This is a genomic window from Rhodanobacter humi (assembly GCF_041107455.1).
In the GTDB taxonomy this organism is placed as follows: domain Bacteria; phylum Pseudomonadota; class Gammaproteobacteria; order Xanthomonadales; family Rhodanobacteraceae; genus Rhodanobacter_A.
The window spans coordinates 2730071-2953197 of sequence record NZ_JBGBPY010000001.1 but is presented as its reverse complement, the minus strand read 5'-3'; the positions used below and the strand labels follow the sequence as shown (position 1 = coordinate 2953197).

General features: G+C 67.5%; 221 protein-coding genes, 2 tRNA genes and 1 riboswitch (2 of these 224 running past the window's edge). Of the genes, 119 read left to right on the top strand and 104 right to left on the bottom strand.

Translation table 11 applies throughout. The features are described 5' to 3' along the window. From ychF to AB7878_RS13055, 8 genes are all read right to left on the bottom strand, one after another. Positions 1 to 417 carry the 5' end (the start) of a redox-regulated ATPase YchF gene (gene ychF, locus AB7878_RS13090; RefSeq protein ID WP_077481269.1) on the bottom strand. Its footprint begins 675 nt before the window's first position, so 417 of the gene's 1092 nt are visible here — the first part of the coding sequence; its start codon is at positions 415 to 417; the stop codon falls past the left edge of the window. Positions 418 to 538: 121 nt separating this feature from the next. Then, positions 539 to 1123 carry an aminoacyl-tRNA hydrolase gene (pth, locus tag AB7878_RS13085; protein ID WP_369494793.1) on the bottom strand — a complete coding sequence of 195 codons (585 nt, stop codon included), beginning with the start codon at positions 1121 to 1123 and terminating at the stop codon, positions 539 to 541. A 52-nt stretch (positions 1124 to 1175) separates the two neighbouring features. After that, positions 1176 to 1847 (bottom strand): 50S ribosomal protein L25/general stress protein Ctc, encoded by a 672-nt coding sequence (locus AB7878_RS13080; protein ID WP_369494792.1) that lies wholly within the window; start codon positions 1845 to 1847, stop codon positions 1176 to 1178. 105 nt (positions 1848 to 1952) lie between these two features. Continuing rightward, positions 1953 to 2891, bottom strand: a complete 939-nt coding sequence (locus tag AB7878_RS13075) for a ribose-phosphate diphosphokinase (RefSeq protein ID WP_439653827.1) — start codon at positions 2889 to 2891, stop codon at positions 1953 to 1955. A 57-nt stretch (positions 2892 to 2948) separates the two neighbouring features. Then, positions 2949 to 3025 (bottom strand) — tRNA-Gln (locus AB7878_RS13070). Between the two features lie 182 nt (positions 3026 to 3207). After that, positions 3208 to 4596, bottom strand: coding sequence for a 4-(cytidine 5'-diphospho)-2-C-methyl-D-erythritol kinase (gene ispE, locus AB7878_RS13065; protein ID WP_369494791.1), 1389 nt, complete (start codon positions 4594 to 4596; stop codon positions 3208 to 3210). A gap of 44 nt (positions 4597 to 4640) precedes the next feature. Next, entirely contained in the window at positions 4641 to 5246 is a 606-nt protein-coding gene (gene lolB / locus AB7878_RS13060) for a lipoprotein insertase outer membrane protein LolB (RefSeq protein WP_369494790.1), read from the bottom strand. Further along, entirely contained in the window at positions 5243 to 6958 is a 1716-nt protein-coding gene (locus tag AB7878_RS13055) for a tetratricopeptide repeat protein (RefSeq protein ID WP_369494789.1), read from the bottom strand. Before AB7878_RS13055 ends, lolB begins: the two co-directional genes overlap by 4 nt. A gap of 149 nt (positions 6959 to 7107) precedes the next feature. Between AB7878_RS13055 and hemA the strand changes: the two genes are divergently transcribed. From hemA to ppk2, 5 genes are all read left to right on the top strand, one after another. Next, positions 7108 to 8376 carry a glutamyl-tRNA reductase gene (gene hemA / locus AB7878_RS13050; protein WP_369494788.1) on the top strand — a complete coding sequence of 423 codons (1269 nt, stop codon included), beginning with the start codon at positions 7108 to 7110 and terminating at the stop codon, positions 8374 to 8376. A gap of 93 nt (positions 8377 to 8469) precedes the next feature. Next, on the top strand, positions 8470 to 9543 hold the full coding sequence (gene prfA / locus AB7878_RS13045) for a peptide chain release factor 1 (protein WP_369494787.1): 1074 nt from the start codon (positions 8470 to 8472) through the stop codon (positions 9541 to 9543). Positions 9544 to 9639: 96 nt separating this feature from the next. Continuing rightward, positions 9640 to 11742, top strand: coding sequence for an O-linked N-acetylglucosamine transferase, SPINDLY family protein (locus AB7878_RS13040; RefSeq protein ID WP_369494786.1), 2103 nt, complete (start codon positions 9640 to 9642; stop codon positions 11740 to 11742). A gap of 57 nt (positions 11743 to 11799) precedes the next feature. Beyond that, complete coding sequence (locus AB7878_RS13035) at positions 11800 to 12072, top strand: LuxR C-terminal-related transcriptional regulator (protein WP_369494785.1); 273 nt, start codon at positions 11800 to 11802, stop codon at positions 12070 to 12072. An 80-nt stretch (positions 12073 to 12152) separates the two neighbouring features. Further along, positions 12153 to 12917, top strand: coding sequence for a polyphosphate kinase 2 (ppk2, locus tag AB7878_RS13030; protein ID WP_369494784.1), 765 nt, complete (start codon positions 12153 to 12155; stop codon positions 12915 to 12917). Here ppk2 and AB7878_RS13025 read toward each other — a convergent pair. The 3 genes from AB7878_RS13025 to AB7878_RS13015 are packed head-to-tail and all read right to left on the bottom strand — an operon-like array spanning position 12914 to position 14930. Next, positions 12914 to 13180 carry an acylphosphatase gene (locus tag AB7878_RS13025; RefSeq protein ID WP_369494783.1) on the bottom strand — a complete coding sequence of 89 codons (267 nt, stop codon included), beginning with the start codon at positions 13178 to 13180 and terminating at the stop codon, positions 12914 to 12916. The two genes, ppk2 and AB7878_RS13025, sit on opposite strands and share 4 nt — an antisense overlap. Next, the gene (locus AB7878_RS13020) at positions 13180 to 13659 is read right to left on the bottom strand and encodes a TlpA family protein disulfide reductase (RefSeq protein WP_369494782.1); all 480 of its coding nucleotides are present in this window, start codon (positions 13657 to 13659) and stop codon (positions 13180 to 13182) included. Before AB7878_RS13020 ends, AB7878_RS13025 begins: the two co-directional genes overlap by 1 nt. After that, complete coding sequence (locus AB7878_RS13015) at positions 13656 to 14930, bottom strand: YihY family inner membrane protein (protein ID WP_369494781.1); 1275 nt, start codon at positions 14928 to 14930, stop codon at positions 13656 to 13658. The genes AB7878_RS13020 and AB7878_RS13015 overlap by 4 nt, the downstream gene beginning before the upstream one ends. A gap of 182 nt (positions 14931 to 15112) precedes the next feature. Here AB7878_RS13015 and wrbA point away from each other — a divergent pair, with 182 nt between their 5' ends. The 5 genes from wrbA to AB7878_RS12990 all read left to right on the top strand — a co-directional run bounded on the left by wrbA (position 15113) and on the right by AB7878_RS12990 (position 18892). Further along, on the top strand, positions 15113 to 15712 hold the full coding sequence (wrbA, locus tag AB7878_RS13010; protein ID WP_369494780.1) for an NAD(P)H:quinone oxidoreductase: 600 nt from the start codon (positions 15113 to 15115) through the stop codon (positions 15710 to 15712). Next, positions 15709 to 16056 (top strand): DUF2069 domain-containing protein, encoded by a 348-nt coding sequence (locus AB7878_RS13005; RefSeq protein WP_369494779.1) that lies wholly within the window; start codon positions 15709 to 15711, stop codon positions 16054 to 16056. Before wrbA ends, AB7878_RS13005 begins: the two co-directional genes overlap by 4 nt. Before the next feature lie 31 nt (positions 16057 to 16087). Next, positions 16088 to 16555: a cupin domain-containing protein gene (locus tag AB7878_RS13000; RefSeq protein ID WP_369494778.1), complete on the top strand. Its 468-nt coding sequence runs from the start codon at positions 16088 to 16090 to the stop codon at positions 16553 to 16555. A gap of 150 nt (positions 16556 to 16705) precedes the next feature. Then, the gene (locus tag AB7878_RS12995) at positions 16706 to 18343 is read left to right on the top strand and encodes an acyl-CoA dehydrogenase family protein (protein WP_369494777.1); all 1638 of its coding nucleotides are present in this window, start codon (positions 16706 to 16708) and stop codon (positions 18341 to 18343) included. A gap of 57 nt (positions 18344 to 18400) precedes the next feature. Further along, complete coding sequence (locus tag AB7878_RS12990) at positions 18401 to 18892, top strand: asparaginase domain-containing protein (RefSeq protein ID WP_369494776.1); 492 nt, start codon at positions 18401 to 18403, stop codon at positions 18890 to 18892. Between the two features lie 97 nt (positions 18893 to 18989). Here the strand turns inward: AB7878_RS12990 and sufT are convergent, their stop codons facing one another. Continuing rightward, positions 18990 to 19547 carry a putative Fe-S cluster assembly protein SufT gene (sufT, locus tag AB7878_RS12985; protein WP_369494775.1) on the bottom strand — a complete coding sequence of 186 codons (558 nt, stop codon included), beginning with the start codon at positions 19545 to 19547 and terminating at the stop codon, positions 18990 to 18992. Positions 19548 to 19770: 223 nt separating this feature from the next. On the opposite strand from sufT, the gene AB7878_RS12980 reads away from it, so the two are divergent. Next, a complete protein-coding gene (locus AB7878_RS12980; protein WP_369494774.1) occupies positions 19771 to 20202 on the top strand; it encodes a hypothetical protein in 432 nt (143 codons plus the stop codon). A 132-nt stretch (positions 20203 to 20334) separates the two neighbouring features. Here the strand turns inward: AB7878_RS12980 and AB7878_RS12975 are convergent, their stop codons facing one another. Together AB7878_RS12975 and AB7878_RS12970 are read right to left on the bottom strand one after the other, a co-directional pair. Then, positions 20335 to 21804, bottom strand: a complete 1470-nt coding sequence (locus AB7878_RS12975) for an NAD(P)(+) transhydrogenase (Re/Si-specific) subunit beta (protein ID WP_369494773.1) — start codon at positions 21802 to 21804, stop codon at positions 20335 to 20337. Then, positions 21801 to 22103, bottom strand: coding sequence for an NAD(P) transhydrogenase subunit alpha part 2 (locus AB7878_RS12970; RefSeq protein WP_369494772.1), 303 nt, complete (start codon positions 22101 to 22103; stop codon positions 21801 to 21803). The genes AB7878_RS12975 and AB7878_RS12970 overlap by 4 nt, the downstream gene beginning before the upstream one ends. Before the next feature lie 183 nt (positions 22104 to 22286). Between AB7878_RS12970 and AB7878_RS12965 the strand changes: the two genes are divergently transcribed. From AB7878_RS12965 to AB7878_RS12955, 3 genes are read left to right on the top strand one after another with little or no spacing between them, the layout of a single operon-like run. Next, positions 22287 to 22874 (top strand): RNA polymerase sigma factor, encoded by a 588-nt coding sequence (locus tag AB7878_RS12965; RefSeq protein ID WP_369494771.1) that lies wholly within the window; start codon positions 22287 to 22289, stop codon positions 22872 to 22874. Beyond that, entirely contained in the window at positions 22871 to 23257 is a 387-nt protein-coding gene (locus AB7878_RS12960) for a DUF3619 family protein (RefSeq protein WP_369494770.1), read from the top strand. The genes AB7878_RS12965 and AB7878_RS12960 overlap by 4 nt, the downstream gene beginning before the upstream one ends. A 3-nt stretch (positions 23258 to 23260) precedes the next feature. Continuing rightward, on the top strand, positions 23261 to 23776 hold the full coding sequence (locus AB7878_RS12955) for a DUF3106 domain-containing protein (RefSeq protein WP_369494769.1): 516 nt from the start codon (positions 23261 to 23263) through the stop codon (positions 23774 to 23776). A gap of 18 nt (positions 23777 to 23794) precedes the next feature. Here the strand turns inward: AB7878_RS12955 and AB7878_RS12950 are convergent, their stop codons facing one another. Next, positions 23795 to 24895: an NAD(P) transhydrogenase subunit alpha gene (locus AB7878_RS12950; RefSeq protein ID WP_369494768.1), complete on the bottom strand. Its 1101-nt coding sequence runs from the start codon at positions 24893 to 24895 to the stop codon at positions 23795 to 23797. A gap of 112 nt (positions 24896 to 25007) precedes the next feature. Here AB7878_RS12950 and AB7878_RS12945 point away from each other — a divergent pair, with 112 nt between their 5' ends. From AB7878_RS12945 to AB7878_RS12925, 5 genes are all read left to right on the top strand, one after another. Further along, positions 25008 to 25418 (top strand): cytidine deaminase, encoded by a 411-nt coding sequence (locus AB7878_RS12945; RefSeq protein WP_369494767.1) that lies wholly within the window; start codon positions 25008 to 25010, stop codon positions 25416 to 25418. 51 nt (positions 25419 to 25469) lie between these two features. Continuing rightward, positions 25470 to 26039: a nitroreductase family protein gene (locus AB7878_RS12940; RefSeq protein ID WP_369494766.1), complete on the top strand. Its 570-nt coding sequence runs from the start codon at positions 25470 to 25472 to the stop codon at positions 26037 to 26039. Beyond that, positions 26036 to 26950: a 5'-3' exonuclease gene (locus tag AB7878_RS12935; RefSeq protein ID WP_369494765.1), complete on the top strand. Its 915-nt coding sequence runs from the start codon at positions 26036 to 26038 to the stop codon at positions 26948 to 26950. The genes AB7878_RS12940 and AB7878_RS12935 overlap by 4 nt, the downstream gene beginning before the upstream one ends. Positions 26951 to 26976: 26 nt before the next feature. Beyond that, entirely contained in the window at positions 26977 to 27801 is an 825-nt protein-coding gene (locus AB7878_RS12930; RefSeq protein ID WP_369494764.1) for an AraC family transcriptional regulator, read from the top strand. 64 nt (positions 27802 to 27865) lie between these two features. Next, a complete protein-coding gene (locus tag AB7878_RS12925; RefSeq protein WP_369494763.1) occupies positions 27866 to 28846 on the top strand; it encodes a DMT family transporter in 981 nt (326 codons plus the stop codon). A gap of 58 nt (positions 28847 to 28904) precedes the next feature. Here the strand turns inward: AB7878_RS12925 and AB7878_RS12920 are convergent, their stop codons facing one another. After that, positions 28905 to 29474: a hypothetical protein gene (locus AB7878_RS12920; RefSeq protein WP_369494762.1), complete on the bottom strand. Its 570-nt coding sequence runs from the start codon at positions 29472 to 29474 to the stop codon at positions 28905 to 28907. Positions 29475 to 29632: 158 nt separating this feature from the next. On the opposite strand from AB7878_RS12920, the gene AB7878_RS12915 reads away from it, so the two are divergent. Then, positions 29633 to 30280 (top strand): glutathione S-transferase family protein, encoded by a 648-nt coding sequence (locus AB7878_RS12915; protein ID WP_369494761.1) that lies wholly within the window; start codon positions 29633 to 29635, stop codon positions 30278 to 30280. An 88-nt stretch (positions 30281 to 30368) separates the two neighbouring features. Here AB7878_RS12915 and AB7878_RS12910 read toward each other — a convergent pair whose 3' ends face one another. The 3 genes from AB7878_RS12910 to metX form a co-directional block, all read right to left on the bottom strand. Further along, on the bottom strand, positions 30369 to 31433 hold the full coding sequence (locus tag AB7878_RS12910; RefSeq protein ID WP_439653826.1) for a homoserine dehydrogenase family protein: 1065 nt from the start codon (positions 31431 to 31433) through the stop codon (positions 30369 to 30371). A 65-nt stretch (positions 31434 to 31498) separates the two neighbouring features. Continuing rightward, positions 31499 to 32689, bottom strand: a complete 1191-nt coding sequence (gene metB / locus AB7878_RS12905) for a cystathionine gamma-synthase (protein ID WP_439653797.1) — start codon at positions 32687 to 32689, stop codon at positions 31499 to 31501. A gap of 49 nt (positions 32690 to 32738) precedes the next feature. Next, on the bottom strand, positions 32739 to 33761 hold the full coding sequence (metX, locus tag AB7878_RS12900; protein ID WP_369494759.1) for a homoserine O-succinyltransferase MetX: 1023 nt from the start codon (positions 33759 to 33761) through the stop codon (positions 32739 to 32741). A 76-nt stretch (positions 33762 to 33837) separates the two neighbouring features. Then, positions 33838 to 33952, bottom strand: a riboswitch (SAM riboswitch). Between the two features lie 140 nt (positions 33953 to 34092). Between metX and AB7878_RS12895 the strand changes: the two genes are divergently transcribed. The 6 genes from AB7878_RS12895 to AB7878_RS12870 all read left to right on the top strand — a co-directional run bounded on the left by AB7878_RS12895 (position 34093) and on the right by AB7878_RS12870 (position 39369). Then, positions 34093 to 34728, top strand: a complete 636-nt coding sequence (locus AB7878_RS12895) for a peroxiredoxin (protein WP_369494758.1) — start codon at positions 34093 to 34095, stop codon at positions 34726 to 34728. 135 nt (positions 34729 to 34863) lie between these two features. Continuing rightward, complete coding sequence (locus AB7878_RS12890) at positions 34864 to 35940, top strand: cysteine synthase A (RefSeq protein WP_369494757.1); 1077 nt, start codon at positions 34864 to 34866, stop codon at positions 35938 to 35940. Between the two features lie 153 nt (positions 35941 to 36093). Next, positions 36094 to 36813, top strand: coding sequence for a 2OG-Fe dioxygenase family protein (locus AB7878_RS12885; protein ID WP_369494756.1), 720 nt, complete (start codon positions 36094 to 36096; stop codon positions 36811 to 36813). A 41-nt stretch (positions 36814 to 36854) separates the two neighbouring features. Further along, a complete protein-coding gene (locus tag AB7878_RS12880; protein WP_369494755.1) occupies positions 36855 to 37214 on the top strand; it encodes a DUF1304 domain-containing protein in 360 nt (119 codons plus the stop codon). A 116-nt stretch (positions 37215 to 37330) separates the two neighbouring features. Further along, positions 37331 to 38149, top strand: a complete 819-nt coding sequence (locus AB7878_RS12875; RefSeq protein ID WP_369494754.1) for a creatininase family protein — start codon at positions 37331 to 37333, stop codon at positions 38147 to 38149. Positions 38150 to 38196: 47 nt separating this feature from the next. Next, positions 38197 to 39369, top strand: coding sequence for a YncE family protein (locus tag AB7878_RS12870; protein ID WP_369494753.1), 1173 nt, complete (start codon positions 38197 to 38199; stop codon positions 39367 to 39369). Between the two features lie 90 nt (positions 39370 to 39459). Here the strand turns inward: AB7878_RS12870 and AB7878_RS12865 are convergent, their stop codons facing one another. Next, positions 39460 to 40296, bottom strand: a complete 837-nt coding sequence (locus AB7878_RS12865) for a glucose 1-dehydrogenase (protein WP_369494752.1) — start codon at positions 40294 to 40296, stop codon at positions 39460 to 39462. A 197-nt stretch (positions 40297 to 40493) separates the two neighbouring features. Here AB7878_RS12865 and AB7878_RS12860 point away from each other — a divergent pair, with 197 nt between their 5' ends. From AB7878_RS12860 to AB7878_RS12835, 6 genes are all read left to right on the top strand, one after another. Further along, entirely contained in the window at positions 40494 to 42095 is a 1602-nt protein-coding gene (locus AB7878_RS12860) for a peptide chain release factor 3 (RefSeq protein WP_369494751.1), read from the top strand. 93 nt (positions 42096 to 42188) lie between these two features. Next, positions 42189 to 43079: a CPBP family intramembrane glutamic endopeptidase gene (locus AB7878_RS12855; protein WP_369495767.1), complete on the top strand. Its 891-nt coding sequence runs from the start codon at positions 42189 to 42191 to the stop codon at positions 43077 to 43079. A 113-nt stretch (positions 43080 to 43192) separates the two neighbouring features. After that, complete coding sequence (locus tag AB7878_RS12850; RefSeq protein WP_369494750.1) at positions 43193 to 46819, top strand: response regulator; 3627 nt, start codon at positions 43193 to 43195, stop codon at positions 46817 to 46819. An 8-nt stretch (positions 46820 to 46827) separates the two neighbouring features. Beyond that, on the top strand, positions 46828 to 47682 hold the full coding sequence (locus AB7878_RS12845; protein ID WP_369494749.1) for a CheR family methyltransferase: 855 nt from the start codon (positions 46828 to 46830) through the stop codon (positions 47680 to 47682). After that, on the top strand, positions 47679 to 48248 hold the full coding sequence (locus AB7878_RS12840) for a chemotaxis protein CheB (protein WP_369494748.1): 570 nt from the start codon (positions 47679 to 47681) through the stop codon (positions 48246 to 48248). Before AB7878_RS12845 ends, AB7878_RS12840 begins: the two co-directional genes overlap by 4 nt. Next, a complete protein-coding gene (locus AB7878_RS12835) occupies positions 48245 to 49246 on the top strand; it encodes a diguanylate cyclase domain-containing protein (protein ID WP_369494747.1) in 1002 nt (333 codons plus the stop codon). Before AB7878_RS12840 ends, AB7878_RS12835 begins: the two co-directional genes overlap by 4 nt. 4 nt (positions 49247 to 49250) lie before the next feature. On the opposite strand, the gene AB7878_RS12830 is transcribed toward AB7878_RS12835, so the two are convergent. From AB7878_RS12830 to AB7878_RS12820, 3 genes are all read right to left on the bottom strand, one after another. Next, on the bottom strand, positions 49251 to 49721 hold the full coding sequence (locus AB7878_RS12830) for a hotdog fold domain-containing protein (protein WP_369494746.1): 471 nt from the start codon (positions 49719 to 49721) through the stop codon (positions 49251 to 49253). A gap of 70 nt (positions 49722 to 49791) precedes the next feature. Beyond that, positions 49792 to 52266: an acyl-CoA dehydrogenase gene (locus AB7878_RS12825; RefSeq protein WP_369494745.1), complete on the bottom strand. Its 2475-nt coding sequence runs from the start codon at positions 52264 to 52266 to the stop codon at positions 49792 to 49794. Between the two features lie 19 nt (positions 52267 to 52285). Next, the gene (locus tag AB7878_RS12820) at positions 52286 to 53182 is read right to left on the bottom strand and encodes an alpha/beta fold hydrolase (protein WP_369494744.1); all 897 of its coding nucleotides are present in this window, start codon (positions 53180 to 53182) and stop codon (positions 52286 to 52288) included. A gap of 118 nt (positions 53183 to 53300) precedes the next feature. Here AB7878_RS12820 and AB7878_RS12815 point away from each other — a divergent pair, with 118 nt between their 5' ends. The 5 genes from AB7878_RS12815 (at position 53301) to AB7878_RS12795 (ending at position 57880) form a co-directional block, all read left to right on the top strand. Continuing rightward, on the top strand, positions 53301 to 53879 hold the full coding sequence (locus tag AB7878_RS12815) for a TetR/AcrR family transcriptional regulator (protein ID WP_369494743.1): 579 nt from the start codon (positions 53301 to 53303) through the stop codon (positions 53877 to 53879). A 200-nt stretch (positions 53880 to 54079) separates the two neighbouring features. Further along, positions 54080 to 55858 carry a phosphoenolpyruvate carboxykinase (GTP) gene (locus AB7878_RS12810; RefSeq protein ID WP_369494742.1) on the top strand — a complete coding sequence of 593 codons (1779 nt, stop codon included), beginning with the start codon at positions 54080 to 54082 and terminating at the stop codon, positions 55856 to 55858. Positions 55859 to 55970: 112 nt separating this feature from the next. After that, positions 55971 to 56519, top strand: coding sequence for an RNA polymerase sigma factor (locus tag AB7878_RS12805; RefSeq protein WP_369495766.1), 549 nt, complete (start codon positions 55971 to 55973; stop codon positions 56517 to 56519). Next, the gene (locus AB7878_RS12800; protein ID WP_369494741.1) at positions 56516 to 56959 is read left to right on the top strand and encodes a hypothetical protein; all 444 of its coding nucleotides are present in this window, start codon (positions 56516 to 56518) and stop codon (positions 56957 to 56959) included. The genes AB7878_RS12805 and AB7878_RS12800 overlap by 4 nt, the downstream gene beginning before the upstream one ends. Before the next feature lie 18 nt (positions 56960 to 56977). Next, the gene (locus AB7878_RS12795; RefSeq protein WP_369494740.1) at positions 56978 to 57880 is read left to right on the top strand and encodes a DUF4097 family beta strand repeat-containing protein; all 903 of its coding nucleotides are present in this window, start codon (positions 56978 to 56980) and stop codon (positions 57878 to 57880) included. A 225-nt stretch (positions 57881 to 58105) separates the two neighbouring features. On the opposite strand, the gene AB7878_RS12790 is transcribed toward AB7878_RS12795, so the two are convergent. Beyond that, entirely contained in the window at positions 58106 to 61225 is a 3120-nt protein-coding gene (locus AB7878_RS12790; protein ID WP_369494739.1) for a TonB-dependent receptor, read from the bottom strand. 290 nt (positions 61226 to 61515) lie between these two features. Between AB7878_RS12790 and AB7878_RS12785 the strand changes: the two genes are divergently transcribed. Continuing rightward, positions 61516 to 63198, top strand: coding sequence for a tetratricopeptide repeat-containing sulfotransferase family protein (locus tag AB7878_RS12785; RefSeq protein ID WP_369494738.1), 1683 nt, complete (start codon positions 61516 to 61518; stop codon positions 63196 to 63198). A 79-nt stretch (positions 63199 to 63277) separates the two neighbouring features. Here AB7878_RS12785 and AB7878_RS12780 read toward each other — a convergent pair whose 3' ends face one another. After that, entirely contained in the window at positions 63278 to 64189 is a 912-nt protein-coding gene (locus AB7878_RS12780; protein WP_369494737.1) for a hypothetical protein, read from the bottom strand. Positions 64190 to 64419: 230 nt separating this feature from the next. On the opposite strand from AB7878_RS12780, the gene AB7878_RS12775 reads away from it, so the two are divergent. After that, complete coding sequence (locus AB7878_RS12775) at positions 64420 to 67311, top strand: bifunctional diguanylate cyclase/phosphodiesterase (protein ID WP_369494736.1); 2892 nt, start codon at positions 64420 to 64422, stop codon at positions 67309 to 67311. 9 nt (positions 67312 to 67320) lie between these two features. Here the strand turns inward: AB7878_RS12775 and hslO are convergent, their stop codons facing one another. Further along, complete coding sequence (hslO, locus tag AB7878_RS12770; RefSeq protein WP_369494735.1) at positions 67321 to 68217, bottom strand: Hsp33 family molecular chaperone HslO; 897 nt, start codon at positions 68215 to 68217, stop codon at positions 67321 to 67323. A 97-nt stretch (positions 68218 to 68314) separates the two neighbouring features. On the opposite strand from hslO, the gene mtgA reads away from it, so the two are divergent. Both mtgA and AB7878_RS12760 read left to right on the top strand, forming a co-directional pair. Further along, positions 68315 to 69025 (top strand): monofunctional biosynthetic peptidoglycan transglycosylase, encoded by a 711-nt coding sequence (mtgA, locus tag AB7878_RS12765; RefSeq protein ID WP_369494734.1) that lies wholly within the window; start codon positions 68315 to 68317, stop codon positions 69023 to 69025. 216 nt (positions 69026 to 69241) lie between these two features. Then, positions 69242 to 69670: a CBS domain-containing protein gene (locus AB7878_RS12760; RefSeq protein ID WP_369494733.1), complete on the top strand. Its 429-nt coding sequence runs from the start codon at positions 69242 to 69244 to the stop codon at positions 69668 to 69670. 35 nt (positions 69671 to 69705) lie between these two features. Here AB7878_RS12760 and AB7878_RS12755 read toward each other — a convergent pair whose 3' ends face one another. Then, positions 69706 to 71013: an NTP/NDP exchange transporter gene (locus tag AB7878_RS12755; RefSeq protein WP_439653796.1), complete on the bottom strand. Its 1308-nt coding sequence runs from the start codon at positions 71011 to 71013 to the stop codon at positions 69706 to 69708. A 257-nt stretch (positions 71014 to 71270) separates the two neighbouring features. Here AB7878_RS12755 and AB7878_RS12750 point away from each other — a divergent pair, with 257 nt between their 5' ends. After that, on the top strand, positions 71271 to 72572 hold the full coding sequence (locus AB7878_RS12750; protein WP_369494732.1) for a serine hydrolase domain-containing protein: 1302 nt from the start codon (positions 71271 to 71273) through the stop codon (positions 72570 to 72572). Between the two features lie 82 nt (positions 72573 to 72654). Here AB7878_RS12750 and AB7878_RS12745 read toward each other — a convergent pair whose 3' ends face one another. The 9 genes from AB7878_RS12745 to AB7878_RS12705 form a co-directional block, all read right to left on the bottom strand. Continuing rightward, entirely contained in the window at positions 72655 to 73674 is a 1020-nt protein-coding gene (locus AB7878_RS12745; protein ID WP_369494731.1) for an energy transducer TonB, read from the bottom strand. Positions 73675 to 74190: 516 nt separating this feature from the next. Beyond that, a complete protein-coding gene (gene metJ, locus AB7878_RS12740) occupies positions 74191 to 74730 on the bottom strand; it encodes a met regulon transcriptional regulator MetJ (protein ID WP_369494730.1) in 540 nt (179 codons plus the stop codon). Between the two features lie 52 nt (positions 74731 to 74782). Further along, on the bottom strand, positions 74783 to 74998 hold the full coding sequence (locus AB7878_RS12735; RefSeq protein ID WP_369494729.1) for a hypothetical protein: 216 nt from the start codon (positions 74996 to 74998) through the stop codon (positions 74783 to 74785). Between the two features lie 362 nt (positions 74999 to 75360). Next, the gene (gene gcvH, locus AB7878_RS12730; RefSeq protein ID WP_369494728.1) at positions 75361 to 75756 is read right to left on the bottom strand and encodes a glycine cleavage system protein GcvH; all 396 of its coding nucleotides are present in this window, start codon (positions 75754 to 75756) and stop codon (positions 75361 to 75363) included. A 72-nt stretch (positions 75757 to 75828) separates the two neighbouring features. Continuing rightward, on the bottom strand, positions 75829 to 76929 hold the full coding sequence (gcvT, locus tag AB7878_RS12725) for a glycine cleavage system aminomethyltransferase GcvT (protein ID WP_369494727.1): 1101 nt from the start codon (positions 76927 to 76929) through the stop codon (positions 75829 to 75831). Between the two features lie 72 nt (positions 76930 to 77001). Then, positions 77002 to 77619, bottom strand: a complete 618-nt coding sequence (locus AB7878_RS12720; protein WP_369494726.1) for an alpha-ketoglutarate-dependent dioxygenase AlkB family protein — start codon at positions 77617 to 77619, stop codon at positions 77002 to 77004. 156 nt (positions 77620 to 77775) lie between these two features. After that, positions 77776 to 79668, bottom strand: a complete 1893-nt coding sequence (gene cysC / locus AB7878_RS12715; RefSeq protein WP_369494725.1) for an adenylyl-sulfate kinase — start codon at positions 79666 to 79668, stop codon at positions 77776 to 77778. After that, a complete protein-coding gene (gene cysD / locus AB7878_RS12710; RefSeq protein WP_369494724.1) occupies positions 79668 to 80585 on the bottom strand; it encodes a sulfate adenylyltransferase subunit CysD in 918 nt (305 codons plus the stop codon). The genes cysC and cysD overlap by 1 nt, the downstream gene beginning before the upstream one ends. A 315-nt stretch (positions 80586 to 80900) precedes the next feature. Beyond that, complete coding sequence (locus tag AB7878_RS12705; RefSeq protein WP_369494723.1) at positions 80901 to 82298, bottom strand: amidase; 1398 nt, start codon at positions 82296 to 82298, stop codon at positions 80901 to 80903. Between the two features lie 181 nt (positions 82299 to 82479). On the opposite strand from AB7878_RS12705, the gene AB7878_RS12700 reads away from it, so the two are divergent. The 15 genes from AB7878_RS12700 (at position 82480) to AB7878_RS12630 (ending at position 99493) form a co-directional block, all read left to right on the top strand. After that, complete coding sequence (locus AB7878_RS12700) at positions 82480 to 82737, top strand: type II toxin-antitoxin system RelE family toxin (protein WP_369494722.1); 258 nt, start codon at positions 82480 to 82482, stop codon at positions 82735 to 82737. Then, positions 82718 to 83047, top strand: coding sequence for a helix-turn-helix domain-containing protein (locus AB7878_RS12695; RefSeq protein WP_369494721.1), 330 nt, complete (start codon positions 82718 to 82720; stop codon positions 83045 to 83047). Before AB7878_RS12700 ends, AB7878_RS12695 begins: the two co-directional genes overlap by 20 nt. Before the next feature lie 112 nt (positions 83048 to 83159). Continuing rightward, positions 83160 to 84770 carry an electron transfer flavoprotein-ubiquinone oxidoreductase gene (locus tag AB7878_RS12690; protein WP_369494720.1) on the top strand — a complete coding sequence of 537 codons (1611 nt, stop codon included), beginning with the start codon at positions 83160 to 83162 and terminating at the stop codon, positions 84768 to 84770. Further along, on the top strand, positions 84771 to 86870 hold the full coding sequence (locus AB7878_RS12685) for a glycosyltransferase (RefSeq protein ID WP_439653795.1): 2100 nt from the start codon (positions 84771 to 84773) through the stop codon (positions 86868 to 86870). It abuts the gene before it with no gap. Positions 86871 to 86920: 50 nt separating this feature from the next. Then, on the top strand, positions 86921 to 88984 hold the full coding sequence (locus AB7878_RS12680; protein ID WP_369494719.1) for a glycoside hydrolase family 99-like domain-containing protein: 2064 nt from the start codon (positions 86921 to 86923) through the stop codon (positions 88982 to 88984). A gap of 112 nt (positions 88985 to 89096) precedes the next feature. Further along, positions 89097 to 89843 carry an electron transfer flavoprotein subunit beta/FixA family protein gene (locus tag AB7878_RS12675; RefSeq protein WP_369494718.1) on the top strand — a complete coding sequence of 249 codons (747 nt, stop codon included), beginning with the start codon at positions 89097 to 89099 and terminating at the stop codon, positions 89841 to 89843. Between the two features lie 111 nt (positions 89844 to 89954). Then, positions 89955 to 90899, top strand: a complete 945-nt coding sequence (locus tag AB7878_RS12670) for an electron transfer flavoprotein subunit alpha/FixB family protein (RefSeq protein WP_369494717.1) — start codon at positions 89955 to 89957, stop codon at positions 90897 to 90899. Positions 90900 to 91010: 111 nt separating this feature from the next. Then, positions 91011 to 92468, top strand: coding sequence for a UbiA family prenyltransferase (locus AB7878_RS12665; protein ID WP_439653794.1), 1458 nt, complete (start codon positions 91011 to 91013; stop codon positions 92466 to 92468). Continuing rightward, the gene (locus tag AB7878_RS12660) at positions 92468 to 93772 is read left to right on the top strand and encodes an FAD-binding oxidoreductase (protein WP_369494715.1); all 1305 of its coding nucleotides are present in this window, start codon (positions 92468 to 92470) and stop codon (positions 93770 to 93772) included. Before AB7878_RS12665 ends, AB7878_RS12660 begins: the two co-directional genes overlap by 1 nt. A 2-nt stretch (positions 93773 to 93774) precedes the next feature. Then, positions 93775 to 94512 carry an SDR family oxidoreductase gene (locus AB7878_RS12655; protein WP_369494714.1) on the top strand — a complete coding sequence of 246 codons (738 nt, stop codon included), beginning with the start codon at positions 93775 to 93777 and terminating at the stop codon, positions 94510 to 94512. Positions 94513 to 94525: 13 nt separating this feature from the next. Next, the gene (locus tag AB7878_RS12650) at positions 94526 to 95470 is read left to right on the top strand and encodes an NAD-dependent epimerase/dehydratase family protein (protein ID WP_369495762.1); all 945 of its coding nucleotides are present in this window, start codon (positions 94526 to 94528) and stop codon (positions 95468 to 95470) included. An 81-nt stretch (positions 95471 to 95551) separates the two neighbouring features. Next, complete coding sequence (locus tag AB7878_RS12645) at positions 95552 to 96223, top strand: class I SAM-dependent methyltransferase (protein WP_369494713.1); 672 nt, start codon at positions 95552 to 95554, stop codon at positions 96221 to 96223. A 53-nt stretch (positions 96224 to 96276) separates the two neighbouring features. Then, positions 96277 to 97566, top strand: coding sequence for an NAD(P)/FAD-dependent oxidoreductase (locus tag AB7878_RS12640; RefSeq protein WP_369494712.1), 1290 nt, complete (start codon positions 96277 to 96279; stop codon positions 97564 to 97566). Continuing rightward, a complete protein-coding gene (locus AB7878_RS12635) occupies positions 97563 to 97958 on the top strand; it encodes a GtrA family protein (protein WP_369494711.1) in 396 nt (131 codons plus the stop codon). The genes AB7878_RS12640 and AB7878_RS12635 overlap by 4 nt, the downstream gene beginning before the upstream one ends. A gap of 245 nt (positions 97959 to 98203) precedes the next feature. Next, positions 98204 to 99493, top strand: coding sequence for a hypothetical protein (locus AB7878_RS12630; protein WP_369494710.1), 1290 nt, complete (start codon positions 98204 to 98206; stop codon positions 99491 to 99493). Positions 99494 to 99598: 105 nt separating this feature from the next. Here the strand turns inward: AB7878_RS12630 and AB7878_RS12625 are convergent, their stop codons facing one another. From AB7878_RS12625 to AB7878_RS12595, 7 genes are all read right to left on the bottom strand, one after another. Further along, positions 99599 to 101311 carry a glycosyltransferase family 2 protein gene (locus AB7878_RS12625; RefSeq protein WP_369494709.1) on the bottom strand — a complete coding sequence of 571 codons (1713 nt, stop codon included), beginning with the start codon at positions 101309 to 101311 and terminating at the stop codon, positions 99599 to 99601. A 509-nt stretch (positions 101312 to 101820) separates the two neighbouring features. Beyond that, entirely contained in the window at positions 101821 to 103065 is a 1245-nt protein-coding gene (locus AB7878_RS12620; protein ID WP_369494708.1) for a glycosyltransferase family 4 protein, read from the bottom strand. Positions 103066 to 103072: 7 nt separating this feature from the next. After that, positions 103073 to 104245, bottom strand: a complete 1173-nt coding sequence (locus tag AB7878_RS12615; protein WP_369494707.1) for a rhamnosyltransferase WsaF family glycosyltransferase — start codon at positions 104243 to 104245, stop codon at positions 103073 to 103075. A 223-nt stretch (positions 104246 to 104468) separates the two neighbouring features. Continuing rightward, on the bottom strand, positions 104469 to 105872 hold the full coding sequence (locus AB7878_RS12610) for a sulfotransferase (protein WP_369494706.1): 1404 nt from the start codon (positions 105870 to 105872) through the stop codon (positions 104469 to 104471). 78 nt (positions 105873 to 105950) lie between these two features. Then, a complete protein-coding gene (locus AB7878_RS12605) occupies positions 105951 to 107384 on the bottom strand; it encodes an ABC transporter ATP-binding protein (protein WP_369494705.1) in 1434 nt (477 codons plus the stop codon). Then, positions 107374 to 108231: an ABC transporter permease gene (locus AB7878_RS12600; RefSeq protein WP_369494704.1), complete on the bottom strand. Its 858-nt coding sequence runs from the start codon at positions 108229 to 108231 to the stop codon at positions 107374 to 107376. Before AB7878_RS12600 ends, AB7878_RS12605 begins: the two co-directional genes overlap by 11 nt. After that, a complete protein-coding gene (locus tag AB7878_RS12595; RefSeq protein ID WP_369494703.1) occupies positions 108228 to 109394 on the bottom strand; it encodes a trans-sulfuration enzyme family protein in 1167 nt (388 codons plus the stop codon). The genes AB7878_RS12600 and AB7878_RS12595 overlap by 4 nt, the downstream gene beginning before the upstream one ends. A gap of 192 nt (positions 109395 to 109586) precedes the next feature. Here AB7878_RS12595 and rfbB point away from each other — a divergent pair, with 192 nt between their 5' ends. The 5 genes from rfbB (at position 109587) to AB7878_RS12570 (ending at position 114650) form a co-directional block, all read left to right on the top strand. Further along, complete coding sequence (gene rfbB / locus AB7878_RS12590) at positions 109587 to 110636, top strand: dTDP-glucose 4,6-dehydratase (protein WP_369494702.1); 1050 nt, start codon at positions 109587 to 109589, stop codon at positions 110634 to 110636. After that, positions 110633 to 111517 (top strand): glucose-1-phosphate thymidylyltransferase RfbA, encoded by an 885-nt coding sequence (gene rfbA, locus AB7878_RS12585; RefSeq protein ID WP_369494701.1) that lies wholly within the window; start codon positions 110633 to 110635, stop codon positions 111515 to 111517. The genes rfbB and rfbA overlap by 4 nt, the downstream gene beginning before the upstream one ends. Next, positions 111514 to 112071, top strand: coding sequence for a dTDP-4-dehydrorhamnose 3,5-epimerase (gene rfbC, locus AB7878_RS12580; RefSeq protein WP_369494700.1), 558 nt, complete (start codon positions 111514 to 111516; stop codon positions 112069 to 112071). Before rfbA ends, rfbC begins: the two co-directional genes overlap by 4 nt. A gap of 115 nt (positions 112072 to 112186) precedes the next feature. Beyond that, positions 112187 to 113122 (top strand): dTDP-4-dehydrorhamnose reductase, encoded by a 936-nt coding sequence (gene rfbD, locus AB7878_RS12575; protein WP_369494699.1) that lies wholly within the window; start codon positions 112187 to 112189, stop codon positions 113120 to 113122. A gap of 115 nt (positions 113123 to 113237) precedes the next feature. Continuing rightward, on the top strand, positions 113238 to 114650 hold the full coding sequence (locus tag AB7878_RS12570) for a mannose-1-phosphate guanylyltransferase/mannose-6-phosphate isomerase (protein ID WP_369494698.1): 1413 nt from the start codon (positions 113238 to 113240) through the stop codon (positions 114648 to 114650). 81 nt (positions 114651 to 114731) lie between these two features. On the opposite strand, the gene AB7878_RS12565 is transcribed toward AB7878_RS12570, so the two are convergent. Both AB7878_RS12565 and AB7878_RS12560 read right to left on the bottom strand, forming a co-directional pair. Beyond that, a complete protein-coding gene (locus tag AB7878_RS12565) occupies positions 114732 to 115508 on the bottom strand; it encodes an SURF1 family protein (RefSeq protein ID WP_369494697.1) in 777 nt (258 codons plus the stop codon). Between the two features lie 99 nt (positions 115509 to 115607). Then, the gene (locus AB7878_RS12560) at positions 115608 to 116939 is read right to left on the bottom strand and encodes an MFS transporter (RefSeq protein ID WP_369494696.1); all 1332 of its coding nucleotides are present in this window, start codon (positions 116937 to 116939) and stop codon (positions 115608 to 115610) included. A gap of 226 nt (positions 116940 to 117165) precedes the next feature. Here AB7878_RS12560 and cyoA point away from each other — a divergent pair, with 226 nt between their 5' ends. The 4 genes from cyoA to cyoD all read left to right on the top strand — a co-directional run bounded on the left by cyoA (position 117166) and on the right by cyoD (position 121220). After that, the gene (gene cyoA / locus AB7878_RS12555; RefSeq protein ID WP_369494695.1) at positions 117166 to 118167 is read left to right on the top strand and encodes a ubiquinol oxidase subunit II; all 1002 of its coding nucleotides are present in this window, start codon (positions 117166 to 117168) and stop codon (positions 118165 to 118167) included. Between the two features lie 64 nt (positions 118168 to 118231). Beyond that, positions 118232 to 120220 (top strand): cytochrome o ubiquinol oxidase subunit I, encoded by a 1989-nt coding sequence (cyoB, locus tag AB7878_RS12550; RefSeq protein ID WP_369495761.1) that lies wholly within the window; start codon positions 118232 to 118234, stop codon positions 120218 to 120220. Next, entirely contained in the window at positions 120217 to 120843 is a 627-nt protein-coding gene (cyoC, locus tag AB7878_RS12545) for a cytochrome o ubiquinol oxidase subunit III (protein ID WP_369494694.1), read from the top strand. Before cyoB ends, cyoC begins: the two co-directional genes overlap by 4 nt. Continuing rightward, complete coding sequence (gene cyoD, locus AB7878_RS12540) at positions 120840 to 121220, top strand: cytochrome o ubiquinol oxidase subunit IV (protein ID WP_369494693.1); 381 nt, start codon at positions 120840 to 120842, stop codon at positions 121218 to 121220. The genes cyoC and cyoD overlap by 4 nt, the downstream gene beginning before the upstream one ends. Positions 121221 to 121383: 163 nt before the next feature. Here cyoD and glmS read toward each other — a convergent pair whose 3' ends face one another. The 5 genes from glmS to AB7878_RS12515 all read right to left on the bottom strand — a co-directional run bounded on the left by glmS (position 121384) and on the right by AB7878_RS12515 (position 127016). Then, positions 121384 to 123213: a glutamine--fructose-6-phosphate transaminase (isomerizing) gene (gene glmS, locus AB7878_RS12535; protein WP_369494692.1), complete on the bottom strand. Its 1830-nt coding sequence runs from the start codon at positions 123211 to 123213 to the stop codon at positions 121384 to 121386. Positions 123214 to 123477: 264 nt separating this feature from the next. Next, on the bottom strand, positions 123478 to 124848 hold the full coding sequence (locus tag AB7878_RS12530; protein ID WP_369494691.1) for a pyridoxal-phosphate dependent enzyme: 1371 nt from the start codon (positions 124846 to 124848) through the stop codon (positions 123478 to 123480). A gap of 189 nt (positions 124849 to 125037) precedes the next feature. Further along, entirely contained in the window at positions 125038 to 125265 is a 228-nt protein-coding gene (locus AB7878_RS12525) for an HP1242/YdcH family protein (RefSeq protein ID WP_077483144.1), read from the bottom strand. 492 nt (positions 125266 to 125757) lie between these two features. After that, positions 125758 to 126369 carry a hypothetical protein gene (locus AB7878_RS12520; RefSeq protein ID WP_369494690.1) on the bottom strand — a complete coding sequence of 204 codons (612 nt, stop codon included), beginning with the start codon at positions 126367 to 126369 and terminating at the stop codon, positions 125758 to 125760. After that, positions 126366 to 127016, bottom strand: coding sequence for a DUF4398 domain-containing protein (locus tag AB7878_RS12515; protein WP_369494689.1), 651 nt, complete (start codon positions 127014 to 127016; stop codon positions 126366 to 126368). Before AB7878_RS12515 ends, AB7878_RS12520 begins: the two co-directional genes overlap by 4 nt. 82 nt (positions 127017 to 127098) lie before the next feature. Here AB7878_RS12515 and AB7878_RS12510 point away from each other — a divergent pair, with 82 nt between their 5' ends. Then, positions 127099 to 128226: a PilT/PilU family type 4a pilus ATPase gene (locus AB7878_RS12510; protein ID WP_369494688.1), complete on the top strand. Its 1128-nt coding sequence runs from the start codon at positions 127099 to 127101 to the stop codon at positions 128224 to 128226. Here the strand turns inward: AB7878_RS12510 and mnhG are convergent. The 8 genes from mnhG to maiA all read right to left on the bottom strand — a co-directional run bounded on the left by mnhG (position 128223) and on the right by maiA (position 135099). After that, positions 128223 to 128582 carry a monovalent cation/H(+) antiporter subunit G gene (mnhG, locus tag AB7878_RS12505; protein WP_369494687.1) on the bottom strand — a complete coding sequence of 120 codons (360 nt, stop codon included), beginning with the start codon at positions 128580 to 128582 and terminating at the stop codon, positions 128223 to 128225. The two genes, AB7878_RS12510 and mnhG, sit on opposite strands and share 4 nt — an antisense overlap. Beyond that, positions 128579 to 128860: a K+/H+ antiporter subunit F gene (locus AB7878_RS12500; protein ID WP_077483134.1), complete on the bottom strand. Its 282-nt coding sequence runs from the start codon at positions 128858 to 128860 to the stop codon at positions 128579 to 128581. The genes mnhG and AB7878_RS12500 overlap by 4 nt, the downstream gene beginning before the upstream one ends. Next, complete coding sequence (locus AB7878_RS12495; protein ID WP_369494686.1) at positions 128857 to 129342, bottom strand: Na+/H+ antiporter subunit E; 486 nt, start codon at positions 129340 to 129342, stop codon at positions 128857 to 128859. The genes AB7878_RS12500 and AB7878_RS12495 overlap by 4 nt, the downstream gene beginning before the upstream one ends. Then, positions 129339 to 130883: a monovalent cation/H+ antiporter subunit D gene (locus AB7878_RS12490; RefSeq protein ID WP_369494685.1), complete on the bottom strand. Its 1545-nt coding sequence runs from the start codon at positions 130881 to 130883 to the stop codon at positions 129339 to 129341. Before AB7878_RS12490 ends, AB7878_RS12495 begins: the two co-directional genes overlap by 4 nt. Next, entirely contained in the window at positions 130880 to 131218 is a 339-nt protein-coding gene (locus AB7878_RS12485) for a Na+/H+ antiporter subunit C (RefSeq protein WP_369494684.1), read from the bottom strand. The genes AB7878_RS12490 and AB7878_RS12485 overlap by 4 nt, the downstream gene beginning before the upstream one ends. Then, positions 131218 to 132636 carry a hydrogen gas-evolving membrane-bound hydrogenase subunit E gene (gene mbhE / locus AB7878_RS12480; RefSeq protein WP_369494683.1) on the bottom strand — a complete coding sequence of 473 codons (1419 nt, stop codon included), beginning with the start codon at positions 132634 to 132636 and terminating at the stop codon, positions 131218 to 131220. Before mbhE ends, AB7878_RS12485 begins: the two co-directional genes overlap by 1 nt. Then, the gene (locus tag AB7878_RS12475; protein WP_369494682.1) at positions 132570 to 134096 is read right to left on the bottom strand and encodes a proton-conducting transporter transmembrane domain-containing protein; all 1527 of its coding nucleotides are present in this window, start codon (positions 134094 to 134096) and stop codon (positions 132570 to 132572) included. Before AB7878_RS12475 ends, mbhE begins: the two co-directional genes overlap by 67 nt. A gap of 346 nt (positions 134097 to 134442) precedes the next feature. After that, positions 134443 to 135099, bottom strand: coding sequence for a maleylacetoacetate isomerase (maiA, locus tag AB7878_RS12470; RefSeq protein WP_369494681.1), 657 nt, complete (start codon positions 135097 to 135099; stop codon positions 134443 to 134445). Between the two features lie 116 nt (positions 135100 to 135215). Here maiA and AB7878_RS12465 point away from each other — a divergent pair, with 116 nt between their 5' ends. Then, complete coding sequence (locus AB7878_RS12465; protein WP_369494680.1) at positions 135216 to 136397, top strand: phosphoglycerate kinase; 1182 nt, start codon at positions 135216 to 135218, stop codon at positions 136395 to 136397. Continuing rightward, positions 136397 to 137029 (top strand): HAD hydrolase-like protein, encoded by a 633-nt coding sequence (locus AB7878_RS12460; protein WP_369494679.1) that lies wholly within the window; start codon positions 136397 to 136399, stop codon positions 137027 to 137029. Before AB7878_RS12465 ends, AB7878_RS12460 begins: the two co-directional genes overlap by 1 nt. A gap of 64 nt (positions 137030 to 137093) precedes the next feature. On the opposite strand, the gene tkt is transcribed toward AB7878_RS12460, so the two are convergent. Beyond that, complete coding sequence (gene tkt, locus AB7878_RS12455; RefSeq protein WP_369494678.1) at positions 137094 to 139094, bottom strand: transketolase; 2001 nt, start codon at positions 139092 to 139094, stop codon at positions 137094 to 137096. Between the two features lie 256 nt (positions 139095 to 139350). On the opposite strand from tkt, the gene AB7878_RS12450 reads away from it, so the two are divergent. Next, positions 139351 to 139962, top strand: coding sequence for a porin family protein (locus AB7878_RS12450; protein ID WP_369494677.1), 612 nt, complete (start codon positions 139351 to 139353; stop codon positions 139960 to 139962). Between the two features lie 242 nt (positions 139963 to 140204). Further along, positions 140205 to 140798 carry a porin family protein gene (locus AB7878_RS12445; protein WP_077483116.1) on the top strand — a complete coding sequence of 198 codons (594 nt, stop codon included), beginning with the start codon at positions 140205 to 140207 and terminating at the stop codon, positions 140796 to 140798. Between the two features lie 85 nt (positions 140799 to 140883). Here AB7878_RS12445 and AB7878_RS12440 read toward each other — a convergent pair whose 3' ends face one another. The 7 genes from AB7878_RS12440 to AB7878_RS12410 form a co-directional block, all read right to left on the bottom strand. Further along, on the bottom strand, positions 140884 to 141888 hold the full coding sequence (locus tag AB7878_RS12440; RefSeq protein ID WP_369494676.1) for a class I fructose-bisphosphate aldolase: 1005 nt from the start codon (positions 141886 to 141888) through the stop codon (positions 140884 to 140886). Positions 141889 to 141989: 101 nt separating this feature from the next. Further along, on the bottom strand, positions 141990 to 142430 hold the full coding sequence (locus AB7878_RS12435; protein WP_369494675.1) for an energy transducer TonB: 441 nt from the start codon (positions 142428 to 142430) through the stop codon (positions 141990 to 141992). Between the two features lie 84 nt (positions 142431 to 142514). Further along, positions 142515 to 143990 (bottom strand): pyruvate kinase, encoded by a 1476-nt coding sequence (gene pyk, locus AB7878_RS12430; RefSeq protein WP_369494674.1) that lies wholly within the window; start codon positions 143988 to 143990, stop codon positions 142515 to 142517. Positions 143991 to 144076: 86 nt separating this feature from the next. After that, on the bottom strand, positions 144077 to 144895 hold the full coding sequence (locus tag AB7878_RS12425) for a S1/P1 nuclease (protein WP_369494673.1): 819 nt from the start codon (positions 144893 to 144895) through the stop codon (positions 144077 to 144079). 57 nt (positions 144896 to 144952) lie between these two features. Continuing rightward, the gene (locus AB7878_RS12420; RefSeq protein ID WP_369494672.1) at positions 144953 to 145363 is read right to left on the bottom strand and encodes a DUF6691 family protein; all 411 of its coding nucleotides are present in this window, start codon (positions 145361 to 145363) and stop codon (positions 144953 to 144955) included. Beyond that, entirely contained in the window at positions 145360 to 145905 is a 546-nt protein-coding gene (locus AB7878_RS12415) for a YeeE/YedE family protein (protein ID WP_369495760.1), read from the bottom strand. The genes AB7878_RS12420 and AB7878_RS12415 overlap by 4 nt, the downstream gene beginning before the upstream one ends. Then, the gene (locus tag AB7878_RS12410; protein ID WP_369494671.1) at positions 145791 to 146669 is read right to left on the bottom strand and encodes an MBL fold metallo-hydrolase; all 879 of its coding nucleotides are present in this window, start codon (positions 146667 to 146669) and stop codon (positions 145791 to 145793) included. The genes AB7878_RS12415 and AB7878_RS12410 overlap by 115 nt, the downstream gene beginning before the upstream one ends. Before the next feature lie 77 nt (positions 146670 to 146746). On the opposite strand from AB7878_RS12410, the gene AB7878_RS12405 reads away from it, so the two are divergent. Together AB7878_RS12405 and gap are read left to right on the top strand one after the other, a co-directional pair. After that, positions 146747 to 147100: an ArsR/SmtB family transcription factor gene (locus AB7878_RS12405; protein WP_369494670.1), complete on the top strand. Its 354-nt coding sequence runs from the start codon at positions 146747 to 146749 to the stop codon at positions 147098 to 147100. Positions 147101 to 147163: 63 nt separating this feature from the next. Beyond that, the gene (gap, locus tag AB7878_RS12400; RefSeq protein ID WP_369494669.1) at positions 147164 to 148165 is read left to right on the top strand and encodes a type I glyceraldehyde-3-phosphate dehydrogenase; all 1002 of its coding nucleotides are present in this window, start codon (positions 147164 to 147166) and stop codon (positions 148163 to 148165) included. Between the two features lie 168 nt (positions 148166 to 148333). On the opposite strand, the gene fdxA is transcribed toward gap, so the two are convergent. Continuing rightward, positions 148334 to 148657, bottom strand: coding sequence for a ferredoxin FdxA (gene fdxA, locus AB7878_RS12395; RefSeq protein ID WP_369494668.1), 324 nt, complete (start codon positions 148655 to 148657; stop codon positions 148334 to 148336). A gap of 201 nt (positions 148658 to 148858) precedes the next feature. Between fdxA and ccoN the strand changes: the two genes are divergently transcribed. From ccoN to AB7878_RS12355, 8 genes are read left to right on the top strand one after another with little or no spacing between them, the layout of a single operon-like run. Continuing rightward, positions 148859 to 150325, top strand: coding sequence for a cytochrome-c oxidase, cbb3-type subunit I (gene ccoN / locus AB7878_RS12390; RefSeq protein WP_369494667.1), 1467 nt, complete (start codon positions 148859 to 148861; stop codon positions 150323 to 150325). Between the two features lie 2 nt (positions 150326 to 150327). Beyond that, positions 150328 to 150975, top strand: a complete 648-nt coding sequence (gene ccoO / locus AB7878_RS12385; protein ID WP_369494666.1) for a cytochrome-c oxidase, cbb3-type subunit II — start codon at positions 150328 to 150330, stop codon at positions 150973 to 150975. Further along, a complete protein-coding gene (locus AB7878_RS12380) occupies positions 150972 to 151151 on the top strand; it encodes a cbb3-type cytochrome oxidase subunit 3 (RefSeq protein WP_369494665.1) in 180 nt (59 codons plus the stop codon). The genes ccoO and AB7878_RS12380 overlap by 4 nt, the downstream gene beginning before the upstream one ends. Next, positions 151148 to 152059, top strand: coding sequence for a cytochrome-c oxidase, cbb3-type subunit III (ccoP, locus tag AB7878_RS12375; protein WP_369494664.1), 912 nt, complete (start codon positions 151148 to 151150; stop codon positions 152057 to 152059). The genes AB7878_RS12380 and ccoP overlap by 4 nt, the downstream gene beginning before the upstream one ends. After that, positions 152040 to 152264, top strand: a complete 225-nt coding sequence (locus tag AB7878_RS12370) for a hypothetical protein (protein WP_369494663.1) — start codon at positions 152040 to 152042, stop codon at positions 152262 to 152264. Before ccoP ends, AB7878_RS12370 begins: the two co-directional genes overlap by 20 nt. Continuing rightward, positions 152261 to 154486, top strand: a complete 2226-nt coding sequence (locus AB7878_RS12365; RefSeq protein WP_369494662.1) for a heavy metal translocating P-type ATPase — start codon at positions 152261 to 152263, stop codon at positions 154484 to 154486. The genes AB7878_RS12370 and AB7878_RS12365 overlap by 4 nt, the downstream gene beginning before the upstream one ends. Further along, positions 154483 to 154680, top strand: a complete 198-nt coding sequence (gene ccoS / locus AB7878_RS12360) for a cbb3-type cytochrome oxidase assembly protein CcoS (protein ID WP_369494661.1) — start codon at positions 154483 to 154485, stop codon at positions 154678 to 154680. Before AB7878_RS12365 ends, ccoS begins: the two co-directional genes overlap by 4 nt. Then, positions 154677 to 155084 (top strand): group III truncated hemoglobin, encoded by a 408-nt coding sequence (locus AB7878_RS12355; protein WP_369494660.1) that lies wholly within the window; start codon positions 154677 to 154679, stop codon positions 155082 to 155084. Before ccoS ends, AB7878_RS12355 begins: the two co-directional genes overlap by 4 nt. Before the next feature lie 93 nt (positions 155085 to 155177). Here the strand turns inward: AB7878_RS12355 and tpx are convergent, their stop codons facing one another. The 5 genes from tpx to AB7878_RS12330 form a co-directional block, all read right to left on the bottom strand. After that, positions 155178 to 155678 carry a thiol peroxidase gene (gene tpx, locus AB7878_RS12350; RefSeq protein ID WP_369494659.1) on the bottom strand — a complete coding sequence of 167 codons (501 nt, stop codon included), beginning with the start codon at positions 155676 to 155678 and terminating at the stop codon, positions 155178 to 155180. A gap of 31 nt (positions 155679 to 155709) precedes the next feature. Then, a complete protein-coding gene (locus AB7878_RS12345; protein WP_439653793.1) occupies positions 155710 to 156162 on the bottom strand; it encodes a CopD family copper resistance protein in 453 nt (150 codons plus the stop codon). A 10-nt stretch (positions 156163 to 156172) separates the two neighbouring features. After that, entirely contained in the window at positions 156173 to 157411 is a 1239-nt protein-coding gene (locus AB7878_RS12340; protein WP_369494657.1) for an NnrS family protein, read from the bottom strand. Positions 157412 to 157602: 191 nt separating this feature from the next. Further along, the gene (locus AB7878_RS12335) at positions 157603 to 158364 is read right to left on the bottom strand and encodes a cyclic nucleotide-binding domain-containing protein (protein WP_369494656.1); all 762 of its coding nucleotides are present in this window, start codon (positions 158362 to 158364) and stop codon (positions 157603 to 157605) included. Positions 158365 to 158479: 115 nt separating this feature from the next. Next, positions 158480 to 159256 (bottom strand): ferredoxin--NADP reductase, encoded by a 777-nt coding sequence (locus AB7878_RS12330; protein ID WP_369494655.1) that lies wholly within the window; start codon positions 159254 to 159256, stop codon positions 158480 to 158482. Positions 159257 to 159457: 201 nt separating this feature from the next. On the opposite strand from AB7878_RS12330, the gene AB7878_RS12325 reads away from it, so the two are divergent. From AB7878_RS12325 to AB7878_RS12305, 5 genes are all read left to right on the top strand, one after another. Beyond that, positions 159458 to 160207, top strand: coding sequence for a TMEM175 family protein (locus AB7878_RS12325; RefSeq protein WP_369494654.1), 750 nt, complete (start codon positions 159458 to 159460; stop codon positions 160205 to 160207). Positions 160208 to 160247: 40 nt separating this feature from the next. Further along, positions 160248 to 161240 carry a tRNA dihydrouridine(20/20a) synthase DusA gene (gene dusA / locus AB7878_RS12320; RefSeq protein ID WP_369494653.1) on the top strand — a complete coding sequence of 331 codons (993 nt, stop codon included), beginning with the start codon at positions 160248 to 160250 and terminating at the stop codon, positions 161238 to 161240. 82 nt (positions 161241 to 161322) lie between these two features. Next, positions 161323 to 161655, top strand: coding sequence for a PepSY domain-containing protein (locus AB7878_RS12315; protein ID WP_369494652.1), 333 nt, complete (start codon positions 161323 to 161325; stop codon positions 161653 to 161655). Continuing rightward, positions 161655 to 162347, top strand: coding sequence for a response regulator transcription factor (locus AB7878_RS12310; RefSeq protein WP_077483026.1), 693 nt, complete (start codon positions 161655 to 161657; stop codon positions 162345 to 162347). The genes AB7878_RS12315 and AB7878_RS12310 overlap by 1 nt, the downstream gene beginning before the upstream one ends. Before the next feature lie 94 nt (positions 162348 to 162441). Next, positions 162442 to 163722, top strand: coding sequence for an ATP-binding protein (locus tag AB7878_RS12305; RefSeq protein WP_439653824.1), 1281 nt, complete (start codon positions 162442 to 162444; stop codon positions 163720 to 163722). 115 nt (positions 163723 to 163837) lie between these two features. Here AB7878_RS12305 and AB7878_RS12300 read toward each other — a convergent pair whose 3' ends face one another. Then, on the bottom strand, positions 163838 to 164188 hold the full coding sequence (locus AB7878_RS12300; RefSeq protein ID WP_369494650.1) for a hypothetical protein: 351 nt from the start codon (positions 164186 to 164188) through the stop codon (positions 163838 to 163840). 182 nt (positions 164189 to 164370) lie between these two features. Between AB7878_RS12300 and AB7878_RS12295 the strand changes: the two genes are divergently transcribed. The 7 genes from AB7878_RS12295 to AB7878_RS12265 all read left to right on the top strand — a co-directional run bounded on the left by AB7878_RS12295 (position 164371) and on the right by AB7878_RS12265 (position 169284). Then, the gene (locus AB7878_RS12295) at positions 164371 to 165360 is read left to right on the top strand and encodes a biotin--[acetyl-CoA-carboxylase] ligase (RefSeq protein ID WP_369494649.1); all 990 of its coding nucleotides are present in this window, start codon (positions 164371 to 164373) and stop codon (positions 165358 to 165360) included. Next, positions 165357 to 166097, top strand: a complete 741-nt coding sequence (locus AB7878_RS12290; protein ID WP_369494648.1) for a type III pantothenate kinase — start codon at positions 165357 to 165359, stop codon at positions 166095 to 166097. The genes AB7878_RS12295 and AB7878_RS12290 overlap by 4 nt, the downstream gene beginning before the upstream one ends. Positions 166098 to 166220: 123 nt before the next feature. Next, positions 166221 to 166901: an SPOR domain-containing protein gene (locus AB7878_RS12285; RefSeq protein WP_369494647.1), complete on the top strand. Its 681-nt coding sequence runs from the start codon at positions 166221 to 166223 to the stop codon at positions 166899 to 166901. Positions 166902 to 166929: 28 nt separating this feature from the next. After that, positions 166930 to 167005 (top strand) — tRNA-Thr (locus AB7878_RS12280). Positions 167006 to 167228: 223 nt separating this feature from the next. Further along, complete coding sequence (locus AB7878_RS12275; protein WP_369494646.1) at positions 167229 to 167510, top strand: DUF5678 domain-containing protein; 282 nt, start codon at positions 167229 to 167231, stop codon at positions 167508 to 167510. After that, positions 167507 to 168037, top strand: coding sequence for an aspartyl protease family protein (locus AB7878_RS12270; RefSeq protein WP_369494645.1), 531 nt, complete (start codon positions 167507 to 167509; stop codon positions 168035 to 168037). Before AB7878_RS12275 ends, AB7878_RS12270 begins: the two co-directional genes overlap by 4 nt. A gap of 1022 nt (positions 168038 to 169059) precedes the next feature. Continuing rightward, positions 169060 to 169284, top strand: coding sequence for a DUF3606 domain-containing protein (locus AB7878_RS12265; RefSeq protein ID WP_369494644.1), 225 nt, complete (start codon positions 169060 to 169062; stop codon positions 169282 to 169284). A gap of 537 nt (positions 169285 to 169821) precedes the next feature. On the opposite strand, the gene AB7878_RS12260 is transcribed toward AB7878_RS12265, so the two are convergent. From AB7878_RS12260 to AB7878_RS12235, 6 genes are all read right to left on the bottom strand, one after another. Continuing rightward, positions 169822 to 171225 (bottom strand): hypothetical protein, encoded by a 1404-nt coding sequence (locus AB7878_RS12260; RefSeq protein WP_369494643.1) that lies wholly within the window; start codon positions 171223 to 171225, stop codon positions 169822 to 169824. Position 171226: 1 nt separating this feature from the next. Then, on the bottom strand, positions 171227 to 171502 hold the full coding sequence (locus tag AB7878_RS12255) for a hypothetical protein (RefSeq protein WP_369494642.1): 276 nt from the start codon (positions 171500 to 171502) through the stop codon (positions 171227 to 171229). A 12-nt stretch (positions 171503 to 171514) separates the two neighbouring features. Beyond that, entirely contained in the window at positions 171515 to 171826 is a 312-nt protein-coding gene (locus AB7878_RS12250; protein ID WP_369494641.1) for a hypothetical protein, read from the bottom strand. A gap of 156 nt (positions 171827 to 171982) precedes the next feature. Then, a complete protein-coding gene (locus AB7878_RS12245; protein WP_369494640.1) occupies positions 171983 to 172513 on the bottom strand; it encodes a terminase small subunit in 531 nt (176 codons plus the stop codon). Between the two features lies 1 nt (position 172514). Beyond that, positions 172515 to 173147 carry a hypothetical protein gene (locus tag AB7878_RS12240; RefSeq protein ID WP_369494639.1) on the bottom strand — a complete coding sequence of 211 codons (633 nt, stop codon included), beginning with the start codon at positions 173145 to 173147 and terminating at the stop codon, positions 172515 to 172517. Continuing rightward, entirely contained in the window at positions 173144 to 173770 is a 627-nt protein-coding gene (locus tag AB7878_RS12235; RefSeq protein WP_369494638.1) for a hypothetical protein, read from the bottom strand. Before AB7878_RS12235 ends, AB7878_RS12240 begins: the two co-directional genes overlap by 4 nt. 401 nt (positions 173771 to 174171) lie before the next feature. Between AB7878_RS12235 and AB7878_RS12230 the strand changes: the two genes are divergently transcribed. Both AB7878_RS12230 and AB7878_RS12225 read left to right on the top strand, forming a co-directional pair. Next, positions 174172 to 174324: a hypothetical protein gene (locus AB7878_RS12230; protein ID WP_369494637.1), complete on the top strand. Its 153-nt coding sequence runs from the start codon at positions 174172 to 174174 to the stop codon at positions 174322 to 174324. Between the two features lie 53 nt (positions 174325 to 174377). Next, positions 174378 to 174701 carry a hypothetical protein gene (locus AB7878_RS12225; RefSeq protein ID WP_369494636.1) on the top strand — a complete coding sequence of 108 codons (324 nt, stop codon included), beginning with the start codon at positions 174378 to 174380 and terminating at the stop codon, positions 174699 to 174701. Positions 174702 to 174957: 256 nt separating this feature from the next. On the opposite strand, the gene AB7878_RS12220 is transcribed toward AB7878_RS12225, so the two are convergent. From AB7878_RS12220 to AB7878_RS12200, 5 genes are all read right to left on the bottom strand, one after another. Beyond that, complete coding sequence (locus AB7878_RS12220; protein ID WP_369494635.1) at positions 174958 to 176991, bottom strand: AAA family ATPase; 2034 nt, start codon at positions 176989 to 176991, stop codon at positions 174958 to 174960. Beyond that, positions 176988 to 177329 carry a hypothetical protein gene (locus tag AB7878_RS12215; protein ID WP_369494634.1) on the bottom strand — a complete coding sequence of 114 codons (342 nt, stop codon included), beginning with the start codon at positions 177327 to 177329 and terminating at the stop codon, positions 176988 to 176990. Before AB7878_RS12215 ends, AB7878_RS12220 begins: the two co-directional genes overlap by 4 nt. After that, positions 177326 to 177946: a hypothetical protein gene (locus tag AB7878_RS12210; RefSeq protein ID WP_369494633.1), complete on the bottom strand. Its 621-nt coding sequence runs from the start codon at positions 177944 to 177946 to the stop codon at positions 177326 to 177328. Before AB7878_RS12210 ends, AB7878_RS12215 begins: the two co-directional genes overlap by 4 nt. Continuing rightward, positions 177943 to 178170 (bottom strand): helix-turn-helix transcriptional regulator, encoded by a 228-nt coding sequence (locus tag AB7878_RS12205; RefSeq protein WP_369494632.1) that lies wholly within the window; start codon positions 178168 to 178170, stop codon positions 177943 to 177945. The genes AB7878_RS12210 and AB7878_RS12205 overlap by 4 nt, the downstream gene beginning before the upstream one ends. A 382-nt stretch (positions 178171 to 178552) precedes the next feature. Further along, positions 178553 to 179974: a tyrosine-type recombinase/integrase gene (locus AB7878_RS12200; protein ID WP_369494631.1), complete on the bottom strand. Its 1422-nt coding sequence runs from the start codon at positions 179972 to 179974 to the stop codon at positions 178553 to 178555. A gap of 270 nt (positions 179975 to 180244) precedes the next feature. Here AB7878_RS12200 and rocF point away from each other — a divergent pair, with 270 nt between their 5' ends. From rocF to AB7878_RS12185, 3 genes are read left to right on the top strand one after another with little or no spacing between them, the layout of a single operon-like run. Continuing rightward, a complete protein-coding gene (gene rocF / locus AB7878_RS12195; RefSeq protein WP_369494630.1) occupies positions 180245 to 181159 on the top strand; it encodes an arginase in 915 nt (304 codons plus the stop codon). A 32-nt stretch (positions 181160 to 181191) separates the two neighbouring features. Beyond that, a complete protein-coding gene (locus AB7878_RS12190; RefSeq protein WP_369494629.1) occupies positions 181192 to 182541 on the top strand; it encodes a tryptophan--tRNA ligase in 1350 nt (449 codons plus the stop codon). Positions 182542 to 182551: 10 nt separating this feature from the next. Beyond that, positions 182552 to 182878 (top strand): hypothetical protein, encoded by a 327-nt coding sequence (locus AB7878_RS12185; RefSeq protein ID WP_369494628.1) that lies wholly within the window; start codon positions 182552 to 182554, stop codon positions 182876 to 182878. A gap of 21 nt (positions 182879 to 182899) precedes the next feature. Here the strand turns inward: AB7878_RS12185 and AB7878_RS12180 are convergent, their stop codons facing one another. From AB7878_RS12180 to hppD, 5 genes are all read right to left on the bottom strand, one after another. Then, positions 182900 to 183283, bottom strand: coding sequence for a VOC family protein (locus tag AB7878_RS12180; protein WP_369494627.1), 384 nt, complete (start codon positions 183281 to 183283; stop codon positions 182900 to 182902). 73 nt (positions 183284 to 183356) lie between these two features. Beyond that, complete coding sequence (locus tag AB7878_RS12175; RefSeq protein WP_369494626.1) at positions 183357 to 184343, bottom strand: fumarylacetoacetate hydrolase family protein; 987 nt, start codon at positions 184341 to 184343, stop codon at positions 183357 to 183359. A 200-nt stretch (positions 184344 to 184543) separates the two neighbouring features. Then, entirely contained in the window at positions 184544 to 185836 is a 1293-nt protein-coding gene (gene hmgA / locus AB7878_RS12170) for a homogentisate 1,2-dioxygenase (RefSeq protein ID WP_369494625.1), read from the bottom strand. Between the two features lie 17 nt (positions 185837 to 185853). Further along, complete coding sequence (locus AB7878_RS12165; RefSeq protein WP_369494624.1) at positions 185854 to 186252, bottom strand: endonuclease domain-containing protein; 399 nt, start codon at positions 186250 to 186252, stop codon at positions 185854 to 185856. A 50-nt stretch (positions 186253 to 186302) separates the two neighbouring features. Next, entirely contained in the window at positions 186303 to 187397 is a 1095-nt protein-coding gene (hppD, locus tag AB7878_RS12160; protein WP_369494623.1) for a 4-hydroxyphenylpyruvate dioxygenase, read from the bottom strand. Between the two features lie 265 nt (positions 187398 to 187662). Between hppD and AB7878_RS12155 the strand changes: the two genes are divergently transcribed. Beyond that, positions 187663 to 188127, top strand: a complete 465-nt coding sequence (locus AB7878_RS12155; protein ID WP_369494622.1) for a MarR family winged helix-turn-helix transcriptional regulator — start codon at positions 187663 to 187665, stop codon at positions 188125 to 188127. A 201-nt stretch (positions 188128 to 188328) separates the two neighbouring features. On the opposite strand, the gene AB7878_RS12150 is transcribed toward AB7878_RS12155, so the two are convergent. Continuing rightward, a complete protein-coding gene (locus AB7878_RS12150) occupies positions 188329 to 189831 on the bottom strand; it encodes a peptide MFS transporter (RefSeq protein ID WP_369494621.1) in 1503 nt (500 codons plus the stop codon). 174 nt (positions 189832 to 190005) lie between these two features. Beyond that, positions 190006 to 190854: a tryptophan 2,3-dioxygenase gene (locus tag AB7878_RS12145; protein ID WP_369494620.1), complete on the bottom strand. Its 849-nt coding sequence runs from the start codon at positions 190852 to 190854 to the stop codon at positions 190006 to 190008. Between the two features lie 273 nt (positions 190855 to 191127). Here AB7878_RS12145 and pdhA point away from each other — a divergent pair, with 273 nt between their 5' ends. From pdhA to AB7878_RS12120, 5 genes are all read left to right on the top strand, one after another. Then, complete coding sequence (gene pdhA / locus AB7878_RS12140) at positions 191128 to 192228, top strand: pyruvate dehydrogenase (acetyl-transferring) E1 component subunit alpha (protein WP_369494619.1); 1101 nt, start codon at positions 191128 to 191130, stop codon at positions 192226 to 192228. A gap of 3 nt (positions 192229 to 192231) precedes the next feature. Next, positions 192232 to 193212: an alpha-ketoacid dehydrogenase subunit beta gene (locus AB7878_RS12135; protein ID WP_369494618.1), complete on the top strand. Its 981-nt coding sequence runs from the start codon at positions 192232 to 192234 to the stop codon at positions 193210 to 193212. Positions 193213 to 193373: 161 nt separating this feature from the next. Continuing rightward, positions 193374 to 194738, top strand: a complete 1365-nt coding sequence (locus AB7878_RS12130) for a dihydrolipoamide acetyltransferase family protein (RefSeq protein ID WP_369494617.1) — start codon at positions 193374 to 193376, stop codon at positions 194736 to 194738. 817 nt (positions 194739 to 195555) lie between these two features. Continuing rightward, a complete protein-coding gene (locus tag AB7878_RS12125) occupies positions 195556 to 196017 on the top strand; it encodes a YehS family protein (protein ID WP_369494616.1) in 462 nt (153 codons plus the stop codon). A gap of 136 nt (positions 196018 to 196153) precedes the next feature. Next, positions 196154 to 196642, top strand: a complete 489-nt coding sequence (locus tag AB7878_RS12120) for a DUF456 domain-containing protein (RefSeq protein ID WP_369494615.1) — start codon at positions 196154 to 196156, stop codon at positions 196640 to 196642. Here AB7878_RS12120 and trhA read toward each other — a convergent pair. Then, positions 196639 to 197301 (bottom strand): PAQR family membrane homeostasis protein TrhA, encoded by a 663-nt coding sequence (gene trhA / locus AB7878_RS12115; RefSeq protein ID WP_369494614.1) that lies wholly within the window; start codon positions 197299 to 197301, stop codon positions 196639 to 196641. The two genes, AB7878_RS12120 and trhA, sit on opposite strands and share 4 nt — an antisense overlap. A 376-nt stretch (positions 197302 to 197677) precedes the next feature. On the opposite strand from trhA, the gene AB7878_RS12110 reads away from it, so the two are divergent. From AB7878_RS12110 to cls, 4 genes are all read left to right on the top strand, one after another. Further along, complete coding sequence (locus AB7878_RS12110; protein WP_369494613.1) at positions 197678 to 198328, top strand: energy transducer TonB; 651 nt, start codon at positions 197678 to 197680, stop codon at positions 198326 to 198328. Positions 198329 to 198514: 186 nt separating this feature from the next. Further along, positions 198515 to 199093, top strand: coding sequence for a cupin domain-containing protein (locus tag AB7878_RS12105; protein WP_369494612.1), 579 nt, complete (start codon positions 198515 to 198517; stop codon positions 199091 to 199093). A 22-nt stretch (positions 199094 to 199115) separates the two neighbouring features. Beyond that, positions 199116 to 200480 (top strand): FAD/NAD(P)-binding protein, encoded by a 1365-nt coding sequence (locus tag AB7878_RS12100; RefSeq protein WP_369494611.1) that lies wholly within the window; start codon positions 199116 to 199118, stop codon positions 200478 to 200480. A gap of 181 nt (positions 200481 to 200661) precedes the next feature. Next, the gene (cls, locus tag AB7878_RS12095) at positions 200662 to 202038 is read left to right on the top strand and encodes a cardiolipin synthase (RefSeq protein WP_369494610.1); all 1377 of its coding nucleotides are present in this window, start codon (positions 200662 to 200664) and stop codon (positions 202036 to 202038) included. Between the two features lie 80 nt (positions 202039 to 202118). On the opposite strand, the gene AB7878_RS12090 is transcribed toward cls, so the two are convergent. Further along, complete coding sequence (locus AB7878_RS12090; RefSeq protein ID WP_369494609.1) at positions 202119 to 202487, bottom strand: hypothetical protein; 369 nt, start codon at positions 202485 to 202487, stop codon at positions 202119 to 202121. A gap of 79 nt (positions 202488 to 202566) precedes the next feature. Here AB7878_RS12090 and pncA point away from each other — a divergent pair, with 79 nt between their 5' ends. Beyond that, positions 202567 to 203220, top strand: coding sequence for a bifunctional nicotinamidase/pyrazinamidase (pncA, locus tag AB7878_RS12085; protein WP_369494608.1), 654 nt, complete (start codon positions 202567 to 202569; stop codon positions 203218 to 203220). A 40-nt stretch (positions 203221 to 203260) separates the two neighbouring features. After that, positions 203261 to 204169, top strand: a complete 909-nt coding sequence (locus AB7878_RS12080; RefSeq protein WP_369494607.1) for an ion channel — start codon at positions 203261 to 203263, stop codon at positions 204167 to 204169. A 104-nt stretch (positions 204170 to 204273) separates the two neighbouring features. Here AB7878_RS12080 and AB7878_RS12075 read toward each other — a convergent pair whose 3' ends face one another. Beyond that, positions 204274 to 204462, bottom strand: a complete 189-nt coding sequence (locus AB7878_RS12075) for a CPXCG motif-containing cysteine-rich protein (protein ID WP_369494606.1) — start codon at positions 204460 to 204462, stop codon at positions 204274 to 204276. Positions 204463 to 204563: 101 nt separating this feature from the next. Between AB7878_RS12075 and AB7878_RS12070 the strand changes: the two genes are divergently transcribed. Continuing rightward, entirely contained in the window at positions 204564 to 204833 is a 270-nt protein-coding gene (locus AB7878_RS12070) for a hypothetical protein (RefSeq protein WP_369494605.1), read from the top strand. On the opposite strand, the gene AB7878_RS12065 is transcribed toward AB7878_RS12070, so the two are convergent. Together AB7878_RS12065 and AB7878_RS12060 are read right to left on the bottom strand one after the other, a co-directional pair. Continuing rightward, positions 204797 to 205273 (bottom strand): putative toxin-antitoxin system toxin component, PIN family, encoded by a 477-nt coding sequence (locus AB7878_RS12065; protein WP_369494604.1) that lies wholly within the window; start codon positions 205271 to 205273, stop codon positions 204797 to 204799. The genes AB7878_RS12070 and AB7878_RS12065 overlap by 37 nt on opposite strands. Then, the gene (locus tag AB7878_RS12060) at positions 205273 to 205992 is read right to left on the bottom strand and encodes an HAD family hydrolase (RefSeq protein WP_369494603.1); all 720 of its coding nucleotides are present in this window, start codon (positions 205990 to 205992) and stop codon (positions 205273 to 205275) included. The genes AB7878_RS12065 and AB7878_RS12060 overlap by 1 nt, the downstream gene beginning before the upstream one ends. A 129-nt stretch (positions 205993 to 206121) precedes the next feature. Here AB7878_RS12060 and AB7878_RS12055 point away from each other — a divergent pair, with 129 nt between their 5' ends. After that, complete coding sequence (locus AB7878_RS12055; protein ID WP_369494602.1) at positions 206122 to 206946, top strand: DUF4377 domain-containing protein; 825 nt, start codon at positions 206122 to 206124, stop codon at positions 206944 to 206946. 28 nt (positions 206947 to 206974) lie between these two features. Here AB7878_RS12055 and AB7878_RS12050 read toward each other — a convergent pair whose 3' ends face one another. The 4 genes from AB7878_RS12050 to AB7878_RS12035 form a co-directional block, all read right to left on the bottom strand. Beyond that, positions 206975 to 207349: a YciI family protein gene (locus tag AB7878_RS12050; RefSeq protein ID WP_369494601.1), complete on the bottom strand. Its 375-nt coding sequence runs from the start codon at positions 207347 to 207349 to the stop codon at positions 206975 to 206977. 74 nt (positions 207350 to 207423) lie between these two features. Continuing rightward, on the bottom strand, positions 207424 to 208344 hold the full coding sequence (locus AB7878_RS12045) for a M14 family metallopeptidase (protein WP_369494600.1): 921 nt from the start codon (positions 208342 to 208344) through the stop codon (positions 207424 to 207426). A 67-nt stretch (positions 208345 to 208411) separates the two neighbouring features. Then, positions 208412 to 208966: an RBBP9/YdeN family alpha/beta hydrolase gene (locus tag AB7878_RS12040; RefSeq protein WP_369494599.1), complete on the bottom strand. Its 555-nt coding sequence runs from the start codon at positions 208964 to 208966 to the stop codon at positions 208412 to 208414. Positions 208967 to 208979: 13 nt separating this feature from the next. After that, positions 208980 to 209594, bottom strand: a complete 615-nt coding sequence (locus AB7878_RS12035; protein WP_369494598.1) for an OmpH/Skp family outer membrane protein — start codon at positions 209592 to 209594, stop codon at positions 208980 to 208982. Positions 209595 to 210147: 553 nt separating this feature from the next. Here AB7878_RS12035 and AB7878_RS12030 point away from each other — a divergent pair. The 4 genes from AB7878_RS12030 to AB7878_RS12015 all read left to right on the top strand — a co-directional run bounded on the left by AB7878_RS12030 (position 210148) and on the right by AB7878_RS12015 (position 214450). Further along, on the top strand, positions 210148 to 211347 hold the full coding sequence (locus tag AB7878_RS12030; RefSeq protein WP_369494597.1) for a serine hydrolase domain-containing protein: 1200 nt from the start codon (positions 210148 to 210150) through the stop codon (positions 211345 to 211347). Positions 211348 to 211607: 260 nt separating this feature from the next. Next, positions 211608 to 212075: an Hsp20 family protein gene (locus AB7878_RS12025; RefSeq protein WP_369494596.1), complete on the top strand. Its 468-nt coding sequence runs from the start codon at positions 211608 to 211610 to the stop codon at positions 212073 to 212075. 218 nt (positions 212076 to 212293) lie between these two features. Further along, a complete protein-coding gene (locus AB7878_RS12020; protein ID WP_369494595.1) occupies positions 212294 to 212779 on the top strand; it encodes an Hsp20/alpha crystallin family protein in 486 nt (161 codons plus the stop codon). 384 nt (positions 212780 to 213163) lie between these two features. After that, complete coding sequence (locus tag AB7878_RS12015; RefSeq protein WP_369494594.1) at positions 213164 to 214450, top strand: glycoside hydrolase family 2; 1287 nt, start codon at positions 213164 to 213166, stop codon at positions 214448 to 214450. 151 nt (positions 214451 to 214601) lie between these two features. On the opposite strand, the gene AB7878_RS12010 is transcribed toward AB7878_RS12015, so the two are convergent. From AB7878_RS12010 to AB7878_RS11995, 4 genes are all read right to left on the bottom strand, one after another. Continuing rightward, complete coding sequence (locus AB7878_RS12010; RefSeq protein ID WP_369494593.1) at positions 214602 to 215255, bottom strand: DUF6680 family protein; 654 nt, start codon at positions 215253 to 215255, stop codon at positions 214602 to 214604. A gap of 215 nt (positions 215256 to 215470) precedes the next feature. Continuing rightward, the gene (locus tag AB7878_RS12005) at positions 215471 to 216238 is read right to left on the bottom strand and encodes a TSCPD domain-containing protein (protein ID WP_369494592.1); all 768 of its coding nucleotides are present in this window, start codon (positions 216236 to 216238) and stop codon (positions 215471 to 215473) included. Between the two features lie 234 nt (positions 216239 to 216472). After that, positions 216473 to 217051, bottom strand: coding sequence for a hypothetical protein (locus AB7878_RS12000; RefSeq protein WP_369494591.1), 579 nt, complete (start codon positions 217049 to 217051; stop codon positions 216473 to 216475). Positions 217052 to 217096: 45 nt separating this feature from the next. Then, on the bottom strand, positions 217097 to 219259 hold the full coding sequence (locus tag AB7878_RS11995) for an adenosylcobalamin-dependent ribonucleoside-diphosphate reductase (protein ID WP_369494590.1): 2163 nt from the start codon (positions 219257 to 219259) through the stop codon (positions 217097 to 217099). 350 nt (positions 219260 to 219609) lie between these two features. Here AB7878_RS11995 and AB7878_RS11990 point away from each other — a divergent pair, with 350 nt between their 5' ends. The 3 genes from AB7878_RS11990 to AB7878_RS11980 all read left to right on the top strand — a co-directional run. After that, the gene (locus tag AB7878_RS11990) at positions 219610 to 221007 is read left to right on the top strand and encodes a Do family serine endopeptidase (RefSeq protein WP_369494589.1); all 1398 of its coding nucleotides are present in this window, start codon (positions 219610 to 219612) and stop codon (positions 221005 to 221007) included. Positions 221008 to 221305: 298 nt separating this feature from the next. Continuing rightward, on the top strand, positions 221306 to 222541 hold the full coding sequence (locus tag AB7878_RS11985) for a substrate-binding domain-containing protein (RefSeq protein WP_369494588.1): 1236 nt from the start codon (positions 221306 to 221308) through the stop codon (positions 222539 to 222541). Positions 222542 to 222545: 4 nt separating this feature from the next. Next, on the top strand, positions 222546 to 223127 hold the 5' portion of the coding sequence (locus AB7878_RS11980) for an HAD family hydrolase (protein WP_369494587.1). The gene runs 117 nt beyond the window's last position; only the first 582 of its 699 coding nucleotides appear in the window; its start codon is at positions 222546 to 222548; the stop codon falls past the right edge of the window.

The window sequence follows — 223127 nt, the reverse complement described above, 5'->3', positions numbered from 1 at the left end:
CGACTCCAGGTCGGCCAGCGCCAGCTCGGTGTCGATGGTTTCGATGTCGGCGATGGGATCGACCTTGCCGGCCACGTGCACGATGTCGCCGTGCTCGAAGCAGCGCACCACGTGGGCGATCGCATCCACCTCGCGAATGTGCGCCAGGAACTTGTTGCCCAGACCCTCGCCCTTCGAGGCGCCGGCGACCAGGCCGGCGATGTCGACGAACTCCACCGCCGTCGGGATCACCTTCTGCGGGTTGACGATGGCCGCCAGCGCATTGAGCCGCGGGTCGGGCACCGGCACCACGCCGACATTGGGCTCAATGGTGCAGAACGGGAAGTTCGCCGCGGCGATGCCGGCCTTGGTGAGCGCGTTGAACAGGGTGGACTTGCCGACGTTGGGCAGGCCGACGATGCCGCATTTGATGCCCATGGGGTACTCCGGTATGTGCTGTTCAGGGCGTCATTCCCGCGAAAGCGGGAATCCATGGGACCGGTTGCCGGCCCAAAGCTAAGGTGGATTCCCGCTTTCGCGGGAATGACGTCATAAAAACCTACTTGTCATCGACGGTATGCAATTTCTGCATCGCCTTGTCGAACTGGCCGTCCACGGCCAGCGGCAGCACGTCCAGCGCGCGGGCGATGCCGTCGAGGATCGCGTCCTCGTCCGGCGCCGAGGGCCGGCCCAGCACCCACGAGGTGACCTGGTCCTTGTGGCCGGGGTGGCCGATGCCCAGGCGCAGACGGTGGAACTTGCCGTGGCCCAGATGGGCGACGATGTCGCGCAAGCCGTTCTGGCCGCCGTGGCCGCCGTCGAACTTCAGCCGCGTGGTGCCGGCGGGAAGGTCCAGGTCGTCATGGGCGACCAGACATTCCGCAGGCTCGATCTTGTAGTAGCGCAGCGCGGATGCCACCGCGATGCCGCTCTTGTTCATGAAAGTAGCGGGCTTGAGCAGCCACACGCTCTCGCCGCCGATGCGCAGCTTGCAGGTCTCGCCGTGCAGCTTGCCGTCGAAGCCCCAGCGCGCACCCTGCCCCGCCACGAGGGCGTCCACAAACCAGAACCCGGCGTTGTGCCGGGTTCGGAGGTATTCGGCACCGGGATTGCCCAGTCCGACGATGAGCCTGAGACCTGCCATGACGGCCAGCAAGCGTGCGGCCCGCACCCGTCGGGGCGCGGGCCGCAGCGGCTTACTTCTTGGCGTCCTTGGCCGGCGCGGCGGCTGCGGCCGGCGCAGCCTCGGTCGCGGCGGCGGCATCGGCCGGCGCTTCCTCGACCTCTTCCTTCATCGTGTTCGCGGTGACCACGGTCATGTCGTGGTCGGCGCCCAGGTGCAGCGCCACGCTCTCCACGCCCTTCGGCAGCTTCACCTGCGAGAGGTGCACGATGTCGCCGGGCTTGAGGCCGGCCAGGTCCAGCTCGATGAACTCGGGCAGATCCCGCGGCAGGCAGGAGACTTCCACTTCCGTCAGGTTGTGCGAGATCACCACGCCGGAGGTCTTGGCGGCGTCGGACTTCTCCTGGTTCAGGAAGTGCAGCGGCACGTTCACGCGCAGCTTGGCGTTCTCGTCGATGCGCAGGAAGTCCATGTGCATCATCTGCTGCTTGAACGGATGCTTCTGCCAGTCACGCACCAGCACCTTCTGCACCTTGCCGTCGACGTTCAGGTCGAGCACGGAGGAGAAGAACCACTCGTGCTTGGCGGCGAGCAGGATGGTGTTGTGCTCGATCTGGATGCTCTGCGCGGGCTGGCCCGCACCATAGACGACGGCCGGAACGAAGCTCGCGCGACGCAGGCGGCGGCTCGCACCCTTCCCCTCGTCCTTGCGGCTTTCGGCCTTGATTTCATGAGTCTGTGCCATTTCGGTACTACCTTGGTTTGGAGAACCGCCTCGCGGCGGCTGTTCGACTTTTCCGCGACCAGAAAAGCCGTTGGTTGTCGTGACGGTCTGACCGCCGCGACGGAATCAATCCACGTACAGCGAACTCACCGACTCGCCGAAGGCGATGCGGCGGATCGTCTCGGCCAGCAGCTCGGCCACCGAGAGCTGGCGGATCTTCGCGCAGGCCTGCGCCTCGGGACTCAACGGCAGCGTGTTGGTGACCACCAGCTGGTCGAGCTGGGAGTTCTCCAGGTTGCGCATCGCCGCGCCGGACAGCACCGGGTGCACGCAATAGGCCACCACCTTCTTCGCGCCGCGCTCCTTCAGCGCCGCGGCCGCGGCGCACAGCGTGCCGGCGGTGTCGACGATGTCGTCCACCATCACGCAGGTCTTGCCCGCCACGTCGCCGATGATGTTCATCACCGTGGCCACGTTCGCCTTCGGGCGACGCTTGTCGATGATTGCGAGGTCCGCGTCGTCCAGCCGCTTGGCCAGCGCGCGGGCGCGCACCACGCCGCCCACGTCCGGGCTCACCACGATCATGTCGTCCATGCTGAAGTGGCGCCAGATGTCGGCCAGCAGCACCGGCGAGGCGTAGACGTTGTCCACCGGGATGTCGAAGAAGCCCTGGATCTGCTCGGCATGCAGGTCCACCGTGAGCACGCGGTCGACGCCGGCGGTGCTGATCAGTTTCGCCACCAGCTTCGCGGTGATCGGCACGCGCGCCGAGCGCGGGCGACGGTCCTGCCGCGCATAGCCGAAGTACGGGATCACCGCGGTGACGCTGGCGGCGGAGGCGCGCTTCAGCGCGTCGGCCAACGCCAGCAGCTCGACCAGGTTCTTCGCGCTCGGCGCGCCAGTGGGCTGCAGCACGAACACGTCCTGGTTGCGGACGTTCTCCTCGATCTCGATCTGCACCTCGCCGTCGCTGAAGGTGCTGACCAGCGCCTTGCCCAGCGGCACGCCGAGGCGATGCGCGACGTCCTCCGCCAATGCGGGGTGCGCCTTGCCGGTAAACAGCATCATCGGGCTGGACCTGTCCACGCTTGCGTTCCTCGGTAACCTGCAACTGCTGCTGGATGGCTGGGGCGGCAGGATTCGAACCTGCGCATGCGGGAATCAAAATCCCGTGCCTTAACCAGCTTGGCGACGCCCCAGTATTGATTTCGTTGTCGGTCGCTTGCGTGACCGGCAACTTGCAAGCCTCCCTGGCTCGCCTGACAGCACTTCCGTTCGCAGCGGCAAAAATGCAGACCGCCGTTATCGATCCCGGAGAGCCGCCATCCCATGGCGGTCTCCGCACGAGCCATCCATGGCTCGCCGGGGGTTCCTCCGACGCTCAGGGTCGGTGCGGGCCGCCTTCGTGGCGGCCCAGGGCTTCAAGCAAGGGCGAAACCGCGACGCCAGTGGCCACGTGGGCCGTGAACTCCGGCGGGCAGCGAGCCGCGATGGCCTGTGCCTGTTCCAGCGTGCGCAGCTCCAGGAACACGCAGCCGCCGCTGCCGGAAAGCCTTGCCGCCCCGTGGCGGCCCAGCCAGTCCAGCGCCGCCGCCACGCCGGGATGGCGCTCGCGCACCACCGGTGTGAAGGCATTTTCCGTCGTTTCGCCCGAAACAAAGGATGAAATTGTCGCCGGGGGCGCATTTCGTGTCAATTCAGGCGCTTGAAACAGCGCCGCGGTAGGCACGTGGGCGTGCGGATCGAGCACCACGTAGTGCCGCCGCGGCAGCGCCAGCGGGGTGAGCCGCTCGCCCACGCCCTCGGCCCAGGCCGAGCGGCCGCGCACGAACACCGGCACGTCGGCGCCCAGTTGCCGACCCAGCTCGGCCAACGTGTCTTCATCCAAGCCGCAGCGCCACAGCTGGTTCAGCGCCACCAGCACGGTGGCCGCGTCCGAGCTGCCGCCACCGAGGCCGCCACCCATCGGGATACGCTTGTCCAACTCGATCTCGGCACCGAGCGCGCTGCCCGCGTGCTCCTGCAACAACCGTGCGGCGCGCACCATCAGATCGCTTTCGGCCGGCACGCCGGGGACGTCGGTGAGGCGGCGGATCGCCCCGTCCGCGCGCACGCGCAGGCGCAGTTCGTCGCCCCAGTCCAGCAGGCGGAACACGGTCTGCAGCTCGTGGTAACCGTCGTCGCGGCGGCCGGTGATGCGCAGGAACAGGTTGAGCTTGGCCGGCGCCGGCCAGCGCGTCCAACCGGCAGGCGATGACTGCAGGCGGCGCCGCATGAAGACCCGCAGATGCGTCGGGAACCCGCGCTCACGATCGCTCTCGGCGTGCTCCACCAGCGCCGGCGTGTAGTCGCGCGGCGCGATCGGCTCGAAACCGTGGCGAGCATAGAACGGCGCGTTCCACGGCACGTCGGACAACGTGCCCAGCACCACGGACGGATAGCCCGACTCGGCCGCCCACATGCAGGCGTGCTCCAGCAACGCCGCACCGATGCCGCGCCGGCCGTGGCTGGGCAGCACGTCGATCTCGGCAATGCCGACCTCGCCGTCCTCGATTGCCACGCCCACGAAGCCCACGGCGCAACCATCCTCGTCCAGCGCCACCCACACGCGGCCCGCGCCGATCGCTTCAGCCAGCGCCTGCGCATCCATGGTCGCGGCGGCATACGACGGCCACGCGGGATGGCCACGGAACAGCTCCTGCGCCGCGCGCTCGATGTCGCACAGCGTGTCGGCCTGGTCGAGGCGGGCGGGAACGATGCTGAAGCTCATGCGCGGAAACCGCAGCGGCCGTCGCGAGGAATCGGCCGCGCAGTCTAGCGGATCGTCCAGTTCTCCACCGACAGGCGCACCTTGTACGGCGGCCGCGCGGCGAAGATCGTGGTGGGCAGCGCGGGCTGGCGCGCGGTGTCCCAGGCGCGGTAATCCACCGTCCAGCCGTCCTGGGTGAGCAGCGAAGGCAGCTGGTTGTCGCCGAACGCCAGCTCGGCCGGGCCGCTGTCCGCGCGCAGTCCCAGCACCCAGGCGCGCAGGTCGTGCAGCGGCACTTCCCAGCCCAACGCTCGGCGCATCAAGGCCTCGGCATCGGTGCCCCGCAGCGGGCCGCCGTCCAGCCCTTCGAGCAGGGCGCCATCGGGGCCGCCGCTGAGCTCGAAGCTGCGGCCGGTGATCGGCGTGCGGAACACGAAGCGGTAGCTGTCGCCGTCCTGGGTCCAGGTGAAACCGCCGCTGCCGCCGGTGTGGCCGTCGGAGACGCCCAACCGCCCTTCCAGCGTCCAGTGATCGGTGTGCGCCAGCACGTGTTCGCGCGCGGCCTGCGCATTCAGCAGGGCGGCATCGCCCTTGATGCGCACGAGCTGCGGCGCGCAGGCGGCGAGCAGCAGCGGCAGCGCCGCCGCGAGGAGTCGGTGACGGAACCTCATGGATGGAGCCGCTTCAGCACGCTTTGCAGGCTGGCGTTGTGCGGATCGATCTTGCGCACCTCGTCGAACACGTGCCGCGCGTCCGCGTGGTTGCCTTGCGCCCACAGCGCCTCGCCCAGATGCACGCCGACATCGGCATCCTTGCCCGCCTGCCACGCGCCGCGCAGCGACTGCACCGCCTGGTCGAGATGGCCGAGCCGGTACTGCAGCCAGCCCCAGGAATCGGCGATCGCCGGATCGTTCGGCCGCGCCGCGCGCGCTTTCGCGATCAGCTGCTCCGCCTCGGGCAGGTCGCGGTTCGCGTCGACCAGGGTGTAGCCCAGCGCGTTGCTGGCGTCGATGTCGTCGGGCTTGAGCTTGAGCAGGCTGCGGAAATCCTGCACCGCGAGATCGGTCTGGCCGACCTCGGCGTAGGCCAAGCCGCGGCCGTACAGCAGGCCCGGGTCGTTCGGCACCACCTGCAGCGCGCGGGTGAACGCGTTGATCGCCTGCACGTAGTGCTGTTCGCGCATGTAGAGCTCGGCGTCGAGCTGCCAGGCCTGGCGCAGCTGGGCCGGCTGGTCGAGGTAGTCCAGCTGCATTTGGCCCAGCAGCTCGTGCGCCGCGGCGCTCTTGCCCTGTGCCTGCAGCAGCACGGCGCTGCGCAGGTCGGCGTCGAAGGCATGCGGATCGTCGTCGCCGACCTGGCCGTACCAGGCCAGCGCCTCGGTCTCGTGGTGCTGCATCTCGGCCAGCTGCCCGAGCAGGAAGGCGTTCTGCTCGCGCACGTCCGGCGCGGCCTGCTGCAGTTGACGATACAGCGCCGCCAGCGCCTTGGTGTCGTTGCTGCGCGCGGCCAGTGCGGCGCGCAGTTGGTAGGTGTTGGCGTCCTGCGGGCCGTGGTCGAGCAGCTTCGCGGCTCCCGCGTAGTCGCCGGACTCGCTGAGCATGCTGGCGTAGACCAGGCGCAGGTGCACGTTGTCGGGCGCCTTGGCGATCGCCTGCTGCAGCAGCGCGCGCGCGCCCTTGGCGTCGCCGTTGCGCGCCTTCATTTGCGCCGCCCAGGCATACACCTCGGCGTTGTTGCGGAAGCGCGCCAGCGCGGCGTCCGCGATGCGCTGCGCGTAGGCATGGCGGCCCAGCTTGTCGCCCAGTTCGCTCATCGCCAGCCAAGCCTGCGGGTCGGCAGGCAGGCGCTGCGGCGTGGCCAGCGCTTCCAGCAGCTGCCCGGCCTGGGCCTGGTCGCGCGCACCCAGCAGCACCTGGCCGAATTCGCGCCAGGCGTTCTTGTCGTGGCTGCCGACGAGGATCTCCAGCTGGCGCCGCGCCTCGGCGGTGTCGCCGCGGTTCAGCGCGAGCTGGGCCCGCGCCTGCGCCATCGCCGCGGGCTTCGCGCCCAGCGCCTGCCAGCGGTCCAGCGCACGTGCGGCAGCCGCATCGTCGCGCGTCGCGATCGCCAGCATCGCGGCACGCTCGGCTACCGCGGGATCGTCGCCCAGCGCCATCGCCTTGCCGTAATGGACGGCGGCAGTCTTCAGATCACTGTGGCCCAGCGCCATTTCGCCGGCCAGCAACTGCGCGAGCAGGTCGTGATCCTCGTCCGGCGTCACCACCGTCATCCGCGCCAGCGGCTGGGCCGCGGCCGCCGCCGATTTGGCGGCCGGTTTCAGCGGCGCCTGGGCGCAGCCGACCAGCCCGAGCATCAGCGTCGCGGCTGCCGTAAAATGCCGCATCTGCTTGAATCCGCAACGCCTGCTTCGCACACTGACCACCGTCTGTCCGTCCGTCTGCCCAACACGCCACGACCGTGTCCGTATCCACGGCGCCTCGACGACAAGCTTAGCCTACGCCGCCAGACCCACGCCGGAAGATTCGCCACACCATGCCGCTGATCGCCCTCGGGCTCAACCACCTCACCGCGCCGGTCACCCTGCGCGAACAGGTGGCGTTCGACCCCGAAGCCACCGCCGCCGCCCTGCACGAACTGCAGCAGGAACCCGGCGTGGAGGAGGCGATGATCCTGTCCACCTGCAACCGCACCGAGCTGTACGTGGGCGTGGCCGCCGGCGCCGAGCAACTGCCGCTGGCGTGGCTGAGCCGCCACCACCGTCTGACTCCCGGCAAGCTGGACGAGTTCCTGTACCGCCACGACGAGCAGGACGCGGCGCGCCACCTGTTCCGCGTCGCCACCGGGCTGGATTCGATGGTGCTGGGCGAACCGCAGATCCTCGGCCAGGTGAAGGACGCCTACCAGCTCGCGCGCGACGCGCACACGCTGAAGGCGCCGCTGGACCGCCTGCTGCAGCACACCTTCGCCGTGGCCAAGCGGGTGCGCACGGAAACCCGCATCGGCGCGCACACCGTGTCGGTGGCGTTCACCGCGGTGCGCCTCGCCGAGCAGGTGTTCGCCGACCTGCGCGAGGCCTGCGTGCTGCTGATCGGCGCCGGCGACACCATCGAGCTGGCCGCGCGCCACCTCGCCGACAAGCAGGCGCGCCGGCTGATCGTGGCGAACCGCACGCTGGAGACCGCGCAAGACCTCGCCGGCCGCTACGGCGGCTACGCGATCGCGCTGGCCGACCTGCCGCAGCACCTCGCCGAGGCCGACGTGGTGATCGCCTCCACCGCCGCGCGCCAGCCCGTCGTCACCCGTGCGATGGTCGAGCAGGCACTGGCCGCGCGCCGGCGCAAGCCGATGTTCATGGTGGACATCGCGGTGCCGCGCGACATCGAACCCGCGGTGGCCGGGTTGCCCGACGTGTACCTGTACGGCATCGACGACCTGCAGCAGGTGATCGACGACAACCGCCGCTCGCGCGTCGCCGCCGCCCGCGAGGCCGACGCCATCATCGACCTGCAGGTGGACCGCTACATGGCCTGGCGCCGCGCGCTCGGCCTGCGCAACCCCGCGCTGGACCTGCGCCAGCACGCCGAGGTCTATCGCGACGAGGTGCTGGAGAAGGCCCGCGCCATGCTCGCCCGCGGCAAGTCGCCCGACGAGGCGCTGGGCTTCCTCGCCCACACGCTCACGAACAAGCTGCTGCACCACCCCAGCGCGCGCCTGCGCGAAGCCGTGCTATCGGGCGACCTGGACCTGCTGCATGCGGCGGGGCGGTTGTACGACCTCGATCCGCAAGACCCTGACCTGTAGGAGCGCACCCTGTGCGCGAATGCCTTGCGCTTCGATCGAAGCCAGGAGCAATCGCGCACAGGGTGCGCTCCTACGCACGCAACCGACGACTCCATGACGCCATCCATCCGCCGCAAACTCGAAACCCTTGCCGAACGCCACGAGGAGGTCGGCCTGCTGCTGGCCCAGCCCGACGTGCTGGCCGATGGCACGCGCTTTCGCGAGCTGTCGCGCGAGTACGCCCAACTGGAACCGGTGGTGGCCGCGCTGCGCGAGCACGAAGGCGCCGTGCGCGAGCTGGCCGATGCGCGCGCGATGACCGATGACCCCGAACTCGCCGAGATGGCCGCCGACGACATCGCGCGGCTGGAAAGCCGCCTGACCGAACTCGACGGCGAGCTGCAGCTCCTGCTGCTGCCGAAGGACCCGCGCGACGAGGCGAACCTGTACCTCGAAGTGCGCGCCGGCACCGGCGGCGACGAGGCGGCGATCTTCGCGGGCGACCTGTTCCGCATGTACGTGCGCTATGCCGAACGCAGGCGCTGGCAGGTGGAAATCCTCAGCGAGCACGCGGGCGAGCACGGCGGCTACAAGGAGATCGTGGCGCGTGTCGAGGGCAAGGGCGCGTATTCGCGGCTGAAGTTCGAATCGGGCACGCACCGTGTGCAGCGCGTACCGGAAACCGAGTCGCAGGGGCGCATCCACACCTCGGCGGCGACCGTGGCGATCCTGCCCGAGCTGGACGAAATCGAATCCATCGCGATCAACCCCGCCGACCTCAAGGTCGACACCTTCCGCGCTTCGGGAGCGGGCGGCCAGCACGTCAACAAGACCGACTCGGCGATCCGCATCACGCATCTGCCCACGGGAACGGTGGTGGAGTGCCAGGACGAACGCAGCCAGCACAAGAACCGCGCCCGCGCGATGAGCCTGCTGCAGGCGCGCCTGCTGGACGAGGCGCAGGGCAAGCAGGCCGCGGCGCAGGCGCAGGAACGTCGCCTGCAGGTGGGTTCGGGCGATCGCAGCCAGCGCATCCGCACCTACAACTTCCCGCAGGGCCGCATCACCGACCACCGCGTCAACCTCACCCTGTACCGCCTGCCCGAGATCATGCAGGGCGACCTCGACGAGCTGATCGACACGCTCACCCGCGAGCACCAGGTCGACGAACTGAAGGCACTCGCCTGAGGATGCCCTGATTGACCCCGGCGCAGGCGGCACCGGCCTGTCTGCCCCCCATCCCCGGCGTTTGGCAACGCTGGCGAGCTCGGTTAGCGTGGCGCCATGGCCAGTACATCCTTTGCCGATGTCAACGCCGTACTGAACCGGCTGACGGTCCTGCTGCAGGACGGCGCCTTCGCCGACGCCGCGAATCTTGCCGCCGGCGCACGCCTGCAGTATCCCGTGGCGGCCGAGCTGGTCCGGTTGCACGGCACCGCTCTCCTGCAACTGGGGCGCATCAGGGAGGCGCAGATGGCGCTGGTCCGCGCGGCGGAACTGGCACCCGAAAGCGTCGAGACGCAATGCAGCCTGGCCGCCATTGCGCTGTCCGGGGGGCGCGCCGACGACGCCATCGAGCGCATGCGCGCCATGTTGCACCGCTCGCCGAACCATCCCGCGGCCCTGCAAATGCTCGGCAGCGCGCTGATGGCCGCCGCGCGACATGCGGAAGCCAGCGAGGCCTTCGCCCTGGCCTTGCAAGCCATGCCGCAGCATCCGGGCCTGTGCCTGGATCTCGCCGACGCCGAACTGCAACTCGGCCACGCCCGGCAAGCGGAAGCACGGGTGCGCGAAGCGCTGCAGCTCGCGCCCTCCTCCGATGCCGCCCACGCCCTGCTCGGGCAGGTGCTGCAGATGCAGGGCCGCTCCCGGGAAGCCCTCGACGCATGGTTGCAGGCCGAACGCCTGGCCCCGGGCAATGCGCAATATCCCTGCGAGGCGGGCCGGATACTGGAGCGGATGGGCGCGCTCGAAACCGCCGCCGGCGCCTATGACCGCGCGCTGCGCCTGGACCCGAATTACATCCCGGCGCTGGGCCGGCTGGTGTTCCTGCGGCGCCGGCTGTGCGACTGGCGCGAACTGGACGCGCTGGCCGAACGCCTGCGGCTGGCGGCGGCCTCGGGTCATGCCGTCCTCAACCCGTTCGCGCTGCTTGCCGAAGAGCTGGAGCCTGCCGTGCAACTGCGCGCCGCCAAGGCTTGCGCGGCCGCCATCGAGCAACGGATCGCACCGCTGCGCCGGCAGCTCGACTTCACGCACCCCCGGCCCGCGCTGGACATGCCGATACGCGTGGGCTTCGTCGCCGACGGCTTCAACGAACACGCCACCGGCCTGCTGGTGGTCGCGCTGATCGAAGCCTTGCCCGGCAGGCCGCTGGAGCTCCACCTGTTCGCCACGACGCCGGACGACGGCGGCACTACCCGTCGCCGGCTGGCCAGCGCCGCCCGCTTGCACGATGTCTCGGCGCTCGATCCGGTGCAGACGGCCCGGCGGATCCACGCGGCCGGCATCGAGATCCTGATCGACCTCAACGGCTATGGCGGCAATAACGGTGCGGACCTGATGGCGTTGTGCGCCGCGCCGGTACAGGTGAACTGGCTGGCCTGCCCCGGCACGTCGGGCGCGCCCTGGATGGATTACCTGCTGGCCGATGCCGTGATGCTGCCCGACAGCTTGCGTCCCCACGTCCGCGAAAAACTGCTGCGCCTGCCGCGCTGCTGCCAACCCAACGACGTCACCCGCATCGTGCGGCACCCGCCCGCGCGTGCGGAATGCGGCCTGCCCGCGCACGGCACCGTGTTCGCCTGCTTCAACGGCAGCCACAAGCTCAACGCGACTTCGTTCGGGCGGATGATGAAGATCCTGCAGCAGGTGCCGGGCAGCGTGCTGTGGCTGCGCTCCGGCCCGGAAGGCGCGGACGATCGCCTGCGCGGCGCGGCCATCGCCGCCGGCATCGCGCCGGAGCGGCTGGTCTTCCTGCCGCGCCTGCCGCACCTGGAATACTTGGCGCGCTACAACCATGTCGACCTGTTGCTGGACACGCTGCCATACAACGCAGGCACCACCGCTTCCGATGCACTGTGGGCAGGTTGTCCGCTGCTCACCTGCCGCGGCCACGGCTTCGCCGGCCGGGTCGCCGCCAGCCTGCTCCATCACCTGGACATGCCGGAACTCGTCTGCGAGAACGAAGCCGCCTTCGTCGCCACCGCCGTGCTGTACGGCAACGATCGCGACGCGCTCGACCTGCTGCGCCTGCGCCTCGCCATGCAGCGCGCGAACAATCCGCTGTTCGACATGCAGGGCTTCGCCAATGACTTCCGCCGCATGCTCAAGGCCATCAGCGCCAGGTATCGCAGCGGGCGACCGGCTGCGGATCTGGATCTGTAGCGAGTCAGGTGATGTGGAATCCATGCAACGGCTGATCGGGCAGCTACTGGAGAAATCGTGTTCAGCAGCGACTTGCTGCCCGACACCGGGCAGACATCGCACACTGTCCGCCTGACACCGCGCGAGCGCGAAACCTTGCGCGGCTTGCTCTCCGGCCGCCCTCCCCAAGCCGTCGCTGTCGATCCCGGCATCAGCGACAAGACGTTGTACCGCCATCGCGCCAACCTGATGGAAAAGCCCGGCGTCCGTACCCATGGCGATTTGGCGCGCATCGTCCGTGAACGCGGCCTGCTGATGGAGCTCGGAGCAGACCCGGTGGTTACGCAGTGATGCAACAGGTCGCAAGTGGAAGCGGCACCTGACGCCCGGCAGGTATAGTCTCTCCGGCCACGGCAACGGGCGGAGCAGACATGGGCAAGCGCTACCGCGAAACCCTGGAGGAACTCCAGGTCGAGCTGACCCGCCTGGAACAAGGGCTGCGCAGCAGCGGCAAGCGGCTGCTGGTGATCTTCGAGGGCCGCGACGCCGCCGGCAAGGGTGGCGCCATCAAGGCCATCACCGAGAGCCTGGACACCCGCGGCTACCGCATCGTGGCTCTGCCGAAGCCCAGCGAGACCGAAGCCACCCAGTGGTATTTCCAGCGCTACGTCGCCCACCTGCCGAGCGCCGGCGAGTTCGCGCTGTTCGACCGCAGCTGGTACAACCGCGCCGTGGTGGAGCCGGCGATGGGTTTCTGCAGCAGGGCGCAGTACAAGGCCTTTCTCGATGCGGTGCCAGCGTTCGAGAAGCTGCTCGTCGACGACGGCATCATCCTCGTCAAATACTGGCTGGCGGTCGATCAGGCCGAGCAGGAGCAGCGCTTCGCCGAACGCGCCGACAATCCGCTGAAATGCTGGAAGCTGTCGCCCGTGGACCTGGCCGCACGACGGAAATATGCGGAGATGGGCCGGCTGCGCGACGTGATGATCGAGCGCACGCACCGCGACCACGCGCCATGGTTCGTGGTCGACTTCAACGACCAGAAGCGTGGCCGGATCAACCTGATCCGGCATCTGCTGCAGCAGCTGCCGATGCACGAGGCAACGGTCGGCCCGGTGCAGTTGCCGAAACTCAAGGGCAAGCCCGGCCGCGAACATGTCACCGACAAGGCGCTGTGGGTACCCGATACGTTCTAGCCGATGTGGAAACCGCTGGTCGCCTGCTCGGGCAACTCCATGCGTTCGACCGCGTCCACCCGCGCGGCCGGCGGTCCCTGCCACAACCAGCGCTCCAGCGCATCGAGCGCTGCGGCCGCGCCCGCAGCGAGCACTTCGACGCGGCCGTCCGGCAGGTTCCTCGCATGGCCGGTGAGGCCCAGCGCCAGCGCCTGTTCGCGGGTGCCGGCGCGGTAGCACACCCCCTGCACCCGGCCGCTGACGAGGAAGTGCGCCGTCGGCATCAGCGCTTGCCCTTGGCTATCGCCGCGTCGAGTTTCGCGGCGTCGATCGGACCGATGAAGTGCGTCGCCAGCGTGCCGTCGGGCGCGATCAGGTACGTGGTGGGCAGGCCGCGCGGCTCGTCGAAATCCTTCACCGGCTTGTCCAGCGTGACCTGGGCGACCGGGTACGCCACCGGATGCTTGGCGAGGAAGGCCTTGATGTCGGCCGGCTCGCTGTCCTCGTAGGCCAGGCCGATCGCGCGCACCTCCTTGTGCGTGGCCACGTAGTGCGAGAGCTCGGGCATCTCCTTGACGCACGGCACGCACCAGGTGGCCCAGAAGTTCACGATCACCCAGTGCCCGCGCTCGGCGGCGAGGTCGTACGGCTTGCCGTCCAGCGTGGTGACGTGAAGCGCGGGATGCGCGGGCATCGCAGCCCGCGCCGTGGCCAACAGGGCAAACGGCAACAGCAGTGCGGCGAGCCAGGCGTACTTGTTCATGCGGAATGCTCCGATGGATTGATGGCCGCGGACGCGGCCGGAAAGGCGTGATCGAGCGGCGCGCCCAGCGTCGCGCGCAAGGCCGCGGCCAGCTCGGCCAGCATCGCCAGAAGTTCCGGCGGCAGCTGCAGGTCCAGCGCCGTCGCCTCCTGTGCCGGCTGCAGCGGCAGGCGATAGTGACTGTGCCGGTACACGCGCAGCAGGTCGGCACTGTCCAGGCTGCGGCTGAGCAGCCAGCCGCCGGCGTCGCTGCGCTGGATCAGGTCGGCGCGCACGAGGTCATCGAAGTACGCCGCTACCAGCGCGCTGCACAGTCGCGGCTCGCCGGCGCGGATCAGCGCAGGGTCCACGCTGTCGCCGCGCCGTTGCGCCTCGACGAAGTGGCGCAACACCACCAGCAGGCCGAGGAATTCCGAACCCTCCGGCAACATCTCCGCCGGCGGCTGGTAGTCGAACGCCGTCACCGAGGCGGCGATCGAGGCGCCGAGGATCACGATGATCCACGACAGGTAGATCCACAGCAGGAAGATCGGGATCACCGCCAGCGCGCCGTAGATGTCCTGGTAGCTCTGCGCGTGCTGCACGAAGCGGGCGAAGCCCCAGCGCGCGATCTCGAACAGCAGCGCGCCCAGCAGCGCGCCGATCGCCGCGTTGCGCCGCGACACCCGGCAGTTCGGGATCAGCAGGTACATCAACCACAGCGTGACGAAGGTCACCACGAACGGCAGCAGGCCGAGCAGGCGCTGGCCCACGCTCACCAGCTGGCCCGTCGCGGCCTGGATCATCGGCACCGCGGTGACGTAGGAGGTGAGCGCGATGCCACCCATCACCAGGATCGGCCCCAGCGTGATGGCGGCCCAGTACAGCAGCAGCCGCGGCCCCCAGCCGCGCGGCTGGCGCACGCGCCAGATCCTGTTCAGCCGATCCTCGATGCTCACCATCATCGTGATCGCGCTGAACAGCATCACCAGGATGCTGATGCCGGTGAGCTTGCGCGCATTCGTGGCGAACGCCAGCAGCGCCTCCTGCACCTTCTCGCCCGCCGCCGGCACGAAGTTGTTGAACATGAAGTTGAGCAGGGTCTCGCGTGCGGTCTCGAACATCGGGAACGCCGCGAACATCGTCAGCAGCGCCACCGTCAGCGGCACCAGCGACACCAGAGTGGTGTAAGACAGCGCGCCCGCGGTCTCGAAGCACTTGTCGTCGACGAAGCGCTGCCACAGGAAGCGGCCGAAACTGTGCAAACGGTCGCGGTCGAAGCGCAGTTGCATGGGCTGCTCGCAAAATCGGGGGCGTTCGTGTTGAGCGTAGCGGAACGACGTTCCGCGAAGTCGAAACACCAGGCCTCGGGATTCCCTGCCTTTCGACTTCGGCCCTGCGGGTCTGCGCTCAGGACGAACGGATGGAGAGATAGCTCTTACACTAGCGCATCGCCCGCAAACGTCCCAAATGCATGAACGACATCCTGGTGCTCTACTACAGCCGCAACGGCCACACCGCGCAGTTGGCGCGACTGCTCGCCCGCGGCATCGAGGAAGTGCCGGGCATGCGCGCGCGCCTGCGCCAGGTGCCGCCGGTGGCGCCGGTCACCGAAACCGCGCAGCCGCCGGTGCCGGACGAGGGCGCGCCCTACGTAACGAGGCAGGATCTCGTCGAATGCAGCGGCCTCGCGCTGGGCAGCCCCACCCGCTTCGGCAACATGGCCGCGCCGCTCAAGCACTTCCTCGACGGCACCGGCGCCGAATGGGCCAGCGGCGCGCTGGTGGGCAAGCCCGCCGCGCTGTTCACCTCCACCAGCACCATGCACGGCGGCCAGGAATCCACCCTGCTGACGATGGCCTTGCCGCTGCTGCACCACGGCATGCTGATCGTGGGCATCCCGTACACCGAGCCCGCGCTCACCGCCACGCACAGCGGCGGCACGCCTTACGGCGCCAGCCACGTCGCCGGCGCCAAGGGCGAGAACGCGATCAGCGAGCACGAACGCGAACTGGCCCGCGCGCTGGGCCGCCGCCTTGCCGACACCGCCCGCAAGCTGGCCGCGGGCGCATGAGCGCCGCCGACCTGCCGATCGAGCAGAAACTCGGCCTCGCCGCCTGGGCCGCGCTCGCCGCGCTGCAACTCGTCTGGCACGGCTGGCTGCTGCCAGCGCAGAGCGTGTCCGTGGCGCTGGTGCTGGCGATCACGCTGATCCCGTTGTTGCTGCCGCTCGCCGCCCTGCGCAAGCCGCGCCGCGCCCTGCTCTGGGTCGGCATCCTTGCCCTGTTCTACTTCTGCCACGGCGTGGCCGAGGCCTGGAGCGCGCCGGCCGAACGCGCGCTGGCGATCATCGAGATCGTGCTGACCCTGCTGCTGATAGCCACGCTGGGTGCGGGCGTGCGACGCCCGCGCCGCTGACCGCCCTTCCAGCCATCGACCGGAGACCCGCATGTCCCAGCCCCGCGAACTGCTGAAGGCCGCCGACATCGAGGCGATGGAAGCGGTGGCCAGCCTCCACCCACTGAATCCGAACGCGCTGCGCCTGCGCAAATCGCTGGGCGACGCCACCGGCCTCACCCAGTTCGGATTCCATCGCATCGAACTGGCGCCGGGCCGCGATTCCAGCGAATACCACTGGCACCACCACGAGGAAGAGTGCGTCTACGTGCTGGCCGGGCACGGACAGGCATTGATCGACGAGCAGGCCCACGCCATCGGCCCCGGCGACTTCCTCGGCTTCGCGCGCAACGGCCCCGCCCACGTGATCACGAACACCGGCGAAGCCCCGCTGGTGCTGCTGGTCGCCGGCCAGCGGCTCGAGCAAGACATCTGCGACTACCCGCACCGCCGCAAACGCCTGTACGTGCGCGGCGAACAGGGCGACCTGGTGGACTTCGACGCGATCGTGCCGGATTGATCGTGTTGACAAAGCGGCTTCGAGCGCCTGCCGGCGACCGGAACCGCTCCGCACCTCGCGACAAAGCCACTTCGGGCGCACACAAACACGCGGGCACCGCGAAATCACATCTCTCTTCCTATACTGGCGCCCCGCGCACAGGAGCCTCCCATGGGATTCCTGCAAACCGCACCGCAACTGCCGCATCCCTGGCGCAGCGAACGCCTGCTGCACGCATTGCTCGACCGTGTGCTGCCCGCCACGCGCCGCACCGCGCTGGAGGCCGATCTCGACGCGCTGGGCGACTACGCACTGATGGCGTGGCAGCGCGCCGCCGTCAGCACGCGGCGCAAGCCGGTACTCACGCAGTGGGATGCCTGGGGCCGGCGCGTCGATCGCATCGAACTGACCACGGCGTGGCAGGAGGGGCCGCACATCACCACGCGACACGCGGTGCTCGCTGCGGGCCACGAGCACCACGAACACGCGCGGCTGGAGGAATTCACGCGCGTCTACCTCTACCACGTGGCCAGCGAGTTCTACACCTGCCCGCTGGCAATGACCGACGGCGCGGCGACGGCGCTGAAGGCTTCCGGCAACCACGCGCTGATCGAACGCACGCTGCCGCATTTCCTCAGCCGCGACGCGGCCACGTTCTGGCTCAGCGGCCAATGGATGACCGAGACGCACGGCGGCTCGGACGTGGGCCATACCGAAACCGTGGCGCGCCAGGATGCCGACGGCCAGTGGCGGCTGCACGGTCGCAAGTGGTTCAGCTCGGCGGTGGTGGGCGAGGCCGCGCTGGCGCTGGCGCGACCCGAGGGTGCAGGCCACGGTTCCGGCGCGCTGGCGCTGTTCTACGTGGAGACCATGGACGGAGCGCAGCGCAAGCCGGAACTGATGATCGACCGCCTCAAGGACAAGCTGGGCACGCAGGAACTGCCCACCGCCGAGATCCACCTCGACGGCCTGCCCGCCTGGCCGCTGGGCGAGTTGGCCAACGGCGTGCGCCAGGTAGCGCCGATGCTCAACGTCACCCGTACGTGGAACGCGGTCTGCGCCGTCGCCAGCATGGCGCGGGCGATCGCGCTGGCCCGCGACTATGCCGAACGACGCCAGGCCTTCGGCCGCCCGCTGGTCGAACAACCGCTGCACGCACAGACGCTGGCGGACATGCAGGCCGAGTTCGAGGGCGCGTTCGCGCTGGCCTTCGAGGTGGCGCAGTTGCTGGGCCGCGTGGAGCACGGCAGCGCGGCACCGCACGAGGCCGCGCTGCTGCGCCTGCTCACGCCGCTGGCGAAGCTGTGGACAGGCAAGCTGGCGGTGCGCCTCTGTTCCGAGGCACTGGAGTGCTTCGGCGGCCAAGGCTACATCGAGGACACCGGCCTGCCCCAGCTGCTGCGCGACGCGCAGGTGTACGCGATCTGGGAAGGCACCACGAATGTGCTTTCGCTGGATGCGCTGCGTGCGCTGGCCGGCGACGGGCCGGGCGCGTTGCGCACCGCCGTCGCCGCGTGGCTGCAGGGCGGCGACCCGCACGCGGCATTCGCGATCGACGCCGCGCTGGACGCCGCCGCCAGCCACCTCGATGCGCCATCCACGGATCGCGCCACGCTGGAAGCCGGCGCGCGCGGGCTGGCGCTCACGCTCGCGCGCAGCGCAGCGGCGGCGTTGCTGGCGCGGCAAGCGGCATGGGCGCAGGCGCGAGGCGATGCGCGACCCGCGGCGGCGCTGCGCCGCTTCCTCGGCCACGGCCTGCTGCGGCTGGCCGACATCGACATGGATGACACGGGCTTGCTGCTGGGTTGAGCGCCGCACGGACGCAACCCGCTAAAATGCGCGGACTCCCCTTGCGGCGCAGCGACCATGCAGCATCTCTCCATCGTCACCACCGGCGGCACCATCGACAAGATCTACTTCGACGACAAGTCGGACTACAAGATCGGCGCGCCGCAGATCGGCGAGATCCTGGGCCAGCTCGGCGTGGCGTTCCAGTTCGACGTGATCCCGATCCTGCGCAAGGACAGCCTGCACGTCACCGACGAGGACCGCGCGCTGATCCGCTCCACCATCGAGGCGCAGCCGCACCGCCACGTGCTGGTGACCCACGGCACCGACACCATGGTGGAAACCGCCAAGGTGCTGGCCGCCATCCCCGGCAAGGTGATCGTGCTCACCGGCGCGCTCAATCCGGCGCGATTCCAAGGCTCCGACGCGGTGTTCAATATCGGCTGCGCGGTCGCCGCGGTGCAGACCCTGCCCGACGGCGTCTACATCACGATGAACGGCCGCGTGTGGGATCCGGCGAAGGTGCGCAAGAACCGCGCGGAGAATCGGTTTGAGGAAGTGCGGGGCTGAAGAGCCGGGGAGTGAGTGAAGAGGAGTGAGAAGTGAGAAAAAGTAGAGCGCATGTTTTCTCTCTCTCCACTCACTCCTCTTCACTCACTCCTGGAATTCACAGCATCCCCGTTTCCAGCTTCGCCGCATCCGACATCATCGAGTGGTTCCACGGCGGATCGAACACGAGGTCGATATCGGCCTCGGCGATGGTGGGGATCATCTCCAGCTTGGTGCGGGCGTCGTCCACCAGGATGTCGCCCATGCCGCAGCCGGGCGCGGTGAGCGTGAGCTTGACGTAGACCTTGCGCTGGCCGTCGTCGCGCTGTTCGAGGCTGAGGTCGTAGACCAGGCCCAGCTCGACCACGTTCACCGGGATCTCGGGGTCGAACACGGTGCGCAGCTGGTCCCAGGCCAGCTTCTCCACGTCGGCGTCGGTGGCATCCGCCGGCACCTCGATCGGCGCCGGCTTCTCCTTGCCCAGCGCCTCGGCATCGTCGCCTGCGATGCGGAACAGGTTGCCGTCCACGTACACGGTGAAGCTGCCGCCCAGCGCCTGGGTGATGTAGCCGATCTGGCCGGCGGGCAGACGCACCGTCTCGCCCTGCGGCACCATCACCGCATCGCAGTCGCGCAACAGGGTGAAGGGTTCGCTGCTCAGACTGAAACCGCTCATGCCACCGCCAATCCGTCGTCAAGGATGGGCGCCGCACGGCGCCCGGTTGTCTATTATGCCGCGCTGCAACGCAGACCACCTGCTCCAGATCAGGCCGGCGACGTGTTTTGCAAGCCGCGGCATGCCCGCGCAGGGCGCCGGCCGGCCGCGGCGACCGGTTATGATCGGCGCTTTGCCCATCGGACTGACGCATGCCCAGCCCCTCCGCCTTCAGCTCCGTGCCATGAAGCCGCGCGACATTCCGCTGTACGTTTTCGCGCTGTTCTGCGCGGCGATGATGGGCCTGGCCGTGGGCGCAACGTGGATGGTGGCGGCCATGTACCTGCGCCAGTCCGCGCCCTGGCTGGCGTTGGCGGCGGGCGTGCTGCTGGCGTGGGCGATCCGCCACTGGATCCGTCGAGCCGGCGTGGGCGCCGCGGGGCTGGCGGCGTTCGCCACCTTGCTGGCGGCGCTCTATTTCAACGTGCTGATGGCCGCGATCCAGCTTGCCGGGAATTTCGGCATGAGCCTCACCGAGGCCATCCGCACGGCCGGCACCGGCATGCTGCTGGCGCTGGCTCAGCTGGGCCTGCGCCCGGTCGACGTGGCCTGGTACGTGGCGGGCGCGCTGCTGGCGGCGTGGCTGGCCTGGCGACGCGCCACGCCGCGGGGCTGACGCTGGGCACTGCCGCTACCGGTAGGAGCGCACCCTGTGCGCGAACGGCCCTGGTGTTGATCGGAGCCAAGAGCATTCGCGCACAGGGTGCGCTCCTACACACCGTGTTCTGTTTGGCACCCCGATGGCGGCTCAGCCGTCCAGTGATTTGAGCTCGCTGACCAGTTGGCCGGCGGCGGCCTGGCCGTCGCCGTACAGCATGCGCGTGTTGTCGGCATAGAACAGCGCGTTCTCGATGCCGGCGAAGCCGGTGCCCTTGCCGCGCTTGACCACGATGACGTGCTTCGCCGCCGCCACGTCGAGGATGGGCATGCCGTAGATCGGCGAGGCGGGATCGGTCTTGGCCACCGGGTTCACCACGTCGTTGGCGCCGATCACCAGCACCACGTCGGTGTTGGGGAACTCGGGGTTGATGTCGTCCATGTCCTCGATCAGGTCGTAGGGCACGCCGGCCTCGGCCAGCAGCACGTTCATGTGGCCGGGCATGCGGCCGGCGACCGGGTGGATCGCGAACTTCACCTTCACGCCGCGTTCGATCAGGAGTTTCGCGAACTCCCACACCTTGTGCTGGGCCTGCGCCACCGCCATGCCGTAGCCGGGCACGATCGCCACGCGCTCGGCATAGGCCATCATCACCGCCGCGTCGGCGGCCTCGATCGGTTTCTGCGCACCGGAAATTTCCTGCGCCGCGCCGCCCGCCGCCGCGCCGAAGCTGCCGAACAGCACGTTGCCCAGCGAGCGGTTCATCGCCTTGGCCATCAGCTGGGTCAGCAACGTACCGGCCGCGCCCACCACCATACCGGCGATGATCATCGCCTCGTTGCCCAGCACGTAGCCCTCGAACGCCACCGCGAGACCGGTGAACGCGTTGTACAGCGAGATCACCACCGGCATGTCGGCGCCGCCGATGGGCAAGGTCATCAGCAGGCCGAACAGCAGCGAAAGCACGAAGAACGCCACGATCACCGGCAGTTCGAGGTGCCCCGTCGCCAGCATCGCGCCGTGCACCAGCGCCAGCAGCAGCACCAGCAGGTTCACGATGCGCTGGCCGGGGAACACGAAACGCCTGTCCATCCAGCCCTGCAGCTTGGCGAACGCGACCAGCGAGCCGGAGAAGCTCACCGCGCCGATCAGCGCGCCGAGCACGCCCAGCAACAACGCCACCGCCGACAACGGCGCCACCGCGGGAACCTGGTGCAAGGCGTCCAGCGCCCAGGCTTCCGGGCGCAGCGGCGAGGTATCCGGCACCGCCGGCAGCGCGCGACGCACGTGGGCCACCAGCTCCACCGCGCCGATGCCGGCCGCCGCGCCGCCGCCCATGCCGTTGTACAGCGCCACCATTTGCGGCATCGCGGTCATCGCCACGCGCCGGCCGCTCCACCAGGCCGCGGCCACGCCGATCAGCACGGCCGCAAGGATCAGCCCGCGATGGTGCAGGTCCGGCAGCGCAAAGGTGGCCAGCACCGCCACCAGCATGCCCACGCCCGCCCACACGATGCCGCCGCGCGCGGTGCGCGGCGAACTCATGCGTTTCAGGCCCAGGATGAACAGCAGCGCGGCAAGGAAATAGCAGGCCTTGACCAGGGTGGGCAGCCAGCTCATGCCTTGTCTCCCGGCTTGCCGGCGCTGGGCTTGAACATCTCCAGCATGCGCTCGGTGACCACGTAGCCGCCGGCGGCGTTGCCCGCGCCCAGCAGCACGGCGAGGAAGCCCAGGCCGGTCTCGAACGGCGTGGTGGCATGCCCCAGCGCTATCATGGCGCCCACCAGCACGATGCCGTGAACGAAGTTGGAACCGGACATCAGCGGGGTGTGCAGGATCACCGGCACCCGCGCGATGATTTCGTGGCCGGTGAACGCGGCCAGCATGAAGATGTACAGCGCCAGGAATCCGTCGAGCATGTGCTTCCCCCGCCTCGCAGCCATGTCCACCGCATCATACGGTACAAGGCATGCCCTGATTCACCCCCGCGCAGGCGGCGCGGCGCCCGGCCGGTCAACCCGCGCGAGGCTCCGGCGTTGAGCACGGGTGTCGAACCGATGGAGCCCAGGCATGCATCCCCCGACGATGCGGACGAGGCGGCCGTGAACAGCCTCGCCGGCACACTCGATGCCGAACTGCTGGCCGCGACCGCGCAGGAGACCCCGGCCACCCTCGACGCCTTCCTGGCGCAGGTGGAGCGGCGCGCCTTCCGCGTGGCCGAACTGAACCTGCGCCAGCGTGAGGACGCGATGGACGCGGTGCAGGACGCCATGCTGCGGCTGGTCAAGCACTATCGCGACAAGCCGGCCGCCGAATGGGCGCCGCTGTTCTGGGGCATCCTGCGCCGGCGCATCGTCGACCTGCAGCGCCGCCGCAAGGTGCGCTCGATCGTGGTGGGCTGGCTGGGCGGCGGCCGCGACGACGAGGGCGACGAGCTGCCCAGCTGGGAACCGGCCGACCACGGCCCGGGCCCGCTGGACCGGCTGCAGGACGCGCAGTCCTGGGGCGACCTCAGCGCCGCGCTGCGCGAACTGCCGCAGCGCCAGCGCGAGGCCTTCATGCTGCGCATGCTGGAAGGCCTGGACGTGGCCGAGACCGCGCGGGCCATGGGCTGCTCCGAAGGCAGTGTGAAAACGCATCTGTCGCGCGCCATGCAGAAGCTGCGCGAGCAACTGGAGGACTGGCGATGAACACGTCAGACAGGCAATTCGAACAACGCGCCCGCGAGCTCTACCACGAGGCCGCGCGACGCATCGACCCCGCCACCGCCGGCCGCCTGCGCGCCGCGCGCCGCGAGGCGCTGGCCGCCACGCAGCAGGCGCACCCGCCGCACCATCTCGCACGCTGGCTGGTGCCGTCCGGCGCCTGCGCGGCGATCGCGCTGGCTGCCCTGCTGGTGTGGCCGTCCGCGCCGCGCCCGGTCGCCACGGCCCCGACCACCGCCGCCGCGACCGCCGGCGAAACCGACAACACGCTGCCGCCCGACCCCGAGCAGGCCGATCCCAACCTGTACCAGAACCTCGACTTCTACGGCTGGTTGGCCGCCAACGACAGCCAGCCCCCCACCCACTGAACCATGACCTTGTCCGCACGCCCGCTGTTGCCGATCGTCCTCGCCATCCTGCTCGGCAGCCTCGCCGCGCCCGCCTTGCACGCGCAAGCGGCGCCACCGGCGCCGGTCGCCTGGAACAGCCTCACGCCGGCCCAGCGCGACGTGCTGGCGCCGCTGGCGCAGGAATGGAACACCATGCCGTCACACCGGCAGCAGCACATGCTGGAGAAAAGCGAGCAGTGGGTGAACCTGCCGCCGGCCAAGCGCGAGGAAATCCGCGAGCGCATCGCGCACTGGCAGCAGATGACGCCGGCCGAACGCCAGCAGGCACGCGAGAACCAGCGCCTGTTCCGCCAGCTGCCGCCCGGGCAGCGCGAGCAGTTGCACGCGGCCTACCAGCGCTTCCAGCAACTGCCGCCCGAGCGACGCGCCCAGCTGATGCGGCAATGGCACGCGATGCCGCCCGCCCAGCGGCTGCAGTGGCTGCATCACGGCCCGGAAAACGACCCCAAGCCGCCTCCGCCGCACCGACGCTGGTAACGCTCGGGCGCGGCAGGCTCAGGTCTTGAACAGCACCTCGCCGGCACGCACCAGGCAACTCTTCGCTACCAGTTCGTCGTCGAAATCCGGTGCCAGCGCGCCATCCTTCAGCAGCAGCTCGACGAAGTTCAGCACGTTGCGCGCGTACATCTCCGAGGCATGCAGCGGCGCGCCGGCCGGCAGGTTGAGCGGCCCGAGGATGGTGACACCGCCCTGTTCCACCCGCTCGCCCGGCCGGGTCAGCTCGCAGTTGCCGCCGCTCTCGGCGGCCAGATCCACGATCAGCGCACTCGGCTTCATTCCGGCGACCATCGCGGCGGTGAGGATCTTCGGCGCGGGACGACCCGGCACCGCGGCCGTGCTCACCACCACGTCGAACGCCGCGAGGCGCTCGGCCAGCGCCTGCTGCTGCGCCGCGCGCTCCTCGGCCGACAGCTCGCGCGCATAACCGCCGCTGCCGGCGGCGCTGACACCGAGGTCGAGGAACTTCGCGCCGAGCGACTCCACTTGTTCACGCGTTTCGGGGCGCACGTCGTAGCCCTCGGTCTGCGCGCCCAGCCGGCGCGCGGTGGCGATCGCCTGCAGGCCGGCCACGCCAGCGCCGATCACCAGCACCTTCGAAGGGCGGATCGTGCCCGCCGCGGTGGTCAGCATCGGAAAGAACTTCGGCGCGGCCTCGGCGGCGATCAACATCGCGCGGTAGCCGGCCACCGCCGCCTGCGAACTGAGCACGTCCATCGCCTGCGCACGGGTGGTGCGCGGCAACAGCTCCAGCGCGAACGCCGTGAGCTTGCGCGCGGCCAGCGCCTCGATGCGTGCCGTGGCGCCGAACGGACGCAGCTGACCCACCACCATCGCTCCCTCGCGCAGTTGCGCGAACACCGCGTCGTGCGGCGGCAGCACGCAAGCCAGCAGGTCGGCCTGCGCCAGCACGCCCGCCGCGTCGGCAAATTCCGCGTCGGCATAGGCGGCATCCGGGAAGCCCGCCGCCGCGCCCGCGCCGCGCTCCAGCAGCACGCGCAAGCCCTTGCCGTGGAGCTTCTTCGCCATCTCGGGCGTGATCGCCACGCGGCGTTCGCCGGCAGCGGTCTCTCGCAGGGCGGCCACAGTGATCGGCATCGCGCATCCCCTCGTGGAAGTCACGGCATCTTAGCCTTGTTTGCGCGCGCTTGGACCCACCGTCCACGCGCGCTACTCTGGCCAACCGCCATCGGGGATCTGGGAGAACACGATGCCCGTATCCACCCCGCACGACGAGCTGTTGGCGCTGGCGCACGAGGCCCGCGAAAAGGCCTACGCCCCGTATTCCGGTTTCGCGGTGGGCGCCGCCCTGCTGGCCCGCGACGGTCGCCGCTTCGCCGGATGCAATGTCGAGAATGCTTCCTACGGCCTGTGCAACTGCGCCGAACGCACCGCGCTGTTCGCCGCCATCGCGGCCGGCTGCAAGCCGGGCGATTTCGCCGCGATCGCGGTGATCGCCGACTGCGCGGCGCCAGTCAGCCCCTGCGGCGCCTGCCGCCAGGTCCTCAGCGAGCTGTGCGACGGCGACATGCCGGTATTGCTCGCCAACCTCAACGGCGACACCGCGCAGACCAGCGTGGCGGCACTGCTGCCCGGCGCGTTCACCCTGCCGCGGCGCTGAAGCGTCGCGGCGCGCGGGTTACCATGCGGTTTTCCGCGACACGATCCCGCCATGGCCGCCCCGCTTGAGCTGCTGCTGCAACGCCACTCCGTCCCCTCGCGCCAGCTCGGCGCGCCCGCGCCCGACGAGGCCACGTTGCGCGAGCTGCTCACCGCCGCGATCCGCGTGCCCGACCACGGCAAGCTGGTGCCGTTCCGGCTGATCCGCCTCGATGGCGAAGCCAAGCTGCGCTTCGGCGAGCGACTGGCCGAACTCGCGATCCGCAAGCAGCCGGAACTGTCCGAGGCCAAGCGCGAGAAGGAGCGCCTGCGTTACACCTTCGCGCCGCTGGTGATCGCGGTGGTCGCGCGACTCGATGCCGCCAGCAAGGTGCCCGAGATCGAGCAGCGCCTGTGCGCCGGCAACGTGGCCTACAACCTCCTGCTCGGCGCCTACACGCTGGGCTACGGTGCGCAATGGCTCACCGGCTGGGGCGCCTACGACCCCGACGTGGCCGCCATCCTCGGCCTGGCCGCGAACGAGCACGTGGTCGCCTTCGTGCACCTGGGCACGCCGCAGATCGAGGTGCCCGACCGCGAGCGTCCCGCACTGGACGAGCTGCTGAGCACGTGGTCGCCATGAACGCGCAACGTCGCGACGCCGCCCACCTGGTCGATGGCAGCCTGTACGTGTTCCGCGCCTGGCACTCGATGCCGGACGAGTTCCACGACGCCGACGGCCACCCGGCCAACGCGGTGCACGGCTACACCCGCTTCCTGTGCGAGTTGCTGGAGAAGGTGCGCCCGGAACGCCTCGCGGTGGCCTTCGACGCCTCGCTCACCAGCTCGTTCCGCAACGCGATCTACCCGCCCTACAAGGCCAACCGCGAACTGCCGCCGCCCGACCTCGAACGCCAGTTCGTGCTGTGCCGCGAAGTGACCGCGGCGCTCGGCATTCCGGTGATGATCGACCACCAGTACGAGGCCGACGACCTGATCGGCAGCGCGCTGTGGAACCTGCGCGCCCACGGCGTGCCCGGTGTGATCGTCTCCGCCGACAAGGACTTCGGCCAGCTGCTGGGCGAACACGACGAGCAGTGGGACTACGCCCGCAACCTGCGCTGGGGCCCCGCCGGCGTGCACGAGAAACTCGGCGTGCACCCGCACCAGGTCGCCGACTACCTCGCGCTGTGCGGCGACGCCGTCGACAACATCCCCGGCGTGCCCGGCATCGGTGCCAAGACCGCCGCCGCCCTGCTCAGCCACTTCGGCAGCCTCGAAGCACTACTCGAACGGGTGGACGAAGTCCCCTTCCTGCGCCTGCGCGGCGCCGCCAGTTGCGCCGCCAAGCTGCGCGAGCATGGCGAGCAGGCGTTGCTGTACCGGCGGCTTACCCGCATTGCGCTGGACGCGCCGGTACCGGACGGCGTCGACGCCCTGTGCCGCCGGCGCGGCGACAGCGGTGCACTGCAGAACCTGTGTGAGCGCCTGCGCTTCGGTCCGCTAACGCGCAACCGACTGAACGCCCTGGTCGATGGCGGCGCGGGCGACTGAAGCCCGCGACATGCCATCATCGCCGCATGCAGGACGTACCCGGCCAGTTCGATCACCCCGCCGACATGGCGCAGTTCCGGCATCCGCCGCACCGTGACGGCGTCGAGCTTTATCGCGCGCATATCGTGCGGTATGCCTTCGAGCCGCATTGCCATGACGGCTTCGGTCTGGGGGCGATCGAGTCCGGCGTGGAGCGGTTCCGCTACCGTGGCGCCGAGCATCTGGCGCCGCCCGACTCGCTGGTGATGATGAACGCCGACGAGCTGCACACCGGCAGCGCCGAGACCGCAGGCGGTTGGCGCTATCGCATGATCTACATCGACCCGGCGCTGGCGGCACGGATCACTGGCGAGCCCGATTGGTGGTTCGACCGGGCGGTACGCACGGACCAGGCCGGCACGCGCGAGGTCACCGCCCTGCTCGATGCGCTCTGGCGAGCCGACGAACCGCTGGCCTTCGACAGCCTGCTCGCCGTGCTGCTCGACCGCTTCCGTGCATATGCCCGCGTGCCGCGCCCGGCTCCCGTCCAGGCGGCAATCCGCTTCGCCCCGGTGATCGACTATCTGCATGCGCACCTGGCCGAGCGCCTCAGCCTCGACCTGCTGGCCGCCGTGGCCGGACTCAGCCCGTTCCATTTCCTGCGCCAGTTCCGCATGCAGCATCACGCCACCCCACAGCAGATGCTGATGGCGTTGCGGCTGTGCCGCGCCAAGCGCCTGCTCGATGCAGGCGAGCCACCGGCCCAGGTGGCGGCAACCACCGGCCTGAGCGACCAGGCCCACCTCACCCGTGCCTTCGCGCGGCGCTACGGCGCGACGCCGGCGCGCTACCAGCGCCAAGTGAGAAGCTGAGCCCGGATACATCCGCAGCAATCTGCTGCAAGACAGCCGCCCCGCGGCCCGTCATGCTGCGCGCATGTTGACGGGAACCCTCTACGCACTCGCGGCCGGCCTGATGTGGGGCATGGTCTTCGTCGCCCCCTTGCTGCTGCCGAATTACCCGCCGGCACTGCAGTCGGTGGGGCGCTATCTCGCCTTCGGCCTGATCGCCCTGCCGATCGCGTGGCTGCACCGCGACGCGTTGCGCCGGCTCGGCCGCGCCGACTGGATCGAGGCGCTCAAGCTCGTCACGGTGGGCAACCTGCTGTACTACCTGTGCCTGGCCAACGCCGTCCAGCGCGCCGGCGCGCCGCTGCCCACGATGATCGTCGGCACCTTGCCGGTGGTCATCGCGATCACGGCCAACCTGCGCAACGGCCGACGCGACGGCCGGCTGCCGTGGCGGCGGCTGGCCCCACCACTGCTGTTGATCGTCGCCGGTATCGCCAGCGTGAACCATGCCGAGCTGGCCGCGCTGCGCCATGCACACGGCGGTCTGGCGCGCTACCTCTCCGGCGCCCTGTTCGCCTGCGGCGCCGTGGCCTGCTGGACTTGGTATCCGCTGCGCAATGCCGACTGGCTGCGCCATCACCCCGACCGCAATCCGCGCGCTTGGGCCACGGCACAAGGCGTGGCCACGCTGCCGCTGGCCGCGCTCGGTTACGCCGTGCTGTGGGGTGCGATGAAGGTCGGTGGCAGCGCATTCCCGATGCCGTTGGGGCCGCATCCCGCGCTGTTCGTGGGCCTGATGGCGGCAATCGGCCTGTTCGCCTCGTGGCTGGGCACGCTGTGCTGGAACGAGGCCAGCCAGCGCCTGCCCACCGCGCTGGTCGGGCAACTGATCGTGTTCGAGACGCTCGCCGCGCTGGGCTATGCCTTCGTGCTGCGCCATCGCATGCCCGCGCCGTCAGCCCTGTTGGGCATCGCGCTGCTCGTGGCAGGCGTGGTGCTGGCGGTGCGTGTGAAACCCGTGCCGCTGCCGGTGGCCGAGGCGGATGGCGGCCGCATGGCAGGCTGAAGGCGGCTCCACGCCGCCGCAGGCGCGCGAAACCGCCGGGCAGTCCGACCGCCGACTATCAGTCCGCGGCCTCCGTCGATTGCGTGTCGCCGCTCACACCCAGCGTGCGCACCTGCAGCTGCTTGCCGTCCGGGGTCAGCGCGGAAACCTGCAGCGTGCCGCCCTTGTCGCCACCCTTGGCCATCACCACCGGCACGGCCTTGGCATCGAGCAGCATGAACATCGTATTGCCCTTGCCGTCGACCATCAGGCCGACGCGATCGCGCGCCGTGCCTTTCGGTGTGCTCGGTGAATCCAAACCGATCGCCACTCGGCCGTTGTCCATGGTTCCCATGCCGCCGCGCTCAAGGCCGGTAGTGTCGTAGACGATCACACCCGCCGCGCGGCTCATCCGGTGGCCACCAGCAGGATCCTGGCCGATCCGCACACGCACCACTCCAGCGTCATCCACCGCATAGATGCGGTGCACCCGTATCTCGCGCTGCACGATGCCGCCCACGCCATACCAGGCGAGGAACAACGCCACCACGAGCAGCAGCAGGCCGAGCATGCCCCAGCGGGCGCGCCGCAAGGAGCGCTCGATCCGGGCCAGACGCACTTCCAGGACTTCGGGGCTTGCCGAATTCATGCGTGTTCCTTGGTGGTGGGTGGGGACACGGCAGACGCTAGCATCCGGGCGAAGCCGGCGGCAATCGCCCTGCCCTGTCGAAAACCCGCCGACCCGTTCGTCGCTGCAACGAAAGGCCGGTTGCACGGCCTCGCCCCCGATCACCCAAGGATCCCGCCATGAGCCTGCTGCTGTACATGCACCCGCTGTCCTCGTTCTGCCACAAGGTGCTGATCGCGCTGTACGAGAACGACACGCCGTTCGAGCCGCGCGTGGTGCGGCTGGACGACGAGGCCTCGCGCGAGGACTTCCGCAAGGTCTGGCCGATCCTGCGCTTCCCGGTGCTGCGCGACGAGGCACGCGACCGCACCGTGCCGGAGTCCAGCATCATCATCGAGTACCTGGCGCAGCATTACCCCGGCCGCACGGCGTTGCTGCCCGCCGACCCGCAGGCCGCGCTGGCGGTGCGCGAACGCGACCGCTTCTTCGACCTGTACCTGCACGTGCCCACGCAGAAGATCATCACCGACCGGCTGCGCCCCGAAGGCGGCCACGACGTCATCGGCGTGGCGCAGGCGCGCGAGCAGTTGCGCACCGCCTACGCGCTGCTCGAACAGGACATGCACGAGCGCACCTGGGCCGTGGGCGACACGTTCACCATGGCCGACTGCGCGGCGGCGCCACCGCTGTTCTATGCCGACTGGGCGGAGCCGCTGGATGGCTTCCCGCAGCTCGCCGCCTACCGGCAGCGGCTGATGGCGCGACCGTCCTTCGCCCGCGCGCTGCGCGAGGCGGAGCCGTATCTGCAATACGTGCCGAAGGCGTAACCGTAGGAGCGCACCCTGTGCGCGAATGCTTTGGTGCTCGATCGAAGCAAAAGCATTTCGCGCACAGGGTGCGCTCCTACAAAAGCCTTCAGCCCAGCGCCAGCACGTCGCCCAGCAGCGCCTGGGCGGTGACTTCGGGCCCCGCGCCCGGTCCCTGGATCACCAGCGGCTGGGTGTGGTAGCGGGTGGTGGTGAGCGCGAACTGGTTGTCGGTGCCGTAGAGGCGCGCGGCGGGGTGGTTCGCGGGTACCTCGGCGAGGCCCACGCGGGCATGGCCGCGCTGGTTGAGGCGGGCGAGGAAACGCAGCACGTGGCCGCGCGACTTCGCCTCGGCATGGCGGGCCGCGAGCGGTTCATCGAGTTCTTCGAGGCGGGCGAGGAAGGTTTCCGTGTCCAGCGCGCGCAGCGGCTCGGGCACCAGGCCTTCCACCTGCACCTCCTCGCAACCCAGCGAGAAGCCGGCGTTGCGGGCGATGATCAACAACTTGCGCGCCACATCGTCGCCGGAGAGATCAGCGCGCGGATCGGGCTCGGTGTAGCCCAGCTCGCGCGCCTCGCGCAGCAGCGCGGAGAACGGGCGGCTGCCGTCGTAGCTGTTGAAGAGGTAGGACAGCGAGCCGGAGAACACGCCCTCCAGCGTGAGCAGCGCGTCGCCGCAATGGCGCAACCTGCGCAAGGTGGAAAGCACCGGCAGGCCGGCGCCCACGGTGGCGGAATCGCCGTAACGCGCGCCCTGCGCCTGCGCGGCCTGCAGCGCGCGCCAGCCCGGCAGCTCGCCGCCGGCCAGCGCCTTGTTCGCGGTGACCACGTGGTAGCCGCGGGCCAGCCACTCGGCATGGCGCACGGCCAGCGTGGCGCTGGCGGTGGCGTCCACGACTACCTTCGCCGCGGTTCCGCTGGCATCGAGCGCGGCAAGCAGGGCCGCATCGTCGCGCGGCACGCCGGTGGCCTTGAGCTGCTCGCGCAGGTTGCGCTCGACCAGCTTCGCGGGTTCGGTCTGCTGGCGTCGCGAGTTCGCCGCGCCCACCAGGCGCAGCGCGGCGGCGGCCGGCGTGTTCAGCAGCTTGAGGAAGGCGCCTCCGACGACGCCGGTGCCCAGCAGCACGATGGCGACGGAAGGCGCCGCTGTTGTAGGAGCGGCTTCAGCCGCGATTCCCCGTGAAGAGGTCGCGGCTGAAGCCGCTCCTACGGCCGCGCCCACATCGGCCAGCACCACGCTCATGCGCTCACCCGGCGTTTGGATTCGCCCGCGGCCACCGCGCGCGCCAGCGCGGCGTCAAGGTCGCGCAGCAGGTCGTCGCCGTCCTCGATACCCACCGACACGCGCAGCAAGGTGTCGGCGATACCGGCCTGGCGACGCGCCTCCGGCGCCATCGCGGCGTGGGTCATGGTGGCCGGGTGCGCGATCAGGCTTTCCACGCCACCCAGCGATTCAGCCAGCGAGAAGTATTCCAGGCCGTCGACGAAGGCGGCGATCTGCGCCTCCTCGCCTGCCAGCTCGAAGCTGAGCATGGCGCCGAAACCCTGCTGCTGGCGCGCAGCCAGTGCGTGGTAAGGGTTGGACGCGAGGCCGGGATACCAGACCTTGCGCACGACGGCATGGCCGTCCAGATGCGCGGCGATGCGCGCGGCGTTTTCCTGGTGCTGGCGCAGGCGCACGTTGAGCGTGCGCAGGCCGCGCAGGGTGAGGAAGCTGTCGAACGGCGCGCCGGTGAGTCCGTTGCAGTTGCCCCACCACTTGATCTGCTCGGCCACCGCCGGGTCGCGCGCCACCACCGCGCCGCCCACCACGTCGCTGTGGCCGTTGATGTACTTCGTCGTCGAATGCACTACCACGTCGGCACCCAGCGCCAGCGGCTGCTGCAGCGCGGGCGAGAGGAAGGTGTTGTCCACCACCACCAGCGCGCCCACCGCATGCGCGGCCTGCGCCACGTGACGGATGTCGGTGATGCGCAGCAACGGGTTGGACGGCGTTTCCACCCACACCAGCGCGGGCTTGGCGGCGAGGCCGGCGGCCAGCGCGGCGGGATCGGTGAGGTCGGCGAACTGCACGGCGAAGCGGCCCTTCTTCGCCCACGCGTCGAGCAGGCGCCAGGTGCCGCCGTAGCAATCGTGCGCGGCCAGCACGGTGGCGCCCGCGGGCACCAGCTCCAGCGCCAGCGCCACCGCGGCCATGCCGCTGGCGGTGACCACCGCGCCGACGCCCTGCTCCAGCTCGGCCAGCGCGTTCGCCAGCAGGTCGCGGGTGGGATTGCCGCTGCGCGAATAGTCGTAGGCCCGCTTCTTGCCGAAGCCCTCGAAGCTGTAATTGGTCGACAGGTGCAGCGGCGGCACCACCGCGCCGTGCTGGGTGTCGCTCTCGATGCCGGCGCGCACGGCGCGGGTACAGGGGGACGTGGTGTCGCTCATGGTGATGCTCCCGAAATTCAAAGTCGCGATGGTGTCGTTGTAGTGAGGCTCAGCGCAGCGCTTCGCGCAGCAGCGGCGCGAGTTGCTCCGGTTCCTTGAGGAAGGCGTCGTGGCCGTAGGGCGACTCCACCACCTCCAGCGTGGCCGGGCCGCGCAGGCGGCGCTGCAGTTCGCAGAGGTCGGCCAGCGGCACCAGCCGGTCGGAGGGGAAGCCGATCAGGGTGGCCGGCAATGGCACCTGTTCGGGCACCACGTCGTGCAGGTCGATGGATTCGGACAGCGCGAGGAAGCGCTCCGCATCGAAGCGCTCGACGAAGCGGCGCCCCTGGTGTTCGAGGTAATCCTCGACCGGGAAGTGGAAGCGATCGCCGCGCCATTCCGGCTCGCCGGCGAAGCGGCGGCCGAATTCGGCGCTGCCGCGGTAGGTGGTCATCGCCAGCTGGCGCGCCAGCGCCAGCGCCTCGTCCAGCTGGCCGCTCTGCTGGCCCAGCCGCACGATGCCGCGCTGCACGCTGCGCTGGGCGGTGGACAGCGGATGCGCGCGGTGCGCGCCGGCCAGCAACACCAAGCGGTCCGCCCGCTGCGGATGCCGCGCGGCGAAGGCCAGCGCCACCATCGCACCGTAGGACGAACCCACGAAGGCATGCGCCCTGGCGATGCCCAGCGCATCGAGCAGCGCGGCCAGCGCGTCGGCCTGGTCCTCGCTGGAGATGGTGCCGGCGCCGAGTTCCGCCGGGGTGAGCCAGTCGATCGCCAGCACGCGGTAGCGGGTCAGGTCGATCGCCGCTTCCTCGGCCACCAGCGCCTGCCACCAGCCCGGCGCGGCGTCGGCCGGCGCGGTGACGTCGCGGTCGGCGGAGATGCCGCCCTGCACGATCACGGTGGGCGCATCCGGCACACCGCACCACAGGTAGCGCACGTCGACCGCGCGCGGACCGCTGCCGTACTTCGGGCGGAGGGTAAGCCGCCGGGTGCTGCGCTGGACGCCGAGCCCGCCACGCGCACGCGGCGCGACGGGAAGTGCGACCACGTCGGCGGTACAAGGGGGGCGGGTTTCGGGCAGCTGGCTCATGCGTCTCTCCGTTCGGCATCGCCTGCGGATGCCGGAGAGGAGCCCCGCGCCACGGCACGAAGCCGCCTGCGCAAGCCGCCCATCTGCCGGTGGGCGCCGTAGCCCCGCCGCAGGAGTTGGCACCGTCGCGGAACATTCCGCAGGTTGCCCCGGCTTCAAAGGGCCTGTCCCTCAGCCGGTCTCGATGAGTGGCGACGATATTGCCGACCCAAAGCAAACCTGTCAATAGACGTCTAAACGTCTGGACGCTTATATGCATATTCGTGATAACCATTTCCAGACCGCTCGCCGCCAGCACAAGCTGGCCGCCCAATCCTCCACGGAGCCAGCCATGAGCCTGCAACTGGGCGACATCGCCCCCGACTTCACCCTCGACTCCACCGCCGGCACGGTGCGCTTCCACGATTACGCGGGCGACCACTGGGTAGTGTTCTTCTCGCACCCGAAGGATTTCACCCCGGTGTGCACCACCGAACTGGGCGCGTTCGCAAGCCGCAAGGCGGAGTTCGACGCGCGCCGCACGAAGCTGATCGGCCTGTCGGTGGATACCGTGGCCGACCACCATGGCTGGGCGAAGGACGTCGCCGACGTGGGCGGCGCGGAGATCAACTATCCGCTGCTGGCCGACCCCGAGCTGGAAGTGGCGAAGCTCTACGGCATGTTCCATCCCAAGGCCGACCCCAAGGTCACCGTGCGCTCGGTGTTCGTGATCGACCCGCAGAAGAAGGTGCGGCTGATCCTCACCTACCCGCCGAGCGCAGGCCGCAACGTGGACGAGGTGCTGCGCGTGCTCGACTCGCTGCAGCTCACCGACGGCCGCAAGCTCACCACGCCGGTGGACTGGCAGCCGGGCGACGACGTGATCATCGCGCCCTCGGTGTCCGACGAGGATGCGCGCAAGCTGTATCCCGACGGCTGGCGCACGCTGAAGCCCTACCTGCGCCTGGTGCCCGCACCGGCGGCGTGAGCGTCCCTCCTGCAGGAGCGGACCCTGTGCGCGAATGCCTTGACGCTTGATCGAAGCCACGAGCATTCGCGCACAGGGTGCGCTCCTACGGGCCTGCTTGGACGACATGTCCTGATTCGTGAGTGAACCCTCGCCATGAGCATCCACCCCGACCTCTCTGCCAGCGTGGGCCACACCCCGCTGATCCGCCTGCGCCATGCCAGCGAGCTCACCGGCTGCGAGGTGCTGGCCAAGGCCGAGTTCCTGAATCCCGGCGGCTCGATCAAGGATCGGACCGCGCTGGGGCTGGTGCTGGACGCGGAAAAGCGTGGTGAACTCAGGCCCGGCGGCACCATCGTGGAAGGCACCGCCGGCAACACCGGCATCGGCCTCGCCCTGGTTGGCGCCAGCCGCGGTTATCGCACGGTGATCTTCATGCCGGACACGCAGAGCGCCGAGAAGATCGCCGCGCTGCGCGTCACCGGAGCCGAGGTGCGGCTGGTGCCCGCGGTGCCGTACAAGGACCCCAACCACTACGCCCACCATGCGCGGCGCCACACCGAGGCGCTGAACGCCGCGCGCCCCGGCAGCGCGTGGTTCGCGAACCAGTTCGACAACACCGCGAACCGCGACTGGCACGCCGCCACCACCGGCGTGGAGATCTGGGAGCAGACCGAGGGCCGCGTGGACGGCTTCGTCTGCGCCGCCGGCACCGGCGGCACGCTGGCCGGCGTGGGCCACGCACTGAAGGCGCGCAAGCCGCAGGTGCGCATCGCGCTGGCCGACCCGACCGGTTCGGCACTGGCCAGCTACGTGCGCACCGGCGAACTGGCCGCCAGCGGCAACTCGATCAGCGAGGGCATCGGCTCCAGCCGCATCACCGCGAACTTCGACGGCGCGGCCATCGACCTCGCCTGGTCGATTCCCGACGACGAATCCGTACCGCTGGCGCACCGCCTGCTGCACGAGGAGGGTTGGTGCGTGGGCGGCTCCAGCGGGGTGAACGTCGCCGGCGCGATCCGCCTCGCCCGCGCGCTGGGCCCCGGCCACACCATCGTCACCGTGCTCGCCGACGCCGGCACGCGCTACCAGGCCAAGCTGTTCAATCCTGCCTTCCTGCGCGAGAAGGGCATCCCGGTGCCGGACTGGCTGGAGCAGGCGTTTCCGACTGCGGCGCCGGCCCAGCCGCCGCGCCCGGAAGTCGTGCATCGCGTGTTCGCCAAGGCGCTCTGAAGGGAACCTCGAAATACCTCTCAACTTGCGTCATTCCGGCGAAAACCGGGATGACGAGCAAAAAAGCGGTTATTCGATGTTCCCTGAAGTGCCGCCCGCGCGGCCCACGAGCGAGCCAGTGCCGCTTCATGCGCGACCTGTTAGCGTGCGCGCATGAACGCCCCCACGCCTCCCGATCTGCGCGTCGCCCTGCGCCGCGACGGCTACGCCTTCGTCACCGCCGAGGTCATGCGTGGCCTGCTCGACGCGGCCACGCTCGCCGACTGGCCCACGTTCGCCGCCAGCTGGAACGCGCTCGGTGACGACAGCTACCTCGCCGCACGCGGTCGCCATCGCCGTCGGCGCCATGCGGTGTTCACCGCCGGTGCCGACGGCGCGATCCGCCGCGAGCCGCACCAGCCGCATCACCAGAGCGTCACCTACAACGCCTTGCAGGGCGGCATCGAGCGCTGGTTCGAGCCGGTCGAGGCGGGCATCGCGGACGGCGCCAGCCTGCGCCGCGTCCTCGCGTTCTGCCGCGACGGCTTCGGCGCGCTGGCGCCGGAAGTACGGCAGTGGCGCATCGAAGTGCACCAGTTCCGCATCGAGGCGCGCGCCGACGAGGCCGGCGAACCCACGCCCGAGGGCGTGCACCGCGACGGCGTGGACTACGTGCTGGTGCTGCTGGTCGACCGCGAGAACATCGAGCGCGGCATCACCACCATCCACGCGCCCGACGGCCACGAGCTGGGCCAGTTCACGCTTGCCCACGCCTTCGACGCGGCGCTGGTCGACGACCACCGCGTGTTCCACGGCGTCACCCCGGTGGTGCCGAAGGACCCGGCGCTGCCCGCGCACCGCGATGTGCTGGTGGTGACGTTCAAAGCGGACTGAGCTGCACTACGCTGGGCGCCGCGCCCACTCCGGAGCCACGCATGTCCATCGCCGCCAATCTCGTGATCGCCCTGATCGCGCTGCTGCACGTCTGGTTCCTCGTCCTGGAGATGTTCCTGTGGACGCAGCCGCGTGGCCGTCGGACCTTCGGCACCACGGCGGCATTCGCCGAGCAATCGAAGACGCTGGCCGCGAACCAGGGCTTGTACAACGGCTTTCTCGCCGCCGGCCTGGCCTGGGGCCTGCTGCTGTCCGGCAGCGAGGCCTTGCACGTGAAGTGCTTCTTCCTCGGCTGCGTGCTGCTCGCCGGTATCTACGGCGGCCTCACTGCGGCACGCAAGATCCTCTGGTTCCAGGCCTTGCCCGCCGCCGTCGGTCTGGTGCTGGTGCTGCTGACCTAGACGCGTGCCGACCCGGCGCAGCGTTCGCGATCCTGTACGCAGGAAAAATGGGCACAACGGTGCCCGCGCCGTCGAACAGTAAGATGGGCTGATCTGGTCCCTCGCAAGGAATCTCCATGCCCTCCCGGCTGCTGAAACGCGCCTGCGCGTTCGCCGTGCTGTTCGCCGTCGCACAGACGGGTTTCGCGCAGACGCCCGCCACCGTGCAGTTGCAGGACCTCACCTGGACCGAGTTGCGCGCGCAGATCTACGCCGGCAAGACCACCGTCATCATCCCGATCGGCGGCACCGAGCAGAGCGGCCCGTACATCGCGGTGGGCAAGCACAACCGGCGCGCCACGATACTGGCCGAACGCATCGCCGAGCAGTTGGGCAATGCGCTGGTGGCGCCGACGGTCGCCTACGTGCCCGAAGGCAGCTACGCCCCGCCGACCTCGCACATGCGCTTCCCAGGCACCATCACCATCCCGGACAGCACGTTCGAGCAGCTGCTGGCCTCGGCCGCGAACAGCTTCGCCGTGCACGGCTTCCGCAACATCGTGTTCCTCGGCGACCACGGCGGCTACCAGAAGGACCTGCAGCACGTGGTGGCGCAATTGAACCGGCAATGGGCCGGCAAGCCGGCGCGTGCCTTCGCGCCGCCGGAATACTACGAGGCGAGTTCCACCGGCTACGCGCAGACCCTGCGCCAGCACGGCATCCGCGACGACGAGATCGGCACCCACGCGGGGCTGGCCGACACTTCGCTGCAACTGGCTGTGGCGCCGCAGATGGTGCGACTGGAGCGCCTGCGGACAGCGCCGAAGCCCGGCGCGGCGGACGGCGTCTACGGCGGCGACCCGCGCCGCTCCAGCGCGGCGCTGGGTCAGCTCGGCGTCGACGCGATCGTGGCGCGCACGGTCGAGGCGATCCGCCGCGACACGGCTGGGCGATAATGCGCCACTCGCATTCCATGCACCTCCCTCCCCTGCAGCGAACCACCATGTCCCCAGCATCCCTTCGTCTTCCGCGCCTCGCCCTGCTGGCCGGCACCGCCCTGGCCGGCCTGGTCGCCGCCCCGCTGGCCGCCGCCGCGTCGTCGGTCCAGACCGTTCCCGGCATGCCGCCGGTGCTGAATCCCGCCAACCTGTACAACGAGGCCGGCGTCGGCCACCTCAGCCCCGCCGTGGCCGGCGATCTGGCGCGCATCTACGTGCCGAACCTGCGCGGCGACAGCGTTTCCGTGATCGACCCGGCCACCTACAAGGTGGTCGACACGTTCAAGGTCGGGCAGAGCCCGCAGCACGTCGTGCCCTCGTGGGACCTGAAGACGCTGTGGGTGACCAACAACGCCGAAGGCCACAGTGACGGCAGCCTCACCCCGATCGACGCGCGGACCGGCAAGCCGGGCGCCTCGATCCCGGTGGACGATCCGTACAACATGTACTTCACCCCCGATGGCAAGCAGGCCATCGTGGTGGCCGAGGCGCACGCGCGGCTGGACTTCCGCAATCCGCACACGATGGCGCTGGAATCCAGCCTGCAGGTGCCCGGCTGCAAGGGCATCAACCACGCCGACTACTCGATCGACGGCCGCTACGCGATCTTCACCTGTGAATTCGGCGGCCGGCTGGCGAAGATCGACATCGTCCACCGCAAGGTGCTGGGCTACCTGCAACTGGACAAGCACGGCATGCCGCAGGACATCCGCGTCTCGCCCGACGGCAAGGTGTTCTATGTCGCCGACATGATGGCCGACGGCGTGTTCCTGATCGACGGCAACAGCTTCCAGAAGATCGGCTTCATCAAGACCGGCGTCGGCACCCACGGCCTGTACCCGAGCCGTGATGGCAGCAAGCTCTACGTGGCCAACCGCGGTTCGAACAAGATCCACGGGCCGCGCAAGGGCAAGGGCAGCGTGTCGGTGATCGACTTCGCCACGCGCAAGGTGGTGGCGAACTGGCCGATCCCCGGCGGCGGCAGCCCGGACATGGGCAACGTCAGCGCCGACGGCAGGACGCTGTGGCTGTCCGGCCGCTTCGACGACGTGGTCTACGCCATCGACACCGGCACCGGCAAGGTGCGCAAGATCAAGGTCGGCGCCGAGCCGCACGGTCTCGCGGTATGGCCGCAGCCGGGCCGCTACTCGTTGGGGCACACCGGGATCATGCGCTGACGGCAGGGCAAAAAGACGAGGTGCGCTTTCGCCGCCGTCTAGCCGAAAAGCCCGGGCAATGTCCCGGGCTTTTCGTTTTCGAGGTTGCGGCTACCCCTCGTTGCAGGCCGGGTCTTCCGCCGCCGATCTGCTCCTCGGCACAGCGGCCGAACCGGCCAGGATGCCGCCGTCGATATGGATCTCGCTGCCGGTCATGTAGGTCGCCTCGTCCGAAGCGAGCAGGACGGCGATGGCAGCAACCTCTTCCGGCCTGCCGAAACGCCGCAGCGGCGTATCCCTGACGAAAGCCGCCATGTTCGTTTCGCGCTCTTCGTCGCTGCCGAGCATCGGTTCCCACATCGGCGTGAGCACCGCTGCCGGATGGATGGCATTGCAACGCACGCGCAATCCCTGCTCTGCGCAATAGAGCGCCACGCTCTTGGTGTGATTGCGTACTGCCGCCTTGCTCGATGCATAGGCGGCAGCCGCAGGGATACCGACCACGCCGGAGCGCGACGAGATGTTGATGATCGAGCCGGTGCCGCGTGCGCGCATGACCCGAATCGCTGCGCGGCAGCCGAGGAAAACACCATCGAGATTGGTCGCATGCACGCGCCGCCAATCGGCGAGGCTGGCGTGCTCCGGGTCGTGGGCGGCCGCGCCTTCCTCGAAGCCGGTGATGCCGGCGTTGTTCACCAGCACGTCGAACCGTCCGGAGCGATCCAGCACATGATCCATGCAGCACTGCCAATCTATCTCTTCGCGGACATCCAGCCGCAGGAACGTCGCCTGCTCGCCCAGCCGCCTTGCGACAGCTTCGCCCAAGGTGCTGTCGATGTCCGTCAGATAGACCCTCGCGCCTTCATCCACGAAGGCCGCGGTGATGGCCGCACCGATGCCGCGCGCCGCGCCGGTGACCAGCGCGACCTTGCCATTCAAACGTCCCATGGTTTACCCCTTGCCTGATTCAGATAGGCAATGCACACCAAGTGCCTTGCCACCAACTGCTGCTCAAGCAAGGTTCATGGCACAGCTCTCCCGGCGCGCAAGGGGAAGGAAACGAGGCAAGGGCGGGCACCATTGGGTGGTACCCGGATCGGGCCGCTACAATAGCAGGTTCGCGCCTTTTGACTGCCCCGCTGCCCATGTCCATCCACCTCCAAGAAACCCGCCGCCGCCGCACCTTCGCCATCGTCAGCCATCCCGACGCGGGCAAGACCACGCTGACGGAGAAGCTGCTGCTGTTCGGTGGCGCGATCCAGATGGCCGGCTCGGTGAAGGGCCGCAAGGCGGCGCGCCACGCCACCTCGGATTGGATGGCGCTGGAGAAGGAGCGCGGCATCTCGGTGACCTCGTCGGTGATGCAGTTCCCCTACGAGGGCAAGATCGTCAACCTGCTCGATACCCCCGGCCACGCGGACTTCTCCGAGGACACCTACCGCGTGCTCACCGCAGTGGATTCGGCGTTGATGGTGATCGACTGCGCCAAGGGCGTGGAGGAGCGTACGATCAAGCTGATGGAGGTGTGCCGCCTGCGCGACACGCCGATCATGACCTTCATCAACAAGCTCGACCGCGAGGGCCGCTCGCCGATCGAGCTGCTGGACGAGGTGGAGTCGGTGCTGGGCATCGCCTGCGCGCCGCTGACCTGGCCGATCGGCATGGGCAAGCGCCTGAAGGGCGTGTACCACCTGCTGCTGGACGAGGTGCACCTGTTCGAGCAGGGCAAGAACTTCACGCGGCAGGATTCCACCATCTTCAAGGGCCTGGACGCGCCCGGCCTGGAAACCGCGATCGGCAGCGAGGCGCTGGCCGAGCTGCGCGAGGAACTGGAGCTGGTGCAGGGTGCCGCGCCTGCGTTCGACCTCGACGACTATCTCGCCGGCAAGCTCACGCCGGTGTTCTTCGGCTCGGCGGTGAACAACTTCGGCGTGCAACTGCTGCTGGACTTCTTCGTCGAACACGCGCCCGCGCCGCGCGCACGCGCCACCACCACGCGCGAGATCGTGCCCGAGGAAGAAAAGCTCACCGGCTTCGTGTTCAAGATCCAGGCGAACATGGATCCCGCCCACCGCGACCGCGTGGCCTTCATGCGCGTGTGCTCGGGCACTTACGCAGCCGGCATGAAGATGATCCAGACGCGCACGAACAAGGAAGTGCGCATCGCGAACGCGCTCACCTTCATGGCCAGCGACCGCGAGATCGTGGAAACCGCCTACCCGGGCGACGTGATCGGCCTGCACAACCACGGCACCATCGCCATCGGCGACACCTTCACGGAGGGTGAGCCGGTGTCCTTCACCGGCATCCCGAACTTCGCGCCCGAGCTGTTCCGCCGCGCGCGCCTGCGCGATCCGCTGAAGATGAAGGCGTTGCAGAAGGGCCTGGCCCAGCTCTCCGAGGAAGGCGCCACCCAGTTCTTCCGGCCCTTGATGAGCAACGATCTGATCCTGGGCGCGGTGGGCGTGCTGCAGTTCGACGTGGTGGCCTATCGCCTCAAGGACGAATACGGCGTGGACGCGGTGTTCGAGCCGGTGACCGTGGCCACCGCGCGCTGGGTGCACTGCGCAGACGAGAAGAAGCTGGAGGAGTTCCGCGAGAAGAACGCGATGAACCTCGCGATCGACGGCGCCGGCGAACTGGTCTACCTGGCGCCCTCGCGGGTGAACCTGCAGCTGGCGCAGGAGCGCGCGCCCGCGGTGCGCTTCGCCGCCACGCGCGAACATGCGACGTCCGTGGAAATGTGACGCGACGACGCGTGGCGGAAGTCACGCAGACGGAACCCCGCACGCCCGCTAGGCTTTGCGGCAATCATCCAGGGGATTGCTTACATGAATGGCATGCCGTCGCTCGCCTACGTCACGCCGGCCACCGCGCCGTCATGGAAACGCTGGCTGGTGTGCTCGCCGCTGGCGCGCATCGTGATCTTCATGGTGCTGTTCATCGCGCTGAACCGGTCGAGCTCAGCGCTCGTCCACCTGCTCATGCACGGCATGGCCAAGACACCGATGAGCTCGGCGCTGACCTACCTTGCGGTCGTCCTGCTGCCGGCGATCGTCACCTACGTGTTCCTGGTCCGCGTCGTCGAGCGCCGCAAGCCGGAAGAACTGGCGCCGCGGCGCTGGCCCGGCGCGCTCGGCGGCCTGCTGGCGGGCAGCCTGCTGTTCAGCACCGTGGTCGGCGTGCTGTGGCTGCTGGGCAGCTATCACGTCACCGGCTTCAATCCCCACGCCGACTGGCTGCCGGCCCTGCTGGTCACCGGCATCGGCGCCGGCATCGGCGAGGAGATCATGTTCCGGGGCGTGCTGTTTCGCGTTACCGAGGAAGGCCTGGGCACCTGGGCGGCGCTGCTGATCTCGGCGCTGTTCTTCGGCTTCGCGCATGCCGGCAATCCGGGCGCCACCGCATGGAGTTCGGCCGCCATCGCGATCGAGGCCGGCCTGCTGTTCGGCCTGCTCTACCACGTCACCCGTTCGCTGCCGGTCTGCATGGGCCTGCACGCGGCCTGGAACTTCTGCCAGGGCACGGTCTACGGCATCCCGGTCTCCGGTTTGAAAGCCGACGGCTGGCTGGTGTCCACCCGCACCGGCCCGGACTGGCTCAGCGGCGGCGTGTTCGGCGCCGAGGCCTCGGTGGTGGCGCTGACGCTGTGCCTGCTGTGCTCGGCCGCGCTGCTGGCGCTGGCGCTGCGCCGGCACACGCTGGTGCCGCCGAGCTGGCGTCGGCGCTGACCGGGCGGTCGCCGGCTATGGCTTGACGCCCGCAGCGGTTACCCTGTGCGCCACACCCGCGCACGGCAGGAACGTGCGCCGGCCAGCCCTTCGAAACGTTCGGCGACACGACCATGCCCGCGACGACCCGAAAGTATTCCTGGCTGGCGAACCAGCCGATCCAGCGCAAGATCCAGCTGGCCATCGTGCTGCTGCTCGGCGTGTCGCTGGCCGCCAACCTGCTGATGCTCGATTCGCTGCGCCAGCAGGACGTGGCGCGGCACTGGTACGTGCACACCTATTCGGTGCTGCAGCAGGTCGACGAGATCCACCACGCGACCAAGACTGCCCAGGTCGGCATCCGCGGCTATCTGCTGGACCAGCGCCCCGAACAGCTCGCCGCCTACACCACCAGCGTGCGGGAGTTCGGCGGCCTTGCCCGCAAGCTGCGCACGCTGACCGCCGACAACCCGGTGGAGCAGGTGCGCATCGACCGGCTCGAAACCCTGGTGGCGCAATGGCTCCAGGAAGTGGACGACGGCGCGGTCGCGCCGCTGCAGAAGCTGGGGGCGCTGGACCAGTCGCAGCAGGCGACCGAGCGGCAGCGCATCCAGTCCGACTACATGAGCCACCGCTCCGTGCGGGCCGCCAACATCCTCGCCCTGCTCGACCAGATGAGCGCCACCGAGCAGGGCTTGCTGGCCAGCCGTACCGCGCGCATGGATCAACTGATGGTGCGCACCCGCGTGATCGACGCGGTCTTTGGCGTGCTGATGCTGCTGCTGGGCATCTGGGTGATCTCGCTGTGCTACCGCCTGATCACCCGGCCGCTGCGGCGCATCACGGACCAGATGAACCGGCTCGCCGCGCATGACCACACCATCGAGGTCCGCCAGGTGGAGCGCGGCGACGAGATCGGCGAGATCGCCCGCGCGCTGCAGGTGTTCAAGGAGATGGCGATAGCGACGCACGACAACGCCCGGCTGAAGAGCCAGGTCGCGGCGATCTCGCAGCAGCTGCAGGAAGCCACTACCCACCGCGCATTCGCCGAGCAGCTGACCGGCGAACTGATGCCGCTGCTCAAGGCCGGCGTCGGCCTGCTCTACCTGCACGACGAAGCCAGCGGACGACTTGACCTGATCGGCAGCTACGGCCTCCGGCTGGGCGCCCATCCCGCCGTGCGCTACCTGCCGGGCGAGGGCCTGGTCGGCCAGTGCGCGCAGGACCACCAGCCGATCGAACTGGACCAGCTGCCGGACGACTACCTGCGCATCGACTCCGGCAGCGGCAACGCGCTGCCACGCCACCTGCTGATCCTGCCCGTGCTGCTGCGCGACCGCCTGATCGGGGTGCTGGAATTCGCCGGCTTCGAGGCGCCGACGGCACCGCAGCGGCAGCTGCTGGAGCAGTTGTTGCCGGTGATCGCGCTGTCGCTGGACAACCTCAACCGCGCGGTGCGCACCCAGGACCTGCTCGAACAGACCCAGGAACAGGCCGACCAGTTGCGCGTCAGCAGCATCACCCTGCGCCAGCAGCAGGAAGCGCTGCGCGACTCGCACGACAACCTGGAGGCGAAGACGCTGGAACTGGAGGAACAGTCGCAGCGCCTGCTGGTTTCCGAAGAGGAACTGCGCGTGCAGGCGGAGGAACTGCAGGCCTCGAACGAGGAACTGCGCCTGCAGAGCGACACCTTGCACGAGCAGAAGCGCACGCTGGAAGCACTGCAGGCGGAGACCGCCGAGAAGGCGCAGGAACTGGCGCGCGCCAGCCAGTACAAGAGCGAGTTCCTCGCCAACATGTCGCACGAGCTGCGCACGCCGCTGAACAGCCTGCTGATCCTCTCGCGCAGCCTGGCGGAGAACCCGGGTGGGCGGCTGGACAGCGAGGAAGTCGAATCGGCGCAGATCATCCACGACGCCGGCAGCAGCCTGCTGCGTCTCATCAACGACATCCTCGACCTGTCCAAGATCGAGGCCGGAAAGATGGAGCTGGCGCTGGACGACTACGCGCTGGAAGACCTCGCCCGCAGCCTGCGCCGCAACTTCGACCACGTGGCCCGCGACAAGCGGCTGGACTTCACCGTGCAGTTGGCCGGCGACCTGCCCGCGCGCATCCACACCGACCCCGGCAAGCTGGAGCAGATCGTCAACAACCTGCTGGCGAACGCATTCAAGTTCACCGCCGCCGGCTCGGTGCAGGTGCGCATCGGGCGCCCGTCCGCCGAACTGGCGCTGCCCGCCGCACTGGCGGACCCGTCGTCGCTGCTGGCGATCAGCGTGCGCGACAGCGGCATCGGCATCCCCGCCGACAAGCAGGAGAAGGTGTTCGCCGCGTTCGAGCAGGTCGACGCCAGCACCAGCCGGCAGTACGGCGGCACCGGCCTCGGCCTCAGCATCTCGCGGCGCATGGCCGCCCTGCTCGGCGGCGACATCGTGCTGCGCAGCGAAAGTGGCCGCGGCAGCGAATTCACCCTGCTGCTGCCCGAGCGCAGCGTGGCTGCCACGCCGGCCACGGCCGCGGAGGCGCCGCTGGCCACCACAGCCGTGCGGCCGCCGTCCGGCCCCGCGCTGCTGCCGGGCAGCCTGCCCGACGACCGCGAGCGCATCGCCCCCGGCGAGGCGCCGATCCTGATCGTCGAGGACGACCCCGCGTTCGCGCGCATCCTCGCCGACATGGTGCGCCAGAAGGGCTATCCGATGCTGCTCGCCGCCAACGGCGAGAGCGGGCTGGAGCTGGCGCGCCGCTACCGCCCGCTGGGCATCCTGCTCGACGTGATGCTGCCGGGCATCGACGGTTGGACGGTGGCCGAGCGGCTCAAGGCCGACCCGGCCACGCGCGCGATCCCGGTGCATTTCCTCTCCGCCGCCGATGGCGCCGAGCACGGCCACGAACTTGGTGCGGTGGGCTTCCTCACCAAGCCGGTCAGCCGCGAGCAGATCAACGAGGCGGTCGAGCGCCTGCTGCACGTGGCGCGCGACCGCACCCGCCGCCTGCTGGTGGTGGACGACGATGCGGCCGAGCGCAGCGCACTGCGCAACCTGCTGCGCCAGGAGGGCGTCGAGATCGACGAGGCGGCTTCCGCCGAGCAGGCGCTGGAACGGATCGCGGCCGACGGCTACGACTGCATCGTGCTGGACCTCGGCCTGCCCGGCCTCGACGGCGTGGATCTGCTGGAACGCCTTGCCGCCGGCGGCAGCGTGCCGCCGGTGGTGATCTACTCCGGCCGCGACCTCAGCCGCGAGGAAAGCCTGCGCATCCGCCAGTACACCGACAGCATCGTGATCAAGGGCGAGCGTTCGCCGGACCGGCTGCTGGACGAGGTCAGCCTGTTCCTGCACCGCATCCGCCAGCAGCCGGCCGCCAACGCGGCCGAGGTCGCCGACGGCCTGCAGGGCCACCAGCTGCTGCTGGTCGACGACGACATGCGCAACCTGTTCGCGCTGTCGAAGGTGCTGCGCGGCTGGGGCCTCAAGGTCAGCATGGCGCAGGACGGCCCGCGCGCGCTGCGCATGCTGGACGAGGACGCCGCGCTGGAGCTGGTGCTGATGGACATCATGATGCCGGGCATGGACGGCTACGAGGCGATCCGGCAGATCCGCGCGCAACCGCGCCATGCCCAGCTGCCGATCATCGCGCTCACCGCCAAGGCGATGCGCGGCGATCGCGAGCAATGCCTCGCGGCCGGCGCGAACGACTACCTCTCCAAGCCGGTCGACCTCGACAAGCTCAACTCGATGATCCGCGTCTGGCTGCGCCGCTGAGGCCAAAAGTGGACCATCCGCCGGACGACCTCGAACTCGAAGGCATCGAACTGGACCTGTTCGTCGAGGCGATGCGGCGGCGCCACGGCTACGACTTCGGCCAGTACGCGCCGGCCTCGCTGCTGCGCCGCGTGCGCCAGCTCGCGCAACGCCACGGCGACGGCGCGATCAGCGCGCTCACCCATCGCCTGCTGCACGAGCCGGCCCTGCTGCCGCAGCTGCTGGAAGGCCTGTCGGTGCCGGCCTCGGACATGTTCCGCGACCCGTCCGTGTTCCGCGCGCTGCGCGAGCAGGTATTGCCGCTGCTCGCCTCCTGGCCGCAACTCACGATCTGGCAGGCGGGCTGCGCCCACGGCGAGGAGGTGTATTCGCTGGCGATCCTGCTGGAGGAGGCCGGGCTGTACGAGCGCAGCCAGATCTTCGCCACCGACCTCAGCGCGCAAGCGCTGGAGCGTGCGCGCGAAGGCATCTACCCGCTGCGCTCGGCGCAGCAGTGGTCGCGCAATTATCTGGCGGCCGGCGGCAACCATTCGCTGTCCGACTACTGCAGCGCGCGCTACGGCCTGCTCAAGCTCGATGGCCGGCTGCGCCGCCACGTCACCTTCGCCCAGCACAACCTGGCGGCCGACGCGGTGTTCTGCGAGGCGCAACTGGTGCTGTGCCGCAACGTGCTGATCTACTTTTCCAACCCGCTGCAACAGCGCAGCCTCGCGCTGTTCCGCGACTCGCTGGTGCGCGGCGGCTTCCTCTGCCTGGGGCTGCGCGAGCGCCCGGGCGCCGCGGAAGCCGACTTCACGCCCATCGACGCCAACCTGCGCATCTACCGGCACATCGGCCCGACGGCGACGGAACGGCGGCCATGACGCGCCCGGCCGCGATCGTGCTGGGCTGTTCGGCCGGCGGCCCCGAGGCGCTGAAGGTCGTGCTGGGCGGACTCGATCCGCGCCTGCCGCAGGCGGTGCTGGTCTGCTGCCACACCGGCTCGGAAACGGTGGCGCTGCTGTGCGAACTGCTGGCCCGCGCCTCGCGGCTGCCGGTGATCGAGGCGGCCGAGCGCGAAGCCGTGCGCGGCGGCACGGTGCAGGTTGCACCCGCCGGCTACCATCTGCTGGTGGAACGCGACCTGCACTTCACGCTGTCGACGGATCCGCGCGTGAACCTGGTGCGGCCTTCCATTGACGTGCTGTTCGCCTCCGCTGCCGCAGCATGGCGCAACGCCCTGGTTGGCGTGGTGCTCAGCGGCGCGAACGCCGACGGCGCCGACGGCCTGCGCGAGTTGCGCCGGCTGGGTGGCTGCGCGATCGTGCAGTCGCCGGACGACGCGCTGGCCAGCGCGATGCCGCAGGCGGCGCTAGCCCGCGCCGGTGCCGACCATTGCGTACCGCTGGATGCGATCGCCCCCCTGCTCAACCAGCTGTGCCTGCCATGACCGACCTGCGTCCGAAGCTCCTGATCGTCGATGACACCCGCGCGAACCTGGTGGCGATGCGCCACCTGCTCGGTGACTGCGGCGCCGAACTGGTCGAGGCCACCAGCGGCAACGAGGCGCTGGCGCTGTGCCTGGAACAGGCGTTCGCGCTGATCCTGCTCGACGTCAACATGCCCGACATGGACGGCTTCGAGGTGGCCACCCTGCTCGGCGAGACCGAGCAGTTGCGCGACACGCCGGTGATCTTCGTCACCGCCGCCTACGCCGACGACGTCGACCGCCTGAAGGGCTACCGCTCCGGCGCGGTGGACTACATCGCCAAGCCGATCAACGACGTGATCCTGCGCTCGAAGGTGCGCGTGTTCCTCGACCTCTACAACGCGCGCATGGAACTGCAGCAGGCGCTGGGCGAACTGGGCGAGCGCAACCGCCAGCTGCAGGCGGAGATCGCCGAGCGCCAGCGCGCCGAGGCGCAGGTGCGCCATCAGGCCACCCACGACATGCTCACCGGCCTGCCGAACCGCGCGCTGTTCCACGAGCGCCTGCACCAGGCCATCGCGCAGGCGCCCGGGCGCGGCTTCGCGATGGCGATGCTCGACATCGACGGTTTCAAGGCGGTCAACGACACCCACGGCCATCCGGTCGGCGACGCCCTGCTCCAGTCCATCGCCGTGCGCCTGCGGGCGCACGTGCGCGCGGGCGACACCGTGGCGCGGCTGGGTGGCGACGAGTTCGCGCTGATCCTCGAGGACGCCGCGCAACTGCCGCTGCTGCTCGAACGCTGCCAGCAGCTGTGCGACACGCTGGCCCTGCCCTATCCCCTGCCCGGCCCCGCCGGCGAGGTGGTGGCGCGGGTCAGCGCCAGCATCGGCATCGCGCTGTGGAACTCCGGCACGCCCTCGGACGAAGCCCTGATCCAGGCCGCCGACCGCGCGCTCTACGAGGCCAAGCGGGCGGGCAAGAACCGCTGCCTGCTCGACGTGGCGCACGCCGCCTGAGCGATCAATCCCGGCGCCGTGGCGACAACCACATGTCGATGCGCGCGCGAAACACTTCCTCGCCCGCGTCGTCGCACACGCTGATCCGCACCGGCCAGGCATAACCGGCAGGCGCCTCCACCGCCGGCGCATCCGGCGTGGCAACGGCGTGCATGGTGCCGCGCGCCTTGGCCAGGTATTCCACCGTCATCCCCCTGGGAATCCAGCGCATCGAGTCAGGGATGCTGGCGTCGGTCAGCATGCCGCCGCTCAGCTCGGCGAGGTTGCACAGCGCGATCGCGTGCACGGTGCCGATGTGGTTGTGCACGCGGCGGCGGTCGCGTATCGCGATCTCGCAGCGCCCCGGCGCCAGCGCCACGAAGCGCGGCGCGATGGTGGCGAAGTACGGCGCCTTGAAGCAGATCAGCCGGCCGTACAGCCAGCGCCCGGCGGGCCACCGGGAAAGCCGGTGCCAGAGTTTCAGCGACTCGCTCATGCACTTGGCTCCCGAGAAGCGAACGGGGCAACGCACGCCCCGTTCCTCTATCCCAATATCGCGACGCGACTCAGGCCGCGTCGGCCAGCTTCTTCCGGCGCTCGTCCGCACGTGTCACCGCCGCACGCAGCTCGTCCGGATCGAAGTCGTCCACCGAGATGAACTCGAACACCGCCACGTGCACGCGCTTGAGCAAGTCGTGCTCGGCCTGGGTCACCACGCCGGCGGCCAGCGCCTCGGCCAGTTGGCCATCGTAGTCGTGCGCCTTGAACTGGCCGGCCTTCAGGCCCTTCAGGAACTTGCGCTCCACCGGCTCGGCGGCGATCACGTCGGGCAGCAGCGCGTTCATGCGGCCCACCGTGTTGTTCGCCGTGGGCTTGAGATACACCCATTCGACCAGGCGGTCGCGCGCCTCGTTCGGCGCGGTGAGCAGCGCGGCCACGCGACGGCCGAGGCGATCGGACGGCGGCACCTCGCGGCGGCCGAACGGGAACACCAGCGCACGCAGCAGCCAGGCCACCGGGCGCACCGGGAAATTGCGGATCGCGCCGTCCAGCGCGTTCTGGATCAGCCACATGCATTCGTGGAAGCCCCAGGCAAGGAACGGGCGATCCGCCTCCGGCCGGCCGGTGTCCTCGTAGCGCTTGAGCATGGCGCTGGCGATGTAGAGATAGCTCAGCACGTCGCCGAGGCGCGCGGAGAGCTTCTCCTTGAATTTCAGCTTGCCGCCCAGCACGCCCATGAAGGTGTCGGCGCACAGCGCCAGCGCCGCGGAGTAGCGGTTGAGCTTGCGGTAGTAGCGGCGCGTGTAGGCGTCACCCGCGGCATCGCCCATGCGGCCGCCGGACAGGCCCATCGCGAAGCTGCGCACGGCGTTGGAGAGGCCGAAGCCGATATGGCCGAACAGCGCCTTGTCGAATCGGCGCAGCCGCTGGCTGTAGTCGACGATGGACAGCGCCTCCATTTCCTGCAGCACGTAGGGATGGCAGCGGATCGCGCCCTGGCCGAAGATCATCAGGCTGCGCGTCATGATGTTCGCGCCTTCCACCGTGATCGCGATCGGCACGCAGGCCCAGCCGCGGCCGGCGTAGTTCTTCGGGCCCAGCTGCACCGCCTTGCCGCCGTGCACGTCCATGGTGTCGCCGGCCACCACGCGCGCCCATTCGGTGGCGTGGTACTTGGCGATCGCCGAGGGCACCGCCGGCCGCTCGCCGCGATCCACCGCCGCCGCGGTGGCGCGCGACAACGCCGTGGTGGCGTAGGTGAGCCCGCCGATGCGCGCCAGCGCCTCTTCCACGCCCTCGAAGCGGGCGATCGCGAGACCGAACTGCTTGCGCATGCGCGCATAGGCACCGGTGGCCGCGGCCGAACCGCGCATCGCGCCCGTCGCATTCGACGGCAGCGAAATCGCGCGACCCACCGACAGGCATTCCACCAGCATGCGCCAGCCGTGGCCGGCCATGTGCGGGCCGCCAATCAGCACGGACAGCGGCGCGAACACGTCCTTGCCGTGGATCGGGCCGTTCTGGAACGGGATGTTCAGCGGGAAATGCCGCCGGCCGATCTGCAGGCCCTGGGTGGAGCGCGGCAGCAGCGCGAGGGTGATGCCGAGATCCTCCTTGTCGCCCAGCAGGTGCTCGGGGTCGTACATGCGGAAGGCCAGGCCCACCACGGTGGCGATCGGCGCCAGGGTGATGTAGCGCTTGTCGAAGGTGAGCCGGATGCCCAGCGTCTCGACGCCATCGACGACCTGCTTGCAGACGATGCCCACGTCGGGAATCGAGGTGGCGTCGGAGCCGGCGTACGGGCCGGTCAGCGCGAAGCAGGGAATCTCCTCGCCCACCGCCAAGCGCGGCAGGTAGTGGTTCTTCTGCTCGTCCGAGCCGTAGTGCAGCAGCAGTTCTGCCGGACCCAGCGAGTTCGGCACGGCCACGGTGGAGGCGACCGTGGCCGACATGGTGGAAAGCTTCTGCAGCACCGCCGAATGCGCCAGTGCCGAAAACTGCAGGCCGCCGTACTGCTTCGGGATGATCATGCCGAAGAAGCGGTGCTTCTTGATGAAATCCCAGATCTCCGGCGGCAGGTCGGCCAACTCGTGGGTGATCTGCCAGTCGTCGATCATCGCGCAGAGTTCTTCCACCGGGCCGTCGAGGAAGGCCTGCTCCTCCACGCTCAGTTCGGGCTTCGGCTGCTTGAGCAGCTCGCTCCAGTCCGGCTTGCCGGAGAACAGTTCGCCCTCGAAACCCACCGTGCCGGCCTCCAGCGCGGTCTGCTCGGTCTCCGACAGCTTCGGCGTGACCTTGGCGAACATCTTCAAGAGCGGCGCGGTGATCTGCCGGCGACGGAACGAATCCATCAGCAACGGCACCGCGATGCCCAGTTCGACGATCAGCAGGATGATCGTCGTCCACGGCGCGCCGGCCACGAGGCCCACGACCAGGGTGGCCACGGGCGCCGCCACCGCGAACGTGCGTAGGCTGCTGCGGTGGTAGGCACAGGCGCCGCTCGCGATGAGCGCCGCCAGCAGGGTCAGTATCACGGCCATCTCGACATCCTCGCTGCGGTCATGCGATGCGTTCGCCCGGCCGGGCCCCCGCATCGTCCAGGGTACGAATGAAACTTGCGATCTCGCGGGTGAAGGCGTCGTTGGCGTCGCCCGCCAGCATGTGGGTGGCGCCGGCCACCTCGACGTGGCGCGCGTGCGGCACCAGCTGCAGGAATTCGGCAACCGTGGCGTGCGAGACCACGTCGCTGCGCGCACCCGAGAGCAACAGCACCGGCACGTCCACCTGCGCGGCGGCGGCGAACAGGCGCGGCTGATAGCGCTCGCTCTCGGCGACCAGGCCGCTGGCCAGCAGGGCCGGATCCCAATGCCAGCGCAGGCGGCCATCAGCACCTTCGCGCAATAAAGGCTTGAGTTGTTCCTCGCTCTTGCGACCCGTGCGGTGCGGCAGGTAGCTCGCGATCTGCTCGGCGGCCTCGGCGTAATCGGCGAAGCCGTCCGGATGCGCCTGCATGAAGGCGAGGATGCGCTCCACGCCCTTCGTCTCCCAACGCGGCGTGATGTCCACCAGCACCAGCGCGCGGAACGGGGGTGGCCGCGTCTCGCCCGCCGCCACCAGGCCAAGCAGGCCGCCCATCGAGGCGCCCACCAGCACCGGCGGTTCGGGCTGCGCGCGGGCCAGCGCCAGCATGTCGTCGGCGAACTGCTGCATGTGGTAACCGACTTTGGAGTCCGCGCCGTCCGGCAGTCGCCCGCTCTCGCCGTGGCCGCGTGCGTCGTAGCTCACGCAGCGGCAACCCTGTGCCGCCAGCGCGGCGACCGTGCCGCCCCAGGCGCCACGGGTCTGGCCGAAACCGTGCGCGAACAGCAGGGTCGGCGCGTCCGCGGCGCCGCAGGTTTCCACGGCCAGGCGCAGGCCGTCGGCGGTGGCGACGTACCCGGTGCCGCTGGCTGGCATCGATGGCGCAAACTTTTCCATACGGACGAGTATGGATCGCCCGATCCGGCCTCGTCAACCCGCCCGCATCGACGTCGCCGTGGATTACAAAGCGGGGCACAGCGGCTACCATACGGTCATGGATTCCAGCCCCAAACCGGAACGCACCCGCCTCACCGCGGAAGATTGGGAGGTTGCCGCCCTGCAGATGATCGCCGATCAGGGCGTGGGCGCGCTGGCGGTCGAGGCCCTGGCCCGCCAGCTGGGCGTCACCAAGGGCAGCTTCTACTGGCACTTCCGCACCCGCGAGGCCTTGTTGCAGGCGGCGCTGGAACGCTGGGAGCAATACGGCGAGCGCGAGGTGCTGGGCCAGATCGAGCAGATCGCCGACCCGCGCCTGCGCCTGCCTGAGCTGTTCCGCCGCGTGGCGCACGAGGTGCAGCCGCACCGCGTCTACGCCGCCCTGCTGAAGGCGCTGGACCACCCACTGGTGGTGCCGGTGATGGCGCGCGTGTCGCAGCGGCGCACCGAATTCCTCAACACCGCCTATCGCGAGGCCGGCCTGCCGCCGCGCGAGGCGCTGAACCGCGCGCGGCTCACCTACGCCGCCTACGTCGGTTTCCTGCAACTGAACTTCACCCTGGGCCTGCCGCGCATCAACCACGAGGAATTCGACGCCTACGTGGAGCACATGATCGCCACCCTGATCCCGGCCTGATCCACCCTCACGAGAGCTTGCGAAACGGCGCTGCGGCGCCGTTTTTGCGGCCACCCTCCTCGGTAGCCGCCCTTCGGACCATCGCTTGCACGATGTCAAAAATCGCTCCCGGCGATTTTTTGCTGCAAGCATCCTTGCAATGCCAGTGCGTGCAAACTACGGTTCCTCCACTTTTTTTTCTCAAGACCAGTGAGGACACGATGGCAAGCACGTTGGAAGCGCTCGAACGCTGGGTCGGCGAGGTGGCGGCACAAACCCGCCCCGCGAAGATCCACTGGTGCGACGGCTCGGAGGCCGAATACCAGGCGCTGCTGCGGCAGATGCTGGCCGACGGCACCCTGATCGAGCTGAACCAGGCGACCCACCCGGGTTGCTACCTGCATCGCTCCAACCCGTCCGACGTGGCACGCGTGGAACACCTCACCCTGGTCTGCCACCCGAATCAGGAAGACGCCGGCCCGAACAACCACTGGATGGCCCCGGCCGAGGCGCACGCGAAGATCGACGCGCTGTTCGACGGCTGCATGGAAGGCCGCACCCTGTACGTGATCCCGTACTGCATGGGCCCGATCGATTCGCCGCTGTCGCGCTGCGGCGTGGAAATCACCGACAGCCCCTACGTGGTCGCCAACATGCGCATCATGACCCGCATGGGCAAGTCGGCGCAGGAGCGCATCGAGCGCGAGGGTGCGTTCGTGAAGGGCCTGCACTCCACCGGCGAACTTGACCCGGAACGCCGCTGGATCATGCACTTCCCCGCCGAGCGCACGATCAAGTCCTACGGCTCCGGCTACGGCGGCAACGCGCTGCTGGGCAAGAAGTGCCACGCGCTGCGCATCGCCAGCAACCAGGCCCGCGACGAGGGCTGGCTGGCCGAGCACATGCTGATCGTGGGCATCGAGAATCCGCAGGGCGACACGCATTACATCGCCGCCGCCTTCCCCTCCGCCTGCGGCAAGACCAACCTTGCCATGCTGATTCCGCCCGAGGGCTATCGCAAGGATGGCTGGAAGGTGTGGACGGTGGGCGACGACATCTGCTGGATGCGCCCCGGCGCGGATGGCCGGCTGTACGCGATCAATCCCGAGGCCGGCTTCTTCGGCGTGGCGCCGGGCACCAGCGACAGCAGCAACCCGAACGCATTGAAGTCCATCGCGCACGACACGATCTTCACCAACGTCGCCGTCACCGCCGACAACCAGCCGTGGTGGGAAGGTCTGCCCGGCACGCCGGTCACCGACTGGCAGGGTCGCCCGTATGACCCGGCGAACGGTCCGGCCGCGCATCCGAATTCGCGCTTCACTGTGAGCGCGAAGCAGTGCCCCACCTGGTCGCCGAAGGCCGAGGACGCGCAGGGCGTGCCGATCAGCGCGATCGTGTTCGGCGGCCGCCGCCCCTCGCTTCTGCCGCTGGTGATGGAAGCGCGCGACTGGACCCACGGCGTGCTGATGGGCGCCGCGATGGGCTCGGAAACCACCGCCGCCGCCACCGGCGCGGTCGGCGTGCTGCGCCGCGACTCGATGGCGATGAAGCCGTTCGCCGGTTACCACTACGGCGACTACTTCGCGCATTGGCTGTCGTTCGACCGACCCGGCGCGAAGCTGCCCAAGATCTTTCACGTCAACTGGTTCCGCAAGGGCAAGGACGGCAAGTTCCTGTGGCCGGGCTTCGGCGAGAACCTGCGCGTGCTGGAGTGGATGATCGCGCGCGTGGATGGCAAGGCGCGCGGTACCGAAACACCGATCGGCACCCTGCCCGCCGCCGGCGAACTCAAGCTCGACGGCTTGAAGCTGGATGCAGCCACGCTGGCCGAGCTGCTCGCGGTGGATCGGGCCGGCTGGCAAGTCGAACTCGCGGCCATCGGCGAATATCTCGACGGCTTCGCTCCACGCCTGCCCGCCGCCCTGCGCGCGGAACAGCAGCGCGTGGCCGATGCGCTGGGCGCCGACGCCATGCCGCGCAAGGCGGCCACGGCCTGACGATGACCCCATCGTCGCGGATCGATGCATCCGCGACGATGCAAACCCTGGCGCCCGCGGCGGCATCCAAGCTGGCAAGATGATCGCCGCCTGTCCCGCCACCGACCGCTCGATGCCGCCAGCCTCCGCTGCCGCTGACCACGACACCGACGACGTACACGCGGCGGCGGCCGGTGATCGGCTGGCGTTCCAGCGGCTGTATCGCCGGCATGTCGAGCGCATCCACGGTGCGTTGTGCCGGCTCGCCGGCTACGACCACGCCCGCGCCGAGGACCTCACCCAGGAAGCCTTCGTGCGCGCCTGGCAAAAGCTGCCCGGCTTCCGCCACGAGAGCGCGTTCGGCACCTGGCTGTACCGCCTCGCGATCAACGTGGCGCTGATGGAACTCCGCGCCCGCCGCGCCGACCCGGTCGGCTTCGTGGACGAGGACAAGCTGCCCGAACACGGCGAGACACCGTTCTGCGCCGCCGAGCGCGAGGAACTCGAGCGCGCCATCGGCAAGCTGCCGCCGCGCGCACGCGCCGTGCTGGTGCTGCACGACATCGAAGGCTGGCGGCACGAGGAAATCGGCAACGAACTCGACATGGCCGTCGGCACGTCCAAAGCGCAACTGCATCGCGCGCGGCAACTGCTGCGCCGGGCCTTGGGAGAAACACCATGAACGAATTCGAATGGCGACAGCAGATGCGCAGCCTGCGCCAGCCGATCGCGCCTGGCCGCGACCTGTGGGGCGCGATCGACGCCGCACTGGAAGCGCACGACGGCAACGTGACGGCGCCGCAAGCCACGCGACGCGCCACGCGCCAGCCCTGGTTGCTGGCCGCCGCGCTGGCCAGCGCCTTCCTGCTGGCCGGCAGCATCGGCCTGCGCCTGCACCGCAACGCCACCACGGCGACGGATGGGGCAACCGCGCTGGCGAAATCGGCGTGGAATCCGTCCGACCCGCGCCTCAGCGGCGCGGCGATCGAGCTGGACGCGGCCCGCCTCGAACTGCAGCAGGCCATGCAGCAATCTCCCCATTCGCGCGCGCTGCAGCGCCTGCTGGCGCGCACCGAACAGCAACAGACGCAATTGCGCCATCTCGTCCACGAGGCCGGCTGATCCACGCCAGGAACGACCATGAAGATCCCACGCTACGCTCCCCTGCTGCTGTGCCTGTGTATCGGCCAGGCCCTGGCCGACACGCCGATCAACCTGCAGCATGCCGCCACGCCCACCGCGCGCATCAGCATCAGCAACGTCTCCGGCGAGGTCCGCGTCACCGCCTGGGATCGCCCGTCGGTGCAGGTGGGCGGCCAGCTCGGCGACGGCGCCAAGCCGCTGGCGATCACCGGCAGCGACGGCCAGCTCGCGATCGAGGTGCAGCCCCAGGGGGGCGGCGGCTGGTTCAACTGGGGCAGCGACAACCGGATGGCGCCGACCGTGCTGGACCTGCACGTGCCACGCGGCGCCACGCTGGACGTGCGCGTGGTCAGCGCACCGCTGGTGATCGACGGCATGGACGGCGGCGGCATCGTCGTCAACACGGTCAGCGGCCGCGCGCGGATCAACGCGCGCACGCCCTCGCTAAGCGTCGACAGCGTCAGCGGCAACATCGAACTCGCCGGCCATGCCATGCAGGCCAGCCTGCAGACGGTAAGCGGCGACATCCTCGCCCCCGTGCTGGGGGAACAGGCGAAACTGCAGACCATCTCCGGCCGCATCCAGGCCAGCGGTGGCCCGTGGCGCCAGCTCACGCTGAGCACGGTGTCGGGCGACGTACAGATCGCCGGCGGCCTCGCGCCGGACGGCAAGCTCGGCATCGACAGCATGAGCGGCAACGTGCAGCTGCAACTGCCCGCCGGCACCTCCGCCACCGTACATGCCAGCAGCTTCAGCGGCGACCTGCGCAGCGATTTCGGCAGCGCGCAGAAATCCGAACACGGCCCCGGCAGCAAGCTCGATGCCCGCCTCGGCAACGGCAGCGGCTCGATCAACGTCGAGACCTTCAGCGGCGACCTGCGCATCCGCACCGCGAACTGACCCGGGTCCCGAAGCCATCACCCGGGTGGGCTTCGGGCCAACGAATCTGGCACCTGCGTGCGCAGCCCACAGCGTGCGTGCTCCTTTGACGAATCCCGTATCCGTCAACCGTCCTTCGACACACCTGGCCACACGCACCGGCACATCCCGTGTCACGACCGCCCACAAAAAAGCCACCGGCCATGACGGCCGGTGGCTGCAGAACGTTGCTAACTGTCTGCTGTATCAGTAGTCGTAAGTCACCGAGAACCGCACGGTGCGCGGCGGGGTGGTGAACAGCGGCTGCTGGTAGTTGGTGTTGACGTAAAGCGTGTTGTTCAGCTGGTTGAAGGAGCTGGGGAACGACGGATCGGTCTGCAACGCGCGCTGCTGGTTCAACGCATTGAAGACGTCCAGGTTGAAGCCCAGCTTGTGGTCGGCGAACGCCGGGCGGTAATGCACGCCGAAGTTGACCAGTTCCGTCCATGGCGTGTGGCCGTTGGAACCCGGCGGCACGCGCTTGCCGTTGCACCAGTGGTAGTTGCCGGTGCTCGTGTTGTTGTAGCCGGTCGGGTCGTTCGCACCACCGGGGAGGTAGCCGGCCGGGCCTTGGGTCAGCGGACCGAAGTAACCCAGGCACTCCTTCGGCATGCCGGACTGCACCAGCAAGGTGGCCGAGACCAGCCATTCCGGCGATATCTCGTAGTCGCCGCGGAAGCGGATCTGGTGCTTGCGCACGTTGGCGAACTCGCCGTACTGGCCGTCCATCAGCTGCCAGCTGTCCCAGTCCTCGGTCTTGGAAATGTCCTCCTGGCCGAAGTCGGAACGCACCTGACCCTCGGTATTGCCGAAGCCGCGGGTGAAGGTGTAGTCGACCCGGCCATACCACTTGCCGTCGAACGGATGCTCCAGGTACAGGTTCAGGGAGCCGTACTTGCGAACGGCACCACGATCGAAGCCCCAGTCCTTCAGGGTCATCGGCACGAGCATGTCCGGGTGGCTGCTGTCGCTGGAAGTGACCAGCATCGTGTTGGTACGGCCTGGATTGAACAAGCGGCAGTACGAGGCGCCGTACAGCGAATCGTAATAGGGACCGGCTGGCGTCGTCTTCGTCGCACCCGCTGTCAGTGCCGGATTTACACCCATGGCCTGCATCTTGGCGTCGATCTGGCTCGGCGAACACTCGTCGTCGATCGCGGCCTTCAGTTGACGCCACATCGCCTTGGCACCATAGACCCAGTGGTCGCCCAGCTTCTTGTCGAAGCCGACGATGAACTCGTCCAGGTACTCCGGCTTCAGGTTGCGCGCGGCGACCTGCAGCGGATCCTTGGGCGCACCCGTCTCGCCGTCCGGCGAAGTCGTCGGCCCGAGCTGGGTCAAGCCCTGCGGAATGCCCGTGACCGGGTCGATGCTGGTGTACGAGTAGTTGGTGGTGAGGTAGGTCGAGCGGTTGGCTGCGCGCTCCGCCGCATTGTTGGGCAGCGCCAGGTAGTAGCGACCGGCGTTGCCGTAGACCTTGAACGAGGAGTCGCCGAACACGTCCCAGCTGGCGCCGATACGCGGCTCCCACTGGTTCTTCTCGTCGACGAAGGTCTGACTGAGATCGTTGTAGTTGGTGAAGCGGTCGTTGCGCAGGCCGATGCTCAGGTAGACGTTCGAGGCCACCTGCCAGTTGTCCTGCAGGTAGTAGGCCTTCTGCGACATGGTCATGCTGGTCGCCCAGCCGATCTCGCGCTTCTGCACCACGTTGCCAGCCGCATAGCGCCAGTAGTAGTTCACTGCCGGATTGAACGGGTTCTGCTGGTTCGGACCCTGATCGATGGCCCGGTAGTACATGTTGTCGATACCGGCCAGCAGGTCGTGGTCACCCAGCTTGTAGTCGAAGTCCACGCGCAGGCCACGGGTGGAATTCTTCGCGCCGGGCGAAGTCCACGAAGTATTGGTCTGGGCATTGGTAGGATGGCTACCGTCGGGCAGGGTCGCATTGCTTCCGCGGGAAATGAACGGCAGCGGGCTGGTGTTGCCGTACTCGACCGGATCCTGGAAATGCGCCTTGCCGGCGGTGATGCTCAGCGTGGCCGCATCGGTGATGTAGCTGGTGAAGTGGCCGATATAGAACTGGGCGTTGTCCTTGGTGACGTCGTTCTTGCTGGAGTACGCACCCTTCTGCAGGGTGTCGTAGTCGAAGTTGTAGGTCGAGCCGGCGCCGAGGCTGGTGTTGTTGCGCAGCGCGGTCAGCTCCAGCACGTTGCTGTCGGTGATGTTCCAGTCCAGCTTGCCGTAGAACTTCGTTTCCTTGTCGTGGAAGTCCTGCACCTTGCCGTTGTCGATGATCTCGACATTGGTGCCCTGGGTCTTGGTGGTTTCACCGGCCAGGAACAGGTACAGCTTGTCCTTGATCAGCGGGCCGCCCACGTAGGCCGAATAGATCGTCTGCCATTCCTTGTTGTTGTTGCGGTACTGCCGCAGCGAGCCCGGCGCATTCGGGGCCGGTGCGTAGTTGACCAGGCTGCTCGACGCCGGAATCGCGGGATTGCCGTAGCGGTAGTTGGTCGGATCGCCCTCGAGGAAACGCGGCTGCCAGGAAACCTGGCCGCCGAAGTGCCAGTCATTGGTGCCGCGCTTGCCGACCTGGTTGATCACGCCGCCATCGGAACGACCGTACTTGGCGTCATAGCCGCCGGTCAGTGTTTCCTGCTGCTCGATGGCGCCGTAGGGCAGTTGGAAGCCGCCCAGATTCTTGTACGGCTCGCCAACGTTGTAGCCGTTCACGTAGTAGGCGTTCTCGGACACGCTGGAACCGCCGAACGACACCAGCGACTGGCCGGACGTACCCTTGAAGAAGCCGCTGCCCGACGTGGTGTTCGGCGACAGCAGCGCGATGGCTTCGGCACTGTGCGCCACCGGCAGCCGCTTCAAATCAGCCGCAGTGATGACCGTGCTCGAGTTGACGTTGGTGACGTCGATGGAGGGCAGCGCGTTGGCCGTGACCGTCACCGAGGACAGCTGGGTGGCATTGGTACTGGCGCTGGCGAAGTCGACGCCCGCGGCGCCGCCGCTCGAGACGTAGGCGTTGTCGTGCGTGCTGACGACCGTGCCGTTCTGCTTCAAGGTAACCGTGTAGGTGCCCACGGGCAGGTGATCGACGCGGTAACGGCCCGCGCTGTCCACCGGCACTTCGCGCGAGAAGCCGGAGGTGTTGCTGACCATCACGGTCTCGCCCGAAGCGGCGGGCGCCTGACCGAAAATGCTGCCGACGGTGCTCTGCGCAAGCGCGGCCCCGCTGAAGCTCAAGCCCATGGCGATCGCCAGGGCAGTCGGTCGCCAACGCATGGCGCCAGCACTGGCTCGGTAGCGAATACTCATCGTGTTTCTCCCCAAATAATTGTCAGGACGGACGACTGATGCATTTCAAACACATCAAACCGGCAGATCTATGGAAGCCCCCTGGCTTCGCAAGCATGAAGTGGAACTTCACAAATCCTTGCGACGGACAACCTGCCTCACGCAAAAATAAGTCGTGAGAACATGCTTGGTCAACAAAAACTTTATGTTTGCACTCAAGCAATCTCGCAATAATCTGCAAGACCATGACATTAAATGGAAATGTGTCGTATTAATTTGCGATAACTCGAAAGACCACGCCTTGGCAACCCATGCCTGTCGCGATGCAGATGCCCGGTTCCGCGTCAAAGGGACCGATTGAGCCGACCCAACGGCGGAACTACCATCCCTTGATGAACTCGACGGTACCCACAGCCGCCACGCCGCGGCCCCAATCCCGGGATCAAGCATCGGAAGAAGCCCGGCTGGCCCGTGTCCAGGAATCCCTGGAATCCCGGCTCGTCCAGGCGCCCTACAACACCGCCACGCTGATCGAACTGGCCGAAGTGCTGTTCCAGCGCGGGTGCTTCCGCGCCTCCAGCCGCCCGCTCTTGCAGGCCGCAAGCCGGCTTCCGCGCAACGCACCGCTGATCGTCTCGCTCGCGCAACACCTTGTTGCCAATGGCGAAATCATCGTTGCGCGGGCCTGCCTCGACCTGCTGGAACAGGCGCCCGAACCACCCGCCGACTTGCTGGCCGCCCAGGCTCACCTCCGCTTCACGATCGGCGACATCGCCAGGGCGCGCGAACTGATGGAGCGGGCACTGCGCGCGGGAGCCGATTCACCGGGCGAACTGCACATGTATGCCTTGCTGCTCCAGTTCAGCGGCAGGATCGACGAGGCGCAGGAACTGCTGGAGCGCAACCTTGTGCGCTGGCCGCGCTTCGGCGACGCCATCACGGTGCTGGTCAACCTGCGCAAGCAGCGCCCCGAATCCCGGCGGCTGGAATGGATCGAGGAACAATTGCGACGGATGCCGCACGAATCAGCGGAGGCCGACCGCGGCTTCGTGCGCGCGGAATTCGAGTACGCACGTTTCAAGACGCTCGGCGACCTGGGGCGCCACGAGGAAGCCTGGGATGCGCTGTCACGTTGCAACGCAATCATGCATGCGCTGAATCCTTACGATGCCGAGGCCGAGGAAGCGGTCGCCACGGCGCTGATCGGCATGTCGGGCGGCGCCGAACCGCGCCCGGGCGTCGAACGGCCACCGGGCCCCACCCCCATCTTCGTGGTGGGCATGCCCCGTTCGGGCACCACCTTGCTGGACCGGATCCTCTCCAGCCACTCGCAAGTCACCTCGGCCGGTGAAATCATCGATTTCTGGCGCCAGTTGCACTGGGTCGCCGATGTCGTGCCCGCTCGATCCGAGGGTCTGCTGGAAATCATCCGGCGCAGCGATCGCATCGACTACCGCGAGCTTGGCGAGCGCTACCTGAAGCAGACCCAGTGGCGGGCGGAGGGCAAGGCGTATTACGTCGACAAGCTGCCCGCGAACATCCAGATGGTCGCCTTCATCCGGCGCGCCCTGCCGCACGCCCCCATCCTGCACCTGGTGCGCGACCCCATGGATACCTGCTTTTCCAACTACAAGGCGATGTTCGGCAACATCTCCCCGTACAGCTACGAGCTGGACGCGCTTGCGCACTACCACGGGCAATACGCGCGACTGGTGCGGCACTGGCAAGCCACGCTGCCGGGCGCCCTTCTCGACGTACCGTACGACGCACTCGTGCAGGACACCGAGGCGACGGTGCGCGATGTCTTGGCCCACTGTGGATTGGCTGTCGAGGAAGCCTGCTTCAGGCCCGAGCGCAATGCTGCCCCGGTTGCCACGCCCAGCAGCGCGCAGGTGCGCGAATCGATCCACACGCGGGGCCTGGGCCAGTGGCGCAGCTACGCGCGGCAACTGGAGCCGCTGCGAGTGGCGTTGGCGGCGCAATCGATCCGCTGACGGCCGTGCGGCGCGTCAAACGAGAACGCCGTCGCTGGGCGACGGCGTTCTCGTCAGGGTGATTCCGCCGCAAGCCGGATCAGAGATCCTGGTGATACTGCACGTAAGGCGTGCGCGACTGGTCCGGCTCGGGACCCATCGGCGTGTTCGCCGGCGTGCCCGAGGACCACAGGTTCTGCGCGCCGACGCTCAGCGAGCCCTGCCACGGCAGACGCCAGGTCACGCCGAGGTCGATGCTGTTCCAGCGACGGTCGGGGGCGTAGCCGTTGCCCGGCACGCCAGCCAGCGGTTGCATGGTGCGGCCGACGATGCTGCCGCTGACCGGACCGTGGTCGACGCCGAAGCTGATCGCCTTCTGGTCCAGCGTGCTGATGCCCAGCAGGTTGCCCGGCAGCAGATGGATGCGGCCGACACTGGCCCCCACGTCGATGCCGCTCTTGCTGCCCAGCGCGAGACGGCCGTGCGCATTGAGCTGGGAGCTGCTGTCGAAGCCGGAAAGCCCGTCGACGCCCGGCGCGACGCCGGGCAGCACGCGCGGCAGGCTGGGGCTGTTTGGCGTGCTGTTGGTGCCCACGCTCAGGCCGAGGCTGTAGCGCCCGTCCTGGTAGGTGGCGCCCACCTCGCTGCCGACCACGCGCAGCGGACTGTTGATCCAGGAATGCTGGCTGACATCGGCATGCGCCTGCCAGTTGGGCGTCAGGCCGTACTGCAGGCCGGCGCTGGTCACGCTCGACGCGTCGACCACATGAAACGAGAGTGGTGCGTTGCGCTGCGCCTGCACGCCGTTGCGGTTGTCCGCCTTGAGCACGAACAGGCGGCCATCCGTACCGCGCCACAGCGGCACCACGAGGCCCGGCTGCACTTCGGCCATCTGCGCCGGCGGCTGCTTCAGCAGTTGCGCAGCCAGCTTGCCGTTGGCATCGTCCACGCTCTGACCGGCCGCCGCGAACGGCAGCAGGCACAGCAGCAGTGGAACAAGCAGGCGGCGCATGGCAGAAGGTCCGATACGGTGGATATCAGTCGATTGCGGGGACTGAAGTATATCGCATTTTACATTTAACTAACACCAGCACAAGCCCGCGGTACAGTAATCCATGCCGTGCTGTGACCGGCTTCTCGATAGACCGGTCTGCGTTCCCCGGGGTTCCTGCTGGCGGTGGTACCGATTCGCAGGATATAAGAGGCGTCACGCCGCCTCCCGACTGCCGGGTCGACCCATTGATGACTGCAGCTTCCACCTCACGCCCCACGCCCGTACCCGCCCCGGCAGACGATCCGGCGGGCGTGCCTGCGGCGGTCGAGCAACTGCTGAAGGCCCACGACAGTTCGAGCGTGCTGGAAATCTGCGAACGCATCCTGGCCGACTTCGGGATCGCCGGCCAGTTGCACTGGCGGGCGCCGGAGACCCGGGACGCGCATGCTTCCGGCTGGTGCTTCGATCTGGCGGAGGATACCCAACGCCAGCACGTACTCACGCTGAGCCGCGACGAACCGGTGGCCGAGGCCCTGCGCGAAAAGCTGGCCTGGCTGGGCCGGCTCGCCGACACCCGCCTGCGCCAGCTGGCCGAATCCAGCCGCCTGTACGAGGCGATCTCGCGGCTGGCGCTGGCCGAGCGCCTGCAGCGCGCGCTTTACGCGATCGCCGAGCAGGCCAGCGCCGAACACGACATGCCCGCACTGATGCGCTCGCTGCACACCATCGTCAGCAGCCTGATGTACGCGGAGAACTTCTACATCGCGCTGTACGACCCGGCCGGCGACAGCGTGCGCTTCCCGTACTACGTCGACACCCTCGACAGCGATCCGCCGCCTCCCGCGCGCAACGTCCCGCTGCACGAACTGCTGCACGGCATCACCTGGACATTGCTGCGCCATGGGCGCCCGCTGTTCGGCGCCGCCGACGAGCTGGCGCAGGGACTCGGCGGCCAATTCCAGCTGCACGGCCCGCGCTGCGAACACTGCATCGGCGTGCCGCTGTTCCGCGCCGGCCAGGTCGTCGGCTGCATCGTGGTGCAGAGCTATCGCAGCAGCGTGCACTACACCCGGCACGACCTCGACCTGCTGAGCTACGTGGCACAGCACGTGCAAACCGCGATCGAACGGCGCAGCGCTCACGTGGAACTGGAGCGCCGGGTCGCTGACCGCACCACCGCGCTGCGCGAGGCGAACCGCGTGCTGCGCCAGCAGGTGCTGCAGCGCCAGCGTGGCGAGCGGCTGCAGGCCGCGCTGTTCCGCATCGCCGAACTGGCCAGCACCACCGACAGCCTGGAAGATTTCTATCCGGCCGTGCATCGCGTGATCGGCGGCCTGCTGTACGCGCGCAACTTCTACATCGCGCTGGGCGACGAGGAGAACCAGCTGATCACCTTCCCCTACTCGGTGGACGAGGTGGACAGCGACCGCCCGGCGCGCAGCCACGGCACCGGCGCCACCGAATACGTGCAACGCACCGGCCGGCCGCTGCTGGCCGACGCGGCGACGATCGACCGCCTGTGCGCCAGCGGCGAGATCACCCGTTTCGGTTCGCGCTCGGTGTGCTGGCTCGGCGTGCCGCTGATCTGGGGCGACCAGGTGCGCGGCGTGCTCGCGGTGCAGAGCTACTCGCCCGAACACACCTATACCGAACGCGACCAGGAGCTGCTCACCTTCGTCAGCTATCACGTCGCCAACGCGCTGCAGCGCAAGCATGCCGACGCCACGCTGAAGCAGGCCTACGCCAGCCTCGAACGCCGCGTGGTGGAGCGCACCCGCGCGCTGGGCCTGGCCAACCGCGACCTGCGCGAGCAGATCGCCGAGCGCGAACGCATCGAGCGCCGGCTGAAATACGAGACCCTGCACGATTCGCTCACCGGGTTGCCCAACCGCACCCTGCTGCTGCAGCGGCTGGAACAGGCGATGCAGCGCTACCAGGCGCATCCGGAAGAACAATTCGCCGTGCTGTTCATCGACCTCGACCGTTTCAAGGTGATCAACGACTCGGTCGGCCACCTGGTCGGCGACGATCTGCTGTTCCAGGTCGGCGGCCGCATTCGCGCCTGCCTGAAGACCCGCGACGTGGTGGCGCGCCTCGGCGGCGACGAGTTCGCCGTGCTGCTGGAGCACGTGTCCGATGCCGACGCCGCGCGGCGCATCGCCGAGCACGTGCTGAACGAGCTGCAGACACCGTTCCGGCTGGGTGCACGCGAGATCTTCACCTCCGCCTCGATCGGCATCGCGATGGCCAGCGTGCACTACCGCCAGCCCGAGGAGCTGCTGCGCGACGCCGATTCGGCGATGTACCACGCCAAGGACGGCGGCCGCCATCGCGCCTCGCTGTTCGACGACCGCCTGCGCCGCGAGGCGCTGTCGCTGCTGCGCATGGAAAGCGACCTGCGCCATGCGCTGACCCGCCGCGAGTTCGTGCCGTTCTACCAGCCGATCGTCGCGCTGGCCGATGGCCGCGTCGCCGGCTACGAGGCGCTGCTGCGCTGGAACCACCCCGAGCGCGGCCTGCTGCTGCCACAGGATTTCCTGCTGATCGCCGAGGAGACCGGCTGCGCCGAAGCGATCGACTGGATGATCTTCGAACAGGCCTGCGCCCAGGCCACGCAGCTGGTCGGCACCAAGGGCACCATCAGCATCAACGTCTCCGGCCTGCATTTCCGCTACGCCGACTTTGACACCCGCCTGCTGGCGCTGCTGGAACGGCATCGCGTGCCGCCGTCCAGCATCCGCATCGAGGTGATCGAGCGCACCCTGCTCGACAATCCCACCCAGGTGAAGCAGATGCTGCAGAACCTGCGCCACCAGGGCGTGGGCATCGCGCTGGACGACTTCGGCACCGGCTACTCCTCGCTGAGCTACCTGCACCAGTATCCGTTCGACACGCTGAAGATCGACCGTTCCTTCGTCACCGAACTCGGCGACGAACGCAAGGACCAGGGCACGGCGGTGATCCGCGCGATCCAGGTGCTGGCCGACTCGCTGGGCATGCAGGTGATCGCCGAGGGCATCGAGGAGGCCGCGCAGCGGCAGGCCCTGCTCGACGTGGGTTGCCGCTACGGCCAGGGCTTCCTGTTCGCGCAGGCGCAGACCGCCGAATACTGGCTGCGCCCGGAGCATCGGCTGCCGTAGGAGCCGCTCCTACGCCGTGCCGGTGATGCCCGCCCCGCCGGCATCGCGCAACAGGTGCTCCGCGTCGACGCGGTCGAACTGGTAGCGCTGCGCGCAGAACTCGCAGTTCACCTCGATCTGGCCGTCCTGCGCGTCCAGCGTCGCCTCCACCTCGTCGCGGCCCAGCGAGCGCAGCATCGCCGCCACGCGCTCGCGGCTGCAGCTGCAGCCGAACGCCAGCGGGCGCGGCTCAAACAGGCGCACGGATTCCTCGTGGTACAGGCGGTACAGCAGCTGCTCTGGAGCCGTGGCCAGCATTTCGGCTGCGCCCAGCGTGGTGGTGAGATGCATCACCCGCGTCCACGCATCCTCGTCCTGCGCCGCGGCGCGACCGCCCTCGTCGGGCAGCTTCTGCAGCATCAGGCCCACCGCGTGCTCGCCGTCGGCGGCCAGCACCAGCCGCGCGGGCAACTGCTCGGACTGGGCGAAATAGTTTTCCAGCACACCGGCCAGGTCCGCCGCGCGCAGCTCCACCAGGCCCTGGTAGCGCCGGCCGCGCTCCACGTTGCCGATGGTGATCGCCATCACCGCCTGCGGCAGCGCTTCGAGCGACAACGGCTGCGGCAGCGGCGGCTCCCAGCGCGCCAGGCCGCGCAGGCGCCCCTGGTCGGTGCATTCGGCGAACAGCAGGCGCAGGGCACCCGTGCTCTTCAGCTGCACCGACAGCTCGCCATCGAGCTTGATGTTGGCGGTCAGCAGCGCGCTGGCCGCCAGCGCCTCGCCGAGCAGCTCGCGCACCTCGCCGGGATAGTCGGCACGGCCAGCCACCTCGCGCCATGCCGGCCCCAGCCGCACCAGCGCGCCACGCACGCCGGCGCGTTCGAGCAGGAAGCGGTGCAGCACATCTTCGACCAGTACGGTTTCCACGAATCACCTCGCAAGATTATCGTCGCCAGATGGGGGCGAACCCCGCCCGCGCAATGGCCGCCTCTATACTGCCGCGGATTTCCGCCAGCCGTCCGCCATGTTCCGTCGCCCATCCTTTCGTCGCCTGCTGCGCTGGATCGCTTTCGCCGCGCTGGCCTGGATTGTGCTCACCTGGTTCGCGGTGCTGGTGCTGCGCTTCGTGCCGCCGGTGACCTCGGCGGTGATGCTGGAGCGGCACGTCGGCGCCTGGCTGCACGGCGAGCACGACTTCCGCCTGCGCCAGCACTGGGTGCCGTGGTCGCGGGTGTCGCCGTGGGTGCCGCTGGCGATGGTGGCCGGCGAGGACCAGAAATTCCCGTTCCATCACGGCTTCGACTTCGACTCCATCCATGAAGCGATCGACGCGGCCGACGACGGCGCGCGCCTGCGCGGCGCCAGCACGATCAGCCAGCAGACCGCGAAGAACCTGTTCCTGTGGAACGGCCGCAGCTTCGTGCGCAAGGGACTGGAGGCGTACTTCACCGTGCTGATCGAGCTGACCTGGCCGAAGCGGCGCATCCTCGAGGTGTACATGAACATCGCCGAGCTGGGCGACGGCATCTACGGCGTGGGTGCGGCCAGCGAAATCTATTTCCACATGCCGCCCGCGCGTCTCACGCCGACGCAGGCCGCGCGGCTGGCCGCGGTGCTGCCCAGCCCGCGGCGCCTGCACGCCGACCACCCCAGCGCCTACGTGCTGCGCCGTGCGGACTGGATCGAGCGGCAGATGCGCCAACTCGGCGGGCCGTCCTACATCGAGGGGCGGTGACCTTTGCGATCGTCCTTGATCGCGAGAATCAAACGGGCGGCCATCCCTGGCCGCACTTTGGGCTACTTCTGCGATCATCCCTGATCGCGAAAATCAAATGGGCGGCCATCCTTGGCCGCACTTTTCAAAAGGCGCTTCACGGCACGGCTACACCCGCCGCTGGCGCCGGCGCTAGACTGGTTCCGCCCCATCCGCGGGTTCAACCGGAGTCCGGACATGCGTCAGGTCAGGCATCTGCTGGAAGGCAAGGGTGGCAGCATCTACACCATCGCGCCGGGCGCCCCCGTGCTGGAGGCGATCAAGCTGATGGCCGAACACCGCATCGGCGCCCTGCTGGTGATGCGCGGCGAACAGCTGGTGGGCGTGGTTTCCGAGCGCGACTACGCGCGCAAGGTGATCCTGCAGGGCCGCTCCTCGGCGCAGACTGCGGTGGCCGACATCATGCGCGCCGACCCGCTCACCGTGGGACCGCAGACCGACGTGCTCGACTGCATGCGCCTGTGCACCGACAGCCGCGTGCGCCACCTGCCGGTGCTCGAAGGCGGCAAGGTGGTGGGTGTCATCTCGATCGGCGACCTGGTGAAGGCGGTGATCGACGCCCAGGCCGAGCAGATCGAGCATCTGGAACGCTACATCACCGGCTGAATCGCGTCCGCGGGACGGCGCAGCGGCAAGCACGCTCAGGCCGATGCCGTGGCCTTGCTCCGCGTCGCCGGTTCGTCCGGCGCCAGGTCGGGCGACCAGCCCGCCCGGCGCGACACCCAGGTCGCCAGCACCGCCACCCCGGTGCCCGCAAGCGCCAAGCCGGTGACGCCCACGCCCAGCATGCGCAGGCCGCTCACCGCGCTGGTCACCGCCAGGTCGCCGAAGCGCCACACCGCGGTCTCCACGAAGTTCTTGCCCTTGTAGCGCGTCTCGCGCGGCACCCGCGTGTACAACGCATCCACTGCGGGCTTGGTCATGCCGTAGGCGAAGCCGCGCGTGGTCGCCATCATGATCGCCAGCAGCGACACGGCGTAGCCGGAGATCACCACGGCACCGTGGCCGCCGATCGCCACCATCAGCAGCAACGCCACGTTCACCAGTGCGGGCAGCACCAGCGCCCAGCCTGCGCCGCGGCGGATCAACAGCCAGCGGGTCAGCGTGAGCTGCAGCAGCGCGCCGAGCGTGTTGGTGGCGAGGTCGAGATCGTTGTAGAACGCAGTGCGCGCCACCGCGCCGGCGAAGTGCAGCTTCGCGTAGTCGGCCACCAGTGCGTAGGCCAGCGTGCCGATGCCGTCGCCAAACAGCATCAAGAGCGCCATGTAGCGCAGGAACGGCCGCGTCCACACCTCCTTGGCGCCGGCCCACAGCGAGCCGCCGATCGCCGCGCCGGCCCGCTGCCCCGGCCGCGCCAGTTCGTGCTGCGCGGACACGTGCAGCAACAGCGCCAACGCGCCGCCCAGCGCCAGCGCCGAGACCAGCAGCAGCGGCGCCACGCCGATCAGCTGCACCAGCAGCTTGGTCACCAGCGGGCCGAAGATCGCCCCGGCCATGCCACCCATGGCGATCAGCGAGAACACCCGGCGCGCCCGGCCGCTGCTGAAGATGTCGGCCATGACGCTCCAGAACAGCGACACCACGAACAGGTTGAACACGCTGCCCCAGACGAAGAACACCACGCCCAACTCGCGCGCACCGATGCGATCCTGCGCCACGAACGCCGGCACGAAGGCCAGCAGGGAGACGATGAAGAAGCTGTAGCTCCAGCCCAGCAGCAGCCGCCGCGGAAACCGCGCCACCAATGCGCCGAACAGCGGCGTCAGCAGCAGCATCGCCACGAACACCGCGCCGTAGAACAAGGGCAGCGATTGCGATCCCACCGCGCCGATCAACTGGTCGCGCACCGGCCGGATGATGTAGTACGACGTCATCACGAAGAAGAACGCCAGCGCAGACCACAGCGGCTTGGCGCCATCGTCTGTCGCAACGGCACGGATCGAGCTCACGGGAACATCCAGCAGCGGGGGCAAGCCAGGATGCGGAAAGGCTAGCACGCGTTCGCGGCAACCCGCCCGGTGTCGCCAAACCCGCCAGCCGGAATCGCCGCACTTGGCCGGATCCCGATGGGCCTCAAGGCAGCGCACGTTGTCGGCATGCGCAAAGTGCCGGAGAATCGAAGGACGACTTCCCCGGCGACGCCTCCCACCCTCGGCACGCCCTCCACCACCGGCGCCGATTCGCGCCGGCCCGATCTGCGAAGAACATGCGGCATCGACATCTGCGCCCCACCCTTGCCTGCGCACTCGCGCTGGCCTGCACCGGCCTCCACGCGGCGCCGGCCGACGACGGCGGCAACCTGCCGCCAGCCAGCGCGCACATCGCCACGGCCGAACTGCCGGCCGAACGCGTCAAGGCCACGCTCGCCGACTACCAACGCTGGCTGGACGAACTCGACGCGCGCCATGGTGCCGCCGGCCTCGCCACGGCGGTGGTGATCGACGACAACGTGGTGTTCGAGCACACCCTGGGTTACGCCGACGCCGCCAGCCAGACACCGGTGACGCCCACCACCGTATTCCGGCTGGCCTCGCTCTCCAAGGCCTTCGCCACCGCGGTCACCGGCCTGCTGGTGGACAGCGGCAAGCTGCGCTGGGACATGAAGCTGGTCGACGTGCTGCCCTACTTCAAGCTCAAGGACATGCAGTCCGCCGACCAGGCCACCGTGGCCGACATCCTCGGCCAGCGGCTGGGCCTGCCGCACAACACCTACGACAACCTGCTCGAAGGCGACGAGTCGTACCAGGAGCTGGTGCGCAAGCTGGACGAGGTGGACATCACCTGCCCCGCAGGCCAGTGCTACGGCTACCAGAACGTGGCCTTCAGCATGATCGGCGACGTGCTGTTCGCGCGCACCGGCAACTTCTTCGACCGCCTCGTCGACCAGCGGCTGTTCCATCCGCTGGGCATGCAGACCGCCAGCTACGGTCGCTCCGCGCTGGAATCCAGCAAGAGCTGGGCGCACCCGCACCGCCCCGGCCGGAACCACGGCTGGATTCCATTCCAGCCCAACGAGACCTACTACCGCGTGGCGCCGGCCGCCGGCGTCAACGCCAGCATCCGCGACATGGAGCAATGGCTGATCGCGCAGATGGGTGGCCGCCAGGACGTGCTGCCCACCAGCCTGCTCGACGTGTTGCACGCGCCTGCCGTGAACACGCCGACCGAACTGCGCGCCACGCCGTGGCGGCGTGCGCGGCTCAGCGCCGCGCATTACGCGCTGGGCTGGCGCGTCTACACCTACGGCGGCGAAACGCTGATCTTCCACGCCGGCGCGGTGGCCGGTTACCGCACCATGATCGGTTTCTTCCCGAAGTACCACGCGGGCGTGGTCACCTTGTGGAACTCCGCCGGCGCGATGCCCAGCGGGCTGATGCCGATGGTGTTCGACAGTCTGCTCGGCCTGCCCCACCTGGACTGGGCCGGGGTGGAAAGTCCCGAACCCGCCAAGGCGGCACCGGCCAAGGCCAAACCTGCGCGCAAGGCGCGATCGCGCCGCCACCGCTGAACCGGTCGTCACCGCTCCGGCCAACACGAAGACGGCGCATGCGATGCATGCGCCGTCTTCGTCTGCATCAGCTGCGGGTCGATCAGCGTCCGGTGCTGAACTCGATCTTCTGCTGCTTGGTGCTCGCCACCGCCGTGCCACCATGCGTCGCCGGCTTGAAGCGGTAGCGGCTCACCGCCTCCATCGCGGCGCGATCGAACACATGGCGCGGCTGCGCATCGACCACGTGCACGTCCGAGGTGCGGCCCTCCGGCGTGACCGTGAAACCGACCACCACCCAGCCGCTCTGGCCCGCGCGCAGGGCCGCAGTGGGATAGTTCGGGTTCGCGCCCTTCAGCAGCACCGCGTCGCTGCTCTCGGCAGCGGCGACCGCGGTCGGAGCGGGTTGCGCTGTCTCCTGCGCTGCGGTCTGCTGCTGCTCGGTATGCTGCTGTTTCGCCTTGGCCTGCTCGGCGGCCAGCTGCGCCTGCTGCTGTTCGGCCTGCTTCGCGGCTTCCTGCTTCTCGGTGGCGGCCTTCTGCACGGCGAGTTGCGCCGCCTTCTGTTGGTCCTCCGCCTGCTGTTGCTGCTGGCTGGCCAGCTTGCGCTGCGCATCGAGCTTGGAACGCAGGATGGTCAGCGTGTAGTTCGCCGGATCGGCCTTGGCCAGCAGGTCGATCTGGCGCTGCGCCTCGTTGAAGTCGCGCGAGTTGACTGCCTGCTCGGCGTCCGATGCGGCATACGGGAAGGTCTCGCGCAGGGCGCTGGTCGCCACCGGGTTGCCCGGCTGCTTGGCCAGCACGCGCAGGTAGAACTCGAACGCGTTGTTGCCCGCCGGCGCCAGGTAGCGTTGATCCTTCAGGGCCTTGCTGGCCTCGGTCAGCAGCTGGTTGACGTCCATCGCCTGCACGTTGGCGGGCGCGGCTTCGGCCGGCGTCTTCCCGACCGCTGTCACGGCGGGCACGCCGCCGTTGTCCAGCTGCATCTGCTGCTGGTAGGGGCGGACGATCAGCAGCCATGCCGCGGCGGCAAGCGCGGCGACGATGGCAATGATGGCGATGGCAACGGGCCGGACGGCCCCGCGCACGCGGCGGCGCGCGATGTGTGTATATCGGGTATCCATGGTCTCTCACCGAGTGTCGACAGATACCCGCGCTTTTTCCCCCTGTGCATCCAGGAGCGGCGAGTCCCCTGACTACGCCGCGGCGCGGATGTGGGAAAGGTAACCGCATTGCGCCGGGTGGGCAAATCGCACGGACTTTCGTCGCAAGCCGTGATGCATTCCGCGGTGGCGTGGCCGGGGTCGTGCTGGCGGGGCGGCATGGAACGGCTCGACAGCTTGTGGCGCCTATCCTTGCAACTGCCTCTGGTCGCAGGAGTCGAGCGGGCGGCCGCCATGGCCGCACCTCTCAAACCTTGCGATCGTCCTTGATCGCGAGAGTCAAACGGGCGGCCAGCCATGACCGCACTCCTCAATCCTTGCGATCCTCCCTGATCGCGAGAATCAAACGGGCGGCCAGCCATGGCCGCACTCCTATAAACGAAACGTCCCGGCAGGGCCGGGACGAAGTTTCCGAATCGATCTCCCCGCGCTGGGCACCGCGGGGAGACAAATCGATGATGCCTGTTGTTGTAGTGCTTACTTCTTGGCGGTCTTGCTGGTCTTGCTGGTCTTGACGGCCTTCACCACCTTGGCGGCGGCAGGCTTCTTGGCAGCGGCTTTCTTCGCCGCCGGCTTCTTGGCGACCTTCTTCGCGGTGGTCTTCTTCGCAGCCGCCGGCTTCTTCTTGGCGGCGGCCTTCTTCACCGCCGGCTTGCGGGCGGTCTTCTTCGCGGCAGCCTTCTTGACGGCCGGCTTCTTGGCGGCGGTCTTCTTGGCAGTGGTCTTCTTGGCGGCCTTCTTGGCAGCCGGCTTCTTCGCAGCGGATTTCTTGGCAGTGGCCATGGTTCGTCTCAGCTCCTCATCGGTTGGCAGTGGTTGCCCAGTAAAAGCGTGGAGGAACGCCTCGACCAGCAAATCGCTGTTGGTGGCGTGCCTCAAATTCTTCACCTGACGTTCGGTGCGCAGGTCGGACAGCGTACGCAATACATGGAGCGGAATCGAAACGGTGATCTTGCGTACCGCGTTCGCCTTCTCACCGTGCTCTATGTAAGGCGTGATGAATTTCGGTGATGCCATGTTGCCGTTCCCCGTGAACTTGGGCGAAAGCTATTCCGTAAGATTTCAGCTGTCAATGGATTTTGTTCGGCAAATCAATTCGTTTCGCCGAGGGACGGATGCCGCCGGCGCAGGCGGCACCATCATTCCGGCATCGCGGCAATTCACGTTTGGACATCCATACATCCAAACGATATTGCGATGGATTTTTCGCCGCATGTTGAAAAGCACTTGAAACAAGGGCTTTTCCGCTTGCCGCATGCATCGCGCAGGGAACGCGTAACGCCATCGCCTCCGCGCACCGATCCGCGCCTCGCACGCCGGATGACGGCGTCCCAGGGAGATGAACGGGACGCGACCGGATTCTTCGCGAAACGGTCGTCGCCGGAACGAATTGCCGCCGTCGCGGGCAGCGAACAGCCGACTTCGACACCTCGCCGCGGCGACGGCAACGACCGGACCCGTCCGCTCCGGCGACGCCAACGAGCACGTCGGGCACGACCATCGCCCCGCTTCCGGCGCTTCCGGCGGCCCGCATCGCTTCCGCAAACGGCCGTCCATTTGCGACGCCGGCGCGACACGCCGCGGATGCCGGAAACGACGACGGCCGCGCAAGGCGGCCGTCGTCGATCCACGCGGAAACGGGGACGCTCAGTGGTCCTCGTTCTCGATCAGTTCCTCGTAGGCGCTGGCGTCGAGCAACTGGTCAAGCTCGGCGCGGTCGCTGATGCGCACGGCGAAGATCCAGCCTTCACCGTAGGCGTCCTCGTTGATCGTTTCGGGCTTGTCGTTGAGCGCCTCGTTGACCTCCACCACCTCGCCGGACACCGGCGAGTAGATGTCCGAGGCGGCCTTCACCGATTCCACCACCGCGGCGGCGTTGCCGGCGGTGACGCTGGCGCCGATTTCCGGCAGTTCGACGTAGACCAGGTCGCCGAGCTGGCCCTGGGCGTGGTCGGAGATGCCCACGCGCACCAGGCCGCCGTCCTCGACGCGGGCCCATTCGTGGGATTTGTTGAACTTCAGGTCGCCGGGGATCTCGCTCATGGTCGGGTCCAGTTTCGGGTCAGGGGACAGGCGGCCATTCTAGCCGCAAGAGATGGGCAGGAAAGGGGCGGCTCAGATGCCGTCGCAGGGTTTGCCTTCGCGCACGAACGGGTACTTCACCAGGCGCACCGGCAGCTCGCGGCCGCGGATGTCGACGCGGATCGCGCCGGGCTCGCCGGCGGGGATGCGCGCGAACGCCACCGCCTTCTCCAGCGTGGGTGCGAAGCTGCCGGAGAGGATTTCGCCCTCGCCGTTCGCGGTGAGCACGGTCTGGCCGTGGCGCAGCACGCCCTTCTCGTCCAGCACCAGGCCCACCATCACGCGCGGCACGCCCGCGGCCTTCTGTTTTTCCAGCGCGGCGCGGCCGATGAAGTCGCGGCCTTCGTCCAGCGCGATGGTCCAGCCGAGGTTCGCCTCCCACGGCGAGACGGTCTCGTCCATGTCCTGGCCGTAGAGGTTCATGCCGGCTTCCAGGCGCAGCGTGTCGCGTGCACCGAGGCCGGCCGGCGCCACGCCGGCGGCGGCCAGCGCTTCCCACAACGCCACCGCGTGCTCGGCCGGCACGATGATCTCGAAGCCGTCCTCGCCGGTGTAGCCGGTGCGCGCCACGAACAGCGGCATGCCGTGCGGGCCCTGCGCGGCGGCAGCGGCGAACTTGCCCAGCTTCTCGATGCGCACGCGGTCCACCTCGTGCAGCAGGCCCAGCACCTTCGCGCGGGCGTTCGGCCCCTGCACCGCGATCATCGCGAACTCGGGGCGTTCACGCACTTCCACGCCGAAGGCAGCGGCCTGCTTTTCGATCCACGCCAGGTCCTTGGCGCGGGTGGCAGCGTTCACCACCAGCCGGTAGAACTCGTCGCCGAGGAAGTACACGATCAGGTCGTCGATCACCCCGCCCTGCTCGTTGAGCATGCACGAGTACAGCGCCTTGCCGTGCACCTTCAGCTTGTCCACGCTGTTGGCCAGCAGGTGGCGCAGGAAGTCCTTCGTGTGCGCGCCGTGCAGGTCGACCACGGTCATGTGCGAGACATCGAACATGCCGGCGTCGCGGCGCACCGCGTGGTGCTCCTCGATCTGCGAGCCGTAGTTGATCGGCATGTCCCAGCCGCCGAAGTCGACCATGCGTGCGCCCAGCGCGCGATGGGTGGCGTTGAGTACGGTCTTCTCGGTCATCGCGGTGGCGCCTTGCGGGGATGGGAGACGGCCATTATCCCCTGCCCGCGCGGGGCATTCCAAGCCGCGGATTCAGTGCGCCGACGTATCGACCCGGCGAAAAGTCAGGTTGATGCGCGGCGTATCGATGCCGCGCATGCGCGGCAGGTCGTGCCGGTACAGCTGCTGGGTGGCGCCAGCCATGCGCAACAGGCTGCCGTGCGGCAACACCAGCTCGACGGTGTCGCCGGGCTGCGCCGGTTCGCCGCGCGCGCGGCGGCGACGGAAGCGGAAACGCCGCTCGGCGCCCAGGCTCAGCGAGGCGATCACCGGCTGTGTCCCCAGTTCGGGCTCGTCGTCGCTGTGCCAGCCCATCGAGTCGCGGCCGTCGCGATACAGGTTCGCCAGCACGCTGTTGAAGTGCGTGCCGCAATCCTGCTCGACGCGCTCGCGCACGGCGGCCAGCGCGGATGGCCATGGCCGGGGCTCGAAGCGGCTGCGCGAATAGGTGTAGGCGGCGCCGGGATCGCCGATCCAACAGCTCAATCGCGGCGAATCGAGCTCACGGCCGAACAGGCGGATGCGATGGGTTTCCCAGGCGATCGCCTGACGCAGCTCGGCGAACAGCGCGTCTGCCTCGGCCGTGTCCAGCCACTGTGGCCACAGCGCCACGTCCGCATCGGGAAGTCGGAGGTCATGCCAGTTGTTCATCGCCCGGACCGGCCGTCCGAACCATGCAGTATCCGGAGCGAGGCATTCGACGGCGTCCGTGGGTCGGGATCCATCCCGACTCCCTGGCTGTGTCGGGCTGAAGCCCGACCTACGGTCCTAGCTGCGGCGAGCGGAAAATGGAGTCCCCCGGCAAGTTCAGATGGCGTAACCATCGCCGTGCGCCGGCAAGCCGATGTGTTCCAGCAACTGGGTGGCGAGCTGCTCGGCGAGCTGCTCGGCGCGCAGGCCGGAGGTCCGCAGGTGCACCTCGGGCGCCTCGGGGGCTTCGTACGGCGCGTCGATGCCGGTGAAGTTGCGGATCTCGCCGGCGCGTGCCTTGCGGTACAGGCCCTTGGGATCGCGCTGTTCGCACTCGGCCAGCGGCGTGTCCACGAACACCTCGACGAATTCGCCTGCGTCGAACAGCTCGCGCACCGAACGTCGCTCGCTGCGGTAGGGCGAGATCGCGCTGACCATCACGATCAGTCCCGCGTCCACCATCAGGTGCGCCACCTCGCCGATGCGGCGGATGTTCTCCACGCGGTCCTCGGGGGTGAAGCCCAGGTCCTTGTTGATGCCGTGGCGCACGTTGTCGCCATCGAGCAGATAAGTATGGTGGCCCAGCGCATGCAGGCGCTTCTCCACCAGGTTCGCGATGGTGGACTTGCCGGCACCGGACAAGCCGGTGAACCACAGGCACAGCGGACGCTGACCCATGCCGGCGCCGCGCACCGTCTTGTCCACGTCCACATGCTGCCAATGCACGTTGGCCGAGCGCGTCAGCGCGAAGTCGATCATGCCGCAGGCCACGGTGGCATTGCTCTGGCGGTCGATCAGGATGAAGCCACCCAAGGTGCGGTTGACGGCGTAGGGCTCGAACGCGATGTCCTCGTCCAGGCCCACCGTGCAGTAGCCCACCTCGTTGAGCGCGAGATGACGGGCGGCCAGCTTGGCCTGGGTATTCACGTCCACCTTGTGCTTGATCGCCATCACCCGCGCGTTGACCGTGCGCGTGCCGATCTTCAGCCAGTAGGTGCGGTTCGGCAGCAGCGCGTTGTCGCCCAGCCATACGATGTGACAGGCGAACTGGTCGGCCACCGGCGCGGGGCGCAACGCGTCGGCGATCACGTCGCCACGGCTGGCGTCCAGCTCGCGATCCAGGCACAACGTCACCGCCTGGCCTTCGCCGGCGCTGTCGAGGTCGCCGTCGGCGGTGACGATGCGTTCGATGCGTGCGCGCGTCACGCCGGGCTGCACCACCACCTCGTCGCCCTTCGTCACGCGGCCGCCGCAGATCGTGCCGGCGTAGCCCCGGAAACCCTGGTCGGGCCGGTTCACCCATTGCACCGGCATGCGGAAATCCGCCGCCCGCGCCGGCGTGGCGTCGGCCGCTTCCAGCAGATCGAGCAGGGTCGGGCCCGAGTACCACGGCATCCGCGTGGAACGGTTGCCCACGTTGTCGCCACCCGGCGCGATCACCGGCAGGCAGTCGACCCGGGCGATGCCCAGCGTCTGCGCCAGCGCGCGGTAGGCCTCGCTGATCCCGCGATAGACGGCCTCGTCGCAGCCGACCAGGTCCATCTTGTTCACCGCCAGCACCACCTGGCGGATGCCGAGCAGGCTGCATATGTAGGTGTGGCGGCGGGTCTGCGGCAGCAGGCCCTTGCGTGCGTCCACCAGCACCACCGCCAGCTCGGCGTTCGAGGCGCCGGTGGCCATGTTGCGGGTGTACTGCTCGTGGCCGGGGCAGTCGGCCACGATGAAGCTGCGCCGCGCGGTGTGGAAATAGCGGTAGGCCACGTCGATGGTGATGCCCTGCTCGCGCTCGGCATCGAGGCCATCGGTAAGCAGGGCGAAGTCCAACGCATCGCCCGCGTCGGCGTGCAGCTTGCGGCTGTCGCGCGCCAGCGCGGCGAGCTGGTCGTCCGGCAGCATGCCGGCGTCGTACAGCAGGCGGCCGAGCAGAGTGCTCTTGCCGTCGTCCACGCTGCCGCAGGTGATGAAGCGCAGCAGGCCCTGGCCGGTGCTGTTGGCGTTGACGGCACCCATCAGAAATAACCCTCCTGCTTCTTGCGCTCCATCGAGGCCGTGGGATCGTGGTCGATCACCCGTCCCTGCCGCTCGGAACTCCTGGAATCGGCCATCTCCTGGATGATCTCGTCCAGCGTGGCGGCGCCGGACTCCACCGCGCCGGTGAGCGGGTAGCAGCCCAGCGTGCGGAAACGCACCATGCGCGTCTCGACCTTTTCGCCTTCGCGCAGGATGAAGCGCTCGTCGTCCACCATGATCAGCGCGCCGTCGCGCGCCACCACCGGGCGCGGCTTGGCGAAATACAGCGGCACCACCGGGATGGCCTCGCGGCGGATGTACTGCCACACGTCCATCTCGGTCCAGTTGGAGATGGGGAACACGCGCACGCTCTCGCCCTGGCGGATCTGGGTGTTGTACGTGTGCCAGAACTCCGGGCGCTGGTGCTTGGGGTCCCAGCGGTGCTGCGCGTTGCGGAACGAGAACACGCGCTCCTTGGCGCGCGACTTCTCCTCGTCGCGGCGGGCGCCGCCGATCGCCGCATCGAACCGGTACTGGTCCAGCGCCTGCTTCAGCGCCTGGGTCTTCATCACGTCGGTATGCACGGTGGCGCCGTGGACGAGCGGCGAGATGCCCTGACGCACGCCGTCCTGGTTGATGTGCACCAGCACCTCGACGTCGCCCTGCGCCGCCACCTGGTCGCGGAACGCGATCATCTCGCGGAACTTCCAGGTGGTGTCCACGTGCAGCAACGGCAGCGGCGGCTTCGCCGGGTAGAACGCCTTGCGCAACAGGTGCAGCAGCACCGAGGAATCCTTGCCGATGGAATACAGCATCACCGGCTTGCGGAAACTGGCCGCGACCTCGCGGAAGATGTGGATGCTCTCGGCCTCGAGCTCGTCGAGGTGATCGGTGCGGGGGGCAAGACGTGCGTTCATGGACTGCCGGTTTCAGTAGCGATGTATGGCCCGCTGCAGGTCGAGCCGAACGGGCATGCTACGCGAGCGCCGCCGATTGCCCAAACAACCAGGCCGATGGGAAAGCGCACGGGATGGCATATGGTGCCAAAGCGCATCCTGTGCGCGACGGTTGCATTGCGTAGGAGCGGCTTCAGCCGCGATCCGCGCCCCATCCCCAAAAGCATCGCGGCTGAAGCCGCTCCTACGCCACTCCTGCGGGTTTGCATCCATCGGGTCGAGCCCGCGTTGGCTTGCCACTGCCTGGCAGCCATGCCAAGGCAGCGGGCTTGGGCATCAGGCAATCGCGGGATAAACCGGATCGGCGTCCAGCGTGGCCGCACACACCGCCGCCAGTTCCAGCAGACGCAGATCCGAGCCACGCCCACCCACCAATTGCAGACCCACCGGCAGGCCGTTCGACAGCGTGCCCATCGGGATGCTCACCGCTGGGCAGCCGGCGAGGCTGGCGAAACTGGTGAGGTCGGCGTGGTTGTCCGGCTCCGTGCCGCCCAGCGGGAAGGCGCCGCAAGGCGTGGTGGGCAGCACCAGCACGTCGATCTGCGCGAACAGGCGGCGCATCTTCAACGTGGCCGCGTCCAGCACGCGGTCGGCCTTCGCGTAGTCCGCCGCGCTCTTGCGCGCGGCGTAGCCCAGCATCTCGCGGAAGCGCGACGAGACCGGGTGCGCGGCATCGGCCAGATCCTCGGCGTAGGTGCCCAGCATCTCGGCCTCCATCAGCAGCAGGCCGGCGCGGCGGGTGCGCGCGAAATCCCAGTCGGCGAAGTCCACCGTGCGGCGCTCGCCCAGCGCGTGGGCGAGCTTCGCCACGGACGACTCGAACACCGCCGCCACCTCGGCCTGCACGCCCACCGCGGCCAGATCCGGCAACAAGCCGGTGCGCAGCTTGCCCGGTTCCCAGTCCGGCAGCGCCAGAGCCACGCGGCGGCGGCGCGAGCGCGCATCATCGGCGTCGTAGCCGGCCAGCACCTGCAGCAGCACGGTGAGATCGGCCGCGCTGCGCGCGATCAGGCCCACCGCGTCCAGCCGCCGCGCCGCCGGCACCAGGCCGCGGGCGGAAATCTCGCCGTGGGTGGGCTTGAGCGCGTACACGCCGCAGTAGCTGGCGGGGATGCGGATCGAGCCCAGGCTGTCCGAACCCACCGCCGCCGCGGCCAGGCCCGCGGCCACCGCGGCCGCCGCGCCGCCCGAGGAGCCGCCCGCGCTCCAGCCATGCTTCCACGGATTGTGGGTGGGGCCGAAATGCGGATTCTCGGTGGCCGCGCCCAGCGCGCCCTCATCCATGTTGGTCTTGCCGACCAGCACCGCGCCCGAGGCGCGCAGCCGCGCCACCACGTGCGCGTCGTCCGTCGCCGGCTGATCGCGCCCGGGCAGGCCGGCGCGGGTGGGCCAGCCGGCGATGTCGAGGTTGTCCTTGATCGCCACCGGGATGCCGTCGAGTCGGCCGATCACGCCGTCGCGGCGGCGATGCTCGGCGGTGCGCGCCTGCTCCTGCAGCAGGCCGGGGCTCAGGCCCACGTAGGCGTTCAGCTGCGGATTGATGCGCTCGATCGCCTCCTGGGTCGCCTCGGCCAGCGCCTGCGGGTTGGTGCGCCCGGTGGCCAGCCAGTGCAGCAGCTGGCACACGGTGGCGCGGCGCAGGTCCAGGTCGGTGATCGGCGGCAGCGAACTCATCGGCATTCCTTGAGGCGAGTTGCTCCGATTATCGCCGCGCTCGATGAAGCGAATGCAAGCGGTGGCGCCGCAGAAAACCTCGTACAGACAGCCGAGGCCTCGCTTCCGCGCTCCCCCGATAACGTGCCCCATCTACCCCAACGATGCTTGATGAAACTTATTGAAGACTTATAATCGAGCCATGAACCGCATCGAATGGACGCCCAAGGCTGCCAGGCAATTGCGCAAACTTCCGCAACCTGCGCAGGTGGACATTCGCGACGCCGTGCAGGCGAAACTGCCGCAGTTTCCCCTCTGCACGGGCGTCAAGGCGCTGGTGAACCACCCATGCGGCTATCGGCTGCGTGTGGGCAACTATCGGGTGCTTTTCGACTTCGCAGGCTCGATCAAGCTGGTGCGCATCGAGGAGGTAGGCAAACGTGACGAACGCACTTACTGACATCCAGACCATCAAGGGCCCCGACGGCACCCCCGCGTATGTCGTGGTGCCCTACGCCGAGTTCATGCAGCGCTTCGCCGGCGCCGACGGTCTGATCCCCCACGAGGTGGTGAGCGCCACGGTGGACGGCGCCAGTCCGATGAAGGCATGGCGCGAACATCTGCGCCTGACCCAGGCCGAAGTGGCTGCGCGCATGGGCATCTCGCAGGCGGCCTATGCGCAGACGGAAGCCGCCAAACACCCGCGCAAGACCACGCTGGCCCGCGTGGCGGCCGCCTTGCATATCGCGTCGGAGCAACTGGACTTCTGACCGGCGTCGCGCAGCGCGCGTTGCCGCGCCACGCGCCATTTCGGACAATGGCGGACCTGACCCATACCGTGACGCACGCTCAAGCCGTGCAGCCAATACCCCGGGGAATGCGATGAGCGAACGCGAAACCATGGAATACGACGTCGTCGTGGTCGGCGCGGGTCCGGCCGGGCTGTCGTTCGCGATCCGGCTGAAGCAGCTCCAGCCCGACACCACGGTGTGCGTGATCGAGAAGGCCTCGACCATCGGCGCGCAAATCCTCTCCGGCGCCGTGATCGAGCCCGGTCCGCTGGACGCCCTGCTGCCCGGCTGGCGCAACGCCCCGCCGCCGATCTGCGTGCCGGCCGGTGAGGACGAGTTCTGGCTGCTCAGCAAGACCGGCGGCCGCAAGCTGCCAGTGCCGCCGGGCATGCACAACCACGGCAACTTCATCGTCTCGCTGGGCGCCATGTGCGCCTGGCTGGCGCCGCAGGCCGAAGCGCTGGGCGTGGACGTGTTTCCCGGCTTCGCCGCCGCCGATGTCGTCTACAACGAGGACGGCTCGGTCGCCGGCGTGCGCATCGGCGACATGGGCGTGGCGAAGGACGGCTCGCACAAGCCGGGCTACACCCAGGGCATCGACATCAAGGCCAAGGTCACCGTGCTCGCCGAAGGCGCGCGCGGCAGCCTCACCAAGCAGCTCATCAAGCGTTTCAAGCTGGACGCGGACAGCGACCCGCAGGGCTACTCCATCGGCATCAAGGAACTCTGGCAGGTGCCCGCCGGCCGCGCCACGCCGGGCAAGATCGTGCACAGCTTCGGCTGGCCCGCCGACAGCCACACCTACGGCGGCGGCTTCCTCTACCACCTGGACCAGGACCGCATCGCGCTGGGCTACGTCAGCGGCCTCGACTACAGCGATCCCAACTACCAGCCGTGGGAAGCCTTCCAGCAGTGGAAGAACCACCCGCACGTGAAGCCGCTGCTGGAAGGCGGCAACATCCTTTCCGCCGGCGCACGCGCCATCGTCACGGGCGGCTGGCAGTCGCTGCCGAAATGCGAGATGCACGGCGCGCTGCTGATCGGCGACACCGCCGGCCTGCTCAACGTGCCCAAGATCAAGGGCACCCACCAAGCGATCCGCAGCGGCATGCTCGCCGCCGAACACCTCGTCGCGAACGGGCTCAAGGCCGATGGCTTCGACGCGAAGCTGCGCGGCTCCGAGGCGATGGCCGAGCTGAAGAAGGTGCGCAACATCAAGCCCGGCTTCAAGAAGGGCCTGTGGTTCGGCATGCTCAATGCGGCATGGGAAACGATCACCGGCGGCCGCTCGCCGTGGACGCTGAAGAACAAGCCCGACTGGTCCAGCCTGCACAAGCTCGGCCAGCAGGAAGAACCGAAGCGCGACTACGTGCAGCGCGAACTGCCGCCGCGCGACCGCCTCGCCGGCGTCTACTTCGCCGCCACCGAGCACGACGAGGACCAGCCCATCCACCTGCACGTGGCCGACACCGACATCTGCGCCACCCGCTGCGTGGAGGAGTACGACAACCCCTGCACCCGCTTCTGCCCCGCCAACGTCTACGAGATGGTGGCCGACGAAAGCGCCCCGCACGGCAAGCGCCTGCAGATCAACTCCGCCAACTGCGTGCATTGCAAGACCTGCGACATCAAGGACCCGTACGAGATCATCACCTGGGTGACGCCGGAGGGTGGTTCGGGGCCGAATTACCAGAATCTGTGAGTGGTTGAGGGCAGTCCGCTGATCGGCAATCTGCACTGGCGACTCAAGCGCCTCGGCTACCTGTGGCAGCGTACGCGCGGCAGCCTTGCGCTGCGCGGCTGGCGCGGCACGCTGGCACGCATGCGGCAGGAATTCCAGTCACGACCTGAGCTGGACGAGGCCTTGGCGCTGCTGCCGCTGGACGAACCGTTCGCGCCGTTCGCACTGCCGGCCGGTGATGAGCCGCAGGTGTCGGTGATCATCCCGGTTCACGGCGAACTCGCCCATACCCTCGCCTGCCTGCGCTCACTGGCGAAACACGGTGCGCAGGCGCCGTTCGAGGTGATCGTGGTGGACGACGCCTCACCGGATGCCAGCGCCGTCACACTGGTGCAGGTCGGCGGCCTGCGCCTGCTGCGCAACGCCGCCAACCTCGGCTTCATCGGCAGCTGCAACGCCGGCGCCGCCGCGGCACGCGGCGAATTCCTGCTGTTCCTCAACAACGATACCCAGGTCACGCCCGGCTGGCTGGACGCACTGCTCGACTGCTTCGCCGAGCGCGCCGACTGCGGCATCGCCGGCAGCCGGCTGGTCTATCCGGACGGCCGCCTGCAGGAAGCTGGCGGCCTGGTGTTCGCCGACGGAAGCTGCTGGACCACCGGCCGTTTCGAACCACGCGACGTACCACTGTTCCGCTGCCGCCGCGAGGTCGACTACGTCTCTGGCGCCTCGCTGATGATCCGCCGCGAGCTGTTCCAGCGTGTCGGTGGCTTCGACGCACGCTACGCACCTGCCTACTACGAGGATGCCGACCTGGCGTTCGCGGTGCGCCGGCTCGGCCTGCGCGTGTACTACGAACCGGCCAGCACGGTGATCCACTGCGAGGGCATCAGCGCCGGCATCGACCTCAACCGCGGCATGAAGCGTCACCAGCGACCCAACCAGGCAAAGTTCGTCGACAAATGGACGGCCGAACTCGCCGCCCAGCCGCCCGCCGGCACGCCACTCGAACGCGCGATCCACTGGCGCCGGCGCGGCCGCGTGCTGGTGGTGGACGCGATGACGCCGGAGCCTGCGCGCGACTCCGGTTCGCTGCGCCTGTGCGCGATCCTGCGCCTGCTCGACGAACAGGGCTGGAGCACCGCCTTCCTGCCCGACGACGGCCGCGCCAGCCCGGCGGAGATCGACGCGCTCGGCGCGCTAGGCTGCGAAGTGTTGAGCAAGCCGTGGGTGGCGGACCTGCCGCGCTGGCTGCGCGAGCACGGCAGCGAACTGCACGCGGTGATCCTGTGCCGGCACACCGTCGCCGGCCAGTACGCCGGACTGGTGCGCCGGCACGCGCCGCAGGCAAAGCTGCTCTTCGACACGGTGGACCTGCACTTCCTGCGCGAGCGGCGCGCCGCCGAACTCGGCGGCAGCACGATCATGGCCCGCCAAGCCGAAGCCGCCCGCCGCAGCGAGCTGGCCCTGATCGAACAGGCCGACGTCAGCTTCGTGGTCAGCCCGCACGAACAATCACTGCTGGCGCGGCTGTTGCCACAGGCACGGGTGGAGCTGCTGTCCAACATCCACGACGTGCATGGCTGCCGGCACCCGCACGCGGGGCGCCGCGACCTGGTCTTCATCGGCGGCTATGGCCACCCGCCGAACAGCGACGCGATCCGCTGGATCGCCGGCGAGATCCTGCCGAAGCTGCGCGAGGCGCTACCCGACATCCGCGTGCACGTGCTCGGCGACATGCCGTGCACGGCACGGCACGAGCTGGCCGCGCCAGGACTCGAATTCCACGGCCGCGTGGCCGAGCTTGCGCCCTGGCTGGACAACTGTCTCGCTACGCTGGCGCCGCTGCGTTTCGGCGCCGGTGTGAAGGGCAAGATCAACATGTCGATGAGCCACGGCGTGCCGGTGATTGCCACCACCGTCGCGGTGGAAGGCATGCAGCTCGCCGACGGCGTGAACGTGCTGGTGGCCGACGATGCGGCCGCCATCGTCGCGGCGATGCGGCGGCTGCAGCGCGACGAAACACTCTGGCAGCAACTCTCCGCCCGCGGCCTCGACAACGTACAGCAGCACTTCTCCGCCGCCGCCGCCGCCGCCGTCCTGCATCGCGTGCTGGATTGACCGTGTGCGCGCCAACGCCGATGCTCCGGCATCACCACCGATAGACCACCATGTCCGCACGCGACTTCGCCAAACGCTGTCTGTTCACCGCGCTGCGCATCGGCTTCCGGCTGACCCCGATGCCAGGCGCCACGCGCGACCGGCTGCGCCAGCGCTTCCTGGATAGGCACGCCGGCCTGCTGCCGCAGGGGCCGCGCGGCCAGTCGGTCGAAGCGTCACAGGCCGAGCATCGGCCGCGCAGCCAGGCCGCCGGACGCGCGATCGGTTTCGCCCCCCGGCGTAACGGCACGCTGCCGACGCCGCTGCCCGCCACCGTGGTGGCGTTCTACCTGCCGCAGTTCCACCCGATTCCGGAGAACGACGCATGGTGGGGCGAGGGCTTCACCGAGTGGCACAACGTGACACGCGCGCTGCCGCAGTTCGAAGGGCATGCGCAGCCGCGCCTTCCCGGCGAGCTGGGCTTCTACGACCTGCGCCTGGCGGACACGATGCGCCGACAGATGCAGCTGGCCCGCGAGTACGGTATCGGCACGTTCTGCAGTTACTTCTACTGGTTCGCCGGCAAGACCCTGCTGGAAACGCCGCTGCAGCAATGGCTGGCCGACTCCACGCTCGACCTGCCGCTGTGCCTGTGCTGGGCCAACGAGAACTGGTCGCGGCGCTGGGACGGCCGCGCCGACGACATCCTGATCGGGCAGCGGCACAGCCCCGCCGACGACCTCGCCTTTATCGAACATGTCGCGCGCTATCTCGCCGACCCACGCTACCTGCGCGTCGACGGCAAGCCGCTGCTGCTGGTCTACCGCCCCGGCCTGCTGCCGGACCCGAAGGCGACCGCTGCCCTCTGGCGTGAGTGGTGCCGCGCCAACGGCCTCGGCGAGATCCATCTCGCCTACGTGCAGAGCTTCGACCGGGTCGATCCGCGCACGATCGGCTTCGACGCCGCGGTGGAATTCCCGCCGAACAACACCACGCCCGCGCCGATCACCGCGCGGCAACGCCTGCTCAACCCGGACTACCGCGGCGACGTGCACGACTGGCGCGAGCTGGCCCGCCAGTCCATGGCACAGCCCGATCCGGCGTACCCGCGCTACCCCGGCGTCAATCCGGGCTGGGACAACGAGCCGCGGCGCAGCGGCAGCGGCCGCGTGTTCGCGCATGCCTCGCCGCGCGGCTATCGCGACTGGCTGCGGCATGCCATCGGTGTTGCGCGGCGGCGCTTTCCAGCGCAGCCGCTGGTCTTCGTCAATGCCTGGAACGAATGGGCCGAAGGCGCCGTGCTGGAACCCGACAGCCGGCTCGGCCACGCCTGGCTGGAAGCCACCCGTGCCGCGCTGCAGCCCGCACCGGCGCCGGATCACCGCCCCTGTGCCGTGCTCCACGTCTGGTACCCGGAATTGCTGGACGAACTCGTCGCGGCGCTGCACGCCAGCGGCCTCGACTGGCGCATCGTGATCACTACTGCGCCCGAGCGCGAACGAGCAGTGCGCGAGCGAATTGCACGGCTCGGCATCGACGCCGAAGTCGAGGTATTCGAGAACCGCGGCCGTGACATCCTGCCGTTCCTCCACGTGGCCAACCGCCTGCTCGACGAAGGCGTGACCACCGTGCTCAAGCTGCACGGCAAGCGCTCCACCCATCGGCAGGACGGCGACATTTGGCGTCGCGAACTGCTGGAAAAGCTACTTGCACCTGAACGCGCCACGCGTATCGCGACCGCCTTCCGCGACGAGGCCACGCAGGGCTTGGTGCACGCCGAAGGCCATCGGCAACCACTCTCCGAATACATAGGTGCGAACAAGGACGGCGTCGACTATCTCATCCGCCGTCTCGGAATCCCGGCGCCACGAGCCGAACGCGTCAATTTCATTGCTGGCAGCATGTTCTGGTTGCGTCCCGCCGCCTTACGCCCGTTGCTGGACGCTCACTTGGGCGTAGATGAATTCGAGCCGGAATCCGGCCAGATCGATGGCACACTGGCTCATGCAGTCGAACGAGTGCTCGGACTGGCGGCGCAGGCGGAAGGTTACCGCGTCGCCAGCGCTGCTGCGCTCATTGGGCTGGACGAAGCTGCGAAGGCTCCTCCTTATCCTTACGCGCGGCGCAGCTGCTGAAAGCCTCCCACTAACTACCGCCCACAGCTTGGTTCGTATAGCTGCCTGAGACCGGGTAAAATGGCCGTCTCTGCGGCCCGCACAAGGGCTATTCATGAGTCTAGGAATCCCCATGAAGATACTGGTCGGCTACAAGCGTGTCGTGGACTACAACGTGCGCATCCAGGTGAAGCCCGACGGCACCGGCGTGGTGACCGATGGCGTGAAGCTTTCCGCCAACCCGTTCGACGATATCGCGCTGGAAGAAGCCCTGCGCCTGCGCGAGAAGGGCCTGGCTGAAGAAGTGGTGGTGGTAGGTATCGGCCCGGCCGACCTCACCGCGCATCTGCGCAACGGCTTGGCGATGGGCGCGAACCGCGCCATCCACGTCACCACCAGCGATGCCGTGCAACCACTCACTGCCGCCCGCACGCTCCTGAAACTGGTGGAGAAGGAACAGCCCGGCCTGGTGATCCTGGGCAAGCAGGCCATCGACGACGATGCCAACCAGACCGGCCAGATGTTGGCCGCACTTTGGGACCGCCCGCAGGCCACCTTCGCCAGCAAGATCGAGATTGCCGACGGCAAGGCCACGGTGACGCGCGAGGTGGATGCAGGCCTGGAAACCATCGAAGTGGACCTGCCCGCCGTCGTCACCAGCGACCTGCGTCTCAACGAGCCGCGCTTCATCAAGCTGCCCGACATCATGAAGGCCAAGAGCAAGCCTATCGACGTGATCGAGCTCGCCTCGCTGGGCGTCGACAACGGCGACCACCTAAAGACCACCCACTACGCCGCGCCCGCCAAGCGCAGCAAGGGCGTGATGGTGAAGGACGCCGCCGAACTGGTCGCGGCGCTGAAGCAGAAGGGCCTGCTGTAACTCCCACATCACCCGTAGGAGCGGCTTCAGCCGCGACCGGCTTAAAGGAATCGCGGCTGAAGCCGCTCCTACAGCGCTCCTGTCGAGATGCAAGACACAAGGAACCACGCCATGAGCAAGATCCTCGTCATCGCCGAACACCTGGACGGCAAGCTGAACCCCGCCACCGCGCGCGCCGTGAGCGCAGCCGCGGCGGTCAAGCCCGAAGCCATCGACGTACTGGTGCTGGCCGACAATGTCGCCACGCTCTCTGCCCAGGCCGCGAAGATCGACGGCGTGAGCCGCGTGCTCACCGTCGAGCGCGCCGAGAACGCCCACCCGCTGGCCGCCGTGCTGGCGCCGCAGATCGCCAAGGCCGCTGCCGGCTATAGCCACGTGTTCGTGCCGTCCACCACGTTCGGCAAGGACGTCGCCCCGCGCGTGGCCGCCCTGCTCGGCGTGGCCCAGGTCAGCGACGTGATGAGCGTGGAAGCGGCCCACACCTTCAAGCGCCCCATCTATGCCGGCAACGCGATCATCACGGTCGAGGCCGATGCCAGCTACACCGTCGTGGCCACGATCCGCTCGGCCTCCTGGCCTGCCGCCCCCACCGGCTCCAACATCGCGCCAGTCGAGGCGCTCTCCATCGACGCCGCGCTGCCCACGCATACCCGTTTCGTCGAACTGAAGCAGGGCAGCAGCGATCGACCGGACCTGCAGAGCGCCAGCAAGGTCGTCTCCGGCGGCCGTGGCGTAGGCTCGAAGGAGAACTTCGACATCATCTTCAAATTCGCGGACAAGATCGGCGCCGCCGTCGGCGCCTCGCGCGCCGCCGTCGACGCCGGCTACGTGCCGAGCGACCTGCAGGTCGGCCAGACCGGCAAGATCATCGCCCCCGAGTTGTACATGGCGATCGGCATCTCCGGCGCGATCCAGCACCTCACCGGCATCAAGGACGCCGGCACCATCGTGGCGATCAACAAGGATGGCGAGGCACCAATTTTCGAAATCGCCGACTTCGGCTTGGTTGGGGATCTGTTCAAGATCATTCCGGAGCTGAAGCAGGCGCTCGGCTGAGCTTTCAGTGCGTATATCAAACCTTCTTCATGTTGAGTTTGCATCTGCTGCCTGGTGGCAGAAAGACAGCCACGCTTGCCCGCAAGCAACAGAGATCGGAATGGAATTCGGATGACGCCTACAACGCAAGTGCCCACAGTGCAAAGACGAGAAGCCGTGATCGTGCCGCTATGCGTCGATCTGGATGGCACGCTGATACGCTCCGATCTGCTGGTCGAATCCGCACTGGCACTGCTTGCACGCAAGCCGCTCCTCCTGTTCGCCATGCCTATATGGTTGCTGCGTGGCAAGGCACGCCTGAAGCGGGAGATCGCGCGCCGGGTTGAACTCGATGCCACCACGTTGCCCTATAACGATGACGTGATCGCATGGGTGCGCGCTGAGCAGCAGAACCGCCCCGTGGTGCTTTGCACCGCGTCGGATGCCGCATTGGCCGGGCGAGTGGCCGCCCACGTCGGCGGGTTCGAGTCCACGATGTCAAGCGACGGCGCTCGAAACCTGTCCGGAGCCAACAAGGCGCGGGCATTGGTGGAGAAATACGGTGAACGCGGGTTCGACTACGCCGGCAACGCAGCAGTCGACCTCCATGTCTGGAAGTACGCGCGCTCTGCCATCGTCGTCGAAGCAAGCCCTCGTCTCTCGTTGGCAGCTTCCCGGGTAACCAGGGTCGAGCGTACCTTCGCCGCCCCGAAGGCGACACTACGCCAATGGGTCAAGGCGCTGCGCGTGCACCAGTGGATCAAGAACGTCCTCGTATTTCTGCCGCTGCTCGCAGCCCATCGGATGCTCGACGTCGATGCCGTTGCGAGCACGTTGCTGGCCTTCCTCTGCTTCAACTTGTGCGCGTCCAGCGTGTACCTGACCAACGACCTGCTCGACCTGGCAGCCGATCGCCAGCACCCACGCAAGCGGCATCGCCCGTTTGCAGCTGGCACGCTACCGCTCACGGCGGGGCCGATTGCCGCGATCGCCCTGCTGGTCGGCAGCTTTGCCCTGGCGTGGCTGGTGTCACCGGCCTTCATCGCGGTGCTGCTGGGTTACTACCTGCTCACCAGCGCGTACTCCCTGAAGTTCAAACGCATCATGATGCTCGACGTCGTGGTGCTTTCGCTGTTGTACACCACGCGGATACTCGCTGGCGCCGCCGCGCTCGACACGCCGCCGTCATTCTGGCTGCTCGCGTTTTCGATGTTCATTTTTCTCAGCCTGGCAATGGTCAAGCGCTACACCGAACTACTGGCGGCGCAGAAGGGCGGCAAGGTCAAGGCCAGCGGTCGCGGCTACGATGTGGAGGACATCCCGCTGATCCAGTCACTCGGTGGATCCAGCGGCTATTTGGCCGTGCTGGTGCTGGCGCTCTACATCAACAGCACCGCCAGCGAATCGCTGTACCGTCATCCGCAATATCTGTGGCTGCTGTGTCCGCTGCTGTTGTACTGGATCAGCCGCACCTGGGCCATCGCGCACCGCGGCATCATGCACGATGACCCTGTCGTGTTCGCGGTGAAGGACAACGTCAGCCGCGTACTGCTCGGTCTGGCCGCCGTGATCGCCCTGCTCGCCATCTGATGACCACGATCGGTCAATCCTGGGGACGCTATCCGCCCACCAAACAGTCCGTCGTGGCTGTCACCGACCGGCACGCCGAGTTGCCTGTCACGGGGGGCTCTCTGCTTCCCTACGGCAATGGCCGTAGCTACGGCGACAGTTGCCTCAACGACGGGGGCACGCTACTGCACGCGCGCGGCCTGAACCGCTACCTGAGCTTCGACCCCACCAGCGGATTGCTTGAGTGCGAGGCGGGGGTACTGTTCTCGGAAATTCTCGATCTGGTGGTACCGCAGGGATGGTTTCTGCCGGTGACCCCGGGCACCAAGTTCATCACCGTTGGCGGCGCCATCGCTAACGATGTGCACGGCAAGAATCACCACAAAGCGGGTACTTTCGGCCGCCATGTGCTGGCGTTTGAACTGCTGCGTTCCGACGGCAGTCGACTGCTGTGCAGCCCGACCGACCATCCGGACTGGTTCGCTGCCACCATAGGAGGCCTCGGCCTCACCGGGCTAATCACCTGGGCTCGCATCCAGCTGCGCCGAATCGCCGGGCCATGGATGAGCACCGAGGTTCATCGCTTCAAGGATCTTGCCGGCTTTTTTCGGCTGTCCGAAGACTCGGACCGCGACTACGAGTACACCGTGGCCTGGATCGACTGTGCGGCCAAGGGGCGCGCGCTGGGGCGCGGCCTGTTTACCCGCGCCAACCATGCGTCCGCTATTCCCGATCGCCGCCCGGCGGCCAGCACCCGTCGTCTCGGGGTACCGCTGGTTCCGCCGCTGTCGCTGATCAATCCACTCAGCCTGCGCACGTTCAACACCTTGTACTACCACCGCCAGCGGCAACCCATAGTGCATCTGACCACTCACTACGAGCCTCACTTCTACCCGCTGGACGGCATCGGCGATTGGAACCGCGTCTATGGCCCGCGCGGATTTTTGCAGTATCAGTGCGTGGTACCCCCAGCCGCCGCGGAAGCTTGTGTCGACCAGTTGGCACGGATGATCTCGGCCAGCGGTGGCGGCTCGTTTCTCGCGGTGTTGAAGCAATTTGGCCAGCTGCGCTCGCCCGGCCTGCTATCCTTTCCGCGCGCGGGCACCACACTGGCACTGGATTTCCCCAACCACGGCGAAACCACCCTGCGACTACTCGATCGCCTCGACGACGTGGTCGCAACCGCCGGTGGAGCCATCTATCCGGCCAAGGATGCCCGCATGTCCGGTCCACTGTTCCGCGCCAGTTTCCCTGCCTGGGAATCCTTCCGCCCATTTGTCGACCCGCGCTTCTCGTCCAGCTTCTGGCGCCGGGTCATGGAGTGAACATGCTCAATGTACTGATCATCGGTGCCACCTCGGCGATTGCCGAAGCCACGGCACGACGCTACGCCGCACGCGGCGCGCGGCTGTTCCTGGTCGCACGCAACACCACGCGGCTGGCCGATATTGCTGCCGACCTGCGCGTCCGTGGCGCCGTGGATGTCGGCGAGGCCATGCTCGACGTCTGCCGGTTTGATACACATGCCGGCGTGCTCGATCAGGCATGGAAGCAGCTTGGCAGCGTTGACGTGGTACTGATTGCGCACGGCACCTTGCCGAACCAGGGTGCGTGCGAGCAATCGGTGGAAACCGCCTTGGCGGAATTCGCCACCAACGGCACCGCCACCATCGCCTTGATGACGGCATTGGCACCACGCCTGGAAGCTCAGGGGCGCGGTGTCCTGGCCGTGATCTCCTCGGTTGCCGGTGATCGCGGTCGCCAGAGCAACTACCTCTACGGGGCCGCCAAGGCCGCTGTCAGCACGTTCGCCAGCGGCCTGCGCCAGCGACTCGCCAAAGTCGGCGTCAACGTGGTCACGATCAAGCCGGGTTTCGTGGATACGCCGATGACACGCGATTTCCGCAAGGGCGCGCTGTGGGCCTCTCCGGCCAGCGTGGCTCGCGGCATCGTGCGTGCGGCCGACCGCGGCAGCAGCGTGGTCTACCTGCCGTGGTTCTGGTTGCCGATCATGCTGATTATTCGCCACATTCCCGAATTCGTCTTCAAGCGCATCAATCTGTGACCTCCGCATGAGCATGATCGACAAACACGCCAAACTGGTCCTCACCGGAGCCGCCGGGCTGGTCGGACAGAACCTGATCGTGGAGCTGAAAGCCCAGGGTTACACGCAGATCGTCGCGATCGACAAGCACGCCTACAACCTGGAGATCCTGCGTCAGCTGCATCCCGATGTCACCGCCATCCTGGCCGATCTCGCCGAAGAGGGTGACTGGACCGAGGCATTTGCAGGGGCTGCCTGCGTGGTTCAGCTGCATGCACAGATCACCGGCAAGTCGCCGGACCTGTTCGTGCGCAACAATATCGATGCCACCGCCCGCGTGCTGAAGGCGTTGCAGGCGCACGCCGTCCCGTACCTGGTGCACATCAGCTCATCGGTGGTGGTTTCGGTGGGAGATGATGAGTACACCCGCACCAAGAAGACGCAGGAATCCATGGTGGTCGTCGGCGGCATCCCGCATTGCGTGCTCCGCCCTACCCTTATGTTCGGCTGGTTCGATCCCAAGCATCTGGGCTGGCTTTCCCGCTTCATGGCCAAGACGCCGCTGTTCCCGATACCCGGCGATGGTCGCTACATGCGCCAGCCCCTGTATGAGCGGGACTTTTGCCGCTGCATCGTGCGCTGCATCGAAACCCAGCCGGATGGCGCTGTCTACGACGTGGTCGGCGAAACCCGCATCGACTACGTAGATATCATCAAGACGATCAAGCAGGCCAAGCAGCTGCGTACGCCGATTGTGCATATCCCGTACGGGCTGTTCCACCTGCTGCTGCGGGTCTACGCGCTATTCAGCGGCAAACCGCCGTTTACCGCCGACCAGCTCAAGGCGCTGACCGCCGGCGACGAGTTCCACGGGATCGATACCGAAGAAGTCTTCGGCGTGCGCCAGACTCCGTTCGCCGAGGCCGTGCGCGAGAGCTACTGCGACCAGAAATACTCAAGCATCACACTCAAAAGATAGAGTGATGGAATAGCGATGGCTGGGGGGCACGCGAAAGTAATTCACGACGCCGCCATATCTTTTGAACTTGGAGAATGACCCATGAGTGAAGAATCGAAACTTCTGAAGAACCTTTACGAAGCACGCTTTGATAAAGATGCACAGATAAAAAAGAATGAAATATGGAAAGTATTGTGCAGTGACTTCTTTCAGAAATTTGTCAAGCGAACTGACACCGTCGTCGATATAGGCGCTGGCTATTGCGAATTCATAAATCATATCCAGTGCTCTCACAAGATAGCGGTGGATCTGAATCCGGACGTAGCCGAGCGGGCCAATGCCGACATCAAGGTCATCAACGAATCCTGCACGCAAATCTCGTCGCTGGCGTCGAACAGCGTCGACTGCGTCTTCATGAGCAATTTTCTCGAGCATCTGCCGAGCAAGGAACTTGTATTGAGTACGCTTCGCGAGTCGCAGCGCATACTCAAGCCGGGAGGCCGGGTAATGATACTTCAACCCAATATCCGTTTTCTTCCTGGTGAGTACTGGGACTACTTCGACCATCACACGGCGCTGACCGACCGTAGCCTGGCTGAAGCCCTGGTGCTTGCCGGATTCGAAGTCTCTGTTTGTATCCCCCGGTTCCTTCCCTATACGACAAAAAGCCGGCTGCCGCAATCTCCATGGCTCGTAGCGCTTTATCTTCGACTTCCGTTCTTCTGGCGATTCCTCGGCAAGCAGGCTTTTCTGGTTGGCACCGTCCCGGCTTGACCTTCCCATATCCACCTTGCGTATAGAAGAACCGCATCATTCGGAATCAGGCAATGAATTTCAAGATAATTGGCGCCGGCCCGATGGGCCTGATGACCGCCATGGAGCTGCTCAAGCGCGGCCACGAAGTCGACATCTACGAGCGTGACGACCGCATCGGCGGCATGTCCGCCACGTTCGATTTCGCCGGCCTCGAAATCGAGCGCTACTACCACTTCATCTGCAAGACGGACTATCCGCTGTTCAAGCTGCTGGCCGAGCTGGGCCTGAGTGACAAGCTGCGCTGGACCGACACCCGCATGGGCTTCTTCTACAACGGCAAGTTGTACAAGTGGGGCACGCCGCTCGCCCTGCTGGCCTTCGACGGACTGGGCCTGGTCAGCAAGTTCCGCTACGGCCTGCACGCCATGTACGCCAAGGGCATCAAGGACTGGCGCCCGTTCGACCGCATGAAGGCCACCGACTGGATCCGCCGCTGGATCGGCGAACGCGGATACAACGTGCTCTGGAAGAGCCTGTTCGAACTGAAGCTGTTCGAGCACACCGAGGAAATCTCCGCGGCGTGGATCGGTACCCGCATCAAACGTGTCGCACTCTCGCGCCGCAATCTTCTGCAGGAGAGCATGGGCTACCTGGACGGCGGCTCGGCTACCCTGCTCAGGGCGATGGAGCGTTTCATCCTCGAGCGCGGCGGCCGCATCCATCTCAAGACCGGCATTGACCGGGTCGACGTAACCGATGGGCGCGTCTGCGGTATAGAAGTCGGCGGCGCACTCCTGCCTTGCCAGGCAGTAATCTCCACCGCGCCGATCCAGTACGTACCCCGCCTGGTACCCGACCTGCCGGCCGATTTCGCGGCCCGTATCAATCAGATCAAGAACATTCCGGTCGCTTGCGTCATCCTCAAGCTCAAGCAGCCGCTGAGCGAAAATTTCTGGATGAACATCAACGATCCGTCGATCGAGATTCCCGGCGTGATCGAGTACTCCAATCTCAATCAGATGACGCCATCGGTACTTTACGCGCCGTTCTACATGCCCAAGACCCACCCCAAGTGGGCGCGCAGCAACGACGAGTTGATAGACGAAGTCATCGGCTACCTCGGCAAGCTCAACCCTGCCTTTTCGCCGGATTGGGTGCTGGCCCAACATTGCCATCGTTACGACTTTGCCCAGACCATCTGCCCGCCCGGGTTCTACGACATGCTGCCCCCCATGGCCACACCCATCGCCGGCCTGTACATGGCCGATACGTCTTACTACTACCCGGAAGACCGCTCGATCAACGAAAGCATTGCGGTAGCACGTCGACTGGCCGCTAGCGCCACTGGAATGGCCGCGTGAAGTCTCGCCAATTCATTAAATTCATCTTGGCTGGCGGCGTCGCCGCCATCGCAAACTTCGGATCGCGCATCATTTTGGGTTACTGGATGCCTTACATCCCGTCAATAATCATCGCGTTTTGCATAGGTTTGGTTTCCGCTTTTGTGCTCAATCGAACGTTCGTCTTTGTCAATGCCTCGAACACCTTTAGAAATCAAGCATTCTGGTTCACAATCATAAACTTGGCAGCTCTTGGGCAGACCTTGTTCATAAGCGTCGTCTTGGCGAATCATGCTCTACCAGCAATCGGGATTGAAACCCATGCTGAAACCATTGCGCACGGCTTCGGTGTCATGATTCCAGTATTGACAAGCTATCTCGGCCATAAGCACCTGTCATTCCGCAATGTATAGCGCTGAAAATCAACTAACACGCCTCTCAGAAATCGTGAATCATTTGCGTCGAACCTGCGAAGAAATCTATAAATTTGAGCAAGTCTAATAATGAACAACATACTTGACAAATTGCAGAAGACAATCTACCGGTACTTGTCACATAAAAAGTCTTCGATGTTCAGAAAACGCTACCTCGCGAGGCGGTCTGCGGAAGTCACTGCCACCCACACTAAAGCCACATTGCGCTGAGGCGACAGAACCAAATGAATCATTTCGCTTCCAAGACTGTCACGAGCAAACGTAGCGCACTACCTCTGCTCTATCTCCTGATTGTTCTCTTACTCGCGTGCAAAAGCCCAGACGCCTTGTCCAACGCACAGTTCTGGGCGGAAGACGGCACTGTCTTTTTCGCTCAACAGTTCGGTCACGCGCTGCCGCAGATTCTAGTCACCTATGCAGGCTATCTGCACGCAATTCCTCGTTTAGTGGCCTGGTGTGCGCAAATTGCCCCCTATCAGCACGCGCCGCTTCTCTTTAACGTGTTTGCGATACTGATCGATGCTGCCGCCATCCTATACTTTGCCTACCGAATGGGCACTTTCGTTCCACTCTGGATCACAATCTCCATCTTCGCTCTCACTCCCAGCGGCGGCGAAATATTCGGAACCCTCACAAATGTTCAATGGTTCCTGCAATTCGCGCTGTTTGCAGCAGCACTGCTTCCACAGCGGCTTGAAGAAAGAAGATTTCTCCCGCCATGGCTGGCAATAACGCTACCGACATTGGTTGCTTTGACTGGACCGTTTTCGACATTGATTGCAGTAGTCGCATTACCCTTGGCGGCGCTTGCCTGGATGAAAGGCCGCATGGGCTGGAAGTGTCTTGCACCTGCTCAGGAATGGTGGGTGCAATTGGACAAGCGAGCCCTTGGCGCAGTTGTAGCTGGGGGCCTCATACAGGCACTGGTCATGGCGTTCATCGGTCAAAGGCAACCCCACGGACCCTTTGAACTATCACTGGCTAAACAGAACGTTCTACAGGGATTCCAATACCATACGTTCGGGGAAATTCTATTCAGCCCGAGCGTGGCCACGCTTTTTTTTGTGTGCCTGCTTCTATTCCTGGTTCGATCGGCATGGCGAAGCGATACAGCGGGTATTGTGCCAGTCGCACTGATGCTTATTTTTGCGCTCCTTCAAATTGTTTCGTCTGCTCATGCAGGACCGAATGAAAACCTGATATCTACAACAATAATATGGAGTGACCGGTACTTCTTCTTTGCCAAAATAGCGTTCTGGCTTTGTATTGCTTGCACATTGTGCAACCTTGATCACTCTGAAGGAAATTCCTTTGCCCCAGTAGTACTTGTACTGCTCATACTCGTCGCCGTTCTTCATCCTGGCGACATGCGCCGTGTACCACTCCCAGACTTGAACTGGGCGCAGGAGTCGCGCGCGCTGAGGGGCGCGGGTACGTCCGGACCAGTCAGTATCCCAATCAACCCAGTGCCATGGCGAATAACCGTGACACCAAAGGAAGATACCAGTCATTGATTAGCTGCGGGAAGTTATGGATCCGTAATGGCCCATTTTCAGCTGACACCGAAAGCGGAGCCAAGCGGCAAGCGGCAAGCGGCAAGCGGCAGTTTTTCATGGGGGTCATGTCGCCAGCTTGAAATGCGCCGGCGTTGCTTCAAGGTTGGTACTGTAGAACGGATCCGCCAGGAGCTCCTTGGGGTAGTGCTGGAATAGCCAGGCCCGTTCCCCGTGAACATTCTGTCCCTGCACCGGCGATGCACCAGAGATCTCATGCATATAAAGCTCCACATAAGGCGTCCAAATCGTCCGATATCCGTTAGCGCGAATGCGTAGACACAGATCGGCGGCAACAAGGGATTCCACTGAGGCATGGCTGAATCCGCCAATCGAGTGGAATACGTTGGCACGCATGGCCATGCATGCTCCTGAGACGGCAGATACATCCTGGACGTGCAGCGCGCGGGCGCGCGGGCCAACCGCCGCGGAATCTAGTCCGCCAAAAGCAACGTTTATTCCACCAGCCCCCCCAAGAACAAAGGCACCATCGGTGACCCATCCACGTGGATCGTATATCTTTGCCCCGACCACCCCGATGTCTGGCCGACGCGCCTGCGCGACCAGTTCATCAAGCCAACCTTTGGAGAACGCGTCGATATCCTTGTTGACGAATACGAGGATCGACCCTTTCGCCATCCTGGCCGCCTCGTTCCTTGATTCGGCAGGGTTTGTGTTCGTTGTGCCCAGTACTTTCAAAGAGAGGGCCCCGGGTACGTGATCCCCGAACCAACGCTTCGCGATATTGCCGTTATTCACCGGAATAATGACTTCGACTGACATTGTCGAACCAAGTGTCTCGAACATGTTACCCAGGCAATCTATGGGCTGTCCGGCCTGTTCCCACACGATGACCGAGACGTGCTCGTCAGCAGGAGGTCCCTCCTGCACCCGAAATGCACCATAGGGCCAATTCAGCCGCCTGACGCTGGCACCCGGCCGTACGCGCCGGACGTGATCTGTCAGTACCTTCATCGCAACCTGCTGGACATAGGGTTTCACGCTCGTGTCTTCGGCCGTCGAGGTTGCACTCATGCGCCAGTGGTAAAGAACCTTTGGAATATGCCCGATGGCACTCGCACCAACCCGCTCGCAAAAACGCAGTGCCAGATCCCAGTCCTGGCATCCCTCGTAACCAATCTGAAAGCCGCCTAGCTCCCGAACGATAGCTGTTCGATAAACACCGAGGTGGCTGATGTAGTTCTGGGCTGTAAGCAGTTCCGGATTGTAGTCCGGCTTGAAGTAGGGATCTGAACGTCTTCCCCGCCGATCGAGTTTGTCTTCATCGGTATAGATAAGGTGCCACTCGGGATTGGCGCAAGCGGCAGTCACGACCTCCAAGATGGCGTCAGGGTGCAACAGATCGTCGTGATCGAGCAATGCAACAAATTCCCCGCCTGCCATCGCCAGCGCCGTATTCGTGGCCGCCGAAATGTGCCCGTTGGACGCACGCTTTTCAATGCGTATGCGCGGATCACGACCAGCGTAGCGCACCAGGACATCCGCTGTGTCCCGGCGCGTGCTGGCATCATCCGAAATGCACAGTTCCCAACGGCCACATGTTTGGGCCAATACGCTTTCCAGGCACGCAATCAGCACGTCCGGTGGGGTGTTGTACACGGGTAGTAGTACGGATATGAGCGTCTGCTGCTGGACAGAGCCACCACTGGACGACAGCACAGAGGCACGATCGTGGCTTTCCAACCAGCGTCGATACTCGCGTTGTGACAGTTCGGAGTGCGAAATACCGATCTGATCGTGGTACAGATGCGCGGCCATGGCGCGCGCACCTTGCGTCACGAATATGAGGAACGCAGTCGCGACCATGCCCCGTTTTGAATTCTCGCGACCTCCTCGAGACCCTCGCAACAGCATCAGCAGGAGCGCCTCGGGTCGACGTAGCTTTCGCAGTGCCATATGGCTCAGCGAAAATTGACCAGGCGAGACACAGGGATCGAAACGCAGGCGAACTATGTCCGCCTGGAACAGCACCACCCCGGAAATGCGCCCGTTCCGAACGAGGCGCCTCAGTGGAATTCTCAAACACTCGCGAAATCCGTCACCGTAGTCAGGATAAAGCGCCGCATCATCAGCGAGCGAGCGATCGGCCGAGAAGCCCAAATCTACCAAGTACCAACCTGCAGCGAGACCACGAACGGCGGCGGCGCTGCACAAGAACTGGGGATCGTTCCCGAGTGCATCCCACTCCCATCTTCCCTGCAATGGCCTGACTTGATGCTCGGCCAACAAAGGAATGCTCGGCATCTGGCGGGCCCTTACTGAACGATCTATCGAGCTTTGGCTACTTGCGACAGGAAACTGTCTTCAAACTCACTGTTGCTCTGGCGAGGCATCAACAGCTGAGCCGAAGCTGCTCCAAAGACGGCGCTTTCGATTCGTTCGAATTGGTTCTGCCACCCATACTGAGCCATCGAATGCTCATGGGCAGCTGCTGCCATCTGGGGATATTGGTCCAGTTGATCGATCGCCCTGACGATCTGCCTTGTCCAGTCCGTACTGTTCGCCAAATACCCATTTTCACCATCTCTGATGGCAGTCGCATAACTGAAAATAGGTGTGGCAACAGTAAGAGTGCCGACCGCCGCCGCCTCAAAATATTTCAGCTCCGACTTGCAGTTGGTAAAGCCGTTGTCCAACAAGGGGACGATGTTGACTTCAACCAGTGACATGATGCGCTGCAGGTTGATGAAATCATGCAATGGATAAAAAGTAATACGGTCGGCGAATTCCTCCAGACCCCGTTTCAACTCGAGGAAACCGACAACTAACAGCTTCACCCGCTTATCGGCACGCATGATCGAGGCAATGGATCGCGCCACCATGGAAAAGTCGCGGTTGTGCGTGGGCGTACCGCTGAAGTAGCCAATATGAATTTCGTCGGTCCGCCTGAATCCGCTTACCATCTTTTCGTTGTAGATGCGATCACTGATCGCCAGCTGTTCCTGGTTCAGAAAATTCGGAATCACGCTGACGGGCACCGCAGAAAACTCCTCGAGTCGGCGAGCGAGATACGCATTGGTGGTGATGGCCGCATCACACATCCTGAACGTCGCCCCGATTCGTCCGATATAGCCAAACCAGTGATCCCAGGCCTCGTTGGCACTGATGTCCTGGTCCAGGGACCGAAGAATCAAGTGGGCATAGTCCGTATTGAATACCAGATCGTCCACGTCGAAAATTACGCGCTTTCCCTGTGCCTTCGCCCGCGTGATCATCTTGTTGATGTGATCGTTGTAGCGCGCACGACAAATCACGATTACGTCGGCCTGGTCCACAACGCGATTCATTTCGCGCCAGTCATCATTCCAGAAGAAGCTGACCCCGACATCGGATCCCAACGTTCGCAGGACTTGAATCATGTTGTATACGCGATATCGGAAAGTGCTCGTGTCGGGCCGCTCGTAAAAATAGGCGACGCGACGGCGCCCCGCACAGAAGTCGCGAAAACGGCGCTCGAATGGAATGGCCCATGGGTCGTTGTAATCGTGGGCAGGCTCGTTAACAAAAAACATGAATTAGTTACCCCAGGAATTCGACACAGGTGGCCATCGTGTCCACCCAGGATCGCGGCATCTGGCTTCTGGCGTATGCATCCCTACGCGCTGCAGCATCGCCAGCTCGTCGGACACCCTCGCGCAGTCCTTGCAAGAGTTCGGTCACACCAAGATCCGAGCACAAAATACTGGTCGAATATCCACTGAGATCCGTCTTCAATCCAAAGCGATTGGTCAAAACCACAGCGCCGGATGCGGCCAGATCCAGTGGGGGATAACTTGGATGCGGTGTACTCATGAGACAGAAGCCGAGATCGACCCCACGGATGAACTTGCCGTATTCGCGCCAATTCATGGTCGGAAGCACAGTGGGCTCAACCACGCCACCCAGCTGAATTTTCGGCACATCCTTTCCGACCAGGACAATTTCCCACTGTTCAGGGTCGACGACGCCTTCGGCCACCGCCCTATCGAGCGCCTCGATTCCGCGAAAGAACAGGTTTCTTGCGTTGTTCGGCCGCGCATAGAAGAACAAGCGGCGTTTACCTCCCTCGGGCCGAGCTTCCGCCTCTGCATCCATGTGAAAGAGCGTTGCCGGAAACGCCGGCTCAAACCAGCGGGCGCAGTCGCGAAGATTGCCCAAGCCGCTCGCAACCAAATGGTCGAAAAGCAGCTCGGTGTTGATCACGAAGCGGATATCCGTGCGACTCAACACTTCCTGGCAACGGATCCAATCGTCGCCATACGGGTAGAACATCCGCTCGTCTTCCTGCAGTAGATAGTCCACCTTTTCGGGCGCAACGCTGCCCAGGGTGCTGGCGGTGGTCCACCAGGACGTCGTCAGAAACCGATCGCCAGCGCAGACGTCAAGCTGCGCCGCCTCGTCCCCAACCTGGACCTGCGCAAACTCCACGTTTCCGGGAAACGCAAGGTCATTGCAGTCCAGCACCTGCCGGACAGCCGCTTCATCGGCCACTTCGGTGCGTGTCACGATGCGCAACTTCGCCCCGCGCCGAGACGCCACCTGCGACGCCAAGATGATGGCTGTACCGACACCGCCGAATAACGAACCCACACTGATGCTATCGGTGACCAGATTGAGGCGAGCGGCCGGGCCAGGTGCGGTAAAGATGGGCAGCGGCTGAATCGCGGCAAATCGCGAACGCACCAGCACCGAGGCCGAAACGACGCCCATCATTTGGGCATGGTCGCTTTGAGGCATTGAAGCACTTGGCAGGGGCGACAAATAGTCGTTTTGACCAGCTATCGGTACCCCGCGCCCACCAATCACTCTCTGCAACAGACTACGTAGCCCGCGTTCCCTGTAGTACCACACTATCTTCTGCAACAAGTTCAAGACTTTAACACTCCTTCAATTCATCCTACCGCCAATCGACACAGCCATAACCATCCCTGCTGTCTCATTTATCGAACAGGTCGCGAAACCTTGTGAACAAGGTCCTGCTCGCGTGAAACCGTGCGCTGAGCTCTTTGGCGGCCTGCTCCAGCGCGTCCAGCCGCGTCGCGAGGGCTGCGGTTCTTTCATCGGTCACGTTGACATCCTTCCCCACAGCTCGGATCCGGGACTCGAGGTCCTGCCGCAATTGGGGAATCATTACACGCCCGAGGTCGTCGACCAAATTGTGAATGCGATCTTGGCCGGTGGTTAACATCTGGGCAATACCAGACACCCGGTCCGCCATCTGGGCAAGTCCATCTGCAACCACTTGCGTGGACCGTGCATTTGCCGCTACCTCGGTGCGCAACGTCTCAAATCCGGCGGCCTGGTCCTCGATCTGCTGAGCAGCCGACATGAGACCGCTCCGCAGTGAATCCCCGCTATTCGCCGCGAGAACAATCCGGCGCTCAACGGCATCAATTCGAGCATGGAACCTCTGTTCAACCAGCTCCAATGCAAGAGCCTGTGCACCAGCGGCCGCCGACTGGGCCACTCGATGCTCCAGTTCAGAGATCCTGTTTCGCTGGGCAACGACTTCGACGCGGCGGGAGTCCAGCAAATCCATTAGCCCATCTCGCACCAGCTGGGACCGAAGATCGCGATAGGCGCGCGACCATGCGGCAAGCAGTTCCTCCGGACTTTGCGTAGATGCCGACCCATCGCTGGCCCCTTGATGGCGCAAATTCGACTGTACAACTTGAGCTGCAGCATTCGTGTTTGCATGGTCCAATCCTAACCATTCCGCTATGCGAAGCGCCTCGGCCAAGCTGTTGTCTACCAGGTCATCGTATTTGACCAAGAGGTGAGCCTTCCCTTCAACACGCAGGGCCGACAGCCCCATCGAAATGATCGCGATGCGATAGTTGTGCGCTCTCGTGAACGTGGTGTTGACCTTTGCGTTAGAATCGACGACTGCGTCGATTGATCGCTCGGTTACGAGGTACCGGATCGAATAACCGGATTGTTGGAGCGCTGTCTCCCAGACGGGTAGCGTGAAGGCAAACCGGGGATCCTTAAGACCAATCAGAGCATGCCCCCCCAATTCCTGCTCGATCAGTCCGCGCACTTCATCGGCAAACTGCTCAACCAGCGCCGGCCCGGGTTCAACCGCGTCTGGAAAACAATCGAAATCGCCATACTCATAGCCCATATGCGCCATGATCCTGGCATTGAAGTCATTGACCGACTGCAGCTCGTAGAAAATCGGATTGTGCGTCTGAACCGCGGGATCTACGAAGCGAGCTGGATCACCAAAATGGACACCCATCTCGGAAAGGACCTGGCTCACCGCGGAGGTGCCACTTCGGGGCGCCCCTAATATCAATACCGCGGTCTTATCTGAGTCTGAATTCGAAGGGATCGTCATATCTTGACTCTACCGAATAATTAGGGGACGGCTGGGGACCTGCCGAAGTAGACGCCCCATCCGGCGAAGCTCGAACGGCTAATTGAACCCCACGCCGACATCGGTAGCAGCCCCCTGCTCCACGAATTGACAGGATGGCTCTGCTGCCAGATCGTAAAAACCTGCCTTGCTTCTATTGGTAGCCTTCTGCTCGATTTTGAAGATATCCGCATCGACTATGCGATGCAAAAATCCAGCGCTTCCGTTCTCCAGCCGACCGTTGCATCCCGCATTCATGAAATAGGCTCCGGGAAGGAATCGGGACATGAATCGAAATTCGATCGCGAACACTCTGCCCGCTTCAACCTGGGAAATGAATTCGCCGTCCGCGTGCGAAGACATGCCAAACAGCTCTACCCCAGTAAGAGATTTAATCATCATGCCAAAGCTCACCTGAAACGCCGGTTTGTCAAACTCAACGGTGTATCTGTAGCTGTACAGCTGGCCAGGCACCAGAATATTTACTCGCTTGCCCGCCGCATTGACAATATGCGGCTCGCTTATGCGAGCACCATTCTCGGCATAGTGAACGGTACTGGCAGGCTTCAGTTCAGCATCGTAGCGCTCCGCCAAGGACACATCGTTCACGCTGATTCTTGCCCGGCGGACCGTCGGATCATCATTGACTGCATTTAGATTGACTGCATCCAAGTCAGTGCGGCCTGCCGCAACATTTCCCTTGCTCTCGTTTCGTTCTAGAAGCTGCCGACGCATATCTGCCCGCCGCTCGGCTGGCGCGTACAGTAGGCGCTGATACGCGGCGACCACGTCCTTGGGCCGACCCGTCATAAGAATGCGCCCCTCGTCGAGCAGCACGGCTCGATCGCACAACTGGACAATCGTACCCGCGGAGTGAGAAACAAACAGCACCGTGCAACCGTTTGCCTTCAATTCCTCAATGCGGCCAAAGCACTTGCGCTGAAACGCCTCGTCGCCGACGGACAGGGCCTCGTCGACAACGAGAATCTTTGGATCCGAGTTGATCGCAACGGCAAACGCCAGCCTGATATACATGCCGCTGGAATATGTCTTTACCGGCTGCTCGATGAACTCCCCGATATCCGCAAAATGCGCAATAGAATCGAATCGGTCACTGACCTCTCTACGAGTGAGACCAAGCACCGCCCCATTGAGATACACGTTTTCGCGACCGGTAAATTCCGGATTGAAGCCCGCGCCCAATTCCAACAGTGCCGCCACACGACCGTGGACTAAAACATCGCCATAGGATGCTTGCAGCGTACCGCATATGATTTGCAACAGCGTGGACTTGCCAGATCCATTCTTGCCGACGATTCCGACAGTTTCTCCATGGGTAACCTGCAGATTTACATCCTGAAGCGCCTGAAATTCTCGATACCATTTCTTGCCTTCACCTGCAAACAGCCCCTGAAACAACCGGTGATGGGGTCTGTCGTACATGCGGAAGGACTTGCCCACCGCGCTAACATTTATTGCATAATCAGATGACATCAGCAAAACCCTTCTGCGTCAGCCGGAACCAGACAAAGAAAAAATAGGTAAAAACAATGGCCTTGGCGGCATAGAGCGCAAGTCCAAACCAATCCGGAAAATGCCCCCAGAGCGCAACCTCGCGGGACTGGTCAATAATGAAGGTAAGTGGATTTGCTTCAAAAACAAAACGATAGGACTGCGGCACCATCTCCAATGGCATGATGGCGGAGGACAGGAATAGCATAGCTGTAGCCAGCGGCGCGGTTACTTGGCTTATATCTCGGAAATATACGCCCAGAGACGCCATGCCCCACGCAACGCCCAGCGACAAAATGAAAAGGGGCAGCAGCACTAGCGGTAGAAATATGATTGTCCAAGGAATGGATCCCACCATGAACATGCTGAAGACAACGAACACGATTACATTCATGAAGGCGTGAAACAAGGCCGATAGAGCCATTGGCCACGGAAGAATATCCAGCGGAAAAATAATCCGCTTCACATAGTTCGGATTGGCTGTAATGAGCGTCGGCGCACGACTAAAGCATTCGGAAAAAAAACCATGCATTATCAGTCCGACGTAAAGGATCAGCGTGTAGTTGGCATGACTGGAATTCACCTGTGGCCAGCGCGACTTCATGATTGAGCCGAAGGCCATGGAATAGACCGTAAGCATGATAAATGGATTGAGCACGGTCCAAAGCAGGCCAAACGTAGCCCCCCGATACCTACCCAGAACCTCCCGCTTTGACATCTCCCATGTGAGCGACCCATGGTGAACGAACGCGGAAAACATTTGCAGTGGTGATGGAATCTTTGAAAGGCGGTCCATAGGAGACTGCTTCTCGGCATCGTTCCTTATCATTTCAACGCACCTGCCAACTCATTTCTCAGATCTTCGAGATCCTCCACACCCACCGACAGACGCACCAGCCCATCGCTGATACCAAGCCGTTTACGGTTGGCTGTAGGCACAGAGGCATGGGTCATGATCGCCGGATGCTCGATCAGACTCTCGACGCCACCGAGCGATTCGGCCAGCGCGAACAATTCGCAACGCTCAAGCATGCGTCGGGCCTTTTTCAGGCCGCCCTTCACCTCGATCGTGATGATGCCGCCGAAGCTGCCCATCTGGCGCTTCGCCAGGGCATGCTGCGGATGGCTCTTGAGACCGGGATAGATCACCCGTGCGACCGCCGGATGCTTTTCCAGCCACTTCGCCAGTCCCAGCGCGCTTTCGCAGTGCGCCTTCATGCGCAGGTGCAGGGTCTTCAGGCCGCGCATGGCGAGGAAGGCATCGAACGGGCCGGCCACCGCACCCACTGAGTTCTGCAGAAAGCCCATCTGCTCGGCCAGCTCCTTGCTGTTGGCGACGACGATGCCGCCCACCATGTCGGAGTGGCCGTTCAAGTACTTGGTGGCCGAGTGCAGCACGAGGTCCGCACCGAATTCCAGCGGCCGCTGCACCATCGGCGAGCAGAAGGTGTTGTCCACCACCAGGATCAGGCCGTGCTTCTTCGCGAACACGGCGACCTTGGCCAGGTCGACCAGCTTCAGCATCGGATTGGTGGGCGTCTCGGCCCAGATCATCCGCGTGTTGGGTTTCAAGGCGGCCTTCAGCGCCGCCATGTCGTTCAGGTCGATGAAGCTGAAATCCAGCCCCGCCGAGCGCCGGCGCACGCGCTCGAACAGACGGTAGCTGCCGCCATAGAGGTCGTCCATCGCGATCACATGGCTGCCGGAATCCAGCAAGTCCAGCGTAGTGGCTGCGGCCGCCAGGCCGGAGGCAAACGCGAAGCCGGCCACGCCGCCCTCAAGATCCGCCACACAACGCTCGTAGGCCATGCGCGTAGGATTCTGCGTGCGCGAATACTCGTAGCCCTTGTGCTTGCCCGGACTCTCCTGCACGTAGGTGGAGGTGGCGTAGATCGGCGTCATGATCGCGCCGGTCGAGGGATCGGGATGCTGGCCCGCGTGGATCGCGCGGGTACCGAGGCCGAGGCTGGCGACGGGCGTCTTCTTGGGCATGGCAGGCAACCGTACTGGGCGGCCTTGCCGGAAACCGGCCGCCGCGTGAAGGAATCGCTCATTGTACCTGCGAAACAGCCGTTTGCCTTAACAAAAACCTGTGCCGGAGCACCCGACCGCACGCCAGCGTATTTGAGCGGAGGAAGGGCCATGCGAGAATGGGGAATTGTCACCCTACGGATCGCATGCCTCATGGAAACCCTCCTCGTTACCGGCGGTGCCGGCTTCATCGGCGCGAACTTCGTGTTGCAGGCGGTGGCCGACGGCCTCACGGTGGTGAATCTCGACAAGCTCACCTACGCCGGCAACCTCGACACCCTTTCTTCGTTGCAAGGTGATGCGCGTCACATCTTCGTGCAGGGCGACATCGGCGACCGCGCCCTGCTGGCGAAGCTGCTGGCCGAGCACCGGCCCGATGCGATCGTGAACTTTGCCGCCGAATCGCACGTGGACCGCTCCATCGACGGCCCCGCGGAGTTCGTGCAGACCAACGTGGTCGGCACGCTGGGCCTGCTCGAATGCGCCCGCGACTACTGGCGCGGCCTGGAAGGCGCCGCGCGCGATGATTTCCGCTTCCTGCATGTGTCCACCGACGAGGTCTACGGCTCGCTGGGCGAAACCGGCAGCTTCACCGAGACCACGCCGTACGCCCCGAACTCGCCCTACTCCGCGTCGAAGGCTGCCTCCGATCATCTGGTGCGCGCCTTCCACCACACCTACGGCCTGCCGGTGCTCACCACCAACTGCTCGAACAACTACGGGCCGTTCCAGTTCCCGGAGAAGCTCATCCCGCTGGTCACCGCGAAGGCGCTGGCCGGCGAGCCGCTGCCGGTGTACGGCGACGGCCTGAACATCCGCGACTGGCTGTTCGTGGGCGACCACTGCAGTGCGATCCGCCGCGTGCTGGAAGCCGGCCGCGTGGGTGAAACCTACAACGTGGGCGGCAACGCCGAGCGCACCAACATCACCGTGGTGAAGGCGATCTGCGCGCTGCTGGATGCGCGCCGCCCGCTGGCCGACGGCCGCGCCCGCGAGTCGCTGATCACCTATGTGAAGGATCGCCCCGGCCACGACCGCCGCTACGCGATCGACTCCAGCAAGTTGCAGCGCGAACTGGGCTGGAAGCCCTCGCAGACCTTCGAGAGCGGCATCGCCGCCACGGTGGACTGGTACCTCGCCAACCAGCCGTGGGTGCAGCGCGTGCTGGACGGCAGCTATCGCATGGAGAGGCTGGGCGCATGACGACCAAGGGCATCATCCTCGCCGGTGGCTCCGGCACCCGGCTGCACCCGATCACCCGCGCAGTGAGCAAGCAGCTGCTGCCGGTGTACGACAAGCCGATGATCTACTACCCGCTGGCCACGCTGATGCTGGCCGGCATCCGCGAGGTGCTGATCATCAACACGCCGCACGAGCAGGCGATGTTCCAGCGCCTGCTGGGCGACGGTTCGCAGTGGGGCATCGAGATCACCTATGCCGCGCAACCCTCGCCGGACGGCCTGGCGCAGGCCTTCACCATCGGTCGCGACTTCATCGCCGGCCAGCCCAGTTGCCTGGTGCTGGGCGACAACATCTTCTACGGCCACGGCTTCACCGAACGCCTGAAGCGCGCCGCCGCGCGCGAGCACGGCGCCACCGTGTTCGGCTACTGGGTGAGGGATCCCGAGCGCTATGGTGTGGCCGAGTTCGACGCGGCCGGCAAGGTGATCGGGCTGGAGGAAAAGCCCGCGCAGCCGAAGTCGCACTACGCCGTCACGGGCCTGTATTTCTACGACGCGCGCGTCTGCGACTACGCCGCTGCGTTGAAGCCTTCACCGCGCGGCGAGCTGGAAATCACCGACCTCAACCGCTGCTATCTCGACGACGGCTCGCTGCACCTGGAGCAGCTGGGCCGCGGCTTCGCTTGGCTGGACACCGGCACCCACGAGTCACTGATGGAGGCGGGCAACTACATCGAGACGATCGAGAACCGGCAAGGCCTCAAGGTCTGCTGCCCCGAGGAAATCGCCTACTTGAACGGCTGGATCAACGCCGAACAGCTGCTGGCGCTGGCCGCACCGCTGGCCAAGACCGGCTACGGCCAATACCTGCAACAAGTCGCCAAGGAGGGCGTGGCCCGATGAAAGTGATAGCGACACGCCTGCCCGGCGCCATCGTGATCGAACCCCAGGTGTTCGGCGACGCCCGCGGTTTCTTCTACGAAAGCTACAACGAGGCGAAGTACCGCGAGGCCGGCATCGACCACACCTTCGTGCAGTCCAACGTGTCGCGCTCGGCGCGCGGCGTGCTGCGCGGCCTGCATTACCAGTGGCCGAATCCGCAGGGCAAGCTGGTCAGCGTGCTGGAGGGCGAGGTGTACGACGTGGCGGTAGATATCCGCCACGGCTCACCCACGTTCGGGCAATCGGTGGGCGTGATGCTCACCGCCGACAACCATCGCCACTTCTGGGTGCCGGAAGGCTTCGCGCACGGCTTCTGCGTAGTCTCCGAATTCGCCACCTTCAGCTACCAGTGCACCGCGTTGTACGACCCCAAGGCCGATGCCGGCATTCGCTGGAACGATGCGGCGCTGGGCATCGACTGGCCGATCAGCGAGCCGCTGCTGTCGGACAAGGATGGCAAGACGCCGCTGCTGGCCGAGGTGCCTGCCGAGCGCTTGCCGGTGTACGCGGCCTAGGCTTTCTTGCCCGTCATCCCAGCGAAGGCTGGGATCCAGTGACTGCAATGCTTGGCCAAGCCAAGGTGCTGGGTTCCTGTTTGTGCGGGGATGACGATGATGATTTGAGGTAACCATGAAAATCCTGTTGCTCGGTGCCAACGGCCAGCTCGGCCGCAGCTTCATCGAAGATGGCGGACTGGCGATGCGTGGCGAACTCGTCACCGCCAGCCGCGACGGCCAACGCTTCGATGGCGCGGCCATCGAGACCGCCGACCTCGCCGTGCCGGGCAGCCTGCCTGCGTTGCTCGATCAGCTGCGCCCCGACCTGATCGTCAACGCGGCCGCCTACACCGCGGTGGATCGTGCCGAACAGGAAGAGTCCTTGGCCACCCGCGTCAACGGCGAAGCCGTGGGCGTGCTCGGTCGCTGGGCTGCCGCGCACGGCGCGCTGGTAGCGCACTACTCCACCGACTACGTGTTCGACGGCGCCGCCAGCGCGCCCTACCCGGTCGATGCACCCACCGCGCCGCTGGGCGCCTACGGCCACAGCAAGCTCGCCGGCGAGCAGGCGTTGCGCGGCAGCGGCGCCGCGCATTTCATCTTCCGTACCGCTTGGGTGTACGCGCCGCACGGCCAGAACTTCCTGCGCACCATGCTGCGCGTGGGCGTCGAGCGCGACGAGCTGCGCGTGGTGGCCGACCAGGTCGGCGCACCTACCAGCACGGCGCTGATCGTGGCCGGCACGCTGGCTGCGCTCGATGCCTGGCAAGCTGCCGATGCTGCGCAACGTCGTGAGCTGCAAGGCACCCATCACCTGGTCGCCAGCGGCCACACCAGTTGGCACGGCTTCGCCGAGGCGATCTTCACCGGTGCCGCCGAGCGCGGGTTGATCGCGCGCGCTCCGCGCGTGGCGGCAATCACCACTGCCGACTACCCCACGCCAGCCAAACGACCGGCCTGGTCGGTGCTGGACAACGCCGGCTTCCAGCAGCGCTTCGGCTATGCTTTGCCCGATTGGCAAAGCGGCTTGCGTGATGTGCTGGATGCGCTCGCGCACCAGCGCGCCTGACATCTCTGTAGGAGCGCACCCTGTGCGCGATGACGCTCTTCGCGAGTTCATTCGCGCACAGGGTGCGCTCCTACAGGCAAGCCGCGAGCCGCAGGCATACAAAGGTCGATCCATCATGCTCATTCCCCTGATCCTCAGCGGCGGCAGCGGCACCCGGTTGTGGCCCGTCTCGCGCCGGAACCTGCCCAAGCAGTTCCTGTCGCTGGCCGGCCACGGCACGCTGTTCCAGCAGACCGTCGCGCGCACGCGCGCCCTGCCCGAGGTGACGGCGCCGATCGTGGTGGCCAGCGAGGATCACCGCTTTCTTGCCGCCGAGCAGCTGCTGGAAGCCGGCATCGATGGCGGCACCGTGGTGCTGGAACCGCTGGCACGCAACACCGCGCCAGCGATCGCGCTGGGTGCACTGGAGGCTCTGAAGCGCGACCCCGAAGCCGTATTGCTGGTGCTGCCTGCCGACCATTTGATCACTGACACCGCCGCTTTCGCCGCAGCCGTAACGCAAGCGTTGCCACTGGCCAGGCAGGGCTGGCTGGCCACCTTCGGCATACGCCCGGACCGCGCCGAAACCGGCTTCGGCTACATCCGCCGCGGCGAGGCACTGGGCGCAGGCGCGTTCCGCGTCGAGCGTTTCGTGGAGAAGCCCGACCTCGCCACCGCCGAGGGCTATCTCGCCGATGGTGGCTACGACTGGAACTCCGGCATGTTCCTGTTTCGCGCCGACCGCTATCTGGAAGAGCTGGCGGCGCACGCGCCAGCGATGCTGGCCGCCGTGCGTGCCGCGCATGCCGCCGCCCACGGCGACCTCGACTTCGTGCGTGTGGACAAGGACGCCTTCGCGAGGGTGCCGGAGGATTCCATCGACTACGCGGTGATGGAAAAGACCACGCGCGCCGCGGTAGTGCCGGTGAGCTGCGGCTGGAGCGACATCGGTTCCTGGTCGGCGTTGTGGCTGGCCGGCGAGCGTGATGCCGACGGCAACCTGCGCGAAGGCGACACGCTCGCGGTGAACACGAAGAACTCGCTGCTGCGCTCGCACGACCGCCACCTCGTTGCCACCGTGGGCGTGGAGAATCTCGTGGTGGTCACCACGCCCGACGCCACCCTCGTCGCGCACCGCGACGCCGCGCAGGACGTGAAGAAGATCGTCGACCAGCTCAAGGGCGCCGGCCGCAGCGAGCACTCCTTCCACCGCGTGGTGCACCGCCCCTGGGGCAGCTACGACTCGCTGGAGGCCGGCGAGCGCTTCCAGGTCAAGCGCATCGTGGTGAAGCCCGGCGCCAGCCTCAGCCTGCAGAAGCACCACCACCGCGCCGAGCACTGGATCGTGGTCTCCGGCACCGCCGAGGTCACCTGCGACGACAAGGTGTTCCTGCTCGGCGAGAACCAGAGCACCTACATCCCGCTAGGCAGCAAGCACCGCCTGCGCAACCCCGGCAAGGTGGCGCTGGAACTGATCGAGGTGCAGTCCGGCAGCTATCTCGGCGAAGACGACATCGTGCGCTACGACGACGTGTACGGGCGCGCGTAATCCCGGAGCGACGGCAGAAGCGGCCGTAGGAGCGGCTTCAGCCGCGATTCCATGCCACGCCGGTCGCGGCTGAAGCCGCTCCTACGGTCCGCGCGCTTTTGACCGCTTGCGCAAGCGGTATTCGTCACGTCCCACGTAGATCGCAGCACCCAGCACCATCAGCGCCAGCACGTACCAGGTGATCAGGTAGTTGAGGTGGTGGTTGGGGAAGTGGATCACCGTCATGCCGCCACGCGGCCAGGTCGTGCCGCTGGATGCATCGGCATCCACGAAGTACGGCGCCACGTCCGCGAGTCCGCGCGCCTTGGCGATCGCCGCCACGTCGCGGGTGTACCAGGTGTCGGTGGCGGGATCGTTGTGGCGGAACAGGCCGGAGGGTTCGCTGATCCGCAGCAAGCCGGTGACCGTGACCTCGCCCCCCGGCGGCGCCGGGCAATGGCCCTTGAGATCGCACCAGCCCGCCGGCGCGAAACCGCGGTTCACCAGCACGATGCTGCCGTCGTCGCGGCGCAGCGGGGCGAGGATCCAGTAGCCGCTGCCGGCATCGGTGGCCGTCCACACCCGCGTCTGGCGATCGCCTAGCCAGCTGCCGCTGAGCCGCACGTGGCGGTATTCGGCGTTGGCCGTGGTGATGCCGGCCCAGTCCGCTGGACCCGGCGCAGGCACCGGCGGCGCATGCACGCGCTCGTCGACGTGGGCGATCAGCGCCGTCTTCCATGCCAGCCGGTGCACCTGCCAGGTACCCAGCGCCACGAAGCTGGAGAACAGCACGAGGCCGAGCAGGGCCAGCAGGCCCAGCGCCAGCGGGCCGCGCACGCGGCGCTCGTTATCGTCGGAAGGAATTCGGGTGTCAGGCATGGCGCGGCATGATCGCACCATGCATGCCGCGCGTCACCGAAAGTTCTTCGCCAGCCATGCGATCAGCGACATCATGCCGCGGCGGGGCCGAAGCGGGCATCAGTCGTTGGGCAAGCCACCCGAGCGACGGCTGATCCACAAGGCGGCCAGCGTGCCGATCGCACCCGAGAGCAGGTACAGGCCCACGTAAGGGACGCCGGCATAGCGGGCGAGCGCCAACGCCACCAGCGGCGCGAAGCCCGCACCGATCAGCCAGCCCAGGTCCGAGGTGATCATGGCGCCGCAGAAGCGGAACTCCGGCCGGAAGTTCGAACTCACCGCACCGGCCGCCTGCGCATGGGTGAAGCCGAGCAAGGCATAGCCGAGGATGATGAACACATAGCTGTTCACGGTGCCGCCCGAAAGAAGCAGCGCGGTCCATCCGCTGTAGACCGCGATCAGCGCGCCGCCCACGGCCAGGGTGGTGCGCCGGCCGAACCGGTTCGCCACCACGCCGGACAGCAGCATGCAGGGCAAGGCCACGAAGGCGCCGACGATCTGCACCACGAGGAAGCTGACCACCGATTGCCGCGTGAACAGCAGCGCCCAGGACAGCGCGAAGATCGTCACCAGGTGGAACATCGCGTAGTTGGCCAGCGGCGCGAAGGCGCCCAGCGTGATGTTGTTGCCTTGCGAGCGGGCCAGCTCGCGCATCGACGACGGCTCGAGATCGCGCTCCTTGAGCTGCTCCGCATAGCGGGGCGCAACCACCATGCGCAAGCTGGCGAACAGGGCCACCACGTTGATCGCGAAGGCCGCGAAGAAGGGATAGCGCCAGCCCCAGTCGATGAACTCCTGGTGCGAGAGGCTCGCCCAGATGTAAGCGAACAGGGCCGCGGCAAGAATGAAGCCGATCGGGTCGCTCAACTGGGGCAGCATGGCGTACCAGCCGCGCCGGTCCCTGGGCGCCTTGAGCGCCATCAATGAAGCCAGGCCGTTCCAGCTGCCGCCCAGTGCGAAACCCTGCCCGAAGCGCAGCACCGCCAACGCCAGGATGGCTGACCATCCCAGCGTCGCGTAGCCGGGCAGGAAGGCCGTGCCGGCCGTCGCCATGCCGAGCAGGAACAGCGCGATGGTCAGCTTGGTGGGCAGGCCGAGATGGCGCTGCAGTACCACGAAGAACATGGAGCCCAGCGGGCGTGCGATGAACGCCAGCGCGAAGATCGCGAAGGAGTAGAAGACGCCGTCGATCCGGCTGGCGAAGGGAAAGAACACCTCGGGAAACGCCAGCACGCAGCCGATGCCGAACACGAAGAAGTCGAAGGACTGGCAGGCGCGTCCCACCATCACGCCGACGGCGAGGTCTCCCGGCGTCATCTGCTCGGCGTGGGAACCATCGTCATGCGCATGCGCGACCAAACCGGGGACCGACTGGATGTTGCTGGTAGGCATGGCGATTCCATGGCAACGATCGTGCGACGTTTGCTGGACAAACCGGCGGCTGCATCGCGTAACGCGGCGACCGATTCCACATGGCCACCCGACACTCCCTTGCAACTCCAAAACCGGGCTTGAACAAGCCCATCCAGCCTGGCAACGCGATTTCCGAGGGGTAGTATAGACCTGCCCCGGAAGAGTAGTGTAAGCAGCTCCTCTGTTGCCCGATGCACACGTGCCCATGACAGTGAAACGTCTTCGCGGCTTGCTGCTGTCTCCCCTAGCGCTGCTTGGCGGTTGTCACATGGTGTTGCTGGATCCTTCCGGCGACGTGGCGCGCCAGCAGAGCGACATCATGATCGTCACCACGATCATCATGGCGCTGATCATCGTGCCGGTGCTGATCGCGATCGGCGTCATCGCGTGGCGTTATCGGGCTTCCAACAAGCAAGCCCATTACGACGCCGAATGGGATCATTCGCCGCAGCTGGAATTGGTGGTGTGGGCCGCGCCGCTGCTGATCATCATCGCCGTCGGCGCGATCAGCTGGATCGGCACCCACCAGCTCGATCCCTATCGCCCGCTCGATCGCGTGGCGCCGGGCAAACCCGTGGCCGCAGGCACCAAGCCGCTGGAAGTGGATGTCGTGTCGCTGCGCTGGAAATGGCTGTTCTTCTACCCGCAGTACGGCATCGCCACGGTGAACCAGCTGGCGGCGCCGGTGGACGTGCCGATCCGCTTCAAGATGACGTCGGACGCCATGATGGATGCGTTCTCCGTGCCGGCCCTGGCCGGCATGGTCTACACGATGCCCGGCATGCAGACGGTATTGCACGCCGTCATCAACAAGCCGGGCCAATACCGGGGCTTCTCGGCGAACTACAGCGGCGCGGGCTTCACCGACATGCGCTTCGACTTCGAGGGCATGAACACGCATGACTTCGACGCCTGGGTCGCGAAGGTCCGCGCCGAAGGCGGCGAACTCGACACCAAGGCATACGACCAGTTGCGCCAGCCCGAGCGCGATGCACCGGTGCACTACTACGCACGCTTCGAGCCCGACCTGTACACGCGCATCCTCGATCGCTGCATCGACCCCGGCGAGTTGTGCATGAGCCGGATGATGCCGACCGACGCCGGGCCACCCATGCAGGGCATGCACGAACCCCCTGTGCACGCCGGCGCCGCCTCGCTGGTGGATGCCGGGAAAACAGTCTCCGCCCAGGCTGCGGCGGCGCACTGACCTGCTTGCGGAGATTCAAGCCATGCCCGAAGCCATGCCCCATCGTGCGCCCGTGTGGGATTTCCTGTTCGGTCGGCTCACGCTCGACTCGCTGCCGTTCCTGAAACCCGACCTCGAAGGCCGCATCGTCCTCATCACCTTGATCGTGGTGGCGCTCGGCGGCCTGGCCATCCTCGGCTTCATCACGAAGAAGCGTCTGTGGGGCTACCTGTGGCACGAGTGGTTCACCAGCGTGGACCACAAGAAGCTCGGCATCATGTACATGATCCTGGGCACGGTGATGCTGCTGCGCGGCTTCTCCGACGCGATCATGATGCGCGCGCAGCAGGCCTACGCCTTCGGCCCGCAGATGGGCTACCTGCCGCCGGAACACTACGACCAGATCTTCACGGCGCACGGCGCGATCATGATCTTCTTCGTGGCGATGGCCTACATCGTGGGCCTGATGAACTACGTCATGCCGTTGCAGATCGGCGCGCGCGACGTGGCGTTCCCGTTCCTCAACAACCTGAGCTTCTGGTTCACGTTCTGGGGCGCGATCCTGTTCATGGTGTCGCTGTTCGTCGGCGACTTCTCGACCGCCGGCTGGCTGGGCTACCCGCCCGTCTCGGAGCTGCAGCAGGGTCCCGGCGTCGACTACTACATCTGGGGCCTGCAACTGTCCGGCGTGGGCACGCTGCTGACCGGCGTCAACTTCGTAACCACCATCCTGAAGATGCGCGCGCCCGGCATGACGATGATGAAGATGCCGGTATTCAGCTGGACCGCGCTGTGCACCAGCGGGCTGATCATCGCGACGTTCCCGGTGCTCACCGCCACGCTGCTCCTGCTCTCGCTGGACCGCTACCTCGGCACCCACTTCTTCACCACCGGCTTCGGCGGCAACGTGATGATGTACATCAACCTGATCTGGGTGTGGGGGCATCCGGAGGTGTACATCCTGATCCTGCCGATCTTCGGCGTGTATTCGGAGATCGTGCCCACGTTCTCGGGCAAGCCGCTGTTCGGCTATTCGTCGATGGTCTACGCCACCGTCGCGATCATGATCCTGTCGTACCTGGTGTGGCTGCACCACTTCTTCACGATGGGTTCGGGCGCCGACGTCAACTCGTTCTTCTCGCTGACCACCATGATGATTTCCATCCCCACCGGGGTGAAGATCTTCAACTGGCTGTTCACCATGTACCGCGGCCGCGTGCACTTCACCGTGCCGATGCTGTGGACGATGGGCTTCCTGTTCACCTTCACCATCGGCGGCATGACTGGCGTGATGCTTTCGGTGGCGCCCGCGGATTTCCTGCTGCACAACAGCCTGTTCCTGATCGCGCACTTCCACAACGTGATCATCGGCGGCGTGGTGTTCGGCGTGTTCGCCGCCATCAATTACTGGTTCCCCAAGGCGTTCGGCTTCAAGCTCGACGAGTCTTGGGGCAAGGCCAGCTTCTGGTTCTGGCTGGTCGGCTTCTGGGTGGCGTTCACGCCGCTGTACATCATGGGCTTCATGGGCGTGACCCGCCGCCTCAGCCACTTCGACAACCCGGCGCTGCAGCCGTATTTCATCGTCGCCGCGTTCGGCGCCTTGCTGATCGCGCTCGGCATCCTGGCCTTCATCATCCAGATCTACGTCAGCGTCGTGCGGCGCAAGGCCTACGCCGTGGGCGGCGACCCGTGGAATGGCCGCACGCTGGAGTGGTCCACCTCGTCGCCGCCGCCGGACTACAACTTCGCGTTCATCCCCAACATCCATGCGCGCGACGCCTGGACCGACATGAAGAAGCGCGGCTACCGGCGCCCGCTGGAAGGCTTCCACCAGATCCACATGCCGAAGAACACGGCAGCGGGCGCAGTCATCGGCGTGCTGTCCTTCCTCTGCTGCTTCGGCCTGGTCTGGTACATCTGGTGGCTGGCGGCGGCGTCCTTCGTGGGCATCATCGTCGCGACCATCGCCCACACCTTCAACTACCACCGCGACTTCCACATCCATGCGGAAGAGGTACGCGAGTTCGAACACACCGGCAATTGGCGAGCTGAAACCCAAGGGGCGCGCGCATGAACAGCACGGCTGTCGATACTGCCGGTAGCGCACCCTCGGCGTTCCTCTGCCACGAGGAACCGCCCGCTCACAACGGAACCCTGCTCGGGTTCTGGATCTACCTGATGAGCGACTGCTTCATCTTCGCCTCGCTGTTCGCTTGCTACGCCGTGCTGGGCACCAACGACGCCGGTGGGCCGTCGGCCGCCCAGATACTCGACCTGCCCGGTCTGGCCGTGAACACCGCGCTGCTACTGCTGTCGTCGGTGACCTTCGGTTTCGCGATGCTGGAAATGGCGCGGCAGCACAAGCGCGCCATGCTGGCCTGGCTGGCCGTGGCCGGGCTGCTGGCCGTGGGCTTCGTGGGGCTGGAGCTGCACGAGTTCCACGACATGATCGCCGCCGGCGCCGGACCGGACCGCAGCGCCTTCCTGTCTTCGTTCTTCACCCTGGTCGGCACGCACGGCCTGCACGTCTCCGTCGGCATCCTGTGGCTGATCGTGCTGATGGTGCAGCTGGGCAAGTTCGGCCTCACCGAAGCGAACATCCGGCGCCTGCAGTGCCTGAGCATGTTCTGGCACTTCCTGGACTTGGTATGGGTCGGCGTCTTCAGCTTCGTCTATCTGGCAGGAGTGCTGCGATGAGCCATCCATCTTCTCCCGGCCACGCGGACGACACCTTGCACGTGCACCAAGGCAGCCTGCGCGGCTACCTGACCGGCTTCGTGCTGGCGGCGATCCTCACCATCATCCCGTTCTGGCTGGTGATGGGGCACGTGTTCGACAACCGCTGGCTGACCATCACCCTCGTGCTGCTGCTGGCCGTCGTGCAGATCTTCGTGCACATCGTCTACTTCCTGCACCTCGACACGCACTCGGAAGGCGGCTGGAACATGATGGCCTTCATCTTCACCATCGTGCTGGTGGTGATCGTGCTCGGCGCGTCGATCTGGGTGATGTACAACGAGAACGCGAACATGATGCCGATGTCGCCGCAGTATCAGCGCAGCGGGGATACCTGAGCATCGAGCCAGCGGCCTGAATCGAAAAGAGCCGGCAGATGCCGGCTCTTTTCGTTTGATTCCCGCGATCAGGGACGATCGCAAAGGCTTTTCGCTGAAAAGTGCGGCCATGGATGGCCGCCCGTTTGATCCTCGCGATCAGGGACGATCGCAAAAGTACCGCCTACTCGACCGTCACGGATTTGGCGAGATTGCGCGGCTGGTCGACGTCGGTGCCGCGCAGCACGGCCACGTGGTAGGCGAGCAGCTGCAGCGGCACGGTGAACACCGCCGGGGCGATGAAGTCGCCGCCACCATCGATGCGCAGCAGGTGGCCGCGCGCGGCGTTGCCGTCCATCGGCGCGGCGTGGTCGGCGAACACGATCAGCTCGCCGCCGCGGGCGCGTACTTCCTGCAGGTTGGATTTCAGCTTGTCCAGCAGCGGGCCGTTCGGCGCCACCGCCACCACCGGCATATCCTCGTCCACCAGCGCCAGCGGGCCGTGCTTCAGTTCGCCCGCCGGATAGGCCTCGGCGTGGATGTAGGAAATTTCCTTGAGCTTGAGCGAACCTTCCAGCGCCACCGGGAACTGCGCGCCGCGACCGAGGAACAGCGCGTGGTGGCGCGGAATGAAATGCTCGGCCAGTTCGATGATCTGCGGCTCCAGCGCCAGCGCGCGCTCGATCGCCCGCGGCAGCATATGCAGCTGCGCGCACAAGTCCGCGTAGCGCGCATCGTCCAGACCGCGTTGCCGCGCCAGCTGCAGGGACAGCAGCGCCAGCGCGGCGAGCTGGGTGGTGAAGGCCTTGGTCGAGGCCACGCCGATCTCGGGGCCGGCGCGGGTCATCAGCTTGAGGTCGGCCTCGCGCACCACCGAAGATTCCGGCACGTTGCAGATCGCCAGCGTGCCGAGGTAGCCGCGACGGCGCGACTCACGCATCGCGGCCAGCGTGTCGGCGGTTTCGCCGGACTGCGAGATCGCCACGAACAGCGTGCCTTCCGGCACCACCGCCTCGCGGTAGCGGTACTCGCTGGCCACCTCCACGGCGACCGGCAGGCGCGCGTGTTCCTCGATCCAGTATTTCGCGACCATGCCGGCGTGGTAGCTGGTGCCGCAGGCGACGATGTGCACGCCGCGCACCTTCGCCAGCAGTTCGTCGCCGCCCACGCCGAAGATGTTCGGCAGCACGCCGTTCGCGCCCAGGCGCGATTCCAGCGTGTCGGCCACCGCGCGCGGCTGCTCGAAGATCTCCTTCTGCATGTAGTGGCGGTATTCGCCACGCTCCACCGCGTCGGCGGACAGCTCGCTCTCGTACACGCCGCGCTCGACCGGGCGACCGTCTAGGCCGAACACCTGCACGCGATCGCGGGTGATCTCGACGACATCGTCCTCGTCGAGATGGATCATCTTGTTGGTGACCTGGATCAGCGCCTGCGCGTCCGAGCCCAGGAAGTGTTCGCCGATGCCCACGCCCACCAGCAGCGGCGCGCCGCGGCGGGCGCCGACCACGCGGCCGGGCTCGTCGCGGCTGATCACGGCGATCGCGTAGGCACCTTCCAACCCGCGTACCACGGCTAGCACCGCCTCACGCAGGCCTAGGCCGCCGGCAATACGTTCCTCGACCAGCGCCGCGATCACCTCGGTGTCGGTCTCGGAGGTGAACACGTGGCCGCGCGCCTTCAGTTCCTCGCGCAGGCTGGCGTAGTTCTCGATGATGCCGTTGTGCACGATCGCCACGCGGCCGGCGACGTGCGGATGCGCGTTCGCCTCGTTCGGCACGCCGTGGGTGGCCCAGCGCGTGTGCGCGATGCCGGTGCCGCCGGGAAACGGATGAGCGAGATACTGCGCCTCCATCTCGCGCACCTTGCCCTTGGCGCGCACGCGGTGGATCGCGCCGCCTTCCAGCACGGCGAGGCCGGCCGAATCGTAGCCGCGATATTCCAGCGCCTTGAGGCCGGCGATCAGCAGCGGGGCCACGTCACGCTGGGCGGCGGCGGCAACGATTCCACACATGGCGAAAGCTCCTGTTGGTTGGTGCATGCCGGCCGGGCCGACGCAGGCGGCGACTGTGCCGCCGCCGCGTTTCAACCGGCTTTCGACACCGCGACCGGGAGCCTGTCGGGCTTGAGTGGTCGAGGCGAAAATGCGGCTGCGTGAGGACAGCTTTTCGACGCTTCGCCGGCCCATAGTGGTTCTATGGGCCAAGAAGCGGCGGAAAGATGAACCACGCAGACGGATTTGCAGCCCGGCCGGCTCAAGTCCGGCAGGCTCCCAAGCTCAGTTCACCCTGCGACGCAGCCAGTTCAGCAAGTCGATGCGGGTGATCAGGCCGAGGAACTGCTCGCCGTCCATCACGATCGCCACGTGGCCGCGCTCGAACACCGGCAGCAGCGATTCGATCGGCGAGCGCACGTCGAGCATCTGCAGGTCCGCGATCATCGCCACCGAGACCGGATCGCGGAAGCGCGTCTCGTCGGCGTGCACGTGCATCAGCACGTCGGATTCGTCGACGATGCCCACCAGCCTGTTGCCGTCCATCACCGGCAGCTGCGAGACGTCGTACAGCTTCATGCGGGTGTAGGCGGTAATCAGCAGCTCGTGCGGGCCGATCACCACGGTGTCGCGCTTGGCGAACGGACGCAGCAGCAGGTCGCGCAGGTCGCCGTGCTGCTCGCGTTCCAGGAAACCGTTGTCCAGCATCCAGTAGTCGTTGTAGAGCTTGGACAGGTACTTGTTGCCGGTGTCGCAGACCAGGGTCACGACGCGCTTCGGCGCGGTCTGCGCGCGGCAGTACTTCAGCGCCGCGGCGAGCAGGGTGCCGGTGGAGGAGCCGCCCAGCACGCCCTCCTTCGCCAGCAGTTCGCGCGCGGCGAGGAAGCTCTCCTTGTCGGAGATCGCGTAGGCCTTTTTCACCCGCGAGAAGTCGCTGATGGTGGGCAGGAAATCCTCGCCGATGCCTTCCACCAGCCAGCTGGCCGACTTGGTGGAGAGCGTGCCCTCGTTGATGTACTGGGCGAGGATGGAACCCACCGGGTCGGCCAGCACGATCTCGGTCTGCGGCGAGGTCTTGGCGAAATACTGCGACAGGCCGGTCATGGTGCCGGATGAGCCGCAGCCCACCACCACGGCGTCGACGCGGCCGTCCATCTGTTCGAGGATTTCCGGCCCGGTGCTCTCGATGTGCGCACGCGGGTTGTCCGGGTTGCCGAACTGGTTGATGAAATAGGCGCCGGGCGTTTCGCGGGCGATGCGCTCGGCCATGTCCTGGTAGTACTCGGGATGGCCCTTGGCCACGTCCGAGCGGGTGAGCACCACCTCGGCGCCCATCGCCTTGAGGTTGAAGATCTTCTCGCGGCTCATCTTGTCCGGCACCACGAGGATCAGCCGGTAGCCCTTGGCCTGCGCCACCAGCGCGAGGCCGAGGCCGGTGTTGCCTGCGGTGCCCTCGACCAGGATCGCGCCGGGCTTGATCTTGCCGGCCTTTTCCGCGCCCTCGATCATCGACAGGCCGATGCGGTCCTTGATCGAGCCGCCGGGGTTCGCGCTCTCCAGCTTCAGGAACAGCTCGCACGGCCCGGTGTCGAGGCGCTGCGCGCGCAGCATCGGGGTGTGGCCGATCAATTCGAGAACGCTTTGCTGCACCGTCATGGGGGCTCCGTCGCGTGGCAGTCCGGTGCGCACCAGCGCCACCGGGAAAGAAGCTCATGATAGCCGAGCGTCGTCGACGGGTCGGATGGAAACGGGGAGATGGAAACGGGCCGGACAGAAACGTCGCGGCCCCGGCCATCTTCCTGGGCGGAAGCTGCCGGGGCCGTCGGGATCAGGAGTTGCGGGGATTCAGCTGGAAAGCTGGCGGCGGCCTTCCCACATGCGCTCTAGGCGCGTCTTGGCGTGCAGTTTTTCCTTCTTCATGCAGGCAAGGGTGATGTCGTCGAGCGGCAGTACGCCGATCTCGGCGTCGTGCACCTTGCTGTCGAGTTCCCGATGGTGCTGGTACAGGCGGCGGAATTCCGCATCCGCCTTCATCAATGCCTCGACGTCATCACGCTGCTGGTTTTCAAACATGATCCAACCTCCTCGTGAGTGAGCATGCGGGCGCACGGGCGCGCCCTCCGCCGGATCGAATCGTGCGCGCACGCTCTCGCCCGCCCGCACCGGCTGACCGGTTGGCGGGCGGAACACTGGCGAGGGAATGGTGCATGGTTCGGACCGACGGGCATGGAGCGGAACGGCTCCATGGGGTTGACCCTACTCCGCGCGGAAAAGTGCCGCAAGCCTTCGCGCCAACCACCGTTGCGAGTTGCCGCGGCGTTGTGAAATCCGCATAAAAAACTGTCGGAACAGCTTGTTACGCCCACCCGGAAAATACCTGGAGCGACGTGGCACCGCACCAGCGATGGCCCGGGAGGGGTACCAGGGATGGCTGCCACAAACAGCACCGCGCTGCCCTCGCGACGCGGCTCCTGAGGTGGTCCGATGCTTGAGCGGCTTTTGTTGAAGAGTGCAGCCACGGATGGCTGCCCGTTTGACTCTCGCAATCAGGGACGATTGCAAAACCTACGGCTTGCCGCTGTCCTGCTGCTGCATCTGCGCACGCATCGCCTTGGCGGCCTTGGCGGCCAGTTCGGCCTCGCGCTTGGCGGCGCGGGCCACCCGGCTCTGCGCCTCGGCCAGCTTCTTGGCCTTGGCCGCCTCGGCCTGGGCCTGCTCGGCGGCCTGCGAATAGGCCTCGCCCTGCTCCTGCAGGCGCTGCGCCTCTTCCTGCGCCATCTGGTACTGCAGGCGCTGGCGCTCCAGTTCGCGGCGTGCGGTTTCGGCTTCGCGCTGGCTGTTTTCCAGCTGGATCTGGTCGTGCTCGCGATCGAGCTGGGCCAGCTTCACCTGGGCGTCCTGCAACTGGGCGGAAGCCCGGGCCAGGTCCACCTGCCGCTCGGCGATGTACAGCGCGTGCGGCCGCTCCTTCGAATCGGCCTGCGCGAGCTGGCCGATCGCGTTGCGCGCCAGCGCCTGTTCGGCCTGGGCGTAGTTGCCCAGCACCGGGTCGCTGGCGAGCTGGTTGAGGTTGCCGGTCAGCCGGCTGACGTCGATGTCGTCGCGGCGCGCCTGGGCGGTGCCGATGACGCCCAATGCCAGCGCGACGGCCGCAAATGCAGTAGCGACGCGCTTCATGGCTGGCCTCCCGCGGGCTGGAAACCCTGCGTTGCGTTCGAACCTTGGGCACCGGACGACGACGGCTGCGCGGGCATGGTCTGGAAGCCCTGCCCGGACGGCGGCGCCGACAAGACCGAGGCCGAGGGCGCCGGCATGTCCTCCAGCGGCGCGGCAGGCGGCAACGCCCCCGCGCCGGCCGGGGTGGGGGCCGAACCGGCGGTGGCCGGCATCGGCAACGGCTTGGCGAATTCCGCGGCGGCCGCGGCGGCGGCCTGCGCGCCCTGCTCGCGCAATTCGGCGTTCGCGTTCATCTTGGACTGGATCTTCGCCCGCGCCGCGCCAAGGTTGGCCTTGACCCGCGCCAGGTCGGCGTCGGCCCGCGATTCGGCCGCCAGATCGGCCGCCTGCGCGTACTTGCGGGCGGCCATCGCACCCTGCGCCTGCTGGAACTTGTCCTGGGCGAAGCCCAGGTCCACCGGGTCGTAGTCCGCCGCGCCGGCGTCACGCGCGGCCTGCAGCTGCGACTGCGCCAGGTTCATCGCCTCGTTCGGCGGAGGTACGCTGGCGCAACCGGCCAGAACCACCAGTCCGGCCAAGGCCAGCCAGCGCGCGGGCTTCCGCGAGCGCATCGGACGTCCGGCCGACGAAGGGGAGATGTGCACCATCACGCATTCCTGATTAAGCTTCTACGCGTATTGTGGGCGTGCACAATCGCTCATTGCAACGAGCACTGATAGGGGATTCGGCGTGGATATCGGTTACTTCCTCAAGCTGATGGTCGACAAGGGCGCCTCGGACATGTTCCTGTCCACCGGCGCTCCGGTGAACATCAAGGTCGAGGGCAAGCTCTACCCGCTCGGCAATACCGGGCTTCCGGGCGGCATGGTGAAGAAGATCGCCTACTCGCTGATGGACGAGGGCCAGGTGCCGCAGTTCGAGCGCGACCTCGAGCTCAACATGGCGCTGGCGGTGAAGGAAGCCGGGCGCTTCCGCATCAACGTGTTCAAGCAGCGCGGCGAAGTGGGCATGGTGATCCGCGCGATCAAGAGCGAGATCCCCAACGTCGAGCAGCTGCAGCTGCCGCCGATCTTCCGCGAGCTGATCATGGAGCCGCGCGGGCTGATCCTGGTGGTGGGCGCCACTGGCTCGGGCAAGTCGACCACGCTGGCCTCGATGATCGACCACCGCAACACCAACTCCGCGGGCCACATCCTCACCATCGAGGACCCGATCGAATACCTGCACCGGCACAAGCGCTCCATCGTCAACCAGCGCGAGGTGGGGCTGGACACGCACACCTACCACGAGGCGCTGAAGAACGCGATGCGCGAGGCGCCGGACGTGATCATGATCGGCGAGATCCGCGACACCGACACCATGGAGGCGGCGATCTCGTTCTCCGAGACCGGCCATCTGTGCCTGGCCACGCTGCACTCCAACAACGCCGACCAGACGCTGGAGCGCATCCTCAACTTCTTCCCCGAATCGGCGCACAAGAACGTGCTGATGAACCTCGCGCTCAACCTGCGCGCGGTGATCAGCCAGCGCCTGGTGGTGGGCAAGGACGCTCGTCGCCTGCCCGCGGTGGAAGTGCTGCTGAACACGCCGCTGATCCGCGACATGATCCGCCGCGGCCAGATCCACGAAGTGAAGGAGGCGATGGACCGCAGCCTGCAGGACGGCATGCAGACCTTCGACCAATCGCTGTACCGGCTCTACAAGGAAGGCCGCATCGAGCTGGAGGAGGCGCTCAACAAGGCCGACTCGCGCGACGGCCTGGCGCTGAAGATCCGCCTCGCCGAAGGCGGCGGCAACGGCTCGGACAGCAACGCGCTGATGGGCGGCAGCAACGATCCCTACGGCATGGGGTTCTAGCCCTCGTCGCCGGGCGCGGGCGGCGGCATTTGCTGGCCGTCCTCGACGCGGTCACGGTACAGCGCCGCGCGCACCAGCAGCATCAGGGTGATCGGCGTGGTCAGGGTGAGGAACACGCCGATCAGCAGCACCTGCAGCGCCGGGCGCCCCTGCGCCAGCGAGAACCCCGCCACGCAGGCCGCCACCATGAAGAACGTGCCCAGCGTGCTGCCCAGGGTGGGGGCATGCACGCGCTGGTAGAAATCGCGCAGTCGCAGCAGCCCCAGCGAGCCCACGCAGGCAAAGCCCGCGCCCAGCAGCACCAGCACCCCCACCAGCACGGCCGCCCACGGCGGCAGGACATCGACCAGGCTCATTCGATCACCTCGCCGCGCAGCAGGAACTTGGCGAACGCCAGGGTGCCGGCGAAACCCAGCAGCGCGATGATCATCGCCGACTCCACGTACAGCACGCTGTCGCTGCGCAGGCCCACCGCCAGCAGCAACAGCATCGCGTTGACGTAGAACGCATCCAGCGCCAGCACCCGGTCCTGCGCGCGCGGGCCGCGCAGCATGCGCAGCAGCGCGCAGGCCATGCCCAGCACCAGCAGCAGTTGCGCGATCACCAGCGCCGCGCCGAGAAACGCATGGCTCATTGGAAAACCTCCAGCAGCGGCCGCTCATAGCGGCGCTTGATGGTCTCGACCCAGCTGGCCTCGTCCACCAGGTCGAGCACGTGGATCAGCAGCACCCCGCGCGCCGGATCGTGGTCCACCCAGATCGTGCCCGGGGTGGAGGTGACGATGCAGGCCAGCAAGGCCAGCCCATACGGGTCGGCCAGTTCCAGCGGGATCGCCACGAAGCCGGCGCGCGCATGCCGGCGCGGGCCCAGCACCACCCTGGCCACCGCGAGATTGGAGCGCACGATGTCGTGCACCACCCGCAGCGCCAGCGGCAGCAGCAGCCAGGCCCGACGCAGGCGCGCGCGTGGCGGCTGCAGCTTGCCGAAGGCCCACGCCAGGCCCAGTGCCAGTGCGCCGCCCAGCAGCCAACTGCCCGGCGCCAGGCTGCGTTGCAGGAGCAGCCACACCAGCAGCAGGAAGCCGGCCATCAGCGGGTGCGGCAGCCAGCGCCTCACGGCAGCACCGCCCGGATGTAGGCGGCCGGCGCGTGCAACTGCGCCGCCGTAGCCTGCAGGTAACGCATCGGCGCATCGGCCAGCACGGTCAGCAGCAGGCACAGTCCCAACAGGATCGCCACCGAGGTCACCGCACCGGTGCGGATCGGCGGAAACACCCATTCGCCCTCCCAGAAGATCTGGATGCCCACCCGGCACATCGCGATCACCGTGCCCAGCCCCGCTGCCACGATCAGCGCGAACAGCACCGTCGCCCCCGGCCCCGCGCCGGCCAGCGGCGCCAGCAGCGCGAACTTGGCCAGGAAGCCCGACAGCGGCGGCAAGCCCGCCAGCAGCAGCGCGGCGACGAGGAAGCCGCCCGCCAGCAGCCGCACCGGCGCCGGCAAGGTGGGCCGGCTCTCGTCCTCGTCGGCGTACAGCGCGAGGCCGCCCGGGTCGTAGGGTTCGAGCAGCGGCACCTCCTCGGCGTCCTCGCGCGGCGCGAGCAGGCCGGCCAGCAGGAAGAACGCCGCCACCGCCAGGGTGGAGACCACGAGGTAGGCCAGCGCGCCGGCGATCACCGCGGGCCGGCCCACGCCGATGGCGCCGAGCAGGCTGCCCGAGGACACCAGCACGTTGTAGCCGGCCAGCCGGCCCAGCTCGCGCGCGCCCAGCATGCCCACCACGCCCATCGCCACCGTGGCCGCGCCGCCCCACAGCAGCCAGTCGCCGCCGAACCCTGCCGAGGCCGCGCCGGCGCCGGCGCCGAACAGCAGCAGGCTGAGCCGCAGCAGCACGTACACGCCCACCTTGGTCATCACCGCGAACATCGCCGCCACCGCCGGCGGCGCGGCGGCGTAGCTGCGCGGCAACCAGAAGCCCAGCGGCCACATCGCCGCCTTCACCAGGAAGGCCACGCCCAGGATCGCCGCGCCGGCATGCAGCAGCGCGCGGGTGTTGGCCTGCACCTGCGGCACCAGTTGCGCCAGCGCCGCCATGTTCAGCGTGCCGGTGACGCCGAAGATCAGGCTCACGCCGACCAGGAACAGCAGCGAGGCCAGCAGGTTGATCGCGATGTAATGCAGTCCCGCGCTGATCCGCTGCGCGCCGGGCCGGTGCAGCGCCAGCCCGTACGAGGCCGCCAGCAGCACCTCGAAGAACACGAACAGGTTGAACAGGTCGCCGGTGAGGAAACTGCCGTTCAGGCCCATCAGGAGGAACTGGGCCAGCGGCTGCAGCGCGCTGCCCGGCCGCCGCCAGCGGCCCAGCACCCCGGGCAGCAGCGCCAGCGCCAGCACCGCGGTGAGCAGCAGCATCAGCACCGACAGCCGGTCGGCCACCAGCACGATGCCGAAGCGCGCCGGCCAGCCGCCGATGCGGTACACCAGCGTCGTGCCGTCGCCCACCGCGGCCAGCAGCGCCAGCGCGAAACCCAGCAGGCCCACGCACGACAGCACGCCCAGCGCGCTGGCCGCGCCGCGGCGGCGTTCGCCCAGCAGCAGCTGCAGGGCGGCTGCGGCCAGCGGCAACAGGATCGGCCCGGCGAGCAGGTGCGCGTTCACGGCGCACCGTCCTTGCCGTCGACGTGGTCGCTGCCGGTGAGCCCGCGCGAGGCCAGCAGCACCACCAGGAACAGCGCGGTGGTGGCGAAGCCGATCACGATGGCGGTGAGCACCAGCGCCTGCGGCAACGGGTCGGCGTAATCGGCCAGCGCCGCGCCCGCGCGCAGCACCGGGTCGGCGCCGCGGCGCAGCCCGCCGACGCAGAAGATGAACAGGTTCACCGCATAGGACAACAGGCTCAGCCCCATGATCACCTGGAACGTGCGCGGGCGCAGCAGCAGCCACACGCCGCCGCCGCCCAGCACGCCGATGGCCAGCGCCAGCACCAGTTCCATCAGCCGCCCTCCGCGTCGGCATCGGGCAGCGGCCGCGGCCGGCGCAGCGACTGGTGGGCCAGCGCCACCAGCATCAGCGACGTGGCGCCCACCACCACGCCGAACACGCCGAGGTCGAACAGCAGCGCGCTGGCCAGCGGCAGCTCGCCCACGAGCGGCAGTGTCGCGTGGCGCGAGTGCGAGCTGAGGAACGGATGGCCGAACGCCAACGCGCCCAGCCCGGTCGCCAGCGCCAGCAGCAGGCCCAGGCCGATCCAGCGCAGCGGCGCCACCTTCAGCCGCGTCTCCACCCAACGTGCGCCGCGCGCCATGTACAGCAGCACCAGCGCCACCGACACCGTGATGCCGGCGGCAAAGCCGCCGCCGGGCAGGTCGTGTCCGCGCAGGAACAGGTGCACGCCGAACAGCACGATCACCGGCGCCATCAACTGCACGATCAGGCCGGGGATGCGCAGGTAGTCGGCTCGTCCGGCGTCGTAGCCGTCCTCGCGCGTGGCCGCCTGCAGGCGCTGCTGCATCGGCGCGCCCACGCTCTCGACCGCCGGGCGGAAGCGGCGCAGCAGCGCGAACACGCTCAGCGCCACGATCGCCAGCACGGTGATCTCGCCCAAGGTGTCGAAGCCGCGGAAATCCACCAGGATCACGTTGACCACGTTGCGCCCGCCGCCCTCGCTCAAGGCTTTCTCCAGGTAGAAGTGCGAGGCCGAGTCGGCCACCGGATGCAGCATCGCCGCGTAGGCCAGCGCCGCCAGCCCCAGACCCGCACCCACCGCCACCACGCCGTCGCGGTAGCGGCGCCAGCGCGCCAGCGCCGGATCGGGCGACAAGCCGGCGACGCGCTTGGGCAACCAGCGCAGGCCCAGCAGGATCACGATGGTGGTCACCGCTTCCACCAGCAACTGGGTGGCGGCGAGGTCGGGCGCGGAAAGCCACACGAAGCTCACGCAGGACACCAGCCCCACCCCGCCGACGAGCACCAGCGCCGCCAGCCGGTGGAACTTCGCCAGCCGCACCGCGCCCACCACGCAGACCGCGCCCAGCAGCCACAGCAGCGCAAAGGCCGGGTCCACGGCGGAGGCGCGCAAGCCGAAGCGCATCGGCGTCCCGTACATCGCCAGCCCGGCGGCCAGCGCCGCGGCCAGCACGATCAGCAGCAGTTGCGGTTGCAGGCGGCGGCCGGAATACGCCGGCTCCAGCGCGTGCGGCAGGCTGGAAGTGACCAGCGCCAGCACGCGCTCGAACAGCCGCTGCGCGCCGAAGCGGCCCGGCAGCGGCAATGTCTCGCCTCGCGCGAACCAGCCGCGCAGCCCGGCCCAGGCCGCGCAGCCGCCGGCAAAGGCCAGCGCGCTCATCAGCAGCGGTGTGGTGAAGCCATGCCACACCGCCAGGTCGAACGCCGGCAGCGCCGTGCCCAGCACCGCGCCCGCGGCGAGGTCCGGGTGGGGCCGATCACCCGCGCCGGCAGCACGCCCACCAGCACGCAGGCCAGGACCAGCAGGCCGATCGGCAGCCGCATCCAGCGCGGCGGCTCGTGCGGCGTGCGCGGCAGCGCGCCGCGCGGACGGCCGAGGAACACGCCCACCGCGAAACGCAGCGAGTAGATCACCGAGAACATGCTGGCCAGCACCGCCAGGCCCGCCACCAGCACATCCATCGCCACCCCGCGGTGGGTGGACAGCGTCACCGCGAAGAACATTTCCTTGGACAGGAAGCCGTTGAGCAGCGGCACCCCGGCCATCGCCGCGCTGGCCACCAGCGCCAGCGTCGCGGTGATCGGCATGACCCGGCGCAAGCCGCCCAGGCGGCGCAGGTCGCGGGTGCCGGTCTCGTGGTCCACCGCACCCGCGGCCATGAACAGCGAGGCCTTGAAAGTGGCGTGGTTGACGATGTGGAAGATCGCCGCCACCGCGCCCAGCGCGCTGCCCAGGCCCAGCAGCATCGTGATGAGGCCCAAGTGGCTGATCGTGGAATAGGCCAGCACGGCCTTCAGGTCCTGCTGGAACACCGCCGCGGCCGCGCCCAACAGCAGGCTGGCGAGCCCCGCGCCGCCGATGATCCAGAACCAGGCCTCGGTGCCGGCCAGCACCGGCCACAGCCGCAGCAGCAGGAACACGCCGGCCTTCACCATGGTCGCCGAGTGCAGGAAGGCCGACACCGGCGTGGGCGCCGACATCGCCTGCGGCAGCCAGAAGTGGAACGGGAACTGCGCGCTCTTGGTCAGCGCGCCCAGCGCGACGAGCACCAGCATCGGCGTGTACAGCGCGCTGGCGCGGATCGCCGCGCCGGCGGCTAGGATCACGTCCAGGTCATAGCTGCCCGCGATGTGGCCCAGCAGCAGCACTCCAGCGAACAGGCACAGGCCGCCGCCCGCGGTGACGATCAGCGCGGTGCGCGCGCCTTCGCGCGCCGAGGCGCCCTGGTTCCAGTAGCCGATCAGCAGGAACGAGAGCAGGCTGGTCAGCTCCCAGAAGAACGCCAGTTGCACCACGTTGCCCGCGGTCACCACGCCGACCATCGCGCCCATGAAGGCCAGCAGCAGGCCGTAGAAGCGGCCCAGCGGGTCTTCGGCCGGCATGTAGTAGCGCGCGTACACCGCCACCAGCAGACCGATGCCGCAGATCAGCAGCAGGAACAGCCAGGCCAGTCCGTCCACCCGCAACACCAGGTCCAGCCCCAGCGAGGGTAGCCACGGCACCACGGTGCGCAGCACCGCGCCACCGGCCAGCCAGGGACGCACCGCCAGGGCGAGCGCCAAGGCCAGCGCCGCCACGCCGATCGCCAGCCAGGTGACCGCCTGCCGACGCCGCAGCCGCCACGCCAGCACGCCACCCGCGAACGGCAGGCAGAGCAGGACGAGCGGAACGACGTCGTGGGGCATCAGGCCTCCATGGCAGGAAAAGGCGGCGCGCGGCACATCGCGCCACCCGTGGCGACGCAGGTGGCAGCGGCAAGACGCGCATCCCTTGGAGTCTACAAGCCGCTGCAAGGCGCCGGCAAAGCGGTGCACCGGCACAGGCTTGGCGTCCGTCGTCCGGGCTGCCTATAGTCGGGCACACCGCCGCCGGAGTGTTTGCATGACCGCCGCCGCCCTCTCGTCCGCGCCGTGCAGTTGGTCGCGCAATGGCAGGCCGCGTTGCACGTGGTGCATGCGCCGCGACCCGGGCGGCACCGCGCGCCGGGTGGTACCGGCCGCGCCCTGCGACGTGCTGCTGGTACGCGCGCCGTCATAGCGCGTCGGGCTGCGCCTCGGGTGCGGCGACGCGGAACGCCTCCAGCTCGTGGCAGGCGGCGTCGATGCGGACGATGGTGGGGTAGTCGTCCAGCGGCAGCTTCCAGCGCCGCGCGTTGTACAGCTGCGGCACCAGGCAGGCATCGGCCAGTCCCGGCGTGTCGCCGTGGCAGTAGCGGCCGGTGGCCGCGTTGCCGGCCAGCATGGCCTCCAGCGCGGCGAAGCCGGTGGCGATCCAGTGCCGCGACCATGCGCCGCGCTGCGCCTCGCCGACGCCCAGTTCGCGCTCCAGGTACTGCAGCACGCGCAGGTTGCCCAGCGGGTGGATGTCGCAGGCGACCAACTGCGCCAGCGAGCGCACCCGTGCGCGGCCGCGCGCGTCGGCCGGCAACAGCGGCGGCTCCGGACGGGTTTCCTCCAGGTATTCCATGATCGCCAGCGACTGCGTCAGCACCCGCTCGCCGTCGCGCAGGCTGGGCACCAGCTGCTGCGGGTTCATCGCCGCGTAGTCCGCCGCGTGCTGCTGGCCGCCATCCTTCACCAGGTGCACGACACGGTTTTCCCAGGCCAGGCCCTTCAGCGCCAGGGCGATGCGCACGCGATAGGCGGCGCTGGAGCGCCAGTAGCCGTACAGCACGAGACCGGTAGCCATGGTGCTTCCCCCGCCGCGGAAAGTCCGCAGTGTAATTTGCATCCCCTCCGGACGGGCAGGACAATGCGCGGTTCCGGCCGCCGCTGCGGCCATCTGCAATCTACCGGAGCCCCGACGTGACCGTCCTGCGCATGAGCGACCTCGACCTCCACGGCCAGCGCGTGCTGATCCGCGAAGACCTGAACGTGCCGATCGACGACCACGGCCGGATCACCTCCACCCAGCGCCTCGACGCCGCCCTGCCCACGATCAAGGCCGCACGCGACGCCGGCGCGAAGGTGATGGTGCTCTCGCATCTCGGCCGTCCCAAGGAAGGCCAGTTCGACGAGGCCTCCTCGCTGGCGCCGGTGGCGGCCTGGCTGGGCGACAAACTCGGCAAGCCGGTGCGCCTGCTGCGCGACTATCTCGACGGCGTGGACGTGGCCGACGGCGAGGTGGTGGTGCTGGAGAACTGCCGCATGAACGTGGGCGAAGGCAAGGACGACGAGGCCTTGTCGAAGAAGTACGCCGCGCTGTGCGACATCTTCGTGATGGACGCCTTCGGCACCGCGCATCGCGCCCAGGCCTCCACGCACGGCGTGATCAGGTTCGCGCCGATCGCCGCCGCCGGCCCGCTGCTGTGCGCCGAACTGGACGCGCTGGGCAAGGCGCTGGAACACCCGGCGCACCCGCTGCTGGCGATCGTGGCCGGCTCCAAGGTCTCCACCAAGCTGACCCTGCTGGACAACCTGATCGGCAAGGTGGACCAGCTGATCGTGGGTGGCGGCATCGCCAACACCTTCATCGCCGCGCTGGGCCATTCGGTGGGCAATTCGCTGGTCGAGCCCGACCTGATCGACGCCGCGAAGAAAGTGCTCGCCGACGCGAAGCGCCGCGGCGCCGAAGTGCCGCTGCCGGTCGACGTGGTGGTGGCGCCGGCGTTCTCCGCCAACGCACCGGCCACGGTGAAGGCCGTGGACGCGGTGCAGGACGACGAGATGATCCTCGACATCGGCCCCGAGACGGCGAAGCAGTACGCCGAGCTGATCGCGAAGGCCGGCACCGTGGTGTGGAACGGCCCGGTCGGCGTGTTCGAGTTCGACGCCTTCGGCAAGGGCACCGAGACGCTGGCGCGCGCGATCGCCGCCTCGCCCGCGTTCTCGATCGCCGGCGGCGGCGACACGCTGGCCGCGGTGGACAAGTACGGCATCGCGGACAAGGTTTCCTACATCTCCACCGGTGGCGGCGCGTTCCTGGAATTCCTCGAAGGCAAGGAACTGCCCGCGGTGGCCGCGCTCAAGGCGCGGGCGGCGAAGTAATGCTCTGCCTGTTCGACCTCGACGGCACCCTGATCGATTCCGAACCGGGCATCACCGCCTGCATCCGGCACGCGTTCGACAAGCTCGGCGTGCCGGCGCCGGCCGACCTGCGGCCGTGGATCGGCCCGCCGCTGCGGCACAGCTTCGCGCCGTTGCTCGGCCATGACGCCGTGCGCGTCGAAGCCGCGGTGGACTACTACCACGAACGCTTCGCCGTGCTGGGCTGGCGCGAGCACGCGGTCTATCCCGGCGTGGCGGCGGCGATCGAGCGCCTGCAGGCTGCCGGCCATCGCCTCGCCGTGGTCACCAGCAAGCCGGTGCGGCATGCCGCGCCGATCCTGGCAGCGCTGCCGTTCGGTTCCGCGTTCGAGAAACTGTACGGCCCGGATCCGGACAGCGCGCATTGCGAGAAGGCCACGATGATCGCCGACGCGCTGACCGACTTCGGCACGGCGCCCGAAGCGGCCGCGATGATCGGCGACCGCCGCTATGACATCGAGGGCGCGGTGGCCAACCGCGTGCGCGGCATCGGCGTGCTGTGGGGTTTCGGCAGCCGCGAGGAACTGCAGCAAGCCGGCGCGCAGGCGCTGGCCAGCGATCCGGCGCATCTCGTGGATCTGCTGGCGGCGTGACACGTTCGCGCCAAACAAAACGCCGCGGGAATGCCGCGGCGTTTTCGTTTGGGGAAAGCATCAATCAACCGGCGACGCGCTTCACCGCATCGACCACGTTCGCCACGGTGAAGCCGAAGTAGTCGAACAGTTGCTCGGCCGGCGCCGAGGCGCCGAACGTGGTCATGCCGATCACTTCGCCGTCCAGGCCCACGTACTTGCGCCAGAAGTCGGCGATGCCCGCCTCCACCGCCACGCGCGCGCGGCACCAGCCGGGCAGCACGCCCTCGCGGTACTCCACGGGCTGGGCATCGAAGGTCTCGTTGCACGGCATCGACACCACGCGCACCGGCACGCCTTGCTGGGCCAGCGTGCGCATCGCTTCCATCGCCAGCTCCACCTCGGAGCCGGTGGCGATCAGGATGGCCTTGAACTTCGTGTCGGCCGGGTCGGACAGCACGTAGGCGCCGCGCGCGATGTCGGCCAGCTGCTGCGCGTTGCGCTGCTGGTGCTTCAGCGTCTGGCGCGAGAACACCAGGCAGGAGGGACCGTCACGGCGCTCGATCGCCACCTTCCACGCCACTGCCGATTCCACCGCGTCGCAGGGGCGCCACACGCGGTTGTTCGGGATGTAGCGCAGGCTGGCCAGGTGCTCCACCGGCTGGTGGGTGGGACCGTCCTCGCCCAGGCCGATCGAGTCGTGGGTGTAGACGTGGATGGAGTGCGCGGGGATCAGCGCACTCATGCGCACCGCGTTGCGCGCGTAGTCGGAGAACACCAGGAAGGTGGCGTCGTAGGGGATGAAGCCACCGTGCAGCGCCACGCCGGTGCCGATCGCGGTCATGCCGAACTCGCGCACGCCGTAGTGCATGTAGTTCGCGTCCGGGCTGGCCTCGGTGACGCTGACCGAGCCCTTCCAGATCGTGAGGTTGGAACCGGCAAGATCCGCCGAGCCGCCGACCAGTTCCGGCAGCAGCGGGCCGAACGCGTTCAAGGTCATCTGCGAGGCTTTGCGGCTGGCCACGTCCGGGCCCTCGGCCTGCAGCTTCTCGACCCAGGCCTGCGATTCGGCCGCCCAGTTCGCCGGCAGCTTCGCGGCGAGACGGCGCTCCAGCTCGGCGGCCAGCTCCGGGTGCGCCTTGGCATAGTCGGCGAACAGCGCGTTCCATTCCGCCTCGTGCTTCGCGCCGGCCGGCTTCGCGTCCCAGCCGGCGTAGATTTCGGCGGGGATCTCGAACGGGGCATAGCGCCAATCCAGCATGTCGCGCGCGGCGGCGACCTCGTCCTTGCCCAGCGCCGCGCCGTGGCTGGCCTCGGTGCCTTCCTTGTGCGGTGCGCCGAAGCCGATGATGGTCTTGCACATCACCAGGCTGGGCTTGCCGGTCTCCGCCTTGGCGGCGGCCAGCGCGGCCTTGACCTTCTCGGCGTCATGGCCGTCCACGTCGCGCACCACGTGCCAGCCGCAGGCCTCGAAGCGGCCCGCGGTGTCGTCGGTGAACCAGCCCGGCACTTCGCCGTCGATGGAGATGTTGTTGTCGTCGTAGATCAGGGTGAGCTTGCCCAGCTTCCAAGTACCGGCCAGCGAGATCGCCTCCTGCGAGATGCCTTCCATCAGGCAGCCGTCGCCGCAGAACACCCAGGTGTGGTGGTCGACCACGGCAAAACCGGGACGGTTGAAGCGCTCGCCCAGCACCTTCTCCGCCAGCGCGAAGCCGACGCCGTTGGCGATGCCCTGGCCCAGCGGGCCGGTGGTGGTTTCCACGCCCACCGTGTCGCGCGCCTCGGGGTGGCCCGGGGTCTTGGAATGCAGCTGGCGGAAACGCTCCAGCTCGCTCATCGGCAAGTCGTAGCCGGACAGGTGCAGCACCGCGTACTGCAGCATCGAGCCGTGGCCATTGGAGAGCAGGAAGCGGTCGCGGTTGAACCAGTGTGGATTGGCCGGGTTGTGGCGGTGGAAGTCGTTCCACAGCACCTCGGCGATGTCGGCCATCCCCATCGGCATGCCCGGATGGCCGGAATTGGCCTTCTGCACGGCGTCCATGGCGAGGGCACGCACGGCGTTGGCAAGTTGGCGGCGGGTGGGCATCGGCGTTCTCCGGGGGTAGGCGGCGGCGAAAAACACGCATTGTCGCCGATCCGCCCGAGGCTGTCGCGCCGCCATCGCGGACGATCCCGGCCTGCGTCTTGACATTAACCTGCACTTAATTCTGAACTTGTCGGTATTGAATTCCTTCAGCCGGTTCGCCATCTAATGCCCCGGCACCGCCCACGAGCGGTTGCCGAGCCGCGGCATTGCCTTTCCCCAAGGCGCCGCGGACTGACCAGAACAAGAGGAAATCCCCATGAAAAAGACTGTGCTCGCTCTCACCCTGGCTGCCGCCGGCTTCGTGGCCGTGCCGACCGCCTTCGCCCAGGACCAGGCTCCGGCCGCCACCAACGCCCAGCAGGGCTGGTACGTCAGCGCCGACGCCGGCTACGCCAACGTCAGCAAGGGTCCCTATGACGACGGCAAGTTCGCCGGCGGCGTGAAGGGCGGCTACCGCTTCGCGATCAACCCCGAGACCTCGCTGGGCGTGGAAGTGGGCTACCAGTGGCTGGGCCGCCTGTCCGCCCAGAACCAGTACGCCGACCAGATCGCCGGCAACAGCAAATCCAAGCTGCGCGGCAGCACCGCCGGCGTGGACCTGCGCTACAGCTTCAACCCCAACTGGTACGGCGAGCTGCGCGGCGGCCTGTTCTACGCCCAGGCCGAAGGCATCACCAACGGGGCGAACCCGGAGTTCCGCCAGTACAACCGCACCAAGTACTACGCGGGCGCCGGCGTGGGCTACAACCTCAGCCAGAACTGGAGTCTGGGCGTGAACTACGACTACTACGCCGGTTCCGGCAACGGCGAGCAGCGTGTGCAGCTGGCCACCAGCAAGTACTCGCTAAGCGCGGAATACCGCTTCTGAGTCGTCTCGACTCCGTCGCGTGATACGCAGGAACGGGCGCCGCATGGCGCTCGTTTTCTTTCCAATACAGTCACTTGGCCGAAAACATTAATCGCTACTTAATAATGAACTAACAAGTATTGAATCTTTCTGCCCCCGCAACCATCCAAGTGACGTGTCCGGCGATTCCCCAACGCCGGGCATGCGGCACCGCTCCCTTCCCCATGGCCGGCAGCCGCCTTCCCAATAACAGGAGACTCTCCATGAAAAAGACTCTGATCGCCCTCGCTCTCGCCTCCGCCGGCATGCTGGCCATCCCCGCCGCCTTCGCACAGAGCGCGCCGAGCGACAACGGCGGCTGGTTCATCAACGGCAACGTGGGCCGCACCGCCATCGACAAGGGTCCGTACAACGGCCACGACACCGGTTACGCGCTGAACGGCGGCTACCGCTGGTCGCTGGCGCCGAACTTCGCGCTGGGTGCCGAGGTGGGCTACAACGACCTGGGCAACATCCGCGCGAAGAACGTCTTCAACAGCTCCCCGGTGATCGCCCCGGGCAAGTCCCAGTTGCACGGCTGGACCGCCGGCGCGAACGCCCATCTCGACCTCAGCCCGAACTGGTACCTGAGCGGCCGCGCGGGCGCCTACAGCTGGACCGGCCACGGCCTGAACAACGACGTGAACCCGGTGCGCAAGAGCCTGGACAAGACCAGCTGGTACGCCGGTGCGGGCGTGGGCTACAACATCAACCAGAACGTGAGCGTCGGCCTGAACTACGACTACTTCGACGCCAAGAAGAACAGCGTGGATCTCAGCACCGACATGATCTCGGCCAGCGCGGAATTCCGCTTCTGATTCGACGATCCATCGAGGCAAAAAGAACGGGCGCCGCGAGGTGCCCGTTCTTTTTCAATCCGCGATCACGGATGACCGCGAAGAATCAACCGTTCCAGCGCCCCAGCGCGGCAAGGCCGTTGTCCCTGGCGCGGGCATGCACGGTCTTCTGCGCCTCCGCGTAGTTGGCCTTCATGTCCTTGGCCCACAGCTTCAGCGCGGCCTGCTGCATGGCGCGACCGTAGGAGAACGACAGCGGCCACGGATGCGGGCCGATGCGGTTCATCGCGTTGAGGTGCGCGGTGCTCTGCTCGTCGGTCTGGCCGCCGGAGAGGAACACGATGCCCGGCAGCGAGGCCGGCACGGTGGTCTTCAGCACGCGCACGGTGGCCTCGGCCACTTCCTCGACGTCGGCCTGCTCGTCGGATTCCTTGCCCGGGATCACCATGCTGACCTTCAGGATGGTGCCTTCCAGCATCACGTTCTGCTCGTACAGCGCATTGAACAGGCTGCGCAGCACCGCCTCGTGCACTTCGTAGCTGACCTCGATGCTGTGGTCGCCGTCCATGATCACTTCCGGCTCGACCATCGGCACCAGGCCGGCTTCCTGGCACAGCGCGGCGTAGCGGGCCAGCGCGTGGCAGTTCGCCTCGATCGCGGTGGAGCTGGGGTTGTCCTCGGAGATGTTGATCACCGCGCGCCACTTGCAGAACTGGGCGCCCAGCTTGGCGTATTCCTCCAGGCGCGGACGCAGGCCGTCCAGGCCCTCGGTCACCACGTCGCCGGGGAAGCCGGCCAGCGCCACCGGGCCCTTGTCCACCTTGATGCCGGGGATGATGCCGGCCTTCTTCATCACCTGGGTGAACGGCACGCCGTCCCTGGTGGACTGGCGGATCGTCTCGTCGTACAGGATCGCGCCGGAGATGTGCTCGTTCAGGCCCGGCGTGGTGAGCAGCAGCTCGCGGTAGGCGCGGCGGTTCTCCTCGGTGTTCTCGATGCCGACGGCCTCGAAACGCTTCTTGATGGTGTTGGTCGACTCGTCGATGGCGATGATGCCCTTGCCGGGGGCGACCATGGCCAGGGCGACGCTTTCGAGATCTTCAATACTCATGACGGCTCCGTACAGCGAGGCGATACCGGCCCGCTCAAGGGTGGTGCCGCCCCGGACGAGGGCGGCATGGTTAAAGCCGCAGATTATAACGAAATGCCCGCCTACTGGCCGTAGCCCGCCAGTTTGCAAGGCTCCATCACCTTCTGCTGTCCCGCCGCGTCGTCGGGCGCATTGAACGGCACGATGTAGTAGGTGGCGATCGGCTGGCCGATCTTGTTGGTCAGCGAGGGGCCGTAGCGGAAGTTCTTCACCGCGGACACCGCGGCGGGGCCGAGGTCGCTCTTGGGCTCCACCTTGGCAACCTGCACATGCATCGGCACGCCATCGGAGCCGATCTCGTAGGTCACCGCGACGCATCCAGGCTTGGTGAGGTTCAGCCCCGAATTGGGCATGTCGACGTTCACCTTGGTGTTGAGCCGGATCCAGTAGTGGTACAGGTTCTGCGGATCGACCTTGTTCGCCTGCGCCAGCACCGGCGTGGCGCAGGCCAGAGTCGAGACCAGCAACACGGGACGGATCAGGCGGCGGGTGCGCGGGTTCATGGGGAGCTCTCCGGTGGAAGGGGACGACGGCGCCAGTCTAGCCGCGCGGCGTCATGCCCGCGTCGTCGTGGCCATGGCTCCGGCTCAGAGATCGCGCAAGCTGTCCACCGCGCCGCCCGCACCCACCGCCAGCAGCTTCAGCGTGTTGGTGCCGCCGACGTGGCCCACGCGGTCGCCATAGGTGATGACCACGCTGTCGCCCTCGACCAGCTTGCCCTGCGCGAACAGCAGGCGCACCGCGGCGCGGGTGGCGGAGGCCATGCTCTGGTTCTCGCCGTGGCTGAACTCCACCGCCCGCACGTCACGCAGCACCTGCATGCGTCGGCGCGAGGCGGCGAACGGCGACAGGCCGTAGATGGGCACCGCGCTGCGGTAGCGCGACAGCCATTGCGCGGTGGCGCCGGATTCGGTCAGCGCCACGATCGCGCGCACGCCGAGCTGGCCGGCCAGCACCATCGCGGCCAGCGCGATCGCCTGGTCGGTACGGCTGAGCCGGGGGCCGGCGTTCGCGAGGTCTTCCTTGGGCTCGAACTGGCGTTCGGCGCCGAGGCAGATGCGCGCCATCGCGGCCACCGCCTTGTCGGGGTGGGCGCCGGCGGCGGTTTCCTCGGACAGCATCACTGCGTCGGTGCCGTCGATCACCGCGTTCGCCACGTCCAGCACTTCGGCGCGGGTGGGGATCGGCGAGCGCACCATCGACTGCAGCATCTGGGTGGCGGTGATCACCGCGCGATTGCGCTGCACGGTCTCGCGGATGATCTTTTTCTGCAGGCCGGGCAGCTCGGCGTCGCCGATCTCCACGCCGAGGTCGCCGCGCGCCACCATCACCACGTCGGAGGCGTCGATGATCTCGCCCAGCACGGGGATCGCGTCGGCGCGCTCGATCTTGGACACCAGCGCGGCGCTGCCGCCGGCCTCGTGCAGCAGGCGGCGCGCCTGGTGCATGTCATCGGCGCAACGCACGAAGGAGACCGCGAGGAAGTCCGCGCCGATCTCGGCGGCGAGCTTGATGTCGGCCTTGTCCTTGTCCGACAGCGCGGAGACAGACAGGCCGCCGCCCTGGCGGTTGAGACCCTTGCGGTCGGACAGCTTGCCGCCCACCAGCACCGTGCAGCGGATCTCGGTGCCCGCGACTTCGTTCACGGTGAGCGCCACCAGGCCGTCGTCCAGCAGCAGCACGTCGCCGGGGCGCACGTCCTGCGGCAAGCCGAGGTAGCTCACGCCCACGCGGTGGATGTCGCCGGGCGCGGCGTCGACGCGGCAATCCAGCACGAACGGCTGGCCGACTTCGAGCTGGATCGGGCCGTTCGCGAACTTCTCCACGCGGATCTTCGGACCCTGCAGGTCGGCCAGCACGCCCACCTCGCGGCCGGCGGCGGCGGCGGCGGCCTTCACCGCGGCGGCGCGGGCGCGGTGGTCGTCCGGCGAGCCGTGCGAGAGATTGAGCCGAACCACGTCGACGCCGTCGGCGATGATGCGTTCGAGCATGCCCGGCGCGTCGGTGGCGGGGCCCAGGGTGGCAACGATCTTGGTGCGGCGCGTTTGGGTTTCTGGAGTCATCCGGGCGGTCTGGTCGATGTGGGTGAAAGGGCGTGGAGCGAAAAGTCAGACTATACGCAAGCGGCCCGCGGTGCACGGGGTCTGCGTCACTGCTCCAGCGCGAGATTGAGCACCTCGGCCAGCCGGCGGCCGGCGATGCGCAGCTGGTTCTCGGCCAGCGGCAACTCGGCATCGACATAGGCCTGGCCGATCTTGTGGCCGTCCGGGTAAAAGCCCGGCGCGGCGGTGAGGCGGCAGGACTCCTCCGCCCACTGTGCGTAGGGGTCGTCCAGCGGCGTGATCGGCGGCGGCAGTTGCGCGGGGCCTTCGGCGTCCAGCTTCGCCGTGTAGGACTGCCAGTCCAGGCCGCGCGTCTTCAGCATGCCGGAGTCCCAGACCTTGTGCAGGTTGCTGCCCTTGCCCTCGAACTGCACCTGGTACTTGTTGCCGCCGAGGTCGTCGCGGTAGCCGGCGTGCAGCGGCTGGTGGATGTCGCCCGCGAAATGCACCACGAACTTCAAGGCCGCCAGGCGCGCGGCGTCGCTTTGCGACTTGTCCTTGAGGATTTCCACGTAATGCGCCAGCCCCGCCGTGATGCACTCGCCGTCGCGGCAGTCGCGTGGCGGCACGTAGTCGCAACCTGGGCCGCCGCGGAAGTTGATGTAGTGCAGCTTGCGCGTCTGCTGCCACAGCGTGGCTTGCGCGGGATCGTCCTGGATCTGGTCGGGCCAGCTGGCGACGTCGGCCAGCTGCGTGGTGTGGTCCGCCGCCAGCAGGCGTTCCACCTCGGCCTCGGCGGCGGGGCTCAGGTGTCGCTGCGCCAACGCGGCGACGATGCTGTGGCCCAGCGGCCCCCAGGCCTGCGCGGCGGGAATGACGACGAACAAGGCCAGCGAGGCGGCCAGCAGGCGACGCGGATACTTCATGGTGCGGACATCACGGCAGTAGACGATCGGCGAGTGTGCCACAGCACACCGACGCGCTCAGACGCGCCGGCCGCGCCCTGCCAGCCACCAGCCGAGCAGCAAGGCCGGCAGCAACCAGACGAGATCGCCGTTGCCGAGGCCGACGCCAGCCAGCGCGGGGCCGGGGCAATAGCCGGCCAGTCCCCAGCCGATGCCGAACACCGCCGCACCGGCGAGCAGGCGCGCGTCGATGCGGCGATTCATTGGCAGATGGAAGCGCTCGTCCAGCCACGGCCGCGCGCGTCGCAACACCAGCCGGGAGCCGACCGCATAAGTCAGCACCGCGCCAACCATCACCAGCAGCAGGCTGGGGTCCCACGCGCCGGCCACGTCGAGGAAACCCAGCACCTTGTGCGGATCGGCCATGCCCGACCACGCCAGACCCGCACCGAACAGAAGGCCCGACAACCACGCCAGCAAGCGGTTCATCGCGCCAGCTCCGGCAGCAGGTGGCGCCAGGCGTAGACGCACAGCATCGCGGCCGCCATGAAGACAAGCACCGCCGCCAGCGAACGCGGCGAGAAACGGCCCAGCCCGCACACGCCATGGCCGCTGGTGCAGCCCGAACCGACGCGCGTGCCTACACCCACCAGCAAGCCGGCCAGCGCGAGCTGCCACGGCGGCGCGTGGCTGGCCACCGCCGCGCCGCCCGCGCCCAGCATCCACAGCGCCGCACCCGTCGGCAGGCCGATCACGAAGGCGAGCCGCCAGCCGATGTCGCCGCGACGTGGCGGCAGCAGGCCGGCAGCGATGCCGCTGATGCCGGCGATGCGGCCCAGCGCGACCAGCAACAATAACGAGGCCAAGCCGATCAGGATGCCGCCACCCAGCGCGCTCCACGGCGTGAACGACGTGCTCATGCCCGTGCTTCCAGCGCGCTCGCGTCCAGCGGCAGTTTCAGGAAGCGCCGTCCTGCGCCATCTGCCGGCGGCAGTTCGCCCGCGCGAATGTTGAGCTGCAGCGCCGGCCAGAACAGCCGCGGCATCGCCAGCGTGGCATCGCGGCGTTCGCGCAGCGCCACGAAGTCCGCCGCGCTGGTGTCGTCGGAAAGATGCACGTTGTGCTCGCGCTGCTCGCGCAGCGGCACCATGCTGCGCGGCGCCGCGCCGTCGGTCGGGTAGTCGTGGCAGAGATACAGCCGCGTGTCGTCCGGCAACGCGTACAACCGGCGCACCGAGGCATGCAGCATCGCGGCGCTACCGCCGGGGAAGTCGCAGCGCGCGCTGCCCGCGGCCGGCGAGAACAGCGTGTCGCCGATGAACACCGCCTCGCCCACCCAGTAGCTCACGCTGTCGGCGGTATGGCCGGGCGTGGCCAGCACTTCCAGCGCCAGCCCGCCCAGCGGCAACACCTCGCCATCGTGCAGCAGGCGGTCGAACTGCGCGCCATCGGCGACAAAGTCCTCGCCCAACGCCAGGCGTCGCTTGAACTCGGCCTGCACCGCGACGATGCCGGCGCCCGCCGCCACCGCGGCACCGGTCTGCGCGCGCAGCCAGGCCGCGGCGCTTAGATGGTCGGCATGCGCGTGGGTTTCCAGGATCCATTGCAGGTCCAGCCTTTGCGCGCGCAGATGGTCGAGCACTTCGCGCGCAGCCTCGGTGCCGAGCCGGCCACTGGCCGGGTCGAAGTCCAGCACCGGATCGATCACCGCCGCCGCCGCGGTCGCGGGGTCGCTGACCACGTGGGTCCAGGTCGAGGTGGCCGCGTGGAAGAAGGAAGCGACGTGGGCAGGCATGGTGCTGCGCTCCGGAAAGACGTGCGCTGCATCATATTAGTTTTTGCTAATTTAGCAAGGCATGGCACAATGCCGCCATGAAGACCGCGACCGATCCCGCCCGCATGCGCGTCCACGCCGGCGAAGCCAGCGAGCTGCTGAAGGCGCTGGCGAACGAGCAGCGCCTGCTGATCCTGTGCCACCTTTCCGAAGGCGAGCTGGCGGTGGGCGAACTGCTGGAGCGGCTGGCGCTGGGCCAGTCGGCGCTGTCGCAACACCTGGCGAAGTTGCGCGAGGCGGAACTGGTGCAGACCCGCCGCGAGGCGCAGGCGGTGTATTACCGCCTCGCCGCGGGTCCGGTACAGGTCTTGATGGCCACCTTGCACGACATCTATTGCGGCAAACCGGCGCACGGCCGCGCCGAACGGACAGCCAAGCCGGTTTCCCGCTAAAATCACGGCTTTCCGGCCGCCGCGCGCGGCCACCTTCCCCGTCGCATTGGAGGACGCTGTCCCATGACCATCAAGGTCGGCATCAACGGCTTCGGCCGCATCGGTCGCAACGTGCTGCGCGCAGCGGTGCAGAACTTCGGCAAGGACATCCAGATCGTGGCGATCAACGATCTGCTGGAGCCGGACTACCTCGCCTACATGCTGCGCTACGACTCGGTGCACGGCCGTTTCAAGGGCGATGTGGCGATCGAGAACGGCCAGCTGGTGGTCAACGGCCAGAAGATCCGCCTCACCGCCGAGCGCGACCCGGCCAACCTGAAGTGGGGCGCGGTGGGCGCCGACGTGGTGATCGAGTCCACCGGCCTGTTCCTCGACAAGACCACCGCGCAGAAGCATCTCGACGCCGGCGCGAAGAAGGTGATCCTATCCGCCCCGTCCAAGGACGACACGCCGATGTTCGTCTATGGCGTCAACGACAAGACCTACAAGGGCGAGGCGATCATCTCCAACGCCAGCTGCACCACCAACTGCCTCGCGCCGATCGCGAAGGTGATGCACGACAAGTGGGGCATCAAGCGCGGCCTGATGACCACCGTGCACGCCGCTACCGCGACGCAGAAAACGGTTGACGGCCCGAGCAACAAGGACTGGCGCGGCGGCCGCGGCATCCTGGAGAACATCATCCCGTCCAGCACCGGCGCCGCGAAGGCCGTGGGCGTGGTGATCCCCGAACTCAACAAGAAGCTCACCGGCATGAGCTTCCGCGTGCCGACCTCCGACGTCTCGGTGGTCGACCTCACCTGCGAGCTGGAGAAGCCCGCCACCTACGCCGAGATCTGCGCCGAGATGAAGGCGCAGTCGCAGGGCGCGCTGAAGGGCATCCTCGGCTACACCGAGGACAAGGTGGTCGCCACCGATTTCCGCGGCGAGACCTGCACCTCGGTGTTCGACGCCGACGCCGGCATCGCGCTGGACTCCACCTTCGTCAAGCTGGTGAGCTGGTACGACAACGAGTGGGGCTATTCGAACAAGTGCCTGGAAATGGTGCGCGTGGTGGCCGGCTGAACTTGACGGTCACGTGCGACAAAAAGCCCGCGAAAGCGGGCTTTTTGTCTTCCTGGGAGCCAGGACGCCAGTAGGAGCGCACCCTGTGCGCGAATGCTTTTGCAAGCACCTAGCGAAAAGCCGTTCGCGCACAGGGTGCGCTCCTACAAGTCGTTCGCGGGCTACCGCCTAGCGCTTCAACAACGGCAGCTTGTCCGGCACGCCGTCCCAGCGCGCGGCGTCCTCCATCGCCGGAATCTTCTTCGCCAGCACCGGCCACTCGCGCGCCAGCTCGGCATTGAGCGCGAGGAAGCCCTCCTGCCCCGCCGGCACGTCGAGCTCGGGGAAGATCGCGCCCACCGGGCACTCGTCCACGCACAGCGTGCAGTCGATGCATTCGTCGGGGTCGATCACCAGGAAATTCGGCCCTTCGTGGAAGCAGTCCACCGGGCACACCTCGACGCAATCGGTATGCTTGCAGTTGATGCAGTTCTCGGTGACGACATGGGCCATGGAGCAGCGCCTGAACCGGTTTCTTCACGTCCGCACAGCATCGCTTGCTGCAACCATGGCGGCCATGACCTGGATCAGGCTGCCGTGTCCAGAGGGGGACCGGCCACGCCTGACGGACAGATTGCCGCAGCCGCCTGACTGCGGTCATCGCGGCGCACAGGTGCAGCCGGGACAATGACCACACCGAAACTGGGGACACCCATGCCCAACACCGAGTATTACAACGACAAGGTCGTGCGCCAGTTCCTGCTGGCCGCGGCGGTCTGGGGCATCATCGGCATGTCGGTGGGCGTGTACATCGCCGCCGAGCTGATGTGGCCGGCGCTCAACTTCGACCTGCCCTGGATCACCTTCAGCCGGCTGCGCCCCGACCACACGTTCGGCGTGATCTTCGCGTTCGGCGGCTCCGCGCTGATGGGCACCTGCTACTACGTGGTGCAGCGCACCGGCCACGCCCGGCTGGCGCTCGACCGGCTGGCCGGCTTCACGTTCTGGGGCTGGCAGATCGTCTGCGTGCTGGCGATGGTGTCGATGCCGCTGGGCCTCACCACCAGCAAGGAATACGCCGAGCCGGAATGGTGGATCGCGCTGTTCACCGCGGTGGTGTGGGTGAGTTTCGGCGTGGTGTTCTTCGCCAGCCTGGCGCGGCGGCGCATCAAGCACATCTACGTGGCGAACTGGTACTACGGCGCCTTCATCATCGCGGTGGGCCTGCTGCACGTGGTCAACCACCTGTCGCTGCCGGTGTCCTGGACCAAGTCCTACCCGATCTACTCGGGCACGGTCGACGCGATGGTGCAGTGGTGGTACGGCCACAACGCGGTGGCGTTCTTCCTCACCGCCGGCTTCCTCGGGATGATGTACTACTTCGTGCCGCGCCAGGCGCAGCAGCCGCTGTGGAGCTACCGCTTCTCCATCGTCAATTTCTGGGCGCTGATCTCGGTCTACATGTGGGCCGGCTCGCACCACCTGATGTACACCGCCCTGCCCGACTGGGTGCAGTCGGTGGGCATGGCGTTCTCGCTGGTACTGCTGATGCCGAGCTGGGGCTCGGCGGCGAACGGCCTGCTCACCTTCAACGGCTCGTGGAGCAAGGTGAAGACCGACCCGGCGGTGAAGTTCATGGTGATGGCGCTGGTGTTCTACGCCGCCGCCACCTTCGAAGGCTCGATGATGGCGATCAAGACGGTGAACTCGCTGTCGCACTACACCGACTGGACGATCGCCCACGTGCACTCCGGCTCGCTGGGCTGGGTGGCGATGATCACGATCGGCTCGCTGTACGCGATGGCGCCGCGCGCACTGGGCCGCCCCGCGATGCATTCGGTGCGCGGCATGAACGTGCACTTCTGGCTGCACATGGCCGGCACCCTGCTGTACGTCGGCGCGATGTGGACCGCCGGCGTCACCGAGGGCGAGATGTGGCGCGCCACCCTGCCGGACGGCTCGCTGAAGTACGGCTTCCTGGACAGCCTGATCGCGATCAAGCCGATGTACCTGATCCGCTGGTTCGGCGGCGTGCTGATCCTCTCGGGCATGTGGGTGATGGCGTGGAACCTGTGGTACACCGCTGCCGACGCCCGCGCCCGCATCATCAAGCCGATCCCGGTGCCGATCCCGGAGCCGGAACCCCACCAGATCCCGGCCCCGCTGCCGGTGGTAGGTTGATCATGGCCTACAGGCATTTCGAAGCGATCGAGAAGCACGCCGGCCTGCTCGGCATCGGCATCGCGATCATGGTCTCGCTGGGCGGACTCGCCGAGATCACCCCGCTGTTCGTCGAGGCGCATTCGCTCAAGGCGCCGGCGAACGTGCATCCGTACGATCCGCTGCGGCTGGCCGGCAAGGACGTCTACGTGCGCGAGGGCTGCTACCTCTGCCACTCGCAGATGATCCGCGCGCTGCGTTTCGAGACCCAGCGCTACGGCCACTACTCCACCGCCGAGGAATCGGTCTACGACCGGCCGTTCCAGTGGGGCTCCAAGCGCACCGGGCCCGACCTCGCCCGCGTGGGCGGCAAGTACTCCGACGACTGGCAGCGCATGCACCTGATGAATCCGCGCAGCGTGGTGTCGGAGTCCAACATGCCCGGCTACCCGTGGCTGGCGAAGGCCGGCATCGACGGCGCCGACATCCAGGCGCGCATGCGCGTGCTGCGCAAGCTGGGCGACCCGTACAGCGACGCCGACATCGCCGCCGCGCCGGAGGCCGTCAAGGGCAAGACCGAGATGGACGCGCTGATCGCCTACCTGCAGGGCCTGGGCATCAAGAACGAACCGACCGCCGCGGCGCCGGCCAGCGATGGAGGTGCGCCATGAGTCCGTTCTGGGGTCACCTGGCCGGCGTGATGATCGTGCTGATGATGGTGAGCTTCATCGGCATCTGGATCTGGGCCTGGCGCAAGTACCACAAACCCGTGTTCGACCGGATGGCGCAACTGCCGATGCAGGACGACGATCCCACTGTCGACCCGACACAGGAGAAGGCGCGATGAGCACCGGCTGGTCGTTGTGGGTGATGTTCCTGGTGGTGTTGAACCTCGGCATCACCTTCTTCCTGTTCCTGTGGGGACCGCGCGCGAAGATCCCCACCCAACCCGACGGCACCAGCGGCCACGTGTGGGCGCACGGCGTGCTGCGCGAGGGCGTGCGGCGACTGCCGATGTGGTGGATCCTGTTCTCCGGCGCGATGTTCGTGGCCGCCTTCATCTACCTCGTGCTGTACCCCGGCTTCGGCAACCACAAGGGCGCGCTGGGCTGGACCTCGCACGGCCAGCTGGCCGGCGAGCAGGCCGCCAACGAGGCGAAGCTGGAGCCGCTTATGCAGCGCTTCGCGCTGTACACGCCCGAGCAGCTGGCCGGCGACCCTGCCGCGCGGCAGCTCGGCCAGGTGCTGTTCGAGGACAACTGCGCGGCCTGCCACCAGCGCAGCGGCAAGGGCAACCAGCAGCTCGGCGCCCCCGACCTCACCGACCAGGACTGGCTGTACGGCGGCAGCGGCAAGGACATCACCACCTCGATCCACGACGGCCGCGCCGGCGTGATGCCGCCCTGGGCCAGCCTCGGCGAGCAGACCGTGGACAATCTCGCGCAATACGTGCTGAGCCTGTCCGGCGCGCCGCACGACGCGAAGATGGCGGCCGCCGCCGAACCGATCTTCAAGGCCACCTGCACCGCCTGCCACGGCCCCGACGGCAAGGGCAACCCGGCGCTGGGCGCGCCCAATCTCACCGACCACATCTGGCTGCATGGCGGCACGCTGGCGGACATCACCAAGTCCATCCACGACGGTCGCCAGGGCCACATGCCGAACTGGGACAAGCGCCTCAGCGATGCGCAGATCCACGTGCTGGCGGCCTACGTCTACCACCTGTCGCATCCCGATGTCGGCGCCGCGGACTGAATCGTCGCAGGCCGGGGCTGGCGGCCAGTGGTACCGGCAGCCGATCCTGTGGCTGGGCGTCGCGGTGTTCATCGCCTCGCTGGCGGGTTGCATCTGGATCATCACGGTGAGCGCGCGCCACGCCGACGTTCCACTCGAGACCTCGCACACCGTGTTCGGCGTGCCCGCCAGCGCGCGCAGCAGCCACCGCGCGGACGCACCATGAATGCGCACGCCGTCTGGACCCATCCGCTGCTGCTCGCCCAGGTGCTGCGGCCGCGGCGCGACGGCCGCAGCGAAGTGGCGCTGCGCGTGGACGCGCTGGCCGAACCGCGCCGCGCACTGGCGCTGGAACAGGCGATCCGCGCCTTGCCCGGCATCGAGCGCGTGGCGATCCTCCCCGCCGCCCGGCGCCTGCGCGTGGTGTGGGACGCGCGCCGGCTCTCGCTGGATGCCCTGGTCGAACGCTGCGCCGCGCTGCACTGCCCGGCCCAGCCGCTGCCCCACGACGACGCCGACGACGTGCGCGCCGCCGAGCTGCACGATGCGCTGAAGCGCCTGCTGGTCGCCGGCATGTGCATGATGCAGGTGATGACCTACGCCTTCGTCATCTACATCGGCGCGGTCGACTTCGTGGATTTCACCACCCGCGGCCTGTTCCGCTGGCTGGGCTTCCTCACCACCATCCCGCTGGTGGCCTATTCCGCCCGCCCCTTCTTCACCGGCGCCGTGCGCGAGCTGCGCGAACGCCGGCTCGGCATCCACCTGCCGGTCGCATTGGCGGTGGCGCTGGTGTTCCTCGCCAGCGCGGTCAACACGTTGCGCGGCGCGGGCGAGATCTACTTCGACTCGGTGAGCATGTTCGTGTTCCTGCTGCTGGTCGCGCGCTACGTGGAGCTGCGCGCGCGTCACCACGGCAACGCGCAGGGCGACGCCGCGATCGATGCCGCGCCGCTGCTGGCGCAACGCATCGCCGCCGACGGCACGCTGGAAACCGTGCCCGCACTGGCGCTGCGCGCCGGCGACCGCGTGCACGTCGCCGAAGGCGCCACCGTGCCCGCCGACGGCGTGCTGGAAGCGGATTCGGCGCGGCTGGACGAGGCCCTGCTCACCGGCGAATCGCGCCCCGTCCTGCGTCGCCGCGGCGAACGCCTGGTGGCCGGCAGCGTGCTGCTGGATGGCCCCGTGCCGCTGCGCGTGGAACACAGCGGTGCGGCAACCGTGGTGGCGCGCATCGGCGCGCTGGCCGCCCGCGCCCGCGCGGCGCGCAGCTTCGCCACGGCCAGCGACCGCGACATCGCCCGCTTCGTGGCGCGCGTGCTGCTGCTCACCGCGCTCACCGCGCTGGGCTGGCTGCTGGTCGATCCCGCCCGCGCGTTCGACGCCGCGCTCGCCGTGCTGGTGGTGGCCTGCCCCTGCGCGTTCGCGCTCACCGCGCCGGCCGCCTTCACCCGCGCGCTGACCGCGCTGGCGCGCCGTGGCGTGCTGGTGACCGATGCCACCGCGCTCACCCGCCTCGCGCACGTGGACACCGCGCTGTTCGACAAGACCGGCACGCTGGGCGTGCCGCGGCTGGAGCTCGCCGGCATCGAACCGCTGCGCGGCGATGCCCGCGAGGAAGTGCTGGCGCTGGCCACCGCGCTGGCCCGCGAAAGCTCGCATCCGATGGCCCGCGCGCTCGCCGACGCCGCCAGCCGGCTGGGTCCCGCGCGGCAGGCCGAGCGGGTCGAGGCCGTGGCCGGCGCCGGGCTGCGCGGCACGGTGGTCGGACGCGCGCTGCGCCTGGGCCGCGCCGACTTCGCGCTGGGTCACGCGCTGGCCATTGAGCGCCAGCGCGATGTCCTGCTGCTGGCCGACGCCGACGGCGCCATCGCCGCCTTCCGCCTCGCCGAACGTCCGCGCCACGACGCGCAGGCCACGCTGGACGCGCTGCGCACCGACGGCATCGCACCCTGCATCGCCAGCGGCGACACGCCGGAACGCGTGGCCGCGCTGGCCCAGGTGCTCGGCATCGCCGACTGGCGCGCACGCCAGAGTCCGGACGACAAGCTGGCCCGGTTGCGCGAACTGCGCGCGGCAGGCCACGTGGTGCTCGCGGTGGGCGACGGCAGCAACGACGCGCCGATCCTCGCCGGCGCCGATGTCTCCGCCGCGCTGGCCGGCGGCACCGGCCTCGCCCAGGCGCAGGCCGACCTGCTGCTGATGGACGACCGTCTCGACGGCCTCGTCCGCGCCCGCGGCATCGCGGGCGAGGTGCAACGCATCGTGGCGCAGGGCCGGCGCTGGTCGCTGGCCTACAATCTGTGCGCGGTGCCGTTCGCCGCGTTCGGTTTCGTGCCGCCGTGGCTGGCCGGCATCGGCATGTCGCTCAGCTCGCTGGCGGTGGTGCTGAACGCGCTGCGCGCCGGCCGCGACGGCAACGAACCGCGACAGGAGCTGCGCGCATGAACATCCTGCTGGTGCTGATCCCGGTGACCGCCCTGGTGGTGATCGTGGGCGTGGCGCTGTTCTTCTGGGCGGTGAACCACCAGCAGTTCGACGACCTCGACACGCCCGGCACCTTGCCGCTGCTGGACGAACCCGCCGCGGACGCAACGACGGCCCCGGCCGAAAACCCGACAAGCACGACAAGCAAGCCATGAACACGCTGGACGAAACCCGCATCGCCGCCCTGGTCGACCGCTTCTACGACAAGGTGCGCGCCGATCCCGCGATCGGTCCGATCTTCAACGCCGCCGTGCACGACTGGCCCGAACACAAGCGCCTGCTCACCGCGTTCTGGTGCTCGGTGGCGCTGCGCGCGGCCAGCTACCGCGGCAATCCGATGGCCGTGCATCGCGGCCAGCCGGCGATCCGCACCGAGCACTTCGTGCGCTGGCTGGAGCTGTGGCGCGAGACCACGCTGGAAGTGCTGGATGCGGAGGACGCCATGCAGATGCTCGACTACGCCGAACGCATCGGCCGCAGCCTGCGCATGGGCATGGGCCTGCCCGACCGGCTGGACGCGCGGCCGCTCGGCATTCCGGTGGTGGGCATCCGCTCCTGAACCGCGCCTTCGCGGCGCCACGCATGCAGAAGCCCGCCGGTCACCCGGCGGGCTTCTGCATGTGCATGTACGGCAAGTTGCGCGGCGGGTTGCTCAGCCCAGCGCCTTCAGCGCCGCGTCGTAGTTCGGCTCATGCGTGATCTCGTCCACCAGCTCCGCATGGATCACCTTGTCGTGCGCGTCCAGCACCAGCACCGCGCGGGCAGCCACGCCTGCCAGCGGGCCGTCGGCGATCGCCACGCCGTAGTCGCGGAGGAACTCGCGCCCGCGCATCAGCGACAGCATCTGCACGTTCTGGATGCCCTCGGCGCCGCAGAAGCGGCCCTGCGCGAACGGCAGGTCGGCGGAGATGCACAGCACCACGGTGTTGGTCAGCTTCGCCGCCAGCTCGTTGAAGCGGCGCACCGAGGTGGCGCACACGCCGGTGTCCACGCTGGGAAAGATGTTCAGCACCTTGCGCTTGCCGGCATGGTTGGCCAGCGTGACCTCGGACAGGTCGCCGCCGACCAGATGGAACGCCGGCGCCTGGCTGCCGACCGCCGGGAAGCTGCCGTCGACGCGTACCGGCTGACCCTTGAAATGGACTGTGGACATGACGCACCTCGTGATGGGTGGGGAAATCGGCCTACAAGTAGAACATGGTCTTGGCCAGAAAGACGATGGCCGCCATCAGCGCCAGCACGATGCGATGCGTATGGCGGAAGCGGCAGGCGTTCATCTTCCCGCGCGCGCCCGCCCATACCGCGTTGACGAACACGCCCAGCACGCCGAACGCCAGCACCACCTTCAGCAGCAGGAACCAGCCGAAGCGCGTCGTGCCGATGCAGCGGATGCCGTTGCAGCGCAGGTCGAACAACAGGCCGCCGCTGACGAACAGCAGCACCACCACGTACGGCATGTAGCGGCGCACCCGCGCCATCACCGCAGCCTCGACCTGCTGCATGGTGGCAATGTCGAATCGCTCGTGCAGCGCCTCCAGCACGAACACCTCGAACGCCGCCGCGCCCACGAACACGATGGCGCAGGCCAGGTGCACCAGCACGATCCACGGGTAATACGGCGAGATCAGCTCCTGCACGGACATCTCCTCAACCTGGCTTGCCGTCCGCGCGCGGCGTGAGGTAGATCCACGCCGACCGCAGCACCCACGGCAGGAACGCCAGCAGCCAGCCCGCGCCGGCGATCACCAGCCACAGATAGCGGTCGCCGCCCAGCTCGGCGCGGATGCGCACGCACGCCACCAGTTGCAGCAGCACGAAGCACAGCCACGGCACCGGGTGCATCTGCAGCGGCCGGCCGGAATGGCCGTGGGTGACGCGGGTCACCATCGCCACCAGCATCGAGCCGAAGAAGCCGATCGCCAGTGCGTGCAGCGGCGCCAGGCCGAGCACCCGTTCACCGCGAATCGCCAGCGCCAGATCCTGCACGCAGAACAGCACGAAGGCGACCGGCAACCAGGTGAAAGCGATATGCAGCACGCCGAGCAGGCCCGGATGCAGGCAGCGCCACGGCTTCCACATCAGCCAGTGCGCGGCGAACACCGCGGCCAGCGGCAGATCGCAGAGCCACAGCCACTGCGGCAGGCCGGCCCAGTCCAGCAAGACGTGCGCCAGCAGCAACGCCCACGCCACCGGCAAGCTCCACGCCGGCCGCCACATCGCGTAGCCGGCCACCATGTTCTTGCTGAAGAACGGCAGCATGCGATGGCAGACCGTGAAGTACACCGGCAGCAGGAAACTGAACGTGCCCAGCTTCACCGCCAGCCAGGCCACGTCCGGCGACACGCCGGGAATCAGCAACCAGGCGAGGAACAGCACCAGCCCCAGCGTGCCCACACCGAACGCCGCGAGGCACGACCAGCCGTGCCGGTTGCGGTCCGCCGCCTTCGCCAGCACGCCGGCCAGCGTGCCCACCCCCACCAGGTAACCGGCCAGCATCACCACGAGGCCCAGCTTCAGCAGCCACGGCAGGCCGAGCAGGCCGAGCGTGCCCAGCACGTAACCGCCCAGCACGCCGCCGGCCACCGGCAGGTAGCGCCGCGGCGACACTTGCGGCCCGTCCATCCAGCGCGGAAAGGTGGTCATCAGGAAGCCGAACATGAAGAGGGGAAACAGGCCGTACTGGATCAGCATGGCGTGCCCCCATACCGGCGGGATCGTGGGCTGCGGCCAACGCACCCAGCCGAAGCGCAGCGCGGCCAATTCCAGCGTCCACCAGGTCATCGTCAGCAGCACCGCCACGGTGCCGGCGAGGAACAGGGGCCGGTGCGGTGCGGCCGCGAGCAGGGTGGCGGGGTCGTTCGCGGCGGCGGAGGTCGAAGCGTCCATGGGAGCCTGGCAATGACAATCGTTCCCATGCTGACAGGATGCGCACCACACGGCCCTGACTTGGATCAGCCGCCTGCGGCGCCGCTCGTAGGTCGGGATTCATCCCGACAACGCCACCCCATGCCGGCGTCATGTCGGGATGAATCCCGACCTGCGGACACAAGGCCACCCGCGCCGGGATGAATACCGACCTAATCCGGCAGCAGGCTGGCGCCGAGTTCGCGCAAGCTGTCCTCGCGCAGCAGCACCAGTTCGCGGCCTTCCAGCGCGATCAGCCCCTGGCTGCGGAACCGCCCCAGCACCCGGCTCACGGTCTCGGCAGCCAGTCGCAGGTAGTTCGCGATGTCGCCGCGCGACATGCTGAGGTGGAAGCGTGTGGCGGGCAGGCCACGCGCCGCGTAGCGCGATGAGAGGTCGATCAGGAACGCGGCCATGCGCTCGTCCGCGCTGTGGTCGCCGGCCAGCAGCGACACCGCGCCCAGCTCCTTGCTGATCAGCCGGAACAGGTGCTGCTGCACCGCCGGCTGACGCGACGCCAGCGCACTCATCGCGGGGAAGGAGAAGCGGCAGAACTGGGTGTCTTCCAGCGCCACCGCGTCGCAGGGGAAATGCTCGGGGTAGATCGCGTTGAGCCCCACCACCTCGCCGGGCAGGTAGAAGCCCAGCACCTGCTCGTTGCCGTCGCGGTCGAACATCCGCGTCTTCACCGAGCCGAAGCGCACCGCATAGATCGCGCGGAACGGGTCGCCGGTGCGGAACACGTGCTCGCCCGCGCGGAACGGGCCCACGTGTTCGACCAGGCAGTGCAGTTCGAGCAACTCCGGCTTGCCGTAGCCCACCGCGACGCAGGCCTCGGCGAACGCGCAGCTGGAACAGAATCGCGTGGCATCGCCGTCGTCGGTGATCGCTTGAGGCACCAGGCGCAGTCGTCCGGTCGGGGGGCTTGGTGGCATGGCGGCTCGCACCGTGTGGGTCGGCATGTGGTGGACCCATGCATGATACGCATGCCGCCGCGGTGCCGCGAGTTTCTGCGGCGACACGCCACTGCCCGCGGGACGTGTTCGTCCGCTATTTCTCCACGAACGCCCGCTCGACCACGTAGTCGCCCGGCTCGCGGGTGCGCGGCGAGGCCTGGAAACCACGGCCGTCGAGCAGGGCGCAGAGGTCGTCCAGCATCGCCGGGCTGCCGCACAGCATCACGCGATCGGTTTCCGGGTTCAGCGGCGGCAAGCCGGTGACGGCGCCCATCATGCCGTCGGCGATCGCGTCGGTGATGCGGCCGCGGTTGCGGAACGGTTCGCGCGTCACCGTGGGGTAGTAGACCAGTTTCTCGCGCGCCAGCTCGCCGAGGTATTCGTGCCGCGGCAGCTCGTGTTCGAGGTAATGCGCGTAGGCGAGATCGTCGACACGGCGCACGCCGTGCGCCAGCACGATCTTCTCGTAGCGCTCGTAGGTGTCGGGGTCGCGGATGATGCTCATGAACGGCGCCAGCCCGGTGCCGGTACCGAGCAGGTAGAGGTGCTTGCCGGGCTTCAGGTCGGTGAGCACCAGGGTGCCGGTGGGCTTGCGCGTCACCATCAGCGGATCGCCGGGCTTCAGGTGCTGCAGGCGCGAGGTGAGCGGGCCGTTCGGCACCTTGATCGAGAAGAACTCCAGGTGCTCCTCCCAGCTGGCGCTGGCGATCGAGTAGGCCCGCATCAAGGGACGACCGTCCAGCTCCACGCCGATCATCACGAACTGCCCGCTGTCGAAGCGGAAGGACGGATCGCGCGTGGTGCGGAAGGAGAACAGGTTGTCGTTCCAGTGCTGCACGTCGATCACGTGCTCGGTTGCCATCGCTACCATGGGGTCGTCTCGGAATGCAGGTCGGGGATCACCGCGCCGCCGCGCATGGCGGCAGCGTGACTCGCGTGGGAGGGCGTGGGCCGATGAACCTGGCGAGTGGCCGCGCGGGGTCGCGGCAGTGCGCCATTTTACGCGATCCGTGCCATCGCCGCCCGCCGCGTTCTCCGGCATCATGCGGCAGTCCGAATCAGGGAAGCGAACATGGAACCGAACGCCGCACCCGCCGTGTGCGAACACCACGTCCACCAGCGCCATTTCGACCGCCTGGTGATGCTCGCCGACGGTGTGTTTGCGATCGCGCTGACCCTGTCCGCGGTGGAACTGCGGCCGGAGGCGAAGCCGGGCCAGACCCTGCTGCAGGTCTGGGGTGCGCCGCTGCTGGTGTATTTCCTCAGCTTCTACCTGATCGCCGGCGTGTGGTACCAGCATCGCCGCGCCATGGCGCAGCTGCGCCGCATCGACGCGCCGCTCACCGTGCTCACCATGCTGCTGCTCAGCCTGGTGGCGCTGGTGCCGGTGCTGATCCGCAACATGATCACCGGCGGCATCCTCTTCGAAGTACCACTGGGGCCGGGGATCCACGCGATGGTCACCGGCGGCAGCCTGCCGGGCAGCTTGCCGGCAGGCGGCACAAGCCTTGCGCACGTCCCGGTGTACGCGTTCTCATTGAACGGCTTCGTGCCGTACGTGCTCGTCATGCTGATGATCCAGTTCTGCCTCACCGTGGCCTGGGGCTATGCGGCCTTCGTCGCCAGGCTGGCGCCCGACCTGTCGCCCGCACGCGCCAGGGCCTGGCTGCTGCACGACCTGTTCCTCACCACGATCTGGGCCATGCTCACCGCCTGGGGCCTGTCCATGCCTTGGCTGGCGGTGGTACTGCTGGTGGTGGTCGTGGCCCTGCGCATGGCCGAGAGGCGCATGCGGCATGCGGCAACGGCCGCCGAAGGCTGATTTCCACCGCATCATGCCGATACGGGACAATGGCGGCCTGATGACCGCCCTGCCCACCTATCCCGATCCCGCCGACTGGCGCCTCTCCGTCGCCCCGATGATGGACTGGACCGACCGGCACTGCCGCTACTTCCATCGCCTGCTCTCCCCGCACGCGCGGCTGTACACCGAGATGGTGACCAGCGCGGCGCTGGTGCGCGGCAAGCAGCTGCGCCTGCTGGAACACAGCCACGAGGAACATCCGGTGGCGCTGCAGCTGGGCGGCAGCGAGCCGGGCGAGCTGGCCGAGGCGGCGCGCCTTGGCGCGGCGGCGGGTTACGACGAGATCAACCTCAACGTGGGCTGCCCTTCCGACCGCGTGCAGTCGGGCCGCTTCGGCGCCTGCCTGATGTACGAGCCGGCGCTGGTGGCCGACTGCGTGAAGGCGATGCGCGACGCGGTGGCCGTGCCGGTGACGGTGAAGTGCCGCATCGGCGTGGACGAGCAGGACGACTACGCCGACCTGCAGCACTTCACCGAGACCATGCTGGAAGCCGGCGTCGGGGTGCTGGTGGTGCACGCGCGCAAGGCCTGGCTGAAGGGCCTGTCGCCGAAGGAGAACCGCGAGATCCCGCCGCTGGACTATCCGCGCGTGCACCGGCTCAAGCGCGAATTCCCCGAGCTGGTGGTGGCGATCAACGGCGGCATCACCACGGTGGAACAGGTCGAGGCGCAGCTGGCCAAGCTGGACGGTGTGATGCTGGGCCGCGCCGCCTACCACGATCCGTACCTGCTCGCCCGGCTCGAACACGCGCTGTACGGCACCCCGCTGCCCGGCCGGGACGACGTGCTGCGGCGCCTGCGCCCCTACGTCGAGGCCGAGCTCAAGCGCGGCACCGCGCTCAAGCACATCACCCGGCACCTGCTCGGTCTGTACCAAGGCGAACCGGGCGCGCGCGGCTTCCGCCGCGTGCTCAGCGAGGGCGCGCACCTGCCCGGCGCGGGCTGGGCGCTGATCGAGCAAGCCATGGCCCCGTTGGGGGCGGTGGCGTGACAGCGGTCGCCCGTCCGGTCACTATTCAGCCCTGCTCGCCCAAACTGAACGGCCAGAGACAGATCGTGGTCGAAGCATGGCTATGAAGGCCCATCGAATCCTCCCGCTGTTCGCGCCGCTGGCGCTGACGCTGACGCTGGGCGCGAGCCCGGCGGCATGGGCGCAGGCCAAGCCCAAGGACCTCAGCCTCGGCGAGGCCGTGAGCCGGGCACAGCAGGAAACCAGCGGCCAGGTGCTGTCGGCCGACTCGGTGCGCCGGGACCGCCGCACCGAGTACCGCGTCAAGGTGCTCACGCCACAGGGCCACGTGCGGGTGATGACGATACCCGCCAGTGGCGGCGACAGTATCCGGCCAACCTCCCCGTCAACCCGCAACCCGCCCGCCCGGCGTCCCGGCGGCAAGGAGAAACACTGATGCGCATCCTCTTGGTGGAAGACGAGGCCCCGCTGCGCGAGACGCTGGCGGCACGACTGAAGCGCGACGGCTTCGCCGTCGACGCGGCGCAGGACGGCGAAGAGGCGCTCTACCTCGGCCGCGAGGTGCCGTTCGATCTCGCCATCATCGACCTGGGCCTGCCGAAGATGTCCGGCATGGAGCTGATCAAGGCGCTGCGCGAGCACGGCCAGCGCTACCCGGTGCTGATCCTCACCGCGCGCGGCGGCTGGCAGGACAAGGTGGAAGGCCTCAAGCAGGGCGCGGACGACTACCTGGTCAAGCCGTTCCACGTCGAGGAACTGCTGGCGCGCATCAACGCGCTGGTGCGCCGCGCCAGCGGCTGGTCCAAGCCGGTGCTGGCCTGCGGCCCGATCAAGCTCGACACCACCGCGCAGACGGTGACGGTGGAAGGCAAGATCGTCGACCTCACCAGCTACGAGTACAAGGTGCTGGAATACCTGATGCTGCACGCCGGCGAACTGGTCTCCAAGGCCGACCTCACCGAGCACATCTACCAGCAGGACTTCGACCGCGATTCCAACGTGCTGGAAGTCTTCATCGGCCGCCTGCGCCGCAAGCTGGACCCGGAAGGCGCCCTCAAGCCCATCGAGACCGTGCGTGGACGCGGATACCGCTTTGCCATCCCCCGCACCGACGGCGACGACGAGTGAACCCGCGGCGCGCCGCCCGCTTTCGCTGGCGGCGCGCTCGGCCATCACCACCGGTTTCGTGCTGGCCGCCTTCCTTGGCCTGGTCGGCGTGGTCATGTCCGTCACCAAGCAGCAGAGTGCGCTGAACAACCTGCAGGGCCAGCTGCGCGACGCCGCGATCACCGACATCATCACCCACACCGACGCCAACCGCGACGGCCGCCTGCTGCCGCCCGACTCGCCGCCGCAGAAGTTCTCCCAGCCCGGCTCCGGCCTGTATGCGGTGATCCTCGGGCCGGACGGCTACCACTGGGAATCCACCTCGGCGATCGGCCACGACTTCCGCTTCCTCAAGCCGCTGCCAACGGGCGAGCAGGTATTCACCGGCCCCGTCGAGACCCGCATGGGCCGGCTCTACTACTACGCGATCGGCGTGGCGTTCGACTTCCCGGGCCGCAAGTCCACCCCCGCCACCATCATGGTGGCGCAGACCGAGCAGCAGCTCGAAGGCGAGAACGCGGTGTACCGGCGCACGCTGGCGCTGTGGCTGTCGGTGCTGGGCGTGATGCTGATCGTGCTGCAGCTGCTGCTGCTGCGCTGGAGCCTCACCCCGCTGCGCAAAGTGGCCAGCGAGATGAGCCAGGTCGAGCGCGGCGACAGTGACCATCTGGACAGCCAGTATCCGCTGGAGCTGACCGGCCTCACCGAGCGCATCAACGCCTTCATCGACAGCGAGCGCGAACAGCGCACGCGCTACCGCCACACCCTCGCCGACCTCGCGCACAGCCTGAAGACGCCGCTGGCGGTGATCCGCTCGCAGCTGGAATCGGCCAGCGACGAACCCACCCGCCGCGGCGTGCTCGACCAGGTGCGTCGCATGGACGAGCTGGTCGCCTACCAGTTGGCGCGCGCCGCCACCTCGGGCCGGCAGACCTTCGCCATCGCGGTGCCGATCGCCAGCCACGCCGAGGACCTGGTGCAGAGCCTGGAGAAGGTCTACGCCGCGAAGAACGTGCTGTGCGAATTCGACATCGCCGACGGCGCCTCCTTCCACGGCGAGCTGAACGACCTGCTGGAGCTGATGGGCAACCTGCTGGAAAACGCGTTCAAGTGGACGCGCCACCACGTGCTGCTGGTGGTGCAGAAGCAGCCGCAGCCCGGCCGCGGCCGCCCCGGCCTGCTGATCAGCGTGGAAGACGACGGCCCCGGCATCGCCGCGGACAAGATCGAGAAGGTGCTGCAACGCGGCGTGCGCGGCGACGAGCGCGTGCAGGGCCACGGCATCGGCCTGTCCATCGTGCAGGACATCGTGCGCGCCTACCGCGGCGAGTTGACGGTGGATCGTTCGCCCGACCTGGGCGGGGCGCGCTTCAGCGTGAAATTGCCGCCAGAGTAGGAGCGGCTTCAGCCGCGACTGGCTTCAAACCGCGACTGGGCGGCGGGACGGTGGTAGCAGGAATCGCGGCTGAAGCCGCTCCTACGCCGCTCCTACGCCGTTCCCTGCGCCGCTCCTACTGGATCGAACCGGGCAACAGCGACTGCCAGCCCAGGGTGGCCGGCCGTGCGCTGGTGGGGGCGGAGATGCGGCCGCCGTGTTCGCTGCCGCCGGCCGCGCCGCCGCTGCCGCGGATGTCGGTGTCGCTGGCATCACTGGTGTCGCTGCCGTGCCGGGACGAGGAGGGGCAATCGCGGTTGAGGCCCAGCGCATCACCGCCACTGGTGCTGCCGGCGTCGCGGGCGTTGCTGTCGGCGGCGCCGTGGCTGCCGGCGGTGATGTCACGGGCATCCATGTCCGTCGCCATGGCGCTGCCCATGCCGGCCAGGCCGATCAGGCAACCGATCATCCAGTGTCTGGCACTCATGGCATGCAACCCCTTGATCCACAAGCGAGGCCGTCGATGGTCTCAGAAATGCGCCAGCGCTGCCAGTGCCACTGCCGCCGGCTGTGGCGCCCGGCTAGAATCCGCCGGATGCGTGTGACTTCCCCTCTTTCCTGCCGCCGCCGCGCCATCGCCGCCCCGACCGGCTTCCGGGCGGCCCGCTGATGCAGCCTGCCGAACTGCTGGCCGAGCTGGCCGCGGGCAATCCGCTGTCCGGCGTCGAACTGGCCGCCAACGCCGGCGTGACCCGCGCCGCGATATGGAAACAGATCGAGGCGCTGCGTGCGCGCGGCGTGCCGATCGAGGCCGGCGGCGCGGGCGGCTACCGCCTGCCCTGGTCGATCCAGCTGCTGGACGCCGCGCGCATCCGCGCCGCCCTGCCCGCCACCGTCGCCAAGCGGCTGGGCGCGCTGGAGGTGCACTGGGAGCTGGACTCCACCTCCAGCGAGCTGCAGCGCCGCGGCGCCGCGGTGCCGGATCTCGCCATGGTGCTGGCCGAAACGCAGAGCGCCGGCCGCGGCCGCCGTGGTCGCACCTGGCTGTCGCCGCCGGGCCTGAACCTCTACCTGTCCTGCCTGAAACGCTTCGACACCGGCTTCGCCGCACTGTCCGGGCTGTCGCTGGCGCTCGGCGTCATCGTGCTGCGCACGCTGGAAGCGCTGGGCATCGCCGGCGCGGGCCTGAAATGGCCGAACGACGTGCTGGCCGCCGCGCCCGGCCACGCGCCCGGCAAGCTGGCCGGCATCCTGGTCGAGCTCAGCGGCGAATACCAGGGACCGTGCGCTGCCATCATCGGCATCGGCCTCAATCTGCGCCTCACCGACGCGTTGCGTGCACAGGCCGGCCAGCCAGCCTGCGATCTCGCCACCCTGGCCGGCGGCACGCCACCGGACCGCAACCGCACGGCGGCCGCGCTGATCGCCGCGCTGGCCGCGGGTCTCGCGCAATTCGAGCGCGACGGCTTTGCCGCCTTCGCCGACGAGTACGCTCGCCACGACTTGCTGCGTGACCGGCCGCTGCGGCTCAGCGGCGCCGGCGGCACACGCGACGGCATCGGCGCCGGCGTGGACGGCCGCGGCGCCCTGCTGCTGCGCCTGCCCGATGGCGAACTGCAGCGCATCGACAGCGCCGACATCACGGTGCGCCGCGCATGAGGCGGCTTCTGCTCGATCTCGGCAACACCCGGCTGAAATGGGCGCTGCGCGACGGCGACGACTGGCGCGCGAACGGCGCGGTGGCGTGGAACGAGAACGTGGCGGATGCACTCGCCGAAGCGTGGTCGTCCCTGCCGCAGCCGGCGGCGGTATTCGGCGCCTCGGTCGTCGACGCGCCACGCGAGGCGCAGGTCGCCGCCAGCGTCGCCGCCGCGTTCGGGCGCGAGCCGCGCTGGCTGCGCACGCCCGCCGAAGCCTGTGGCGTGCGCAACGCCTACGCCGAACCGCAAAAGCTGGGCGTGGACCGCTTCCTCGCGATGGTCGCCGCCCGCGCCGACGGCCTCGCGCCCTGCGTGCTGGCGGGCGTGGGCACCGCGCTCACGCTGGACGCGCTGGCCACCGACGGCCGCCATCTCGGCGGCCTGATCGCGCCGGGACCGCGGCTGATGCAGCAATCCCTGCTCGGCGCCACCGCGCAGGTACGGCCCGCGCAGGCGGGCACGATCGTCGAGGCGGCGGACAATACCGCCGACGCGGTGGCTTCCGGCTGCTGGCTGGCGGCGGCGGCGCTGATCGAGCGCTTCGCGGCGCGCATGGCGCCGGCGCTGGGTGGCGCGCCCGCGTTGCGCCTCGGCGGCGGCGACGCGGAGGCGCTGCTGCCCCTGCTCGCCGCGCCGGCGCAACTCGCGCACGACAGCGTGCTGCACGGTTTGGCGGTGTGGGCCGCGGCACAATGAGCGACGCTCCGCCTCGTCGTCATTCCCGCGCAAGCGGGAATCCAAATGACCGGTCAATGGATGCCCGCTTGCGCGGGCATGACGTCAATATGGCTTGTCCGAGTCTTTCCTGACGGGGGATCGATGTTCCTGCGATTGCTGTTCGTGCTGCTGATCATGCTCAACATCGTGGCCGCCGCCTGGCTGCTGCTCGGCCAGCCGTACGCGCACGTGCCGCCGGCCACCGATCCGGGCGTGCCGGAACTGCACCTGCTCTCCGAACTGCCCGCGCCGACGACCACCGCGACGGTCGCCGACAGCGTCGCCGCGCCGGCGCCTGCGCCCGTCGCGGCCGATGCGAATGCGCCCGCCGAGCTGCGCTGCCTCACGCTGGGGCCGTTCGCCACGCCACACGACCTGCAGCAGGCCCGCAGCGCACTGACCCCGCTCACCCGGCGCATGCGCTCGCGCCAGGAACAGGTCGCCCAGTCGCACAGCTGGTGGGTCTACCTGCCCGCACCGGGCAGCCGCGCGCAGGCGCTGGCGCTGACCCGCCAGCTCGCCGCGCGCGGCCTCAAGGATTATTTCGTGGTGGGCGGCGGCGACCAGCCCAACACAATCTCGCTGGGCCTGTTCAGGGACCAGGACAACGCGCGCAAGCGCCGCAACGACGTGACCGCCGCCGGCTTCCCCGCCCGCATCACCGAGCGCACCGAAAGCGTGCCGCAATACTGGCTCGACCTGGTGGCCGACCGCGGCGGCTTCGACTGGCGCAGCCGCATCCGCACCGACGGCGTGGGCTCGCACAGCACCAGCTGTTTTTGAAGCCACCCCTGCTAGAATCCCGCCCCACGCCGGCATAGCTCAGTTGGTAGAGCAACTGATTTGTAATCAGTAGGTCCCCAGTTCGAATCCGGGTGCCGGCACCAATAAAAACAATGAATTACGACGGATTGCGGTCGAATGCGCAGTCTATAGGCAACATCTAGGCAACATCCAGGCAGCGCTCAAGTTCCACAGCGATCTGCCGCTCTTAACCTTGAGCGATATTGTTCTGGGGCGTTTGGTGTTTGTTGAATTGTTGTGCTATTAACGCCATGTTATGGTTGCATGCTGCACAACGGGCTTCGGTTCTCTGTCGAAGTCTTGCCCATGAATGACCAACTGCCAAAGAGCCAAGCCGACGTGAGTACGGAACTCCGCAAAGATTTCGACTATTTCATCGCGCATCAGCGAGAGTTGGTGAAGGAATATGATGGAAAGGTTGTCGTCATCTCGGGCCAAAAAGTTGTCGGTATCTACGACGACGTCATAAAGGCCACGACCTCGGCGAGCGAGAAGTACGGTTATGGAAATTTTCTCGTGCAGCAGGTTCGGCCCGGAGATGATTCCACGTCGCAGACCTTCTATTCGCGGGTGGCTGTTCACGGATGACGGACAAACCCCGGCAGCAAGGACCGCAGCACCAGTGCCTCACCGTTACTTTTGATGGCCGTTCGAACGTCATTCCGACGCAATGCGAAGTCATGGTTGGATTTGACCCGCTAAATCCACCTGCGCAGCAGCAGTCGCACTTGTTCAACGCCATTTGGGATACGGGTGCCACGCAAACCGTCATCACCCAAGCGGTGGTCGACAAGCTTGGGTTATTGCCCACCGGGCTAACCCGCGCCAATACCGCTAACGGCGAGCATCTGACCGAGACCTTCTTTGTTGCAGTGAAGCTACCTAATGGGGTCGGTTTTCCCGGCATGACGGTGTCCCGGGGAAACATTTCGGGCATCGATATGCTCATTGGAATGGACATTATCTGCGCTGGCGACTTTGCAATCACTAACGTGGGCGGAAAGACGGTGATGAGTTACCGCGTTCCCTCCCACAAGCCGATAGATTTTGTTCGCGAACACAACATGGGCGCGCACCTGATCAAGAGCCGGCATAAAAATAAGCGGCGCAGGTAGCCCGCTAAATATCCATCCATAACAGCGACCGCATGCTGGCGCTCTCCGGATTCGGCGAATCTTGCTGCGGTGTGCGTCGTCCCCAACGATCAGGTCACGCCATGAGACACCACGCCGCTACCCCGCGGCGATGGCCCGCAAAGTCCACCGCGCGAAATCCTTTTCCTATGATCTGCTGGCCGACTGGCGATCGTAGGCTGTGCCGCCGGACCAGATGCGCAATGTGTTCGGCTGGGCCTAACCGATGCCGGGGCTCTAATCGCTGCGTCAATTACAGCTCGACCCGCAAGGCACGCAGCGTGATGGCCCGCAAACGAAGTGCCAAGAAGACAATCGCGCCCATCGTCGCGATCCAAGCGGCATCTCCTAGCTCCGGTCCTAGGCGGTGCCAGAACGGATGTCGGAGCCAGATAGAGGCTACCAGGGCTGCCAGAATGAGCCACCCGAACACAAGGCGCACGGCCCGTTTAACTTCGGCTTGCCTGCGCCAAAAGTCTGCGCGTTGCGGGTTATCTAGTACCCGGTCCAAGAGCTCGCGCTCAAATCTCCACGTCAGGCCGCGGACGAAAAGTTCTTCCCGCTGTTTCCCGGTTGCAACGCGGCCGCGATGAGTGGCGCCGGCGAGGAAAATCGCGCCCGACTCTCTCACTTCCCACTCGCAGCGATATCTCCGCAAACCGAGTCGCACGGGAGTCCACACAATCTCTCCGATTGGAGATGTCATGGGCTACCGCTCCGATTGGCGGATGGCCGTACCTGGATCCGGCGCGTGCACGCGACCCTAAGGGTGTGCTGCATCCGTTTGCCCCTTGTGTGGTGATACGGCTAGGGCGAACGCCTACACGTCGCCGGGCTTTCAGCCGATTCTAACCTCCTGGTTTGCGCGAGCAATCTGGGTCCTGCCCCGCGAGTCAGGCCCAGACAGCCCTCTGTCAGCGCGGACCGATGACCGGGGCGACTTCCCTTGCATGGGTGCCGCTCATGATCGTCTATGCCGTCAAGCAGAACGAAAGCGGTCTGTGGTGCATTCGCACTATGAGCGCCACGGCGTGAAGGCAAGTGCGGGCGAGCAGATCAATCTCCGCAACCGGCTGAGCCGTGCGCATTGGTGCGGCTGCTTCAGCTGCACCGACCAGGAACTGGTCGCTGCGGTGCGGGCCACCGGCAGCATCGAGGTAGGCGTGATCGGGCTCTATCTCGCGACCAGGTACGCACTGGAATCGTTCGACACATCGGACGCTGCATAGATCACCCACCTAGGCGCAGTGGAGGGCAGCAAGCACCACCTGGGGTTGTACGGTAGCGTGGTGCTGTTTCGTTTTGGTATTGAGCTACTTCGAAGGGCGGGCAGGACGACGTGCTCACCGATGGGACGGCACGTCAGATTCTGGCGGAGGACTTGGCTTGGCGCGCAGTTTGCGACGGATCCAGTCACCCAGCCACGAGCCCCCGCCCAACGCCAGCCCCAGCAAAATAGCGGCGCCGTGCCATTGAACCCAAACGGTTACGAAGTCCATCACGGCTTCGCCGCGCGTTTGCGCCACGCAGCCACAATCGCTTTCCATGTGTAGTGTCCAGCAAGCGCTGAAGCTCCCGCAACGAAGCCAACCAAGCCGGCATGCGTGATCGCGTCCATTGTCATCTCCCCAGTTGGCCGACACACAGTCGACCGTTTTTGCTGCCGTGGTGTGCGCCGCGTCCTCGACCAAGCGAGCATAGCGCATGGCGCATCTGAGCCCGCCCGTGTGTGCCCGATGTTTGTCGACGTATAGCGGGTTCCTGTTTTACGAGGCGCCGCCGGTAGCAGCGAAGCACGCCGCAGCCATCTCGTGCGCGCGACCCATCGCATCGGCATCGACCAGTTCCTGTTGCATGCGCTGCGTCAGCTGCGACACTGAAATCGTGTTGCCAGGCTCCCCATCGGGATCCGGCACAAGCATGTCACCATATTGACTGGTCAGCCGGTCGACGCGGTATTGCGTGGGCGAGTCGAATTGCACGGGTGCGGGCTTGCCTTCCGCATCCGGTGGGATCTGCCCCAGCGGCTCGCCGGCGGCGCGTGCCGGCGGCTCTATCTCGGCGATCGGCGCGATGGCGTCCGTGAAGCCCGGCAGTTCGGCATGCGCCGCTTCCGTGATCATTGCCGCCGTGTCGTGGCTGGGATCGCGCAGCGTGCCCTCTGCCAGGGTCTGCGCGTCGTCCGCGGATACCTTCGGCGTGTCGCCGTTGGCCACGCTGTCCAGCGCCTCGGACATGACGCGCACGTGCGTGTTGGCCGCGGCGGGGTCGACGGCAACTCCCGTCGATGATCGTTCAAAGTGGTTCTGTGCCAGCACCGCGGCCGACGTGTCGACGTCCGCGGGGTTTACGTCAGCGGGCTTGATGCCGCGGGTTTCTGCCCAGTGACTGTGCACGCCGAACGCCAGGCCCATCAAGATGTCCGCGCGCAACGAATCCATGTCGAAAATCTTTTGCTGGTCCGCCGCCACATCGTACCCGTTGGCTTTCAGAACGCCCCAGGTGGCAGCCCTGCCGCCCACATCAAGTGCCTGATTCACGATCATGCCGGAAAGGGCTTTGCTGATGAGCGTTTTGCCAAACATCGGCACCGAAGCGAAAGCCGCCGACGTGGCGCCGGTTACCGCCGCCTTTTCCGCGGCCGTCGTCGGGTCCAGGCCCGCGGCGACGTCTGTCTGGTAGCTGTCGTGCGCCTCGGTGCTGCCGTACAACGCCGCGGCGCCCCAAGGGCCGATCACGGGCGTAGCACCAGAGATAATGCCCAACGCTTTCACCGGGCCGAATACCGTACGGCCAAGCGCGCCGGTGATTCGCGGATCTTCACCGGTGGCCGCCCACTGCTGCATGACGGCCGTCGCCGCGTTGGCCGATGCGCGCGCCTGCGGATCGAACTCCGGCATTGTTTCGTAGCCGAGCAGCTGCTTTGCGCTGCTGTTCAGCGCGTCGATGCTGCCTATCGCGTTGCCCACCGACTCGCCGATAGGCGTATTGGAAAGCGTGTCTTTTGCCAGGCCGCCTACGGCGCCGGCTGCCGCCGTCAGCGCCTTGGGCACCGCAGTAAGCATGCCGTCTAGACCGCTGGCGCCGGGTAGTTCCGTCGTAACGTTGCCGCCCTGCGCCATCGTCTGCAGGTTGTAGTCGTCATCGGGTGAGGTGTTCAGGTAACCCATGTCAATTCCTTGATTCGGTTTGTGGAGGCACGGGAAGCCAGGAGAGAAAACCGGCTTGCACCTTGCGGAAGTCCAGGTCGATCAGCTCGCAACACCATCGCAGAGTGAAGGGCGCGCGGCTCGTGGTGTCCTGAATCCATGCGAGCGCGCTGCGCTCTCGCTTCCGCGGTGCGGCGTTCGGATTTTCCTTCTGGCGCGACGCCAGGGAACGAACGTCGACGACGGCCACCTGCACCGTGGCGACCACCAGCCGACGTAGCGCCGCGAAATCATCCACGTATTGCTCCACTTAACTGTTGGTGATGACTGCGATCTTGTAGTTTTTGCCGGCGGGCACGCCGATTTGTATAGGCACGTTGGCCGCCAGGCGGCGACTGGTAGCCGTGGCGACCGGCGCGGTGCCTACTGCGATCGAGCACACGACATCCGAAACCAGTTCGACAATCGTAGTGCTGGCGTTGAGCACGTTCGAGGCGGCACTGCTTGCGCCGATCGCCACGGTCTGTTGAGCGGTGGCAGGGTGCACCGGCGTGCCCTGCACCAGATAACCGGCGGCGTCTCGGACTTGGCCGGCGTGCTCAGTGATGTAGAGGGTGGTCATTGATTTCGCCTATTGAGGTTTGGACGGCTAAATAAAATTTAAAAAAATTTCGCAGCGCCCGGTGTGTAGATGGCCCTGAGTGAAACTGAGCGCGAGAATCCGGGGGTGCCGGCCATCCGCACCGGCCTTCGTTGGTGGTGATGGGACCCACGGGTTTCACAGGTTCCAGTCCAGGCCGTTGGCGTTGAAATCGCGCGCAGCTGATTCGCTATCAATTGGGCGATCGGTCGCAACGCCAGGCACAGCAACAAAGTCGCCTTCTATCAGCTGCACTGGGTCGCACCTGAGTCGCAATTGAGCGCGCTCTCTGGCTTCAGCGAGTGCGCCGGCCAGGTCGACACGCTCTATCGTGATGTCGACTTTTTCGCGCAGCAGACCGGTAAGGCGCATTTTCAATTCGACGGCGCGAACGTAGGCGTTAGCGTTGTCTGTCTTGATCGCAAACGCCATGCCGCTCTCACAGTCGGCCATCGCCTTCGCGCCGTTGTATTCCGCTTCGGCGACAAGCTTCTGGCGCAGCTTGTCCAGCTCCGCGCGCACCAGCACGTTGTCGTGCATGAGCGAGTACGCGGTGTGCTTGGCGGAACGCGGCGAATAGCCAGCTTGCACGGCGGCCTGAGCGGCTGGCATTCCGGTCTGGAAGGCGGCGACGAAGGCGATCTGTCGTGGCGTCAGCTCCCGCGGCATGTCACTTACCGAAGTACGCTTTGTAGTGGCGGGTCATGCCGCGATTCGCCAGTGCCTTGATCAGCGCCAGGTTGTTGCCGGCGCCGCTGCGCTCGGCCAGGTCAACCAGCTTGGGATTCGCCGCGGCCAGGTGCTGGAATTCGCGGCGAGCCCATTCGACCATCCAGCCGGCTTTCTCTTGGCCGTAGATCCCTTCAAGGTGCTGCAGGGTTTCGGCGCATTCCTGGGCGTTCTGCTCCGGCGTCGGCGCACGCGCCAAGCCCATCTTCACGATGCATTCGGCGCCGCCGGCGTCCTTGGCATCAATCCCAACGGCGTCGAGTGTCGATTTCATGTCGGCAAGCGCGGCGTATTGGTTGAACGGTTCTGCGCCTTCCGCGGCGGCCTCGCCTTCGTGCTCCGCGTCCCCTTCGGCCAGTGCGGCGGCGGCCTGTTCCTCGGTCCAGTGGCCGCCAGCAACGAGCGCCTGAGCCATGACGGCATCGGCGGTGTCCCTGCTGGCAGTGGCGGCTGCAGCAGGGGGCAGCAGGGCGCTGGCGTTGGGTGTGTTGAGGGTGGCAGGGGTGGGCGTGACCGTGTTGGGTGCTGCAGTGGCCGCGGCGCCTCCGGTTGCGGCGGGTGCTTGGTCGGTCATTCGGCCAGCCCCAGGATGTCCGCGCGGCGGCGGCGCATCACGTCCACCGACTCATGAAACTTGACGGCAAACGGCCGATGTTCGCGCCAAGGCGGCGGACCACCGAACATGTGCAACCGGTCGAATTCGGAAATGACCGAAACGCGCAGCTCGTCGGCCTCAAGGTAAAGGCCGTCACGGCGTGCGGTGCCGAAGTCGGCAGGCAACGCGATTTCCAGTGCAATCTCGGCTTCACGCTGCGCCGCGATTTTTTCGGCAAGATTCTTGGCCGCTGCCTGGGTGGCGTCGGCGGTCTTGGCGCGCTGTTCGGCCAGGGAGACGCAATGCGACAACGCCGCGTCTTGTTCGTCGCGCGCTTTGGCGCGCACCTGTTCCGCTGCCCGCGCCCGCGCAGCTTCCAGCGTGTGCGCTGTGCGGCTGTGGCGCTGACTGGCGGCAGTGAGTGCGCCGTGTGCCTTGTCTGCCTCCTTGGCGTCGGCCCGGCCGTCAGCGACGGCCAGCGCCAGCTCGTCATACTTTTGGCGGGCGGACGAAACGTCTGCCGCCTCGGCGGCCAGCTGCGCTGTCAGGAGCGGCACCACGTCGCGGGGCTTGGTGGTCAGTTTGCTAAGGAAGGTGTCCATCGGGGTGGCGTCCGCAAGGTGGGAATGTGGTCCTTTGTTGCCTTATGTTGCCTTTTGAATAGCCTTGCACGGTGGGCAATAGTCGGTAACTGATTGTATTATAACGTGAATATCTCGCGATAACCATCGACCTACGACGGACCGCCTACTCTTCTCATAGCAGTAGGCCGTGTCGATTCGGGCGCCGACAGGGCCGCCCGGAGTCGTGAGGGCTATGCGGTGCGGACTTCTTCACGCACACGCGCCCGCGAGGCGGGTCGGGTTTAAGCTGGCTATCTGGTGCGGAAATAGCAACAGTTGCTGTTGTGAAAATAACAACAAAAACAATCACTTGCACTTATTTTTGTCGAGGCGTAGCGTTCCCAATCGCAGCCGCCCGGCTGTGCCACTGAGGAATCAACATGTCTTTCACCCTTCAGATCCAGTGCGCCACCATCGAAGATGCCGAGCGCATCCTGGACGTGCTCCGAAACAACCCAGCTGTGTTGAACGATGCCGGTGATGACGCGGCCGAATCGGCGCCGCTCGCCAGTTGCCCGGACCTCGAAGCGTAGAAGCTCACGCGATGGGCTAACCTCGCCGCACAACGTCCACAGGGATCCGGCGCATGCGCGTCAAAACACTCTTCCAAGACGACGACTACACGCTGGTTCAAGGGCGGCGGTTCGGGATAACTCACGATCTGCTGTGCCCGATCTACGTTGTGCTGGCGGACACCGGCGACGCAATCAAAGCCACGTTGCCCGAAAAGTTGTTTTTTCTGGACGTTGGGCGTCGGCTGGTGAAGCTTGGCGCCGCTCTGCCGGGCGACACATTCGACGAACTGTTTCTTCGCTTCTCGAATGCAGTTGCCAACCGGGGGTCGATGCGTTGGCACCTTTTCTTCCAGGATGGAGACGCCCAACAGCGCGCTGCTGAGTTGCTCAGATAACCATCGCCGCACCATGCGGAAAAAGAGCCGCCCCCTATAGGGTGGCGGCTTTTCCTTTCCGCACCCATGAAGATGCGGAAAAGCCTTTCCGTGGCATTTTCCGCATTTTCCGCAACGGCTCGCAGCCCTTGTGCCCCAACGCCTGGCGGAAAAATCGCAAGCGGCAAACCTTTTCCGCACATTTTCCGCCCCCTGGCCAAAAGTGCGGGAAAAGGCTTTTCCGCGGAAAAAGCCCATTTTCCGCATTCTCACGGCTCTATGAGACGATCCGGTAGCCGCTGCGACCCTTTTTCTTCTCCACCGTGACGAGCTTTTCAGCGGTCAGCCAGTCCACGGCATTGGAGAAATTCCGGGTTCGGCTGTTGCGCGCCGTCCGCAGTTCTTCACCTTCGAGCGCGTCACCGATCGGCACCAGTTCGAAGTAGGCCGCGCGCCAGTCGTCGATGCCGCACACGCCCTCGTCGTCCCAGTTCACCGCGCCGAACTGGGAACGATCGAACGCGGTTCGCAGTGCCTCCAGGGCGTTGGTGCGGTGTGCCGTCCAGTTGCGTGCTTTGCCGGTGGCGCCGACCGTCGCGCGCTCCAAACCTTCGACGACGCAGGACGCATCGCGCTCGGATGGATCCGCGTCCGGGTCGTGGTCCCTGGTGGCGCCCAGGTCGACCACCTTCAGCCGAAACGAAAACCGCGCACCGTCCTCGCCGTCTTTGACCTTGGTCGCCTCCAAGAAACGGGCCTCGCCGTTGTCGCCACGGCGAACTTCCAGCTCGGCATCTGCGGCGCCCAACAGGGACGAATGCCCGCGGGCTCCTTTGCCCGCGTCCTTGCCGGAGTGGTGCACGAACACGCACAGGCAATCGAGCCCGGCCGATATTTCACCGGCGCAGCGGATGGCGCGGCCCATGTCCTCGCTGGCGTTCTCGTTGCCGCCGGGCATCGCGCGGTTCAACGTGTCCACCACCACCATGGCCACCGGGCCGAGCTCGGCGCCTTGGATGTCGGCAATCAGCCGGCCCACGTCGGCGCGCTCGTCCTGCAGCAGGTTCAATCCTTGTCGTTCGATCACCTGGAGCCCGGCCACGTCCGCCGCCTTCAATTCGCGATCGCACAGATACGCCGACACGCGCGGCCCCATCTGGCCCTCCAGCCCGACATACACGACGGCGCCACGCTTCACGCGTTGCCCCGCCCAGGGAATGCCGCGGGCAATCGCTGCCGCCAGGTCCAGAACGAGAAAGCTTTTACCGCTACCGGGGGCGCCATAGACGACGCCCAGGCCACGCGCCGGCAGCAATCCACGCACCAGCCATGAAGGTGGCGCCCGGCTGAGCAGATCGCCTACCGACAGGAGGTTGTAGTGGTGGGCGGGTTTGGCTTCCGGCACCGGTGAAAACGCGGCTTCGGGTGCATCGGCGCCACGGTGCTGCTGCATGTACCGCGCCGCGTTGCGCACTTTCTCGGCGAGCCGATCGGCCGACCAGCCGCAGCCGTCGTCCCAGTGTTCGGAAAGGAGCAGATCGAGTGCGGCCGGTTCGTCCATGCCGAGCGCCAGCAACTTCGCCGCGACGGTGAAGGCGCATTGATCACCGCCGGCACCCTTCACCGATCGCGGCGCGGTGGCCAGGTAATCAATGCCCCGCTGCAACGCGCGGACCGGATCCACGCCGGGTAGGGGAGTGCGGTCCGTGGTGGCCGTGCGCGGCGTGCCGGTGGTGAACAACGACGCGAGCGCGCCTATGCATGCGATCGGTGCGGCGGGATCCTCCCACCGGTAGGCGGTGTCGCCGATCTTCGTTGGTGCCACGACGATGTAAGAGTCGGCTTTCATGTCGACGCCCGAACCCTTGCCGAGCGCGTCGGGTCCGTCCTTCAACTGGACCGGTGACCAGTACAGTGCATGCCAACCGCCGCCGGCAGTCTGCTGCACTCGGGTCACGAAATCTTCCGGGCGCAAGCCGTTCGCGGCACACGCGTCGCGCAATGCCGCAAGGCCGTCCTTGCCATGCGATGCCATGTCGACGTCAACCACCACCAGCCATTCGGCGGCGCCGGTGTCGGGGTTGGTCCGCGTTGCGCCCGTGCGCAGCGCCAGCCCACCGCGCGCATGGCGGCCACCCGGGCCGAACCACTTGCGCAGCTGCGCGGGGTCCTTGCTTGCTTCGGCCTTCCATTTCACGGCGGGCTTCTTGCCGTCTGACTTGCTGCCGTCGCCCTTGAAGGCGACCAGCGGAAACACTTCGAACCCTTCGGCCGCGTGCCGCAGTGCTTCGTCCAGAATCGTGGCGCTCATGCATCACCGCCTGCGCGCAGGCGCCATGCGTCGGTCAGCAGCTTGCCGACGGTGAATACAGCCGCATCGAACGTTCCGGGCCCGGCAAACGGGTCAGCGATCGCTGACCGCGCAATGCTCGTGACGAGTCGGCCAGAGCTGTCGAGCAATCGCCGCAGCACACCCTGCGCCTTCACTTCAGCGCGCACTGCCATCTCACTGCACGCGCTGGCCTCAGTCACGATGACGTGTACCGCGGCGCGTAGACCACCTTCTGTCACCGCACCAACCATGGCCTGTGCGGCTTCTTCGTAGCGCTTTCGCTGCTTGTCGAGCTGTCGTTCAATCGTGGCCGTCATGCGAACGTCCCTCGCGCACGATGAAGGCTCCTTGTGGCCACCACGATGTCGTCGTCCTTGATCAATGACCACGCCGCGGGGTTCGCCACCGCGGCGCGCACTTCGTCCGCTACACGGTTGGTTTCTTCGCCACCGGCCGCGAGCTCTTCCGCCACCAACTTGGCTTCCACGCGGTTTCGCGCCATTGTCTTCAGTACTGCAGGATTGCCGATATCGTCGGCCGTTACGCAGGCCGCGCCGTTGGCTTGCTCCACACGTGCGACCCACTGCAGCACGCGCTCGGCGTCCAGCTGCAGGTTCGGCCCCTGGCCGATGACGTAAAGCATGAACACCGTCGAGGCGGTTTCGGGATTCACTACGCCAGGCTGTCCGCTCGCGCTATCGATGCAAAGAACCATGCGGCGCACGCCTGGCGTCAGTGGTTCGCGGTCGTCGTGCTCGGCGTCCAGATCGTGCGGGGAGTGCATGCGAAGCGTCACGCCGGCGATGTTCTCGCGCATCGCGCGATTGACGAGGGCAATGACTTGCTCCAGGTCGTCGCCGACGATGAACGGCTGCGATGGGTCGTGGAGCTCGGCGCGTTCCGCCGCGGTGTGCAATGTGGGGCGAGCGTTCAAGCGTCACCGCCTGCGCGCGACGCGACGCGATTGGCCAGCCATTGGTCCAGCTCACTGGCGAGCCAGCCGATTCGGCGATCGGAGCACTGGACCGGCATGGGAAACTTTCCGGCCTTCCAGAGTCGCCGTAGATGCACGCGGGAAAAGGAGATTCCGCGCTCGGGCTTTAGTTCGGCAAAGGCGATGATGCGATCGGGCGCGGTGCTGCTGTTCGTGTTGGTCATGGGTGTGTCCAGAAGAAGTCTTGAACGCCACCGGCTGAGGCACGCAGAGATGCGCACACCCTATGGCTTGCTTCGTCTGTTGAGTCGAACGCGACCGGGCGACGGCCCTTTGTGTCGTCGTGGACACACGCACAAGTGCCTTTTCAGTCGGGCAGAGCGGTATGGACGCGCTTATGCCTACTGCTGGCTTTCGGTTTAACGAGCGTCTGCGTCGCTCGGCGGCTGTGACGGCGCCTGCCTTCCTTCAATTCCAAGCTAGTGGCGATATCTTGATGGGTCAACAGCGAACAGAACGCGCCTTTAGATACCGTCCAACTGATGACCGCGCCGCATCTATGTGCAGATATGTGCATCAACATAGATCGCTGCGGGGCACGCTGCGTTACGTGTTCGATTTGCCGATCAGAATCTTCCCCAGCACTTCGTCGAACGTGGCGAGCGCGCGCTTTTTCTCCGGCAGGTAGAGCTCTGGACTGTTCCGGTAATGCGTACCGGTGACGCCGGCCACGCCATGGCTCTGCAGCCGATCGGCCTCGATGTCGGGCACGCCGGCGGCCTGCATCAACTGCGTGCACGTCCGGCGCAAGTCGCGCGGCGTGAATGGCGCAATGGGCACGCCGTCAATGAATGCATGCTCCGACTTCAGGAAGTACCGCACCGCGCTCGCCGGCGATGCAATGTCGATCGGTGCGCGGGTGCTGGTCGACCATGGCCATGTGTTCTGGCCGCTGTGGAGGTGTGTCGCCTTCAATATGCCGATCATGCGGGATGTCATCGGCACCAGGTGCACGCGCTTCATGCCGCCGCGGCCCTTTCGATCGACCAGGGACAACACGCGGCTCTGCGTGTCGTATGACGTCCAAGGCTCGCGCGCCAGCTGGTGCGTGCGCTGGCCACCGCTCGCGATGGTGAAGCGCAGCAGGTTGGCCATCACCGGGCCGACCTTGGGCACCTGGTCAATGGACCACCAGAACTGCCGCAGCTCGGCGGCCGACAGGGCGCGCGTGCCGGGCGTGGACTTCGCCTCACGCGGGATCGGCGCGGCCGGGTTGTGAATCAGCCCATATGTGCGGGCTGATTTGCGCGCCACGGAGTTCTCGGCGGCCAAGCCGTACGCGAACGCGGCGCGCATGAATGTCTGCACCTTGTCCGCGCTTCCCTGCGCGCCGCCTGTGCTGCGCCGGCCACCACTGCCGCGCCCGGTCTTGGGGCGGGCCGTGCCGTGGTGGAATATGGGCCGCAGCAGCGCCACAACGTGGGCGGGTTCCACCTCCCGCGCTTTCATGTCCAGGATTTCCGGTGCCTGCTTCTCCAGACCGGAAACCACGCGGCGCCATTCCTTAATCTGGCGCTCGCCGGCCGCGGCCCGCTTGTCGGTGCCTTCCGATCGTGCCGTGATGTAGTCGGCCAAGAGGTCGCGGAAGGATCCGCGCTCGGCGTCAACCGCTCGAACGTGCTTGGCGCGCGCACGTTCGACGGTGGGGCTACGTCCTTCCGCAACCATGGCCAGCACCCGCGCCGCTTCCTCGCGTGCCTGCTTGAGCGTCAGGGACTGGTAGCCGGCGAGGAACTGGGATCGATCGACGGTTGCCGCCGGCGCCGAGCTGCCCGTGTATCGGCCCAACAGGATGCGCTTCACGCCTTCGGGCAGTCGCTTCACGAGTACCCACGACATCGTGCCGCCAGGGGAGACGCGCAGCGCCAACCCTCGCAGAAAACCGTCGCGGTAATCGGTCTGTTTCGCGCCGGGCTTGATGGCGTCGATGGCTTTTTGCGTGAGTGCGGGCGCGTCGCGTTTGGTCATCTGAGGCAACACCAGTCAACAAATGGGGGCGTCAAGCCAGTTACCCCCATGTTGCCTGAAGTTCTATCGAACGTCGATAGATGGCTGTTCTACGCCGTTTCGCCGCGAGAGGATGTACTACCTTGAATCATGCCGAATACACTGAAGTACGGTTTTGTAATCAGTAGGTCGCGGGTTCGATTCCTGCTGCCGGCATTCCCCCGAAGCGGCCACGTCGCAGCCGGCCCGTTACACTCGGGGGCTGCAAGTCATCGACGTGGACACAGCAACATGAGCAAGCAGACGATCGCCCTGGTGGGCGTGCCCACCGACATCGGCGCCGGGCATCGCGGCGCCTCGATGGGACCGGAGGCGCTGCGCGTGGCGCAGATCGCCGAGAAGCTGCGCGCGCGCGGGCTGGACGTGTCCGACCGCGGCAACCTGCACGGGCCGGTGAACCCGTGGCTGCCACCGGTGGACGGCTATCGCCACCTGGCCGAGGTGACGGCGTGGAACAAGGCCGTGCATGCGGCCATCTACGACGAGCTGGCGCAGGACCGGTTGCCGATCATGCTCGGCGGCGACCACTGCCTCGCGATCGGCTCAGTCAGCGCGGTGGCGCGCCATTGCCGCGAGAACGGCAAAAAACTGCGCGTGCTGTGGCTGGACGCGCACAGCGACTTCAACACCGCGCAAGCCACGCCCTCCGGCAACATCCACGGCATGCCGGTGGCTTGCCTGTGCGGCAACGGCCCGGACGCGCTCACCGGCATCGGCGGCCACACGCCGGCGGTGACGCCCGACGTGTTCCGCCAGATCGGCATCCGCTCGGTGGACGAGGGCGAGAAGCGGTTGGTGCGCGAGGCGGCGGTGGACATCTACGACATGCGCCACATCGACGAGGTGGGCATGAAGCGCGCGATGGAGGAGGCGCTGGCCGGCATGGACGCGCGCACCCACTTGCACGTGAGCTTCGACGTGGACTTCCTCGATCCGGTGATCGCGCCGGGCGTGGGCACCACCGTGCGCGGCGGCCCGAACTACCGCGAGGCGCAGCTGTGCATGGAGATGATCGCCGACTCGGGCCGGCTCGGCTCGCTCGACATCGTCGAGCTGAACCCCGCGTTCGACAAGCGCAACGCCACCGCGAAACTGGCGGTGGACCTGGTCGAATCGCTGTTCGGCAAATCCACCCTGATCCGTTGACGCGCCACGCCCCGACACCACAAGCGAACCCCATGCAGACCCGAGTCCTCACCGGCATCACCACCACCGGCACCCCGCACCTGGGCAACTACGCGGGCGCGATCCGCCCGGCGATCGCCGCCAGCCGGCGCGCGGATGTCGACGCGTTCTTCTTCCTCGCCGACTACCACGCGCTGATCAAGAGCGACGATGCCGCGCGCATCGAGCGCTCGCGACTGGAGATCGCGGCGAGCTGGTTGGCCGCCGGGCTCGATCCCGCGCGCGTCACGTTCTACCGGCAGTCGGACATCCCCGAGATTCCCGAGCTGACCTGGTTCCTCACCTGCGTCACCGCCAAGGGCCTGCTCAACCGCGCGCACGCGTACAAGGCGGCGGTGGACCGCAATACCGAAACGGGCGAGGACGCGGACGCCGGCATCACCGCGGGCCTGTACATGTACCCGGTGCTGATGGCCGCCGACATCCTCGCGTTCGACGCGCACAAGGTGCCGGTGGGGCGCGACCAGATCCAGCACCTGGAGATGGCGCGCGACATCGGGCAGCGCTTCAACCATATCTACGGCCGCGACTTCTTCGTGCTGCCCGAGGTGCAGATCGAGGAAGAGGTGGCCACCTTGCCGGGCCTGGACGGCCGCAAGATGTCGAAGAGCTACGACAACACCATCCCGCTGTTCGCCGGCGGCGCCAAGGCACTGCGCGAGGCGATCCTGCGTATCGTCACCGACTCGCGCGCGCCGGGCGAGCCGAAAGACCCGGACAGTTCCGCGCTGTACACGATCTTCCGCGCGTTCGCCGACGAGGCCGAAAGCGCGGCGTTCCGCGCCGCACTGGTCGATGGCCTGGGCTGGGGTGAGGCGAAGCAGCGGCTGTTCGAACGCATCGAGGCCGACGTGGCGCCGATGCGCGAACGCTACGACGCGCTGATCGCCAAGCCTGACGAGATCGAAGCAACCCTGCGCGAAGGCGCCGCCAAGGCGCGCGCGATCGCCACGCCCAAGCTCGCCGCGATCCGCGACGCGATCGGCCTGCGCGCGATGGGTGCCGCGCCCGCCGCCAAGGCCGGCAAGCCGGCCGCCCCGAAGGCCGGCAAGGCGGCACCGCGCTTCGCCAGCTTCCGCGACGGCGATGCCGGCTTCCGCTTCCGCCTGTTCGCCGCCGACGGCGAGGAACTGCTGCTCTCGACGCCGTTCGCCGACCCCAAGGCCGCCGGCGCGCTGCAGCAGCGCATCCGCCGGCTGGGCCAGGCCGCCGTGCTGCGCGAGGACGGCGATGCGCTGGTGCTGGAGCTGGAAGGCGAGGCCGTCGCCCGCACCCCGCAGGCCGGCGAGGCATTGCTCGCACGCCTGCGCGAAGCGCTGGCGCAACTGGCCGCGCAGGACTGACGAGCCCCCGATGCGCTACCTCGCCCTGCTGCTGCTCGCGCCATGGCTGCTGATCCTCGGCTGGGCCTACGCGAGCTACCCAAAGTCGCTGCCGCGCACGCCGGCGCGCCGGCTGTTCGACGTGCTGGCGCTGGTGCTGGCCTTCGCCGCCGCGACGTATGCCGGCCTGCTCGGCTTCGATGCGGTGCAACCGCCCGTGCCCGACGCGGCCGGGCTCCGCGCCAGCGGCGCGATCTGGCAGCAGGTGTTCCCCGCACTGTGCGGCTACGGCGCCTTCGCCGCCGTGCTGGCGCTGGCGTTGCCGCTGCGCGCACGGCTGTGGCGCCGGCGCGGCTGAGCCGCCGCAACCGGCACGGCTTCAATCCCAGCGATTGAGGTGCGGGCCGAACGCCGCGCGCTGCCGGCGCACGACGCAGAAACGCTGTCCGCTGGGCGCCTCCATCACCCACCAGCGCTGGCGCACGAAAGCGACGCGCCGCGCGCCCAGGTGCTCCAGTCGCGCCGCCTCGGCTTCCAGGTCGTCGGTCTCGATGTCCAGGTGCACGCGGCTTTCGTGCTCGACTTTCTGCAGCAGGATCAGCGGCTCGTCGTCCACCGTGCGCAGTTCGGCGTAACGGCCGTCGCCGTCCTGGTCGAGCGTGGCGATGGGCTTGCCCAGCGCCGCGCTCCAGAACCGGGCGGCATCGCTCAGGTCGTCGACCCTGCAATCCAGGACCAGGGTGCACAGGCGGCTGTGATGCATGGGGCACCTCGCGACGGGACGGAGGTGCCGAGTGTGCGCCGGCGCGCAGGCCGGCGCATCCGTCGTGCCGCGATCAGCGCGCCAGCGGCGCGATGCGCTGCTCGATCGCGCCGAAGATCGAGGCGCCGGCCTGGTCGGTGATCTCGATGCGCAGCGTGTCGCCGTACTTCAGGAACGGCGTCGAGGGCTTGCCGTCGCGCAGCGTCTCCACCGTGCGCTGCTCGGCGAGGCAGGAGGCGCCCAGGCTGGTGTCTTCATTCGCGATGGTGCCCGAGCCTACGAGGGTGCCGGCGGTGAGCGGGCGGGTCTTGGCCACGTGCGCCACCAGTTCGGCGAAGCTGAACTGCATGTCCACGCCGCACTCGGCCGCGCCGAACCACGCGCCGTTGAGCCAGGTGCGCATCGGCAGGTGCAGCTTGTCGCCCTGCCAGGCCTCGCCCAACTCGTCCGGCGTCACCAGCACCGGCGACAGCGCCGAGCGCGGCTTGGACTGCAGGAAGCCGAAGCCCTTGGCCAGCTCCCCCGGAATCAGCCCGCGCAGCGAGACGTCGTTGACCAGGCCCACGAGCTGGATGTGCGCGCTCGCCTGTTCGGGCGTCACCGCCATCGGCACGTCGTCGGTGACCACGATCACCTCGGCTTCCAGGTCGATGCCGTAGTCCTCGCTGGGCACCACCACGTCGTCGTGCGGACCCAGGAAGCCGGCACTGGTGGCCTGATACATCAGCGGGTCAGTGTAGAAGGACTTCGGCACCTCGGCGCCACGCGCGCGGCGCACGCGCTCCACGTGCGGCAGGTAGGCCGAACCGTCCACGAATTCGTAGGCGCGCGGCAGCGGCGCGGCCAGCTTGTCCACGTCCAGCGCGAACGCGCCCGCGGCGGTGCCGGCATTCAGCGCATCGGACAGCGCATTGAGCCGCGGCGCGGCGTTCGACCAGTCGTCCAGCGCGGCCTGCAGCGTGGGCGCGATGTCCGCGGCCCTCACCGCGCGCTGCAGGTCGCGGCTGACCACGATCAGCGTGCCGTCGCGGCCACCTTCTTTGAGAGATGCGAGTTTCATCGTGCTGCCTTGTCAGTAGTGAGTGCGGTCGGCGCCGGGGATGCCCCGATTTTGCCCGTCATCCCGGAATCGCGCAGCGATATCCGGGGTCCAGTGTCTTTGCGTTTCGCCCCATGCATGGGAGGCACTGGATGACCAGACGTTCGTCTGTTGAAAAGCGACTCGCTGGAATGGCGGGGTGGCGATTCATCCGGACTTGTCTAAGGCGCGAAGTGCTTGCGGATGCCCTGCCAGCACTCGTGATAGTTCTTCTGCAGCTGCGGCGACTCCAGCGCCTGCCGCGTGGGGCGGATCACCTTGCGCGTCTCGAACATGAAGGCCATGGTGCCGCCGATCACGTCGGGCTTCGAGAGATCCGCGTTCGAGGCCTTCTCGAACGTGGCCGCGTCCGGGCCGTGACCGCTCATGCAATTGTGCAGGCTGGCGCCGCCCGGCACGAAGCCCTCGGCCTTGGCGTCGTAGACGCCGGCGATCAGGCCCATGAACTCGCTGGCCACGTTGCGGTGGAACCACGGCGGGCGGAAGGTGTGCTGCGCCACCAGCCAGCGGGGCGGGAAGATCGCGAAATCCATGTTGGCCGTGCCGGGCGTGTCGCTGGCCGAGGTGAGCACGGTGAAGATCGACGGATCGGGATGGTCGACGCTGATCGAGCCGATGGTGTTGAAGCGGCGCAAGTCGTACTTGTACGGCGCGTAATTGCCGTGCCAGGCCACCACGTCCAGCGGCGAGTGGCCGATCGCGGCCTGCCACAAGCCGCCCTGGAACTTGGCGACCAGGCGAAAATCGCCCTCCACGTCCTCCCAGGCTGCCACCGGCGTGAGGAAGTCGCGCGCGTTGGCGAGGCAGTTGGAACCGATCGGGCCCAATTCCGGCAGGCGCAGCTGCGCGCCGAAGTTCTCGCAGACATAGCCGCGCGCTGCGCCGTCGGGCAGCTCGACACGGAAGCGCACGCCGCGCGGGATCACCGCGATCTCCTGCGGCTCGATCTCCAGCACACCCAGTTCCGTGGCGAGGCGCAGGCGGCCCTGCTGCGGCACGATCAGCAGCTCGCCGTCGGCGTCGTAGAAGAACCGCCCTTCCATCGAGCGGTTCGCCGCGTAGACGTGGATACCCACGCCCGCCTGCTCCGCCGCGCCGCCGTTGCCGGCGATGGTGACCAGGCCGTCGACGAAATCGGTGGGCTGCGTCGGCATCGGCAGCGGATCCCAGCGCAACTGGTTCGGCGTGGCCGCCGCCTCGTCGAAACGGTTGTGGAACGTGGAATGCGCCAGCGGCTCGAACGGCTGGTGCATCGCCGCCGGACGGATGCGGTACAGCCAGCTGCGCCGGTTCGCGTGGCGCGGCGCGGTGAACGCGGTGCCGGACAGCTGCTCCGCGTACAGGCCATGCGCCACGCGTTGCGGCGAGTTCTGGCCCACAGGCAGCGTGCCGGCGATGGCCTCGCTGGCGAATTCGTTGGCGAAGCCGGATTGGTAATCGATGCCGACAGACATGGGCAAGCCTTCCGCTTTCAAAGCCCCTCTCCCGCCGGGAGAGGGGTTGGGGTGAGGGTTCGATTTTCCGCGGCGCTGAGGATCGCTTCGAGCACCGCATCCGTCTGTTGCAGGACGTCGTTGTCCCAGTAACGCAAAACCTTCATGCCCTGCGCTTCGAGAAATCGGGTGCGCGCGTGGTCGACCACTTCATCATGCTGCGAGCCGTCCAATTCCACGACCAGTTTCTTCGCTGCGCAATAGAAATCCACAACGTAAGGCGGTATGGGGTGCTGCCGGCGGAATTTCAGGCCATTCAAGCGGCCGGCGCGAAGGTGATACCAGAGCCCAAGTTCCGCTTCCGTGGCCGACCTGCGCAGTTCGAGCGACTGCTCATGCGTTCGTGTCGGCAAAGGCGGATTGTTGCGTCCTGGCATCACCGAACCCTCTCCCCCACCCCTCCCCCGGAGGGGGAGGGGCTCAAAGGTCAAAGCACGCCGCGCTTCATCTGGTCGCGCTCGATGCTCTCGAACAGCGCCTGGAAGTTGCCTTCGCCGAAGCCTTCATTGCCCTTGCGCTGGATGATCTCGAAGAAGATCGGGCCGATCGCGTTCTGGGTGAAGATCTGCAGCAGCAGGCGCTGCTTGGTCTCCGCGTCGGCATCGATCAGGATCTTGTTCTTCGCCAGGCGCGGCACGTCCTCGCCGTGGTTGGGGATGCGCAGGTCGATCACGTCGAAGTAGGTATCCGGCGTGTCGAGGAACTCCACGCCCTGCGCGCGCATCGCTTCCACCGTGTCGTAGATGTTGTCGGTGAAGCAGGCGATGTGCTGGATGCCCTCGCCCTTGTAGGCGTCGAGGTATTCGTTGATCTGGCTCTTCGGGTCGGTGGACTCGTTGAGCGGGATGCGTACGACGCCGTCCGGCGCGGTCATCGCCTTCGAGACCAGGCCGGTCTTGGCGCCCTTGATGTCGAAGTAGCGGATCTCGCGGAAGTTGAACAGCTTCTCGTAGTAGGCCGACCACTTGGCCATGTTGCCGTAGTACAGGTTGTGCGTGAGGTGGTCGATGAAGGTGAGGCCGTAACCCTTCGGGTTGGCCGCGGCGCCCTCGACCGGCGCGTAGTCGTCGCCGTAGATGCTGCCCTTGTCGCCGTAACGGTCCACCAGGTACAGCATGCAGTCGCCGATGCCCTTTATCACCGGGGCATCCACCGCCTTGCTGGCGGCCTTGTGCTCCACCGCCTCGCCGCCGTTCGCCAGCACCGCGTCCAGCACCGTGCCGGCGGGCCTGGTGAAGCGGATCGCGAAACCGCAGGCGCTGGGGCCGTGCTTCGCGGCGAAGTCGGCGGCGAAGGAATCCGGATCCTCGTTGACCAGGAAGTTCACGTCGTTCTGGCGGTACACCGTGATCGGGCGGCGCTTGTGCTTCAGCACCGCGCTGAAACCCATCCGGCGGAACAGCGCGTGCAGCTCGTTCGCGCGGCCGGCCGGGGCGGCGAATTCGACGAACTCGAAACCGTTGATCCCCATCGGGTTCTCGAACGTGGTGACCTGCATGCCGAGGTTGGGCTGGGCGTTCATGGGATCTCTCCGACGGGCTACGATGGGGGACGAACCGCGCTGCCATGCATGCTTTCGCACAATGCGCGCTAAATTGATGCCTGATCTTGGTGAAAAGTGCGGCCATGGATGGCTCTGCACACCCCGCGCTGCCCGCGCATCACATCCAGCGCGTGCTTTTCGTGAGGAGTGCGGCCAAGGATGGCCGCTCACTTGATCTTCGCGATCATGGACGATCGCACTAGTTATAGTTTCAACTGTAACCATTTGCAAGGAACACCGCAGCATGCCCGCCGGACGCCACCCCGACCACGCCCCGCTGGAACTGGAGCGCTTCGTGCCCTACCAGTTGTCGATCGTGTCGAACACGGTCAGCCAGGCTATCGCCGACGACTACCAGGCGCGCCATGACCTGGGCGTCACCGAATGGCGGGTGATGGCGGTGCTGGCGCGCTTCGACGGCCTCTCCGCCCGCGAGGTGGCCGAGCGCACCGCGATGGACAAGGTGGCGGTGAGCCGCGCGCTGGCACGGCTGGTCGCCGCCGGCCGCGTGCGGCGGCACATCCACGCCGACGACAAGCGCCGTTCGGTGCTGGGCCTCACCGCCGCCGGCTGGAAGATCCACGACGAGGTGGCGCCGATGGCGCGGCAGCGGGAGCGGGAGTTGCTGGCCCGATTGGCACCGGAGGAGCAGGACTGGCTGCTGCGCATCCTCGCCAAGCTGATGCCGCAGGACGACCGCGGGAGCTGAGCGGGCCATTGTCGATATCCCGGGATCTCGCCGCCCGCGACGCCAGCATCCCGCGAAAGCCAAAGCCTTTATCGATGTCCCGGGACAGGGCTTCTGCCCTGCCCGGGACTCGCCTTGCCCGGGCGCAGCCCGGGCAAGGCTGCGTCATGCGCGCATCCGCGCGCATGACGACGGGCCATCCATGGCCCGGTTCGGCTCCGGTCACTTCACGCCGTGCATCAGGCGGTTCACCAGCGGCGCGATCAGCAGCAGCAATACGCCGGCGCCCAGCAGCAGCCAGAAGCTGAAGGTGAAACCGTCCAGCGCCGCGGCAGCAGTCAGCCCGTGTTCGCCGGCGACACGGCTGGCGAACAGGCCGGAGAGGTTGCCGCCCACCGCCAGCGACAGGAACCAGCCGCCCATCGCGAAGCCCACCAGCTTCGGCGGCGCCAGCTTGGTCACCATCGACAGGCCGATCGGCGACAGGCACAGCTCGCCCAGCGTCTGCATCACGTAGCACAGCACCAGCGGCCAGAACGGGATCAGGCCGTTCGCGCCGAGCAGCTTCGCCAGCGCGTACACCAGCACCAGGAAGCCCAGCGCGTTGAACAGCAGACCGAAGCCGAACTTGCGCGGGATAGACGGCTCGCGGCGACGCCGGTCCAGCCAGCCCCACACCAGCGCCACCAGCGGCGCGAACACGATGATGGCCAGCGGGCTCACCGACTGGAACCAGCCCACCGGGAACGTCCAGCCGCCGAACATCCGGCGGTCCACCAGGTTCTCGGCGAGGAAGTTGAACGTGGTGCCGAGCTGGTAATAGAACATCCAGAACAGCACGTTGAACGCGAAGATGATCAGCATCGCGATCACCCGGTGCGTCTGCACGCGACCGTGCCGCGCCGCCTCCACCAGCAGCATCGCGGCCACCACCACGAACAGCAGGCCCAGCACCCACTGCAGGCCGGTCGCGCCGATGCCGGAAAGCAGCCAGTACACCACCGGCACCGCCACGATCACGCCCGCGAACACCCACAGCACGCGCAGCCGGCTCTCCGCGCCCGGCAGCGGCCGGCCCACGCCCTTCAACTGGCGCCGGCCGAACCAGAACCACAACAGGCTCAGCAGCATGCCCACGCCGGCGGCGAGGAACACCAGCCGGTAGTTCTGCTCCAGCGGCGTGTCGGTGAAATGCGCGGCCATCCAGCCGGTGAGCAGCGGGGCCACCAGTGCGCCCGCGTTGATGCCCATGTAGAACAGCGTGAAGCCGCGATCGCGGCGCGGATCGTCGCGGCCGTAGAGCTGGCCCACCATCGAGGAGATGTTCGGCTTGAACAGCCCGTCGCCCACGATCACCAGCGCCAGTCCCTGCAGCAGCATCAGGCGCGACGGCACCACCAGCACGAACAGCCCCGCCGCCATCACCGCGGCACCGAGCAGGATGGTGCGCTGGTAGCCGATCAGCTTGTCCGCCACCCAACCGCCGAAGATGCCGGTGCCGTAGATCAGCGCGGTGTACGAACCGAAGATCGCGCTGGCCCAGGCCTGGCCCGAGCTGTCGCCGTGATAGAACTGCGCCACGATGTACAGCGCCAGCGCCCAGCTCACGCTGTAGAACGCGAAGCGCTCCCAGAACTCGGTCATGAACAGCATCCACAGCGGCCGCGGATGGCCGAGCAGCTGCGGATAGTCCGGCGCGGCGCCGGCGGTGGCGGATGGATTCATGCGGTTCCCCGGCAACAGTAGGCGCCGCATGGTAGCGCGGACGGGCGCCTCTCCCGTATTCGCGCCTGCCGCTACCTCACGGGTAGGAGCGCACCCTGTGCGCGATGAAGCTCTTTGCGAAAGGCGCCAATCGCGCACAGGGTGCGCTCCTACACAGGCGTTGGTGCGCGCAGATCAGGTGCCCAGCACCGTGCGCACTTCCAGCAGCTCGGGGAAGAAGGTGAGGTCCAGCGCCTTCTTGAGGAAACCCACGCCGGAGGAGCCGCCGGTGCCGCGGCGATGGCCGATGATGCGCTCCACCGCCTTCATGTGGCGGAAGCGCCAGAGCTGGAAGCTCTCCTCGATGTCCACCAGGGTCTCGCACAGGTGGAACTCGGCCCAGAACGACTCCGGCGCCTCGTAGATGCGGCGGAACACCGGCAGCAGGTCGTCGCGATGCTGCCAGGGCTGGCTGACGTCGCGCGCAAGCAGGTCCGCCGGCACCGCGTGGCCGCGCCGCGCCAGCCAGTGCAGCGCCTCGTCGTACATGCCCGGCGCGTGCAGCGTGTCGCGCAGGCCGGCCTGGATCGCCGGGTCGTGCGCGAACACCGCCAGCATGTCGGCGTTCTTGTTGCCGAGCAGGAATTCCACCGTGCGGTACTGCGCCGATTGGAAGCCGGACGACGGCCCCAGCGCGTCGCGGAACGCGAGGTATTCGTGCGGCGTCATCGTCTCCAGTACCGCCCACTGCTCGAACAGCTGGCGCTGGATCTGCTTCACCCGCGCCAGCACCTTGAGGCAGGGATCGATGCGGTCGTCGCGCAGGAACGCCAGCGCCGCGCGCAGCTCGTGGATCACCAGCTTCAGCCACAGCTCGGCCACGTGGTGCTGCACGATGAACAGCATCTCGTCGTGGTAGGGCGGGTCGGACACCGGCCGCTGCGCGGACAGCAAGGTATCCAGGTGCAGGTAGCCGGCGTAGGTCATGCGCCCCGAGAGGTCGCGCTCGATGCCCGCCTCGAGCTCGCGCTGGTTGTCCGTCATGGTCGATCGCGGCTGCCGAAAGCGTGCATGGTAACCGCTGATGACGCCCGACCCGCAGACGCGGCCGCGGCGCCACTTTTTGCGATGCGCCGTACCCGCCCGCATGCTGCGGCGTACCTTGCGACGCAACATGCCCGCCTGCTATCTATGTACGGCTTTTCCCGGCCGTTTTGGTCGCCACGGCGGTCGTCCGGCCAGGGATCTTCAGCGCGTCAGGCCCCGCTGGATGGGCCGCCGCCCCCACTTCCCCATTCGTCCAAACGGGAGCGAGTCGTGTCCATCGCCGCCAAGTTCGAAATCGAATACCTGCAATACCTCGATGCCGAGGGCAAGCAGGTTCGCAAGGATCTGCCCGCCTTCGCCAAGGATCTCGACCACATGGTCGAGCTGTACAAGCTGATGCTGTCCACCCGCGTGTTCGACGCGAAGTCGGTGGCGCTGCAGCGCACCGGCAAGCTGGGCACCTACGCCAGCTGCCTCGGCCACGAGGCCGCGCACGTCGGTATCGGCAGCGCGATGCGGCCGGAAGACGTGTATGCGCCCAGCTACCGCGAATACGGCGCCCAGCTGTACCGCGGCGTGCAGCCGCGCGAGGTCTACATGTACTGGGGCGGCGACGAGCGCGGCAACGACTACCAGAAGGAACCGGCGCGCCACGACTTCGCGTGGTCGGTGCCGATCGCCACGCAGTGCCTGCACGCGGCCGGCTCCGCGCTGGCGTTCAAGATCCGCGGCGAGAAGCGCGTGGCGGTGTGCACGATCGGCGACGGCGGTTCGTCCAAGGGCGACTTCTACGGCGCGATCAACATCGCCGGCGCGCAGAACCTGCCGCTGGTGGCGGTGATCGTCAACAACCAGTGGGCGATCTCGGTGCCGCGCAAGATCCAGTCCGGCGCGCCCACGCTGGCGCAGAAAGGCATCGCCGCCGGCCTGTACTGCATCCAGGTGGACGGCAACGACATCATCGCCGTGCGCAAGGCGATGGAGGACGCGCTGGAGCGCGCCCGCAACGGCGAAGGTGGCAGCGTGATCGAGGCGGTGACCTACCGCCTCGGCGACCACACCACCGCCGACGACGCGCGCCGCTACCGCGGCGAGCAGGAAGTGAAGGACGCCTGGGCGAAGGAGCCGATGAAGCGCCTGCGCAACTGGCTGGTGGACAAGGGCGTCTGGGATGACGCCAAGGAAGAGGCCTGGAAGGCCGAGTGCGACGAGTGGATGGACAACGAGGTGAACGCCTACCTCGAGACCAAGACGCAGCCGGTGACGGCGATGTTCGACTACACCTTCGCCGAAGTCCCCGCCGATCTCGCCAAGCAGCGCGATTACGTCCTCTCGCTTGAAACCCAGCTCGAATCCAAGAAGGGCCACTGAGTCATGGCACAGATCACTCTCATCGAAGCCGTCACCCAGGCGCTCGCCTACGAGATGAAGCACGACGACTCCGTCGTGGTGCTGGGCGAGGACGTGGGCGTCAACGGCGGCGTGTTCCGCGCCACCCAGGGCCTGCAGGAAAAGTTCGGCGAGCTGCGCGTGCTCGACACGCCGCTGGACGAGACCACCATCGCCGGCGTCACCGTGGGCATGGCCGTGCAAGGCATGAAGCCGGTGGCCGAGGCGCAGTTCGAAGGCTTCATCTACCCGATGATGGAGCAGATCGCCTGCCACGCCGCGCGCATGCGCAACCGCACCCGCGGCCGTCTTACCGTGCCGGCGGTGTGGCGCGCGCCATGGGGCGGCGGCATCCGCGCGCCGGAGCATCATTCGGAAGCGAACGAGCATCTGTTCACCAACATCCCCGGCCTGCGCGTGGTGCTGCCGTCCTCGCCCGCGCGCGCCTACGGCCTGCTGCTGGCTGCGATCCGCGATCCCGATCCGGTGATCTTCCTCGAACCCAAGCGCATCTACCGCCAGTACAAGGAAGAGGTGCCCGACGACGGCGAGGCGCTGCCGCTGGACGTGTGCTTCGTGCTGCGCGACGGCACCGACGTCACCCTGGTGACCTGGGGCGCGCAGGTGAAGGAAACGCTGGAAGCCGCCGACGAACTCGCCACGCAGGGCATCAGCGCCGAAGTGATCGACGTGGCCACGCTCACCCCGCTGGACTTCGACACCATCGCCGAATCGGTGCAGAAAACCGGCCGTTGCGCGATCGTGCACGAAGCCCCGAAGACCGCCGGCTTCGGCGCCGAGATCGCCGCGCGCGTGGCCGAGGAATGCCTGTACGACCTGCTCGCCCCGGTCGAACGCGTCACCGGCCCCGACACGCACATCCCGCTGTTCCGCCTGGAAATGAAGTACCTGCCCAGCGTGGAGCGCGTGGTCGACGCGGCGAAGCGTACGCTGGCGGTGTCGTAATCCCGAAAGTCTCAACCCACACGGTCGTCATTCCCGCGAAAGCGGGAATCCATCCTGACCTTACGCACCAGAGCACAATGGATTCCCGCCTTCGCGGGAATGACGGCCAAAAATTCGAGAGCGACGGGCAGCACCGATCGCACAGACAACGGAATACCACCATGGCTGATATCAAGACATTCCACCTGCCCGACCTCGGCGAAGGCCTGCCCGACGCCACCATCGTCGAGTGGCACGTGAAGGAAGGCGACTACATCAAGCTCGATGCACCACTGTGCTCGATGGAAACCGCCAAGGCGGTGGTCGACGTGCCCTCGCCCTATACCGGCACAGTGAAGAAGCTCCACGGCGCGCCCGGCGACATCATCGAGACCGGTGCCGCGCTGGCCGACTTCGAGCCCGATCCGAACGCCAAGCAGCGCGCCGAGGCGGAGGCCACCGGCCACCACCACGGCCCGAAGAAGGCCGAGGCGCCCGCTCCGGCGCCAGCTCCCGCACCGGCGGCCAAGGCCGCCACCGCCGACCGCGAGGACGAAGGCACCGTGGTCGGCGCGATGGTCAGCGGCAGCCACGTGCACGTCGAGCAGGCCGCCAGCATCGGCGGCGTGAAGGCGGTGCCCGCAGTGCGCGCACTCGCGAAGAAGCTCAAGGTCGACCTCGCCCGCGTGCGCCCCACCGGCGCCGACGGCGTGGTCACCATGAAGGACGTGAAGGACGCCGCCGCCAACGGCAGCGCCCCGCTGGGCGCCGCCCCGGCCCGCGCCGTGCCCGCCTCCGCCGGTCGCCACCTGGCGCCGGAACTGCCCGAGCCCGGCCCGGCACCGAGCCGCACTGCCGTGTCGCTGGCCGGCAAGGCCGTGCGCACCGCGCCGCCGTCGCAGCAGGCCAGCGGCCAGCCCGAGCAGCTCAAGGGCGTGCGCCGCAACATGGCGCGCGTGATGGCCGACGCGCATGCGCAAGTCGTGCCGACCACGCTGGTGGACGATGCCGACCTGCACGCCTGGATCGGCAAGCAGGACATCACCGCCCGCCTGATCCGCGCCATCGTCGCCGCCTGCAAGGCCGTGCCGGCGCTGAACGCCTGGTTCGACGGCAAGAACCTCACGCGCACGATGCATCCGCAGGTGGACATCGGCATCGCCGTGGACACCGAGGACGGCCTGTTCGTGCCGGCCCTGCGCAACGCCGACGTGCTCGACGGCGCCGGCATCCGCGCCGCGATCAAGCGCCTGCGCAGCTCGGTGGAAGATCGCTCCATCCCGGCGTCGGAACTGTCCGGCTACACCATCAGCCTGTCCAACTTCGGCATGTTCGCCGGCCGCTACGCCACTCCGGTGGTGGTGCCGCCGACTGTCGCCATCATCGGCGCCGGCAAGCTGTGCCACGACGTGGTGGCAGTGATGGGCGGCATCGAAGTGCATCGCCGCATGCCGATCTCGCTCACCTTCGACCATCGCGCGGCTACCGGTGGCGAGGCGGCGCGCTTCCTCAAGGCGCTGCTGGATGATTTGGCGCTGCCGAACTGACGCGGCTTGAATGATGGGGCGCCTGCGGGCGCCCCATTTTTTTGCGGAATCGCTAGCGCATGTCGCCTGCCGCTAACGACAGAGCGGTTTCGGCCGCCTACCGGCGCCCGAGTCACTTTCTCTCGCGTGCCCGAGAGAAAGTAACCAAAGAGAGGGGCACCCCGATGGCGCGCCCTCCAGGCATCCTGCCTTCCGGGTGCGCGGGTGGGTGGCGGGGCTTTTCGACGGGACTCCTGTCCCGGCGAAAAACTGGCTCGCATCCCTGCGAGCCATCCTGAGGACTTTCCGCCCCCCACCCGCCGCGCCATAGGGGCCCCGGGTAGCGCAGCGCGCTCCCAGCGCGCAGAAGCAAAACCCCCACCCCAGCCCTCCCCTGCACGCAGGGGAGGGGGACCGGTGAGCTGCAAGCTCGCGGCGCTCTGCTGTTGCTGTTGCTTCTGGCGCGCACGATGCGCACCCGCTCTTCCGGGGCCCCTGGACGGCGGTGAGGCGGGGACGATCAAGCCGCGCAGCGGGCGAGGCCAGGGATGGACTCGCCTTTTCGCGCGGGCAGGAGCCCGCTCGAAAAGCCCGGCCACGCCTCACGGACTTGCCGGACAGGATGCCCGGCAAGCGCCAACCGGGGTGGCCTTCTCTTTGGGTTACTTTTCTCTTGGCCACGCAAGAGAAAAGTAACTCGGCCACCGACAGGTGGACGAAACCGCTTTGAATCTTACGAACACCAAGAAGCAAAGGCCCCTCTAGCGCCAGCGGGTGGAAGAGCAAGGACCACCACTTGATGCAAACGGTGCTCACAGCCTCCCGATAGAATGCCCCCATGATCAACAACGACGTTCTGCGCAGCGTGCGCTACATGCTCGACCTGCCCGATGGCAGGCTTCCGTCCATCGTGGCGCTGGCTGGACTGGAGGTGTCGTCGGCGGATCTCGACGCCTACCTGAAGAAAGAAGACGAGCCCGGCTACCGCGACTGCCCCGACAAGGTAATGGCGCATTTCCTCGACGGCCTGGTGGTGCACCTGCGCGGCTGCGACGAGAGCCGGCCGCCGTTGCCGGTGGCGAAGCGCGTCACCAACAACCTGGTGCTGAAGAAGCTGCGCGTGGCCTTCGAACTGCGCGACGAGGACCTGCACGCCATCCTCGCCGCGGCGGGATTCCCCCTGTCGAAGTCGGAACTCAGCGCATTGTTCCGCAAGCCCGAGCATCCCAACTACCGTCCCTGCGGCGACCAGCTGCTGCGCCACTTCCTGCGCGGCCTCACCCAGCGCCTGCGAAATTGAAGAGTGCGGCCACGGATGGCCGCCCGTTTGATTCCGCGATCAAGGACGATCGCATGGATAATGATCGAGTGCGACCGCGCTTGCCCCACCCTGTGAAATCGCGACTGCGAAAGATCGCAAAAACCGAGGCCGACGCATGCTGTTCGACATCGTGTTCTACACGCTCGGGGCGATACTGATCGTCGGCGGACTGCTCGGCGCGATCCTGCCCAGCCTGCCCGGCGTGCCGATGATCTTCGGTGGCATCTGGCTGGTCGCGGCAGTCGACAACTACCGCCACCTCGGCCTGTGGTGGCTGCTCCTGATCGGCGCGCTGGGCGCGCTGGGCGTAATCGTGGACTTCATCGCCGGCACCCTGGGTGCGAAACGCGTGGGCGCGAGCAAGCGCGCGCTGTGGGGTGCCTCGTTGGGCACCTTCGTGGGCATGTTCTTCGGCATTCCCGGCATCCTGCTCGGCCCGTTCGCCGGCGCGCTGATCGGCGAACTCAGCTCCGGCACCAGCGTGCTGCGCTCGGCCCACGTGGGCATCGGCACGTGGATCGGCCTCTTGCTGGGCGCGCTGGTGAAGCTGGTGATCTCGCTGGTGATGGTGGGGCTGTTCGGCTTCGCGATGCTGGTCGGCTAGGCGGCAACCGGCAGCACGTACAGCAGCACCGCGAAGTAGTGCAGCACGCTGCCCGCGAGCACGAAGGCGTGCCACAGCGTGTGCTGGTATGGCAGCTTGCGCCACAGGTAGAACGGCACGCCCAGGGTGTAGGCCACGCCGCCGCCGATCAGCAGCGCCATGCCGCCCGCCTGCAGGTGCGCGGCCAGCGGCTTGAACGCGAGCATGCCGATCCAGCCCATGCCCACGTAGAGCAGCACGGCGAGCTTGCGCCAGCGGCGGAACCAGCCGAGTTCCAGCATGCTGCCGACCAGCGCGAGCGCCCACACGGCGGCGAACAGGCTCCAGCCCCACACGCCCGGCAAGGCGAGCAGGGTGAATGGCGTGTAGGTGCCGGCGATCAAGAGGTAGATCGCGATGTGGTCCAGCGTGCGCAGCAGCGGCTTGGCTGTGACATTGGGAATCGCGTGGTACAGCGTGGAGGCGGTGTACAGCAGGATCAGGGTGACGCCGTACACCGCGCTCGCCGTCACCGCACGCGCATCGCCGCGCAGGGCCGCGAACGTCACCAGCACCGCGAGGCCGCCGATGCTGAGCACGATGCCCAGCCCGTGCAGCAGGCTGCTGGCGAATTCGTCGCCACGGCGGTAGCGCGGCAAGGCGGCGATGGCGGCGGTCATGGCGATTCCAGCAGACGGGGCACCGGTCTCGCACCATAGCGGCAGCGCCTGCGCTTGCCTACCGCGGCACGGGTGCTTGTCCGTTCGGTGTGCAACTGCCTCCGCGTGAATCCGCCCTTCACCCGGGCTGCACGCCGCCTCCATGCCGGCGCGCTCACGCTGCGCGGGCGGATGCACCCCCATCCCCCTGTCATCCGCATTCCGCCCCGCCTCCCCGCGGGGCTTTTTTTATGTATCGGATCGGCGTTTGGCCGTCCACTTGCGCGACCGTGGGCACAGGCATACGCTCAAGCCGCGCTTGCGACATTCCCCTCTGCACCGCGTGCAGCGTCGCCGGCGCCACAACTCAAACCCGAAAGCCGTCAGGAGGTCGCCCATGTCGTCCGCTAGCCTGGCTGTTGCCGCTCGTCCCCACCCCGAGGCCGCGCGCGTCGTCGCGCTCAGTGCGGCCATCGCGCTGAACCTCGCCGCCCTGCTGATCCTCACCCGCCCGCTGGCACCGCAGGCGCTGGCGCTGATGCACCAGCTGGTCGCGGTGCCGCAGGTGGTGTTCCTCGACCCACCGCCGAAAGTGCCACCACCCCCGGCGATCGAACTGAAGCCGCTGCCGCATCCGCCGGCCGCACCGGTGCACGTGCAGCCGCGCCCCGACGCCGTGCCGCCGGTGGTGACACCCAGCGTCGAAGGCACGCAACCGATGCCGACGGTGGCGCCGCCCAGCGCAACGCCTGCGGACACCGCCATGCCGGTCGAGGCCACCCTGGCCTACCGTTCGGCGCCGCTGCAGTTCCCCGTGCAGGCGCTGCGCCAGCACCTGCAGGGCACCGTGCTGCTGCGCGTGCTGGTGGACGAGAACGGCGCGCCGGTGCAGGTCGAGGTCGAACACGGCAGCGGCTACGCCGTGCTCGATCGCAGCGCACGCGAACAGGTGCTGGCGCACTGGCGCTTCCAGCCCGCGATGGTGAACGGCCATGCGGTGCGCGCCTGGGCACGTGTGCCGGTGAGCTTCGTGCTGCACGATTTGTGACACGACGCAGGCCCGGCGGCACACGCTGTCGACCGGGCCTTTCGCGGCCATCGCCCGTTGCCCGGCACGCCTGCCGCCCGCGCGTCGCGAACCGCGCGCGCGGGGATGCCGCAACGCCGCGCGGTCTTACGGCTGTTTAACGACACGCATGCTCCACTTGGCCGCCTTGGCAACGCCGGGTTCCCCATGGGCAAGTACACGCACAGCTTGAAGACCTTGCGCGACATCGCGCTCGAATACGGCCGCGTCGAGCTTCCCGACCTGGCCTCGATGGCGCGCGAACTCGGCAGCGTGGTGCATCGGGACGCGCCCGCGCTGTCCGCGCGACTGGCCTCGTTGCGCCGGCGCCGACGCCAGGGCGGCCGCTGGCTGCTGGCCGAGCGCGGACATCCGGCGCTGCGCGTGCTGGTGATGGCCTGCGCCCCCGGCCAGCGCATGCCGCTGCTCGACCACGCCGACCGCTGGGGGCTGGAACTCACCCTGCACGGTGCGCTGGAATGGCAGTCGTACCGGCGCGATCCGCACAACGGCGAACTGGATGCCCAGGCACGCAACTGGCTGGGCCCGGGCGACGCCAGCTGGTTCGAGCGCGACGCCGGCCTCGCGCACCGCTGCCGCAACCTGTCGCGGCACGACACCGCGTACACGTTGCACGTCTACGGCGGCGAACTGCCCGACCACCGCGCCGGCGCGGCATGCGAGGATGTGTCCGCATGGATCGCGCAGGTGCAACGCGGCACGCTCGCCGGCCAGCTGGCACCCTGACCCCCCCGCTTCGGAGCAACGCATGCATCGACGTGTCGCCATCATCGGCGGCGGCGCCGCGGCCGCCGCGCTGCTCGGCGAGCTGCTGGAACGCCAGCCGCCGCAGACGCTGCACCTGGACTGGTACACCGGCGGCGGCACGCCGGCACGCGGCGTGGCCTACGCCACGCGTTCCGACCGCCACCTGCTGAACGTGCGCGCAGCCTCGATGGGCATGTTCGCCGGCAAGCCGCAGGGCTTCCTCGACTTCGTGCAGCGCGAGGACCCGTCCGTCGCCGGCACCGACTTCCTGCCGCGCCGGCGCTACGGCGACTACCTCGAGGCCGAGGTGGCGCGCGCGCTGGCACTGGGCAAGGTGCACGGCCACGACGTGCAGATCGTGCCGTTCGCCGCCGACGCCGTGGTGCCCGAGGCCGATGGCGTCACCGTGTTCCGCGGCGAGGAAGGCCGCCGCGTGGACGCCGCGGTGCTGGCGATCGGCGCGCTGCCGACGCAGCCGCTGGCCGGCGTCGACGCCGGCGCGCTGGCCAGCGGCCGCTACGTGGTCGACCCCTGGCCGCTGCTGGCCGCGCCGCCTGCCGCGGCGCCCGCCCACGTGGCGGTGATCGGCCTGGGCCTCACCGCCGCCGACGTGCTGCTGGAACTGGCCGCGCGCTGGCCCGCCACCCGCTTCACCGCGATCTCGCGCCACGGCCTGCTGCCCGAGCCGCACCTGCGCAGCACCGCGCTGCCCAGCGGCGACAGCGCCGAGCTGATCGAAGCCATGCTGGACGCGCCTGAGGTGCGCCGCTGGCTGCACCTGCTGCGCGAGGCAATCGCGCAGGAAGAGGACTGGCGCAGCGTGCTCGACAGCCTGCGCCCGCACACGCCGACGCTGTGGGCCGCACTGTCGCCGGAGCAGCGCCGGCGATTCCAGCGTCATGCGCGCTGGGCCTGGGAACGTGCGCGCCACCGCATGCCGCCGCTGGTGGCCGAAGGCCTCGCCGCGCTGGAGCAGGCGGGCCGCCTGCACCGCCAACGCGGCCATGTGCATCGTGTCGAGCCGGACGGCGACGGCCTGCGCCTCGAACTTCACCCGCACGGCGGCGGCGCGCACGAGCTGCTGCACGCGGACCTGGTGGTGCAGTCGGTGGGCATGGATTTCGACGTGGCGCGCACGCCGCATCCGCTGATGCGCCAGCTGGTGGTGAACCGGCACGTGCTGCCCGACCCGCTGGGGCTGGGCTGCCAGGCCACGCCGCAGGGCCGGCTGCTGCACGAGGGCGGCGCCTGGCCGCGGCTGTTCGCCATCGGCAGCCTGTTGCGCGGTACGCTGTGGGAGTCCACCGCGATGCCGGAAATCCGCCAGCAGGCGCGCGCCGTGGCCGACCAGTTGCTGGCGGATTAGGAGCGTGGGCGGTGGAAGCATTCGAGGCGAAAAGGCTGCCATGCGAGGGTAGATTTTCGACGCTTCGCCGCCCCATAGTGGTTCCATGGGGCAAGAAGCGGCGGAAATATGCACCGCATGGCAGCCTTCGCAGCCCGGCTGATTTCTACCGCCCACGCTCCTGACACGCACCCGGGATCGCATGACCCTCAGCCTGATCGGCGCCGTCGTCCTGCTGCTGCACGCGCTCGGCATCCTCGCCGCCGCGCACGCACTGATGCACACACGCACGCCGCAGGGCACGATCGCCTGGGTGCTCGGCCTGCTGCTGCTGCCCGAACTCACCCTGGTGCCCTACCTGTTCCTGGGTGCGAGTCGCTTCCACGGCTACCTGCATACCCACCACAGCGCCGCGCCGCGCGCGCGGCCCGTGCCGGCGGACGACGGCACCGGCCGCTACGCCGCGATGGTGGCGATGCAGGGCCGCCCGTTCCGCGAAGGCCACCGGCTGCGCCTGCTGGTCGACGGCGACGCCACCTTCGACGCCATCCTCGGCGCGATCGCCGAGGCGCGCCACACCGTGCTGGTGCAGTTCTTCGTGTTCCATGACGACGGCCTGGGCCGGCGCATGCAGCAGGCGCTGCTGGAACGCGCCGCCGCCGGCGTGCGCGTATGCGTGCTGTACGACGGTGTGGGCAGCCACGACTTGCCGCGCCGCTACGTGGAGACGCTGCGCGCGGGCGGCGTGGCGATCCATCCGTTCGCCACCCATCGCTGGCGCAACCGCTTCCAGCTCAATTTCCGCAACCACCGCAAGATCGTGGTGGTGGACGGTGCGCGCGCCTTCATCGGCGGCCTCAACGTGGGCGACGAATACCTGGGCCTGAAACCGCCGTTGGCGCCGTGGCGCGACACGCATCTGGAAATCCGCGGCCCCGCGGTGGCCGACCTGCAGCAGCTGTTCGCCGACGACTGGCTGTGGATCACCGGCGCGCCGCCGCCGTTGCATCCGGCGCCGCCTGCCGACGGCGACGCCCGCGTGCTGGTGGTGGCGAGCGGCCCGGCCGACCCGCAGGAAACCGGCTCGCTGTTCTTCACCGCCGCGATCAACGCGGCGCGCCGGCGCGTCTGGCTCACCACACCCTACTTCGTGCCCGACAGTGCGGTGCGCGCCGCGCTGCGCCTCGCCGTGCTGCGTGGCGTGGACGTGCGCGTGCTGATCCCGGCACGGCCCGACCACCGCACCGTGTTCCTCGCCTCCACCTTGCATGCCCACCACGCGCTGCGCGGCGGCGTGCGCATGCTCCGCTACCAGCCCGGCTTCGTGCACCAGAAAGTGTTGCTGGTCGATGACGACTGCGCCGCGGTGGGCAGCATCAATCTCGACAGTCGCTCGTTCCGGCTCAACTTCGAAGCCAGCGCGCTGGTGCTGGACCACGACTTCGCCGGACAGGTCGAGGCCATGCTCGAAGCCGACTTCGCCAAGGCCCGCACCGTGGAAGCCGGCGAATATCTCGACGCCCCCTACCTGCGCCGGGTGGCGATGCACGTGGCGCGGCTGTTCGATCCGCTGCTGTAGGAGCGGCGTAGGAGCGGCTTCAGCCGCGATTCTTCGCGTTGCCCGTCGCGGCTGAAGCCGCTCCTACGGTCGCCCTACATTCAACGCCGCCAGTGCCCGCCGCAGACCACCCAGGCCGCGAACACGCCAACGGCGCCGCCGATCAGCTCGCACAGCACGCGAGTGCCGATGCCGTCGGGGTCGTGCACTTCGGCCAGCTTGGCGCTGAGCAGCTGCAGCGACTGCAGCCGCCCGTAGTTGAAGTAGAACAGGTTCCACGTGTCGACACGGGCGCTGAGCACCAGCGCGGCGAAATACGCCCAGCCGACCCGGCGCGCATCGCTCCAGCCGTTGCGACGGCCAAGCCAGTGGAACAGCAGGTACAGCACGACGCCGGCCACGGCGCTGATCGCACCGGCCTGCATGCCGCCGATCCAGCCATAGCCCATCCACGATTGGTCGTAGTTCATCGCGCCCTGTTCCGCTCTCATCAACCTGCATTATGCCTGCGCGCTAGACTTCCGCCTTCCCGCCGCGCGCAGGTTCGCCATGTCTCCCGCCATCAACGAACGCACCGCCCTGATCGTGGTCGACGTGCAGCCGGATTTCATGCCCGGTGGCGCGCTGGCCTGCCACGAAGGCGACGCGATCGTGCCCGGCATAGCCCGCCTGCTGCGCGCGCGCCGCTTCCGCCACGTGGTGGCGACGCAGGACTGGCACCCGGCGGGCCATGCCTCCTTCGCCAGTTCGCATCCGGACACGCAGCCGTTCCAGCAGATCGCGCTGCACGGCCAGCCGCAGACGCTGTGGCCGGACCACTGCATGCAGGGCACGCCGGGCGCGGCGCTGCATCCGGATATCGACTGGTCGGCGGCGGACCTGATCCTACGCAAGGGCAGCGACCCGCAGGTGGACTCCTACAGCGCGTTCCGCGAAAACCACGGCCCGCAAGGCAGTCGCCCCGCCACCGGCCTCGCCGGCTGGTTGCGCGAGCGTGGCGTGGAGGAAGTGCTGGTGTGCGGCCTGGCGCGCGATGTCTGCGTGCTGTGGACGGCGCAGGATGCCGTCGCGCTGGGCTTCCGCGCCTGGCTCGCATGGGACCTCAGCCGACCGGTCACGCCGGACTCCGACGATGCCACCCGCGCCAGCCTGCAGTCGCAGGGCATCGGCGTGGTCGACGCGGCCGACTTCGCGATCGCCTAGGTTCCACCCTCGCCACACCTGCCGGGATGTCGCCGCCGCCATGAACCTCAAACACCTGCTGCCCCTGCGGCGCCGACCGCGGATCATCACCATCGGCGGTCGGCCATTCGTCAGCCGCGGCCTGTCCCAGCGACTCTGGGACGACATCTACCACCACGCCCTGACCGTGCGCTGGCCGGTATTCTTCCTGACCGCCGGCGCGGCCTTCCTGCTGCTCAATGCGATCTTCGCTTCGCTCTACCTGCTCGGCGAGCACCCGATCGCGAACCAGTTTCCGCGCGGCTTCGGCGGCGCGTTCTTCTTCAGCGTGGAAACCCTGGCCACGGTCGGCTACGGCGACATGCACCCGCAGACCCTCTATGCGCACTGCGTCGCCACGCTGGAAATCTTCACCGGCATGGCCTGCATCGCGGTGACCACCGGGCTGATCTTCGCGCGCTTCTCGCGGCCGCGCGCCCGGATGACCTTCGCCAGCAATCCGGTCGTGCGCACCGTCGACGGCCGGCAGACGCTGATGATACGCGCGGCCAACATGCGGCAGAACCTGATCAGCGAGGCATACGCCCAACTGCACATGATCCGCCTGGAGACTTCGCCCGAGGGGCTGAAGCTGCGCAAGATCCACGACCTGAAGCTGGTGCGCGACCGCCATCCGATCTTCATCCTCAGCTGGCTGCTGATGCACGTGATCGACGAGAGCAGTCCGCTGTACGGCGTCAGCGCCGAGGCGATGGAGCAGACGCAGACGCTCTTTCTGCTGACCATCGAAGGCATCGACGAAACCACCTCGCAATCCATGCTGGCGCGCCACCAGTGGCGCCACGACGATCTGCGCTGGAACCACCGCTACGCCGACCTCGTCACCGACGACGGGCACGGCCTCAACATCATCGACTACGGCGTCTTCCACGACGTGGTGCCGCTGGAAGACGAGGTGCAATCCGGCTAGCGTGGGCCGCGGGCCACGACCCGCGCCGCCGGCGCGATGCACCGCGCTTCCACCACCCGGCCCTTCGGCCTGCCTTGCGGCGATGTCGAACAGGCTCCGTCCCGTCAGATCCCGTCCTCGCGCGCCGCCTGCACCCGCGGCACGCCGTCCGCGTCGAACGCCACCGCCAGCGCGATCGGCCGGCAGCACACCGCGCAGTCCTCGATGTAGCACTGGTCGTCCACCGACTCGTCCAGCAGCAGCTCGATGATCTCGCCGCAATACGGGCAATCGATGCGATAAGGCACGGGCATGGCAGGCTCCGGCAGCCGCGACGCGCACAAGCTGGCACAACCGCCGTCTACGCAGCGCGTACACTGTGCGCCCACCGCAAGCTGCTGCCCGGACGATGACGATGGCCGAACGCGAATTCCCGGATTACACCGTGCGCTCCGGCGCCAGTCTCGAAGGCTCGCGCTACACGGCGTGGCTGGCGGTGGTGCCGCACGGCCACGGCTTCCCGGCGTACTACGCGATCTGCGAGAACCGCAGCTTCCGCCAGCAGGACGTGGCCGAACACGCCGCCGCCGACGCGCTGGCCGCGGTGCTGGCGCTGGAGGAGGACGGCACGCCGGTGTTCCCGGAGGACTACACCGGCTTCGCCGACGCGGCGCCGGCCGAGTAAACCCGCGTCCACGCCTGCGGCGTGAGGATGTCGAAGCCGTGCTCGCGCCGCGTGCGTCGCGCCAGCTTCAACAGTTCACGGTCACGGCTGAGCAGCCATTGCGCGCCGCTCGCCTGCGCCAGTTCGAGAAACCGCTGGTCGTCGGGATCGGCGCAGCGCGGCAGTTTCGGCATCGCCGGAACGACAGGTCGTCCCGCTGTCGGCAGCAGGCGCACCGATTCGTCGAACGCGGCAACGGCCGCCGCGCGCCGCGCCGCATCCAGCGCCAGTTGCGGATAGCCCAGCACGCGCAGCCATTCGTCGCGGCAAGCCGCGTCGGTCACCGCCTGCACCGCGCCCGCGCGCAGCGCATCGCGCAGCGTCGCGCACGACGCGTCGCCGAACACGAACAGGTCGAGGCAGACGTTGGTGTCCAGCACCAGCCGCGGCAGTGTCGCCATCAGGCCGCGGCCAACGCGTCCAGCTGCGCCAGCGCGGCGGGAATCTCCGCCGCATCCGCCACCGCGCGCATGCGCGGCGCATCGCTGGCGTCCAGGCCGTTCTCCAGCTCGTGCGCCCAGGTCACGTGATAGGGCATGTGCACGCCCCAGCCACCCAGGCGCAGCACCGGCTCGATGTCCGAGCGCAACGAGTTGCCCACCATCGCGAACTCGTGCGCCGCGATGCCGAACTCGGCCAGCAGGCGCCGATACGTGCGCGTGTCCTTCTCCGAGACGATCTCGATGCGGCGGAACAGTTCGGCCAGGCCCGACTCGGCCACCTTCTTCTCCTGGTGGAACAGGTCGCCCTTGGTGATCAGCACCACCGCGTGGCCCGCGGCCACCGCCGCCACCGCCTCGCGGATGCCGGGCAGCAGTTCCACCGGGTGCTGCAGCACGCGCTTGCCGATCGCCACGATGCGGTGGATGTCCCGCGCGCCGATGCGCCCCTCGCTGAGCGCGATCGCGGTCTCCACCATCGACAGCGTCATGCCCTTGGCGCCGTAGCCGAACAGCGCGAGATTGCCGCGCTCGGTGGCCAGCATGCGCTCGTGCACCGCGGCGTCGGCGAGGTCGGCGTAAACGCCCACGATGGCGGCGAACTCGGCATTGGCGTCGCGGTAATAATCCTCGCTGCGCCACAGCGTGTCGTCGCCGTCAAAACCGATCATCTTCAGCATGAGCGCCTCGCAGCATTCGTGTCGCGGACAGGAGCGGCATTGTCCGCCAACGGGCGTACTGCCGCGACATCGCCGTAACGCATTGCATGGCATATGCTCGGACGCTGCGCCCCTCACCGAGAGAACACCATGCGCGTCCACCTGTTGCTGCTGTCGCTGGCCTTCGCCACCTACACCATCGCGCCGGCCGCCAGCAGCACCCAGGCGACGCCGCCGCGCGGGGCGGCGGCTGGCGCGACATCGAAGGCCGCCACGCCGGATGCCGCGCTGCTCGCCGGCTACCATTGGCATCTGACGCAAGCCACCGACCGCAGCGGCCAACGCATGGACGCGCTGTTCGTGCGCCCGGACAAGCCGCTGGAGCTCGATTTCGGCAGCGACCGCATCAGTGTGCGCAACAGCTGCAACGGCATGGGCGGCAGCTATCGCATCGAGAACGGGCAACTCGTGGTCGGCCCGATGATGCACACCATGATGGCCTGCGCCAATTTCGCGCTGAACCGGCTGGACAGCCTGATCGGCGTACGCCTGAGCGTCAGGCCCACGATCACCGTCACGCGCAGCGGCGACAACCCTCTGCTGCGATTGCACACCACCGCCGGAGACACCCTCGTTTTCACCGGCATCCCCACGCCCGCGACCCGCTACGGCGGCCCCGGCGTCACCGAATTCCTCGAAGTGGCGCCGCAGGCCGTGCCGTGCAACCACCCACGGATGCCGGGCGCGCAGTGCCTGGACGTGCGCGAGCTGCACTACGGCGCGAACGGCCTCAAGACCGGCACGCCGGGCAACTGGCATCTGCTGCTGCAGGGGATCGAGGGCTACACGCACCAGCCCGGCGTGCGCAACGTGCTGCGCGTGCAGCGCTACACGGTGAAGCATCCGCCCGCCGACACCTCGCCGGACGCCTACGTGCTGGACATGGTGGTCGAGTCGGAACTCGTCCGGCACTGACGCCGCGGCGGGAAACCGGGCGCAGCGGTCAGGCGCCCACGCGCCGGCGCACCGCGTCGAAGTCGCGCAGCGGCCGCACCTCGATGCAGCCGGTCTGCGCCCACGGCAGTTCGGCGGCCATGCGCACCGCCTCTTCCACGCTGTCCGCCTCGACCAGGTTGAAGCCGGCGAGGTATTCCTTGGTCTCCGCAAACGGGCCATCCAGCACCACGGTCTTGCCCAGCCGGGTGCGCACCGACTTCGCGGTGGCCGGCGCCTCCAGCTGCTGCGCGTCGAGCAGCCGTCCTTCGGCGCGCAACTCGTCCGCGTGGGTGATGCAGGCGTGCATGCGCGTGTCGAATTCGCCCGGCGGCAAGGCGTCCAGCAAGGCATCGTCGCTGTAGACCATCAGCAGGAATTTCATGGCGGGTTCGCGTCGCTGCGGTGGGGAACCGGAATGCTCGCACAGATTCGGCGCCGATGGCCGACGCCGGCGGGTCAGCCATGCGCCAGCGCGTAGTCGATCGCCGCGCGAATCGCCGCGGCCTGCGCGTCGTTGCACTGTGCGGGCGTGGCGCGCGGGCTGTCCGGGTAGACCTCGGTGGTGGTGCGGCAAGGCGCGTCGGTGATGCCGGCGCACAGGCCGAGCTTGCGGCAGTCGTACTCGATCACGCCATGCGCCACCACCGGCGAGCCGATGATGGTGCCGTCGGGATCGGCCGGCGCGATGTGGGTCACCTTGGCCACCGCCGCGATCACCGCCTGCTGGAACGCGGGTTCCGGCCGCGCGCTGTCCGCGCACAGGTAGAAACCGTCGGGGATGGTGCCCGGCTCGCAGGTCTTGCCGTCGCGCGCCGCGAGCGCGGGGCGGAACTCGCTCTCGTCGCTGTCGGTGGTCTCGTGCAGGTCGATGTGCATGCGCGCCACGTCGCGCAGCGGCGCCAGCAACTGCCACAGCGCGGCCGATTCCTGCGCGGGGCTGTGCTCGCGGAAGTTGCGGTTGGGATCGAGCGCATCCGGGTTCCAGCGATGGATGCGCTCGTAGCCCCAGGGACTCACGCAGGGCACGCACAGCAGGTTGATGCGGCCCACGTAGTGCGCGGCATCGCGCTCGAGGAACTGCAGCGCACCGTGGGCGCCGCTGGTCTCATAGCCGTGCACGCCGCCGGTCACCAGCATCACGGGCAGCGCATCGCTCCAGCCGCGGCTGCGCACCGCGTAGAGCGGATAGCTCTCCGGCGCGTAGTCCAGCCGGCCGTATTCGCTGACGTCGAAATGCGCGCGCAGCGCCTCGATGCGGGCTTGCACTTCATCCGCGTAGCTGCGCTTGCGCGTCTGCCGCGCACGCCATTGGGCGATCTCGGTCGGGCCCCACGGGGTGCCGGGGATGCCGATGGGGTAGAAGGCGCTGCTGGTCATGGATGGGGCTCCACGCGGGGACGGGCCGGTCACTGTAGCACCGGCCCCACGCCCCGTCGGCGCGCCGTCACGCCGCGGCGATCAGGCGCTGCAGCAGCGCCAGGCCCTGCGGCCACTCACCCAGGCCGCTGGCGGCGTTGATGTGGCCGGCGTCGCCGATGTCGACCAGTTCGCTGCCCCACGCCGTGGCGCAGGTGCGTGACCAGGCAATGTCGGCATACGGGTCGTTGCGGCTCGCCACCACGATGCTGGGAAACGGCAGCGGCTGCCGCGTGACGGCGAAGCCCTCGGCCTCGGCGGGGAAGGCCGACCCCGCGGGATCGGGCACGGCCACCAGCAGCGCCGCCTTGATGCGCCGCTTCGTGCCGGCGGCCCAGTGCGCCGTCAGCAAGCTGCCTAGGCTGTGCGCCACCAGCACGGTGTCGGCGCCGGATTCGGCCACGGCCTGTTCGAGCGTGATCGCCCACTCGGCGCACACCGGGCGATTCCAGTCGCGCTGGATCACCCGGCGGAAGGCGGGGTTGCGCGCCTCCCACAGGCTCTGCCAGTGCTGCGGCCCGGAATCGCCGATGCCGGGCAGGACGAGCACCGGCGTGCCCGTCGCAGCCGCGTCGTCCCTCATCGTCGCGACGCGCTTACTTGGCGGTGCCGCTCGGCATCGGTTCGAGATTGAAGTTGAGCGTGGTGATCTTCGCGTCCAGGCCACGCACCACGTCGTTGCTGAGGTCGTTGGTGGTATTGCCGCCCAGCACCGCGTCGCGGTTCAGCAGCAAGCCGCAGTGGTGGCTGTTGTACGAGCTCTCGACGATGGACTGCGCCTGCTGGCCGATCTGCTGCATTACCTTGCCGCGGGTCAGCTGGATGCGCTGGTCGAGCTCGTTCACCTGGCCCTGGAAGGTCTGCATGCGCTGCTGCAGCGCTTGGCCCTGCTGCTGGCGCTGCGCCTCGGTGAGCGTGGACGACTTCTGCTGGAAGGCCTGGATCTCGGCATCCAGCGGCTTGCGCTGGTTTTCCAGCAGCGACTGCTGCTGCGTCGCCAGCTGCTTCAGCCGCTCGCTCGCTGCCTGCCCCACCTTGGACTCCGCGAACACCGCCTCGCGCGACAGCATGCACACGCCCGGTACCGGATTGCCGCCCAGCGGATTGCTGGCGGGTGCGGCGGCGGTCTGCGCCGACGACGTCACGGGAGCGAAAGCCAGGCCAGCAGCGGCGGCCAGTGCGGCGACAAGCAGGGGACGATGCATGTTCATGGGGATATCCGGTGGCAGGGTTCGAGGGGTCCGCGGACCAGGATGGCCCACGGCATCGCGCCATCCTACTCGCGGCAAGCTGTCTGCTGAATGGCCGCGGGGGCGAGGCGGGTGTCTTGCCCCCGCGATGCGAGCTTGCCTCCCGCATGGAACAAACGGGCTCGATCTCGTTTCCAGGGATGGCTGCATTTCCTGATTCCCGCCGTCTCGCGGGTCCGGTCCCGGGTTTCTATCGCCGTCCCAGTGTGACTTAATCCCCTTCGTCCCCTGTTGCCCGAGCGGAACGGACCATGGCTTTAGAGCCTGCTCAATATCTCCACGTAGCCCGCGTTGCCTTGCCGTGGCCGTCAGGTGGTAGTGCGTGGCGCAGCGCCTGACTGGCTGTCAGGCCAAGCCGCGCGCTGCCGCATGGCGGCCACGGCAAGGCAACCCGAAGGGCCGGGTCTGTTTGTCCGCATCCCTGCGTCATCACTCGGTCGTGGACGGACGTCCACTCCTTCCTTCTTCCTTGGCCTGCGTGCAAACAGCTCCCGGCGCGGGCCACGCGGAGATATTGAGCAGGCTCTTACGCTGGATCGCCTGCCTGTTGCTGCTGCTGAGCGCTGACGCGTGGGCCGGCGGCCCCGTCGCCACGGTGCGCGTCGCCTTCGACCGCGACGGCATCACCGCGATCCGCGTGCACGGCTATGCCGACCTGGCCACCGGCCGCAAGGTCACCGCCGACGACCCGGTGCGCATCGCCTCGATCTCCAAGCTGGTCACCACGCTGGGCGTGATGCGGCTGGTGGAGGCCGGCAAGCTCGACCTCGATGCGGACGCGTCCACCCTGCTCGGCTGGCGGCTGCGCAATCCGGCCTTCCCGGATACGCCGATCACCCTGCGCCTGCTGCTGTCGCACCGCTCCAGCCTCACCGACGCCGCCGGCTACTGGCAGACGCCGCTGGGCGGCGAGCTGCGCGACATCCTCAAGGACCCGCGCGCCTGGGACACGAAACATGCGCCGGGCACTTACTTCCATTACACCAACCTCAACTTCCCGCTGGTGGCGCAGATCATGGAGCGCGCCACCGGCGAGCGCTTCGACCAGCTGATGGCGCGCCTGGTGCTGCACCCGCTGGGCATAGACGCCTGCTTCAACTGGGCGCTGTGCAGCGACGCCACCGCTGCCCGCGCGGTGGTGCTGTACGACGCCGACGGCGAGCCGGTGAAGGACGACAACCACGGCCGCAAGCCCGCCTGCCCGGTGACGCCGGCCAGCGACGGCAGCTGCGACCTGTCGCGCTGGCGCGCCGGCGAGAACGGCGCGCTGTTCTCGCCGCAGGGCGGCCTGCGCATTTCCGCCAAGGGGCTGGCGCGCATCGGCGAACTGCTGCTCGGCGACGGCCGCATCGACGGCAAGCGCCTGCTCAAGCCCGGCTCCATCGAGGCGATGATCACGCCCGAGTGGCAATACCGCCCCGGCGACGGCCTGACGTACGAGGAAGACGGCGGCAACGTCGACCAAGGCTTCTTCTGCCGCTACGGCCTCGCCGTGCAGACGCTGGCCACGCCGGTGCAAGGCTGCCGCGACGACCCGTTCGGCGATGGCGTGCCGCGCGTGGGGCATTCGGGTTCCGCCTACGGGTTGCAGGCCGGGCTGTGGGTGGATCGCAAGCGCGGCACCGGCGTGGTCTGGTTCGCCACCGGCATGCCGGACGATCGGCTGGGCGGCAAATCGGCGTTCAGCGCGGTGGAAGAGAGCTTGGCGCATTAGCTGCCCCGCCTTTCGGGTCGCCTGGCCGTGGCTGCCCCATCCGGATGCACCGGAACACTTCTTCGGACCATCCACGGCCACCCCGGAGCCCGCCGGACCCGGCCATCTGGATGGCTAAACGAAGACTGAAAGCGGGGTCTTGAAAAGTGTTTTTCAGTGCATAAAATGCTGCGCGCCGGACGCCGCGGGTCCGGCTGGCCGCGACCGTTCGCGGCGCGGCGAATAGTCCTTTTCCATGTTGCTCTCATGAGGATATGGCCATGCGCACTGTTCTTGATTTTTCACCTCTCCATCGCTCCAGCATCGGTTTCGAGCGCATTTTCGGCTTGCTCGAAGCGGCCCAGGCACAACCGTCCGACAACTGGCCGCCCTTCGACACCATGAAGCTCTCCGAGGATCGCTACCGCATCAGCATGGCGGTGGCCGGCTTCAAGCGCGACGAGATCGATATCTCCGTGCAGGAGAACCTGCTCGTCGTCAAGGGCGAACGCAAAAACGACGTCGAAGGCGAATACCTGCATCGCGGCATCGCCTCCCGCCCGTTCGTCCGCCGCTTCGAACTGGCCGAGCACGTCCGGGTCACCGATGCCCATCTCGCCGACGGCCTGCTCAACATCAGCCTCAAGCGCGAATTGCCCGAAGCCATGAAGCCACGCCGGATCCAGATCAATACCGACGATGCGACGCTGGCGAAAGTCCGGCAGATCGAGCAGCAGGCGGTTGCCTGATTCTCCGCACCGTTCCGCATCGCACGACGCGACGTGGCTTCGGGTGCACCTTTCGCCTGCGTGCTCCTGTCACTGCACGCAGGCTTTTTTTGAGCGCCCGCACGACTGCCCGGCAAGGAGGTGCTGGCGGCAGCCTGCATCGACAGCCAAGGCTCATGAAACATCAACAGGCGGCTACCTTTCCCACACGGCAACCGTCTACCGCGGAGGTTTTTGCCATGAACAGCAAATCGATACGCACGCCCGATTGGCCGGGCCACTCACCCGCGCAAGATCCGATCAAGCAACTCTTCGACAGGGTCTTCGAGGGCGGCCTTTTCCAGAACGCCTCGTCCGACGATTCCTCGGTCGTCACTAGCCAATGGGTTCCCCGCGTCGACATCAAGGAAGAGGCCCATCGGTTCGTCCTCTATGCTGATATCCCGGGCGTCGAACCGGATGCGATCGAGGTGCAGATGGACAAGGGGATGCTCACCATCAAGGGGGAACGCAAGGCCGAGGTCGAGCAAAGCACCGAGCAATTCACCCGCGTCGAACGCCGCTACGGGGCTTTCCATCGACGCTTCGCCCTGCCCGACAGCGCGGATCCGGACGGCATCACCGCAACAGGGCGCAACGGCGTGCTGCAGATCACGATACCGAAGCGCCCTGAAACCACGCCGCGCCGCATCCGGGTGGGCAAGGCGGGCGCCGACGCGCCTTGATGCGCCGAATGCCCGCTGGGCCGGTCCTGCGGGACGGGCGCCTGGATGCCGCGCCCGTCCCGGAGGGTCCGGAGTGGCCCAGGCTTTATGCATCCGGCCTTCCTCTTCGGAAGTGAATCCGCTGTGCGTACCTCCCGCGCCCCTGATGCCCGCCACAACGATCGACACGGGGCCGAGGCGCAGGCCCGGCACGCGTGCGTTGCCAAGATCCCCGCGAGTCGGCGAATCGATCTGCGGGCAAGCCGGACCCGGTAACAGCCACGCTAAGCCAGCCCCAGGCGAATCGCTGGTGACGGGAGACGCCACAGGCCCATGCCAGCGCAATGCACCGCTGTCGGCTCCTGCAATAATGCGCACCGCCTCCGGAAAACGGTACCGCCGACTGTGCCGCCGATCGACCCGACACAACGCAAGCTGTTCATAGCCATCGTCGCGGCGACGCTGCTGGCCTTGGTCATCGTGATCGCCGACCTGGCCAGCGGCGGCCGTCCCGATCCGCAGCCGCTGCGCGCCGCCGCCACCTTGCTCGATGGCACCTGGCGCTTCCATGTCGGCGACGACCCGCGCTGGGCGGACGCCGCTACCGACGAGAGCGCTTGGGAGACGATCGACATGACCGCCTTGCCTGGCAGCCACGACGGCGACGTGGGCCTGCCCGATTACGTGGGCGGCTGGATGGCGCACGGCCATCCCGGCTACCACGGCTACGCCTGGTATCGGCGCGCGGTGACGGTGCCGGCCGGGCACGCGTCGTGGGACGTCCTCGGGCCCACCCTCGTCGAGGACGGCTACGAGCTGTATTGGAACGGCCGGTTGCTGGGCGGATCGGGCCGACTCGGCGCGGATCCGCGCGTCGTCGGCACGCGGCCACTGCAGTTCGCCCTGCCCACCGATGCAGCGGGCAGCCGCGGCGTGCTCGCCATCCGCACCTACATGGACTCCGGCTCGGCGAGCAGCGCCGACGGCGGCGGCATGCACACCGCGCCCATCCTTGCGCCTCGACCGACCAGCGATGCGCTGCACCGTGTGCAATGGCAGCGCACCATCGCCGGCTACATCGTCGAGGTGATCGAACCGATCGCGATGCTGGCCGTCATAGCCTTGGCGCTCGGCTACCGGTCACGCAGCAGTCGCAAGGGTTTCCTGGTCTTCGCCAGTATCGCGCTCGCGCTGATGGCAGCCCGGCGCCTCAACAATGCCATCACCGCATGGACCGACCTGATGGACCTGACCACCTATGCATGGCTGGCGTCGGTGATGTGGATACCGACGGTGGCCGCGTGGACATGGGCATGGAACCGCTGGTGCCCGCGTCCGTGGCGCAGCATCGATGTGACGGCGCTGGCACTGGCGGTCGCCGCGTTGGTCGGCTTCGCGATCCATTCGGCGAGCTGGACCAGTGCCAGCCGGCTGGCATCGATCGCGCTGTTCGTCGTGATCGGCGTGCGCATGGTCCGCAGCGGTCCGATGCGGAGCCTGGCGATCGTCACGCTGGCCGCGGTCATGGCCGCGCTGTTCGGCAGCGAGCTGCTCGACCCACTCGGCGTGCCGGGCATCTGGTTCCCGTTTGGCATCGGCGTGTCACGGACGCAATACGTCTACGCAATTGCCATTCCGCTGCTGGCCGTGCTGATCGTGCGGACCTTGTCCTTGCAGAAGGCGCGGCGATGAGCGCGGAAATCGTCCCCGGCACCTTTTGCGCAAACGTCCCTGACACCGCTTCCCGCCGGATTCACGAACAGCCGCGGGTGTCGTCCATCTTGATGATCTTCCAGCTTCCGCCGCTGCGCTGGAGGAAGACCAGCACGCCGAACCGACCCCGCTATCCAACGTCGCCCTTGTTAGTGCTGTTGACCATCGTGATGCGCAATGCGCCGGCCCCGCTCAATGCGTCGGCTAGCTTGCCCTGCAATTTGACTTGCGCATCCACAGCCTCCTGACTGACAGGGAAGCCCGTCACTTCCATCTTGATGGACCGCCCCCCGGCAAGCACTTCGCCAAGAGCGACGCGCAACTCGCGAAACTGTTGTTCTTGCGCACCATGAGCTATGGGCGAATAAGCACCCTTTTTAAGCTGGACGCGTTCAAACGAGTAACCCACATCCTTTGCCATCGCGCTCAAGATATTGGCGAATAGCTCTGCGCTCTGAGCTCCCCATGCAGCGTCATCCGTTTGCGGAGTGCTGAGGTGGTCGAGGTACTCATGCCACGTATCCGTGACTGCAGTTTCTGTCTTTGTTGGCAGGTAGACCCCGAAAGGACGCCGCCCGTAGAACGCGAGGTCAATCATGTTCAGCGCCTGCACATGCTCCATTGAGAGCCGGTTAGCGCGCGTGGCCATGAGTTGGCGAAAAACCCACAACTTGCGTTGTTTTCGTTCCCTTGCACGCTCAACCCATTTTTGCGCCTGCACGGCCAAGATCGGGCCCACCAGCGTCGCAAACACCGTGGCTGCCGGCCATCCCCATTCGCTCATAGATCCTCCGTGGGTCACTGAGTGGATGCCACTATACGGGAGAGGCTGCGGGACTGCTGTTTCACAGGTGACCCCGTGCCCCAGAAGCAACAAACCCGGCGCGGTGGCCAGGTTGCTGTAAGACGCTGATTTTACCGACAGGGATGGAGTAGTAGAGAGGCGGAGGCCGAACCCACGAAACGCTTACTCACACCAGATTCCGAATAAGGCTTACTTCACCCGCACTTCGAATACCCACAATTCAAGCAAGTCTGGCACCCATCCATCAGCACCAGTGCCTGGGTGTTGCACTTGTGGCACAGCGTGGCGCCGGGCGGGAAGCTGCCGGCTTCGGATTCGGCCGGGGCGGTCGCGGCTGAAGCCGCTCCTACGGGGGAGGCGGTGCCGGCGTCAGAGTTTTTTTTTGCGCTGGCCGCCTCGTAGGCGGCGCGCTTCTCGGCGATCAGGGCGCGCTGGCTGTCGCTCATCTCGGGGTCGTGGATGAGGCCGATGTTCTTCATGTGCTGCTCGATCACGCCGCCGATCTCGGCGACGATGCTGGGCATGTAGACGCCGCCGGCCTTGAAGTAGCCGCCGCGGGGGTCGAACACGGCCTTCAGCTCTTCCACGATGAAGGTGACATCGCCGCCCTTGCGGAACACGGCGGAGAGGATGCGGGTGAGCGCCACGATCCACTGGAAGTGGTCCATGTTCTTCGAGTTGATGAAGATCTCGAAGGGGCGGCGCTGCTCGTGCTTGGTGCCGGCGTTGAGCACGATGTCGTTGATGGTGACGTACAGCGCGTGCTCGAACAGCGGTGACTTGATCTTGAAGGTGGAGCCGATCAGCGTCTCGGGACGCTCCAGGCTCTCGTGCATCTGGATGACTTCGGCCTGGCGCGGCTCGGCGGCCTTGGCCTTTTCGGGTGTGGCGGCCGGCGCGGCCTTGTCCTCGGGCTTGACGACGTTGTAGCCCTTGATCTTCTTTTCGATCTTGATCGCCATGGTGTGGTGTTCTTCCTGGATGGATGGCGGCGCGCAGCTATGGATCCGGCCTGCAAAGATTCCGCTGTTGCCCTTCGACTTCCTCGCTCCTCAGAGCTGCGGCCTTCCATGGCCGCTCCCCGCGTCCGCTTCGCTACGCTCAGGGCGAACGGTTCGCGCATCGTATTTGCGGGTTGGACCAATTAAGAGAAAAACAGCCGGCCCGGCGCGTGGCCGGGCCGGCTGTTTCGGGACTTACTTCTTGCGGGCGACTTTCTTGGCGGGCTTCTTCGCCGCCTTGGCAGGCGCCTTCTTGCTGGCAGTGGACCTCTTGACCGCCTTGGCGGCCTTCTTCACGGCAGCCTTCTTGGCTGTCTTCTTGGGAGCGGCTTTCTTCGCCGTCTTCTTGCTGCTGACCTTCTTTGCGGCTTTCTTGGCGACTTTCTTCGCCTTGCCGGCAACCTTCTTCGCGGCCTTCTTCACCGCCTTCTTCGCGGTGGCGGCCTTCTTCACGACTTTCTTCGCGGCCTTCTTGACGGCCTTCTTCGCCGTCTTCTTGGCGGCAGCCTTCTTCACGGCCTTCTTCGCCGTCTTCTTCGCGGCGGCCTTCTTCTTGGCCGGAGCCTTCTTCGCTGCCGCCTTCTTGGCGGCGGGCTTCTTGGCCGCGGCCTTCTTCGGCGCAGCCTTCTTCTTGGCGGCCTTCTTCGCTGCCTTCTTCGGCGCGGCGGCCGGCATGGCCGGCGCGGGTGCGGCGACCGGAGCGGCGACGACCGGCGCCGCAGGGGCGTCCGGCGTGACGGTGTCTTTCACTTCGAAATCGGTATCGATGGACATGCAGGTGTTCCCCTCGGGCAGTGGTCGTTGCTTCGTGGATTCGGGTCAGAACTTGCCGTAATACCCTTCCTTCAAGGCATCGAACAGGTTCGCCGCGGTGTGCAGCTCGCCGTCGTATTCCACTTCTTCATTGCCTCGAAGTTCGATAACGCTACCGTCTTCCAGTTCGAAGTGGTAGAGGGTGTTCGCAAGGTCGGCCTCCTTCACCAGCACGCCCTGGAAGGCGGCGGGGTTGAAGCGGAAGGTGGTGCAGCCTTTCAGGCCCTGCTTGTAGGCGTAGAAGTAGATGTCCTTGAAGTCTTCGTAGGGGTAGTCGGTGGGCACGTTCGCGGTCTTGGAGATCGACGAATCGATCCACTTCTGCGAGGCCGCCTGGATGTCGACGTGCTGCTTCGGGCCGATGTCGTCGGCGGCCACGAAGTAGTCCGGCAGCCTGGTCTGCGGATCGTCGGAGAACGGCAGCGCGTTCGCGTTGATCAGCGCGCGGTAGGCCAGCAGCTCGTAGCTGTAGACCTCGACTTTTTCCTTCGATTTCTTGCCTTCGCGGATCACGTTGCGCGAGTAGTGGTGGGCGAAGCTTGGCTCGATGCCGTTGCTGGCGTTGTTGGCCAGCGACAGCGAGATGGTGCCGGTCGGCGCGATCGAGCTGTGGTGGGTGAAGCGCGCGCCGGTCTCGGCGAGTTCGGCCACCAGATTCGGCGCCACCTCGGCGACGCGCTGCATGTAGCGGCTGTACTTCGCGTGCAGCACGCGGCCGGGAATGGCGTCGCCGACCTTCCAGCCGTCGCGCACCATTTCCGGGCGGCGGCGCAGCATGTCGCCGGTGATGACGTAGTCCTTCGCGAGGATGGGCGCGGGGCCTTTTTCCTTCGCCAGATCCAGCGCCACTTCCCACCCGGCCACGGCCATCTCGCGCGAGACATCCTCGGTGAACGCCACCGCCTCGGCCGAGCCGTAGCGGTGCTTGAGCATGGTGATCGTGCTGCCCAGGCCCAGGAAGCCCATGCCGTGGCGGCGCTTGCCCATGATCTCGTCGCGCTGCTGCTGCAGCGGCAGGCCGTTGATCTCCACCACGTTGTCGAGCATGCGGGTGAAGATCTTCACCACCTCGCGGTACTCGTCCCAGTCGAAGCGCGCCTTCGGCCCGAACGGATCGCGCACGAAGGTGGTGAGGTTGACCGAACCGAGCAGGCAGGAGCCGTAGGGCGGCAAGGGCTGCTCACCGCACGGGTTGGTAGCGCGGATGTGCTCGCACCACCAGTTGTTGTTCATCTCGTTGACCTTGTCGATCAGGATGAAGCCGGGCTCCGCGTAGTCGTACGTGGAGACCATGATCATGTCCCACAGGTGCCGCGCGCGGATGTGTCCGTAGATCTTGCAGGCGACCAGGCCATCTTCGCGGTCGACGTAGTTCTCGTGGGTGGGCCATTCGCGCCACACCACCTTGGCCGGATCGTCGAGGTCGACCTCGTCCTGTTCCTTGACGTGCACCGGGAACACCAGCGGCCAGTCGTGGTCGTGTTCCACCGCCTGCATGAAGCCGTCGGTGACGAGCAGGCTGAGATTGAACTGGCGCAGGCGGCCATCCTCGCGCTTGGCGCGGATGAATTCCTTCACGTCGGGATGCGACACATCGAACGTGCCCATCTGCGCACCGCGGCGGCCGCCGGCGGACGAGACGGTGAAACACATCTTGTCGTAGATGTCCATGAAGGACAGCGGGCCCGAGGTGTACGCACCGGCGCCCGACACGTAGGCGCCGCGCGGACGCAGCGTGGAGAACTCGTAGCCGATACCGCAGCCGGCCTTCAGCGTGAGGCCCGCTTCGTGCACCTTCTCCAGGATGTCGTCCATCGAATCGCGGATGGTGCCGGACACGGTGCAGTTGATCGTGGAGGTGGCCGGCTTGTGCTCCAGCGCGCCGGCGTTGGAAGTGATGCGACCGGCCGGGATCGCGCCACGGCGCAGCGCCCACAGGAAGCGTTCGTTCCAGTGCTCGCGCAGCTCGGGCGTGGTTTCCACTTCGGAGAGTGCACGCGCCACGCGCTGCCAGGTGCCGTCGATGTCGGCGTCGACCGGCTCGCCGGCCTTGGTACGCAGGCGGTATTTCTTGTCCCAGATGTCCTGCGAGGCGGGCTGCAGCGGGATCGCCGCGGCGGCGTCGCGTTGCAGTTCCGAACCCGTGACTGGCGCACGCGCTGTGCTCATCGGCTTCCTGACCTCCCAGTGCGGCCTTGCGGCCTTGTTTTTATGACTACTGTTGTTGATGTGGGTCCGCACCATCGGCTGCGGCGCGTGGCGGGCTGGATACCGCGGCAACGCCATGTTGACCGACTGCCGGACCCGCCCCCTCGAAAGGCGCCACCCCACCAGTGCTTGGCCGATCGCTTGAGAGCGGACACAAGATGTTGTGGTTGCGAATAGATGGCAAGTTACCCCCGGGGAAGCCCGATGTAAAGTGGCGCGAGCGTCGCGGCGGCCACGCCGATCATGGGGAACCGCGGCGCCTCGTCTGCAGTCGAAGGCGCGCCGTTCTTGCATCCGACAGGAGGAGTCCGATGGCATCCCGTCACCCGCGTTTTTCACCCTGGCTGAGCGCCTCTCTGGCGCTGCTGCTCGGCGTCGCCCTGCCCGACACGAGCCGCGCCGCGATGCCGCCCGCGGTGGATGGTCAGGCGATGCCGTCGCTGGCGCCGATGCTGGAGCACGTGACGCCGGCGGTGGTGAACATCTCCAGCAAGACGCGGGTGCAGGTGCGCAATCCTTACTTCGACGATCCGATCTTCCGCCAGTTCTTCGGCCTGCCCGCGGTGCCGCGCGAGCGGGTGGAGCAGAGCCTGGGTTCGGGCGTGATCGTGGACGCGGCGAAGGGCTACATCCTCACCAACAACCACGTGGTGGGCGGCGCCGACGACATCACGGTGACGCTGCAGGGCGGCCGCACGTACAAGGCGAAGCTGGTCGGCACCGATCCCGACACCGACGTGGCGGTGATCCGGATCCAGGCGCCGAACCTGCAGGCGCTGCCGCTGGCCGACTCCTCGAAGCTGCGCGTGGGCGACTTCGTGGTGGCGGTGGGCGAACCGTTCGGGCTGAGCGAGACGGTGACCTCGGGCATCGTTTCCGCGCTGGGCCGCTCGGGGCTGGGCCCGTCGTCGTCAGGCACGGGGGGTTTCCAGAACTTCATCCAGACCGACGCCTCGATCAACCCCGGCAACTCCGGCGGCGCGCTGGTGAACCTGCGCGGCCAGCTGGTGGGCATCAACACCATGATCTTCTCGCCCTCGGGCGGCAACGTGGGCATCGGCTTCGCGATCCCCAGCAACCTCGCCGCCGAGGTGATGCAGCAGCTGATCGCGCACGGCAAGGTGCAGCGCGGCACGCTGGGCCTGCAGTCGCAGGACATCACCCCGCGCATCGCGCGTCTGCTGAACCTGGCGCAAGACCAGGGCGTGGTGGTCACCGGCGTCAACGCGGGCTCGCCCGCCGAGCAGGCCGGCCTGCAGCCCGGCGACGTGCTCACCGCGATCGACGGCAAGCCGCTGCGCGACGTGAACGAGCTGCGCAACACCGAGGGCCTGCTGCCGGTGGGCAGCACGGTGAAACTGGGCGTGCTGCACGACGGCAAGACGCGCGAGGTGAGCGCGGTGCTGCGCCCGGAGAAAATCGCCAGCCTCGCCGGCGCCAGCCTCGACCCGCGCCTGGCCGGCGTCACCTTCAACGAGCTCAGCGAGAGCCAGCGCAGCCAGGGCATGTACGGCGTGGCGGTGGGCGCGGTGCAGCCAAACAGCCGCGCCGCCACCGCGGGGCTCGGCGAAGGCGACGTCGTGATCGGCGTGGGCAACCAGCGCATCACCGGCCTGCGCATGCTGCGCGAGCTGGCCGGCGTGCGGCCGCGCCAGTTGGTGCTGGTGGTGGCCGATGCCGAGGGCACGCATTACGTATTAATCCAGTAGGAGCGGCTTCAGCCGCGACTGGGGCTGGGGAATCGCGGCTGAAGCCGCTCCTACAGTCGCTCCGCCCGGCAGCGGGGCTCGCCCACCGCAGCCCCATGCGCCGACGCATGGGGCTTGCATGACGGAACGCACCCGTACAGGCGTGCCTGCGTCGCACAAGCGCATGAACGCGCTTGATGTTTTCTGTTCAGGCCGATGAAATATCCTGCGAGCATCCAGCTCGTGCGCCGGCCGGGATCACGCGCCGCCACCTTGCACCACTTTCCGTCACCCATTCCTGTCGGGGTTCTCCGTCATCATGTCCGTTCGTGCTGTCCGCCTGTTGTCCGCCCTCCTGCTCGGCGCCTGCCTCGTCGCACCCGCCGCCGCCAAGACCACCCACCGCCCGGTCCACAAGACCACCAGCAGCAAGAGCAGCAAGGGACCCACCCTGGTCTGGCGCGGCGACGTGACCACCGCGCACGGCGTGGTCACCGAGATGGCCAAGCTGTGGGAGAAAGAAGGCCACGGCCGCGTCGAGCTGCAGCCGTTCAACACCGCCTCGGGCCTCGATGCGGTGGCCGGCGGCACGGCCGACATCGCCGGCAGCGCACGCCCCAGCGACGGCAGCCCCGAGGACAGCCGGCTCATCTTCACCCCGGTGGCCTGGGACGGCCTGGTGATGATCACCAACCCGGCGAACCCCGTGCGCAGCCTCAGCCTGCGCCAGCTGCACGAGATCTACTTCGGCAAGATCACCAACTGGAGCCAGGTGGGCGGCCGCGACGCGCCGATCGACCTGTACGCGGTGATCAGCCCGAACGACGGCGTGGAATACAGCCTGCGCAGCCTGCTGTACGGCCGCGGCGACCAGCAGATTTCCGCGCCGCGCCTGTATCTCAACACCAAGGCGCTGCAGGAAGGCATCGCGCTGAACCCGAACGGCCTGGGCCTGTCCACGCTGAGCAATGTGGTCGGCAATCCGAAGCTGCGCACGATCCCGATCAACGGCGTGGCGCCCACCGTGGCGAACATCGCCGACGGCAGCTATCCGCTGTACATCCCGCTGTACCTGGTGACCAACCCGCACAGCCCGAAGACGGCCCAGACCCAGGCCTTCCTCGACTTCCTGCAGACCGACAAGGCGAAGGCCGTGCTGCGCGACCACGATGTGCTGCCGTACCAGGATGGCATCGGGCTGGTGTCGATGGACCAGGCGCGCCGCAACAAGGTCTATGCCGAATCGACCGCTTCCTCGGCCAAGCCGCCGCTGGCCGCGCCGGGCGCCAGCTACGCCGCGGCCGCCGCGATCGCGCCGACCTCGGAGCGCACGCTGGCCGCCCGCAGCGCGCTGGAACAGCGCCATGCCGAAACCGTGGCCGCCAAGGCAACGACCACCAGCGGCGCCGGCAAGACCTACACCGTGGTCAAGGGCGACACCTTGTCCGGCATCGCGCAGAAGAAGGGCGTCAACGTGGCCGAGCTGCGCAGCTGGAACCACCTGAAGAACGACAACATCAGGCTGGGCCAGGTGCTGCAGCTCAGCAGCGACTGACGCCTTGCCGATCCGCGCCATCACGCTCGACCTGGACGACACCTTGTGGCCGGTGCTGCCGGCCTTGGAGCAGGCGGACCGCGCGGTGGACGACTACCTGCGCGCGCACTGGCCCGAGGTGGCTCGCGCCTGGCCGATCCCGGCCATGCGCGAGCTGCGTGCGCAGGTGGCGGCGGAACGCCCCGACCTCGCCCACGACTTCACCACCCAGCGCCGGCTCACCCAGCAGCAGGCGTTCGCCGCCTGCGGCATCGCCGACGCGCCGCTGGACACGCTGTGGGAGATCTACTTCGCCGCGCGCAACACGGTGGAGCCCTGGCCCGACAGCCTGCCCGCACTCGAACGCCTCGCTGCGCGCTGGCCGCTGGCCAGCCTCACCAACGGCAACGCCGACCTCGCACGCACCGGCGTGCAGGCCCACTTCGCCCACCATGTGGCCTCGCGCGACGTGGGTGCGGCCAAGCCCGACCCGCGCATCTTCCTCGCCGCCGTCGCGCAGTTCGGCGTGGCGCCGGACGAAGTGCTGCACGCGGGCGATGACCCCGAGCTGGACGTGATCGGCGCGCGCCGCGCCGGCCTGCGCGTG

Excerpts from the sequence above, each read along its gene's own strand:
- pth (WP_369494793.1), bottom strand. The coding sequence starts at position 1,123 with ATGGCAGGTCTCAGGCTCATCGTCGGACTGGGCAATCCCGGTGCCGAA.
- AB7878_RS13080 (WP_369494792.1), bottom strand. The coding sequence starts at position 1,847 with ATGGCACAGACTCATGAAATCAAGGCCGAAAGCCGCAAGGACGAGGGG.
- AB7878_RS13075 (WP_439653827.1), bottom strand. The coding sequence starts at position 2,891 with ATGCTGTTTACCGGCAAGGCGCACCCCGCATTGGCGGAGGACGTCGCG.
- ispE (WP_369494791.1), bottom strand. The coding sequence starts at position 4,596 with ATGAGCTTCAGCATCGTTCCCGCCCGCCTCGACCAGGCCGACACGCTG.
- lolB (WP_369494790.1), bottom strand. The coding sequence starts at position 5,246 with ATGAGGTTCCGTCACCGACTCCTCGCGGCGGCGCTGCCGCTGCTGCTC.
- AB7878_RS13055 (WP_369494789.1), bottom strand. The coding sequence starts at position 6,958 with ATGCGGCATTTTACGGCAGCCGCGACGCTGATGCTCGGGCTGGTCGGC.
- hemA (WP_369494788.1), top strand. The coding sequence starts at position 7,108 with ATGCCGCTGATCGCCCTCGGGCTCAACCACCTCACCGCGCCGGTCACC.
- prfA (WP_369494787.1), top strand. The coding sequence starts at position 8,470 with ATGACGCCATCCATCCGCCGCAAACTCGAAACCCTTGCCGAACGCCAC.
- AB7878_RS13040 (WP_369494786.1), top strand. The coding sequence starts at position 9,640 with ATGGCCAGTACATCCTTTGCCGATGTCAACGCCGTACTGAACCGGCTG.
- ppk2 (WP_369494784.1), top strand. The coding sequence starts at position 12,153 with ATGGGCAAGCGCTACCGCGAAACCCTGGAGGAACTCCAGGTCGAGCTG.
- AB7878_RS13025 (WP_369494783.1), bottom strand. The coding sequence starts at position 13,180 with ATGCCGACGGCGCACTTCCTCGTCAGCGGCCGGGTGCAGGGGGTGTGC.
- AB7878_RS13020 (WP_369494782.1), bottom strand. The coding sequence starts at position 13,659 with ATGAACAAGTACGCCTGGCTCGCCGCACTGCTGTTGCCGTTTGCCCTG.
- AB7878_RS13015 (WP_369494781.1), bottom strand. The coding sequence starts at position 14,930 with ATGCAACTGCGCTTCGACCGCGACCGTTTGCACAGTTTCGGCCGCTTC.
- wrbA (WP_369494780.1), top strand. The coding sequence starts at position 15,113 with ATGAACGACATCCTGGTGCTCTACTACAGCCGCAACGGCCACACCGCG.
- AB7878_RS13005 (WP_369494779.1), top strand. The coding sequence starts at position 15,709 with ATGAGCGCCGCCGACCTGCCGATCGAGCAGAAACTCGGCCTCGCCGCC.
- AB7878_RS13000 (WP_369494778.1), top strand. The coding sequence starts at position 16,088 with ATGTCCCAGCCCCGCGAACTGCTGAAGGCCGCCGACATCGAGGCGATG.
- AB7878_RS12995 (WP_369494777.1), top strand. The coding sequence starts at position 16,706 with ATGGGATTCCTGCAAACCGCACCGCAACTGCCGCATCCCTGGCGCAGC.
- AB7878_RS12990 (WP_369494776.1), top strand. The coding sequence starts at position 18,401 with ATGCAGCATCTCTCCATCGTCACCACCGGCGGCACCATCGACAAGATC.
- sufT (WP_369494775.1), bottom strand. The coding sequence starts at position 19,547 with ATGAGCGGTTTCAGTCTGAGCAGCGAACCCTTCACCCTGTTGCGCGAC.
- AB7878_RS12980 (WP_369494774.1), top strand. The coding sequence starts at position 19,771 with ATGAAGCCGCGCGACATTCCGCTGTACGTTTTCGCGCTGTTCTGCGCG.
- AB7878_RS12975 (WP_369494773.1), bottom strand. The coding sequence starts at position 21,804 with ATGAGCTGGCTGCCCACCCTGGTCAAGGCCTGCTATTTCCTTGCCGCG.
- AB7878_RS12970 (WP_369494772.1), bottom strand. The coding sequence starts at position 22,103 with ATGCTCGACGGATTCCTGGCGCTGTACATCTTCATGCTGGCCGCGTTC.
- AB7878_RS12960 (WP_369494770.1), top strand. The coding sequence starts at position 22,871 with ATGAACACGTCAGACAGGCAATTCGAACAACGCGCCCGCGAGCTCTAC.
- AB7878_RS12955 (WP_369494769.1), top strand. The coding sequence starts at position 23,261 with ATGACCTTGTCCGCACGCCCGCTGTTGCCGATCGTCCTCGCCATCCTG.
- AB7878_RS12950 (WP_369494768.1), bottom strand. The coding sequence starts at position 24,895 with ATGCCGATCACTGTGGCCGCCCTGCGAGAGACCGCTGCCGGCGAACGC.
- AB7878_RS12945 (WP_369494767.1), top strand. The coding sequence starts at position 25,008 with ATGCCCGTATCCACCCCGCACGACGAGCTGTTGGCGCTGGCGCACGAG.
- AB7878_RS12940 (WP_369494766.1), top strand. The coding sequence starts at position 25,470 with ATGGCCGCCCCGCTTGAGCTGCTGCTGCAACGCCACTCCGTCCCCTCG.
- AB7878_RS12935 (WP_369494765.1), top strand. The coding sequence starts at position 26,036 with ATGAACGCGCAACGTCGCGACGCCGCCCACCTGGTCGATGGCAGCCTG.
- AB7878_RS12930 (WP_369494764.1), top strand. The coding sequence starts at position 26,977 with ATGCAGGACGTACCCGGCCAGTTCGATCACCCCGCCGACATGGCGCAG.
- AB7878_RS12925 (WP_369494763.1), top strand. The coding sequence starts at position 27,866 with ATGTTGACGGGAACCCTCTACGCACTCGCGGCCGGCCTGATGTGGGGC.
- AB7878_RS12920 (WP_369494762.1), bottom strand. The coding sequence starts at position 29,474 with ATGAATTCGGCAAGCCCCGAAGTCCTGGAAGTGCGTCTGGCCCGGATC.
- AB7878_RS12915 (WP_369494761.1), top strand. The coding sequence starts at position 29,633 with ATGAGCCTGCTGCTGTACATGCACCCGCTGTCCTCGTTCTGCCACAAG.
- metB (WP_439653797.1), bottom strand. The coding sequence starts at position 32,689 with ATGAGCGACACCACGTCCCCCTGTACCCGCGCCGTGCGCGCCGGCATC.
- metX (WP_369494759.1), bottom strand. The coding sequence starts at position 33,761 with ATGAGCCAGCTGCCCGAAACCCGCCCCCCTTGTACCGCCGACGTGGTC.
- AB7878_RS12895 (WP_369494758.1), top strand. The coding sequence starts at position 34,093 with ATGAGCCTGCAACTGGGCGACATCGCCCCCGACTTCACCCTCGACTCC.
- AB7878_RS12890 (WP_369494757.1), top strand. The coding sequence starts at position 34,864 with ATGAGCATCCACCCCGACCTCTCTGCCAGCGTGGGCCACACCCCGCTG.
- AB7878_RS12885 (WP_369494756.1), top strand. The coding sequence starts at position 36,094 with ATGAACGCCCCCACGCCTCCCGATCTGCGCGTCGCCCTGCGCCGCGAC.
- AB7878_RS12880 (WP_369494755.1), top strand. The coding sequence starts at position 36,855 with ATGTCCATCGCCGCCAATCTCGTGATCGCCCTGATCGCGCTGCTGCAC.
- AB7878_RS12875 (WP_369494754.1), top strand. The coding sequence starts at position 37,331 with ATGCCCTCCCGGCTGCTGAAACGCGCCTGCGCGTTCGCCGTGCTGTTC.
- AB7878_RS12870 (WP_369494753.1), top strand. The coding sequence starts at position 38,197 with ATGTCCCCAGCATCCCTTCGTCTTCCGCGCCTCGCCCTGCTGGCCGGC.
- AB7878_RS12865 (WP_369494752.1), bottom strand. The coding sequence starts at position 40,296 with ATGGGACGTTTGAATGGCAAGGTCGCGCTGGTCACCGGCGCGGCGCGC.
- AB7878_RS12860 (WP_369494751.1), top strand. The coding sequence starts at position 40,494 with ATGTCCATCCACCTCCAAGAAACCCGCCGCCGCCGCACCTTCGCCATC.
- AB7878_RS12855 (WP_369495767.1), top strand. The coding sequence starts at position 42,189 with ATGCCGTCGCTCGCCTACGTCACGCCGGCCACCGCGCCGTCATGGAAA.
- AB7878_RS12850 (WP_369494750.1), top strand. The coding sequence starts at position 43,193 with ATGCCCGCGACGACCCGAAAGTATTCCTGGCTGGCGAACCAGCCGATC.
- AB7878_RS12840 (WP_369494748.1), top strand. The coding sequence starts at position 47,679 with ATGACGCGCCCGGCCGCGATCGTGCTGGGCTGTTCGGCCGGCGGCCCC.
- AB7878_RS12835 (WP_369494747.1), top strand. The coding sequence starts at position 48,245 with ATGACCGACCTGCGTCCGAAGCTCCTGATCGTCGATGACACCCGCGCG.
- AB7878_RS12830 (WP_369494746.1), bottom strand. The coding sequence starts at position 49,721 with ATGAGCGAGTCGCTGAAACTCTGGCACCGGCTTTCCCGGTGGCCCGCC.
- AB7878_RS12825 (WP_369494745.1), bottom strand. The coding sequence starts at position 52,266 with ATGGCCGTGATACTGACCCTGCTGGCGGCGCTCATCGCGAGCGGCGCC.
- AB7878_RS12820 (WP_369494744.1), bottom strand. The coding sequence starts at position 53,182 with ATGCCAGCCAGCGGCACCGGGTACGTCGCCACCGCCGACGGCCTGCGC.
- AB7878_RS12815 (WP_369494743.1), top strand. The coding sequence starts at position 53,301 with ATGGATTCCAGCCCCAAACCGGAACGCACCCGCCTCACCGCGGAAGAT.
- AB7878_RS12810 (WP_369494742.1), top strand. The coding sequence starts at position 54,080 with ATGGCAAGCACGTTGGAAGCGCTCGAACGCTGGGTCGGCGAGGTGGCG.
- AB7878_RS12805 (WP_369495766.1), top strand. The coding sequence starts at position 55,971 with ATGCCGCCAGCCTCCGCTGCCGCTGACCACGACACCGACGACGTACAC.
- AB7878_RS12800 (WP_369494741.1), top strand. The coding sequence starts at position 56,516 with ATGAACGAATTCGAATGGCGACAGCAGATGCGCAGCCTGCGCCAGCCG.
- AB7878_RS12795 (WP_369494740.1), top strand. The coding sequence starts at position 56,978 with ATGAAGATCCCACGCTACGCTCCCCTGCTGCTGTGCCTGTGTATCGGC.
- AB7878_RS12790 (WP_369494739.1), bottom strand. The coding sequence starts at position 61,225 with ATGAGTATTCGCTACCGAGCCAGTGCTGGCGCCATGCGTTGGCGACCG.
- AB7878_RS12785 (WP_369494738.1), top strand. The coding sequence starts at position 61,516 with ATGCCTGTCGCGATGCAGATGCCCGGTTCCGCGTCAAAGGGACCGATT.
- AB7878_RS12780 (WP_369494737.1), bottom strand. The coding sequence starts at position 64,189 with ATGCGCCGCCTGCTTGTTCCACTGCTGCTGTGCCTGCTGCCGTTCGCG.
- AB7878_RS12775 (WP_369494736.1), top strand. The coding sequence starts at position 64,420 with ATGACTGCAGCTTCCACCTCACGCCCCACGCCCGTACCCGCCCCGGCA.
- mtgA (WP_369494734.1), top strand. The coding sequence starts at position 68,315 with ATGTTCCGTCGCCCATCCTTTCGTCGCCTGCTGCGCTGGATCGCTTTC.
- AB7878_RS12760 (WP_369494733.1), top strand. The coding sequence starts at position 69,242 with ATGCGTCAGGTCAGGCATCTGCTGGAAGGCAAGGGTGGCAGCATCTAC.
- AB7878_RS12750 (WP_369494732.1), top strand. The coding sequence starts at position 71,271 with ATGCGGCATCGACATCTGCGCCCCACCCTTGCCTGCGCACTCGCGCTG.
- AB7878_RS12745 (WP_369494731.1), bottom strand. The coding sequence starts at position 73,674 with ATGGATACCCGATATACACACATCGCGCGCCGCCGCGTGCGCGGGGCC.
- metJ (WP_369494730.1), bottom strand. The coding sequence starts at position 74,730 with ATGGCATCACCGAAATTCATCACGCCTTACATAGAGCACGGTGAGAAG.
- AB7878_RS12735 (WP_369494729.1), bottom strand. The coding sequence starts at position 74,998 with ATGGCGTTACGCGTTCCCTGCGCGATGCATGCGGCAAGCGGAAAAGCC.
- gcvH (WP_369494728.1), bottom strand. The coding sequence starts at position 75,756 with ATGAGCGAGATCCCCGGCGACCTGAAGTTCAACAAATCCCACGAATGG.
- gcvT (WP_369494727.1), bottom strand. The coding sequence starts at position 76,929 with ATGACCGAGAAGACCGTACTCAACGCCACCCATCGCGCGCTGGGCGCA.
- AB7878_RS12720 (WP_369494726.1), bottom strand. The coding sequence starts at position 77,619 with ATGAACAACTGGCATGACCTCCGACTTCCCGATGCGGACGTGGCGCTG.
- cysC (WP_369494725.1), bottom strand. The coding sequence starts at position 79,668 with ATGGGTGCCGTCAACGCCAACAGCACCGGCCAGGGCCTGCTGCGCTTC.
- cysD (WP_369494724.1), bottom strand. The coding sequence starts at position 80,585 with ATGAACGCACGTCTTGCCCCCCGCACCGATCACCTCGACGAGCTCGAG.
- AB7878_RS12705 (WP_369494723.1), bottom strand. The coding sequence starts at position 82,298 with ATGAGTTCGCTGCCGCCGATCACCGACCTGGACCTGCGCCGCGCCACC.
- AB7878_RS12700 (WP_369494722.1), top strand. The coding sequence starts at position 82,480 with ATGAACCGCATCGAATGGACGCCCAAGGCTGCCAGGCAATTGCGCAAA.
- AB7878_RS12690 (WP_369494720.1), top strand. The coding sequence starts at position 83,160 with ATGAGCGAACGCGAAACCATGGAATACGACGTCGTCGTGGTCGGCGCG.
- AB7878_RS12680 (WP_369494719.1), top strand. The coding sequence starts at position 86,921 with ATGTCCGCACGCGACTTCGCCAAACGCTGTCTGTTCACCGCGCTGCGC.
- AB7878_RS12675 (WP_369494718.1), top strand. The coding sequence starts at position 89,097 with ATGAAGATACTGGTCGGCTACAAGCGTGTCGTGGACTACAACGTGCGC.
- AB7878_RS12670 (WP_369494717.1), top strand. The coding sequence starts at position 89,955 with ATGAGCAAGATCCTCGTCATCGCCGAACACCTGGACGGCAAGCTGAAC.
- AB7878_RS12665 (WP_439653794.1), top strand. The coding sequence starts at position 91,011 with ATGACGCCTACAACGCAAGTGCCCACAGTGCAAAGACGAGAAGCCGTG.
- AB7878_RS12660 (WP_369494715.1), top strand. The coding sequence starts at position 92,468 with ATGACCACGATCGGTCAATCCTGGGGACGCTATCCGCCCACCAAACAG.
- AB7878_RS12655 (WP_369494714.1), top strand. The coding sequence starts at position 93,775 with ATGCTCAATGTACTGATCATCGGTGCCACCTCGGCGATTGCCGAAGCC.
- AB7878_RS12650 (WP_369495762.1), top strand. The coding sequence starts at position 94,526 with ATGATCGACAAACACGCCAAACTGGTCCTCACCGGAGCCGCCGGGCTG.
- AB7878_RS12645 (WP_369494713.1), top strand. The coding sequence starts at position 95,552 with ATGAGTGAAGAATCGAAACTTCTGAAGAACCTTTACGAAGCACGCTTT.
- AB7878_RS12640 (WP_369494712.1), top strand. The coding sequence starts at position 96,277 with ATGAATTTCAAGATAATTGGCGCCGGCCCGATGGGCCTGATGACCGCC.
- AB7878_RS12630 (WP_369494710.1), top strand. The coding sequence starts at position 98,204 with ATGAATCATTTCGCTTCCAAGACTGTCACGAGCAAACGTAGCGCACTA.
- AB7878_RS12625 (WP_369494709.1), bottom strand. The coding sequence starts at position 101,311 with ATGGCCGCGCATCTGTACCACGATCAGATCGGTATTTCGCACTCCGAA.
- AB7878_RS12620 (WP_369494708.1), bottom strand. The coding sequence starts at position 103,065 with ATGTTTTTTGTTAACGAGCCTGCCCACGATTACAACGACCCATGGGCC.
- AB7878_RS12615 (WP_369494707.1), bottom strand. The coding sequence starts at position 104,245 with ATGATGGGCGTCGTTTCGGCCTCGGTGCTGGTGCGTTCGCGATTTGCC.
- AB7878_RS12610 (WP_369494706.1), bottom strand. The coding sequence starts at position 105,872 with ATGACGATCCCTTCGAATTCAGACTCAGATAAGACCGCGGTATTGATA.
- AB7878_RS12605 (WP_369494705.1), bottom strand. The coding sequence starts at position 107,384 with ATGTCATCTGATTATGCAATAAATGTTAGCGCGGTGGGCAAGTCCTTC.
- AB7878_RS12600 (WP_369494704.1), bottom strand. The coding sequence starts at position 108,231 with ATGATAAGGAACGATGCCGAGAAGCAGTCTCCTATGGACCGCCTTTCA.
- AB7878_RS12595 (WP_369494703.1), bottom strand. The coding sequence starts at position 109,394 with ATGCCCAAGAAGACGCCCGTCGCCAGCCTCGGCCTCGGTACCCGCGCG.
- rfbB (WP_369494702.1), top strand. The coding sequence starts at position 109,587 with ATGGAAACCCTCCTCGTTACCGGCGGTGCCGGCTTCATCGGCGCGAAC.
- rfbA (WP_369494701.1), top strand. The coding sequence starts at position 110,633 with ATGACGACCAAGGGCATCATCCTCGCCGGTGGCTCCGGCACCCGGCTG.
- rfbC (WP_369494700.1), top strand. The coding sequence starts at position 111,514 with ATGAAAGTGATAGCGACACGCCTGCCCGGCGCCATCGTGATCGAACCC.
- rfbD (WP_369494699.1), top strand. The coding sequence starts at position 112,187 with ATGAAAATCCTGTTGCTCGGTGCCAACGGCCAGCTCGGCCGCAGCTTC.
- AB7878_RS12570 (WP_369494698.1), top strand. The coding sequence starts at position 113,238 with ATGCTCATTCCCCTGATCCTCAGCGGCGGCAGCGGCACCCGGTTGTGG.
- AB7878_RS12565 (WP_369494697.1), bottom strand. The coding sequence starts at position 115,508 with ATGCCTGACACCCGAATTCCTTCCGACGATAACGAGCGCCGCGTGCGC.
- AB7878_RS12560 (WP_369494696.1), bottom strand. The coding sequence starts at position 116,939 with ATGCCTACCAGCAACATCCAGTCGGTCCCCGGTTTGGTCGCGCATGCG.
- cyoA (WP_369494695.1), top strand. The coding sequence starts at position 117,166 with ATGACAGTGAAACGTCTTCGCGGCTTGCTGCTGTCTCCCCTAGCGCTG.
- cyoC (WP_369494694.1), top strand. The coding sequence starts at position 120,217 with ATGAACAGCACGGCTGTCGATACTGCCGGTAGCGCACCCTCGGCGTTC.
- cyoD (WP_369494693.1), top strand. The coding sequence starts at position 120,840 with ATGAGCCATCCATCTTCTCCCGGCCACGCGGACGACACCTTGCACGTG.
- glmS (WP_369494692.1), bottom strand. The coding sequence starts at position 123,213 with ATGTGTGGAATCGTTGCCGCCGCCGCCCAGCGTGACGTGGCCCCGCTG.
- AB7878_RS12530 (WP_369494691.1), bottom strand. The coding sequence starts at position 124,848 with ATGACGGTGCAGCAAAGCGTTCTCGAATTGATCGGCCACACCCCGATG.
- AB7878_RS12525 (WP_077483144.1), bottom strand. The coding sequence starts at position 125,265 with ATGTTTGAAAACCAGCAGCGTGATGACGTCGAGGCATTGATGAAGGCG.
- AB7878_RS12520 (WP_369494690.1), bottom strand. The coding sequence starts at position 126,369 with ATGAAGCGCGTCGCTACTGCATTTGCGGCCGTCGCGCTGGCATTGGGC.
- AB7878_RS12515 (WP_369494689.1), bottom strand. The coding sequence starts at position 127,016 with ATGGTGCACATCTCCCCTTCGTCGGCCGGACGTCCGATGCGCTCGCGG.
- mnhG (WP_369494687.1), bottom strand. The coding sequence starts at position 128,582 with ATGAGCCTGGTCGATGTCCTGCCGCCGTGGGCGGCCGTGCTGGTGGGG.
- AB7878_RS12500 (WP_077483134.1), bottom strand. The coding sequence starts at position 128,860 with ATGAGCCATGCGTTTCTCGGCGCGGCGCTGGTGATCGCGCAACTGCTG.
- AB7878_RS12485 (WP_369494684.1), bottom strand. The coding sequence starts at position 131,218 with ATGGAACTGGTGCTGGCGCTGGCCATCGGCGTGCTGGGCGGCGGCGGC.
- AB7878_RS12475 (WP_369494682.1), bottom strand. The coding sequence starts at position 134,096 with ATGCCCCACGACGTCGTTCCGCTCGTCCTGCTCTGCCTGCCGTTCGCG.
- maiA (WP_369494681.1), bottom strand. The coding sequence starts at position 135,099 with ATGGCTACCGGTCTCGTGCTGTACGGCTACTGGCGCTCCAGCGCCGCC.
- AB7878_RS12460 (WP_369494679.1), top strand. The coding sequence starts at position 136,397 with ATGCTCTGCCTGTTCGACCTCGACGGCACCCTGATCGATTCCGAACCG.
- tkt (WP_369494678.1), bottom strand. The coding sequence starts at position 139,094 with ATGCCCACCCGCCGCCAACTTGCCAACGCCGTGCGTGCCCTCGCCATG.
- AB7878_RS12450 (WP_369494677.1), top strand. The coding sequence starts at position 139,351 with ATGAAAAAGACTGTGCTCGCTCTCACCCTGGCTGCCGCCGGCTTCGTG.
- AB7878_RS12445 (WP_077483116.1), top strand. The coding sequence starts at position 140,205 with ATGAAAAAGACTCTGATCGCCCTCGCTCTCGCCTCCGCCGGCATGCTG.
- AB7878_RS12440 (WP_369494676.1), bottom strand. The coding sequence starts at position 141,888 with ATGAGTATTGAAGATCTCGAAAGCGTCGCCCTGGCCATGGTCGCCCCC.
- AB7878_RS12435 (WP_369494675.1), bottom strand. The coding sequence starts at position 142,430 with ATGAACCCGCGCACCCGCCGCCTGATCCGTCCCGTGTTGCTGGTCTCG.
- pyk (WP_369494674.1), bottom strand. The coding sequence starts at position 143,990 with ATGACTCCAGAAACCCAAACGCGCCGCACCAAGATCGTTGCCACCCTG.
- AB7878_RS12425 (WP_369494673.1), bottom strand. The coding sequence starts at position 144,895 with ATGAAGTATCCGCGTCGCCTGCTGGCCGCCTCGCTGGCCTTGTTCGTC.
- AB7878_RS12420 (WP_369494672.1), bottom strand. The coding sequence starts at position 145,363 with ATGAACCGCTTGCTGGCGTGGTTGTCGGGCCTTCTGTTCGGTGCGGGT.
- AB7878_RS12410 (WP_369494671.1), bottom strand. The coding sequence starts at position 146,669 with ATGCCTGCCCACGTCGCTTCCTTCTTCCACGCGGCCACCTCGACCTGG.
- AB7878_RS12405 (WP_369494670.1), top strand. The coding sequence starts at position 146,747 with ATGAAGACCGCGACCGATCCCGCCCGCATGCGCGTCCACGCCGGCGAA.
- gap (WP_369494669.1), top strand. The coding sequence starts at position 147,164 with ATGACCATCAAGGTCGGCATCAACGGCTTCGGCCGCATCGGTCGCAAC.
- fdxA (WP_369494668.1), bottom strand. The coding sequence starts at position 148,657 with ATGGCCCATGTCGTCACCGAGAACTGCATCAACTGCAAGCATACCGAT.
- ccoN (WP_369494667.1), top strand. The coding sequence starts at position 148,859 with ATGCCCAACACCGAGTATTACAACGACAAGGTCGTGCGCCAGTTCCTG.
- ccoO (WP_369494666.1), top strand. The coding sequence starts at position 150,328 with ATGGCCTACAGGCATTTCGAAGCGATCGAGAAGCACGCCGGCCTGCTC.
- AB7878_RS12380 (WP_369494665.1), top strand. The coding sequence starts at position 150,972 with ATGAGTCCGTTCTGGGGTCACCTGGCCGGCGTGATGATCGTGCTGATG.
- ccoP (WP_369494664.1), top strand. The coding sequence starts at position 151,148 with ATGAGCACCGGCTGGTCGTTGTGGGTGATGTTCCTGGTGGTGTTGAAC.
- AB7878_RS12370 (WP_369494663.1), top strand. The coding sequence starts at position 152,040 with ATGTCGGCGCCGCGGACTGAATCGTCGCAGGCCGGGGCTGGCGGCCAG.
- AB7878_RS12365 (WP_369494662.1), top strand. The coding sequence starts at position 152,261 with ATGAATGCGCACGCCGTCTGGACCCATCCGCTGCTGCTCGCCCAGGTG.
- ccoS (WP_369494661.1), top strand. The coding sequence starts at position 154,483 with ATGAACATCCTGCTGGTGCTGATCCCGGTGACCGCCCTGGTGGTGATC.
- AB7878_RS12355 (WP_369494660.1), top strand. The coding sequence starts at position 154,677 with ATGAACACGCTGGACGAAACCCGCATCGCCGCCCTGGTCGACCGCTTC.
- tpx (WP_369494659.1), bottom strand. The coding sequence starts at position 155,678 with ATGTCCACAGTCCATTTCAAGGGTCAGCCGGTACGCGTCGACGGCAGC.
- AB7878_RS12340 (WP_369494657.1), bottom strand. The coding sequence starts at position 157,411 with ATGGACGCTTCGACCTCCGCCGCCGCGAACGACCCCGCCACCCTGCTC.
- AB7878_RS12335 (WP_369494656.1), bottom strand. The coding sequence starts at position 158,364 with ATGCCACCAAGCCCCCCGACCGGACGACTGCGCCTGGTGCCTCAAGCG.
- AB7878_RS12330 (WP_369494655.1), bottom strand. The coding sequence starts at position 159,256 with ATGGTAGCGATGGCAACCGAGCACGTGATCGACGTGCAGCACTGGAAC.
- AB7878_RS12325 (WP_369494654.1), top strand. The coding sequence starts at position 159,458 with ATGGAACCGAACGCCGCACCCGCCGTGTGCGAACACCACGTCCACCAG.
- dusA (WP_369494653.1), top strand. The coding sequence starts at position 160,248 with ATGACCGCCCTGCCCACCTATCCCGATCCCGCCGACTGGCGCCTCTCC.
- AB7878_RS12315 (WP_369494652.1), top strand. The coding sequence starts at position 161,323 with ATGAAGGCCCATCGAATCCTCCCGCTGTTCGCGCCGCTGGCGCTGACG.
- AB7878_RS12310 (WP_077483026.1), top strand. The coding sequence starts at position 161,655 with ATGCGCATCCTCTTGGTGGAAGACGAGGCCCCGCTGCGCGAGACGCTG.
- AB7878_RS12305 (WP_439653824.1), top strand. The coding sequence starts at position 162,442 with ATGTCCGTCACCAAGCAGCAGAGTGCGCTGAACAACCTGCAGGGCCAG.
- AB7878_RS12300 (WP_369494650.1), bottom strand. The coding sequence starts at position 164,188 with ATGAGTGCCAGACACTGGATGATCGGTTGCCTGATCGGCCTGGCCGGC.
- AB7878_RS12295 (WP_369494649.1), top strand. The coding sequence starts at position 164,371 with ATGCAGCCTGCCGAACTGCTGGCCGAGCTGGCCGCGGGCAATCCGCTG.
- AB7878_RS12290 (WP_369494648.1), top strand. The coding sequence starts at position 165,357 with ATGAGGCGGCTTCTGCTCGATCTCGGCAACACCCGGCTGAAATGGGCG.
- AB7878_RS12285 (WP_369494647.1), top strand. The coding sequence starts at position 166,221 with ATGTTCCTGCGATTGCTGTTCGTGCTGCTGATCATGCTCAACATCGTG.
- AB7878_RS12275 (WP_369494646.1), top strand. The coding sequence starts at position 167,229 with ATGAATGACCAACTGCCAAAGAGCCAAGCCGACGTGAGTACGGAACTC.
- AB7878_RS12270 (WP_369494645.1), top strand. The coding sequence starts at position 167,507 with ATGACGGACAAACCCCGGCAGCAAGGACCGCAGCACCAGTGCCTCACC.
- AB7878_RS12260 (WP_369494643.1), bottom strand. The coding sequence starts at position 171,225 with ATGGGTTACCTGAACACCTCACCCGATGACGACTACAACCTGCAGACG.
- AB7878_RS12250 (WP_369494641.1), bottom strand. The coding sequence starts at position 171,826 with ATGACCACCCTCTACATCACTGAGCACGCCGGCCAAGTCCGAGACGCC.
- AB7878_RS12245 (WP_369494640.1), bottom strand. The coding sequence starts at position 172,513 with ATGCCGCGGGAGCTGACGCCACGACAGATCGCCTTCGTCGCCGCCTTC.
- AB7878_RS12240 (WP_369494639.1), bottom strand. The coding sequence starts at position 173,147 with ATGACCGACCAAGCACCCGCCGCAACCGGAGGCGCCGCGGCCACTGCA.
- AB7878_RS12235 (WP_369494638.1), bottom strand. The coding sequence starts at position 173,770 with ATGGACACCTTCCTTAGCAAACTGACCACCAAGCCCCGCGACGTGGTG.
- AB7878_RS12230 (WP_369494637.1), top strand. The coding sequence starts at position 174,172 with ATGTCTTTCACCCTTCAGATCCAGTGCGCCACCATCGAAGATGCCGAG.
- AB7878_RS12225 (WP_369494636.1), top strand. The coding sequence starts at position 174,378 with ATGCGCGTCAAAACACTCTTCCAAGACGACGACTACACGCTGGTTCAA.
- AB7878_RS12220 (WP_369494635.1), bottom strand. The coding sequence starts at position 176,991 with ATGAGCGCCACGATTCTGGACGAAGCACTGCGGCACGCGGCCGAAGGG.
- AB7878_RS12215 (WP_369494634.1), bottom strand. The coding sequence starts at position 177,329 with ATGACGGCCACGATTGAACGACAGCTCGACAAGCAGCGAAAGCGCTAC.
- AB7878_RS12205 (WP_369494632.1), bottom strand. The coding sequence starts at position 178,170 with ATGACCAACACGAACAGCAGCACCGCGCCCGATCGCATCATCGCCTTT.
- AB7878_RS12200 (WP_369494631.1), bottom strand. The coding sequence starts at position 179,974 with ATGACCAAACGCGACGCGCCCGCACTCACGCAAAAAGCCATCGACGCC.
- rocF (WP_369494630.1), top strand. The coding sequence starts at position 180,245 with ATGAGCAAGCAGACGATCGCCCTGGTGGGCGTGCCCACCGACATCGGC.
- AB7878_RS12190 (WP_369494629.1), top strand. The coding sequence starts at position 181,192 with ATGCAGACCCGAGTCCTCACCGGCATCACCACCACCGGCACCCCGCAC.
- AB7878_RS12185 (WP_369494628.1), top strand. The coding sequence starts at position 182,552 with ATGCGCTACCTCGCCCTGCTGCTGCTCGCGCCATGGCTGCTGATCCTC.
- AB7878_RS12180 (WP_369494627.1), bottom strand. The coding sequence starts at position 183,283 with ATGCATCACAGCCGCCTGTGCACCCTGGTCCTGGATTGCAGGGTCGAC.
- AB7878_RS12175 (WP_369494626.1), bottom strand. The coding sequence starts at position 184,343 with ATGAAACTCGCATCTCTCAAAGAAGGTGGCCGCGACGGCACGCTGATC.
- hmgA (WP_369494625.1), bottom strand. The coding sequence starts at position 185,836 with ATGTCTGTCGGCATCGATTACCAATCCGGCTTCGCCAACGAATTCGCC.
- AB7878_RS12165 (WP_369494624.1), bottom strand. The coding sequence starts at position 186,252 with ATGCCAGGACGCAACAATCCGCCTTTGCCGACACGAACGCATGAGCAG.
- hppD (WP_369494623.1), bottom strand. The coding sequence starts at position 187,397 with ATGAACGCCCAGCCCAACCTCGGCATGCAGGTCACCACGTTCGAGAAC.
- AB7878_RS12155 (WP_369494622.1), top strand. The coding sequence starts at position 187,663 with ATGCCCGCCGGACGCCACCCCGACCACGCCCCGCTGGAACTGGAGCGC.
- AB7878_RS12150 (WP_369494621.1), bottom strand. The coding sequence starts at position 189,831 with ATGAATCCATCCGCCACCGCCGGCGCCGCGCCGGACTATCCGCAGCTG.
- AB7878_RS12145 (WP_369494620.1), bottom strand. The coding sequence starts at position 190,854 with ATGACGGACAACCAGCGCGAGCTCGAGGCGGGCATCGAGCGCGACCTC.
- AB7878_RS12135 (WP_369494618.1), top strand. The coding sequence starts at position 192,232 with ATGGCACAGATCACTCTCATCGAAGCCGTCACCCAGGCGCTCGCCTAC.
- AB7878_RS12130 (WP_369494617.1), top strand. The coding sequence starts at position 193,374 with ATGGCTGATATCAAGACATTCCACCTGCCCGACCTCGGCGAAGGCCTG.
- AB7878_RS12125 (WP_369494616.1), top strand. The coding sequence starts at position 195,556 with ATGATCAACAACGACGTTCTGCGCAGCGTGCGCTACATGCTCGACCTG.
- AB7878_RS12120 (WP_369494615.1), top strand. The coding sequence starts at position 196,154 with ATGCTGTTCGACATCGTGTTCTACACGCTCGGGGCGATACTGATCGTC.
- trhA (WP_369494614.1), bottom strand. The coding sequence starts at position 197,301 with ATGACCGCCGCCATCGCCGCCTTGCCGCGCTACCGCCGTGGCGACGAA.
- AB7878_RS12110 (WP_369494613.1), top strand. The coding sequence starts at position 197,678 with ATGTCGTCCGCTAGCCTGGCTGTTGCCGCTCGTCCCCACCCCGAGGCC.
- AB7878_RS12105 (WP_369494612.1), top strand. The coding sequence starts at position 198,515 with ATGGGCAAGTACACGCACAGCTTGAAGACCTTGCGCGACATCGCGCTC.
- AB7878_RS12100 (WP_369494611.1), top strand. The coding sequence starts at position 199,116 with ATGCATCGACGTGTCGCCATCATCGGCGGCGGCGCCGCGGCCGCCGCG.
- cls (WP_369494610.1), top strand. The coding sequence starts at position 200,662 with ATGACCCTCAGCCTGATCGGCGCCGTCGTCCTGCTGCTGCACGCGCTC.
- AB7878_RS12090 (WP_369494609.1), bottom strand. The coding sequence starts at position 202,487 with ATGAACTACGACCAATCGTGGATGGGCTATGGCTGGATCGGCGGCATG.
- pncA (WP_369494608.1), top strand. The coding sequence starts at position 202,567 with ATGTCTCCCGCCATCAACGAACGCACCGCCCTGATCGTGGTCGACGTG.
- AB7878_RS12080 (WP_369494607.1), top strand. The coding sequence starts at position 203,261 with ATGAACCTCAAACACCTGCTGCCCCTGCGGCGCCGACCGCGGATCATC.
- AB7878_RS12075 (WP_369494606.1), bottom strand. The coding sequence starts at position 204,462 with ATGCCCGTGCCTTATCGCATCGATTGCCCGTATTGCGGCGAGATCATC.
- AB7878_RS12070 (WP_369494605.1), top strand. The coding sequence starts at position 204,564 with ATGGCCGAACGCGAATTCCCGGATTACACCGTGCGCTCCGGCGCCAGT.
- AB7878_RS12065 (WP_369494604.1), bottom strand. The coding sequence starts at position 205,273 with ATGGCGACACTGCCGCGGCTGGTGCTGGACACCAACGTCTGCCTCGAC.
- AB7878_RS12060 (WP_369494603.1), bottom strand. The coding sequence starts at position 205,992 with ATGCTGAAGATGATCGGTTTTGACGGCGACGACACGCTGTGGCGCAGC.
- AB7878_RS12055 (WP_369494602.1), top strand. The coding sequence starts at position 206,122 with ATGCGCGTCCACCTGTTGCTGCTGTCGCTGGCCTTCGCCACCTACACC.
- AB7878_RS12050 (WP_369494601.1), bottom strand. The coding sequence starts at position 207,349 with ATGAAATTCCTGCTGATGGTCTACAGCGACGATGCCTTGCTGGACGCC.
- AB7878_RS12045 (WP_369494600.1), bottom strand. The coding sequence starts at position 208,344 with ATGACCAGCAGCGCCTTCTACCCCATCGGCATCCCCGGCACCCCGTGG.
- AB7878_RS12040 (WP_369494599.1), bottom strand. The coding sequence starts at position 208,966 with ATGAGGGACGACGCGGCTGCGACGGGCACGCCGGTGCTCGTCCTGCCC.
- AB7878_RS12035 (WP_369494598.1), bottom strand. The coding sequence starts at position 209,594 with ATGAACATGCATCGTCCCCTGCTTGTCGCCGCACTGGCCGCCGCTGCT.
- AB7878_RS12025 (WP_369494596.1), top strand. The coding sequence starts at position 211,608 with ATGCGCACTGTTCTTGATTTTTCACCTCTCCATCGCTCCAGCATCGGT.
- AB7878_RS12020 (WP_369494595.1), top strand. The coding sequence starts at position 212,294 with ATGAACAGCAAATCGATACGCACGCCCGATTGGCCGGGCCACTCACCC.
- AB7878_RS12010 (WP_369494593.1), bottom strand. The coding sequence starts at position 215,255 with ATGAGCGAATGGGGATGGCCGGCAGCCACGGTGTTTGCGACGCTGGTG.
- AB7878_RS12005 (WP_369494592.1), bottom strand. The coding sequence starts at position 216,238 with ATGGCGATCAAGATCGAAAAGAAGATCAAGGGCTACAACGTCGTCAAG.
- AB7878_RS12000 (WP_369494591.1), bottom strand. The coding sequence starts at position 217,051 with ATGTCCATCGATACCGATTTCGAAGTGAAAGACACCGTCACGCCGGAC.
- AB7878_RS11995 (WP_369494590.1), bottom strand. The coding sequence starts at position 219,259 with ATGAGCACAGCGCGTGCGCCAGTCACGGGTTCGGAACTGCAACGCGAC.
- AB7878_RS11990 (WP_369494589.1), top strand. The coding sequence starts at position 219,610 with ATGGCATCCCGTCACCCGCGTTTTTCACCCTGGCTGAGCGCCTCTCTG.
- AB7878_RS11985 (WP_369494588.1), top strand. The coding sequence starts at position 221,306 with ATGTCCGTTCGTGCTGTCCGCCTGTTGTCCGCCCTCCTGCTCGGCGCC.